This is a genomic window from Commensalibacter sp. M0355 (assembly GCF_016101365.1).
Lineage (GTDB): Bacteria > Pseudomonadota > Alphaproteobacteria > Acetobacterales > Acetobacteraceae > Commensalibacter > Commensalibacter melissae.
The window spans coordinates 230685-461370 of the sequence record NZ_JACFQQ010000001.1; the positions used below are offsets into that span (position 1 = coordinate 230685).

General features: G+C 37.9%; 228 protein-coding genes, 1 tRNA gene and 1 pseudogene (1 of these 230 running past the window's edge). 84 read left to right on the plus strand and 146 right to left on the minus strand.

Annotated elements, in window-relative coordinates; all coding sequences use genetic code 11:
• Both rpoZ and folK read right to left on the minus strand, forming a co-directional pair.
• Positions 1 to 244 carry the 5' portion of a DNA-directed RNA polymerase subunit omega gene (gene rpoZ, locus H3T44_RS01105; RefSeq protein ID WP_110438163.1) on the minus strand. It extends 164 nt beyond the left edge of the window, so 244 of the gene's 408 nt are visible here — the first part of the coding sequence; its start codon is at positions 242 to 244; its stop codon lies off the left edge, out of view.
• A gap of 57 nt (positions 245 to 301) precedes the next feature.
• Positions 302 to 799 (minus strand): 2-amino-4-hydroxy-6-hydroxymethyldihydropteridine diphosphokinase, encoded by a 498-nt coding sequence (folK, locus tag H3T44_RS01110; protein ID WP_155568222.1) that lies wholly within the window; start codon positions 797 to 799, stop codon positions 302 to 304.
• Between the two features lie 179 nt (positions 800 to 978).
• On the opposite strand from folK, the gene H3T44_RS01115 reads away from it, so the two are divergent.
• From H3T44_RS01115 to H3T44_RS01130, 4 genes are all read left to right on the plus strand, one after another.
• Positions 979 to 1524 carry an NYN domain-containing protein gene (locus tag H3T44_RS01115; protein ID WP_110438165.1) on the plus strand — a complete coding sequence of 182 codons (546 nt, stop codon included), beginning with the start codon at positions 979 to 981 and terminating at the stop codon, positions 1522 to 1524.
• A gap of 62 nt (positions 1525 to 1586) precedes the next feature.
• The gene (locus tag H3T44_RS01120; RefSeq protein ID WP_198195631.1) at positions 1587 to 2222 is read left to right on the plus strand and encodes a uracil-DNA glycosylase; all 636 of its coding nucleotides are present in this window, start codon (positions 1587 to 1589) and stop codon (positions 2220 to 2222) included.
• Positions 2223 to 2607: 385 nt separating this feature from the next.
• Complete coding sequence (locus H3T44_RS01125; RefSeq protein ID WP_110438167.1) at positions 2608 to 2856, plus strand: hypothetical protein; 249 nt, start codon at positions 2608 to 2610, stop codon at positions 2854 to 2856.
• Positions 2857 to 3029: 173 nt separating this feature from the next.
• The gene (locus H3T44_RS01130; RefSeq protein WP_198195633.1) at positions 3030 to 4499 is read left to right on the plus strand and encodes a PepSY domain-containing protein; all 1470 of its coding nucleotides are present in this window, start codon (positions 3030 to 3032) and stop codon (positions 4497 to 4499) included.
• A 331-nt stretch (positions 4500 to 4830) separates the two neighbouring features.
• On the opposite strand, the gene H3T44_RS01135 is transcribed toward H3T44_RS01130, so the two are convergent.
• From H3T44_RS01135 to H3T44_RS01145, 3 genes are all read right to left on the minus strand, one after another.
• Positions 4831 to 6324 (minus strand): Ppx/GppA family phosphatase, encoded by a 1494-nt coding sequence (locus tag H3T44_RS01135; protein ID WP_110438170.1) that lies wholly within the window; start codon positions 6322 to 6324, stop codon positions 4831 to 4833.
• 41 nt (positions 6325 to 6365) lie between these two features.
• Complete coding sequence (locus H3T44_RS01140; protein ID WP_198195634.1) at positions 6366 to 8561, minus strand: RNA degradosome polyphosphate kinase; 2196 nt, start codon at positions 8559 to 8561, stop codon at positions 6366 to 6368.
• Between the two features lie 141 nt (positions 8562 to 8702).
• Positions 8703 to 9434, minus strand: a complete 732-nt coding sequence (locus tag H3T44_RS01145) for a DnaA ATPase domain-containing protein (protein WP_198195635.1) — start codon at positions 9432 to 9434, stop codon at positions 8703 to 8705.
• 109 nt (positions 9435 to 9543) lie between these two features.
• Between H3T44_RS01145 and purM the strand changes: the two genes are divergently transcribed.
• Positions 9544 to 10659, plus strand: coding sequence for a phosphoribosylformylglycinamidine cyclo-ligase (gene purM, locus H3T44_RS01150; RefSeq protein ID WP_198195636.1), 1116 nt, complete (start codon positions 9544 to 9546; stop codon positions 10657 to 10659).
• Between the two features lie 19 nt (positions 10660 to 10678).
• Positions 10679 to 11296 carry a phosphoribosylglycinamide formyltransferase gene (purN, locus tag H3T44_RS01155; RefSeq protein WP_198195637.1) on the plus strand — a complete coding sequence of 206 codons (618 nt, stop codon included), beginning with the start codon at positions 10679 to 10681 and terminating at the stop codon, positions 11294 to 11296.
• 41 nt (positions 11297 to 11337) lie between these two features.
• On the opposite strand, the gene ndk is transcribed toward purN, so the two are convergent.
• Positions 11338 to 11760 (minus strand): nucleoside-diphosphate kinase, encoded by a 423-nt coding sequence (gene ndk, locus H3T44_RS01160; protein WP_110438175.1) that lies wholly within the window; start codon positions 11758 to 11760, stop codon positions 11338 to 11340.
• 115 nt (positions 11761 to 11875) lie between these two features.
• Here ndk and H3T44_RS01165 point away from each other — a divergent pair, with 115 nt between their 5' ends.
• The gene (locus H3T44_RS01165; RefSeq protein WP_198195638.1) at positions 11876 to 13765 is read left to right on the plus strand and encodes an ABC-F family ATP-binding cassette domain-containing protein; all 1890 of its coding nucleotides are present in this window, start codon (positions 11876 to 11878) and stop codon (positions 13763 to 13765) included.
• Positions 13766 to 13831: 66 nt separating this feature from the next.
• Here H3T44_RS01165 and proP read toward each other — a convergent pair whose 3' ends face one another.
• The 4 genes from proP to H3T44_RS01185 all read right to left on the minus strand — a co-directional run bounded on the left by proP (position 13832) and on the right by H3T44_RS01185 (position 19092).
• A complete protein-coding gene (gene proP / locus H3T44_RS01170; protein ID WP_198185222.1) occupies positions 13832 to 15334 on the minus strand; it encodes a glycine betaine/L-proline transporter ProP in 1503 nt (500 codons plus the stop codon).
• Between the two features lie 97 nt (positions 15335 to 15431).
• Positions 15432 to 15938, minus strand: a complete 507-nt coding sequence (locus H3T44_RS01175; RefSeq protein ID WP_198185221.1) for a hypothetical protein — start codon at positions 15936 to 15938, stop codon at positions 15432 to 15434.
• Between the two features lie 4 nt (positions 15939 to 15942).
• A complete protein-coding gene (locus H3T44_RS01180; RefSeq protein WP_198195640.1) occupies positions 15943 to 17076 on the minus strand; it encodes a DegT/DnrJ/EryC1/StrS aminotransferase family protein in 1134 nt (377 codons plus the stop codon).
• 57 nt (positions 17077 to 17133) lie between these two features.
• On the minus strand, positions 17134 to 19092 hold the full coding sequence (locus tag H3T44_RS01185; RefSeq protein WP_232347472.1) for a nucleoside-diphosphate sugar epimerase/dehydratase: 1959 nt from the start codon (positions 19090 to 19092) through the stop codon (positions 17134 to 17136).
• A gap of 63 nt (positions 19093 to 19155) precedes the next feature.
• Here H3T44_RS01185 and H3T44_RS01190 point away from each other — a divergent pair, with 63 nt between their 5' ends.
• Complete coding sequence (locus tag H3T44_RS01190; protein WP_198195642.1) at positions 19156 to 20190, plus strand: UDP-phosphate alpha N-acetylglucosaminyltransferase; 1035 nt, start codon at positions 19156 to 19158, stop codon at positions 20188 to 20190.
• Positions 20191 to 20231: 41 nt separating this feature from the next.
• On the opposite strand, the gene H3T44_RS01195 is transcribed toward H3T44_RS01190, so the two are convergent.
• The 3 genes from H3T44_RS01195 to H3T44_RS01205 form a co-directional block, all read right to left on the minus strand.
• Positions 20232 to 20831, minus strand: coding sequence for a hypothetical protein (locus tag H3T44_RS01195; RefSeq protein ID WP_198195643.1), 600 nt, complete (start codon positions 20829 to 20831; stop codon positions 20232 to 20234).
• Positions 20832 to 20989: 158 nt separating this feature from the next.
• Positions 20990 to 21334: a MarR family transcriptional regulator gene (locus H3T44_RS01200; RefSeq protein ID WP_110438182.1), complete on the minus strand. Its 345-nt coding sequence runs from the start codon at positions 21332 to 21334 to the stop codon at positions 20990 to 20992.
• A 224-nt stretch (positions 21335 to 21558) separates the two neighbouring features.
• A complete protein-coding gene (locus H3T44_RS01205) occupies positions 21559 to 22938 on the minus strand; it encodes an amino acid permease (protein WP_155565605.1) in 1380 nt (459 codons plus the stop codon).
• Positions 22939 to 23139: 201 nt separating this feature from the next.
• Between H3T44_RS01205 and H3T44_RS01210 the strand changes: the two genes are divergently transcribed.
• From H3T44_RS01210 to fdxA, 3 genes are all read left to right on the plus strand, one after another.
• Entirely contained in the window at positions 23140 to 25638 is a 2499-nt protein-coding gene (locus H3T44_RS01210) for a helicase-related protein (protein WP_198195645.1), read from the plus strand.
• Positions 25635 to 25916 carry an RNA-binding S4 domain-containing protein gene (locus H3T44_RS01215; protein WP_155566944.1) on the plus strand — a complete coding sequence of 94 codons (282 nt, stop codon included), beginning with the start codon at positions 25635 to 25637 and terminating at the stop codon, positions 25914 to 25916. The genes H3T44_RS01210 and H3T44_RS01215 overlap by 4 nt, the downstream gene beginning before the upstream one ends.
• Positions 25917 to 26063: 147 nt before the next feature.
• Complete coding sequence (fdxA, locus tag H3T44_RS01220) at positions 26064 to 26396, plus strand: ferredoxin FdxA (protein WP_110438186.1); 333 nt, start codon at positions 26064 to 26066, stop codon at positions 26394 to 26396.
• A gap of 112 nt (positions 26397 to 26508) precedes the next feature.
• On the opposite strand, the gene cyoD is transcribed toward fdxA, so the two are convergent.
• From cyoD to H3T44_RS01245, 5 genes are all read right to left on the minus strand, one after another.
• Entirely contained in the window at positions 26509 to 26844 is a 336-nt protein-coding gene (gene cyoD, locus H3T44_RS01225) for a cytochrome o ubiquinol oxidase subunit IV (protein ID WP_110438187.1), read from the minus strand.
• Entirely contained in the window at positions 26844 to 27464 is a 621-nt protein-coding gene (cyoC, locus tag H3T44_RS01230; RefSeq protein WP_198195647.1) for a cytochrome o ubiquinol oxidase subunit III, read from the minus strand. The genes cyoD and cyoC overlap by 1 nt, the downstream gene beginning before the upstream one ends.
• Entirely contained in the window at positions 27464 to 29452 is a 1989-nt protein-coding gene (gene cyoB / locus H3T44_RS01235) for a cytochrome o ubiquinol oxidase subunit I (protein ID WP_110438188.1), read from the minus strand. The genes cyoC and cyoB overlap by 1 nt, the downstream gene beginning before the upstream one ends.
• A gap of 4 nt (positions 29453 to 29456) precedes the next feature.
• Complete coding sequence (gene cyoA / locus H3T44_RS01240; protein ID WP_370552698.1) at positions 29457 to 30419, minus strand: ubiquinol oxidase subunit II; 963 nt, start codon at positions 30417 to 30419, stop codon at positions 29457 to 29459.
• A gap of 327 nt (positions 30420 to 30746) precedes the next feature.
• Positions 30747 to 31517, minus strand: coding sequence for a Bax inhibitor-1/YccA family protein (locus H3T44_RS01245; protein WP_110438190.1), 771 nt, complete (start codon positions 31515 to 31517; stop codon positions 30747 to 30749).
• A gap of 137 nt (positions 31518 to 31654) precedes the next feature.
• On the opposite strand from H3T44_RS01245, the gene thpR reads away from it, so the two are divergent.
• Complete coding sequence (gene thpR, locus H3T44_RS01250) at positions 31655 to 32200, plus strand: RNA 2',3'-cyclic phosphodiesterase (RefSeq protein ID WP_198195649.1); 546 nt, start codon at positions 31655 to 31657, stop codon at positions 32198 to 32200.
• Here the strand turns inward: thpR and H3T44_RS01255 are convergent.
• Positions 32197 to 34263 (minus strand): lysylphosphatidylglycerol synthase domain-containing protein, encoded by a 2067-nt coding sequence (locus H3T44_RS01255; RefSeq protein ID WP_198195651.1) that lies wholly within the window; start codon positions 34261 to 34263, stop codon positions 32197 to 32199. The two genes, thpR and H3T44_RS01255, sit on opposite strands and share 4 nt — an antisense overlap.
• A gap of 51 nt (positions 34264 to 34314) precedes the next feature.
• Positions 34315 to 35928: a lysine--tRNA ligase gene (locus H3T44_RS01260; RefSeq protein ID WP_198195653.1), complete on the minus strand. Its 1614-nt coding sequence runs from the start codon at positions 35926 to 35928 to the stop codon at positions 34315 to 34317.
• Between the two features lie 126 nt (positions 35929 to 36054).
• Here H3T44_RS01260 and H3T44_RS01265 point away from each other — a divergent pair, with 126 nt between their 5' ends.
• Complete coding sequence (locus H3T44_RS01265) at positions 36055 to 38886, plus strand: ATP-dependent DNA helicase (RefSeq protein WP_198195655.1); 2832 nt, start codon at positions 36055 to 36057, stop codon at positions 38884 to 38886.
• A gap of 85 nt (positions 38887 to 38971) precedes the next feature.
• Here the strand turns inward: H3T44_RS01265 and H3T44_RS01270 are convergent, their stop codons facing one another.
• The 3 genes from H3T44_RS01270 to groES all read right to left on the minus strand — a co-directional run bounded on the left by H3T44_RS01270 (position 38972) and on the right by groES (position 41642).
• Positions 38972 to 39175, minus strand: coding sequence for a cold-shock protein (locus H3T44_RS01270; protein ID WP_110438195.1), 204 nt, complete (start codon positions 39173 to 39175; stop codon positions 38972 to 38974).
• A 462-nt stretch (positions 39176 to 39637) separates the two neighbouring features.
• On the minus strand, positions 39638 to 41284 hold the full coding sequence (groL, locus tag H3T44_RS01275) for a chaperonin GroEL (protein WP_110438196.1): 1647 nt from the start codon (positions 41282 to 41284) through the stop codon (positions 39638 to 39640).
• Between the two features lie 67 nt (positions 41285 to 41351).
• Positions 41352 to 41642, minus strand: coding sequence for a co-chaperone GroES (gene groES / locus H3T44_RS01280; RefSeq protein WP_110438197.1), 291 nt, complete (start codon positions 41640 to 41642; stop codon positions 41352 to 41354).
• 339 nt (positions 41643 to 41981) lie between these two features.
• Between groES and H3T44_RS01285 the strand changes: the two genes are divergently transcribed.
• The 3 genes from H3T44_RS01285 to H3T44_RS01295 all read left to right on the plus strand — a co-directional run bounded on the left by H3T44_RS01285 (position 41982) and on the right by H3T44_RS01295 (position 44929).
• Positions 41982 to 42569 (plus strand): TetR/AcrR family transcriptional regulator, encoded by a 588-nt coding sequence (locus H3T44_RS01285; protein WP_122123737.1) that lies wholly within the window; start codon positions 41982 to 41984, stop codon positions 42567 to 42569.
• A gap of 71 nt (positions 42570 to 42640) precedes the next feature.
• Entirely contained in the window at positions 42641 to 43726 is a 1086-nt protein-coding gene (locus H3T44_RS01290) for an alkene reductase (protein WP_155565614.1), read from the plus strand.
• 111 nt (positions 43727 to 43837) lie between these two features.
• A complete protein-coding gene (locus H3T44_RS01295; RefSeq protein ID WP_198195657.1) occupies positions 43838 to 44929 on the plus strand; it encodes an alkene reductase in 1092 nt (363 codons plus the stop codon).
• Between the two features lie 54 nt (positions 44930 to 44983).
• Here the strand turns inward: H3T44_RS01295 and H3T44_RS01300 are convergent, their stop codons facing one another.
• From H3T44_RS01300 to H3T44_RS01310, 3 genes are read right to left on the minus strand one after another with little or no spacing between them, the layout of a single operon-like run.
• On the minus strand, positions 44984 to 45877 hold the full coding sequence (locus tag H3T44_RS01300; RefSeq protein ID WP_198195659.1) for an S-methyl-5'-thioadenosine phosphorylase: 894 nt from the start codon (positions 45875 to 45877) through the stop codon (positions 44984 to 44986).
• The gene (locus tag H3T44_RS01305) at positions 45864 to 46661 is read right to left on the minus strand and encodes a cytochrome c1 (protein ID WP_198195661.1); all 798 of its coding nucleotides are present in this window, start codon (positions 46659 to 46661) and stop codon (positions 45864 to 45866) included. The genes H3T44_RS01300 and H3T44_RS01305 overlap by 14 nt, the downstream gene beginning before the upstream one ends.
• A 16-nt stretch (positions 46662 to 46677) precedes the next feature.
• On the minus strand, positions 46678 to 47919 hold the full coding sequence (locus H3T44_RS01310; protein ID WP_198195663.1) for a cytochrome b N-terminal domain-containing protein: 1242 nt from the start codon (positions 47917 to 47919) through the stop codon (positions 46678 to 46680).
• A gap of 180 nt (positions 47920 to 48099) precedes the next feature.
• Here H3T44_RS01310 and H3T44_RS01315 point away from each other — a divergent pair, with 180 nt between their 5' ends.
• Positions 48100 to 49167, plus strand: coding sequence for a hypothetical protein (locus H3T44_RS01315; RefSeq protein WP_198195665.1), 1068 nt, complete (start codon positions 48100 to 48102; stop codon positions 49165 to 49167).
• 8 nt (positions 49168 to 49175) lie between these two features.
• Here the strand turns inward: H3T44_RS01315 and H3T44_RS01320 are convergent, their stop codons facing one another.
• The 5 genes from H3T44_RS01320 to H3T44_RS01340 all read right to left on the minus strand — a co-directional run bounded on the left by H3T44_RS01320 (position 49176) and on the right by H3T44_RS01340 (position 54193).
• Positions 49176 to 49664 carry a Smr/MutS family protein gene (locus tag H3T44_RS01320; protein ID WP_198195667.1) on the minus strand — a complete coding sequence of 163 codons (489 nt, stop codon included), beginning with the start codon at positions 49662 to 49664 and terminating at the stop codon, positions 49176 to 49178.
• A gap of 219 nt (positions 49665 to 49883) precedes the next feature.
• On the minus strand, positions 49884 to 51302 hold the full coding sequence (locus tag H3T44_RS01325; RefSeq protein WP_198195668.1) for a cytochrome-c peroxidase: 1419 nt from the start codon (positions 51300 to 51302) through the stop codon (positions 49884 to 49886).
• A 102-nt stretch (positions 51303 to 51404) separates the two neighbouring features.
• A complete protein-coding gene (locus H3T44_RS01330) occupies positions 51405 to 52226 on the minus strand; it encodes a site-specific DNA-methyltransferase (RefSeq protein WP_370552721.1) in 822 nt (273 codons plus the stop codon).
• A gap of 46 nt (positions 52227 to 52272) precedes the next feature.
• On the minus strand, positions 52273 to 53472 hold the full coding sequence (locus H3T44_RS01335; RefSeq protein ID WP_198195669.1) for a murein transglycosylase A: 1200 nt from the start codon (positions 53470 to 53472) through the stop codon (positions 52273 to 52275).
• Positions 53473 to 53488: 16 nt separating this feature from the next.
• Positions 53489 to 54193 (minus strand): Tim44/TimA family putative adaptor protein, encoded by a 705-nt coding sequence (locus H3T44_RS01340; RefSeq protein WP_155566959.1) that lies wholly within the window; start codon positions 54191 to 54193, stop codon positions 53489 to 53491.
• Positions 54194 to 54418: 225 nt separating this feature from the next.
• On the opposite strand from H3T44_RS01340, the gene secB reads away from it, so the two are divergent.
• Positions 54419 to 54943: a protein-export chaperone SecB gene (gene secB / locus H3T44_RS01345; protein WP_155565623.1), complete on the plus strand. Its 525-nt coding sequence runs from the start codon at positions 54419 to 54421 to the stop codon at positions 54941 to 54943.
• A gap of 14 nt (positions 54944 to 54957) precedes the next feature.
• Here the strand turns inward: secB and H3T44_RS01350 are convergent, their stop codons facing one another.
• Positions 54958 to 55689, minus strand: a complete 732-nt coding sequence (locus tag H3T44_RS01350) for a uroporphyrinogen-III synthase (RefSeq protein ID WP_198195671.1) — start codon at positions 55687 to 55689, stop codon at positions 54958 to 54960.
• A 2-nt stretch (positions 55690 to 55691) separates the two neighbouring features.
• Complete coding sequence (gene hemC / locus H3T44_RS01355) at positions 55692 to 56762, minus strand: hydroxymethylbilane synthase (RefSeq protein ID WP_198195673.1); 1071 nt, start codon at positions 56760 to 56762, stop codon at positions 55692 to 55694.
• Between the two features lie 58 nt (positions 56763 to 56820).
• On the opposite strand from hemC, the gene tsaD reads away from it, so the two are divergent.
• From tsaD to H3T44_RS01385, 6 genes are all read left to right on the plus strand, one after another.
• Positions 56821 to 57921 (plus strand): tRNA (adenosine(37)-N6)-threonylcarbamoyltransferase complex transferase subunit TsaD, encoded by a 1101-nt coding sequence (gene tsaD / locus H3T44_RS01360; RefSeq protein ID WP_198195674.1) that lies wholly within the window; start codon positions 56821 to 56823, stop codon positions 57919 to 57921.
• Between the two features lie 29 nt (positions 57922 to 57950).
• Positions 57951 to 58913, plus strand: a complete 963-nt coding sequence (locus H3T44_RS01365; RefSeq protein WP_198195675.1) for an NAD(P)H-dependent glycerol-3-phosphate dehydrogenase — start codon at positions 57951 to 57953, stop codon at positions 58911 to 58913.
• 87 nt (positions 58914 to 59000) lie between these two features.
• Entirely contained in the window at positions 59001 to 59489 is a 489-nt protein-coding gene (locus H3T44_RS01370; protein ID WP_110438214.1) for a glutathione peroxidase, read from the plus strand.
• A 60-nt stretch (positions 59490 to 59549) separates the two neighbouring features.
• On the plus strand, positions 59550 to 61103 hold the full coding sequence (gene murJ / locus H3T44_RS01375; RefSeq protein WP_198195676.1) for a murein biosynthesis integral membrane protein MurJ: 1554 nt from the start codon (positions 59550 to 59552) through the stop codon (positions 61101 to 61103).
• Positions 61104 to 61130: 27 nt separating this feature from the next.
• Positions 61131 to 63773 (plus strand): DNA mismatch repair protein MutS, encoded by a 2643-nt coding sequence (gene mutS, locus H3T44_RS01380; protein ID WP_198195677.1) that lies wholly within the window; start codon positions 61131 to 61133, stop codon positions 63771 to 63773.
• 63 nt (positions 63774 to 63836) lie between these two features.
• The gene (locus H3T44_RS01385) at positions 63837 to 66764 is read left to right on the plus strand and encodes a [protein-PII] uridylyltransferase (RefSeq protein ID WP_198195678.1); all 2928 of its coding nucleotides are present in this window, start codon (positions 63837 to 63839) and stop codon (positions 66762 to 66764) included.
• Here H3T44_RS01385 and H3T44_RS01390 read toward each other — a convergent pair.
• Entirely contained in the window at positions 66754 to 68637 is a 1884-nt protein-coding gene (locus tag H3T44_RS01390; protein WP_198195679.1) for a lipopolysaccharide assembly protein LapB, read from the minus strand. The two genes, H3T44_RS01385 and H3T44_RS01390, sit on opposite strands and share 11 nt — an antisense overlap.
• Positions 68638 to 68833: 196 nt before the next feature.
• Here H3T44_RS01390 and H3T44_RS01395 point away from each other — a divergent pair, with 196 nt between their 5' ends.
• The 5 genes from H3T44_RS01395 to H3T44_RS01415 are packed head-to-tail and all read left to right on the plus strand — an operon-like array spanning position 68834 to position 75112.
• The gene (locus H3T44_RS01395; RefSeq protein WP_122123758.1) at positions 68834 to 69973 is read left to right on the plus strand and encodes an L-dopachrome tautomerase-related protein; all 1140 of its coding nucleotides are present in this window, start codon (positions 68834 to 68836) and stop codon (positions 69971 to 69973) included.
• A 24-nt stretch (positions 69974 to 69997) separates the two neighbouring features.
• Entirely contained in the window at positions 69998 to 71398 is a 1401-nt protein-coding gene (thrC, locus tag H3T44_RS01400; RefSeq protein ID WP_122123759.1) for a threonine synthase, read from the plus strand.
• Between the two features lie 13 nt (positions 71399 to 71411).
• Positions 71412 to 72677, plus strand: coding sequence for a pitrilysin family protein (locus tag H3T44_RS01405; RefSeq protein ID WP_198195680.1), 1266 nt, complete (start codon positions 71412 to 71414; stop codon positions 72675 to 72677).
• The gene (locus H3T44_RS01410; RefSeq protein ID WP_198195682.1) at positions 72674 to 74011 is read left to right on the plus strand and encodes a TldD/PmbA family protein; all 1338 of its coding nucleotides are present in this window, start codon (positions 72674 to 72676) and stop codon (positions 74009 to 74011) included. Before H3T44_RS01405 ends, H3T44_RS01410 begins: the two co-directional genes overlap by 4 nt.
• 30 nt (positions 74012 to 74041) lie before the next feature.
• Positions 74042 to 75112, plus strand: a complete 1071-nt coding sequence (locus tag H3T44_RS01415; RefSeq protein ID WP_232347473.1) for a TIM44-like domain-containing protein — start codon at positions 74042 to 74044, stop codon at positions 75110 to 75112.
• Between the two features lie 150 nt (positions 75113 to 75262).
• Here the strand turns inward: H3T44_RS01415 and H3T44_RS01420 are convergent, their stop codons facing one another.
• The 3 genes from H3T44_RS01420 to H3T44_RS01430 are packed head-to-tail and all read right to left on the minus strand — an operon-like array spanning position 75263 to position 78269.
• Complete coding sequence (locus H3T44_RS01420) at positions 75263 to 76228, minus strand: heme o synthase (protein ID WP_198195683.1); 966 nt, start codon at positions 76226 to 76228, stop codon at positions 75263 to 75265.
• Complete coding sequence (locus H3T44_RS01425) at positions 76225 to 77556, minus strand: cbb3-type cytochrome c oxidase subunit I (RefSeq protein ID WP_198195685.1); 1332 nt, start codon at positions 77554 to 77556, stop codon at positions 76225 to 76227. The genes H3T44_RS01420 and H3T44_RS01425 overlap by 4 nt, the downstream gene beginning before the upstream one ends.
• Before the next feature lie 38 nt (positions 77557 to 77594).
• The gene (locus tag H3T44_RS01430) at positions 77595 to 78269 is read right to left on the minus strand and encodes a class I SAM-dependent methyltransferase (protein WP_370552722.1); all 675 of its coding nucleotides are present in this window, start codon (positions 78267 to 78269) and stop codon (positions 77595 to 77597) included.
• 204 nt (positions 78270 to 78473) lie between these two features.
• Here H3T44_RS01430 and H3T44_RS01435 point away from each other — a divergent pair, with 204 nt between their 5' ends.
• Entirely contained in the window at positions 78474 to 78656 is a 183-nt protein-coding gene (locus H3T44_RS01435; RefSeq protein ID WP_199276106.1) for a hypothetical protein, read from the plus strand.
• 17 nt (positions 78657 to 78673) lie between these two features.
• Here the strand turns inward: H3T44_RS01435 and gshB are convergent, their stop codons facing one another.
• The 4 genes from gshB to uvrB are packed head-to-tail and all read right to left on the minus strand — an operon-like array spanning position 78674 to position 83254.
• Entirely contained in the window at positions 78674 to 79633 is a 960-nt protein-coding gene (gshB, locus tag H3T44_RS01440; protein ID WP_198195689.1) for a glutathione synthase, read from the minus strand.
• Positions 79634 to 79648: 15 nt separating this feature from the next.
• Positions 79649 to 80134 carry a transcription elongation factor GreB gene (greB, locus tag H3T44_RS01445; RefSeq protein ID WP_198195690.1) on the minus strand — a complete coding sequence of 162 codons (486 nt, stop codon included), beginning with the start codon at positions 80132 to 80134 and terminating at the stop codon, positions 79649 to 79651.
• Positions 80135 to 80163: 29 nt separating this feature from the next.
• Positions 80164 to 81051 carry an aldose 1-epimerase gene (locus tag H3T44_RS01450; RefSeq protein WP_122123767.1) on the minus strand — a complete coding sequence of 296 codons (888 nt, stop codon included), beginning with the start codon at positions 81049 to 81051 and terminating at the stop codon, positions 80164 to 80166.
• 13 nt (positions 81052 to 81064) lie between these two features.
• Positions 81065 to 83254, minus strand: a complete 2190-nt coding sequence (uvrB, locus tag H3T44_RS01455; protein ID WP_304515649.1) for an excinuclease ABC subunit UvrB — start codon at positions 83252 to 83254, stop codon at positions 81065 to 81067.
• Between the two features lie 209 nt (positions 83255 to 83463).
• Here uvrB and H3T44_RS01460 point away from each other — a divergent pair, with 209 nt between their 5' ends.
• Together H3T44_RS01460 and H3T44_RS01465 are read left to right on the plus strand one after the other, a co-directional pair.
• Entirely contained in the window at positions 83464 to 85287 is a 1824-nt protein-coding gene (locus tag H3T44_RS01460) for a M3 family oligoendopeptidase (protein WP_198195691.1), read from the plus strand.
• Complete coding sequence (locus H3T44_RS01465) at positions 85288 to 86652, plus strand: AarF/ABC1/UbiB kinase family protein (RefSeq protein ID WP_198195692.1); 1365 nt, start codon at positions 85288 to 85290, stop codon at positions 86650 to 86652.
• Between the two features lie 69 nt (positions 86653 to 86721).
• On the opposite strand, the gene xylB is transcribed toward H3T44_RS01465, so the two are convergent.
• The 3 genes from xylB to H3T44_RS01480 all read right to left on the minus strand — a co-directional run bounded on the left by xylB (position 86722) and on the right by H3T44_RS01480 (position 91637).
• Positions 86722 to 88176: a xylulokinase gene (gene xylB, locus H3T44_RS01470; RefSeq protein WP_198195693.1), complete on the minus strand. Its 1455-nt coding sequence runs from the start codon at positions 88174 to 88176 to the stop codon at positions 86722 to 86724.
• 42 nt (positions 88177 to 88218) lie between these two features.
• Positions 88219 to 90186 (minus strand): tetratricopeptide repeat protein, encoded by a 1968-nt coding sequence (locus H3T44_RS01475; RefSeq protein ID WP_198195694.1) that lies wholly within the window; start codon positions 90184 to 90186, stop codon positions 88219 to 88221.
• Between the two features lie 152 nt (positions 90187 to 90338).
• A complete protein-coding gene (locus H3T44_RS01480) occupies positions 90339 to 91637 on the minus strand; it encodes an SEL1-like repeat protein (protein WP_198195695.1) in 1299 nt (432 codons plus the stop codon).
• A 191-nt stretch (positions 91638 to 91828) separates the two neighbouring features.
• On the opposite strand from H3T44_RS01480, the gene H3T44_RS01485 reads away from it, so the two are divergent.
• Positions 91829 to 92272, plus strand: coding sequence for a GNAT family N-acetyltransferase (locus tag H3T44_RS01485; RefSeq protein ID WP_155569389.1), 444 nt, complete (start codon positions 91829 to 91831; stop codon positions 92270 to 92272).
• Positions 92273 to 92499: 227 nt separating this feature from the next.
• Here the strand turns inward: H3T44_RS01485 and H3T44_RS01490 are convergent, their stop codons facing one another.
• Entirely contained in the window at positions 92500 to 93018 is a 519-nt protein-coding gene (locus H3T44_RS01490; RefSeq protein WP_198195697.1) for a hypothetical protein, read from the minus strand.
• 423 nt (positions 93019 to 93441) lie between these two features.
• Between H3T44_RS01490 and H3T44_RS01495 the strand changes: the two genes are divergently transcribed.
• Positions 93442 to 94509 carry a DNA cytosine methyltransferase gene (locus H3T44_RS01495; protein WP_198195699.1) on the plus strand — a complete coding sequence of 356 codons (1068 nt, stop codon included), beginning with the start codon at positions 93442 to 93444 and terminating at the stop codon, positions 94507 to 94509.
• On the opposite strand, the gene H3T44_RS01500 is transcribed toward H3T44_RS01495, so the two are convergent.
• From H3T44_RS01500 to H3T44_RS01550, 11 genes are all read right to left on the minus strand, one after another.
• Positions 94454 to 95284, minus strand: coding sequence for an MAE_28990/MAE_18760 family HEPN-like nuclease (locus tag H3T44_RS01500; RefSeq protein WP_198195701.1), 831 nt, complete (start codon positions 95282 to 95284; stop codon positions 94454 to 94456). The two genes, H3T44_RS01495 and H3T44_RS01500, sit on opposite strands and share 56 nt — an antisense overlap.
• A 6-nt stretch (positions 95285 to 95290) precedes the next feature.
• The gene (locus H3T44_RS01505) at positions 95291 to 96361 is read right to left on the minus strand and encodes a DUF262 domain-containing protein (protein WP_198195703.1); all 1071 of its coding nucleotides are present in this window, start codon (positions 96359 to 96361) and stop codon (positions 95291 to 95293) included.
• 69 nt (positions 96362 to 96430) lie between these two features.
• Positions 96431 to 96592 (minus strand): hypothetical protein, encoded by a 162-nt coding sequence (locus H3T44_RS01510; RefSeq protein ID WP_196424674.1) that lies wholly within the window; start codon positions 96590 to 96592, stop codon positions 96431 to 96433.
• Positions 96589 to 96942: a hypothetical protein gene (locus H3T44_RS01515; protein WP_198195705.1), complete on the minus strand. Its 354-nt coding sequence runs from the start codon at positions 96940 to 96942 to the stop codon at positions 96589 to 96591. Before H3T44_RS01515 ends, H3T44_RS01510 begins: the two co-directional genes overlap by 4 nt.
• An 18-nt stretch (positions 96943 to 96960) precedes the next feature.
• Positions 96961 to 97233: a hypothetical protein gene (locus H3T44_RS01520; protein WP_198195707.1), complete on the minus strand. Its 273-nt coding sequence runs from the start codon at positions 97231 to 97233 to the stop codon at positions 96961 to 96963.
• Positions 97234 to 97512: 279 nt separating this feature from the next.
• Complete coding sequence (locus H3T44_RS01530; protein WP_198195709.1) at positions 97513 to 97767, minus strand: hypothetical protein; 255 nt, start codon at positions 97765 to 97767, stop codon at positions 97513 to 97515.
• A gap of 180 nt (positions 97768 to 97947) precedes the next feature.
• Positions 97948 to 98415, minus strand: a complete 468-nt coding sequence (locus H3T44_RS01535; RefSeq protein WP_198195711.1) for a hypothetical protein — start codon at positions 98413 to 98415, stop codon at positions 97948 to 97950.
• 61 nt (positions 98416 to 98476) lie between these two features.
• Positions 98477 to 99592 carry an ImmA/IrrE family metallo-endopeptidase gene (locus H3T44_RS01540; protein ID WP_198195718.1) on the minus strand — a complete coding sequence of 372 codons (1116 nt, stop codon included), beginning with the start codon at positions 99590 to 99592 and terminating at the stop codon, positions 98477 to 98479.
• 165 nt (positions 99593 to 99757) lie between these two features.
• Positions 99758 to 100894, minus strand: coding sequence for a CotH kinase family protein (locus tag H3T44_RS01545; protein WP_232347500.1), 1137 nt, complete (start codon positions 100892 to 100894; stop codon positions 99758 to 99760).
• Entirely contained in the window at positions 100821 to 101006 is a 186-nt protein-coding gene (locus H3T44_RS09060; RefSeq protein ID WP_232347510.1) for a hypothetical protein, read from the minus strand. Before H3T44_RS09060 ends, H3T44_RS01545 begins: the two co-directional genes overlap by 74 nt.
• Before the next feature lie 114 nt (positions 101007 to 101120).
• On the minus strand, positions 101121 to 101390 hold the full coding sequence (locus H3T44_RS01550; protein WP_198195720.1) for a hypothetical protein: 270 nt from the start codon (positions 101388 to 101390) through the stop codon (positions 101121 to 101123).
• Positions 101391 to 101397: 7 nt separating this feature from the next.
• Between H3T44_RS01550 and H3T44_RS01555 the strand changes: the two genes are divergently transcribed.
• Positions 101398 to 101574 (plus strand): hypothetical protein, encoded by a 177-nt coding sequence (locus tag H3T44_RS01555; protein WP_198195721.1) that lies wholly within the window; start codon positions 101398 to 101400, stop codon positions 101572 to 101574.
• On the opposite strand, the gene H3T44_RS01560 is transcribed toward H3T44_RS01555, so the two are convergent.
• The 13 genes from H3T44_RS01560 to H3T44_RS01620 all read right to left on the minus strand — a co-directional run bounded on the left by H3T44_RS01560 (position 101525) and on the right by H3T44_RS01620 (position 112289).
• Complete coding sequence (locus H3T44_RS01560) at positions 101525 to 102565, minus strand: tail fiber domain-containing protein (RefSeq protein ID WP_198195722.1); 1041 nt, start codon at positions 102563 to 102565, stop codon at positions 101525 to 101527. The genes H3T44_RS01555 and H3T44_RS01560 overlap by 50 nt on opposite strands.
• 45 nt (positions 102566 to 102610) lie before the next feature.
• On the minus strand, positions 102611 to 103447 hold the full coding sequence (locus H3T44_RS01565; RefSeq protein ID WP_198195723.1) for a hypothetical protein: 837 nt from the start codon (positions 103445 to 103447) through the stop codon (positions 102611 to 102613).
• 22 nt (positions 103448 to 103469) lie between these two features.
• The gene (locus H3T44_RS09170) at positions 103470 to 104282 is read right to left on the minus strand and encodes a glycine-rich domain-containing protein (RefSeq protein WP_198195724.1); all 813 of its coding nucleotides are present in this window, start codon (positions 104280 to 104282) and stop codon (positions 103470 to 103472) included.
• 101 nt (positions 104283 to 104383) lie between these two features.
• On the minus strand, positions 104384 to 105850 hold the full coding sequence (locus H3T44_RS01575; protein WP_198195725.1) for a hypothetical protein: 1467 nt from the start codon (positions 105848 to 105850) through the stop codon (positions 104384 to 104386).
• Positions 105851 to 106429 (minus strand): DUF2612 domain-containing protein, encoded by a 579-nt coding sequence (locus tag H3T44_RS01580; RefSeq protein WP_155569788.1) that lies wholly within the window; start codon positions 106427 to 106429, stop codon positions 105851 to 105853.
• 2 nt (positions 106430 to 106431) lie between these two features.
• Entirely contained in the window at positions 106432 to 107616 is a 1185-nt protein-coding gene (locus H3T44_RS01585) for a baseplate J/gp47 family protein (RefSeq protein WP_198195727.1), read from the minus strand.
• Positions 107617 to 107619: 3 nt separating this feature from the next.
• Entirely contained in the window at positions 107620 to 107970 is a 351-nt protein-coding gene (locus H3T44_RS01590; protein WP_230880462.1) for a hypothetical protein, read from the minus strand.
• On the minus strand, positions 107967 to 108620 hold the full coding sequence (locus H3T44_RS01595) for a Gp138 family membrane-puncturing spike protein (RefSeq protein ID WP_155567734.1): 654 nt from the start codon (positions 108618 to 108620) through the stop codon (positions 107967 to 107969). The genes H3T44_RS01590 and H3T44_RS01595 overlap by 4 nt, the downstream gene beginning before the upstream one ends.
• On the minus strand, positions 108620 to 109594 hold the full coding sequence (locus H3T44_RS01600; protein WP_198195729.1) for a hypothetical protein: 975 nt from the start codon (positions 109592 to 109594) through the stop codon (positions 108620 to 108622). Before H3T44_RS01600 ends, H3T44_RS01595 begins: the two co-directional genes overlap by 1 nt.
• Before the next feature lie 139 nt (positions 109595 to 109733).
• Positions 109734 to 109988 (minus strand): hypothetical protein, encoded by a 255-nt coding sequence (locus H3T44_RS01605; RefSeq protein ID WP_198195731.1) that lies wholly within the window; start codon positions 109986 to 109988, stop codon positions 109734 to 109736.
• A gap of 393 nt (positions 109989 to 110381) precedes the next feature.
• Entirely contained in the window at positions 110382 to 111161 is a 780-nt protein-coding gene (locus tag H3T44_RS09070) for a phage antirepressor KilAC domain-containing protein (RefSeq protein ID WP_232347474.1), read from the minus strand.
• 54 nt (positions 111162 to 111215) lie between these two features.
• Positions 111216 to 112007 carry a BRO family protein gene (locus H3T44_RS01615; RefSeq protein ID WP_198195733.1) on the minus strand — a complete coding sequence of 264 codons (792 nt, stop codon included), beginning with the start codon at positions 112005 to 112007 and terminating at the stop codon, positions 111216 to 111218.
• Between the two features lie 75 nt (positions 112008 to 112082).
• A complete protein-coding gene (locus H3T44_RS01620) occupies positions 112083 to 112289 on the minus strand; it encodes a hypothetical protein (protein ID WP_155572453.1) in 207 nt (68 codons plus the stop codon).
• Positions 112290 to 112442: 153 nt separating this feature from the next.
• Between H3T44_RS01620 and H3T44_RS01625 the strand changes: the two genes are divergently transcribed.
• The gene (locus H3T44_RS01625; RefSeq protein ID WP_155572452.1) at positions 112443 to 112964 is read left to right on the plus strand and encodes a hypothetical protein; all 522 of its coding nucleotides are present in this window, start codon (positions 112443 to 112445) and stop codon (positions 112962 to 112964) included.
• A 411-nt stretch (positions 112965 to 113375) separates the two neighbouring features.
• On the opposite strand, the gene H3T44_RS01630 is transcribed toward H3T44_RS01625, so the two are convergent.
• On the minus strand, positions 113376 to 114065 hold the full coding sequence (locus tag H3T44_RS01630) for a tetratricopeptide repeat protein (RefSeq protein WP_198195735.1): 690 nt from the start codon (positions 114063 to 114065) through the stop codon (positions 113376 to 113378).
• A gap of 194 nt (positions 114066 to 114259) precedes the next feature.
• The gene (locus tag H3T44_RS01635) at positions 114260 to 114400 is read right to left on the minus strand and encodes a hypothetical protein (RefSeq protein ID WP_198195737.1); all 141 of its coding nucleotides are present in this window, start codon (positions 114398 to 114400) and stop codon (positions 114260 to 114262) included.
• A 148-nt stretch (positions 114401 to 114548) separates the two neighbouring features.
• Here H3T44_RS01635 and H3T44_RS01640 point away from each other — a divergent pair, with 148 nt between their 5' ends.
• The 3 genes from H3T44_RS01640 to H3T44_RS01650 all read left to right on the plus strand — a co-directional run bounded on the left by H3T44_RS01640 (position 114549) and on the right by H3T44_RS01650 (position 116077).
• The gene (locus tag H3T44_RS01640; protein ID WP_155569764.1) at positions 114549 to 114911 is read left to right on the plus strand and encodes a hypothetical protein; all 363 of its coding nucleotides are present in this window, start codon (positions 114549 to 114551) and stop codon (positions 114909 to 114911) included.
• Positions 114912 to 114979: 68 nt separating this feature from the next.
• Positions 114980 to 115144 carry a hypothetical protein gene (locus H3T44_RS01645; protein WP_155569765.1) on the plus strand — a complete coding sequence of 55 codons (165 nt, stop codon included), beginning with the start codon at positions 114980 to 114982 and terminating at the stop codon, positions 115142 to 115144.
• A 303-nt stretch (positions 115145 to 115447) separates the two neighbouring features.
• On the plus strand, positions 115448 to 116077 hold the full coding sequence (locus H3T44_RS01650; protein ID WP_198195739.1) for a hypothetical protein: 630 nt from the start codon (positions 115448 to 115450) through the stop codon (positions 116075 to 116077).
• Here H3T44_RS01650 and H3T44_RS01655 read toward each other — a convergent pair.
• The 35 genes from H3T44_RS01655 to H3T44_RS01825 form a co-directional block, all read right to left on the minus strand.
• A complete protein-coding gene (locus tag H3T44_RS01655) occupies positions 116074 to 116385 on the minus strand; it encodes a phage baseplate plug protein (RefSeq protein WP_155569798.1) in 312 nt (103 codons plus the stop codon). The two genes, H3T44_RS01650 and H3T44_RS01655, sit on opposite strands and share 4 nt — an antisense overlap.
• The gene (locus tag H3T44_RS01660) at positions 116382 to 116999 is read right to left on the minus strand and encodes a phage baseplate protein (RefSeq protein ID WP_155572429.1); all 618 of its coding nucleotides are present in this window, start codon (positions 116997 to 116999) and stop codon (positions 116382 to 116384) included. Before H3T44_RS01660 ends, H3T44_RS01655 begins: the two co-directional genes overlap by 4 nt.
• On the minus strand, positions 116996 to 118960 hold the full coding sequence (locus H3T44_RS01665) for a phage tail tip lysozyme (protein ID WP_198195741.1): 1965 nt from the start codon (positions 118958 to 118960) through the stop codon (positions 116996 to 116998). Before H3T44_RS01665 ends, H3T44_RS01660 begins: the two co-directional genes overlap by 4 nt.
• Before the next feature lie 6 nt (positions 118961 to 118966).
• Positions 118967 to 119137 carry a DUF6889 family protein gene (locus tag H3T44_RS01670; RefSeq protein WP_198184715.1) on the minus strand — a complete coding sequence of 57 codons (171 nt, stop codon included), beginning with the start codon at positions 119135 to 119137 and terminating at the stop codon, positions 118967 to 118969.
• Positions 119138 to 119154: 17 nt separating this feature from the next.
• Positions 119155 to 119625, minus strand: coding sequence for a phage tail assembly chaperone (locus H3T44_RS01675; protein WP_155572426.1), 471 nt, complete (start codon positions 119623 to 119625; stop codon positions 119155 to 119157).
• A gap of 2 nt (positions 119626 to 119627) precedes the next feature.
• The gene (locus H3T44_RS01680; RefSeq protein WP_155569803.1) at positions 119628 to 120077 is read right to left on the minus strand and encodes a phage protein; all 450 of its coding nucleotides are present in this window, start codon (positions 120075 to 120077) and stop codon (positions 119628 to 119630) included.
• Between the two features lie 2 nt (positions 120078 to 120079).
• Complete coding sequence (locus H3T44_RS01685) at positions 120080 to 121207, minus strand: DUF3383 family protein (protein WP_198195743.1); 1128 nt, start codon at positions 121205 to 121207, stop codon at positions 120080 to 120082.
• Positions 121204 to 121788: a hypothetical protein gene (locus tag H3T44_RS01690; protein ID WP_198195745.1), complete on the minus strand. Its 585-nt coding sequence runs from the start codon at positions 121786 to 121788 to the stop codon at positions 121204 to 121206. The genes H3T44_RS01685 and H3T44_RS01690 overlap by 4 nt, the downstream gene beginning before the upstream one ends.
• Positions 121785 to 122168, minus strand: a complete 384-nt coding sequence (locus tag H3T44_RS01695) for a hypothetical protein (protein WP_198195746.1) — start codon at positions 122166 to 122168, stop codon at positions 121785 to 121787. Before H3T44_RS01695 ends, H3T44_RS01690 begins: the two co-directional genes overlap by 4 nt.
• Positions 122169 to 122171: 3 nt before the next feature.
• Complete coding sequence (locus H3T44_RS01700; RefSeq protein WP_155569807.1) at positions 122172 to 122720, minus strand: hypothetical protein; 549 nt, start codon at positions 122718 to 122720, stop codon at positions 122172 to 122174.
• The gene (locus H3T44_RS01705; protein WP_155572423.1) at positions 122720 to 123160 is read right to left on the minus strand and encodes a DUF4054 domain-containing protein; all 441 of its coding nucleotides are present in this window, start codon (positions 123158 to 123160) and stop codon (positions 122720 to 122722) included. Before H3T44_RS01705 ends, H3T44_RS01700 begins: the two co-directional genes overlap by 1 nt.
• The gene (locus tag H3T44_RS01710; protein WP_155569809.1) at positions 123150 to 123365 is read right to left on the minus strand and encodes a hypothetical protein; all 216 of its coding nucleotides are present in this window, start codon (positions 123363 to 123365) and stop codon (positions 123150 to 123152) included. Before H3T44_RS01710 ends, H3T44_RS01705 begins: the two co-directional genes overlap by 11 nt.
• Positions 123365 to 124327 (minus strand): major capsid family protein, encoded by a 963-nt coding sequence (locus tag H3T44_RS01715; protein WP_198195748.1) that lies wholly within the window; start codon positions 124325 to 124327, stop codon positions 123365 to 123367. Before H3T44_RS01715 ends, H3T44_RS01710 begins: the two co-directional genes overlap by 1 nt.
• 2 nt (positions 124328 to 124329) lie before the next feature.
• Positions 124330 to 124839 (minus strand): hypothetical protein, encoded by a 510-nt coding sequence (locus H3T44_RS01720; RefSeq protein WP_155569811.1) that lies wholly within the window; start codon positions 124837 to 124839, stop codon positions 124330 to 124332.
• Between the two features lie 5 nt (positions 124840 to 124844).
• On the minus strand, positions 124845 to 126329 hold the full coding sequence (locus H3T44_RS01725) for a DUF2213 domain-containing protein (protein WP_198184665.1): 1485 nt from the start codon (positions 126327 to 126329) through the stop codon (positions 124845 to 124847).
• Positions 126330 to 126337: 8 nt separating this feature from the next.
• Positions 126338 to 127063, minus strand: a complete 726-nt coding sequence (locus H3T44_RS01730; RefSeq protein WP_155572421.1) for a phage minor head protein — start codon at positions 127061 to 127063, stop codon at positions 126338 to 126340.
• Entirely contained in the window at positions 127026 to 128495 is a 1470-nt protein-coding gene (locus H3T44_RS01735; protein ID WP_155572420.1) for a DUF1073 domain-containing protein, read from the minus strand. Before H3T44_RS01735 ends, H3T44_RS01730 begins: the two co-directional genes overlap by 38 nt.
• Complete coding sequence (gene terL, locus H3T44_RS01740; RefSeq protein ID WP_232347475.1) at positions 128489 to 129952, minus strand: phage terminase large subunit; 1464 nt, start codon at positions 129950 to 129952, stop codon at positions 128489 to 128491. The genes H3T44_RS01735 and terL overlap by 7 nt, the downstream gene beginning before the upstream one ends.
• Entirely contained in the window at positions 129891 to 130220 is a 330-nt protein-coding gene (locus tag H3T44_RS01745; RefSeq protein WP_155569815.1) for a hypothetical protein, read from the minus strand. Before H3T44_RS01745 ends, terL begins: the two co-directional genes overlap by 62 nt.
• A 91-nt stretch (positions 130221 to 130311) precedes the next feature.
• Positions 130312 to 131034, minus strand: a complete 723-nt coding sequence (locus H3T44_RS01750) for a DNA/RNA non-specific endonuclease (RefSeq protein ID WP_198195750.1) — start codon at positions 131032 to 131034, stop codon at positions 130312 to 130314.
• Between the two features lie 163 nt (positions 131035 to 131197).
• A complete protein-coding gene (locus tag H3T44_RS01755; RefSeq protein WP_198195752.1) occupies positions 131198 to 131992 on the minus strand; it encodes a hypothetical protein in 795 nt (264 codons plus the stop codon).
• Between the two features lie 10 nt (positions 131993 to 132002).
• Positions 132003 to 132956: a DUF488 family protein gene (locus tag H3T44_RS01760; RefSeq protein ID WP_198195753.1), complete on the minus strand. Its 954-nt coding sequence runs from the start codon at positions 132954 to 132956 to the stop codon at positions 132003 to 132005.
• Positions 132928 to 133482 carry a hypothetical protein gene (locus tag H3T44_RS01765; RefSeq protein ID WP_198195755.1) on the minus strand — a complete coding sequence of 185 codons (555 nt, stop codon included), beginning with the start codon at positions 133480 to 133482 and terminating at the stop codon, positions 132928 to 132930. The genes H3T44_RS01760 and H3T44_RS01765 overlap by 29 nt, the downstream gene beginning before the upstream one ends.
• Before the next feature lie 23 nt (positions 133483 to 133505).
• Entirely contained in the window at positions 133506 to 134069 is a 564-nt protein-coding gene (locus H3T44_RS01770; RefSeq protein WP_198195757.1) for a hypothetical protein, read from the minus strand.
• 10 nt (positions 134070 to 134079) lie between these two features.
• Complete coding sequence (locus H3T44_RS01775; RefSeq protein ID WP_198195758.1) at positions 134080 to 134493, minus strand: single-stranded DNA-binding protein; 414 nt, start codon at positions 134491 to 134493, stop codon at positions 134080 to 134082.
• Positions 134478 to 135293: a site-specific DNA-methyltransferase gene (locus tag H3T44_RS01780; protein ID WP_198195760.1), complete on the minus strand. Its 816-nt coding sequence runs from the start codon at positions 135291 to 135293 to the stop codon at positions 134478 to 134480. The genes H3T44_RS01775 and H3T44_RS01780 overlap by 16 nt, the downstream gene beginning before the upstream one ends.
• 1 nt (position 135294) lies before the next feature.
• Entirely contained in the window at positions 135295 to 135609 is a 315-nt protein-coding gene (locus H3T44_RS01785) for a hypothetical protein (RefSeq protein WP_198195762.1), read from the minus strand.
• The gene (locus H3T44_RS01790) at positions 135590 to 135940 is read right to left on the minus strand and encodes a hypothetical protein (protein WP_198195764.1); all 351 of its coding nucleotides are present in this window, start codon (positions 135938 to 135940) and stop codon (positions 135590 to 135592) included. The genes H3T44_RS01785 and H3T44_RS01790 overlap by 20 nt, the downstream gene beginning before the upstream one ends.
• A complete protein-coding gene (locus tag H3T44_RS01795; RefSeq protein WP_198195766.1) occupies positions 135937 to 136788 on the minus strand; it encodes a hypothetical protein in 852 nt (283 codons plus the stop codon). The genes H3T44_RS01790 and H3T44_RS01795 overlap by 4 nt, the downstream gene beginning before the upstream one ends.
• Positions 136788 to 137636, minus strand: a complete 849-nt coding sequence (locus H3T44_RS01800) for a hypothetical protein (protein WP_198195768.1) — start codon at positions 137634 to 137636, stop codon at positions 136788 to 136790. Before H3T44_RS01800 ends, H3T44_RS01795 begins: the two co-directional genes overlap by 1 nt.
• Positions 137637 to 137870: 234 nt before the next feature.
• The gene (locus H3T44_RS01805; RefSeq protein ID WP_198195770.1) at positions 137871 to 138131 is read right to left on the minus strand and encodes a DUF2312 domain-containing protein; all 261 of its coding nucleotides are present in this window, start codon (positions 138129 to 138131) and stop codon (positions 137871 to 137873) included.
• Positions 138128 to 138376: a GapR family DNA-binding domain-containing protein gene (locus tag H3T44_RS01810; RefSeq protein ID WP_198195772.1), complete on the minus strand. Its 249-nt coding sequence runs from the start codon at positions 138374 to 138376 to the stop codon at positions 138128 to 138130. The genes H3T44_RS01805 and H3T44_RS01810 overlap by 4 nt, the downstream gene beginning before the upstream one ends.
• A 39-nt stretch (positions 138377 to 138415) precedes the next feature.
• Positions 138416 to 138622 (minus strand): hypothetical protein, encoded by a 207-nt coding sequence (locus H3T44_RS01815; protein WP_198184654.1) that lies wholly within the window; start codon positions 138620 to 138622, stop codon positions 138416 to 138418.
• Entirely contained in the window at positions 138604 to 138855 is a 252-nt protein-coding gene (locus tag H3T44_RS01820; protein ID WP_155569409.1) for a hypothetical protein, read from the minus strand. Before H3T44_RS01820 ends, H3T44_RS01815 begins: the two co-directional genes overlap by 19 nt.
• A 112-nt stretch (positions 138856 to 138967) precedes the next feature.
• Positions 138968 to 139162 carry a Cro/CI family transcriptional regulator gene (locus H3T44_RS01825; RefSeq protein WP_155569410.1) on the minus strand — a complete coding sequence of 65 codons (195 nt, stop codon included), beginning with the start codon at positions 139160 to 139162 and terminating at the stop codon, positions 138968 to 138970.
• A gap of 91 nt (positions 139163 to 139253) precedes the next feature.
• Here H3T44_RS01825 and H3T44_RS01830 point away from each other — a divergent pair, with 91 nt between their 5' ends.
• On the plus strand, positions 139254 to 139595 hold the full coding sequence (locus H3T44_RS01830) for a helix-turn-helix domain-containing protein (protein WP_198195774.1): 342 nt from the start codon (positions 139254 to 139256) through the stop codon (positions 139593 to 139595).
• 275 nt (positions 139596 to 139870) lie between these two features.
• On the opposite strand, the gene H3T44_RS01835 is transcribed toward H3T44_RS01830, so the two are convergent.
• Entirely contained in the window at positions 139871 to 140041 is a 171-nt protein-coding gene (locus H3T44_RS01835) for a hypothetical protein (protein ID WP_198195776.1), read from the minus strand.
• A gap of 182 nt (positions 140042 to 140223) precedes the next feature.
• Between H3T44_RS01835 and H3T44_RS01840 the strand changes: the two genes are divergently transcribed.
• The 8 genes from H3T44_RS01840 to H3T44_RS01875 all read left to right on the plus strand — a co-directional run bounded on the left by H3T44_RS01840 (position 140224) and on the right by H3T44_RS01875 (position 143932).
• Complete coding sequence (locus tag H3T44_RS01840; RefSeq protein ID WP_198195778.1) at positions 140224 to 140457, plus strand: hypothetical protein; 234 nt, start codon at positions 140224 to 140226, stop codon at positions 140455 to 140457.
• Positions 140458 to 140557: 100 nt separating this feature from the next.
• Positions 140558 to 140914 (plus strand): helix-turn-helix domain-containing protein, encoded by a 357-nt coding sequence (locus H3T44_RS01845; protein ID WP_155569414.1) that lies wholly within the window; start codon positions 140558 to 140560, stop codon positions 140912 to 140914.
• A gap of 176 nt (positions 140915 to 141090) precedes the next feature.
• A complete protein-coding gene (locus tag H3T44_RS01850) occupies positions 141091 to 141438 on the plus strand; it encodes a hypothetical protein (protein ID WP_198195780.1) in 348 nt (115 codons plus the stop codon).
• A complete protein-coding gene (locus tag H3T44_RS01855; protein WP_198184647.1) occupies positions 141431 to 141919 on the plus strand; it encodes a siphovirus Gp157 family protein in 489 nt (162 codons plus the stop codon). The genes H3T44_RS01850 and H3T44_RS01855 overlap by 8 nt, the downstream gene beginning before the upstream one ends.
• The gene (locus tag H3T44_RS01860; RefSeq protein WP_198195782.1) at positions 141909 to 142862 is read left to right on the plus strand and encodes a hypothetical protein; all 954 of its coding nucleotides are present in this window, start codon (positions 141909 to 141911) and stop codon (positions 142860 to 142862) included. Before H3T44_RS01855 ends, H3T44_RS01860 begins: the two co-directional genes overlap by 11 nt.
• Before the next feature lie 20 nt (positions 142863 to 142882).
• On the plus strand, positions 142883 to 143185 hold the full coding sequence (locus H3T44_RS01865) for a hypothetical protein (RefSeq protein WP_198195784.1): 303 nt from the start codon (positions 142883 to 142885) through the stop codon (positions 143183 to 143185).
• 132 nt (positions 143186 to 143317) lie between these two features.
• Positions 143318 to 143611, plus strand: coding sequence for a MarR family winged helix-turn-helix transcriptional regulator (locus H3T44_RS01870; RefSeq protein ID WP_155569419.1), 294 nt, complete (start codon positions 143318 to 143320; stop codon positions 143609 to 143611).
• Between the two features lie 39 nt (positions 143612 to 143650).
• A complete protein-coding gene (locus H3T44_RS01875; RefSeq protein ID WP_155580639.1) occupies positions 143651 to 143932 on the plus strand; it encodes an AlpA family phage regulatory protein in 282 nt (93 codons plus the stop codon).
• Here the strand turns inward: H3T44_RS01875 and H3T44_RS01880 are convergent, their stop codons facing one another.
• The 3 genes from H3T44_RS01880 to H3T44_RS01890 form a co-directional block, all read right to left on the minus strand.
• Positions 143933 to 145144 carry a phage integrase central domain-containing protein gene (locus H3T44_RS01880; RefSeq protein WP_198195786.1) on the minus strand — a complete coding sequence of 404 codons (1212 nt, stop codon included), beginning with the start codon at positions 145142 to 145144 and terminating at the stop codon, positions 143933 to 143935.
• Positions 145145 to 145302: 158 nt separating this feature from the next.
• Positions 145303 to 145393 (minus strand) — tRNA-Ser (locus tag H3T44_RS01885).
• Between the two features lie 185 nt (positions 145394 to 145578).
• The gene (locus H3T44_RS01890) at positions 145579 to 146553 is read right to left on the minus strand and encodes a bile acid:sodium symporter family protein (protein WP_155572040.1); all 975 of its coding nucleotides are present in this window, start codon (positions 146551 to 146553) and stop codon (positions 145579 to 145581) included.
• Positions 146554 to 146697: 144 nt separating this feature from the next.
• Here H3T44_RS01890 and H3T44_RS01895 point away from each other — a divergent pair, with 144 nt between their 5' ends.
• Positions 146698 to 147651, plus strand: coding sequence for a hypothetical protein (locus H3T44_RS01895; RefSeq protein ID WP_155568266.1), 954 nt, complete (start codon positions 146698 to 146700; stop codon positions 147649 to 147651).
• Positions 147652 to 147670: 19 nt separating this feature from the next.
• On the opposite strand, the gene H3T44_RS01900 is transcribed toward H3T44_RS01895, so the two are convergent.
• The 5 genes from H3T44_RS01900 to H3T44_RS01920 form a co-directional block, all read right to left on the minus strand.
• Complete coding sequence (locus H3T44_RS01900) at positions 147671 to 148126, minus strand: DUF805 domain-containing protein (RefSeq protein WP_198195788.1); 456 nt, start codon at positions 148124 to 148126, stop codon at positions 147671 to 147673.
• 15 nt (positions 148127 to 148141) lie between these two features.
• Complete coding sequence (locus tag H3T44_RS01905; protein WP_155568268.1) at positions 148142 to 148618, minus strand: hypothetical protein; 477 nt, start codon at positions 148616 to 148618, stop codon at positions 148142 to 148144.
• 107 nt (positions 148619 to 148725) lie between these two features.
• Positions 148726 to 149613 (minus strand): LysR family transcriptional regulator, encoded by an 888-nt coding sequence (locus H3T44_RS01910; protein WP_122123776.1) that lies wholly within the window; start codon positions 149611 to 149613, stop codon positions 148726 to 148728.
• 189 nt (positions 149614 to 149802) lie between these two features.
• Positions 149803 to 153273, minus strand: coding sequence for a transcription-repair coupling factor (gene mfd / locus H3T44_RS01915; protein WP_198195790.1), 3471 nt, complete (start codon positions 153271 to 153273; stop codon positions 149803 to 149805).
• Positions 153274 to 153284: 11 nt separating this feature from the next.
• On the minus strand, positions 153285 to 153581 hold the full coding sequence (locus H3T44_RS01920; protein ID WP_155568270.1) for a succinate dehydrogenase assembly factor 2: 297 nt from the start codon (positions 153579 to 153581) through the stop codon (positions 153285 to 153287).
• A 63-nt stretch (positions 153582 to 153644) separates the two neighbouring features.
• On the opposite strand from H3T44_RS01920, the gene recG reads away from it, so the two are divergent.
• Positions 153645 to 155759, plus strand: coding sequence for an ATP-dependent DNA helicase RecG (recG, locus tag H3T44_RS01925; RefSeq protein ID WP_198195792.1), 2115 nt, complete (start codon positions 153645 to 153647; stop codon positions 155757 to 155759).
• Between the two features lie 383 nt (positions 155760 to 156142).
• On the plus strand, positions 156143 to 157144 hold the full coding sequence (locus H3T44_RS01930; RefSeq protein WP_198195794.1) for a DUF563 domain-containing protein: 1002 nt from the start codon (positions 156143 to 156145) through the stop codon (positions 157142 to 157144).
• 159 nt (positions 157145 to 157303) lie between these two features.
• Here the strand turns inward: H3T44_RS01930 and yegQ are convergent, their stop codons facing one another.
• The 5 genes from yegQ to H3T44_RS01955 all read right to left on the minus strand — a co-directional run bounded on the left by yegQ (position 157304) and on the right by H3T44_RS01955 (position 163222).
• Positions 157304 to 158662 carry a tRNA 5-hydroxyuridine modification protein YegQ gene (yegQ, locus tag H3T44_RS01935; protein WP_198184636.1) on the minus strand — a complete coding sequence of 453 codons (1359 nt, stop codon included), beginning with the start codon at positions 158660 to 158662 and terminating at the stop codon, positions 157304 to 157306.
• A gap of 116 nt (positions 158663 to 158778) precedes the next feature.
• Entirely contained in the window at positions 158779 to 160116 is a 1338-nt protein-coding gene (gltX, locus tag H3T44_RS01940) for a glutamate--tRNA ligase (RefSeq protein ID WP_198195796.1), read from the minus strand.
• 39 nt (positions 160117 to 160155) lie between these two features.
• Positions 160156 to 160548 carry a hypothetical protein gene (locus H3T44_RS01945; RefSeq protein ID WP_110438598.1) on the minus strand — a complete coding sequence of 131 codons (393 nt, stop codon included), beginning with the start codon at positions 160546 to 160548 and terminating at the stop codon, positions 160156 to 160158.
• A gap of 31 nt (positions 160549 to 160579) precedes the next feature.
• On the minus strand, positions 160580 to 161791 hold the full coding sequence (locus H3T44_RS01950; protein ID WP_370552714.1) for a nicotinate phosphoribosyltransferase: 1212 nt from the start codon (positions 161789 to 161791) through the stop codon (positions 160580 to 160582).
• Between the two features lie 39 nt (positions 161792 to 161830).
• Positions 161831 to 163222 carry a class II 3-deoxy-7-phosphoheptulonate synthase gene (locus tag H3T44_RS01955; RefSeq protein WP_122123782.1) on the minus strand — a complete coding sequence of 464 codons (1392 nt, stop codon included), beginning with the start codon at positions 163220 to 163222 and terminating at the stop codon, positions 161831 to 161833.
• Positions 163223 to 163480: 258 nt separating this feature from the next.
• Between H3T44_RS01955 and H3T44_RS01960 the strand changes: the two genes are divergently transcribed.
• The 4 genes from H3T44_RS01960 (at position 163481) to H3T44_RS01975 (ending at position 166663) form a co-directional block, all read left to right on the plus strand.
• Positions 163481 to 164293: a MetQ/NlpA family ABC transporter substrate-binding protein gene (locus H3T44_RS01960; protein ID WP_232347477.1), complete on the plus strand. Its 813-nt coding sequence runs from the start codon at positions 163481 to 163483 to the stop codon at positions 164291 to 164293.
• A gap of 40 nt (positions 164294 to 164333) precedes the next feature.
• Positions 164334 to 165371 carry a methionine ABC transporter ATP-binding protein gene (locus tag H3T44_RS01965; protein ID WP_110438248.1) on the plus strand — a complete coding sequence of 346 codons (1038 nt, stop codon included), beginning with the start codon at positions 164334 to 164336 and terminating at the stop codon, positions 165369 to 165371.
• 40 nt (positions 165372 to 165411) lie between these two features.
• Complete coding sequence (locus H3T44_RS01970; protein ID WP_197037490.1) at positions 165412 to 166065, plus strand: methionine ABC transporter permease; 654 nt, start codon at positions 165412 to 165414, stop codon at positions 166063 to 166065.
• Positions 166066 to 166261: 196 nt separating this feature from the next.
• A complete protein-coding gene (locus H3T44_RS01975; protein WP_110438249.1) occupies positions 166262 to 166663 on the plus strand; it encodes a hypothetical protein in 402 nt (133 codons plus the stop codon).
• An 8-nt stretch (positions 166664 to 166671) separates the two neighbouring features.
• Here the strand turns inward: H3T44_RS01975 and gorA are convergent, their stop codons facing one another.
• Positions 166672 to 168069 carry a glutathione-disulfide reductase gene (gorA, locus tag H3T44_RS01980; RefSeq protein WP_198195798.1) on the minus strand — a complete coding sequence of 466 codons (1398 nt, stop codon included), beginning with the start codon at positions 168067 to 168069 and terminating at the stop codon, positions 166672 to 166674.
• Between the two features lie 3 nt (positions 168070 to 168072).
• Positions 168073 to 168903, minus strand: coding sequence for a ferredoxin--NADP reductase (locus H3T44_RS01985; protein WP_198195800.1), 831 nt, complete (start codon positions 168901 to 168903; stop codon positions 168073 to 168075).
• A 306-nt stretch (positions 168904 to 169209) separates the two neighbouring features.
• On the opposite strand from H3T44_RS01985, the gene H3T44_RS01990 reads away from it, so the two are divergent.
• Complete coding sequence (locus H3T44_RS01990) at positions 169210 to 171528, plus strand: helicase-related protein (RefSeq protein ID WP_198195802.1); 2319 nt, start codon at positions 169210 to 169212, stop codon at positions 171526 to 171528.
• A gap of 88 nt (positions 171529 to 171616) precedes the next feature.
• Here the strand turns inward: H3T44_RS01990 and ubiM are convergent, their stop codons facing one another.
• Positions 171617 to 172858 (minus strand): 5-demethoxyubiquinol-8 5-hydroxylase UbiM, encoded by a 1242-nt coding sequence (ubiM, locus tag H3T44_RS01995; RefSeq protein ID WP_198195803.1) that lies wholly within the window; start codon positions 172856 to 172858, stop codon positions 171617 to 171619.
• A gap of 20 nt (positions 172859 to 172878) precedes the next feature.
• Positions 172879 to 173469 (minus strand): nitroreductase, encoded by a 591-nt coding sequence (locus tag H3T44_RS02000; protein WP_198195805.1) that lies wholly within the window; start codon positions 173467 to 173469, stop codon positions 172879 to 172881.
• A 246-nt stretch (positions 173470 to 173715) separates the two neighbouring features.
• Here H3T44_RS02000 and hisB point away from each other — a divergent pair, with 246 nt between their 5' ends.
• The 9 genes from hisB to nth are packed head-to-tail and all read left to right on the plus strand — an operon-like array spanning position 173716 to position 178891.
• On the plus strand, positions 173716 to 174312 hold the full coding sequence (hisB, locus tag H3T44_RS02005; protein ID WP_198184631.1) for an imidazoleglycerol-phosphate dehydratase HisB: 597 nt from the start codon (positions 173716 to 173718) through the stop codon (positions 174310 to 174312).
• On the plus strand, positions 174309 to 174671 hold the full coding sequence (locus tag H3T44_RS02010; protein WP_122123787.1) for a hypothetical protein: 363 nt from the start codon (positions 174309 to 174311) through the stop codon (positions 174669 to 174671). Before hisB ends, H3T44_RS02010 begins: the two co-directional genes overlap by 4 nt.
• A complete protein-coding gene (gene hisH, locus H3T44_RS02015; RefSeq protein WP_122123788.1) occupies positions 174668 to 175327 on the plus strand; it encodes an imidazole glycerol phosphate synthase subunit HisH in 660 nt (219 codons plus the stop codon). The genes H3T44_RS02010 and hisH overlap by 4 nt, the downstream gene beginning before the upstream one ends.
• Positions 175328 to 175346: 19 nt before the next feature.
• Positions 175347 to 175901 carry a GNAT family N-acetyltransferase gene (locus H3T44_RS09175; protein ID WP_347375187.1) on the plus strand — a complete coding sequence of 185 codons (555 nt, stop codon included), beginning with the start codon at positions 175347 to 175349 and terminating at the stop codon, positions 175899 to 175901.
• A gap of 28 nt (positions 175902 to 175929) precedes the next feature.
• Entirely contained in the window at positions 175930 to 176694 is a 765-nt protein-coding gene (gene hisA, locus H3T44_RS09180; RefSeq protein WP_347376851.1) for a 1-(5-phosphoribosyl)-5-[(5-phosphoribosylamino)methylideneamino]imidazole-4-carboxamide isomerase, read from the plus strand.
• Positions 176688 to 177446 (plus strand): imidazole glycerol phosphate synthase subunit HisF, encoded by a 759-nt coding sequence (gene hisF, locus H3T44_RS02025; protein ID WP_198195807.1) that lies wholly within the window; start codon positions 176688 to 176690, stop codon positions 177444 to 177446. The genes hisA and hisF overlap by 7 nt, the downstream gene beginning before the upstream one ends.
• Positions 177447 to 177472: 26 nt before the next feature.
• Positions 177473 to 177817 (plus strand): phosphoribosyl-ATP diphosphatase, encoded by a 345-nt coding sequence (locus tag H3T44_RS02030; protein WP_198195809.1) that lies wholly within the window; start codon positions 177473 to 177475, stop codon positions 177815 to 177817.
• Positions 177818 to 177828: 11 nt separating this feature from the next.
• Positions 177829 to 178194 (plus strand): histidine triad nucleotide-binding protein, encoded by a 366-nt coding sequence (locus tag H3T44_RS02035; protein WP_198195811.1) that lies wholly within the window; start codon positions 177829 to 177831, stop codon positions 178192 to 178194.
• A gap of 13 nt (positions 178195 to 178207) precedes the next feature.
• Complete coding sequence (nth, locus tag H3T44_RS02040; RefSeq protein ID WP_230873077.1) at positions 178208 to 178891, plus strand: endonuclease III; 684 nt, start codon at positions 178208 to 178210, stop codon at positions 178889 to 178891.
• Between the two features lies 1 nt (position 178892).
• Here the strand turns inward: nth and H3T44_RS02045 are convergent, their stop codons facing one another.
• Positions 178893 to 180941, minus strand: a complete 2049-nt coding sequence (locus tag H3T44_RS02045) for a ComEC/Rec2 family competence protein (protein ID WP_198195813.1) — start codon at positions 180939 to 180941, stop codon at positions 178893 to 178895.
• A gap of 180 nt (positions 180942 to 181121) precedes the next feature.
• On the opposite strand from H3T44_RS02045, the gene gltX (H3T44_RS02050) reads away from it, so the two are divergent.
• The 8 genes from gltX (H3T44_RS02050) to H3T44_RS02085 all read left to right on the plus strand — a co-directional run bounded on the left by gltX (H3T44_RS02050) (position 181122) and on the right by H3T44_RS02085 (position 192544).
• Positions 181122 to 182525, plus strand: coding sequence for a glutamate--tRNA ligase (gltX, locus tag H3T44_RS02050; RefSeq protein WP_198195815.1), 1404 nt, complete (start codon positions 181122 to 181124; stop codon positions 182523 to 182525).
• Positions 182518 to 183453: an aspartate carbamoyltransferase catalytic subunit gene (locus tag H3T44_RS02055; protein WP_155565670.1), complete on the plus strand. Its 936-nt coding sequence runs from the start codon at positions 182518 to 182520 to the stop codon at positions 183451 to 183453. The genes gltX (H3T44_RS02050) and H3T44_RS02055 overlap by 8 nt, the downstream gene beginning before the upstream one ends.
• The gene (locus tag H3T44_RS02060) at positions 183450 to 184742 is read left to right on the plus strand and encodes a dihydroorotase family protein (protein ID WP_198195816.1); all 1293 of its coding nucleotides are present in this window, start codon (positions 183450 to 183452) and stop codon (positions 184740 to 184742) included. The genes H3T44_RS02055 and H3T44_RS02060 overlap by 4 nt, the downstream gene beginning before the upstream one ends.
• Complete coding sequence (gene plsY, locus H3T44_RS02065; RefSeq protein WP_122123795.1) at positions 184739 to 185383, plus strand: glycerol-3-phosphate 1-O-acyltransferase PlsY; 645 nt, start codon at positions 184739 to 184741, stop codon at positions 185381 to 185383. Before H3T44_RS02060 ends, plsY begins: the two co-directional genes overlap by 4 nt.
• A gap of 5 nt (positions 185384 to 185388) precedes the next feature.
• On the plus strand, positions 185389 to 186558 hold the full coding sequence (dprA, locus tag H3T44_RS02070) for a DNA-processing protein DprA (RefSeq protein ID WP_198195818.1): 1170 nt from the start codon (positions 185389 to 185391) through the stop codon (positions 186556 to 186558).
• A 171-nt stretch (positions 186559 to 186729) separates the two neighbouring features.
• Complete coding sequence (gene topA, locus H3T44_RS02075) at positions 186730 to 189312, plus strand: type I DNA topoisomerase (protein ID WP_198195820.1); 2583 nt, start codon at positions 186730 to 186732, stop codon at positions 189310 to 189312.
• Between the two features lie 220 nt (positions 189313 to 189532).
• A complete protein-coding gene (locus H3T44_RS02080; RefSeq protein ID WP_232347479.1) occupies positions 189533 to 191089 on the plus strand; it encodes a S41 family peptidase in 1557 nt (518 codons plus the stop codon).
• Positions 191090 to 191386: 297 nt separating this feature from the next.
• Complete coding sequence (locus H3T44_RS02085) at positions 191387 to 192544, plus strand: OmpA family protein (protein WP_155568287.1); 1158 nt, start codon at positions 191387 to 191389, stop codon at positions 192542 to 192544.
• Positions 192545 to 192612: 68 nt separating this feature from the next.
• Here the strand turns inward: H3T44_RS02085 and cysK are convergent, their stop codons facing one another.
• On the minus strand, positions 192613 to 193590 hold the full coding sequence (cysK, locus tag H3T44_RS02090; RefSeq protein WP_155568288.1) for a cysteine synthase A: 978 nt from the start codon (positions 193588 to 193590) through the stop codon (positions 192613 to 192615).
• Positions 193591 to 193786: 196 nt separating this feature from the next.
• Here cysK and H3T44_RS02095 point away from each other — a divergent pair, with 196 nt between their 5' ends.
• Positions 193787 to 194236, plus strand: coding sequence for an Rrf2 family transcriptional regulator (locus tag H3T44_RS02095; RefSeq protein WP_110438269.1), 450 nt, complete (start codon positions 193787 to 193789; stop codon positions 194234 to 194236).
• Positions 194237 to 194257: 21 nt separating this feature from the next.
• Here H3T44_RS02095 and H3T44_RS02100 read toward each other — a convergent pair whose 3' ends face one another.
• On the minus strand, positions 194258 to 194836 hold the full coding sequence (locus H3T44_RS02100) for a hypothetical protein (protein ID WP_122123799.1): 579 nt from the start codon (positions 194834 to 194836) through the stop codon (positions 194258 to 194260).
• 376 nt (positions 194837 to 195212) lie between these two features.
• Here H3T44_RS02100 and H3T44_RS02105 point away from each other — a divergent pair, with 376 nt between their 5' ends.
• Both H3T44_RS02105 and parE read left to right on the plus strand, forming a co-directional pair.
• The gene (locus H3T44_RS02105; protein WP_198195821.1) at positions 195213 to 195770 is read left to right on the plus strand and encodes a hypothetical protein; all 558 of its coding nucleotides are present in this window, start codon (positions 195213 to 195215) and stop codon (positions 195768 to 195770) included.
• A 67-nt stretch (positions 195771 to 195837) separates the two neighbouring features.
• Positions 195838 to 197859: a DNA topoisomerase IV subunit B gene (parE, locus tag H3T44_RS02110; protein WP_198195822.1), complete on the plus strand. Its 2022-nt coding sequence runs from the start codon at positions 195838 to 195840 to the stop codon at positions 197857 to 197859.
• 112 nt (positions 197860 to 197971) lie between these two features.
• Here the strand turns inward: parE and fumC are convergent, their stop codons facing one another.
• The 10 genes and pseudogenes from fumC to H3T44_RS02160 form a co-directional block, all read right to left on the minus strand.
• Complete coding sequence (gene fumC, locus H3T44_RS02115; RefSeq protein ID WP_198195823.1) at positions 197972 to 199417, minus strand: class II fumarate hydratase; 1446 nt, start codon at positions 199415 to 199417, stop codon at positions 197972 to 197974.
• A gap of 119 nt (positions 199418 to 199536) precedes the next feature.
• On the minus strand, positions 199537 to 201078 hold the full coding sequence (locus H3T44_RS02120) for a NuoM family protein (RefSeq protein ID WP_122123802.1): 1542 nt from the start codon (positions 201076 to 201078) through the stop codon (positions 199537 to 199539).
• A 131-nt stretch (positions 201079 to 201209) separates the two neighbouring features.
• Positions 201210 to 203033, minus strand: a complete 1824-nt coding sequence (gene mutL, locus H3T44_RS02125) for a DNA mismatch repair endonuclease MutL (protein WP_198195824.1) — start codon at positions 203031 to 203033, stop codon at positions 201210 to 201212.
• A 61-nt stretch (positions 203034 to 203094) separates the two neighbouring features.
• Complete coding sequence (locus H3T44_RS02130) at positions 203095 to 203619, minus strand: DUF3035 domain-containing protein (protein WP_198195825.1); 525 nt, start codon at positions 203617 to 203619, stop codon at positions 203095 to 203097.
• Between the two features lie 74 nt (positions 203620 to 203693).
• Positions 203694 to 204200 carry a signal peptidase II gene (lspA, locus tag H3T44_RS02135; protein WP_255412349.1) on the minus strand — a complete coding sequence of 169 codons (507 nt, stop codon included), beginning with the start codon at positions 204198 to 204200 and terminating at the stop codon, positions 203694 to 203696.
• Positions 204201 to 204220: 20 nt separating this feature from the next.
• Positions 204221 to 207097, minus strand: a complete 2877-nt coding sequence (gene ileS, locus H3T44_RS02140) for an isoleucine--tRNA ligase (protein WP_198195826.1) — start codon at positions 207095 to 207097, stop codon at positions 204221 to 204223.
• A 106-nt stretch (positions 207098 to 207203) separates the two neighbouring features.
• Positions 207204 to 208154 (minus strand): bifunctional riboflavin kinase/FAD synthetase, encoded by a 951-nt coding sequence (locus tag H3T44_RS02145; protein WP_198195827.1) that lies wholly within the window; start codon positions 208152 to 208154, stop codon positions 207204 to 207206.
• Positions 208155 to 208294: 140 nt separating this feature from the next.
• Positions 208295 to 208468: pseudogene (locus H3T44_RS02150) on the minus strand (twin-arginine translocase TatA/TatE family subunit); the annotation flags it as partial.
• Between the two features lie 166 nt (positions 208469 to 208634).
• On the minus strand, positions 208635 to 209102 hold the full coding sequence (locus tag H3T44_RS02155) for a CHAP domain-containing protein (RefSeq protein WP_230873441.1): 468 nt from the start codon (positions 209100 to 209102) through the stop codon (positions 208635 to 208637).
• A gap of 6 nt (positions 209103 to 209108) precedes the next feature.
• Complete coding sequence (locus H3T44_RS02160) at positions 209109 to 209693, minus strand: regulatory protein RecX (protein ID WP_110438280.1); 585 nt, start codon at positions 209691 to 209693, stop codon at positions 209109 to 209111.
• A gap of 118 nt (positions 209694 to 209811) precedes the next feature.
• Here H3T44_RS02160 and H3T44_RS02165 point away from each other — a divergent pair, with 118 nt between their 5' ends.
• From H3T44_RS02165 to H3T44_RS02180, 4 genes are all read left to right on the plus strand, one after another.
• Positions 209812 to 211002, plus strand: coding sequence for an aspartate aminotransferase family protein (locus tag H3T44_RS02165; RefSeq protein WP_198184615.1), 1191 nt, complete (start codon positions 209812 to 209814; stop codon positions 211000 to 211002).
• Positions 211003 to 211011: 9 nt separating this feature from the next.
• Entirely contained in the window at positions 211012 to 211995 is a 984-nt protein-coding gene (gene argF, locus H3T44_RS02170) for an ornithine carbamoyltransferase (RefSeq protein ID WP_198195830.1), read from the plus strand.
• Between the two features lie 84 nt (positions 211996 to 212079).
• Entirely contained in the window at positions 212080 to 213000 is a 921-nt protein-coding gene (locus H3T44_RS02175; RefSeq protein ID WP_198195831.1) for an Hsp33 family molecular chaperone HslO, read from the plus strand.
• Positions 213001 to 213436: 436 nt separating this feature from the next.
• The gene (locus tag H3T44_RS02180) at positions 213437 to 214309 is read left to right on the plus strand and encodes a hypothetical protein (RefSeq protein ID WP_198195832.1); all 873 of its coding nucleotides are present in this window, start codon (positions 213437 to 213439) and stop codon (positions 214307 to 214309) included.
• 3 nt (positions 214310 to 214312) lie between these two features.
• Here the strand turns inward: H3T44_RS02180 and H3T44_RS02185 are convergent, their stop codons facing one another.
• The 4 genes from H3T44_RS02185 to H3T44_RS02200 all read right to left on the minus strand — a co-directional run bounded on the left by H3T44_RS02185 (position 214313) and on the right by H3T44_RS02200 (position 219279).
• Positions 214313 to 214891 carry an LUD domain-containing protein gene (locus tag H3T44_RS02185; protein ID WP_110438285.1) on the minus strand — a complete coding sequence of 193 codons (579 nt, stop codon included), beginning with the start codon at positions 214889 to 214891 and terminating at the stop codon, positions 214313 to 214315.
• Complete coding sequence (locus H3T44_RS02190) at positions 214884 to 216359, minus strand: lactate utilization protein B (RefSeq protein ID WP_198195833.1); 1476 nt, start codon at positions 216357 to 216359, stop codon at positions 214884 to 214886. The genes H3T44_RS02185 and H3T44_RS02190 overlap by 8 nt, the downstream gene beginning before the upstream one ends.
• Positions 216356 to 217099, minus strand: coding sequence for a (Fe-S)-binding protein (locus H3T44_RS02195; protein ID WP_110438287.1), 744 nt, complete (start codon positions 217097 to 217099; stop codon positions 216356 to 216358). The genes H3T44_RS02190 and H3T44_RS02195 overlap by 4 nt, the downstream gene beginning before the upstream one ends.
• A 98-nt stretch (positions 217100 to 217197) precedes the next feature.
• Positions 217198 to 219279: a protein-disulfide reductase DsbD gene (locus H3T44_RS02200; protein WP_198195834.1), complete on the minus strand. Its 2082-nt coding sequence runs from the start codon at positions 219277 to 219279 to the stop codon at positions 217198 to 217200.
• Between the two features lie 88 nt (positions 219280 to 219367).
• On the opposite strand from H3T44_RS02200, the gene hrpB reads away from it, so the two are divergent.
• From hrpB to H3T44_RS02220, 4 genes are all read left to right on the plus strand, one after another.
• The gene (gene hrpB, locus H3T44_RS02205) at positions 219368 to 221830 is read left to right on the plus strand and encodes an ATP-dependent helicase HrpB (RefSeq protein ID WP_198195835.1); all 2463 of its coding nucleotides are present in this window, start codon (positions 219368 to 219370) and stop codon (positions 221828 to 221830) included.
• A gap of 40 nt (positions 221831 to 221870) precedes the next feature.
• The gene (locus H3T44_RS02210) at positions 221871 to 223043 is read left to right on the plus strand and encodes a S1C family serine protease (protein WP_198195836.1); all 1173 of its coding nucleotides are present in this window, start codon (positions 221871 to 221873) and stop codon (positions 223041 to 223043) included.
• A gap of 263 nt (positions 223044 to 223306) precedes the next feature.
• Positions 223307 to 224374, plus strand: coding sequence for a hypothetical protein (locus H3T44_RS02215; RefSeq protein ID WP_122123819.1), 1068 nt, complete (start codon positions 223307 to 223309; stop codon positions 224372 to 224374).
• Positions 224375 to 224524: 150 nt separating this feature from the next.
• Positions 224525 to 225598 (plus strand): hypothetical protein, encoded by a 1074-nt coding sequence (locus tag H3T44_RS02220; RefSeq protein WP_198195838.1) that lies wholly within the window; start codon positions 224525 to 224527, stop codon positions 225596 to 225598.
• Positions 225599 to 225603: 5 nt separating this feature from the next.
• Here the strand turns inward: H3T44_RS02220 and H3T44_RS02225 are convergent, their stop codons facing one another.
• The 5 genes from H3T44_RS02225 to mreC are packed head-to-tail and all read right to left on the minus strand — an operon-like array spanning position 225604 to position 230600.
• The gene (locus H3T44_RS02225; protein WP_198195840.1) at positions 225604 to 225996 is read right to left on the minus strand and encodes a DUF3293 domain-containing protein; all 393 of its coding nucleotides are present in this window, start codon (positions 225994 to 225996) and stop codon (positions 225604 to 225606) included.
• A 2-nt stretch (positions 225997 to 225998) separates the two neighbouring features.
• Positions 225999 to 227156: a rod shape-determining protein RodA gene (rodA, locus tag H3T44_RS02230; RefSeq protein ID WP_155565699.1), complete on the minus strand. Its 1158-nt coding sequence runs from the start codon at positions 227154 to 227156 to the stop codon at positions 225999 to 226001.
• 12 nt (positions 227157 to 227168) lie between these two features.
• Positions 227169 to 229094: a penicillin-binding protein 2 gene (gene mrdA, locus H3T44_RS02235; RefSeq protein WP_198195842.1), complete on the minus strand. Its 1926-nt coding sequence runs from the start codon at positions 229092 to 229094 to the stop codon at positions 227169 to 227171.
• Positions 229095 to 229107: 13 nt separating this feature from the next.
• A complete protein-coding gene (locus H3T44_RS02240; RefSeq protein ID WP_230882768.1) occupies positions 229108 to 229689 on the minus strand; it encodes a hypothetical protein in 582 nt (193 codons plus the stop codon).
• A 2-nt stretch (positions 229690 to 229691) separates the two neighbouring features.
• On the minus strand, positions 229692 to 230600 hold the full coding sequence (gene mreC / locus H3T44_RS02245; protein ID WP_110438295.1) for a rod shape-determining protein MreC: 909 nt from the start codon (positions 230598 to 230600) through the stop codon (positions 229692 to 229694).
• Positions 230601 to 230686 lie beyond the last annotated feature (86 nt).

A 230686-nucleotide genomic window follows, 5' to 3' on the forward strand; every position in this document is an offset into this window, starting at 1 on the left:
CCTCCACTGGTTCAGGTTCAGGAGCACGAGTCAGCGTACGGATAATATCATTTTTAATTGTTGCAAGATCAATTTTTTCATCTGCAATTTCTCTTAGGGCAACCACTGGATTTTTATCATTGTCACGATCTATAGTTAACGCCTCACCTCTTGAAATGTTGCGTGCTCGTTGTGAAGCATAAAGCACCAATTCAAAACGATTAGGAATTTTTTCAACACAATCTTCTACAGTAACGCGTGCCATTCAAATTAATCTCCAGATTCAAAAGGATTTCACCAATATCATATTTTTATCAAGAAATCAAATATAAGGTTCAATACCCTGATCAGGTGGTAGTTCTGATATTAATTCATCAAGTGATTTCTTGCTTTCGGGATGAACCCAATTTGGCAATACATCTCTTAAGGGATATAAAACAAAAGCCCTTAAATGTGCCCGGGGATGCGGCACGATCAATCGTGATGAATCTTTGATGATTTTGTCATGATATGCGATTATATCGAGGTCAAGCGGGCGAGATTCATTTATCTTTTGACGTATTCTACCTGCTTTGTCCTCCAAATCATTTAAAATTGACAGTAAATCTTTGCATGGAATTTGACTATCAAATAATATGACACCATTTATATATAAAGGTTGAGATGACGGCGGAATTGGTGTAGTTTGGTACATTGGAGAAACGACCATGGAGGTATCATTAAGTTTTTTACCCAAATAATAAAATGCTTTTTGACACATTTCATAAGGGTTGTCTCCCCATGCTCCTGGAAGGTTGCTTCCGACTGAAATAATAATCATAGTTTTGTAATAATTACCTAAATAAATAAATTTACATCACAAGGATACAAAATATCTCGCCTTTTAATGTAAAATTGATATAACCTATAAAATGTTGATATAACTGATAAAACAAATTATGTATAACGATTTTTATTCTTATTTAACTCCTGCTTTCAAAAATTTTAAGGTGCTTATAAATGTTTCTTAAAAATAATGAAAAGGTCTGCTTATTTATCGATGGAGCAAACCTTTATTCCGCATCACGTAATCTGAATTTTGATGTCGATTACAGAAATTTACTCAATTTTTTTAAAAAACAATGTAACGTCATTCGTGCCTATTATTATTCTGCCGTCCTAGATACAGAAGAATATTCTCCATTAAAACCCCTGACTGACTGGTTGGCCTATAATGGATTTCTTCTGGTTACCAAGAATGCCCGTGAATTTACAGACCAAAATGGTCGGCGACGGGTAAAAGGAAGCATGGATATTGAATTGGCTGTCGATATGATGGAAATCGCTCCAAAAATTGATCATGCCATATTATTCAGTGGTGATGCCGATTTACGACGCCTTGTTGAATCCGTTCAACGACAGGGGGTACGTGTTTCTGTCGTATCTTCTATCAAAACCAACCCACCCATGATTGGTGATGAATTAAGAAGACAAGCCGATCAATTTATTGAATTAACAAGCATTGCACCCGAGTTCACTCGACGGCCAAATGAAGCCCAACAATAACTATACATAATCTTTATATCCAATTTTATTACAGTCTATTTTTTCAAAAAATATTTAATTTCATGATAAATTTAACACCTGACATAAATTGTAGCATTTGTCCTCGTCTTAAAAATTTTAGAGAAAAAAATAAAGAAAAATTTCCCACAGGCTGGAATGCACCTGTTCCAACCTGGGGGAATATTGATTCAGAATTACTTATTGTTGGTCTAGCTCCGGGATTAAAAGGGGCAAACTTGACCGGGCGTCCTTTCACGGGAGATTATGCAGGCATTTTACTCTACAATACTCTTATCAAATACAAATTTGCCTCTGGAACCTATCAGGCTGATCCCAATGATGGTTTGACCCTGATCAATTGTAAAATCTTAAATGCCGTTCGTTGCGTGCCACCTCAAAATAAACCCACAACGCAAGAGGAAAAAAACTGTCGCCCTTATTTGAAATCAGCAATTGAAAATATGATGAATTTAAAAATTATTTTGGCGTTGGGTGTAATTGCACATAAAAATATTTTGTCATGTTTTAACATTTCGAATTCTAAAGTGAAATTCAAGCATGGACAATATATTCAACTAAATGAAAAAATATCTCTGGTCGACAGCTATCATGTATCAAAATATAATACGAGTACCAGATTATTAACAACGGAAATGTTTGAAAATTTGATAGAATCTATTCACGTCAAACTTGATTAGGATTACTTTCTCTTTTTTAAAAAAAATTGAAAAATAATTATCAAGATCATTATTACAACTAATAATCCATAAACAAATAACGGGAATATTCCAAGAGCCATCTCTACTGTCATAACTTAAATTCTACAGTTTTTTACAAGTTATAATATTTTCTAAATAAAATAACCCATTTCAATTAAAATAAAAAATTTTGTTTCTAAAAATTGCAATAGATTTTGCTGATATTTTTATCTACTCATTTTATTTAAAATATTCAAATATACTCTTTAATTTTATTAAATAAATACCTTTATTAAAAGAAAACAAATATAACTAAATTAAAACTACAAACAACCTTTATAAAACAAAACACAAATCTTATACTTATACTATGATAGGAAATACTATGCCTTCTAAAATAAATGTAAGAGATATCCCCGTACAAAACATTAATTGTGGAAATATCATTTTTTATCTTGATCAACTATGGAAGGTCATAAAAATAAGATATTCCCTTAAAAATTCATGCATCAATTTTCATGCCATAAGACAAATCAATAATACAGACACAACATCTCTTGAAAATATAGACAAGGATATTATCCAATTGCAAAGAGTTCCCGAGGCTTCCATCACAATTGTTGAAAATACCTAACTTATTACTTATCAGCCATCTGAATTCTTTTTTATATATAAATATTTCATTATTATTATAATTATTATTTATATATAAAAAATTTAAATTCCTCTATAATAATGTCAAGACTATTGCTTTTTTATTATTTCTGATAATAATAATTATTATCATTAAGCGTTACAAATCATATTATGCATCAAAAAACTTTATTCTTGATAAAATCCATTCATCGCTGGATAGGGCTGGCAGGTGGATGGTTTCTTTTTATAATTATTATTTCAGGCAGCCTAACCTTATTTGATAGTGAAATCAATCAATGGATGCGGCCAGAACTTGCACGGGTCAAACCGGCCCCCCTTTCCTCCAAGGCACTGGATAATGCCTACAAAATTTGGACATATAGCCAAAATATGCCCAAAAATTTAATTAAACTTCCCTCTTCTCGCGATCCCTATCTATATGTTTCCTATTTAAAGGGCAATATAAAACGCAATATTGTTCTTGACCCTCATGAAGGGAATATTATTCCAGTCCGAAATACAGCAGGCGCTTCATTTATCGTTTCCATTCATAAAAAACTATATATGAATCCTAGATATGGACAATTTATTTTACTTATTGTCGCTTTTTTCTTTATTCTTTCAATCATTACTGGTGTGATTTTACATTATAAACCCTTTATCAAAATGCTTTTTAACCTTCAGGTCAAGGCTACCCCCCTTCGACAACAACTTAATTATCATACCTCCATTGGAATAATTTTCTTGCCATTTTTTTTTATAATAGCATTAAGCGGTTTTTTATTCATCATTCCTCATTATCTACCTTCTCCTCATCCTCAATCAAAACCTGAAAATATATATAAAGACAATCTGAACACATTATCTAAACAAAATTTACTCAATTTAGTTAATGAAACTGAACGTTATTTTAATAATCCCGCAGGATTCATTTTTTTTACTCCTAAAGAAATAAAAATAAGTGAAGCGAACAATAGTCATCTAACCAGTTTTAAAAATCTAGTTGGTTTTGATAAAACTACAGGAAAATTAACATCACATTCTTCCTTATCCCCCATGTTTGGTTATCCTGAAAAAGTTATTTTTGGCATTCATATGGCCAGGGCAGGTGGAGCCATATTCAGAACTATCAATTTTATATTAGGATTGGGCAGTGCGTTTTGCGTAGCTTTTGGTCTTTTATATTATTCTAATCGCCATAAAAATAAAATTTTTACAAACAAAATAACCTATATTGGATATAAAACAATTGAAGGAATTAATACTAGCGTCATTATGGGAACTCTTATAGGATTCATATCCCTTTTATGGATCAATCGATTTATTCCCTTTGATTTTCCAAACAGAATCCATAATGAAATTTTTTTATTTTTCACAATATGTCTTCTTGTCTGCATTTACGGTTTTTTATCAGCATATTTTAACTATACAAATCATGCCTTAAAAAAATTAATGACAATATTCAGCTATCTCTGTCTACTTCTTCCTATTGTGGATCTGTTATTCAATAATATCCTGATAAGAGCCTCGTTACTGAATGGAAATTTCCTTTTTATAAAAATGGATGGCACAGTTTTTATTTTAGGTATTGTTTCATTATTGTTTTGCTCATATTTAAATAAAAAATCTTATCTATCATGATCATACTTATTATAACGTTAAATATTCTTGGCATATTCGTTTTTGCTGGCAGTCTGAAGAAATTTCAAGATAAACTACCAAACCAGTATTCAAACGAACAAATAAAATATTATTGTAAAATTATCAGTGTGTTGCTTATATTTTGCAGCTTTATACTTTGTCATTTATGTTGGAGGAAGATAGGCTGGATAATTGGGGTCAACCTGACTTCCATCAATGCGCTTGCAGTCACTATCGTGATAAGTTACTTTCCTCAATTTTTTTTAAAATGGAATGACAAATTTCATTCTATATTTGCTTCATAGTCAGGCAAGTATCTATATAAATTTATTCATTTATGGTCAGGCAGTAATTTCGTATCAAGACCCATCAATTGACCTAATCGGGACAAACGACGTGAGACTGTCTCACTGATAACAGCATCCAGATGATGATAATAATATAATGTAAGTTTCTTTTTCCCAACTTTTAACCGTGTTCTCAACAAAAGGTTGGGAAGATTTCCTGATAATGTATATGCCAATCGAAATGCCAGTCCCAATATTACGGCCTGTTCATAATGTTTAGGAGAAAGAATTTTCTTGGAAGCAGACAGAAATTTATCATTCATGGTGGCATCATAACGTATCGCAATTGTCAAGGCCAAAAAGGCTCGCAACTGATGATCAAACGCCATGCCGGCCATTCGTAAAATACGATAATAAGCCTGCTCTTTACGATAGGCTGGATGGTCATGACAACCACAATCAGAAATCATACAGGCTACCCAGCGTTTTTGCTGCATATCCTGATCTTCATTATTAAAAAGTGAATCTGTCCACTTGATCAGGGCGGAAGGAAATTCCTGTACACGACCCAATCGTTTACAAATATCTAAAGCTGCAGCTTCTTGTGGGTTTTGATTACGATTATTTTCGGCAATAACATTTCGCATATACCAACCTTCCCGAACCCCCTCTGCGCAAAAAATAATTTTTGACGGTTTCAAAATCATTAATAACTGTTTCAACACCGTGGCGGCATATGGTAAATCGTTTAACCTTTTATGAATTAAGGCCTGTGTATTTAAATTTCCATCTTTTAGCTTAAGTAAAATCCAATCTACAAGAATTTTTGCTTCATTATAAGAAAGCGTGTAATAATGAACGATACAAATCGGATAAGAAGTGTATTCCATATATAATTGTGCCATTGCCCGAAAAGCGCCACCGACCAAATATAATTTTTTCTTTTTGGATTCATGCAACCATTTAACCGATTTTATATCCCTACCCGCAATAACATTCGCTTTTGGAATTTTCTTGCCTGCACGATCCATCAGGCGAATAACACCCAAAGACAAGGTTTGTGCATTATATCGCTGCTGATTTGAAATTTGCACCAGCTCCATAGAGCCACCACCAATATCCGCAACAACACCGTCCGCATTCGGAATACTGCACATTACACCTGCAGCGGCATAATCCGCTTCCTGTTCGCCAGTCAATATTTGAACAGGTACACAAGGCATCCATTTATGCAATTTTTTTAAAAATTCATGTCCATCATCTGCATCTCTAACCGCTGCAGTCGCTAGGACAACAAATGGATCCGCCTTCATTGTCGTGGCAATTGCATAAAACCTTTTAAAAACATCTTCGGCTAACAAGACGCCTTGCGGATTGAGTTTACCTGTTTTTTCCAACCCGCTTCCCAATCTAAGTGTGGCTTTTTCATTAAAGATAATTACGGGATTACGCTCCCTTCCTTCAAAAACAACTAAACGAACGGAATTCGAGCCCAAATCAACAATTGCTGATCGTATTGAGGAAGAGGAATGGATCATTATTATTTCCTTTGAGGCAAAAAATTATAATAGATTATAGTCTAATCCAAAGGCCTTGTATCCAACGAGGGATTCTCCATAAAATAGTTATGTGCGGAAAAAGGAGGTTCCGAAGATTCAAGACGTTTCCATTTTTTATCCCTCCCCAATTGCCAAGACTGCATATTATCTTTCAGATTTGCAACCATTAACTGATTTAAAATTTTATAATGAATATCTTCTGGCAAGATAGGTATCATTTCCTCGATTCGACGATCCATATTTCTTTCCATCCAATCTGCAGAAGACATATAGACTTTAGCCGATCTTGAAGGAAGCTCGTACCCGTTTCCAAATACAAAAACTCTGGCATGTTCAAGAAAACGGCCAACAATTGATTTGACAAATATATTTTCAGAAAGATTTTTGATACCCGGACGAAGACAGCAAATTCCTCGAACAATTATATTTATTTTTACACCTGCACAAGACGCCTCATATAATTTGTCAATTAATTGTGGATCCACAAGAGAATTCATTTTAAGCCACATCGCACCTGGTTTGCCTGCTTTTACGAAAGCAATTTCATCATCAATCAATTCATTTAAGGTTTTACGGATGGTTAAAGGCGAAAACGCAATTTTTTCCATTTTGTCAGGACGTGCATATCCCGTGACATAATTAAATAATTTGGCCGCATCACGCGTTAATTCGGCATTACAGGTAAAATAGGATAAATCAGTATAAATTTTTGCTGTAATCGGATGATAATTGCCAGTGCCAAAATGGGCATAAGAGCGTATGTTTCCCCCCTCTCTTCGAACAACAAGACTCAATTTTGCATGGGTCTTCCAATCGGCAAAACCGAAAACAACCTGCACACCGGCTGCCTCCAAATCCCGTGAAAGACGAATATTGGCTTCTTCATCAAAACGGGCCCTTAATTCAACAATGGCTGTTACGGAAATTCCATTTTCTGCCGCCTCAATTAAAGCTTTGACAATGGGACTGTCCCGGGATGTTCGATATAAAGTTTGTTTAATGGCTAAAACCTGAGGGTCTTGAGCCGCCTGACGCAAAAACTGAATCACAACATCAAAACTCTCGAAAGGATGGTATGCCAACAAATCTTTTGAGCGTAACAGGGCAAAACAGTCCCCGGCACTTTCCCGAATACGCGCGGGAAGATGAGGTGAATAATATGGAAAAAGGAGATCTGGCCTGTTATCAACAATGAGTTGCTTAACATCCACCAATCCCAGTATTCCCTTATGAACCGTCACCTCTTCTGGAGGCACTTCAAGAGCATGGGCAACTATTTCACCAAGTTTTGGAGGGAAATGTTCATCGATATCCAAATGAATCACAACCCCGCGTCTTCTTCTTTTCAAGGCTGTTTCATAGGATCTCACCAGATCCTCCGCTTCTTCTTCAAATTCGACATCTGTATCACGAATAACGCGTAACAAGCCATAATTCGCAATTTTGTATCCAGGAAATATCGATGAAATAAATATCCTAACCAAATCCTCTAATAAAACAAATCTTTGAATTTTATTGCTACATAACGATAAAGGCAAAGGTATAAAACGCAACAGCTGCGACGGCAATAAAATCATCACATATTTGCGGCTGCTATTTTGGCTAATCAATCTTAAAGCAATTGCGAGATTTAAATTTGGTATAAATGGAATGGGATGGGCAGGATCCAAGGCAATAGGGGTCAGGATTGGAAAAATACGCTCCATAAAAAATTGATGTAACCAGGCCAGATCTTCCTTGTTCAATTCTTCTGCCTTACAAACAATGATACCTGAATCACTCAATAATTTTATAAGTTCATGATAGATCCGTTGCTGGTCACTAAATAGTCCCTTAACCCTTTCCTGAATGGCAACTAATTGTTCTGCAGGTGTTAAACCATCAGGAGAAAGTGCTATCAACCCCTCTCTCACTTGACCGGTCAGTCCCGCAACACGTACGGAATAAAATTCATCAAGATTGCTTGCACTAATGGATAAAAAACGTACCCTTTCCAAAAGTGGATTATGTTTGTTTTCGGCTTCCTCTACGACCCTTTGGTTAAAATCAAGCCATGATAATTCCCGATTAATAAAACGCTCATAATCCATTTTGATATTATTAGATATCTGAATACTGTTTCGCTGCTTAATTTTACGACCCGACTGTTTCACAGTAATTTTATTTTGTGTCAAATGATTGATATTCGATATATTTTTAGGATTTTTTTGGATCATGTAATATTACTTTATACTGAATTATTTGCATTAAAAATTATTTTATTAATTTATCAATTTTAACACAATTTTCTCTAGTTTTTTCAAATAATTCAAAATCACGTTTAATTATAACATATTATTTCTATATCATTATAAAATTTACAATTCATCAAGAATTTTCATGACCAGATTTCTGGTCATTCCCCCCTGTTCAACAAGGGTTATTTCATCTAACCGTTCAATAAACTGACGTACAGCAAAAGCTGTTCTTGGTAATCGTAACTGAATAATATCCATAATGGACGTTGGAATAACCAATTGCCTGTCAGCTACTAACCGAAGAAATAAAAGCCGTAATAATTCCTCTTCAGGTTGTTCAATTTTAATCGCTATGATTGACCGTAATCGACTAGCCAAATCGGGCAACTCAACTTCCCATCGAGCTGGTGGGGAACGCCCTCCTAGAACAGTTATGATCCGCAACTCTTTGGTCATGTTTAAAATATGCAACAATGAATGAAAATCAGTGACTAGATCGGCATTATCTATAACAATGGCTTTTATTTTTTTATTTTGTAATTTTTCGGACCAATATACAGAAGAGTTTTTTTGTAAAGCAGAAGCTGGAATATATAATGCCTGTTCCCTTTCCGCCCATATTTGCAATAAATGCGTTTTACCTGTTCCTGAATCTCCCCATATTGCCAAACGTCGATCTGGCCAATCTGGCACATTGTAGGTTGTTTTACTGATTCTAAGCCAGGTCCGTGCAGCAAAATTTGAAGGTGAATTTATAAAATCTGAAGAAATAAAACGAGGCTTATAGGTAAAGGGTAAAGCGAGCTGCCTTGACGTATTAAAAAAACAATTTTGTTTATTTTTTTCCTGCATTACTACTTTACCAAAATTCAATCTATCCTATAAACCCTATTATGGTGTAAAACTATCCTATAACCATTTCAAGATAAACCTATAAAGCAAGAATAGAGGCTGCTTAATAATGAAGTCAGATTTTTCTGAGAATACAGAACTAAATAACCAGCAGGATGAAATCACCTATGAAAATGCTGGTGTCAGTATTGCCACAGGGGATGCATTGATCGAAGCTATAAAACCGGTTGTCTCCCAAACTCATAATAATGGTGTTATGGGTAATCTGGGCGGATTTGGTGCGTTATTTGACTTAAAAGCAACTGGCTATCTAGATCCAATTCTTGTTTCAGGAACCGATGGGGTTGGAACAAAGCTTTTGCCCGCAATCGAAACAGGGCTGTGCGACAATATCGGATTTGATCTAGTTGGAATGTGTGTGAATGATATCGTTGTGCAAGGCGCAAGACCTTTGTTTTTTCTCGATTATTTTGCTACCGGAAAATTGGAGCTTGATCAGGCACAACGTATCATACAAAGTATCAGTAAGGCCTGTGAAGCAAGTGGCTGTGCCTTGATTGGTGGCGAAACAGCGGAAATGCCGGGGATGTACAAGGAAAAGCATTATGATCTAGCCGGATTCGCCGTTGGAGCTGTTGAAAGAGATCAGATTCTACCCAAAAATATCACTAGCGGTGATAAAATTATCGCTTTGACATCAAATGGTGTTCATTCCAACGGATTTTCCTTGGTACGCTCAATTGTAAAAGCCCAAAACCTGTCATGGGAAGATGTGGCACCTTTCGATCCCAACCAGTTTCTTGGAGAGGCATTACTCGCCCCAACACAGCTTTATGTAAAACCTGTACTAAAACTTCATGAGGCTGGTCTTCTAAACGGGGCCGCCCATATTACAGGCGGTGGAATTGTCGGCAATCTTCCACGTATTTTGCCAGACAATCTTGTGGCTGTTGTTGACGGACAAAGCTGGCCCATGCCACCAGTATTTTCATGGCTGGCCCACGCTGGTAACGTTCAACCAGAGGAAATGCTGAAAGTATTTAATTGCGGTATTGGCATGATATTGATCACATCAGATTTTGAAGCCGTGAATAAACTACTTAATGATACCGATGTCCAAGCCTATATCATTGGCCAGATTGAACCAAAAACAGAACTCGATAATGATCAACAGGTATTCTTCAGCGACCTCCCCGATTTTACCTTTATTCCTGAAATTGATTAACAAGGTGGGAACCCTTTAAATGTCGAAGAAAAAACGTATAGCGATCATGATAAGCGGACGCGGTTCAAATATGCGTTCCCTTATTGATGCATGTGCCAAGCCCTCTTTCCCAGCATCAATTGAGTTGATCATTAGTAATAACCCAGATGCAAAAGGATTGGAAATCGCCCGCAAATCGGGAATTTCCACTCAAGTCATTGATGACTATGATTTTGGCAATAACAGACAAGCTCATGAACGCCAAATTAATGCGGCCCTTCAAGCCCATCATGTTACAACAGTCTGTCTTGCAGGTTATATGCGACTTTTAAGCCCGTTTTTGATCAATGAATGGAAAGGTAAAATCCTAAATATTCACCCAAGTCTCTTACCAGCTTTTCCTGGTTTAGATACCCATAAAAAAGCCCTTAAAAAAGGGGTGAAGATACATGGTTGCACCATTCATATCGTAACAGAAAAAATGGATGATGGTCCTATTCTAGGTCAGGCAGCAATTCCTGTTCTTCCCGATGATACAGAAAACACCTTGGCAAAACGTGTATTGGACCAAGAACATCTTCTTTATCCAAGAGTTTTAAAGAATTTTCTATTGGGATTTGAAGCTGATTCGACTTCTGATACCCTGATTAATGGATAAATTTAAAAAGGTTGGAGATAAAGATCTCCAACCTTTGATTTTTATACGCAGATTTCAATGTCTGAAAAAAAGAAGCGAATTTCAATAGCTGCATTTTCGGCAGAATCAGATCCATGAACTGAATTGGCCTCAATTGATTCAGCAAATTGCGCACGAATCGTGTGCGCCTGAGCTTTTTTAGGATCTGTTGCACCCATGATATCACGATTTTTTTGAACAGCGTTTTCGCCCTCCAAAACCTGAACCACGACAGGACCACTTATCATAAATTCAACCAGATCATTGAAAAAAGGACGTTCTTTATGAACTGAATAAAAAGCTTCAGCTTGCTGCTTGCTTAGCTGAATACGTTTTTGTCCAACGATTTTTAATCCCGTCCCTTCAATTAAAGCGTTAATTTTACCAGTCAAATTACGACGTGTTGCATCTGGTTTTAAAATTGACAGTGTTCTTTGTAAAGTCATATTGAAATTTCCTTTAATCTGTAAATATATTGCAGAGAAAAATACTCTATTGGTAAATAGAAGTATTTCTCTTATCTTGTCGATAGTTTTTTTATCATATTTTGCAGGCAGATTTGTGAGTACGCTGGTTATAAATCACCTTACCCTTCGAATTTTAGGTCGTCTCCTCTTGGAAGATGCTTCCCTTACCATTGAGAATGGGCAAAAAGTTGGACTGGTTGGCCGAAATGGAACAGGAAAATCAACATTGCTAGCCGCAATTTCTGGAGACATATCAATTGATGGAGGTGAGATTCTTTTATCAAACCGTATAAAAATGGCACGGGTTAAACAGGAAACACCATCTGGTAATTTATCATTAATTGAAAAAGTGCTTTCTGCGGATAAAGAACGTACGTATCTCATAAATGAGGCTGAATCAACACGGGATGGGTATCGGCTTGCTGAAATTCATGAAAGACTAATAGCCATACAAGCTGACAGCGCTCCGGCTCGCGCAGCAACCATTCTTGCAGGTTTGGGTTTTAGTGCAGAAAACCAACAACGTCCTATTTCGGATTTTTCTGGTGGATGGAGAATGCGAGTTGCTCTAGCGAGCACATTGTTTTTAAATCCCGATTTACTGCTCCTTGATGAACCCACCAATCATCTTGATTTAGAAGCGACTTTGTGGTTGCAATCCTGGATCAACAATTTTTCTGGCAGTGCAATAATTGTCAGCCATGATCGCAATCTTTTGAATGAATGTGTTGATGCCATTGCCCATCTTCATCATCAGAAATTGTCCATGACAGCTGGAGGATATGATGAATTTATCAGAATACATAACGAAAAAATACTTCAACAAAATCGGGAAACTGAAAAAATAGCCGCGAAACGTGCTCATATGCAAGCTTTTGTCGATCGCTTTCGTGCCAAGGCGACCAAGGCCAGACAAGCGCAAGCACGCTTAAAAGCACTTGAAAAACTGCCTGTTTTGGAAGAAATTGTTGAGGAAAAAGCAATACATTTCGAATTTCCCCAACCTGTACAATTACCGCCTCCATTAATTACCCTTAATCAAGTCAAGGTTGGATACGGCGATCATGTTGTACTTTCCAATTTAACATTAAGAATTGATCCAGATGACCGTATTGCCCTTTTGGGTGCAAATGGTAACGGTAAATCAACCTTTATCAAACTTATCGCAGGTTGTCTGAAACCAATGGAAGGTAGCATTCATAATCACACCAAACTTTCTGTTGGTTATTTTGCTCAACATCAGTTAGAAGAACTTATTCCTAATCAAACCCCATTCAGTCATCTTGAAAAGGTTTTACCAAAAGCCACACCCACTGAATTGAGAGCGCAACTTGCCCGATTTGGATTAAATACCGAGCAAATTGATACCCCTGTTCAATCCTTGTCTGGTGGAGAAAAAGCTCGACTTGTTCTGGCTCTTATCACACGTCATAAACCCAATATCCTATTGCTTGATGAACCTACCAATCATTTGGATCTTGATGCAAAAGAATCCCTAATTCATGCATTATCCTCCTTTGAAGGAGCTGTCATACTTATTTCCCATGATCCACGTCTGATAGAACTGATAGCTGACCGGCTTTGGTTGGTTAATAATGGTACAGTTGAATCTTTTGATGGTGATATCAATGATTACCGTCAATGGCTAACGGATAATAAACGTATTCTTGATTCATCTGTAAAAAATACAGAAACTGGCTCATCTCAAAAATTAGCACGCAAGGAAAGAGCGGAAAAACGGAAAATACTTCAACCGTTAAAAAATAAAATAAAGGCTCTAGAATTACTTATTCAGAAAAATAGTGAAGCCTATCTCAAAATTGAACAAAAAATGGCTGCACCAGAGTTTTATTCAAATATATCAGCTGAAGAAATAACAAAATTACAAATCGAATTGGCTGAATATCAAAAACGAAAAAATCAAGCCGAAGAAGATTGGCTTATTTTACAAGATAAACTGGAAAATACCGAAAAAGAATTGTAAATAATTTATAATATACTAACAGGCAATGAATATGATTTCATCATTGCCTGTTAATAAAATATTGAATCAGTCCAGTTTAGGATGTTGATCAATCAGTATCTGTCTACGTCGTTCCAAATCTGCGATTTTTTCATCAATTTCCTCAACTTTTTGCTCTATCGTATCAAAATGTTCTGATAAAATTTCTTTGGCCTCATTACGATCGGAAGCTGTTGGTGTTTCACCTCTTAAGGGTTTATTGGCCGTTTCAGGCATTCGTATTCCTGTCCACAGTCCTATTAATGAAATACCCATCAAATAAAATGCAGGCATATTTAAGTTATGCGTTGCTTCAACCATCCATGCCACAATTGTTGGTGTCATGCCTGCGATTAAAATCGAAATATTAAAAGCGATCGCCAATGCGCTATAACGAATTTGAGTTGGAAAAATAGCTGGCAGGATTGAAGCCATCACACCAATAAAACAATTCAATAATATGGCAAGAATTAATAAACCAATAAATATAAAACCGACTGAATTGGTTTGAATCATCAAAAAGGCAGGATAAGATAATAAAAAAAGTCCAGTGCTACCCCCCAATATAAAAGGGCGTCGTCCAATTTTATCACTTGTCATTCCAATTATAGGCTGAACAAATAACATACCAACCATTACGGCAATAATAATCAATACGCCGTGATTTTCTGAATAATGCAAATTATGTGAAAGATAACTCGGCATATAAGTCAAAAGAACGTAATACGTCACGTTGGTAACAATTACTATTCCAACGCATATCATTAAACTTTTCCAATATTTACCGGCCACTTCCCGATATGATAGCTTGGGTGAATTTCTGAGGTTTACCTTACTTTCAGCCTCCATATCCTCAACATGCTTTTGAAAGGCTGGTGTTTCCTCCAATTCATGACGCAAATATAAACCTATTGCTCCCAAAGGAAGGGCTAAAAAGAAAGGAATACGCCATCCCCATCTCTCAAACTGCACATCAGAAATCATGCTGGATATCAAAACAACAACACCAGCCCCAATTACAAACCCTGCGATGGATCCAAAATCAAGCCAACTTCCCATTAATCCACGTTTACGATCAGGGGAATATTCCGCGACAAATATTGCGGCACCAGAATATTCTCCACCTACTGAAAACCCCTGTACAAGCTTTGCAATCAATAATAAGACCGGGGACATAATACCAATGGATTGATAACTTGGGATTAATCCAATACTACAAGTACCCAATGACATTATGATTATAGTTATCGCCAGGATTTTTTGTCTTCCGTACCGATCCCCCAAAATACCACAAACTATTCCCCCCAATGGACGAACAAGAAAAGGAACAGAAAAAGTCCCCAATGAGGCAATCATTTGAACACTTGGTGAAGCATCAGGAAAAAAAACCTTACCCAATACAAAGGCCAAAAATCCATAAACCCCAAAATCGAACCATTCCATTGCATTTCCAAGTGCGGCTGCAGTTATGGCTTTTTTTAATTTATCATCATCGATAATGGTGATGTCATTAATATTCATTGGTTTATATATTTTTTTTACTGGCCTCATTAATATTTCCTTCAAAAGTATAATTTATCTTCATAAATCAATTTTTTTTATTTTTTAAATTTTTAATTTTTTTTGATTTTAACAAGATTTAAACATTTTAAGGAAAATCTGTCCTTTCATAATCATATTGATCAACAAGCTTTCTTAATGGATCAAAAGCACTATCATTACAATCTTTTACAAATATCTTGCTTTCACTCTCATTGATGACTTCATAAAATATCTTATTATTCCAATCCGCCTGGCTGATCCCAAGCCACAATACCAAAGTGAAAGGATGGGGTTTTTCCTGTTCAGGTTTGTTAATATAATAGTTTTTGTCCAGATCACGATTAAACTGAATTTCAACATCCCCGGTGGATGGCGGGTTCTGATGTAATGGTCCCCAACCTTTTAGATTGGATTTTATCCATTTCTTAACCGATTCAAGCTCTGAAGGTGTTAAACTACGTTTTTTGTGCAAGGGCCCAACAACAATTTCTGCATTGACTATCGGTGGAAAAGTAACAGGTTGAATTTTATCCCTGACCGAAAGCCATATAATCATCACAATGGTAAGACAAACGATTAATACAAGGGTTAAAATTATATTTTGCTTTCTCATTCTTTTATTTTTTTACTTTTAAAACTGCTTGAATAACACGGTTAACCTGAGCATTCGAAAGTTCTGGATGAATAGGTAATGCCAAAATCCGTTTGGAAATTTCCTCTGATACTGACAAATATGTTCCATCATGATAGGAGTGATAGGCAGGTTGTAAATGCAATGGTAAGGGATAATAAATGGCCGAGGGAATATTTTCAGCCTTTAACGTATCTTGTACAAATTTGCGTTCTGCTTCATCACTTAATAGAATTGAATAAATTGCCCAGGCACTTTTACTATTTAATACCCGAGCGGGTATTTTTACACAAGACAAAAGCGCGGCATCGTATAAAGTTGCAATTTCTTCTCTTCTTACAAGCTCCTCTTCAAGATAACCGAATTTGGCCAACAATATTGCTGCCTGTATCGTATCCAAACGTCCATTTATTCCCGTTCGCAAAACCTGATAACGTGTTTGTCCTTCGCCATGCGAACGCAACGAGCGATAAAGTTCAAACTTTTCTAAACTGTTTGTAAAAATTGCACCACCATCCCCATAGGCTCCAAAAGGTTTGGATGGAAAAAATGAGGTGATCGTGGCATCTGCCTGACTACCCAGTTTCTTTCCATGATATTGACCACCAAAGGACTGAGCACAATCATCCAACAAAAATAAATTTTCATCTTTAGCAATCTGGCATAATTCATTCCATGGCGCAGGCTGTCCAAAAAGATCTACCCCAATAATGGCTTTAGGTTTTAATTTATTTTCTTTTTTAACCTTATCAATTGCACTTTTGAGATTAATTGGATCAATTTGAAAAGTTTCAGGATTAATATCAACAAAAATGGGAGTTGCACCCAGCAATAATGGAACCTCAGCTGTTGCTGTATAGGTAAATGCAGGTAAAAAAACAGCATCCCCTCTTCCAACATTTTCACCCATTAACGCAATCTGGATTGCATCTGTTCCAGATGAAACCCCTATACAATATGAAACACCGACATATTCCGCCAAACGATCTTCAAGTTCCTGAACTTCAGGTCCTAAAATAAACTTTCCATGTGAAAAAACCTTGTCTATACGATCTTTTAAAATCTTTCCTATACGTGCCTGTTGTTTGTTCAAATCTAAAAATAATATCGGATCATTCATATTTACCTCTAGTATAATTTTTTAAATTATCTTATTCGATTTTTTGATTTCGTTCATTTAATTCGACAAATGTTTAAATTCAGGCACTAATTTCTGCACATATGTTATTGCCTCAACAACATCATTATTATCACATGCATATCTAATCCGATCGATATATTCCGTAACCACCTTGATATCCATACCTTTGGGCGTTGCCATCAATAAACCGTCATGATCAGTTGGAACTGGGGCTTCACGACCATAAAATAATTCCTCAAATAATTTTTCACCAGGTTTTGCTCCGGTAAATTCTATGACTATGTCCTCATCCGGTTTTAACCCGGCAAGGCGAATCATCTGACGTGCTAAATCCAGAATTTTTATGGGTTTTCCCATATCAAGTACAAAAATGCCCCCCTGATGCAACATCTCATCCGTTTTGTCTCCATTCCCAAATCTTATTGTTGCTCTTACGCTAGCCTGTAAAACCAACCCTACCGCTTCTGGAATAGTCATAAAATAGCGTTGCATATTTGGATCGGTAACCGTCAAAGGTCCTCCATGACTCAACTGACGCTTGAACAGGGGAACAACAGATCCTGTTGAGCCAAGAACATTTCCAAACCTTACCGTAATGAATCGCATTTTGCTCATACCCAACCATTCAAAACCCTGATTTTTCTTTTCAGGATCATGGTCACGAATGGTTTTATCGAGAGACTGACAATACATTTCTGCAATTCGTTTTGAAACGCCCATAAAGCTTGAGGGATTAACCGCTTTATCAGTTGATATCATAATAAATGCCTGTGTCCCGCATTTAACAGCAGCATCAGCCACAACACGCGTGCCAATAATATTTGTTAAAAATCCCTCGATTGGATTATTCTCGATTGTAAATACATGTTTCAAAGCTGCAGCATGAAAGACCAAATCTGGTTTATATTTTTGAAAGAGGGAATCCACTCTTTTCTTTTCTCGTATATTGATTAAGATCGTTTCCCTTAAACCTGCAAAATTACTTTCCGATAATTCAATATTTATCTTCCATAGTGCATATTCGCTTTGATCAAGCAACAATAATAATTTAGGGGATAAATCAGCAACTTGCCGAACCAATTCTGATCCTATACTTCCTCCCGCACCTGTAATGGCCACGACTTTGCCCTTTATCATTTCAGCCATGCCAGCACGATCCAAGACAATCTGTGGCCTGTTCAATAATTCATCAAGAGCAATCGGTTTCAATTCTAAATTGGCGGCAGGTGATAAATGGGTAATTACTGGTGTTCTCTGAACATCAATATTCCATTTATCCGCAATTGCTAAAAAATCCCGCAATTGCTCCCCTCTTAATTCTTGACCAATAATCACGAATAAAGAAGGTAATTTTTTTTGTGCATCAAGCTGTGTAAGTATGACAGAAAAATCATCCAAACTTCCTAAAATGGGAATATTATGAATACGATGCCCTTTTCTATTCTGACGAAAAGAGATCAGTCCCATAACCGATAATACGTTTGAATGATCAAGCCGTATAGCCCGCATAAACAGATCAATATCTGCATCATTTCCAACAATGATAATTTTTCTTTTTTTATTGAAATAATTCCTAAATGCTTCTGCAGATAAAATCCTGTAACCTATTCTACCACCGCCCATTAATAGCAAAAGAACCATTGCATAAATAAACGGAAATGTCACGGAAGGTAATGGATATCCGGTTACATACAATAAACAGGTAAATAATATCGCACTGCCTACAGATGCAGCGGCTATATTTAACAAATCCGCTATCCCGGAAAAACGCCAATATTGTTGTGGAATATGAAATGGTATTCCACTAACCAGCAAGGTCAATACACCACCCGTTAAAAACCATAATGGATGGATAAACCCGCCCTGTGGATCAGAAAGCCAACGTGCCAATGGAGCGGCAATGGCTGCCAACAGACCATCCATAAAAATATTGATAGCAATACGATTAAATATCTTTTTTTGTTGGCTAGAAATAGTTACACTAGGCTGTTGCAAAATCACTTTTCCATTTAAATAATGCAGAATAACTTTATTTAATTACATTACATTCAAAAAACAATGAACTCTGTAAACTATAAATATTTGTTACTTATCTGGCTTATCTCCAATACACTATTATCCGCAACAATTGTGAAATATGTTGCCTCAGTTGGTATTATGGATAATCCAAACCAACGGAGTTCTCATACATTTCCAATACCAAAAGGCGGTGGGATAGGTATCATTTCCGCCTTTTTAACTGCCAATATAAGTTTTATTTACTTATTTAACCAGCATTATTCTTTATCAATCATAGGTTTATTATCAACCATTACATTCATATCATTATTTTCGTGGCTGGACGATATCAAACAATGGTCAGCCTTATCCAAACTGGCAATTCAGTTTATTGCATCCATAAGTGTTTGTATTTTTGTCTTTCCAGCCTCTTTCTTAGAAAGCCATTTATATTTGCTTCCTTTTTTTATAATCTGGCTTGTTTATATAACTAATGCTTATAATTTTATGGATGGTTTAAACGGTTTGGCTGCTGGAGTTGCCGCAATCTGCTGCCTGTTTATTTATTTTTATAGCACAAATCTGGAAAATAAAATTTTTGCATTATCCCTGTTGACTGGATTGCTCGGTTTTCTTCCTTTTAATTTCCCAAAAGCTGAAATTTTTATGGGAGATGTCGGCAGTCAAGCTTGCGGTTTGATATTGGCCTCTTTTGCCATTATTCCCTTAGGCACAGCGATCAACCCAGACTTTGTCACCTTAATATCTCAAAATATAATAATATTTTTTCTTTTGTTTGGTTTCATTTTTGATGTGACTTTTACATTAATACGTAGAATAATTAACAAGGAACCTTATTTACAAGCACATCGCAGCCATTTATATCAAATGGCCCATCGCAGTCATATTTCTCCGATTTTAATCACGTTTATAGAATGTTTATTTTGCATTTGGGGTGGTTTTTTATTCTATCTATTCCCCCTTACTTCATTGCAAAACATTGAACTCGCGTGCTCGCTACTGATTTTGCCTCAACTTATCTGGACTTTATTCATTCTTTACAAAACACAGTCTTTAAATATAAAAAAATGGTAACTGTATGATATCCAGTTACCATTTTCCAAAAATTCAAACAACTATTTTTTCATTTTATCTAGTTGTTCACCATTTAATTCATCTGCAGTCATATGACTTTTATTTGCAGATTTTTTAATGTTTCTTTCTTTCTGCTTGTCAGCTTCAGCTGCTTTTTGCAAATGTTTATCAACAAATTTAATTTCAAAACCTGCAGGTGCACCGGCCAATCTTCCGCCAACAGTGCTTGTATCCATTTTAATGATAACATTCTTTGCATTTTTTAGATTTCCAGCCCCTACACCAACACCAGCTGTGGCTTCACCCGTCGCGGCAGCATATTTTCCAGCAAAATCATATATATTTTTTAACTGAAAAACACGTCCTGTTGCTTGAGATTTTGAAAAACCTAATGCAACAACATCACCACCCTTTATCTTGAACTTGTAAACATGTCCCCTATAATGAAGAACACCATCTCCCCAAGTATAACCAACACCTAAATCTGCTGAATGAAAGGTCATAGTCACCGTACCTACGGATTTTTCAGAAGATGCAGCAGCTTGGTGAACACGTTTGTGATGATTGGCCGCAAATATTGGATTAATCAAAAAAGACGATCCAATCAGAGTAGCGGCAAAGAGTAAGTTATTATTTTTCATTATGATTTCCCCAAATAGTTTCTGTACTATAATAACACTTACCTGGAAATAAATAAATATATTAAACTACATTCTCATTTTGGGTATTAAATAAAAAAGCAGTTATTGAATTAATAACTGCTCTTACAACATATATAGTAATTGTTATATAACCATTATTATTGCTTCACAGCTTCGCTCATAATGGATTGAATATTCTGCAAATATTCATAACCTTCTTCTGTACGCTGCACTAATACAGAACGACGATCCATAGGGTCTGTTTTTCTACCTAGCAAATTGAGTTCTTCCAATCGATCCAGAGCTCTTGTGATAGCCGGTTTTGAAACTCTTAGAGCCGCTGCCAATCCACGAACAGTCTGAACTGTTTCATTCAAATAACAAATCAAGAAAACAGCCAATTGACGTGCTGACAAGTCAGGTTTATCCTGACGTACCATTGTCGTGATTGTATTCTGGAGAATAACAATCTGTTGTTCAAAAGGGATTTTTTTAGAAGTCATTTTATAACCTTTGAATAATTACTTACATATAACGTTGTGTCAGTTAAACAAATGAGTATTATGACTTAAAATATCAACCTTCTCTACAAAAAATTATAACAAATTAATTACAATTAATTTGACACACCAAAAAAACATAGGAAAAGTAATAAAAATTTCTCATTGAAAAATTAGTTTATTAAGCTTTAAGCTTTATTTACCTCCTTTTTATTTTGATAATAAAATTATTTTACTCCTTTTTTTGATTTTGTAACTATATAATAACAAAAAGTAATAAAAATAAACCAAGCGCTTCCGATATATAATGCCATACGCGTGTCAAACTGTATCATTAGCGTCAATAACGTGAAAAAAATAAAAATTATGCAAAGAATGCAGGAGATATATCCACCAGGTAATTTGAAGAAAGAACTCATGTGTTTATGAAGATGTTTTTTTCTATACTGGATATAGGACAGTAATATTAGCAACCAGGTAAATAATGAAATAATTGTCGCAACGGAAGCCACCAAAGTAAAAATTTCAATAATACTTTTATTATTAAAAAGTAATAAGATAACTGAAGTTAATAAACATAAGCAAGAAAATCTCAGACCATTTATCGGTATAGAATGTTTGGATAATTTCCCAAAAAAAGCAGGCGCTTTATTAAGTCTTGCCAAACCATATAACATACGGCTACTGGAAAATACCCCGCTGTTTGTGGATGATGCAGCTGACGTAATCACAACAATATAGACTATTGCAGCAGCTGCAGGGAGACCAGCAAACAAAAACAACATGATAAATGGACTTTTGGATGGATTGATACTTTGCCAAGGAATAACCGCCATAATAACCATTACAGAAAATACGTAAAACATCAAAATTCTTAAAGGGATATTATTAATGGCCTTGGGTAAATTTTTTTCCGGATCTTTAGATTCAGCCGCAACAGTACCAATCAGCTCAACTCCAATAAAGGCAAAGGTGGCACTTTGAAATCCAGCCAAAAACCCCTCAAATCCATTAGGAAACAAATTACCATGATTCCATATGTTTTTTACAGAGGTCACGTCTCCTGATGGAGAACGAAAACCCGTAACGATAAAAAAGATACCAACAAGAATTAAAACAATAATGGCTAGAATTTTGATAATGGCAAAACTAAATTCCATTTCACCAAATATTCGAACAGTCAAGCGGTTTAAAATATAAAATATTGCGATACAGCATAGAGCCGGTATCCAAGAATACAGATTGGGATAAAATATTTGCGTATATCCTGAAATGGCAATTAGATCTGCAATACCAATGACAATCCAGCACAACCAGTAAGACCAACCCAAAACAAAGCCGCAACAAGGTCCAAGCAATTCTGTAACAAAATCTACAAATGATCTGTATCGTAAATCAGATAAAAGAATTTCGCCCAAGGCACGCATTACAAGAAATACAATAATACCAATAATACAGTAAATAAAAATAATAGAGGGACCAGCAAGTGAAATCGTATTAGCCGCTCCCATAAAAAGACCAGTGCCTATACACCCCCCAATTGCAATTAACTGCATATGTCGGTTACTCAAATTTCTTTTTAGTTCTGTATCTATACCCTGACCCATAAAAAACCTTTGTTACATTGATTTTTCAAACGTGTTTGAAAATGATTAATTTTTTGCAAGCAATAAATTAATTATTTAATTATTAATTAAAATAAAATCTCAAAACAATTGTAATTTATAATTATCATTGAATGATTATCTGGTTAATTTATCTATATATCCTGTACGCTTATCAAAAACAGCTGATATAAATTATCTATAATGACACAAATCAAAGCAATACTTGGACCAACAAATACTGGCAAGACCTATACAGCCCTTGAACGCTTGCTTGCTTATCCTTCCGGAATCATTGGATTTCCCCTAAGGCTTCTTGCCAAGGAAAACTATGACCGAATGGTTAAAATCAAAGGAAAAAAAAATGTCGGGCTTATAACAGGTGAGGAAAAAATTGTTCCACCCCAGGCAAAATGGTTTTCCTGCACTGTTGAGGCAATGCCCGTTCATATACCCGTTGATATTGTCATCATTGATGAAATTCAGCTTTGTTCAGATCCAGATCGTGGACACATTTTTACCCACCGGCTTCTTCATTGCCGCGGAACATATGAAACAATTTTTCTCGGGGCTGATACAATCATCCCTATTTTGAAAAAACTTGTTCCATCTATCGAAATACAAACACGGCCAAGACTTTCATCATTAGTATATAATGGATTTACCAAATTAACAAAATTGCCACCACGTTGTGCAATTGTTGCCTTTTCAGCCCATGAAGTTTATGCCATTGCAGAATTGGTCAAACGTCAAAAAGGTGGATGTGCAATTATCATGGGACGACTTTCTCCCCGTACCCGTAATGCACAAATGGAACTTTATCAAAATAAAGAGGTTGACTATTTGATTGCCACCGATGCAATTGGCATGGGTTTGAATATGGATGTCAATCATATCACTTTTGTGAATTTATCAAAATATGATGGACGACAGATGCGTAATCTCTATCCAAGTGAAATTGCTCAAATTGCAGGTAGGGCTGGGAGAGGCTCAAGGGATGGAACATTTGGCATAACCGCGAATTGTCCAATAATTTCTGATAAAATTGTCAATGCCATAGAAAATCATGCTTTCGATCCCATAAAACAAATTTATTGGCGTAATCATGATCTCGATTTTCAAAATCCCCTGACACTTTTTTCCACCTTAACCACACCCTCACAGTTTCCACAGCTTATAACTGGTCAATATTCCTCTGATCTTAAAAACCTATCTTATCTTATCCAAGACCATGAAGTACGTTCAATATGTACGTCACAATTTAAAACTGAATTGTTATGGGAATGTTGTCAAATACCCGACTTTAAAAAAATTGGCAGTGAATATCATGCACGGATATGTAAACAAATTTTCCTTTTTTTGATCAAACAAGGCCATATACCTGAAAATTGGATTGATCAGCAAATTCAACAGCTAAATCATTTGCAGGGGGACATCGATACCTTAATGCAGAGACTTGCCAGTATTCGTATCTATTCATTTTTAACAACAAAAAATAATTGGGTAGAATCATCATCTTATTGGCACGCCCAAACAAAAGAGATAGAAGAAAAACTTTCCGACGCGCTACATGACAGTTTGGTATCAAAGTTCGTTAATCAAAGGGTCACAAACCTTATCCATCATTTATCTCACTCTAAACAAATAAATGCCTTTACCTCTATAACAAATGAAGGGAATATTTCAATTGATGGCGAGTTTATTGGTAAAATTCGGGGATTTTGTTTTCAACTTCCGGATTCAATCCATAAAGACGAACGCTCTTTTATTTTAAAAAAAATTAATAAATCGATTGAAAAATTTATCCCTCAACAGGTTAATCGATTAATTCACGATAATGATAAAGAATTTATGATAGATCATGATAAAAAAATTATATCATGGCAAAAATCACCAATCGCTCAATTAAAAAAAGGCAAGGATTTTTTTCATCCAGATATCTGCCTTTTAAATAAGGATTTAATTCAACAAGTTTTTCAAAATTTAATCTTGAGAAGATTGAAAGAATTTTTAGAAAATTATAATCGAAGATTATTTCCAAATTTTTTTAATGCCTTGGATAATGATAACAACACATCAGAACTACGTGGAATTCTGCATCAACTTTATGAAAATGGAGGCATTTTATGGACTGAACAATATTTCAGTTTGTCAAAAGACACAATTAAACAATTGAAACATTACAAGATTCATTATGGAAATCACGCAATTTATATCGAAAATTTTTTTAAAGAAAAACAATATTATTTACGACATACACTCCTCACACTCAATGAACAGATTGCTAATCCTGTTTTACTTTCACCTAAACAGGTTGCTTATTTAACTTCTTCGACAATGAACAAAAATCTTGTTGCCAAGATGGGATGGCTTGTTGCCAATAAACAGATCATCAGATTGGATATTGCAGAAAAATTGACGTTCAAGCTTAAGAAAGCGTCAAAAAAACATCCTGTTTGTTTTCATAAAAAATGGATAGCACCTGTTCCATATTATAATGATAACATTATTCCACTACTTAAATCTCTAAAATTGCAACCCAAAAAACCTGAAAAATTAACATATGAAAAATTTGGCCCTCCAGCACCCTTATTAATTAAAAAAATTAAAATAAAAAAACAGCGCAAAATTAAACATATGACGCATCTTACCCAAGATAATCCATTTAACATTCTTAAAAACTTTCTTTTGAATCGTACATGAACTATCAAACTGAGCTAACCTGTCAACGTATTGATATCTGGCTTTGGCATGCTAGAATATATAAATCCCGATCGATTAGTCATTTCTCGATTAAAAACGAAATTATAAAAATAAATTCAAAATCAGTTATCAAACCTGCAACTTTAATAAAAAAAGACGATATCATTACCATTCCCTGGAACAACAGTAGCAGGGTAATACAGGTCTTGGGTTTTTCAACCCGAAGAGTTTCAGCAAAATTATGTCACTCTTTATACAAAGAAATTCTTGAAAAATAGATTTTGATGTAATAAAGAAAATGAATAATTTTCTTGTTAGTCATCAAGACGATACCTAACTTATATAAGTAAGCTATTTTATATAATTAAGAAAAACAATTATTTAGGGAAAAACCCTTATTTAACTAGTATGAATCGGAGAAAACAATGGCCTATGTGGTCACAGAAAACTGTATCCGCTGCAAATATATGGATTGTGTAGAAGTATGTCCCGTCGACTGCTTCTATGCGGGTGAAAATTTTCTAGTTATAAGCCCAGAAGAATGTATCGATTGTGGAGTATGTGAACCTGAATGCCCTGCAGAAGCTATATTCCCTGACAGTGATGATCGTTCTACCGACTGGATTGAGATCAATGCTGAACTGTCCAAATCATGGCCAAACATTACAAGAAAAGAAAATACACCTTCGGATGCTGATGAATGGAACGGAAAGCCTGATAAAAAAGATATGCTTTCCCGGGAACCGCATAAGAGCTAATGTATATCAGTCTTTAATCAATAAAAAACCCTTTATCAAATGATAAAGGGTTTTTTTACAACTTGATTTCATTTTGCCCCATAATGATTTACAGGACAAAACGTAAATATAATTATCGAGACATCATGTTATAACTTGCATTATGCATTACGAATAACGTTCCAAATACAATAACGATTGCTACGAAAAGCGAAAATGCATAACTTACCAAATCAACACGTTTTTCTGGAGACACACTGACATGCAAGAAAAATACTGACTGAACAATAATTTGTAATGCTGCCAATACCCCAAGCGTAGTTGCAGTAGCCATCGTTGAAAACATATGTTCCATAACGATATAAAAAGCAATTACCGTAAGGATGATCGATAATACATACCCGACTATATAGGATGCTACAGAGCCGTGTCCTGCCTCTTCTGAGGCTGTAGTGTGATTTTCTGTCATTATGCCATACTCAACAGGTAAACGAAACTAAATACGCAAATCCAAACAATATCCAAGAAATGCCAAAATAAACTCATACAAGCCAATCTTGGCATCATTGTTTTGTTTAGACCCTTTGTTACCAATTGAATCATCAGAACCGTCATCCAAATCAGACCCAAAGTAACATGTAAGCCATGCGTTCCAACAAGTGTAAAGAATGCCGACCAATAAGCGCTAACGGTTGGTGAGGCACCATGTTGAACAAAAGCGATAAACTCTTGAATTTCCAAAACAAGGAACCCTAAACCAAGAATGGCTGAAACCACCATCCATAAAAGTGTTCCATTGTTACTGTTACGACGCGCCTGAATCATCGCGAAACCGAAGGTAAGTGAACTTGTCAACAGCAAGGCAGTTTCAATAGCCACTCGTCCCAGTTCAAACATTTCTTTACTGGTTGGACCACCAGCAAACTGATTTCTTAAAACCGCATAACTGGTAAATAAACACCCAAAGACAATGCAGTCCGACATCAAATACATCCAAAAGCCAAAGAATGAATGATTTTCATGCTCATGTTCGTGTTCATGAACATTTTGTGAAGTATTTGACATCGTTGTACTCATATTCTCAGCCATTATTCAGCCACCTGTGTCATAAGTTTACGAGAATGTTCTTTTTCAATACGTTCAACTTCTGAAGCAGGAATGACATATTCTTTATCATCTTTAAAGCTATAACCAATAGCTAATACAAAATTAAGAATTACGGTAACAATCACAAGCCACCAGATATGCCAAACTGCCGCAAATCCCAGAACCAATGCAAACATTCCATGCCAAAAACCTGCAGACGTGTTTTTAGGCATAAGAATATCCTTATAGGTTTCAGACGTACGACGTGTATCAATTCCATGCTCTTTATTATATGCATAAGCATCACGTGATTGAACAACTGGAATATGAGCAAAGTTATAAACAGGAGCTGGAGAAGAAGTTGACCATTCAAGACTACGACCATCCCATGGATCACCCGTTACATCAATATTTTCAGGTTTTTTCGCGTTAATAATACCAAGGAAAATCTGTAATAATTGGCAAACAACACCACAAAGGATACAAAATACACCAACACAGGCAATCTGTAACCAGAAATGCCAATTGGGATTGTCATAATGATTCAAACGACGAACCATTCCATCAAATCCGGTAATGTATAATGGAACAAATGAAAGGAAAAATCCAAAGAACCAGAAAAAGAATGCGGCCTTACCAAGTTTCTGACTCATCTTGAAACCGGTTACTTTTGGAGCCCAAAAATTCATCCCCGCGACATAACCAAAATAAACACCACCAATAATAGTATTATGGAAGTGAGCAATCAAGAATTCACTATTATGCAAAACGAAGTCACTGGCTGGAATTGCCAGCATAACCCCGGTCATACCACCAATAACGAAAACAATCATAAATCCGATTGTCCAATACATTGGTGCAGTAAATTCGATACGTCCTCTAAACATGGTAAAGAGCCAGTTAAAGACCTTAACTCCTGTTGGGATGGCAATGATCATCGTCATGATACCAAAAAAGGTATTAACATTTGCTCCGGCACCCATTGTAAAGAAGTGGTGAACCCAAACCAGCAAGGACAAGGTCGTAATCGCCAAACTTGCATAAACCATTGTTGCATAACCGAATAATGGTTTTTTGCAAAATACAGGAACAACTTCCGAGAAAACACCAAAGGCAGGAATTACAAGAATGTAAACTTCAGGATGTCCCCATGCCCAGATCAGATTCAAATACAACATTACATTTCCACCACCATCATTGGTAAAGAAATGCATTCCACAATAACGATCCAGTGCCAATTCAGCCACAGCCACTGTCAAGGCAGGGAATGTCGTAAAAATCATGATACAAGATGCAATAACAGTCCATGTGAAAACAGGAATACGCATCCATGTCATTCCTGGGGCACGCATTTTGACAACTGTAGTTATAAAGTTAACAGCAGTCAAAAGCGTTCCAACACCGGAAATCTGAACAGCCCAGATATAATAGTCTACCCCTACGCCAGGACTGAACTGCAATTCAGAAACAGGTGGATAGGCCAACCAACCAGCAGTCGAGAAATCACCAATAAACAAAGAGATGTTAACTAGTATAGCACCAGCAGTCGTTAACCAAAAACTTAATGAGTTGATAAATGGAAAAGCGACGTCACGGGCACCAATCTGCAAAGGAACGATAAGGTTAAATAGACCCTGCATAAATGCCATGGCCATGAAGAAAATCATGATTGTACCATGAGCAGTGAAAATTTGGTCATAATGCGATGGAGGCAGGTAACCAGGACTATTATAAGCCATGGCCTGTTGCAGACGCATCATGATAGCATCCGCAAATCCACGGAATAACATAACAAGTGCAAGCACGATGTACATTATACCGATACGCTTGTGATCAACCGAGAAAAGCCAGTTTCTGAACAATACACCCCATTTACCATAGTATGTGATCGCTCCTAAAACAGCCAATCCAACAATAACTACCCCAATAAATGTCCCTACCAATATAGGTACATGATATGGAATAGCCGAAAGACTTAATTTACCTAACATTTATCTATTCCTCTGCGTGCTTCATTTCACCAGATTGACTTGAGCTCATATGAATCATTTGCCCAGTAGCTTTATCCATAACCATACCATTGTTATATTTTGCTATGATTGTATCGAATAAAACCGGTTCAACATGAGCATAGTATTCAACTGGATTTTTAATACTATCTTCATGCAGTTTAGCATATGTTTCATTGTTCAAGTCTTGAGAAGACGCACGAACTTTTTCAATCCAGTCCTGAAATCCCTTTTCATCTTTAACCAATGTACGGAATCTCATATCTGAATATCCAGCACCACTGTAATTATTGGTTTCCCCCAAATAATCACCTTCTGTAGAAGCCAATAAATGCAATTGAGTTTGCATACCAGCCATTACATAGACTTGTGACCCTAGCTGCGGAATCCAAAAAGAGTTCATTGTCGCATCGGACGTTAATCGGAAGGAAACTGGTGTATTAACAGGTACTACCAATTGATTAACTGTGGCTATACCATATTCAGGATAAATAAATAACCATTTCCAGTTTAACGCAACAACCTGAACATCAATTGGTTTGACTTGTGGATTATCAGCAGGTGCAGCGATTGGTTTATAAGGATCCAATTCATGAGATGAAACAAATGTTTTATATGCAAGAAAAGCAATCAAACACATTGGAATTCCCCACATACATATTTCAATCGGAAGTGAGAAATCCCATTTTGGTGAATATGTTGCACTGGTATTTGATGCACGATAACGTCTTGCAATAATTAAGGTTGCAATAATAACGGGAATAACAACGCAAAGCATTGCCCCTACCGTCATCATAATCAATTCTTTCTCACTTTGTCCTATCGGTCCTTTTGGATCAAATAAAACCAAGTTACATCCACCCAACATAAGAGTAGATGTTAAACCCACTACCGATAATGTAATTTTCGGTAATAATTTTTTCATTCTATGCCTCGTTGATTCTGACATCGCTCAACTCATCAGCGTGTTTATTTTATAAAACTTCTTTTTAATTGAGAAATCATATAAAAAAACAGTTTTATATTATTAAATTTTTACATAAAATTCATTCTTCATAAAAAGACCATAATTTTTTCTAAATTTAGACATATAATCATGATCTTAGTATAATGTTATTTTATATCTAATTGTTTACTATAAATAACATCCCATTACAACTCACTTTATAAGCAAGCACTTATTAAATATCGATTATGGATTATGGCTATAATCAAAAAAAATAGTGCTGAATAAATCAGCACTATTTTCAACATTCATAAAACTGTCATTTTAAGCCTAGTTATCGTTTTGACGAACACCCATGAATTGCAGCATAAACTGAAACAAGTTTATAAAATTCAAATACATACTTAAGGCATCATAAACGCTGGCTTTAAGCACGATATCAGACCCTTCATATTGATAGAGATTTTGATAGGAAAGCTTAATACGTTGAGTATCCGTAGCGGCAAGACCTGTAAAAATGATCACTCCAACTATATTAATGATTAATCCTAGTTGTCCGCTTTTAAAAAAGATATTCGCAACCATGGCTAAAACAAGACCAAACAGGCCCATCCCTAAAAAAGAACCTATTCCTGTCAAATCTTTGTGAGTTGAGTATCCCCACAAAGACATTCCCGCAAACATACCTGCTGTGACCACAAACGTCCTTACGATGGATTCACCTGTATATACATAAAAGATATTTGCCATACTAACGCCCATAACACCACAAAATACCCAGAAAAGTGTTTGGGCAGCTTGCGTTGAAAGGCGATTAACCCCAAAGGACATTACCAATACAAATGCCAATGGTGAAAAAATAGCGATATAACCCAATAATGTTGGTGTGATTCCAATGGTTCTGTACCCCATCACTACCGGATGATAAAATATATTACCTAAAGATGTGTTAACAACCAAATATGAAACTAATGCAGTTAGCAACAACCCTGATGCCATCCAATTATAGATACGAAGCATATAATTTCTAAGACCTGCATCATATGCGACTTTGGCATTGACATTGGTCATATTGTTATAAGAATCAGGACGAAATACCATTTACTTTACTCATTAAAATTTTCATAGACTTATATAATATATTTCATTTACAGCCCAAATATCAAGCATTGAAAAAAAATATGTTATATTCATAATTAATACGCAAAGAGTTGAATTATAAAAACAGAATTGGTCATATGCGCTTATTTATAGGTATTGATTTCCCAAATTATGTAACTCGCCTTTTAAGTCAATTAAGAGGTAGTTTGACCTATGTAAGATGGTATGACCCTAGGACCTACCACCTCACACTAAATTTTATAGGTGAAATTAATGACTATGATCTGTTGAATGATCTTGATTTAACACTTGAAAAAATATCGCCCCCTTCATTCAATTTGACAATTGATAAGGTTAATCTATTTCAAACAGCATCCAATACCCAAATATTATGGGCGGGAATCCAGCCTTCTGAGAGTCTGGTTCATTTACGTAAAAAAGTGAAACAAATCTTAAGACAATTAGAAATTAAAACTCAAAAACAAAAATTTGTTCCCCATATTACACTGGGGAAAGGTTCTTACCTTCCTCAAGAACATATCAAACAATGGTTGAATCATTATAACCTATTAAAAATTCCTGATATTGAAATAACCCACTTCTCATTGTTCAGCTCGTATCCTGGTAAGGAGCAGCCCAATTACATAATTGAGAAAAATTATCCATTATCTTTTCAAACTTAAGATTTTTTGAATTTACCAATCAGATTAATCATAAAACTAGCATACTGGACTTCACAACAAACAAAATGGTCCGTTTTATCCAGTTTCAAACTCGCCAATCCAAAATCATGATAAATGGTCAGGTATTTTTTTCCCGCACCCCAAAAACCAATAGACCGATTTTCTTGTAACGCCAAATCCCTAAGACGCCAAATAGTATTGACAATTTCACGTTCATTACCCACGGGATCTCCTATTCCGACTAAAAAATTATCCTTACGAATAAAAGGTATAGCCGTTCCCTCCTTTGAGCAGATCAAGATACCATTCGGTTTAATATCATCCAGTAATTTATTGTCTGTATCAGACATAACCCGATATAATTCTTTAGTTTCCCCTGACCAGGGCCATGAAACTATTTTTGCTGGAAGCATCAGCTTAAACAATATTAAAATTCCGCTTATTCCCACCACTGCAATAATTATTTTTGTTGCGATTGAAATATTGCCAGAGAAAAAAACCTGAACAACTCCATATTGGGCAATTGATTGCGGGATTAACCAGTTTATTATCAATACAGTGGTTAAAAATAAAATAACCTCTACAATAATTTTGCTGGAAAACGGTGCATCCGTTAAACTGGCTGATCGATAATAACATTTTCTAAACGGAGCAATAAAAAACGCAACCAAAGTCAGTATGGCCGGAATAATGAGATAGGTTCCCATAATCAACGTAATTACTGCTGATGCAATTAAAATACAAAGACTTAATCCCCATGCGAGTGTAATTCTACGGACTAATGACACCGTAAGAGTTAATAGGATAAGACCTAAAAATGATAAAATATAATCGCCTGTAAGTTCAATAAATAATGAAAAAGTTCCTGCATCGTGAAGAATCAATCCTGAATCAAACAAAGGCACAGCCAGATCAATCAAAGCGCAAATAAAAACTGCCGCTGCTGCAATGGCTACAGAAAAAGCCGCATCACTCTCCCGCAGATTTTCATCAATGAATAGAGATGGATTGAATCGTAACAGATTCTTTTTTCTGGGCTTATCAAATATGGATTTGCTTCTAATTAAAATTTCATGCACTGCAAACATACTGCCTGCAATAAACAATGGTATTAAATAATACAAAAACCGGAAAACAAATATAACACACATAATATTGGCCATTGGCATATAATTTTTTAAAGCCAATATCATGCTGCCCTCAAACACCCCTGCACCTCCAGGAACACTTGATATTAACCCGGCAATATAAGAAACGATATAAATCGCCATAAAAGACATAAAATCAAGTGCAGGATAACCGATCATGATTGAATGAGACGGCACGACACAATAAGGGATTGCAGCCGTTATTATAACTTCAGCAGTTGCGACAACAATTTGTGAAATAGCCATGGATGGCCGAGGAAACGATAAAGTATATTTCCAGACTTTTAACGTGTTGCATCGGAATGAAAGAAAAATATAACCAAAGACCCCTAACCACGCGACAATTCCGATAAAAATAAATATCCAGCCTGGCAATGCCTGCCCAATGATTGGTAATGAATTCGATTTAAATATTAATAACGCGCCTACTAGCACCGCAACACCTATAAAATAGGTAATGGAACAAAAGGCGATAACCTGAAGGATTTCTAAAGGCTTAAGCCCCCAACTCCCATATAACCGGAAACGAACCATTGCTCCAGAAACTGCCGATAAACCAATATTATGTGAAAGCACATAGGAACAAAAAGATGCAAAGGCAGTTTTCAAAAAAGACAAGCGGTATCCAATTTGTCTAACAGCCATTTTATCATAAAACGACAGAACAAAAAATGACAATAAGGTGCACGCTCCAGCCATTAACAAGGAAAAAGTGGGAATTTGTTCAAAAGATAGCTTAATCTCTTTCAGGCTGAGATGTTTGAATTCCTTTTGCACAACATAAATTGCAGCCATGAATAACAAAACACCAAGAATACGAGAACAATATTTTAAATGAATCTTCCAACCCGTGTTTTTATAATGTTTCCCATCATTCTGGGTGTTATTGAGTTTTTCGAAATCCGATGGCTGCATGAATCTTCTATGTTATAATTGATAAAGCAAAATCTTTCGATCTTCTTATATTTATCTTTTTACCGCCTTGTTAATCAACTCTATTGTTTCTTTTATTCCATATACGGCGATAAACATTCCGAAACGTGGCCCATCTTTTTGTCCGAGTAACACTTCATAAAGACAACCAAACCAATCCCTTAACGGTTCAAATTCGTATTTTTTACCGATTGCAAACACCAAATTTTGTAAAATATCTGGTTTATGCTCTTCCGCTGGTAATTTCTTCAATTCAACAGATAACTCAATCAAAGCCCTTGCCTCTCGTTCATCCGGTGTACGATAAACTTTATGGGGACGAATGAAATCAGCATAATATGCCAAGGCATTATCTACTAGCTGAGCCAACATGGGGCTATTTTCAGGCGATACAGATTCATCATATCGTTTAAGAAATCCCCATAATATCTCGGCTCTTTCCGCGTTCGCAACACTGGCAAGATTTAATAACATTGCGAAAGAAATCGGACTTCCAGCTTTTTTTGGTAAAACACCTCCATGTATGAACCAGGCAGGATTAGCATATTTCTTTTCTTTTTCAGCGGGTCCGACAGTATCATCTCCCTGCTCTGATTTCTGCCAATTTTCAACATGTTTAAGATATTCATCTGTAGTCTTGGGTATAACATCAAAAAATAATCTTTTCGCCCGTCTAGGTGCATTAAACATATATTGTGCAAGACTTTCAGAGGGACCATATCGCAACCATTCTTCAATCGACAGTCCATTTCCTTTCGATTTTGAGATTTTTTGCCCCTGATCATCAAGAAATAATTCATATGTTAGATTGGCTGGTGGAGTGCCACCAAGAATTTTACAAATCTTGCTTGAAAGTCGAACACTGTCAATCAGATCCTTTCCTGACATTTCATAATCTACCCCTAGGGCATACCAGCGCATTGCCCAATCAGCTTTCCATTGTAATTTTGCATGTCCACCTGTAACAGGGGTTTCAAAAAGCTTGCCATTCCCATCACGCCATTGAATAGTTCCAGATACCGGATCAATTTTTTCCATAGGAACTTGCATAACAATTCCCGTTTCAGGATGGACAGGTAACACAGGGGAATAGGTGGCCCGTCTTTCTTCTCTCAGTGTCGGTGCAATTACAGCAACTATCTTGTCGTGAACTTCCAATATTCTTTTCAAAGCGGAATCGAATTTTCCTGATTGATAATATTCTGTTGAGGAGGCAAATTCATATTCAAATCCAAAATGATCAAGAAAGGAACAAAGTTGGGCATTATTATGTGCACCAAAAGATTCATGTGTTCCAAATGGATCAGGTATACTTGACAAAGGTTTTCCTAAATGTTCTTTTAACATTTCCTGATTAGGTACATTTTCTGGAACTTTACGTAAACCATCCATATCATCTGAAAATGCAAGAATGACAGCTTTTTTCCCTGTCAGGGCCTGATATGCCTGGCTGACCCAAGAAGTACGAGCCACTTCGCCAAATGTTCCGATATGCGGTAAACCAGAAGGGCCATATCCTGTTTCAAGCAAGGCGGGTTTATCCGATTTATCTTTTTTATTCCGAACATGTTCAGCCAATTTTACGGCTTCCTCGAAAGGCCATATTTTGGGTATTGAAGTAAAAGAAGAAAAATCGTTTATTGTCATTATTTTACAGCCACTATAAAAATGCCTGCCCTCTGATTAAATATGGATTTAAAAAACTATTATCTGTTAGATTAACAGGATAAAAATCAATATATTATCATATACGTATGAATTGTTAGAAAATAAATGGTTTTAAAAGATTATTCCGCATTAATTATTCATGATAATCAATTTTCATTATTTAATACGGATGGAGAAATTCTTAATTTACCGTTACAGACATTGATTGCTGAACTTGAACAAACAACTGAATTGCTGATCATACACAAATCTTATACCTACCGTAAACTAAAATCCCCAAAAACCATTCATACTGACCGGTGGCTTGATTTGCTTGAACTTGCCGCATTTGTATTTCCCGTTCAATCCTTTGGCTATACAGTCACAAATTTTGCCAATGCATTAAAAATCCCCATGCCTTTAAATCCTGAAGCTGATTTTTTAATAATTATCTGCGATTATCTTATCCTAAAATTCAAGGAAGAATATAATCATGGCAACAAAGGTCTGATTGCCGCTCGCCTAGCGGCCCTCTATCATGCACAATGGTTATGGGCTCCAATATTATTATCTGCACTTGATATTTCTCTACCGTTACCAGCGCAACAACTGCAAGCTTCCGACGCGCTCAGAATATGGCAACGATTACCAAAATGGCAAGAACTTTCCCCACGTCCCCAACCCAGCCAATTTCCTGTCAAACGCCAGGAAACCTTTAATCGTTTGGCCGAAATTCTGGGACCTGGCGCTGAAGATCGAGCTGGACAAATTGATTTTACAGATGTTGCCCGTTATGCATTTGAACCTTGTGTGGAACAGGGAAAACCCAATATTGTATTAGCCGAGGCAGGAACAGGTACAGGAAAGACCTCTGCCTATATTGCTCCAGCAAGTTTATGGGCTGAACACAATAAAGGAACAGTTTGGATAAATACCTACACGCGCCATTTACAAAGGCAAATCGAACATGAATTCCATCATCTTTATCCAGATCCTGCCACCCGCAAGAAAAAAATCGTTGTCCGAAAAGGTAGAGAGAATTATTTATGTTTATTAAATTTAGATGAATATATTACGCTTCATTTCAATAAAAATGATGGTAACGATAATAGTATCGCCATTATTTTATTATGCAACTGGGCTGAACAAAGCAATGATGGTGATCTTTTTGGAGGTGACCTGCCCAACTGGTTCCATGATCTTTTTGACAACAGAATATTATCTATTCTTGCTGAAAGACGGGGTGAATGCATTCATGCAAGTTGCCCACATTATCAGACTTGTTTTGTTGAACATTCCATTCGCAGAGCCCAAAATGCAGAAATTGTTATTGCAAATCACGCCCTGGTCATTAACCACTTTGCCTGGTCTTTAGATAATGCCTCTCCTGAATGGGAAAGTAATCTACCATCCCGCTTGATTTTTGACGAGGCCCATCATATATCGGATGCAGCCGATTCAGCTTTTTCAACCGCTTTCTCGGCTACTGAAACCAGCGAATTGAGACGATGGCTATTAGGAAATGAAGGAAAAAATACACGTTCAAAAGGATTGAAAAAGCGTATTCATGACGTAATTATTGGCAATAAAGCGCTTGAAAAGGATTTGGAAGAAATTATTGATTCCGCCTTTATTTTACCCCCCTTAAATTGGTCAAGTCATCTTGCATCATTTCATGACAATAAGGATGAAAACCTAACCAATTTATCTGAGCGTTTTTTTTACCTCATATATCAGCAAATACAAGCCCGTTCTTCCCCTAACCAAATTATCAATCAGTCTTACGCAGAAACAAGACAATATGAATGCGATCTCTATCCGCTATTACCGGAATTAGTTGCACTTGTACCAAATTTAATTCAATCCTTTCAAAAATTGCTAAACTGTCTTTTAAAATTTACACGCAATATAGAAACCAAATTAAATAATGAAAAAGACTCTCTGGACAAAATTTCCCTTGAGAGACTTGAGACAACTCACGCAACATTAACCCGAAAAGCGGTTACTCCCTTAACTCTATGGTTGGATCTTTTGACTTCACTGAATAAACCAGAACATTCCAATAACCAATCTAAAACTCATGTTTCATTTCTGAAATCTGAACATAAGAATAAAAATATAACAGACGTAGGTTTATTTCATCATTGGCTTGACCCAACCATTCCATTGATGAAAATGCTGGCACCTTCAATACAAGGTATGCTTTTCACCTCTGCAACCTTACGCGATAAAAGTAACAATGACACAGAAGCAACTTGGCAAGCTGCCGAACAAAGAGTTGGGACAGAACATCTTCCCGTTCAACCTCTTAGAGCTGCATTAAGTTGTCCCTTCAATTATGACAAACAAGCCCGTGTTTTTGTAGTTAATGACGTTAATATTCAATCCATCCATGAAGTGGCCCATGCCTACCTGCATTTATTCAAGGCCTCCAAAGGTGGCGCATTGGGATTGTTTACAGCAATTCATCGGTTACGTGCAATTTATCACCAGATTAATGAACATTTGGAAAAAGATAATATTTCTCTTTTTGCGCAACATATTGATCCATTGAGTAATAATAGTCTGGTTGAATTGTTTAAAAATGATATGCGTTCCAGTCTATTGGGTACTGATGCCATGCGGGATGGAATCAATATTCCAGGTAATTCTTTACACCTTGTTGTATTTGAAAGAATACCCTGGCCTCGCCCTGATATTCTTTATCGAGAAAGAAGAAAGTATTTTTATAAGGACAAACCAAATCTATATGATGAGCAAATTGTTCGCTTGCGCTTAAGACAGGCTTTTGGCAGATTGATACGTACTCAATCAGACAAGGGAATTTTTATTATTTTGGACCGTCGTACACCAACTCGTGTATTGTCCGCTTTCCCAAAAAATGTTCCGATACAAAGACAGAGCCTACAAGAGGTAATCAATCAGACGACCCTTTTTATGAAAAATAAATCATCATAAACAACAAAACCAGCTCTTTATCAAAAGAGCTGGCTTGCTTACGGTAAATAGATAACTCTAATACCAGTAATCGTATGCTTCGATCTTACAAAGGCTTGAGATTAGCTGCAGCAGCTTTACCTCTTTCTGTTACAATATCATAGCTTACACGCTGATTTTCCTTCAAATCACGAAGTCCAGCAGCCTGAACAGCTGTAATATGCACAAAAACGTCCTTGCCACCTTCTTCAGGGACAATAAAACCAAATCCTTTTGTAGGATTAAACCATTTCACGGTTCCAGTATACATTATAACCGCGCATCCTTATCATATATAGAATATCAAGCCTTGAAACATAGACCTGATATAGAGTTAAAATCAAAACGAATAAATCGTTTACCTATTCAGAAAGAAAACTTTCATGGGACTATTTGACACATAAAATAAATAAACTGTCAATATAATTATTATTTATTAAATAAAAAAAACATATATATTGTAAATTTAATATAAAATATAAATAAATTTTTAGTATTTATTAAAATTTTAGAATATTTATTTATTATTTAGAATAAAACACTTAAAAAATATATCGCAACATTTCATTTACAATATTATTCAAGACTATTTAATATGGTTAATTTAATAATTACTACTTCATAATTGTGACCAAATATTCACATATATAAAAAGGTTACTGCCATTATTGACAGTAACCTTTCAGGATAAGATAATTATTTAGTTATTATCCTTTGTGCAATAAGGGAGAAATTAGAAATCCATTCCACCCATACCGCCCATGCCACCCATACCTGCAGGCATTTCAGGAGCTTTTTTCTCTGGACGTTCTGCAACCATCGCTTCAGTTGTAATCAACAGACCGGCTACAGAAGCCGCATCTTGTAAAGCGCTACGAACAACCTTTGTCGGATCAATAATACCGGCTTGAACGAGATCTTTATATTCTCCAACCTGAGCATCAAAACCGAAATTATATGAGTCATTTTCAAGAACTTTACCAGCGATAACCGCACCGTCTTCACCAGCATTTTCAACAATTTGGCGTAATGGGGTTTGCAATGCCTTGCGAACAATATCAACACCAACACGTTGATCATCATTTTCGTGAGTATGATTGGAAAGTCTTAAAGATGCACGTGCCAATGCGGTACCACCACCTGGAACAATACCTTCCTCAACTGCTGCACGAGTTGCATGAAGAGCATCATCCACACGATCACGACGTTCCTTAACTTCCACCTCTGTAGATCCACCAACGCGGATAACAGCAACACCACCTGCTAATTTAGCAAGACGTTCCTGTAATTTCTCACGATCATAATCTGAGGTTGTCTCTTCAATCTGAGCACGAATTTGGTTACAACGTCCCTTGATTTGATCAACGTCACCAGTACCTTCAACGATTGTTGTATTTTCCTTATCGATATGAACTTTTTTAGCGTTACCAAGCATTTTAATTGTAACGTTTTCAAGTTTAATGCCGATATCTTCACTTACAACCTGACCACCGGTTAAAATGGCAATATCTTCAAGCATTGCCTTACGACGATCACCAAAACCAGGCGCTTTCACAGCGGCAATTTTTAAGCCACCACGCAACTTGTTAACAACCAAGGTTGCCAATGCCTCACCATCAACATCTTCAGCAATAATCAACAACGGACGACCGCTTTGAACAACACTTTCCAACAAAGGCAACATTGGCTGTAAAGATGAAAGCTTCTTTTCATGGATCAAGATTAAAGGATTATCAAGATCAGCGGTCATTTTTTCTGCATTTGTAACGAAATATGGAGAAATATAACCACGATCAAATTGCATTCCCTCAACAACGTCGAGTTCTGTTTGCAACCCTTTGGCTTCCTCAACTGTGATAACGCCCTCTTTGCCAACTTTTTCCATGGCTTTGCTGATCATATCACCAATTTCTTTTTCACCATTTGCAGAAATGGTTCCAACCTGAGCAATTTCGGATTGGGTAGAAATTTTCTTTGTTTTTGCCTTCAATTCTTCAACAACGATTGAAACCGCCTTATCAATTCCGCGTTTCAGATCCATAGGATTCATACCGGCAGCAACCGATTTTAACCCCTCACGAACAATCGCTTGAGCTAAAACTGTGGCGGTTGTTGTTCCGTCACCGGCAACATCATTGGTTTTTGAAGCAACCTCGCGAACCATTTGGGCGCCCATATTCTCAAACTTGTCAGCAAGCTCGATTTCTTTTGCAACAGATACACCGTCCTTGGTAATACGGGGTGCACCAAAGCTTTTATCAAGAACAACGTTACGTCCTTTTGGACCCAAGGTTACCTTAACTGCATCTGCCAGAATATCAACACCACGTAACATACGTTGACGTGCATCAGCACCAAATCTTACATCTTTGGCTGCCATAATTTTAATCTCCTACAAGAAATTCTTTAAAAAAAGTCAAAATCAAAAGCTGGTGAAAAATTGCGGATTAACCTACAATTCCCATAATATCGCTTTCTTTCATAATCAAAAGCTCTTCGCCATTTAATTTGACTTCGGTCCCAGACCATTTACCGAATAAAACTTTATCACCTTTTTTAACATCCAGAGGAACAATTTGTCCCTGCTCATTACGAGCTCCCGGACCTACGGCAATGACTTCGCCTTCTTGAGGTTTTTCTTTTGCTGTATCTGGAATGATAATTCCACCGACAGTTTTTTCTTCACTGTTTAGTCGACGAACGACTACACGGTCATGTAATGGACGAAAATTCGTCATTTGGATCGCTCCATAATTTCTATATAATGCCCTTAATCAAAGCAGCATTATGGGTTTTAACTACGCGCGTTTTTGCCGCGTTACTCCAAATATTACAGTGGTATTATTGCCACTTATATTTGGTTTTAAGGTAACCATAATCATGTACAATGTCAACTAAATTTAATTCCTATGCACAGATATAAGTTACTTAAATTTTATCGATTGATTTATTGTGTATAATTACAATATATTTTAAAGAATAATACTTATTAAGTAAGTTGCTTACAAAAGATTTTATCACATAACATAACGTGCTTTCAGACTTAAATCTCTTTTTCCGTAACCTCATATCGTCTTATGAATGCTAAAAATAAAAAAAATCTTCTTTTGAAAATTGGTCAGGAATTTTTTGCAAGCCAAGGTTTTACAAATGTTGGTTTAGCTGAAATTCTCAAACAAGCAAATATTCCCAAAGGCTCATTCTATTATTATTTCAATTCCAAGGAAGATTACGGCGTTCAGGTCATTGATCACTATATTGACAATTATATAATGGCTCTTCAGTCCTTACTTAAGTCTTCTTCACTTTCAGGAAAAGATCGTCTACTTAAATATTGGGAAAAATGGCAATTTTCACAATGCGACAATAATTTTGAGGGACATTGTCTTATCGTTAAATTAAGTTCTGAGGTGACGGATTATTCCGAACCGATGCGTAAGGCATTCTGTAGAGGAACCGACCGGATATTATCCCTTATCGCGCAAATTATTGCCATAGGCCAAAAAGATAATTCCATTCACAATCAGGCTGACAATTTTTTTATAGCTCAACAACTATATCAACAATGGTTGGGGGCAAGTTTAATGGTGAAAATACAAAAACGGTCTACAGCATTTACTATCGCTCTCCATTTCACAAACTTTCTTCTTGACAATAATATTTAATTTTTCATAGATTAATAGACGACCGGTCTACTATTTTTTTGAAAATATAATTATTAGTGAGGTTTACCACTATGCCTATTCTATTTGATCCCATTCAATTAGGCGCAATAAAAGCTTCCAACCGTATCATCATGGCTCCTATGTCACGTTCAAGAGCGACAAAAGATCACATCCCCACCCCTATGATGATTGAATATTATCGTCAAAGGGCAACAGCTGGTTTGATCATTTCCGAGGGTACAGGAATTTCACAAGAGGGAATGGGATTTCCCTACGCTCCTGGCATATGGAATAAGGAACAGGTTGAGGCTTGGAAACCCATAACCCGGGCTGTTCATGATGAAGGCGGTAAAATTATTTGCCAATTGTGGCATATGGGACGCACAGTACATTCTTCATTTTATCCATCTCCCATTTCTGCATCAGCAACCACAGCGCCAGGTCATGCACATACTTATGATGGGAAGAAACCCTATGTTCAGGCAAGGGCTTTACCTGTTGATGAAATTCCAAGATTACTCAATGATTATGCCAAAGCGGCACAAAATGCGATGAACTCTGGTTTTGATGGTGTCCAGATTCATGCCGCAAATGGCTACCTGATTGATGAATTTTTACGTGACAGCAGTAATTTCCGTCAAGATGAATATGGCGGTTCAATTGAAAATCGCCTACGTCTACTAATCGAGATTACGCAAAGGGTTTGCCATGAGGTGGGTTCAGATCGAACATCTGTGCGTCTTTCTCCAAATGAACGTGTACAGGGTGTATTTGACAGCAATGCCAAAAGTCTTTTTATCGCTGCCAGCCAAGCGTTGAGTAGAGAAAAAATTAATTTCCTGGAAGTCAGGGAACCACAAATCGGCAATAAAGATAATTATGTGGAGAAAGATTTGACAGAAGCTGACTATCATCCACCGATTTTTCCTTCTATGCGGGAAAATTTCAAGGGTAATTTCGTTATTAATGGAACGTATAATGGTCAACTGGCCCAAAAAATTGTTAAAGCGGGACAAGCCGATGCAGTTTCTTTTGGCCGTCCTTTTATTTCCAATCCGGATTTGGTCGAAAAAATTAAAACGGGTAAACCTTTTGTCCCACATGATTCGTCCATTTGGTATACTCAGGATGAAAAAGGCTATATTGACTTCAAGTAAAATAATGAACGAATAGCCTTCCCGTATCTTTAATGATAATATCATTATGTTCATTTGCTTACGTCAATAGATAAAACTGACTTAACAAGATAATAATATTGGAAAAATTAAATGGTTACTTTATTTGACTCTATTCAATTGGGCGCAATAAAAGCATCTAACCGTATCATCATGGCACCCTTAACCCGGGGACGGGCCACAAAGGATCATATTCCAACTTCTTTAATGATAGAATATTATCGCCAAAGAGTTTCTGCAGGTCTGATCATTTCAGAAGGAACAGGAATTTCACAAGAGGGATTGGGATGGGCATATGCTCCAGGCATATGGAATAAACAGCAAGTTGAGGCATGGAAACCTATAACCCAGGCTGTTCATGATGAGGGGGGTCATATTATTTGTCAGTTATGGCATATGGGTCGAACCGTACATCCATCATTTTACCCTTCTCCTATTTCCGCATCAGCAACCACAGCTCCAAGATATGCACACACATATGAAGGAAAAAAGCCGTATGAAAAAGCGCGTGCATTACCCAAAGAAGAAATTCCCCGATTAATCAATGATTATATAAAAGCTGCAAATCATGCCATGGAAGCGGGATTTGACGGTGTACAAATACATGCCGCCAATGGATATTTGATTGATGAATTTTTAAGAGACAATTGCAATTTTAGAACGGATGAGTACGGCGGAAGTATTGAAAATAGAATCAGGCTACTAATTGAAATAACACATAATGTCTGCAAAACAGTGGGATCAGACAGAACATCAGTTAGACTTTCACCAAATGAGGAAATTCAAGGCGTTCATGACAGTAATCCCGAACCATTATTTATTGCCGCCTCAAAGGCTTTAAGTAAAGAAAATATTAATTTTTTGGAAGTGAGGGAACCACAACCAGGTGAAGACAATTTCGTCATGTCAACCCTTACAGATCAGGATTTCTATCCCCCTATCGCTCCCGCAATGAGGAAAAATTTTAAGGGAAATTTTGTTATTAATGGTTCCTATAATGGGCACTCTGCTCAAAAAATTATCAAGAACAATGAGGCGGATGCCGTTTCATTCGGCCGACCATTTATTTCCAATCCCGACCTTGTTCACAAAATTAAAAATGATATCCTCCTAAAACCATCTGATAGCAAAACCTGGTTCAGTCAGGGAAAAGAAGGTTATACGGATTATCCCGTTGCAAAATAATCCAAGCTCTACTCTGGTTTATAAAAATTGATCAGAGTAGATTCAAAAATGAAATTATAAAACCCGACCAGCAATCGTTTTTAAACGTTCAACCAAAACAGGATCACGTTTTTCCGGTGCCGTTATCAATGCATAATCCAGGGCATGTTTACATTGACATTCACTGTTTCCCTGAGGTCTTTTCCCTAAAGCTGGAATAAATTTCTCAACCAAAGAGCTAGCATGTCTGGCATTTTGCTTCAGTATTCCGACAACAGCTTCAACGCTAACCGCATCATGTTCCTCATGCCAACAATCATAATCGGTAACCATAGCAATTGTCGCATAACAGATTTCTGCCTCTCGCGCCAAAGCTGCCTCTGGCATATTGGTCATACCAATAACCGATGCACCCCATGAACGATAAAGCTGACTTTCCGCCCGTGTTGAAAACTGGGGGCCTTCCATAACAAGATAGGTTCCCCCCTTGACAACTTTGATTTCTAATTGTTTTGCCTGTTCATACAGCATCTGACTCAATTTAGGACAAAATGGATCAGCCAGAGATACATGGGCAACCAATCCCTTTTCAAAAAAACTTTTGGTTCGTAAACGTGAACGGTCAATTAATTGATCCACAACAACAAATGTACCTGGGGACAATTCCTCTTTCAGGGAACCGACAGCAGAAACAGAAACAAGATCCGTAACACCTAGTTTTTTCATCGCTGCAATATTCGCCCGATAATTCACATCTGTTGGGGAATATACATGGCCCCGACCATGTCTCGGTAAGAATACACAGGAAACACCATCAAGTGTGCCTTTTAATAACTGATCGGATGGCTTGCCCCAGGGCGTATCAACTTCCACCCACTGTTGATCACTCAAACCTGAAATATTATATAATCCCGAACCACCGATAACCCCAATGACTGGCTTATCATGAGTATGACTATTTATTGACATTTGACCACACTTTACGATTAATAAGAAATACAAGAATAACGATAAAAATCATATAAAGGAAAAACATTATTCCCATACGATGACGTTCTGTCAAATGGGGATGTGCAGCCCAATTCAGAAAAATGACAACATCTTTTGCTTGTTGTTCAACAGTTGCTGGCGTGCCATCTTCATAATGAATATCTCCATCAGTCAAAGGAGGTTTCATCCCTATCTGGTGATGCGGTGCATAAAGATTATAATATGAGGCTTTATTGTCAAAATGAAAACCTGATGGTGCAGTTTTATAACCCAATAATAGAGCCATCACATAATTGGCCCCGTTTTTTCTGATCATCATGTAACGTGAAAAATCCGGCGGTATTTTACCGTTATTGGCTGTTTTTGCAATATTATCATTAAAGTACGGTTTTTTTAAATAATCAGTTACATTGGCTGGACGGTAATAATCCTGCCCTTGATTATCCTTGCCATCCATGACCTGCTCCCTATGGGCAATTTTATCAATATGCTCAAGAGTCAATCCCATTTGCTGCAAATCAGCATAACGCATCACATTGATGGAGTGACATGAGGCACATTTTTGTCTATAAACCTGATAACCCCTTTGCACACTCGCATTGTCAAAATATCCTAATGAACCGTTAAAGCTCCACTCATAATGTGGTAAAGTAATTTCATGATTTTTAATTAATTGATTTTTATCCGTTGCCCAGATTGTCATTATTGCCGTTATAAAAATCAGGATATTTAAGAAAAAACCTAGAACAATCTTCTTAACCATGCCCATAAATCGCGTCCTATTTATTATCACATAATGAAGAATCATGTAATTTACATCCAATTTCAAAACGGGCCGATAAAGGTAAAATCACTAAAAAATGGCAATAATAATACAATAATGAAAGGCGTCCCAACCATATAAGTGAGTTAAATGTATGAAATTTTCCTACAATACCCAACATTACGAAAGCAATAACCAAAATAATCAATGATATACGGTAAATAGGTCTGTATCGTGCCGATTTAACAGGTGATGAGTCCAGCCACGGAACCAAGAATAGAAGAAAAATCGTTCCTGCTGATAAAGCCATTCCCCCAAATTTATATGGTATTATTTGTAAAATTCCGTAAAAAGGTAGGAAATACCATTCTGGAGCAATGGACGCTGGGGTTTCCAATGGATTGGCTGGAATATAATTTTCACTATTTGTCAACAACCCTGGTTCAAAAAAAATCAAAATAACCATTATTAATCCGGAAACGCCTAGAACCAGCCCATCTTTTGTCACAAAATAAGGAAAGAAAGGAAGAACATTCTTTTTTGATGTAATATCGATTCCTTCAGGATTATTGGATTTTACATGATGCATGCAAATGATATGAAGAAAAACGATAAAACAGATTACAAACGCCATAACAAAATGAATTGTATAGTAACGATGTAATGTCAGTGCGTTTGGTATTTCCCCACCCATCAACCAACCGGACAAATTTTGTCCTATGATTGGAATGGATGAAATCGCTTGAATAACTACATTAGCAGCCCAGTAAGACATTTGCCCCCATGGCAATATATATCCAGCAAAAGCCGTTATCATTACAGAAACTGTCAAAATCATCCCCGAACACCAGACCAGCTCTCTTGGTGATTTATAAGAACCGTAATATAATCCCCTAAACAAATGCAAATATAGAAAAGCCAGAAACAAATTTGATCCTGCCATATGAATGGATCTAATTAACCAGCCGCTTGGCACCCTTCTTTCAATCATCTCTATTGATAGAAAAGCATGATAAGGCATAGCTGTATAATATAAAGTTAAAAAAATCCCCGTCAGTAACATCAAGAATAAAATAACAGTTAAGACAGCACCAAATGTCCACCAAATATTCAAATTTTTAGGCATTGGAAACTGAATGTATTCTTTCTGAATCACCGAAAAAAAGGGAAAACGTTTATCCAGCCATAATTTAAAAGACTGTTTGTTCCTAACAGTTTTTTTTCTTTGCCCATTCTGGGATAAATTCAGATCACCCATGCCATTAACTTACTCAATAAAAAGCATACAAATTCTAAAAAATTATAAATAGTATAATAAATAACAATTTCGCCTTTATATTGCTACAATTCCATGTAAAATAAAACCAGTCATGTTTTTTATTAATGATTTACTTGTTTTTTCCTCTTAAAAAAATAATTTTCTATAAAGCAATCCTTCATGTCTTTATCGATATCCAGACGACATCTACTTAAATTTTTATCACTGACAGGTATGACAACAGCCCTACCCTCGTTGCCTATTAAGGCTAATGAAGTTTTATCAACGGTTGACCCTACTAAAGATGGTAAAGATGACTATTCACTTATAGTGGGTGGTACAAAAGAAAGTCGAATAGGTCAATTTTCCAGCACACTAGTAGATTTATTTAAACAGAATATCGAGAGTAACCCTTTGTTATCTCTGCAATTCACAACTGGTTATGATAGTGTAACAGCATCAAATTTATTCGATACAAGATTAACCCAAGACGGCTCGATCGCATTGATAACTTCTGGATCTGCCATTATCGCAGCCTTGGCCGCTGATCCGCGTGTTCATTTTGATTATCAACATTGGATACCTGTATTTTCAACTATCACTCCAATTATTGTCATATCGAGACAACCTTTTCATAACTCTATTCCTGATCTTTTAAAGAATAGAACAATGAAAGTTGGAGTCTCCACCCTTATTGGAAAAGAACTTCCAACATTATTGGGAATTGAACTTTTACAAATCAGTACTAAACCCGTAATCGGAATTACAACGTTATCAACTGGAATTGAAGCGTTACGTAACCGAACAATAGATATATTACAGATAGATTCCCCTGAGGGGTTTGCAGAACTGCCGAAATTGTTGGCCGAGGGATTTCATATCTTTTTTTCATTTGATCAGGAATCCTCGTATAGCCCTTCTTTTTCCAGTCTCTACACGAAATTGCCCCATTATCGCACAGGCAACACATTATTTGAAATATGGCAAACCCTTGCCCTTGCAGCCAGAATTAATTTTGCCGTTTTCTTGCCCATGCTGACCCCTTCAGCGCTTGTTACAAAATGGCGTTTGAATTTCGAAAAAATCACTGATAATCCTTATTTTCAATCAATTGTACATGCCAACAATATTGTCACTCAAAATAGTTTAAAAACAATTGATAATTTTTCAAAATTGATTCCCTCTGCTACAGCAACTTTGGCATTGAGACGCTGGTTATCATTGAAAATTTCCCAATGGGAAAATTGAAAAAAATTCTAACGCCTTTTTTTCAGTAGAATTCTAACCGCTCCATTATTCGTAGCGGACACATAGGAAGTTGCAAGTATCATTGAATGTATATAAGGACGATTTAACCAATGAGGTAATTCTCTTTTGAGTATACCACCACCTTGGGATAGATTTCCAACACCTGTTATAATTTCGATACATCTTATTTGTTGTCTATAGGCATTTAAAATAAAATTTTCCAAGGATAAAAATGCATGATGTGCTGTAAAACCGTGTAAATCTAATCTCCATTGGGATTTTAACTCGCCATTCTGAAACTTCTTCCAGGTATTTTTATCCAGTCCGGGTTGTTTCTGTCCAATTGCCATGAAAAATTCATTTTTATTATCTAATTGATTCTTATGAGCTTTAAAAAGTTTATAATGCTGTATGAACAAGGAATTTTCATTCAGCACTATTTTCTTAATATTGTTCGTCTGTTTGAAATTATTTTTATTCGTTTGTTTTTGAGACATGAAAAATGAATCAAGATCATTTTTTATATATATTAATTTATCCCGTTTTGCAGATTTTTTAATTGAATATGTAAAATTATCCCATAATATTCGTTCCTCTTTACTAAGCTGTCTTTTTTTCAAAATAATCCTCTTTCATTTACCCTTATCCTATCACAACAAAAAAACCTTTCACCCGTTTTAACAGGTGAAAGGTTAAACAAATAAACTAGCTTGAAATTATGGATTCATTTTATCAATGGCTTGACCTTGATATTTTCCTGTTAATGATTTCAGGAATTCTACAATATCATCAACATCCTGATCTGGAATTTGATGATCAGGAGTTTGATATTTAACCATTTCAATTACAGCCTCTTTTAGAGTTTTCGCACTGCCATCGTGAAAATAAGGCGCGGTCAAGGCAATATTGCGTAATAAGGGAATCTTAAAGAAGAAACGATCATTTTGATTATGTGTAAAATTAAATCGGCCAAAATCCGCATTTGTCAAAGCTTTGTTTAGACGATCCTGGAAAAAATCACGTTGCAATCCCATTTTGGCAAAAGATGCTCCACCAACACCGACTCCATTATGGCAACTTGCGCAACCGATATTCTTAAAAACTTGATATCCATGTTTAGCCCGTTTACTAATCGCACTATCTATACCCTTTAAATACATATCAAAGGGACTGTCTGGCGTAATCAAGGTTTTTTCATATTCTGCAATCGCTTCTGTTATTGTTTTCTGATCAATTACGGGGCTGTTATAGACATTCATGAAATCTTTTTCATATGAAGGGTCTTTACGTAATTTGTCAGCAACTTCCTCCCATTTTTTTGATCCCATTTCAATCGGGTTCATTACGGGCCCTGCAGCCTGTGCCATCAGATCGCTGGCTCTTCCGTCCCAAAACTGGGTGTGATTGAATACAGAATTATATACGGTGGGTACATTGATAGGACCTTTTTGACCATTAATCCCGGTTGCTGTTACAAGATTATCCACCCCGCCCTTTTTCAGATCATGGCATGAAGCACAGGTAAGGGTATTGTCACCAGACAAACGTTTTTCGAAAAACAGTTTTTCTCCCAGGGCAACCTTTTTGGCATCGACATCTAAAGATTCAGGAATAGGTTGAATGGGTTCATCAGCAAATTGTTCTGCCACACCTGATGTTGCGTAACTTTGTCTACGTTCACGCTTGATCCATTTAATCACGGTATCCCGTTGCTCAGCTGAAAGGCGTGCATGCCAGTGCATTAATAAATACAGTGATGGCGGCATAAGATTTCGTTGCATTACGAATTCTATACGAGACAGGGAAACATTATCAACTGGCTCGCCTTTATTCATCGCATCAAGAACGGGTTCAAGATGAAAATTTTCCAGTCCCTTTGTGCGATCACTTTGCATCAACTGATTTGCCACAGGTATCTTGAAATAGAAAGGCATATCCACTTTTTGCGTATGACAGTAATCACAACGGGCTTCCCTTAAAACATTAAAAGCATCCATCGCCATTTTATCGTGACGCAATGGTGAACTATCTGACAAACTAGGAGCTGTAGAATGATCATAACGGGTTAAATACGTAACAACCCCTCCATAAACGATGGCAAAAACCACCAGAAGCATTAAAATAAGTTTTTTCATCCACTGTTTTCCAAACAATACATAACCTAGAATTTTTATAAATCTTTAGAATTTCAAAAAAAATATCAAGTTTTGAATTAATAATAAATCAGAATTTATCTTTTATTTGGTCAATATCGCTTTTTCCAACCTTTCTTTGGCAATTTTTACATAATTTTTATCAATATCCATTCCTATGGCCCTTCCCCCTTCATAATGGGCTGCCAATAAAGTAGTTCCCGTACCCATAAACGGATCCACTACAACTGGATTTTTTCTTCCATGCAACCTTAGACACATTTGGGGCAACGCAATTGGAAAAGTTCCAGGATGATTGAATTTTTCCGATTTTTTTCTAATCGTGTCATAGGGAATAAACCATACATCACCTCGACAACGTAAATCATACGTATGAGATCGTCTAGCAATATTGGACTTATCCTTATATGGAACCCCTACATTGAGACGATTTAACTGCACGATTCCAGTTTTCGTCAAATGGAATATATATTCATGATTGCGATGCAGAAATCGTTTGCTGACTACAGGTTTGAAATGACCGTAACTTTCCTCACCTATTGAAATAGACTTCACCCATTCTATGTGATTTTGCAATATGAAAATTTTTCTCAATCGGACAATCAGTTCAAATGGCAACCAAGGATTTGATGATGATCCGGCAATATTCAAAAAAAACGAAGCATCATCCTTCATGACTCTTTTAATTTCAAAACAGATTTTTTCAAGCCAATCGAGATATTCTACCTCTCCCTTTTTATCCTGATAAGCGCTATAGACTATACCAAGGTTATATGGAGGAGAGGTAATAAAAACATCTACGGAACGGTCTTTCATTTTTTGCAAAACCGTTAAACAATCCCCCCTAATAATAGTATGCCTATCAACCCTGAAGCTATATGGACGTAATAAAAGTTCCTGTTTTATTTGAACTTTGGTCTTTTTACGTAAAGACACCTAAAATCTCACTTGATTATTGCTTCACTGATGCAGGAACTGACTGATTGGAATGGGAAAACTGACGGGGCAACAAAAGATATATCTTTCCTTTTTCATTCATCAACCCCGCATACCATTCAGCGGTCTTACCCCATCCGGTGAATAGGTCCAGCCGGTTCATTCCATGAATATCCCCGCCCAAGTCATGGGCAAAGACCATATGTTTCCATGACCTTTTATCCTGATGTCCAGGTTCAGGCATTTGGGTTTCAATCCATAAAGGACTACCCAACGGTATCCATTTTTTATCAACAGCAGCAGATCGGCCTGCACTTAAACTAACATTAAAAGCACCTTTTGGTCCTTCATCAAGAATTTGATTATTTAAAATTTTAAAGAAAACATAATTTTTATTTTCTTCCATCAGGGAGAGTGCTTGATCAGGATGGTTGAATAACCACGTCCTCAATGAATAAATATTAATTGCATCAGAATTCATATATCCTTTGTCAATAAGGATTTTTCCTAATGGTGTATAGGGTTGTCCATTCTTGCCGGCATAAGCCAGACGTAAAATTTTACCGTCCGGTAACAAAATCCGGCCTGATCCTTGAATTTGCATAAAAAACAGATCTGCCGAATTTTTTAACCATACAATTTCAAGATTTTTACCGTTTAATGCCCCTCTGTCAATTTCAGAACGTGTGTAGTAGGGAATGAATTGATTATTCTGCATGTGACCATACTGAATTTGACCATCAACAGTTTTACGCGCTTTCAGATCGTTGGGACGTGTATATACAGGTACTTGATAATTGCCTGTTTTTACAGTTGACCCTTCAATTTCTGGTTCATAATATCCTGTCACCTTTCCTTTTTGAATTCTATAGGAATATTGATAGGGTTGCAGCCATTGTTCAAAAAAGTTTTTCACTTGTAGAGGTTGTTTGATATCAATCTGTTCCGCAGTAATACAAACTGGAATCCAATCCTTAGTCTGACTTCCTGGCAAACCGCTGACTCCCCCTAGATAAGTGATAGATGGCAATTTTCTTATCTGCCTACAGGTCTGACGAAAAACTGTCAAAATTTGTGAGTGGTTTTCCTGATTCCATCCCTGTAATACCTGATAGGAAACGGGATAGAATTCTGACAGTTTTTCCTGACCTTCCTGTACACAAGCGGTCAGACATATCCCAAGGGATATCGATATTGCACGAACAAAGCGTTTCATAACAAGCCTATTAAATTCAAGTTCCTGTACGAGTTGATTTTAAACGCCAGGAAATATCCTGACCATTCATTCCTAATACACGTTCAAATAACCAGAAATCAATAAATTCCGTCACAGATTCCGTACCAACTACAGGTTCTTTCTTTTTATCAAATATACAATTCAGTTGATCGGAAATGATCTTAACCTCAATCAATGCTTTTTTAGGATCAACTTCAGATTTAATCTCAGCTTTTGTTATAGCGATCGAACAAATTGCTTTGATTTCAATTTTTTGAATTTCGTGTGCCTCTTGACGTTTTTTAATGGCCCTTTCAAATGAAGAATAGGCATCTGATGTCAACATTGACCCAAGACTATTTAAGTCTGCATTAGCGAATGCGGTTAGAATTTTACGAAATACTATTTCAGTGCCTGCTACAAATTTTTGTGGAACAAAAGTTGAATCAAGCGCGCTAATTTTTTGTAAAGTCTGTCCTAATTCACTATTGGCAGCCGGTATTTCATAATTAACCTTGGGTACAGGTGCTACTGCTGGCTGTACGGGTTTATTTTTTGTATTTGATAAAAAAGCTGGTGCTTTAACTGTCAAGGAAATGGCTTCATGTTTCTCAAATCCAGTTTTTTTCCCTAATACGCTTCGCAAACGGAGAATCAGAAAAATCGCTATCAAGGAAAATATTATAATATCTATGGGAATATCACCTACAGAAAAATCCATCTTTTAACCTGTTAACTTGAACCTATATTGAAGTTATTTACTATATTCTTTTATGATCATTTAAAACATTAAAAACAAATTATTTTATTTAATTATTTCAATTTTTAAACTGCCTCTTGTTTTTTTATTATAAGTTTAATTAGTATAAATCGTTTTATTTAATGATAAAATTTATGTTATATGAAAATTTAAAAATTTTTAAATTAAGAATATATAGAGAATATAATGACTGACTCAACAAATACGGTATCGAGCAATCAAACAGAAGGAACACCCCCTTCCCTTCCATTAACCCTTAATATCCAGTTTACAAAAGATCTTTCATTTGAAGTCCCTCACGGAGCTGCCATTTTCGCAAGTTTGCAAGAGGCTCCCCAAATATCGGTTTCAATTGACACAAATGCCAACCGATTAAATGAAAACGGAGTTTATGAGGTCAGTTTAAAAATTAAAATTGACGCTGTAGAGGCACAAAAACAAAATGAAGGTGCCAGTCGCACAATTTTTATTGCGGAACTTATCTACTGTGCTGTTGTAACCCTGAATAATCCGCCAGAAGAATTGATTGAACCCATTCTTCTTGTCGAAGTTCCTCGTTTGATTTTCCCTTATGCACGAAATATTATAAGTGAAGTTACACGAGATGGAGGGTTTCCACCCGTTGTTCTACAACCCATAGATTTTGTTTCTTTATGGCAAAATAAACAACAACAGGCAGCCCAAACACATACCGAGGCAGGTCATGCATAATTTTGAGCATGCTATCACTTTATAAGATAAAGCATGAATTCAGTAGAGGGATGATCCGCAACGACAATCCCTTTCCACTGAAAATTCTCCAATACCTTTTTCACTTTTTCACTTATTGCAATAGCATAAATTTGGTTAAGCAAATATCTATACTCTTCATATAGAAGATCCTTAAAAAACTGGGCTGTTTCCGAAGAGAAAAATAGAATTGTATTAATTTCCCCCTGTTTGAGTTTCTCAATAAAAGAAAAAGGTATAAAATCTTTTCGTCTGGTTTCGTACACTTCTTCCACAATCATTTTGAAACCAGAATTTTGTAAATTGGAAATCAATTGTTTTCCCTGCCCTTTTCCTACAGGAAACAATAAACCGCCTTGTTTGGGAAACAATTCCCTTTGAATTAAATCATTCAAAGCGTTCGAATCTTTGTGCGCACTTTGAACCTTTTCAAAACCAGCAATTTTAGCATCATGCGCAGTTATATCGCCAACAGCAAAAACAGGGATATCCCTATATTTTATATCTTGCCGAATAAATAATTTTACCGTAGAAATGATGGCTTGGCGACTTGTAAACAAAATAGCCTGAATTTGATCAATATTGGTAAATTCAACAGACAATTGATTAACATTCATCAAGGGTAAGGCTAATGTTTTCCATCCCAATTTCTGAACCTTTAAAATCGTTTCACTCAACCCTGGTTCTGGCCGAGTTATTACAACATAATTTTTTTGCTTGTCACCCAATTTCAAGACTCAAAAATATCATTCGGGCTATCTTTACGCAATTGTTTACCTAACTCATGACCGATCAATTCAGCTTCTTCCAGGGTTCCTATAACATCTTTTTTGATTAAAAAAGAACCGTCTTCTCTTGCAACCAATCCCGTTAAATGCAACCGTTCTTCCTGACCCGGAAAAGAAACAACCCTTGCATACCCGCCAATTGGTGTTCGACAAGATCCATCAAGCTCAGCCAGCAAGGCACGTTCAGCGCTGGATACCGCCTTTGCCTCCCTATTTTCAATTGCCGAAAGCATCTCAAGCAATTCTGTGTCCTTTTCTCTAACTGTGATTCCAACAATACCTTGACCAGCCGCTGGAACCATAATTGAGGGATCAATCAAAACATCAATTCGATGTTCCATATCCAGTCTTTGCAATCCTGCAGCAGCGAGAAGAGTTGCATCAAATTGTTTTGAGGTAATTTTGTCCAAACGTGTCTGAATATTACCCCTCAACAATCCAAATTTCAAATCAGGTCTATAATGCAGCAATTGAGCTTGGCGTCGTACGGAAGAAGACCCGATCAACGCGCCTTTTGGTAAAACATCAAATGGATTTTTAGAATCAATGGGTTGATATTCACTTCTAACAATTAAAGCATCCCTCGCATCTTGTCTTTTTAGCGTACATGCCAAAACAAGACCTTTGGGCAGATCTGTTTCTAGATCTTTAAGGCTATGGACAGCAAAATCAATATTCCCTTCCAACAGCTGTTCATGAATTTCCTTGGCAAATAATCCCTTGCCACCGATTTCAGCCAAACGTCGATCCTGTATGCGATCTCCTGAAGTATGAATCTGAAATTCCTGAAACGCCCCAATCTGACGTAATAAAGGGCAGAATTGTGTCAATAATGTGAGAAAATTGCGAGTCTGGACCAAGGCCAAAGGAGAACCCCTGGTTCCTACTCGCAGGGGCAGTCCTCTTTTTCCATGGGCTTTAATATAGTTTGCTTTCTGTAATTCCGCAGCCTTGGCGGCAACCCGTTGTAAATTGGGATTTGAAGCAATATGTACTATGTTTTTGATATCCATAAAAATATACTTTATCTATATTTATGCTCATATTCTCTTTAAAAGAAAAATATTCATTATGATATCCATACACCAAACACGTATAAAAACAAATAACTGCTTTAAAATTCTGGCTATTGAATCTTCTTGTGATGATACAGCATGCGCAATCATTCGTTCGGACGGAATGGTTTTGGGAGAAAAGGTTCATTCACAAAAGGAACATGTTCATTTTGGTGGTGTGGTACCAGAAATAGCTGCCCGTGCTCATATGCACCATCTTCCTTCTTTGGTAAATTCATTGTTGGATGAGGCAAAAGTTTCTTGGTGTCAAATTGATGCCATTGCCGCAACCTGCGGACCCGGTTTAATTGGTGGGGTGATTGTTGGCAGCAGTTTTGCAAAAGGTCTGGCACTTTCAAAAAAAATTCCCTTTATTGGTATCAATCACATCGAGGCTCATGCCCTTACCGTCCGTTTACCGGATATTTCAAGCAAGAAAATAGAATTTCCCTATCTATTATTTTTAACATCAGGTGGCCATTGTCAATGTATCTATGTTGACGATGTCGGTAAATATCAGCATTTGGGAGGTACTATTGATGATGCGGCTGGCGAGGCTTTTGATAAAGTTGCAAAAATGCTTGGACTTCCCTGGCCTGGTGGTCCAGCCCTTGAAGCCTTGGCAAAAGAGGGAAATGAAAATGCATTCATCATGCCTCATCCTTTATATGGCCGTGACGGATGTGACTTCTCATTTTCCGGACTTAAAACGGCAGTGGCTAATTTACTAGAACCCTATAAGGACTTATCTTGCTTGCCACGCTCTTTGGCAGCTGACATTGCGGCGAGTTTCCAGAAAACTATAACGGATACCATTATCAACAGATTAGAGAATGCCATTCAAATGGCCCCTAAAACCAAAATTCTTGCGACAGCTGGTGGGGTTGCGGCCAACCAATATTTAAAGTTTCATCTAATGAGACTTGCCAGTCAATATAATATGGAATTTATAGCACCTCCAATTCGTTATTGTACGGATAACGCAGTTATGATTGGATGGGCAGCAATTGAAATTTTAAAAAAGACCATTACAAATAATTTTATTCCAAACGACATTGATTTGATACCTCGTCCACGTTGGCCTTTGTCTGAAATGAAGTCTCGTTTTGAATTCTAAGTCTTTTATTATTTGAAGGATTATAAAACATGAAGAAATCAATTGCTGTCATTGGTGCCGGCGCTTGGGGAATAGCCCTTGCCATTCATGTTGCTCGTACAAATGCCAACGTATATTTATGGAGTAGAAAAGAGCTTCCCGATCCGAATACAAAAACACTTTCAAGATTAAAAAATTTCCCTTTACCAGATAATATTCAGGTTCATAATTCATTTCCAAAGAGGGCCGATCTTATTTTTTTGGCAGTACCTCTTCAATTTATCCGCTCCATTCTACCGAATATCAGTAGTTTACAATGTCCGATTATTGTCTGCTGCAAAGGTGTAGAACAGCAAACCCTTAAATTTCCATCAGAAATAATTGAAGAATTTGTGCCAAAACAGAATATTGCCATTTTGTCAGGCCCAAATTTTGCTCACGAAGTGGCAGCAAATTTACCAACAGCCAGTGTTATCGCGTCTGAAAACATACAAATGGCCCAGGAAATCTCAGATGAAATTTCAACTTTTAATTTTCGTTTTTATAAAAATGATGATCCCATTGGTGTTCAAATTGGTGGTGCTGCAAAAAACATATTTGCAATTGCCGCAGGAGCGGCAATTGGGGCCGGTTTGGGGGAAAATGCCCGTGCTTCGCTAATAACCCGTGGTATTAGCGAACTCTCGAGACTTAGTCTCGGATTGGGAGGATCTCCCATAACATTATCAGGATTGGCTGGATTGGGAGACATGATTTTGACATGCACGGGAACGTCATCTAGAAACTATTCATTAGGAATCGAGCTAGGTAATGGAAAAAAACTTGACGCCATCCTAAAGGAGAGAACTGTCGTGACAGAAGGAGTTACAACCACTCCCGCCTTGCTTAAAAGAGCGCAAAACCATCATATTGACGTTCCAATTATTGAAACAGTCGCCGCCATATTAAGTGATAAAATCACCATTCATCAAGCAAAGGAAAGATTGATGTCCCGTCCCATTCCTTTCGAATAAATAAACATTTATATTTGAAATAATATTTAATATAATAAAAAAAATTTTAAAAATCTTGTCAACGAAACTGAATCCATAACATATATAATGACCACATCACTCTATGATTTAACTATATCCTCTTCTACAGGAGAAAGTATTAACCTTGGTAAATTTCAGGGTAAGCCTTTATTAATTATCAATACCGCGTCTCATTGTAAATTTACGCCTCAATATGAAGATTTACAGGATTTATGGCTTTATTTTAGAAATTGGGATTTGAATATTATCGCCATTCCTTCCGGTGATTTCGGCAATCAAGAGTTTGAAACAAATGAAGAAATCAGGAATTTTTGTCTTAAGCGTTATCATATTGATTTTATTCTGGCCCAAAAAAGCCATGTAAAGGGAAAACAGGCCATTCCACTTTTTCAATGGCTGAATAAGGCAGGGGGATATATATCAAAACCAAGATGGAATTTCTATAAATATATTATAAGCCGTCAGGGTAAGTTGTCATCTTGGTACTCATGTTTAACACGTCCTTCATCTAAGAGGTTTATTAATGCGGTTGAACGTGTAGCCTATGATTTATAAATCTGATAATAACTAAATAATATTGTTTTATAAAACACCTCCACCTTGGTAAAGGTTTCAATGTTTAAAAATCTTTTAACAGTCAGTGGATGGACCATGTTAAGCCGTCTTCTGGGACTGGTTCGGGATCAACTGCTTGCCGCCTTTCTTGGGGCCGGTTCTTTACAGGATGCCTATCAGGTTGCCTTTAGGTTACCAAACATGTTTCGCCGTTTATTTGGTGAAGGCGCTTTTAACGCCGCTTTTGTCCCCTTATTCACCCTAACTCTTGATAAGAAAAATATTAACGAGGCTAAGAAATTTGCAAATGAATCGTTCAATATTCTTATATTCATCTTGTTGATTTTCACCTTACTGGGTGAAATTTTTATGCCCCAACTGCTTCACATCATAGCTCCAGGTTTTACCACCGATAAAAATCGTTATCATGAAGCCATTATTTTAAGCCGTATCACCTTTCCCTATATGATCTTAATCTGTGGAGCAGCTTTATTGGCTGGTGTTTTGAACAGTTTACATCATTTCAGCATTGCCGCTGCTGCTTATGTCAGTTTTAATATATTTGGAATTGCCGCGCTGCTCTGGCTAACCCCTTTTATGCCAAACGCAGCATGGGCTGCAGCATGGGGTGTTACAATTTCAGGAGTGGCCCAGTTTGGCATTTTATGGTTAGCGGCAAGAAAAGCTGGGATCACTATCCTTTTCCATCGACCAAAATTAAGTCCAAGTATCAAAAAACTCTTTAGGAAGATGACCCCCGGCATTATTGGAAGTGGCATCACACAGATCAATTTAACCATTGATACAATCATCGCCACCTTGTTACCGACCGGTAGCGTTTCAGTCATGTATTTTGCTGACCGAATTAATCAGCTACCCCTTGGTGTTCTAGGAGCTGCTGCAGGAACAACCCTATTACCCCTATTAACAAAAGAGCTTAATACCGGAAATAAAGAAGCTGCCTTATCCATTCAAAATAAAACTCTTGATTATTGTTTGCTTTTGACACTTCCTGCAGCTTTTGGTTTATTTACCTTGGCCCCTCTTATAATTTCAACTTTATTTGGTCATGGTGCTTTTAATCTTGACGCTGTCTATAAATCAGCTCAATCCTTACGGACCTATACAGTTGGCCTTCCAGCCTTTATCCTTATCAAGGTTTTATCTCCTGGTTTTTTTGCCCGTGGTGATACATCTACTCCTGTAAAAATCGGTATATTCACCCTTTTGTTGAATTTCATCCTGAATCTTATATTCATGTATCCTCTTGCCCATATGGGCCCCCCTCTGGCAAGCAGTATTGCGGCCATTGCTAATGTCGGGGCCCTTGCTTTCATTTTATGGAAGAAAGATGCGTTTTACCTACCAGTTTCTATAATAAAACGTATCATTTATATGATTGTTGCCGCATTCATCATGAGTTTGAGCATATTTTTGACAGAAATGATTTTCTTTCAAAATATAATTAAAAACCCAATTTTATTTCGTATAATAGATCTTTCTATTTTAATATTAACAGGCGGACTTGTTTATGGAGGAATTCTTCACATTCTTGATATCATTGATTTGAATTCGACTTGCCTAAAAGTCAGACAAAGAATTTTAAAACGATAAATAAAAAAGCAGTTTAAACAGGTATATATGACACTTCCTTCTGCAAAAGGTGCCACACCCGTAATGGCACAATGGTTTTCTCTTAAAAAAGAACATCCTGATGCCCTTCTTTTCTTTAGAATGGGTGATTTTTTTGAACTGTTCTTTCATGATGCAGAAGCGGCGGCAAATGCACTCGATATTGCCCTGACTGCTCGTGGTACCCATGCCGGACAGCCAATTCCCATGTGTGGTGTTCCCGTTGGTACTGCTGCAACCTATCTTGCTCGTCTCATCAAAAAAGGATTCAAGGTTGCCGTTGCAGAACAAACAGAAAGTCCAAAAAACAGAGGAAAAAATCAAAAAGGCCCGCTTTCAAGAGCTGTTATACGTTTAATCACTCCAGGAACCCTGACCGAAGATGAATTATTAAACGCTTCTCAACCAAATTATATCCTTTGTATCATCCCTGACCTTAAAAAAAATTCCTCCAATCTGGGAGCGGCATGGATTGATATCTCAACAGGAATTTTTGAAACTAGCTATTTCAAATCCTTTCAATTAGATGATTTTTTAGCCCGTATCAATCCCTCTGAAATCTTGGCACCCAATCAATTATATCTAAATTCTTATGAAAATCGTCAAACAATATTGAATAAAATCAGTAATATCAAGATTGCTCAAAAACAACTTGCGACTTTATTCAATATCAACTCCTTATCCGCACTAGGTGATTTTAAAAATGAAGAAATTATTGCTGGATATGAACTGATCACCTATATTGGCCAAACACAAAATGGTAGAATTCCACAATTATCACGTCCTCAATCACAAAAATACGAATCAATCCTAGCTATTGATCCAGCAACGAGAAACAGTCTTGAAATTCTTGAAAATAATGCCGGCAACAACCAATTTACCCTATTTTCCAGCATTAACCGTGCCATTACGGCACCAGGTTCAAGAATGTTGGCAAATTGGCTGTCGTCACCCCTGACTGAAATCGATAAAATTGAAGCCCGACAAAAAGGATGGATTTATCTATATCAAAATACACAGCTTTTAACCCTTCTACGCCAGACCCTGAAAGGTTCGCCAGACATTGCCCGCTCTTTGGGTCGAATTTCGGTCGGCAGAGGTTCTCCCCGTGATCTGGCATCCATACGAAACGGTTTGCATGTTGCCAGAAAAATAGCACAAATCTTGTCGAAATACGAAAAAAAAATTGACCGGACTCCACCCTATATCCATAAAATCAAGCATTATCTTTTATCAGGAAACATCCTTCTTGAAAATTTAACCAAAGCCTTGATGGAAAATCCTCCCCTTAAACTGGAAGAGGGTTCAATTATCAAAGAGGGTTATGATGAAAAGCTTGACACTTACCGTCATCTTCATCAGCAAAGCCGGCAAATAATTATTGATTTGCAACAAAAATACTGCAAAAAATATGATATCTCCACATTAAAGATTCGATTTAGCAACCAATTGGGATATATCATTGAGCTCAGCCGTACTGCAGCCGCAAAATTAAAAGATTGTCCAGAACTGATTTTAAGACAGGGAACAGTTAATCTTGCACGTTATACAACCGACGAATTAAATATCTTAAATACAAAGATCCTTGAAGCTTCCTCCATTTCTGCAGAATATGAAAAGATGCTTTTTGATAAGCTGATTGAGGAAACGTTACGGGAAAGGGATTTGCCGCTTCTGGCAAACGCCATTGCTGTCATTGATGTTTTACAGGCATGTGCGACGCTTTATTCCTCGCAAGAATGGTGTGTACCAACTTTAACCAATGATACACGCTTCACACTTAAAAACGCACGCCATCCAGTTGTTGAGGCCGCGTTACAAAAACCTGATAAGTTTACACCCAACTCCTGCAATTTATCTAACAATAAAAGGGTTATGCTGCTTACAGGTCCTAACATGGCCGGAAAATCAACATTCCTAAGACAAGTCGCGCTAAACGTCATTCTTGCACAAAGTGGTTTGCCCTTACCTGCAACAAATGCCGAAATTGGAATTGTCGATCGCCTGTTCTCAAGAGTGGGTGCCTCTGATGATCTTGCCAATGGCCGATCAACCTTTATGGTTGAAATGACCGAGGCAGCTTCCATTCTAAATCAGGCTGGTCCCCGTTCTCTTGTTGTAATTGATGAAATAGGAAGAGGAACTTCAACCCTGGATGGATTGGCCATCGCCTGGGCTATATTAGAAACCTTGCATAATACGATACAATGTCGTACAATTTTTGCCACACATTTTCATGAATTATCACAATTGACCCATCATTTGCCATTTATACAAAATTTTACCATGAAAATTAAAGAATGGAAAGGTTCCATAATTTTCCAATATGAGGTAGTGCCTGGCGCAGCCGAACATAGTTGGGGTATTCATGTCGCACAGTTAGCAGGAGTTCCAACAACAACGTTAAACAGGGCAAAATCGGTTTTACAAACTCTTGAAACGCAACAGTATGGTTCCCAAATCTCACTTCCTCTATCAGACACTGATGCAACGGTTGGAAATCAGGATCATTCCCAAGTAAATTTTGATACTAAAAAACGAAAAATGCTTAATGAAATAGAAACTGCCCTTATGGAAATCAATCCTGATCAAATCACTCCAATGGATGCCATAAATATTCTTTACAAACTAAAAAAAGTTATTGATAGATGATGATTTTTTTTTAATTATTATCTGTAAATGCCCTTTATTCTATTATGAAATTGGTTAAATAAATTGAAGCAATCTTTACTTAATTTCTCCTCTAACCCTGAAAAAGCGACAGAATCTCTTCGCAATTACGTTCAAAAGATTTTAAATAATAATCCAGATTTATCCAGAGAGGAATTGCTTCAGATTTTCAGACGTCATCTCGGGCGCATACAGACACAAATTCAATCCGAATTTGAGATATCCAAAATTCCAGGACTGAAAGCCGCCACGGAACTGGCCGAATATATTGACGGTTTAATTACCGTTATATTTGATTTTATCTATAAAACCTTACCTGCCACAGATATCGCCACACATTCCATAGCATTGGTCGCGACAGGTGGATATGGAAGAAAGGCCCTTGCCCCGTTCAGTGATATTGACCTTCTTTTTTTAACGTCTGAGCATCCCTCAAGCAATCTGCTCAATACGATTGAACAATTTTTATATTTTCTTTGGGATTTAGGGTTAAAAGTTGGTCATGCCACACGTTCCATCTCGGAATGTCTTTCAACAGCACAAAAAGACATAACCATTTTGACCACTTTACTTGATTCACGTTTTGTAAGCGGAGATCAAAAACTTTTCAACCAATTTAGTATTGAATTCAAAAGGACCCATGAAAACGTGGGTGATGTTCGTTATATTCAGGAAAAGCGTAAAGAGAAAAAAAACAGGTACAAAAAATTTGGAGAAACTCCGTATCTAGTTGAACCTAATATCAAAGAAGGTTTGGGAGGACTAAGAGACTTACAGACAATTCATTGGGAATGCCGCTATATCCTCGGGTTAAATCAGCAGGACAATATCTTCATCAATCCATATATCGGATCCTTGAATGTACTGAATGAACAAGAGGTTCGACGTTTAAGGAGAGCGCATAATTTTTTATGGACGGTTCGTTTTCAGTTGCACTATATCGCAGGACGAGCTGAAGACCGATTGACTTTTGATATGCAGCCCATCATTGGGGGGAGGATGGGATACACACGACATGGACAACAAGTCGGTGTTGAACGATTTATGCGACATTATTTTCTTACGGCCCGCGAAATAACGCGTTTAACCTATGTTATCGAGGCGGCTTTATATCTTCATGCCCAACGGCTCAAAATAACCGATTACCAAAACAATAAATTTCTTGAACATACCGGTTTTGCCCTTTTAGAAAACCAGCTTTTTCCAACGCCAAAAATTTCATTTGACAATCAACCCATTTACATGATGCGGATGCTTAAGATTGCCCAGACCCAAAAACGTGCCATTCATCCTCTGGCAATTCATCAAATGATCAGAGCGGAACGACAGACCAACCTATTACGTGGGGACAAAGAGGCTTCCCATATTTTCCTTGATCTGTTATGCGATATACCGAAAGTACTTACTTCAAAGGCACGCTATAAACGTCTAAGCCAGAATAAAAATGAACGTCAGATAGCTGTTCCGTTTGACCCAGTCTCGGACGAACAATATAATTTTCATTGGCTGCAAATCCTTAATACAACAGGTGTATTGGGTCAGTTCATTCCTGAATGGCGTCATATGGTGGGACAGATGCAATTTGATACCTATCATGTATTTACCGTTGATCAACATAGTATTGAAGCTGTCAAACTTTTGGCGCTACTCGAAGCAGGATATTATCCCGAGGATTTACATTTTGCCTACAAGCTCATTCAGGGATTACAGTCACGACGGGCATTATATCTTGCCACCCTTCTTCATGATTCAGGCAAAGGCAAAGGTTCAGATCATTCTGAACTTGGTTCTCAAATGGCGGTTAATATTTGTGCAAGATTGCATATGTCAGCCGATGAATCAGATACCGTTTCCTGGCTTATCCTTCATCACCTGCTTTTAAGCAGTACTGCATTTCAACGCGATATCGATGACCCAAAAACAATTTTGGATCTGGTTGATACCATTCAATCCCCAGAACGTCTTCGTTTATTATTTTTACTAACCGTTTCTGATATTCGTGCCGTTAACGATAAAGTTTGGAATGCATGGAAAGCCACCCTTTTAGTCGAACTTTACAACCGAATATCCGAGGTTTTAGAAGGAAGTCTTGCAACTGCTGAACAAGATACCCGAGTCCACCAGAGTAAAGATAGTATCACCAACCTGTTGAATAGCAAAGAATTCAATTCATGGGAAATTGATGATTTTATCAAGCTGGGATATGCCAGTTATTGGCTATCTTTTGATCAAGACACATATTTGCGCCACGCGGAAATAATTACGAAAGCTAATCAATCAAGCTCTCCCCTAACGGTCCATACCCATCCCATTCATGACCGTGGTGTCACAGAAGTCACCATCTATACACAGGATCACTCCGGTTTATTTTCAAAAATCGCAGGTGCCCTATCGATTGCTGGGGCATCCATTGTGGATGCACGAATTCACACCCTCACAAATGGCATGATTCTGGATACATTCTGGATACAAAATGCCTCCAAAGATGTTTTTGATGAACCCCACCGCCTGAAAAGAGTTGAGGAATTAATTCATTCAACTCTCGAACAGAAAACAGACATAGAACAATGCATATATAATTATTCCCATCACCTGTTATATGGAAGACGTATGCGGGCAATTCATGTCCCTCCCCGTGTTGTTATAGACAATCAGGCTTCTAACAGTTTTACCGTCATTGAAATTAATGGACGTGACCGGATTGGTTTACTTTATGATGTGACAAAGACTATTAAGGAACAAAATCTACAGATAAGTTCCGCCCATATTACAACTTATGGTATTAGAGCTGTGGATGTTTTCTATGTTAAAGACGCGTTTGGTCTAAAAATTCAAGATAAAACCAAATTGTCTCTCATAAGAGACGCTATTCTTCAAAAACTATACCAAGCTGAAGAAAAAATTACTGGTCAACAATCTGAAAAATCTAAGGTAACACAACATCAACCTCAGTCAGAAAATATCAATTTATAAATTTACTTACTTTTTTTTCCAATGCAAGTTTTACCTTATCAATAACAGCTTGCCAGCTCTCTTCCCCATTCCCCGCTTTTTCTTGTTTAAATAATGTCAAAGTTGGATACCACAAATTCTTTTTTGGTATATCGGGACTTTGATTGTACCATCGCCAGTCCCCACCATAACGGTTTAAAAGCCAGGTCTCTTTACCTAAAATACCGGCAAGATGCGCTATTACAGTATCAACTGTTATGATCAAGTCCATTTTCTGCATAATTATGGCTGTATCAAGTAAATCACCCTGTGGTAAAGTCAATATTTTATATTTATCAAGTAATTTCTGAGAAAAATTAATTTGTAAAGATTGAAAAATCACATGTTGAATTGAAAATAACGTTGATAATAATTTAAAAGATATAGACCTTATTCGGTCAAATCGATAATCCGGACTACCTGCCCAACAAATTCCAACATGAAATTTGTTTTCATGCAAAACTATTTCATTTGTTTTATCAAGAATAACTGTAGGCATAATTGGAATGAAATTGATATCTAACAAATAGGGCAAACTCATTAATCTTGCCTGGAAATCAATTGGCTGATTAATTTCCTCCCCTTTTACAATAACTTTACAAATATTATTTAATTCTTGTTGAACAATAACCAATCCAACCAATCGATATACAGGTAAAGGAACTTCCAAAATTATAGAAAGGTTTTTATCTAAATATGGTAGATACCGGATAAACTGAAGAATATCCCCCAATCCCTGTTCTGATCTTATTAGCAATGTGCCTTTTAGCACTTTCCCGTCCCAAAAAGGTATATCAGAATATTCTGGAGCAATTTCAATTAAAGGATGACGAGATTCCATAAGTCTCCAGCCTTCTTTAAATTGACACTTAGCCAATAATATCGATGACAAATTATATTTTATTCTGTTCTGATCTTCCTCTGACAAAAAATGTAAATCATCATCATGAAACAATCTAATATACAGTTTTTCAGCCTCGTCAATCATTCCTAATTCAAAAAATAACGTACCCAAATTCAAGCCTATTTTCAGATCTGCCGGAAATTTGTCATAAACCTTCTTCAGTAACTTTAGAGATTTCAGCAATGATCCCTCTGCCATATAAACAAGGGACAAATTAACCTGACATTCTGAATTGTCATTCTGCTTATCAAATGCTTTTTCCAAATAATGTTTGGCTTCATCAATTTGATTTAATTGAAATAATATCCCCCCTAAATTAGCATAGGCACCGTAATCATCATGTTTTAAATGAATAATTTTCTTATAAACAATAACAGCTTCATCCAACAAATTTAACGCCTGCAAAACCAATGCAAGTTTAAATAGAAAATCTATTTCTCCTGGATTATTCCTGACAGATTCCTGTGCAACCGACAAAGCCGTTTCATAAAAATGCCGATCCCAATAAAAATCGATCAAATCATTCCAATAATTGAATGTCTTCTGTTGTAATTCAACCGCCTGCTTAAATGTCTGTTCGGCACGTGTATAATCATCTAAATCATTATAAACTCTTGCTATGGCGTTTAATGCCCGATCATCGGATGGTTGTAAAATAATTGCACTTTTTAGCGCTGATTTAGCCTCATTTAAATGACCCTGACAATGCAACGCTTTCCCAAGAATTACATAATATTCAGGTTTGGAAGAAAGTTGGACGGCCCTACCTGCGAAACCTATGGATAGATCAAACCTTTTGGCCATATAAAAAACAAGTGAGCGCCCATATAATGCATCTGGTTCATCAGGATTGCTTTCTAAAATTTCAAAGAAAGCTTGATCCGCTTCTTGAAATTTTCCCTCGGATATGTAATCCATACCCAATTTTATCAACAGCTTATAATTTGTCATAAACAAATGTCACTTTATAAACAGAAGAATGGTCAAAAATTAATCAATACAAATTTTTTGGTTTAAAATTTCGTGCGTTATACATTTTTTTTATTCTATTATGAGAATAACAGTATTAAATAAGGTTAGTCTCTATCATAATCTTTGATTTTAACTTATAAATAAACAAAAATTAACTGGTAATAGAATATTCATCATGAGCATTTTAAAATATTGTTTCATTGCCCTGTCCATGATCCTGATGGTTGTGTTCGTCTCTTTTGACAAGGGTATGGCAAAGCAAAAATTAGATCAACCCTCTCTATTACCATCCAATGCGTTACAAAGCGTTGCAACTGTTAATCAATATATTCCAAATTATATTGCGGTTGACACAGAAAAAAGAATTTTTGTTCAATTTTTCAATTACAATAGAGATTCAGGCCCTTCCCTAGCAACTATAAACGCTGATAACTCAGTTACTCCATATCCGGGAGGTCAATGGAATGACTGGAACAAGACATCCAACCTTGATCCCTCAAACGCATTTGTTGGATTGTCTGGAATGACCTTAACACCTGATGGTTATCTATGGATCATTGATAATGGTATCGATAAATTCGGGAACAAGCCAAATAAAAAAGGCATTAAAATAATTAAGATAGATATTAAAACCAATAAGGTTGTTGATACCTATCCCATTCCTTCCTCTGTCATTTTGCCTAAATCGGTTTTTAATGCGTTGGCTGTCCACGACCATCATGCTTATTTTGCAGATAAAGGTGCTCCCGCCTTGATTATTATGGATTTAAACAATAATCAAGCCAGACGTGTCTTAAGCAATTCTTCCAGCCTATATTCTCGACAACCCATTATCGTCAATCATAATCTTATACGTCCAAGTAGCGATCAGAATTCTTTTTTCAACGTTAACCAAATCGCAATCACCCCCGACGGAAAAAGACTTTATTATCAGGCTGTTAGTGGACCACTTTATCGTATCGACACCATGTATCTCAATGATCCTACATATTCGGAATCCGAATTAAATGAAGCGATGATTTTATGGCTTGAAACTCCCTCTTCAGGTGGGATCACATGTGATAATGAAGGCAATCTTTATTTTACTGACATATCCACAAACAGTATCTATCGTTTTACCCAGGGACGCATTTTAAATAAAATTGTTACGGATCCCCGCCTACAATGGCCCGCTCATCCTTTTGTTCTACAGGATAAAACCCTATATACTCCTGTAAATCAGTTTATCCATCATTCGGCACTGGATCATAATAATCATTCAACGATTAAATGGCCTTTGACGATTTACAAAATTGACCTTCCACCCTTAAAATAAACTCTATCTAAAAAACAGGTTACCATGCGTTACATATCCACACGGGGACAAGCCCCAATTTTAAATTTTTCTCATACGCTCCTTACGGGTCTTGCAGAAGATGGAGGCTTATATATTCCTGAAACCTGGCCACACCTTTCCCATAATGATCTTAGGGAATTGAGAAAGCTTGATTATTCAGAACTTGCCGCAAAAATTATTGGTTTATTTACAGGGGATGATATACCTGCTCCCATCCTTTTGGATTTATGCAAACAATCCTACGCAAGCTTTAACCATAAAGCAATTGTCCCCTTGGTTCAGCTCGAACACAACCTTTTTGTTCAGGAACTTTTTCATGGTCCCACCCTGGCTTTTAAAGATATGGCGATGCAGCTTTTGGGACGCCTGTTTGATTATGTTCTCAGTCAACGAGAGGAGCATATCACAATTGTAGGTGCGACCTCAGGCGATACAGGCTCTGCAGCAATAGAGGCTTTTAAGGACAGTAAATATCTTACGGTCACTATTTTACATCCCTATGGACGCACTTCAGAAGTTCAGCGTCGTCAAATGACAACCGTCCTTTCACCCAATATCAATAATATTGCCATTAAAGGTTCCTTTGATGATTGCCAGGATTTAGTCAAGTCCATGTTTGCGGACATGCCATTCCGTAAAGAAATGCATTTATCTGCCATAAATTCCATTAATTGGGGACGTATCGCCGCACAAATTCCCTATTATATTTATGCGGCACTATGTTTAGGCGCTCCTGACCGTGAGGTTTCCTTTACTGTCCCAACAGGAAATTTCGGCAATATACTTGCTGCATGGACGGCAAAGAAAATGGGGCTCCCCATTAGATTTTTAGGAGTCGCCTCCAATCATAATGATATCCTAACACGCTTTTTATTAAATAATGACATGAGTATACAAGAGGTAAAACCGAGTTTATCTCCCTCAATGGATATCCAGATTTCTTCGAATTTTGAACGGTTGCTTTTTGAGTTGCTTGATCGTGATGCAGCGCAATGCTGTCAAATCATGCAAAATTTCCGCAAGGATGGAAAAATGAATATTCCTGAACAATCCTGGACAAAAGCGACGCAGAATTTTAAGGGAATGTCACTGAATAATGAAGAAACGAAAAAAGCCATTACAAAAATTTTCAAAGATTCACTGTATCTTGCAGACCCACATACTGCAATCGGAATAATAACCGCACAAAAATATCTTGAAAAAAATGTCCCTATGGTAGCTGTTGCAACAGCTCACCCGGCCAAATTCCCTGATGCGATAAAACAGGCAACAGGAATTCTTCCTCCACTGCCACTTGCAATGGCGGATTTATATGAAAGAAAAGAAAACTATCAAATTCTTCCTGCAGATTTACAAGCGATTGAAAATTCAGTCCGCACTGTAGCCTATCAAAATAATTTTTAATTTTAGGATAATTATGAATCAAGCCATAAATATCACACGTCTTCCTTCCGGCATGTTGGTCGTGACTGAACAGATGAAACATGTAGAAACCGTTTCCATGGGAGCTTATGTTTCAGTCGGGACAAGATATGAAAAGGCTGAAGAAAATGGAATATCCCATTTTCTGGAACATATGGCTTTCAAGGGTACACACTCGCGCTCTGCATCCGTTATTGCGGAAACGGTTGAAAATGTTGGTGGACACATCAATGCCTTTACCGCCCGCGAACTTACAGCCTATTATCTTAAACTTTTAAAGGATGATGTGGAACTGGGGACAGATATTCTGGGCGATATCTTGACCCATAGTATTTTTGATGCGGAAGAATTTGAAAAAGAGAGAAATGTTATTCTTCAGGAAATCGGTCAAGTTAATGATACACCTGATGAAATCATTTTCGATTATTTCCAGGAAACCGCTTATCCCGATCAACCAATGGGACGTCCCACTCTTGGGACAAGCAGTATTATCAGATCTTTGCAAAAAGAACATCTGCAACACTATATGAATTCACATTATAATGCGGAAAATATTATTTTCTCTGCAGCTGGTAATATTGAACACAATAAAATTGTTGCGTATGTAAACAAATATTTCAAAGACTTACCAAAAAAAAAATCAGTCCCTCCTGTTGCCGCCCTATATAAAGGTGGGGAATTCAGAAAATTAAAACACTTGGATCAGGCACATATTATTCTGGGCTTTCCATCATTTACATTCAAACATCCATGTTATTATGCCTCCATTCTTTTATCTATTATTCTCGGTGGCGGAATGTCCTCTCGTCTTTTTCAGGAAATACGAGAAAAAAGAGGGCTTGTTTACACAATCTACGCTTATAACCTCACCCATCAGGATGATGGAATATTCAGTATTTATACAGGTACTGGTAAAGAACAGGTCAAGGAATTAATGCCTGTTCTTGTACAAGAATTGAAAAATATTCAAAAATACATCAAGCCCGAGGAATTACAACGCACCAAGGCTCAATTAAAGTCTTCCCTGTTAATGTCAATGGAAAGCACTAACAGCCGTTGTGAACAACTTGCACGTCATTTACAGATTTATGGCCGGATCATTTCCCCCCAGGAAATTTCCAAACGTATTGATGCTGTCACCCTTGATGACATATGCCAAGCTGCAAAACACATTTTTACCCGTGTTCCCACGCTAACAGCACTGGGTCCTATTGAAAACGTTCCTTTTCTATCAAGTATTACCGAAAGTCTTGCACAATGACAAATCATAAAGATTTTATCAAAAACCTAATTTTAAAGGCTGAAAAGGCAGGGGCGACCGATGCGGATGCAATCTATCTTCAATCTACATCCGTTGGTGTGCAGGTCAGAAATGGTCAGGTGGAAGAGCTTGAACGTTCCGAATCAAAAACAGTTGGATTAAGAGTTTTAGTTAACAAACGCGTTTCAACAGTCTCAACAACTGATTTGCAACAACAGAATATGGAAAAGCTGGTAGAGCATGCTATTTCAATGGCAAAAATATTGCCAGAGGATCCCTATGCCGAATTACCCGCACCCTCAGAAAAAAATTATATTGAACCGCAAAAGCTAGATCTGTATGACCCTACAGAACAATCAACTAAACAGATGATTGAGCAAGCCAAAGCCGTGGAAACTGCCGCAATTACCATAAAAGGAATAACAAATAGTATGGGAGGCAGCTGCAGTTATGGCAAGACAGCTATGACCTTGGCAAACAGTAAGGGTTTTTTTGGATCTTATCAACGTACCTCTCATTCGCTGGCTGTCTGTGTTCTAGCAGGAACCGGTACAGAAATGCAAAGAGATTATGACTTTCATTCCTCTGTTCATCTTCAGGATTTACAGTCCCCCAAAATCATCGGTGAAAATGCCGCCCGTAAAACGTTGGCCAAATTAAATCCCTCCAAACCCAAAACAGGTATATTATCTGTCGTTTTTCATCCTCGGGTTGCCAACAGCATTGTTTCTCATCTGGCAAGTGCATTAAATGGTCATGCAATTGCAAAAGGAACTTCTTTTTTGAAAGAGAAAATGGGACAGTTTGTTTTTCCCGAAAATATAACCATTATTGATAATCCATACAAAATAAGAGGGTTGGCATCTCGTCCTTTTGATGCTGAAGGATTGTTTCCTGAAGAATTGAAACTGGTTGATTCTGGTAAAATAGCCAATTGGTTGTTAGACAATCGTACAGCAAAACAACTCGGTCTGCAAAGCAACGGTCATGCAACCAGAGGTCCATCATCTCCACCCACACCAACGACAACCAATCTGTATATTCAGCCTGGCGAACAAACCCCCGAAGAATTGATGAAAGATATTGCAGAAGGTATTTACATAACAGAACTATTAGGTTCATCGGTCAATATTGTCACAGGCGACTATAGTCGTGGCGCCAGTGGGTTTATGATCAGAAATGGAAAAATTGCTGAACCAATTATGGAATTCACACTTGCTGGCAATCTAATGGACATGTTTTCAAAACTTCACGTCGCAAACGATCTTGATTTCAGATATACTACCAATAGTCCAACTCTACGGATTGATGAAATCAGTATTGCTGGACAATAATTTCATAACCTTAAGAGATGGATCAATAAAATGAAACGTGCGACCTTACACAGCCGTACACTGTTATTTTTATTAAGTGCTGCTATGATTAGCCCCCCGCTCCTCATTTCTTCCTCTCATCAAGCTGAAGCAAGAGCAGGACGAGGGTTTTCCATGGGTAGCAGAGGAAGCAGAACCTTCAGCTCACCTTCCTATACTAGAATAACACCTAATGGAGGACAATCTTTTCAACGTACCATGACGAGACCTCCAGCAACTAATAATTCAGGTTTTAATGCGCGCCCTGTAGCACCGTCAGCTCCAACTACGCGACAGATATCCCCCAATAACGCAACAGCTCCGCAAAGAGGAAATTTTCTTAAAGGAGTTGCCGGAGGAGTTGCCGGAGCAGCTGCCTATGATATGTTGATGGGTCATCATCAAACCAACGCCCAAACTCCCGCTGCTAATGCCAATCAAAATACTGATCAGAACATGAATCCGTCAGATCCCAATACAATGCAATCACATCCGACACCAATGTCTCAACAGACACCCAAAAAGCATAATTCATCAGGATCTCTTGTATGGATTATAGTTCTTGGGCTTCTGGTATGGTTTGGTATCCGTTATTTTCGCAAAAATTCTGCCATTAATAAAGGACAAGGAAACAATAATTCAATAAATCCGATTAAGGAATATATCAAGGAATCAAATATTCAACTTAATCAAAACGATTATACTGTTTTCCAACAACGACTCATCGAAATACAGGAAGCCTGGAATCATCAGGATTTGGGAAGTATGCAAAAAATTGCCACTCCCGAGATGGTGTCTTATTTCAATGAGCAACTTACCGATTTGGCTAGTAAAGGTCTGCATAACAGCACTTCAAATGTACAATTTGAACAAGGGGATCTTTCCGAAGTTTGGACTGAAGGTACACGTGAATATGCTACCGTGGCTATGCGTTATTCGCTAATCGATATAACGACCGACAATAACGGAAACGTTGTAGAAGGTAATCCAAATCAGCCTGTAACGGTAACAGAACTTTGGACTTTCGTACGATCGGTTGATCATAATTGGTGGTTATTGTCTGCCATCCAACAACAGAAATAATTTAAACTTTGATTAAGGTGATAATATATAAAATTCCACTTAATCCCAAAAATGCATAAAATAAAATTTTATTCCTTTGAATGTTACGGCGTTTTTTTTCCTGCCTTTCTTCAAGGGATATTTTTTTTTCAAAATATATCATGATTGATATTAGACACCCCATAAATCATAAATATAATGATCTATAATCAAGGCTAAAAATAAAAAGAAGAGATAAATCAAAGAAAAACGAAAAGACCATCTTGCCGCTTTATCACTTCTTAAACTTTTTCCTGAATGATCCTGTTTTTCAAGTAAAACACAAATGGCCATAAACATAAATCCGACATTCAATATCAACGCTGCCACCATATAGACGCTATGCGTGAAATGAAAATACACAGGCAATAAACTGACAATGGCCAACAAAATAGTATATATGAAAATCTGCCACCGTGTATGTCTGGCCCCTTTTACAACTGGAAGCATGGGAATACCAGCCCGTCCATAATCCTTGCAAGCATATAGGGATAAAGACCAAAAATGGGGAGGTGTCCAGAAAAAAACAATCAAAAACAGTATTATTGGGAATAATTGGATCTGTCCAGTTACACTTATCCAACCTATCAAGGGAGGAAAAGCACCCGCTGCCCCACCAATAACAATATTTTGCGGGGTTGATCTTTTTAACCAAACTGTATAAATCACACTATAATAAAATATTGAAAACGCCAGTATAAAACTTGCAAAAAAATTTGTAGCCAGAAACATAAGGATGACAGAGATAATGGATACAGTTACCCCATAAATCAAAGCATCTGAAGATTGAACCCTCCCCGAGGGCAAAGGACGGGTTATAGTCCTGTTCATAACACGATCAATATCCTGATCGTACCACATGTTAATGGCACCAGCACCTCCTGACGCAAGACAAATACAAATAATACTTATCAAAGAAATAAAAGGGTTTGCATATCCAGGTGCCAAAATAATGCCGACAATTCCTGTAAAAACAACCAAAGAAATAACCCTCGGTTTTAACAGAAGGAACCAATCCCTGACATTGCTTCCAACAATTAGTGGGTTGAAGCGTATACGCTGGTTGACAGCATTATTCTCAATCTGAATTTTACTCATCTGTTTTGCTTGTTTGCAGTAAACATGGGAGAAGGCAATTTCCATTCATTCGTGATTGCACCTTTACCCCAATAATTGGCTACAGGTTTAACCACGTTATAAAATATGGCATTGATAATCACACCCTGAAAAACAAATATGGATAGTCCCATAAATATGTCACCCCAAAAAACTGTGTTTCTACCTAATGGGATTATTTTCAATGTCAGAACAATTCCAATCATTGTAATTACAAAATGTGAAATTCCCAATGATTCTGAATATTGTTTTCCAAAAATTTTACCCATCCAAAAATAAAACCCTGCAAAAATTGATAATATAATTGCATAAGTTAGAGTTGAATGAATCTGATTTATTCCTTGAATTAATCCTTTATATGGCCAGGCAAAAAGTAAAAGGAACAAGCAGCCCAACGACCATAGCATAGGCGTTGATACGTTTTTTAAGCCTGTTTTAAACAATTTCAATGCAAAAATACTTAAAACACATATCAATCCATATAAACCAACAGCAAATATAGTTTCGATGTTCGCAAATGAATCTGTCTGAAAGTAGATTTCTGTAAATATGGATTTATTCCAAAATAAAAATAATAGAAGAGAGAATGCTGTTGTAATGCCAATTAATAAAATTTTATCCGATTTGATTTTCTTTTCTGATATTGTCTGAAAAATATGAAATAAGATACCAAAAGATGGCAAGATTAAAACTACAACCATGGGAAAAACGAAATTTTTAACAGTTTGTGAAATCGCCCAATCCAACTGCATATTATAATTGAAATAATCTCGTGTTAATATCCCCAATAATATTGATCCCACTCCCAATAAAAAACTCGCACTTATAACATGCATCCAGGCAAATAGGGGAATTGAGTAATATTTAATATCCTGCCCACGATTATTAATAAAAGTAACAAGGACATTAATTGAAAATAAAACCGAACCAATTGACCAAAATACCAAGCTTATCAAGCTCATCAATCCAGTTTCTGAATTAAAAAAGGAAAAAAAATTAAAGAAAAATCCTGTCCATAATAAAATGATTGAAAGGATATTGATTAATGGAAACGCAAAATTTCTACTTCCAATTAAAACAGGAAAGAACCATGAACCGAAGGCTACCATTAATGCTGGCTGTAAGACAAAAAAAACCATCATTCTGGCATGAGTCTGGAAAATGTTGATGGCAGCAGTTTGGTCATGAATTTGAAATAATAAAGGTAGAAATTCATTCAGTTGGTAATATAAAGCGGTGATCCCTCCACTTAATCCTGCCAAGATAGCCAAAATAATGGCACTCATTCCTACTTTATAATTGATTTTCATTAATAATTTTCCACAAATATACTTTTTTTAGAGTATATCTATCTTTCAAAACTAACCAAAGTAAATAATCCTAAAGGCGGAACCGAATTTACTTCAGCCCTTTTTAACACTTCTGGTGGTAACAAGGACTGAATGGCAAAATCGGGATGCCAACCCAATGCCTTGGATGCAGGAGCCATAATTCGTTCAACATATGACCGGAGTCCTTTTTGAGCTATAAAATGATTCACAAAAAGAATATGCCCACCAGGCTTCACTACACGTTGTAATTCCTTAAACAATCGGTCTGGATGAGGCACAACCGAGGCAACAAACATGCCGACCGCAATGTCAAAAGAATCCGTTTCAAAAGTCGTTGCTTCAGCATCCATTTCCAACAATGCATCAACATTATCGATTTTTTCTTTTTTCACACGCTGTTTGGCCTTTTCCAGCATATCGGTTGAAAGGTCAATACCCGTCACTCTTTTATCATTATGATAAGAAGGTAAAGCCAGGCCAGTTCCGACACCCACCTCTAATATTTTTTTCCCCGGTAAAGAATTAACCTTTTCAACGGCACATCGTCGGCCAAATGAAGAAACTGTACCAAAAACAGTATCATAAACCTTGGCCCAGCGACGATAGGCAAGCTTAACTGCATCTGCATTTAAGGCAGTATGAGGTAAAGGAGACACGCTATTGCTCCAAATTTGGTGAAATAACAAAATAATACAAAAATAACACCTTATAATCCAATTTCATAAAAATAGAAATTTTTTTTATTTACCTTAAAATTAAAGTATTATTTTTTATAATTTTTCTTTGGATAATCAAAATTCATCGAACACTCTTTATTGTTTCCCGAATTATGTCTATACTCCATTTTGTTAACAAATTAAATAAAATATAATTAGGACTTAAGCGTTAAAATGTTAATGACAATTGTGGTATGGATCCTCGCGATTGGATCAATCATACTATGGAGCTATAATTTTACTTACCTAAAACATCGTGAAATATACGAGTGGTTTGATAACAAATTTGGCAAGGATGACCCGATACCGCCAATGCCTTCAAAATCAAATTCTGATCAATCCAGTGATGACAAAAAAAAATAATCTTTAATTCTTTTTCATTATAGATAGGATTCAATAACATTCCAGATACAAGCGGCAGAATTCATTTGATTAAAACGGTCCAGCTCTTGTAACCCTGTTGGTGAGGTGACATTAATTTCAGTAAGGTAATCCCCCAATACATCTATCCCAACAAAAATCAACCCCTGCTCTTTCAGGGTTTTACCTATTTTAGAGCAAATATAAAGATCCCGTTCAGTTAATTGAGTTTTCTCCGCCACTCCCCCAACATGCATATTGGATCGCATATCTCCTTTTTGCGGAACTCGATTGATTGCACCAATAGGTTCCCCATCAACTAAAATGATCCTTTTGTCTCCCCTTTTAACGGAAGGCTCGTAACGTTGCACCATCAGGGGTTCATTGGATATTGAAAACTGCATTTCTAACAATGCATTAAAATTCTCATCCTCATCCTGAATACGAAAAACACCTGCACCCCCATTCCCGAACAACGGTTTAACAACAATATCTTTGTATTCCTCCCTAAACATCCGAATTGTTTCGACATCACGGGAAACAAGTGTGGGAGGCATTAATTCAGGCCAGAATGTAGCCATTAATTTTTCCGGTGAATTTCGAACGGATTTTGGATTATTTACAACAAATACCTTGTCCTTGCCCACACCATGAATACGTTCCAGAATATGTGTGGCAGTAATATATCCCATATCAAAAGGTGGATCCTGGCGCATCAACAGCACGTCAAAATCTGCCAGATTCACGGTTTCCACTTCTCCAAATTTTACATGATCACCTGTAACCTTTTGAATATTAACTTTTCGACCTCGTGCTGTTACATACTTACTTTTTTCATTATTGAACAAACTTAAGCTATTTACAGAATAAACAAAAAGTGAATAACCACGAGCCTGTGCCTCGAGCATCAATGCAAATGTTGAATCTCCATGAATATTTATCTTTTCCAAAGGATCCATTTGTACCGCGATTTTTAACATTTTTAAATATCCATTCTATTCTGACTCTGCATCATAAGTGATTTCTAATATTTCAAGGTATTTTTCACCAACAGGGGTTTGCAACCTTATTTCATCCCCTACTCTAGCACGCATTAATGCCCTAGCTACAGGGGATACTAGACTTATTTGCCCTTTTTCCGTGATTGCTTCGTCTGTTCCAACAATAGTAACCCTATGCTCACAATCATCCTCGGTTAAATAGCGCACTGTAGCACCAAAAAAAACCCGATCTTTTCCCTGTTGATCATTGGGGTTTACAATTTGTGCGTTCTCTAACCGTTTGGATAAAAATCGAACCCGACGATCAATCTCACGCAATCTTTTTTTTCCATAAAGATAATCTCCATTTTCAGATCGATCTCCATTACCGGCTGCCCATGAAACAATCTCCACTATTTTTGGACGCTCTTCATGCAATAGTTGCAATAATTCCTTTTTTAAACGTGTATAACCCCAAGGGGTGATATAAGGTAAAGACATATAAACAAACCTAAATTCTAAAATAATTTCTATATTCCCATAAAGGAATAGAATATCCTGCCTTTTAAAATTTGCCCCGGTTTTAAGATAAACAAGCCGCGATCCGAAATTTCTGGCATATTGATTGCATTATTCATGTTAGTTGCTGGTTCCATAGTAAAAAAAGATTGGTCTGGTGGGGTATATACAACAAAATGCCGAAAAATAACGCTGGCAGAAACCGTTAAGAAACTATTACTATATTTCCAGCGGATAAACGCTTCGCGATTCCAGTTCACATAACAATTATCCAGAAAATCGTCTTGTTTCAAAATACGCATTTGATCAAAGTTCCATTGATCTTCGTTCAACATGCGACCCTCTGGCAATCCATCCGGACCATTGTTCCATACAGACGGTGCCGAAAAACCGATTTCAACAAGATTTCTTCTTGGCAAATAGGGATGAAAGCCCATCCCGATGGGTTGTTTGCAAATATCAGTATTTTTACATGACATTTGTATAAACAATCCACTTTCATAAACACAATATCTCAACCTAGCAAAATATGCATAGGGCCATTCCTTTTGAGATCCCTTATCCGGATTATAATTCAAAGTTAAAACAACACTATTTTCCGTAAAGGATTCAAGATCCCAAGACCTTTGCCATGCATTACCATGAATGGAATCCTTTCCGTTCGACGCATTGGGGGTTAATTGATAAACACTGTTATTGAATTTAAATTTACCGTTTGCAATACGATTAGAATAAGGCAACATTGGATAGGCTGCAATAATCTGGTCAGAATGTCTCGTCAAGGGCGAACGCTCGACTGGATAAAAAATCAATAAATCTTTTCTCAACCAATATGCTATGGCTCCACCCAAAGAAGGATATATGCCAATTCTATTATTTCCCGCCTTAATTTCCAGCATCCTGCATACCTATTTAATGTTTCTTTGATCTTTGACGCCTCGATGGACTATAGCCTCCCCCACCAGGTCCAAGAGGTCTCGGTTTAAAATTGCTTTTTAGGATTCTCCCCTCTTCTCTGGTACGGATTGTCGGTTCAATATCAGAAATTAATCCCATATCTAAATCTTCCAATCTATTTATTTCATCTCGTATACGAGCAGCCTCTTCAAACTCAAGATTGGTGGCAGCGTTACGCATTTCTTTTTCCAATTCTGCTATGGTTCCTTTCAGATCCTTCCCTACCAGAGAATGAATATCAGAAAATTCTGTTGGGGAAACCGTTACATAATCCTGTTCATAAACAGAAGCAATGATCTCTCCAATTTTCTTTTTTACTGTTGCTGGCGTAATATTATGATCTTCATTCCATTGTGTCTGTTTTTCACGACGTCTTGCAGTTTCTTCGATCGCATATTTTAAACTGTCCGTCATTTTATCCGCATATAATAAAACACGCCCATCAACATTTCTTGCTGCCCGTCCAATCGTCTGTATCAAAGAGGTTCTTGACCTTAAAAATCCTTCTTTGTCAGCATCAAGAATGGCCACCAATTGACATTCTGGTATATCCAGACCCTCCCTTAGAAGATTGATCCCTACCAGGACATCTATCACACCCAAACGCAAATCCCTTATAATCTCTATACGCTCCAAAGTATCGATATCTGAATGAAGATAACGTACCTTTATACCAGCTTCACTCATATAATCAGTTAATTTTTCAGCCCATTTTTTGGTTAGAGTTGTAACAAGAACACGCCCACCCTTCTTGATGACCTTATTTGCCTCGGATAATAAATCATCCACTTGCAATTCAATTGGTCTTATATCAGTAACAGGATCAGTCAAACCGGTTGGACGTATGACCTGTTCAATAAACACTCCTCCTGTTTTCTCTAACTCCCAGGGACCTGGTGTCGCACTGACAAAAATGCTCTGGGGACGATAACAATCCCATTCCGCAAAATTAAGTGGCCTATTGTCCATACAAGAAGGGAGTCGAAAACCAAAATCCGAAAGCGTTTTTTTACGTGCATAATCCCCCCGTTCCATTCCTCCTATCTGAGGTACACTTACATGACTTTCATCCACGATAAGCAAGGCATCTTCTGGCAGATATTCAAAAAGAGTAGGTGGAGGTTCACCGGGATTGCGTCCTGAAAGATAACGGGAATAATTTTCAATACCCTTACACAATCCTGTTGTTTCGATCATTTCAAGATCAAAAGTTGTACGCTGTTGAATACGTTCGGCCTCCAACAATTTGCCTTCAGCTACAAATTGATCAATTCTTTCTTTCAACTCAACCTTGATATTTTTAATTGCCTGATTCAAGGTTGGTCTTGGCGTAACAAAATGACTATTGGCATAAATAGTTATCGACTTTAAGTTTGCTGTATTAACCCCTGTCAAAGGATCAAATTCGTTAATTGATTCAACCTCATCCCCAAAGAGCTGAATTCTCCAGGCACGATCAGCGTTTTGAACGGGAAAAATATCTATTGTTTCGCCTCTTACACGAAACGTTCCCCGCTGAAAGGCCATATCATTTCTACGATATTGCTGTTCTACCAAAGCTTTTAGCAAATCCTCACGATTTAACACTCCACCTTCCTCAACCCGCACAACCATATGAGAATAGGTTTCTGGAGATCCAATACCGTAAATACAGGAAACAGAACCAACTATAATAACATCATTACGTTCTAGTAAAGCCTGTGTGGCCGCATGTCGCATACGGTCAATCTGTTCATTGATCTGACTATCTTTTTCTATATAAGTGTCAGATCGAGGCACATAGGCTTCCGGTTGATAATAATCATAATAACTGACAAAATATTCAACCGCATTATTTGGAAAAAATTCTTTCATTTCTCCATAAAGCTGCGCTGCAAGCGTTTTATTGGGTGCTAAAATCAAGGTTGGTTTTTGCACGGCCTCAATAACCTTGGCCATGGTAAAAGTTTTGCCTGAACCTGTTACACCCAATAAGACCTGGTCACGATCTCCAGCCTCAATTCCATCAGTAAGTTGTTTGATGGCGTTTGGCTGATCTCCTGAGGGCTGAAATTGCGATACAATTTCCAACCTGTTCATTTTCGGCTTTGCCGGAATCTTTTCTGGATGAAAAATGACAGTTCCGCTTCTTTTTGGTTTTTTCATGGAAATTATCTGATTTTGTTATGATTTCTATATTTGATTCAAGATTAAGACTTTGTATTTGCTATATTATATAGCATAATAAATGGGCTACTAAAATGAACAATCCCAGTTCATAGATCAAAAAAACAAATGTCTGTTTTCATCGCCTGAAATATTCGATAAAATCCATTTATATAAAAGATCATTCATTTAAATCAAACAGAGATACAATGTCTAATTCATCTTGTCACACCAATCAACCGAATCATAATACACTAAAATCCGAAAAGAAAAAATCGAATCAACTTCCTTCTTGGGACCTGACAGATTTGTACCCATCACCCGATTGTCAAGAATTAAAGAATGATCTGCAAAAAGCTCAAACCCTCATCACACAATTTTCTGAAAAATGGAAGGGAAATTTATCCCAGACATCAAGTCAGGAATTAAACCAAGCTCTTAAAAGTTATGAAATAATCAATGAAATATTGGGAAGAATTGGATCTTATGCTCAACTGATTTTCGCAACTGATTCGACCAATCCTCAAAATACCAAATTTTATCAGGATATCCATGAAAAAATAACTGGATTAAGCACGCAGTTTCTTTTCTTTACCTTGGAATTGAACCAGCTTAGCGAGGAAAATGTCAAGAATAAAATGCAGGACAACGAATTACTGCAGTGGAAACCGTTTCTTGATAAAATCCGTATATTGCGCCCTTATCAGTTAAGTAATGAAATCGAAAAGCTTTTCCATGAAAAAGCAGTTACGGGAGCCAATGCATGGTCAAGATTATATGACGAAACATTGGCGACCCTGGAAATCCCCTTAAAAGATAAAACCGTCCCTTTAGGTGAGGCTTTGAATAAATTATCATCTTCACAGGCAAAAGAAAGAAAAGATGCAGCCCAGGGATTGAGTTCGGTATTTTCGAAAAATCTGAGACTTTTCTCGATTATTACAAATACGCTGGCAAAGGATAAGCAAATCTCTGACCAATGGCGTGGTTTTTCCCGTCCAGACTCACAACGAAATTGTGATAACCAGATTGAAGACAGTGTCGTTGATGCGCTGGTTACCGCTGTTACCAATAATTATCAAAATCTGTCACACCGCTACTATCTTTTAAAAGCAAAATGGCTGGGTGTAGACAAATTACATCATTGGGATCGTAATGCTCCCTTACCGGAAGATCATGATCAACCTATACGCTGGAGAGACGCGAAGACAATCGTTTATCAAGCGTATCATGAATTTGATCCTCGGCTGGGCAAAATGATTGATCAGTTTTTACATAATCCATGGATTGATGCCACACTACGTACCGGGAAATCCTCTGGTGCCTTTGCCCATCCCACTGTTCCATCGGTTCATCCCTATATTCTTCTTAATTACCATGGTCGCAGCCGAGATGTCATGACATTGGCCCATGAGCTTGGGCACGGAATTCACCAGATTCTTGCTGCAAAACAGGGATATATTCTATCTGATACACCGCTGACCCTTGCTGAAACAGCCAGTGTATTCGGAGAAATGCTGACTTTCCAGAGCCTTTTAAAAAACCAAACAGATCCCAGACATCGTCATATTCTCTTAAGCCGTAAGGTTGAGGATATGTTAAACACAGTAGTAAGACAAATTGCATTTTATCAATTTGAACGCAAGGTTCACGAAGCCAGACGTAAGAACGAGCTTTTACCTGAACAAATTGGTCAGCTCTGGCTTGAAACGCAACAAAAAAGCCTTGGCCCAGCTTTTGAATTTACACCAGACTATAATACATATTGGACATATATACCGCATTTCATCCATACACCTTTTTATGTTTATGCCTATGCGTTTGGTGATTGTTTGGTAAATGCACTCTATAATGTCTATCAGGAAGGGTTTCCCGACTTCCAGGACCTTTATATTGAAATGCTGAAGGCGGGTGGAACAAAAAGTCATAAAGAACTTTTGGCGCCTTTTGGATTGGATGCCTCTGATCCAGCCTTTTGGCAAAAAGGATTAAATGTAATCAATGATTTCATAGATGAACTGGAACAAATTTAGATGGGACATAATAACGATAATCTTGATAAAACCAGTTTATTCAGTGGAATGAAACGTATGGTCAATTCTACCCGGGCGGTGGGGGGAATTGCCGCACGGTTGGCTGGTGAAAAAATGGGAATACCGATTAACAAAGCTTCCCATGCAGAAGAGTTGAAAAACATTCTTGGGAATCTCAAAGGCCCCATGATGAAAGTGGCGCAATTAATCAGTACCATTCCCAATGTCCTGCCTGATGAATATGCCGATGAATTGGCGCAGTTACAATCAAATGCCCCTCCGATGGGATGGTCTTTCGTCCGTCGTCGCATGAGGGGAGAATTGGGTCCGAACTGGGAAACCGCTTTTGACGAATTTTCACATGAAGCTGTCGCCGCAGCCAGTCTTGGTCAAGTCCACAAGGCAAAATTGCACGATGGAAGGGAAGTTGCCTGTAAATTACAATACCCTGACATGATTAGCACTGTTGAATCAGACCTTAAGCAACTTCGTCTATTAATTGCTTTATACCATCGATTGGACAATGCAATTAAACAGGACGAGGTTTACAAAGAGCTTGTTACACGTTTACAGGAAGAACTGGATTATAAAAGAGAAGCGGCCAATTTAAGACTCTTCTCCTATATGCTCAAAAATAATGACACAACAGTTATACCAAATATAATTGAAAATCTTTCCACTGAACGTCTTATAACCATGGATTGGATAGAGGGCAAGAATCTAAGATCCCTGATCACACCTGAATTAGATCAGGCTCATCGGAACAATATTGCCCGCGCACTCTTTAAAGCCTGGTATATTCCTTTTTATCAATATGGTGTCATTCATGGTGACCCGCATATGGGAAATTTTCTTATCAATCATCAAAATCAACTGTGTCTTCTTGATTTCGGTTCGATACGAATTTTTCAGGGTAAATTTGTCAAGGGTGTTATTGATCTTTGCCGTGCCGTAGAAACTAACAATGAGGAATTAGCCTATCAGGCCTATACCTCATGGGGATTTAAAAATATTTCGAAAGAGACAATGACTGTTCTAAATGAATGGGCAAGTTTTCTCTATGCCCCCCTTACCCAGGATAAAGACCGTTATATACAAGATGATACAGATCCGGATTTGGGACGTAAATTGGCCAATAAAGTACATAAAGGGCTTCAACAGGCTGGGGGAGTGACACCACCACGGGAATTTGTTCTGGTTGATCGTTCTGCGATAGGACTTGGAAGTTTATTTACAAGATTAAATGCAAAACTAAACTGGCATCAATTATTTCAGGAAATCATTGCAGATTTTGATGTTGACAAACTGGATCAGGAACAGGAAAAGGCAATAGAATTGGCCCGTGTTCCTCCCCCTTTGGAATAGAATAACGGCTACAGTGATTTAGTATGGAGAATTTGCTAGATCACTGTAGATATCAGGCAGTTAAAAGATTTAATACAAACCTTTAACTGCCTGATATAATTTTTTGAATTTTTGATATTTTTCTTGATATTGCGCACTTACAGATTGATTGGGAACATAGGTTGCCTGTATGGAAGATTCTGGCAATAAATCTCCAAATGCTACATTTGGATGACAACTCAACATTGCCAATCTTGCGGCACCCAATGCTGGCCCCACATCTCCACCTTCACGATATTGCAACGTTTCTCCTGTAATATCAGCCAGCAATTGACGCCAAAAAGAGCTTCTTGCCCCTCCGCCAATCAAACTGATATGGTCTGGCCTTAAACCCGTGGCATGTAAAACTTCCATACCCTCCGCCAATCCAAAACTTACCCCCTCTATTACTGCCTTGGCTATATCCTTCCGATCATGTTGATGGGTTAAGCCAAACAACATTCCATTTGCCTGGGGATTATTATGAGGCGTTCGCTCACCCGAAAGATAGGGAAGAAAAATAACGGATGATGGAATTGAAGAGGCCTGTCCTGCCATTTCCAACAATTTAGGCACTGTCTGAATTCCCATAATCCGAACAGCCCAATCCAAACAGGAAGAAGCACTCAGCATAACAGACATTAGATGCCAGGTGTTCGGCAATGCATGACAGAAACTGTGAACAGCCTGTTTACAATTATTCAAAAACCCATCACTTGCTACAAAATATACCCCGGATGTTCCCAAAGAAAGCATAGCCTGACCTTTTCGCCAGATACCAACCCCAATTGCTCCAACGGCATTATCACCACCACCGGCAATAACCGAAGCTTTTGAAGTCATTCCCCATCGTTGCGCTAATTCAGGTTTAACCGTTCCGGTTGCCTGATTGCCTTCAAACAATTGAGGCATATTTTTTCGCGTCAACCCACATGCCTTTAATAAATCATCATTCCATTGACGATTTTTGACATCAAGCCACATAGTTCCAGATGCATCAGACATATCAGATGCATAAATTCCCGTTATCAACCAGCGAAGATAATCCTTGGGTAATAGGACTTTATCAATTTGTTGATATACTTCCGGCTCATGTTTGCGAACCCAAGCTATCTTGGGTGCGGTAAAACCAGGCATCAGTATATTGCCTGTTATCTCTCTTGAATTTTGTACATTCTCCTCAATTTCATTACACTCCCGATAGCTACGCCCATCATTCCATAAAATAGCAGGTCGCAATATTTTACCATTTTTATCCAGCAAAACTGCCCCATGCATTTGACCCGTCAACCCTATGGCTTTTACATCTTTCAAGGAATATTGACTCGATAGTGACAAAAAAACCTTGTCTGTCGCCTCCCACCAATCAATTGGATTTTGTTCTGACCAAAGGGGATGGGGACGATAAACTTTCAGTTTTTCAGTATGGCTGGCGACAATCTGATGGTTATCATTCAATAAAATACCTTTAATACCTGATGTTCCAAGGTCAATCCCGATATACATAACCATCCTTTATAATGAAATATAATACAAAAATAATATCACTTATTTGACTGTTCCAAGCGTGACGCAGGAATTTGAAAATCCCTTATTGCAACTTTCATTCAAAAGTTTTTTAGCCTTCCCCTTATTCTTTGGAAAATCCTTACCAGACAGAAAAGCCATTCCAAGATTATACATGGCCTGGGCATTTCCTTCCTTAACAGAATTTTGCAAATAATATTCTGCCTTGCCAATATCCTTCTTAACATCCTGTCCAGTCAGATATATCTGTCCCAAAAGACGGGCCGCTTCGGAATTTCCATTACTAGCCAAGATATCAAATAGTTTAATTGCCTCAGATACGTCTTTTTTTGTACCAACCCCCTTATAATACATCTTGGCAAGAATGAATTGGGAATCCAGATCTCCTGCCGCAGTGCCTTGCATATAATATTGGAAAGCCTGACTGTCATCTTTTTGAACCCCCAATCCATTCTCATAAAGTTGACCCAGATTATAATAAGCCTTTATTTTTCCCTGTTCAGCCGCCTCCTTAAACCAATAAATGGCCTTGGAGTAGTTCTTGTCAATCTGATCATTATTTTTATATAATTCTGCCAAAACAAACTGGGTTTGTGCATCTCCCTGATTTGCACCCTTTTGATAGTATAGAATGGCCTTATTGATATCCCTTTTCACCCCTTGACCTGTTTCATACATCAAACCTAGAGTATAGATCGCATGGATATTATTTTGCGCTTCAGCCTTTTCAAACCAGAATTTGGCCTGATCATAATTTTTTTCTATGAAAAATCCCTGTTCATATAATTTACCCAGATAGAATTGCGCCTGAGCGTTCCCCTGTATTGCAGATTTTTTATACCAATCAACAGCTGCTGACGGGTCTTTCGGAATTCCGCTGCCTTTTTCATACATAGTGGCCAATTGAAATTGTGCCTTACTATCTCCTGCCTGTGCCGCTTTTTTAAAAAGGTCAAAGGCTTTCTGAAAATCCTTGTTAACCCCTCTTCCTTCCAGATATAATTCCCCCAGGGCATAAATTGCGTCATTATTTCCGGAATTGACCGCCATGTTGAACCAGTTCAGTGCCTTGGAATAATCCTGGGAAACAATTTTTCCCTCTTCATACAAAATCGCCAATTTATATTGTGCTTCCGAATATCCTTTTTCAGCAGCCTGCTGCAATAAAGATAATGCCAATTGCGAATTTGGATTAACCCCTTTACCCACCATATACATCATTGCGAGATTGTATTGAGCTGTCACATTCTTTTTCGAGGCTTTTTCATACCAATAAAGAGCCTTGGAATATTCTTTATCAACCCCAGTCCCGTTTTCATACATATTGCCAAGTTTATATTGGGCGTCAGCATAACCTTTATAGGCGGCCTGTTCAAAACATCGTTGAGCCAATTTCGGACTTTTTGTAATATATTTCCCTTCCAGATAAAGATTTCCAAGAAAATACAAGGCATGAATATTTCCCTGATCGGCAGATTTTTTGATCAGTTCTATACCTTTAGTTACATTTCTATCATTTCCCTCAAGATAAATGATACCCAATTGATACTGCGCATTTGTCTCCCCCTTGTCTGCAGCGGTTTGATACCAGCGAATTGCACGTGAAAGATCTTTTTTTACCCCCTTGCCATTCTTATACATATTGCCAAGTACATATTGGGCCTTTACATATCCGTGACGGGCTGCCTTGCGATATAACTGAATAGCTTTTTGATAATTCTGCTCGGTGTTTTCGCCATATTCATACATCACACCCAGCATATATTGAGCCTCGACATTTCCCGCCTCAGCTGATTGCTCAAAATATTCACGTGCTTTTTTATAGTTCTGAGACGTACCCTCACCCTGCATATAAAGATTTGCACGATTAAATTGTGCCTCAATAAATCCCTGACGAATCGTTTTATAGAAACAAATGCACAAAAACACAAAAATTATGCAAATTACTGCTGCACTTTTACCGATAAAGGCAATCTTAGATCTGGACATAAACCCAACAATAACAAAAAAGAAAATGAATTAAGGCTGAATTATAAAGAATTTAATCGATAAAATAAACTTAACAAATCAATTTATTAAAGGCTCGGATTCCGCTTTATCTCATCTTGAAACCTGATAATGAAATATACCAGTTACAGATATCATGTTTCGCTTAATCGAATTAGCTCCATCCCTTTTTGATGATCGTGAGGTATTCCTCTTCCCTCTAGATACATTTTTCCAAGGATTAACTGTGATTTTTTATGATTTTGATCGGCAGCTTTTTGAAACCATGCCGCAGCCTTATGATTATCCTGGATAACACCATCTCCCTTATAATACATGACCCCCAAATTAAATTGAGCCAAAACATAACCTTGTTCCGCAGCTTTTTTAAAATAATCATAGGCCTTTTGAAGATTTATTCTTGATGTCTTTTCAGTTAAATAAAGATATCCCAAATTATATTGAGCATTCATATCATTTTGATCGGCTGCCTGTTCATACCAATACACGGCTTTGTCAATATTCTGGAGGACACCCTTACCCTCCTCATACATTTGTCCAAGCATGAATTGCGCCTTGACGTAACCCTGCATCGCGGCCTTGTTATAAAAGCTGAAAGCCCTCTTATAATCTAATTCGACCGTATTTCCAGTAAAGTACATATTGGCTACAAAATATTGTGCCTCAACGTCATCCTGATAGGCGGCTTTCTCAAAATATCCTCTGGCTTTATTAGTATTTTTTTCTCCACCTTCACCATTCCAATACATCAAAGCTAGATTATATTCCGCTTTACGATCTCCCTGATTAGCAGACAGTTCAAAATATTCACGTGCTTTTTCAAGATCCCTCGAAACACCTTGACCATTCATATAGATGAACGCCAGATTAGTTTTTGCCTCCATATTACCTTTTTGGGCGGCCTGTTCGAAATAAACTCTTGCTTTACTATAATCCTTATCAACACCCTTACCATCAAGATAGATTAAACCTAGATTGAATAAAGCCTCACCCTCACCCTGACGGGCGGCCATTAAAAAATATTCATTGGCCTTTTGATAATTTTGCTCGACAATTTGGGCATCCATATAAATCTGCCCCAGTATCATCATTGCCTTTGTATTACCTTTTTGGGCCGCGTTTTCAAACAATTCAAAAGCTTTTTCAACGTCAGCTTTAACACCCAAACCTTCGTAATAAATTATAGCCTTATACAAAATACCTTGCGCATATCCCGATGCAGCAGCTTTTTCAAAATATTCCAAGGCTTGTTTGTAATTTTGTGAAACACCATCCCCGTTAAAATACATTAAACCTATATCAACAGGATTGTTTCGTATTGCAGGTGAAGTTTCAGTTTGTATCCGATGATTTTTTTTATTATTGGATTTATTGATTATATAAAATAATGCAATGAAACCTGTACATAAAAGAATAATTATAAAAAAAATCATATGAACCCTATCGATTCAAATTGAATGTTTAGATCCAAAATAATTCTGAAAACGAAGATAATCAATAGTAAAATTAGTTATTTATAATTCGAAAATACTTGTTCACACTAAATTAATACTTGCCTCTTGTTCAGTAACAACTTTATATTTCCTATGAATCATCCAATTTGAATTTTTAAGAAAATTTGATCATGAAAAATATTAAACCAATTTCTCTTGAAGATTGTCTTCCTCTCAGACAGAAAGTCTTATGGCCTTCATTAACAGTGGAGGAATGTATTGACCCAGAAGATCAATATTCAAAACATGTTGGATATATTCTTGATAACCAGGTTGTCAGCTGTTTTTCCATTTATCCAAAATTGCAAAACAATTATCAAATACGTAAATTTGCAACTTCCCCCTCTTTTCAAAGAAAAGGTATTGGAACAAAACTTTTCACAACTGTTCTTAATGATCTGAAACAAAAGAAAATTGAATTTGTGACGCTGAATGCAAGAATAACCGCGGTTGAATTTTATAAAAAATTTGATTTTTATTTGTCTGGAGAAAAATTCATTAAAAAAAATATACCATTTATTCCAATGCAAATCGCATTGAAAGATTTTAATTTTAAATATAATTCAATTGAATAATTATTCTAAAGATATGCAACTATACAGGATAACAATTTATTGAATGGCGGAGAAGGTGTCCGACGAATTAAACAAATAACAATTTGATAAATAAAATAAATTTAATATTTTTATCTTATTTATACCCCACATTATACCCCGAAATGAAAAAGCTTGTTTTTTTTATTTTAAAGATATTTTAGAAGCCTATAAATGCTTCTTTATTTGAAGAATAAAACATATAATTCCTAACAATCAATGGCCTGCTGGAAACGGTCGGTATTCTTTTGCCAATCCGCCTTTCCCAATGCCGTATTGTAGTACTTCTTGTGATACTGGGCCATCGCTGTTGCATTCCTGGAATCTGGCAGTATCTCCCTGATCCGGATATAGAAAACGCGGCACATGGCCGCGGCAAAGAAAAGGTTTCCTGTCAATGTCTCGGGTTTCGGTATCCCCCTGTTGTCCAGGTTAAAATCACCAGCTATATGCATCAAAAGACTTCTTAGTGGCTTCCTTCTGGCATTGTTGAGATAATTGTCCCAGATATCATGATAGGTCACGGGCTCCATCTGACATGGCCCCAATGCGGGACCCTTGCCAAGCTGCCTGAGGTATGTATAGTTGCATGCATATCCCTCAACCAGAAAAGTTCCAGTTATCTGATTGATCGCCCTCTGTCCACCAAGATTTATATAGTTCAGGGCTGGTGTTATCACCTCATGTTTCAAATGGTTCAGATAAATTCCACCTGTGGTTTTTGTCATGATGATTTTTCCTTTTTAGAATGGGAAATGGATAATAAAAAACCCACCTCAATGGGTGGGTAAGAAAGAAAAATAAACAATTAACTTAATTATTTACAATCAGTTTCAATTTAATTCTTGGTTTTTCAGTTAATCCATACATTATTCTTAATTCGTCTTCATTTATATTTGTTATTTGGAACAAATTTTCCATTGAGTATCCAAGCTGTTCCAAATGCACCTTGATTAACTTACTTGTGGATGAAAAAGTTTCTTTAAAATTATTCTATTTTACGGGTTCATTTTTTCTATAAATTTAATCTGATAAACTTAGCAATTTTCATATAAAATAAAAAACATTAATCATTAAATACTGTACAAACCCAAATAGAATATGTTAAATTTATTAATTATAATTTTAAAAACTTATAAGATTCTAACAATATGAACATTATAGCAATTGATTTATTTTGTGGCATAGGAGGTATAACCCATGGTTTTGTTCGTCAAGGAATTAAAGTCATAGCAGGTTATGACAATGATCCTTCATGTAAATATGCTTATGAAACCAATAATAACGCTCGATTTATTTGCACTGATATCGCATCAATTGTTCCTAAAGATATTGCAAATCTTTTTCCAAAAGATAGTATTCGAATTATAATCGGTTGTGCACCTTGTCAACCTTATTCTACCTATTCCTATAAATCTAAAAAAGACAATGATCCTAGATATAAAACACTTACATATTTTTCTCAGATTATTGAAGAAGTTCAACCAGAAATTGTTTCTATGGAAAACGTGCCAGATTTATATAAAAAAAACTACCCTCAATATGTAGAATTTATTCATATTTTAAAAAAATGTAATTATTCCATATTTGAAAAAATCATTAATTGTGCAGATTATGGTGTACCACAGTCTCGTAAACGTCTTGTTATTGTTGCCTCAAAATTAGGTAAATTTGATTTAATACCTCCAACACACAAAAATAACTACATAACAGTCAGAGACACAATCGCACATTTGCCAACTATAAAACATGGAACGAGTGATAAAAAAGACTTTATTCACAAATGCAGTAAACTTTCTCCAATCAATTTAAAAAGAATTAAAGCAACACCTGAAGGAGGTGGATGGAAAGATTGGCCAAAACATTTACTTTTAGCATGTCATAAAAAAGAAACAGGTAAAACATACTCTTCTGTATATGGTAGAATGAGTTGGGATAACGTTGCCCCTACTATTACGACACAAAGTTATCGTCTCGGGACAGGCAGGTTTGGACATCCCGAACAAAATAGAGCTATTTCTTTAAGAGAGGCTGCTTTATTACAAACATTTCCAAATAGTTATCAATTTATCTCCCCTCAAGAACATATTAATTTCTTTAACACAGGAAAACACATAGGAAACGCTGTTCCTGTTAAACTAGCAGAGGTAATCGCAATATCAATCAAGAAACATCTTCAAAAATATTCTTATCCACTACAAAATCCTTTTGTTCTATAAAATTTTCAAAAGCACCTATAACTTCGTCCAGATAACGTTTTAAAGTTTCATATATATCATTCATATAACTAATAGGGATATTTCCACATTCACTAAAAGATATTTCTCCATGAGCAAGTCTGTTTCTTTGTACTCTTATATATCCAATTATTCCAACTTGTTTAGTTTTATTTCCAACTTGTTTAGTTTTATATTGTCCAATTTTTTGTTTATAACCGAAACAAACTTCTTTAACTTTTCGTTTCAATTCATCAGAAATATTCAATTTGACACCAATTACTTTAGCGAATTTTTCTATAGTTTCATCATCCCAATTTCCACTTCTACTTTTCTTTATTTTGGTAAAAATAAATTTTTTTGCATTAATAGCTTGATACAATTTATCATATTCTTCAATTCGCCTTTTACTATTATGAGTAATGTTATTATCAAAACAGGATAAAATCCATTGATGTCGTATTGGATCATTTAAATATTCATGAAATTTTTTACCATTTGTTTTTACTTTTTCTGAAAATTTACAAATTTCTTCGACTATAAAAGAAGATGCTTCAGACATAACAGCTTCAATCATATTATACATTAAAATAAAAAGGCTAGCCAAAAGTATACAACGTTTCTCTGTGTCAATTTCAAGGCTAGCCAAAAGCTCGCGATGTCGCTTCGTTTCAATTGCATTAAGATCCTTTTCACGAGGATCAATATTTTTTAAGAGTCTTATATATCCATCTATTTCATTTTTTCTATCTTGAAAAATATCTCGAAGAATACTCATAAAAAACTATCCTTGTAAAAGAATATCTTTTACAGCGTTAATTCTACCATTAATTCTATTTATAGAATTAGCTCCATCAGAACGTATTTCTTTTTTGAAGTTCGCTGAGTCAAATATTGATTCTATTAATTCTTTATCTGGTTTTAATTTAGGTTTTTCTTGTAAAGCCTTAAAAACTCCCAAAGCAATGCTTTCAAACCTTACTCGTGGTATTGAGCTATCTTTTTCTCTTTTCTTAAATCCACAAGGAAAATATTGCTTAACAAATGAAAAAATTTTAATTAACCGATCTTTATATTCTTTTTTAAGGCTATTATTTTCTTGAAATTTTAAATTCATTTTATTTACATAATTAAATAAAAAATCACTCGGTCTATCCTTATAACTTTCTAAACCGTCTCCATACGCAAAAAAACGTGTAATTAATTCTTCTCTTATTCGTTCTTTTATACTTTTTTCCTTTGCAGGTATCATTATTTTAACAATATTATCTTCTGATAATTCAATAATCATATCCATAAATGGACCAGACAAAACGGCCCGTCTGATTTCAGCAGGATTTGCGATTTTACTACCCGTATTAATGCGACTAAATAAATCAAATCGAGCTATAAGATCTGTCTTTTCAGTTAAAATAATACCACGAATTGATTTATTTTTAAATTTTCGTTGTCTGGATTCTTTTAAATTATTATAAACAAAATTATTTAATAAATCTAATTTTTCCAAGTTATTAAGAATTAATTTATTATCCATAAAACTTTGTAAAGTTCTCAATCTTTGTGACCCATCTACAATTTCAAGTATACCTGATTCAGGATCTTCCCAAAAAAATAAAAAGGGAATTGGTAATCCCATTAAAATCGACTCAATAAATCTACTTTGACGTGCATTATCCCACGTAAATTCTCTTTGATATGCTGGAATAAAAAAGTCACCTCTATCAAGTTTATTTTTCAAAATTTCAACTGTAAATTCTGAAATAGAATGCTCAATTGATTTTGTAAAATCTATAATTTGATTCTCAGCTTGTTCTTTACCACTTTCACTTATTTTATGTTCTTTCTTTTGTTTCATTAAGAGTATCCTTGAGGAAAAATCATTTCACATATTTTTAAATAACTTTTCAAATTTATCAATATTAAATCACTTCCCCCGCCAAATCCTGATAATGGCACAGATGGCGTGAATGACCATGCTTAACGGTATGCAGATCGCTATGATCGGAATGACCCATGGATCATGAATCCTGATCCACTCACAATTGTTCAGCCACCACCATTTGCAAAACTCATAGACTGTATTCATGATCCCTTATGACCCCCGCCAGTATTCTTGCCAGGGTGTAAAGGTTCACGAGAGCGAATGTTCCCCAGGCGACAATGCCAAAATGCCAGTGCCTCTCGTAGACAAGCATGTTCAGCACCCCCCATATGAAAAGGGATGCCGCCAGAAAAGAGGCCACACCCCTTCCCCTGAAACTTCCGCACATCAATGAAACAAGCTGCAGCGTCCCTGTAAGTATGAATGACCCTTCCCAAATACAGGCCGGAAGGATAGCCCTGAACCCATTGACGAACGAACAGTGAAAGATGCTGCCGGCCATGAAATATGCAAGGGCATATATTCCCGTCATGACCAGCAGTATCGAGCTCCACCACTCGCCAAGGCAATGGTTACGATGTTTTTGGTGTCGCCTGTTTTCCATTGGTGCCATCCCCGTTCTTTCCATCTTTTCCAGCCTGCCTGTCTGGCAGCCTGAAAGAGGCCAGAAGATGAATGATAGACCACAGCCTATGCAATCCGCTTTTTGGATCAGGCTCTTTCCAGAACCGTATGACAAGGGTGCACAGGGTCACGATGAAAGTGACAACCGCGATAACGTCACCCGCCGTATTGCTGGGCAGGACATTGATGATATATTGTAGAAGCTCGGTAAAAAAATCCATCTGTTCTCTCCTTTTCTTTGAACATAAAAAAACCACCCTAGCGGTGGCTGGTATCTCTGGTGTTCTGGCATGCCATGATCATGTCACGCTGTCTTTTGTAATCCAGCAGGTAACGTATGATCTCGCTGTCAGGTTTTAACGCCTTGATCTCGCTGGACAGCTTTTCCTGTGACTGGGGCGTGTAATCCCTCAACGGCGGGCATTCAATCCGGTAGACAACGCGTGGCGATGACGAGCATGCCGCAAGAAAAACCGCCGCGAGTAAAATAATGGGTTTCATCAGAATTTCCCTTTCTCCAGCACATCTTCCAGCTCTTCCTTATTCCCAGGTGAATGATTGGCTGCCTGCTGCATTGCCTGAACAGTCCGAAGGGTCTGCCGGTCATTCCTGATGACTTCATCCCGTGTCCTGATCAGGTTGTTCCTATTCGCCGCCCTTCGTCCTGTCAGGTAAATCAGTCCAGCCATGATCAACCCTTTCCCTTTCCATAAAAAAGAGCATACGGACTTGATAATAAGTATTATATTTGCCATCTGTCTTTCCTTTTCCGGACATGAAAAAACCACCCGTTAAGGTGGTTCGCATTTGCTTTTAGTATTAATTTTTTAAATTATGTATTTTATCACTATGTTGATAGGTGATTTCCTTATCATCACTTTTTGCTACAAAATCCTTGATTTTATTTGCCTTAAAGGTGATTTCCTTTAAACATATTATTTGTTTTCATTTTCAGATAATTCCCTGTTAACCCTGTCAAAAATATCTTCATTGAGTTTTTGTATTTCCAGGAAATTGACTATAAAATAGGCAACAGACAATATTATCATCATGCAAAAGAAAGTTGATAAATCAAACATTATATCAAAACCGGAAATGGAAATGATCTTGATATCATTGATATTCATGTAATTACCAAATAGGTAAATAATTACAACCATGGAAAAATAAGATATGAATTTGTTTCTCATATTGTGAATAGCATCTCTTATTTTCTCGATATAATACCTGTTTTTTATTCCTGTTAGATTGAATGTTACAATCACGCTTAAACCTACAGAGAATACAATTGAAGAAACCGTGAAACACGTGTTCAAAAAGAAATTGTCAGGTTTTACATCTGTAAATGATGATAAAACAAATGTTGATAATATCATGAACAGAATTGCCATTAACTTTCTCATGATTGACTATATCCTTGCAATAGGTTTTCTAATAAAAAAACGTTTTAATAACTATCTAGAATCAACATTGAGAAATTATGTTGGATCCATTTTCTTTAATCATGTATTTCTTGATATTTAACAGGCCAAACACAAGATCATTGAAATCATGATAGGGAATATTGAGTTTCTTGGACAATTCTTCCCTTGTTATTTTATCTCTCCAAAGCATGGTAAATATTTTTTCCCACAATAAGGAATATTCACGCTTTACAGGATTGGGTTCACTCTTTCCATAATTCCTTGCCTGCATTTCATTGACCATATTACGGTAATGCCATTCTGATAACAATCCAAGCTTTCGAATGCGATAAGCCAAAGCCGCAACTGAAACTTTCCATCTTTGTTTGGCTTTAATTAGGTAATTAATGACCACGCCATTAGGAATACAGGAACGTATATCTGCTTCAGGCATTAGAAAATTACCTGCAAATAAATGGGCTTCCTTCTCGATATCAACAGTAATCCTATCCTGTCCATCTACATGTATGTGGCGATGCAAAACAAGATGCCCCAATTCATGACATAAATTGAATCGAATTCGTTCCGCATTTTTATCTGTATTTACGAATATATAGGGTATTCCATTATTCCAGCATGAAAAAGCGTCGATTGCATCTGTATCCCTAGAAAAAGCGAATATTCTTATTCCCATGGATTCCAGCAATTCCATTAAATTTGGCAAGGGAAGATTTCCCAATCCCCAGTCATAACGTAAACGCTCGGATGCTGTCACAGGATCATGATCACAAGACAGGTCTGGAACCCTGACATCCGGCAAATTGAAATTGTTTTGCAACCATTCATCCACAATGTAAGCCAACCCTCTTGCTGAATAGGCTGCATTCCTGTCTTTCCGGGGAATTGTCGCGTTGCTTCTAAAGCTTAAATCCTTTGTATTCAGGTATTCTTTATCCTGATCCTCTTCAATCCCGTCAAAGAAAAACGCTTCTGGAAAATTCAATGCCTTTACCAAAAGCTGAACTGTTTCCTTTTTCGGCTCATCATAACCTTTTTCGAGACGTGCCAGCGTTGAGGATGATACATTGATAAGCTTGGAAATATCCTTTTTCGTGATATTCCTGCAACTTCTTGCAAGATGCAAACGATAGGGATTAAACTGTTTATGGCCATGCATGATCATTCAAATAATCTTACTTTTAAATAAGTAAATTCAAACCAAATCAATACAGGTTTGATTTAAAAGACAACATTCATTATATTTCCGAATGACAACCTGTACAACCGGTATTATTGCCTGGAAACAAAATGTTACCAGATGATATCTCCAGGCAATTCCCTCCTATCCGTAATACCTGAATTGCTGATCAAGCCACTGGATACGGCGTTTGGCGAAATTAAGGATGAAATTCACCGACCATTTCTTTCCATCATCTGAAATGACCTTGCCATTTCCCAGTCCGACCTCCGCGTTCATGATCCACAAATCAAGGTCTTTTTTTATCATGTCCGGATTGATAAGGTCTGATTTGTCCTTGATGATTTTTGAAAATGTTTCGTGGGATATCTTTCCCGTGTCCCTAAGGTAACGCCATCTCGCCCGTATTTCCGGCGTGAAACAGTTATGGATTGTTTCAAAGAATACCGGATCCTGCCCGTCAATCATCCTGTCACGTTTGGTTATCCATCCAATCCTGAAAGGATCACTGTCATCCGCACTCAGATATTGATCGACAATACCGAATGTCTGGTCCTCATCGTATGGATATATATACGTTACACCCGATGCCGGCGTGGCATTCCAGCTGCACAGCATGAAATTGTTCACCAGACTGTCAGGGGAAAAACAGACCTCGCAGAGCAGGATATAGTCAATGAAACATTCAAGATCGATATATTCCCTATATGTCTCCCTCATGCTCACCCTGCCCGCGATACAGTCCGAAGACCATCGCAGGAATCTTTTCAGGAAACTGACACTGTCATCCGTGTTCGGATCGGGCGAGTTTATTTCCCATTCTTGAGGATTGTAGTTCCCGTCTGTCCAGAACGTGCTGGCATGATCTGGCTGGGCGAGAAAATGCCCCGGGTTCGATGAATCAATCAGGTACTGGTCATTGTCATTGTCCGACCTTATTATATACATCCCAAGGAATTCCCCGTCATGATACAGCTCGCATGGAAAACCGTCGGTTGAAAACAGCGCTGATGTTCTCATGCCGAGATTGTCCCTGTCATAATAGGAATAGGCTGAGGCCGGTGCAAGCAGACCCGCCTCATCCCGATGGAAATTACGCCATATCTCGGTTGTGACGATATCCCTGAGCAGGGTTCTGTCTGTTCCGTAGCCTTTCAGGACAAGACCGTTCATCGGGGCCCAGTCCCCGATTTTCACCTTTAGTTTTTTACCTGTCTCCGCATTCCTGAACTTTATCTTGAAGTTTTTCTTGGTGGCGTTCAGGCTTGTCTGTCCCTGCAGTTTCCATGTTCCTGTCGAGGAAAACAGGGGTATTGTTCCCTCGAAAACGGAAACACTCATGTCCACACCGTCCTTGCTTGCCGGAATGTCCCCCCTGATAGAGACCCTCCATGGCCTGTCCGGTTTCGATATCACGATATAGTCCCAGTCACCCGCCGTGTTGTCATTTCCATACTGGACAAGGCTGCCGTTATTGACAAATCCTGTCGTTGGTTGTTTATCCAGATCAGCCATAGATCAACCTTCCATAATAATTTCCAATACCGTCAGACATGAATTCGACAATAGTCACCGAACCCGCCCTTGTATCGATAAAAGGCTGTTTATCATGCCATCTGACAGATGCATCGAACTCAACCTCGCAATCCCCCTCACAGGGTTGCTGGAGAATGACTGTCATGCGTTGCAGCTGGCTCTCCTGCCCTTTACCGAGTGAAATACTGCACGCTTTCCGGAACAGTAGACGATAGCTGATCTCTCCCGCTTTCGGGAACATCAGGGTAATGGCCGGATCATTCACGATCCTGTTTTCAACCGGTATGCCGGCAGACAGACGGTCGACAATCTGCCCGCCTGTCATTTCCTGTCCCAGCGATCCTTTCGCGAGACCCTGTGTCATGTCAAACCGGCTCATTTTGATTTGCCCTCAAGTTTCACCAGACGTGCCTCGAGATCGTTGATCTTCTGTTTCTGTGCGGCGAAAAGCATGCAAAGAACCTCTGTATATCTCAGGTTCTGGCGTGAAATGACATTCCCTTTCTCATCCTTTGGCATTTCCTGGACAGACTTGAGGATCGGGTTCCCGTTTTTATCCCTCTCGCCTGTATCCACCACCCTGAATTCAGGTGATGCATCCTGCGTCCACATGGCATAATCGGATGGATCAAGTCCGGCATCCATGATAGCCTTTTCGATATCCTGCGCGATAAAACCTGTATGGACACGCGCCTTGTCCTCACCCTTCTCTTTTATCGCGTCATTCAGCCTGTAATTGACAGCATTGACATTATACAGGGCATCCATCAGTTTTTTGTCTGAATTTCCGGCTTTCTCATCAAGGATGGATGTGACGGTCTTGACATTTTTGTCCGAGGTCACGTTTGGTGCGGTCTTTGTGAAAACATTGTTCCATGAATTCCCCGCACGTCCCAGATCACCGCCGCCATCATTGAGGGGATGGAAGGAAATGGCCCCGAAAGCGAAATTCGCATTGGTTCCGTCCGACCATATCGTGTTGACAAAAGTCTTGTTGTTTCCCTCATTCCCATCGGAGTTCACGGAATACTGCATGTGAATTTCCCTGGAATTTGGATTGGGTTCATAATCCTGTGTATAATCATCATTTATTGCTCTCAGACCCGCATTGATCCAGGTGAAACCGTCATCGGTTTTTGGAGGCGGATAGGTGAACTGACCGGTTTTATCAAGAATTGTGGTTCCAAGAGGTTTGTTCGCTCCGTCCTTCGTGAAATAGGTATTTGGATTTATCCTCTGGTTGATATCGTCAACACCCTTCTTCGCCTCATTAGCCGCCGCATTGATATTGGCGATATTGCCGTTTATATCATTTACCGTTTTGGCGACTTCAGAGATTGTCTTTGGTGTGACTCCACCATCAATTGAAACGGTACATGCGGAAAGATCAAGGTCTTTTGGAGAATTGTTAGCCATTTTAATATCCTGTTTGATTTTATTGAAAGATTTTAGGTCTGCATGTCAGTCTGGCGAGCAGAGAACGCCGCCATTGTTCATGCTGTGTCTGTAATGGACACTGCCGTCCGTAAGAACGATATTGCCGTCCAGGGACAATCCTTTCGGCATGGGCTTGCCACCGTTAACATAGCTGTCCGGTGCGAGGAAAACGCTTCCGTTGACTGAAAAGTCATCAGGCAATGACGCGACCTGATCAATCGCCACGATCTGTCCGTTATCGTCCTTGAACAGTCCCGTATCCACACTGATGACTGTCCCGTCATCCATTGAGAATTCAAGATTGGCATCATTGCCCATCGCGATGGAGCGAATACCGTTGCCACGGACACCTGTAGCCCCCATAACGACAACAATACCGTCCTGATTTTCGTAAAGTATTCCCTCCTCGCGAATGGGAAGAATACAGACAAAATCAAGCGTTTCCTCATGTTCTGTCGTTATCTCGCAACGAACGGGAACATTCGAGTTCAACTCACCGCCACTCAGTCGAACCGTGAAAGTCTGGTCCTGAAATGTGTATTTGTCAGCCGTTACCTTGCTGTCACTGGCAGGCCCAACCTTCACCGATGCAATCCTGTCATCCGCAAGCATGCGGTTCTTTACAGAAAAACTGTAGAATTTCTTTTCTGTTGGCCCCTTGCATGACAGTCTCAGTCTGGTACTCCCAAGACATCCGCCAGGCAATTCAAATATTTCACGATCTGTCTGTGAAACATCTGTTTCCTTGTTATTCTGTATATTGTTTGGTTTGTCTTTATCCGTTGCGGTATCTTTGGATTCATCTTGATAAGGTATAGTCATCTTTGTATTTTTTTGGCTTTTTGAAAAATCATACACCATTATTTATATCCTGATTTTCTAGTTAACGTGTGAACTGGAATTTTATGTAACCTGTTGTTCCATCACCTCCCTGCCATGTATGGGGTTTCTGTCTGTCCCTGGTGCATCCACCCGCACCACCGGCTCCGTAACCGGAACCCGATTGTGCCTTGTCCGCCCAGTCCGGTGTTCCACCTTTTCCAAGCGGTGTGCTGCCACCCGCACCCCCAAGGTGATCATCCTCTGTGGCGTTATCGACACCATGTCCCCCGTCTGCACCATTGGGACTTCCCCCCTTGCCACCAGCCGTGTCCAATATGCCGCCTCCGGCATAGGGTGTGTTTCCACCGCCACCACCTGTCACCCTGAGTATCTCTGTTTCATCAATCCTTACAAAACTGTCACCACCATTGCCCCCCGCCTCATAATTGCCAATTCCACCGCCCCCGATTTGTAAAAAAACCTTTTGGTTGGGCATCACGTCATGAACGATATCCTGCCGGTAACCGCCTGAACCGCCGCCACCGCCAGATTTGCCACCGCCGCCCTCTTCACCGCCACCGCCACCGCCGCCACCGGCAATCAGCCATCCGATTTTCATCTTGCGGCATCCCTTGGGAATGACGTAGTCATACTGGCCGGCTGTCAGTTCAATTACAGGCTGATCATTCCATATCGCCTCTCCCCATTCCATCTTCGGTATCAGGTCAACGCCGGCCACCAGCACACGCGGTGTCTTCCCGATACTGTATCCGTTCTGGGACGCGTAGTTTCTCACCCCGTTGCTCAGGTCATTCAGGATATCCGCCGTTATCAGGTCGCCCTTCCTGATCATGTAATGGTCGAAGCCGTCCATCTCCCTACGGTATTTGCGAACGACCTCGTTGTAATCATCCGCATAAAAAATACCGTTGATAAAAAGTGTGTTTCCCTCATAGTTGTGCATTGTTTCCCACCCTAGTTCTGTTTGATAACGCACTCGACATGACGGATTGACGTTTCATGACTGTTTTCCATGGAAAATCCGATATGTTTCTCACCGTCTCCCGCTTTTCTGGCCACACCGGATATTTCCGAAATGGTTATGGGATCACCCTTGTCGATCATGCCTGTCATGAGAACGGGAACACGGCCTGCCAGTGCGACCGGCAACGCGTTCCTCTCGTCCCTGATTGCCGTATTCATCACATAGGCTGGGGCTGTTGAGATTACCCCATAAAAAAAGCCCCCTATGGAGGCTCTCGTTATCTCTTTCTCACCGCCTATTCTCACAAGCGTTCCGGGATCATATCTCTCGTCGGCAATATAGTATTCCGCAAGGTCGGCGCAAAATGAGGACATCGAAACCCCGTTGAACTCCTTGGCATCAATGGTTCCATTGTCACGAAAATGATACTCATACTTGTCATTGACGCTCAGTTTCACCATGCTTCCAACATTCAGCTGATCATAGAACCATAATTTATAAAACAGGCCGTCATCTTTTTTGCAGAACAGTGCGTTTCCATTGAAATGTCCGCCATCATCCCATGTCCTGTTTCCGGAATTGATGGTGATGTCACCAGGCGTCTCAATGGTGTTGGCATTCATTTTACCGGATATGTCGGCACTGCCTGCATGAATATTTCCAGATGCGTTTATCATGCCCGCTGTTATCGAATCGCATGAGAAATCTCCAAGATTGCTGAGACGAAAATAGCCGGTTGTCCCACCACCTTTCACACCTAGAACAATATTGGTTCTGTCACCGATTATCTCCTCGACATTCATCCATCCTGACACGTCATCTCTGATCCATAGATGGATCATCTTGCTGATGTTCGTCTTGCCATCGGATTTCTCGATACCGCGTATGTCGATATTGCCGTTTACCGTCTGATTGTCGGTTTCCAATAATTTGGAAAATTTAACATCACTTTTAACCTCTTGTTTGGTTTCTGATTTTAATCTTAAAAATTCTGAATTAGCCCATTTTATAGCACTATCAAATAAATTTACCCAATCAGAATTTACATTTCCAGGAGTGGTTAGATTATTATCTTTTGTGGAAACCCAAAAATTATTGTTATCACCACTAACAATTGCATATTTTCTATATCCACCGATAGCATTTGCAAAAGATTGGTTAAAGGGGTTTATCTGTGCCAATTTCAAGATGGAATTCGTTATTCTATCTGAAAATATATTAATAGAGTCATTATCATTCACATCAATATCTAAAGTATCTACAATAAATTGTGACAGACCGGATGCTGGAACTGTAGCCTGTCTCAATGTTTTGTTTATTTGTGAAGATGATGCAATTCCTGATTTCACACCATTTTCATATATTCCATTTGTTGATAGTGAATCAACATATTCTTCATCTGTCAGAACATTGGCATTTATTCCTTGTGCCCAAGGATAAATATTATTTTTTACCATTTATTGGTTTTCCTCAAATTTGTATATGACATTTACCCCAGCAGGTTTTAAAGGCAAATAATTGTTTTCAATCATTGACCTGCATATTTTTGAAACTGAACCTTTTATCAAAAAGGTCACACTCATATTATTTTCTTCAATATCAGCAACATACCCATTCGGCTTAATCGCGTAATTAATGATATTTATTGCACCTGGAAGCGTTCCATCCCAATGATTGCAAGCTATTTTTAATTTTATAAAAGTCCTGTAGATATTATCGGATAATTTTGCGATTTCATTTTTTGCATTACCAATTTCCCACCATATGCCCTCATCCCATCCCAATTTTTCCGTATCCCATGAAAAAAAAGCCTCAATATCAAGTGCGACATATCGAGATAATCCAACCCACATTCCAACAGCATCAAGTTGTGTTCCAGTCGCCGTGTCCAAATCATAATATTTATAGGCTCTTTCACAGAGATTGACTAAATCTGCAAAACCCTGGCATGAAAAGGCAACTGTTTGAACAAACTTTGGTTTGTCCTGATGTTCCGAGGTGATTAGATCAGTAAAACTATTGTCATAAGCTGTCATATTTACTCTGTTGCATTAATCGTTATGTTGGCGACTGGACACATGGGTTTCTGATTAAATGCCAGTTTCAAGTTTGATGAAGATAGGTTATTCCTGTCCAAACCTATCTGAATATCAATGATGTCATAAGTTAAACCGCCATTATCATTAGGCAAGGTAGATTGCGCAAACAATCTCGTTGTATAAATTACACATCCAATTTTTTGAGATAGAATATAACTTGAAACATTTTGTGCGATTGATTGACCAATTTCATTGGTATAATCTGTAAGGGCCTGCAATCTAATTGAAACAAAGATATCAATTTCAATTGGACGTAAAAAATTTATTGTCTGTTGTCCACCAATCGGGTTTATCACTGTAACACTTGTCTCACCATAAGTGCCAACACCCATAGATTTTTTGTTTGCGATGATGGTTGCTATTTCATTAGCGTCACCTCCATCAACAACAAGTGCTATACTGTTTGCAGGAATACCTTTTTCATCTTTATTGCCAAGGTTGTTTTCGTAACCCTTGACATCAATCACACCCTTTAGATTTAATATCGCACCTATCAATGCATCCATTATACTGTATGCAGATATCATTGTGCTTGCAGCCTGTTGAATACGCAAATCAGCATCAGACTGGGGCTCTTTCCCGACAGATGCCGTAGTTGCGTTCGTAACTGTCTGCCAGCCATTCGTTGGGGTTTTTATAACTGTCAATGTCGATATATTGACAGTTACCGCACCTGGAACCTGACATATGGAAGTTACCGTTATTTCTCCTGAAGACGGAATAACGACCGTAACAGGCAATTTCCATGTATAATTGTTAATTGTATCCTGTATCAATCCGTTTTGTATAATTGTTCCAGGAACACCAGTGATGATAACATCACAAGAGGAATTGCTACCATCCTTACGTTTAATTCCATTTATTTTTACATTACTTGATAATGCGGCACCTTGAGCCTTTGCTGGAGAAAATGAGTTGAAGACAGCTATCATGGCCTGATTGCTCGCATTTACAGCCTGAGCCTGAATGGCGATCCATTGTCCGTCCTGGGTTGAATTATCCAAGACAATATCCTGTCCATAAATTGAACGGTATTGTTCTTGAAACCAATTTAGAATAACATCATAAGTTGGAGCGGTAATACCTTTATCTGTCACATTACATATAATTTGAGAAATACTCATTTATTACGTTTCTCCATAATCTATTGATGTCTTGCCATAAGTTGTTTGTACAATTGCATTTACATTCAACTTACGGTTGTTAAGCCGACTTTGATAATGTTCAATATGACTGACACCTTGTGTGTCCAATATTCTTTCTCTAATAACAGCATCATAAATATTGGCTGTATGTTCACCCAAAACATTGGTTGCCCATGGTATCCCGTCACTGGTGTCGAAAAACCATTCCCCTGTCCATAATTTCAATCTTGAATCAAGCAGTTGAGAAACAACCCTGGGATGATCAGAAAGAAAATTGTTCAGGGATTGTCCAAACTGCATGTCTCCATTTTTATCAACAATTCTTATTTTCATTTTGGAGTTCCCGTTTCCTCACCACCTGGTTGAACACCACCATGTTTATGATTTTTCAGACTTATTCCTCCACCAATAACATCACCAGATGCTTTCATCTCACCTTTTATATTTACATCACCTTCAATATTGATGGATTTTGCCTTGATATTTATCTGATTGTTATCTAACTCGATTAACAGATCATCATTATCACTTTTTATCTGTAAGGAAGATGTGTTTATGTTTTTGAATGGTTTCGATTTGCTTGTCAGACCGACAAGACATATTCCATCTGAAAGATCATGCTGGCGAAAATCATATGGTGGTTGACCTGTACCGGATTGCCACCATTCATCTATGGAGCGGCTTGCGAAAAGAACCATGCACTCATCACCGGATTTTATTGGGAAAGTTATGGAATATCCACCACCTCTCGGGAACATTACCGGACAATGGGGCAATATTGGTAAATCATGAAAAGTCTTGCTACCATCATCAATAATGTCATATCCCTTGATTGCCAGTTTCACTGATGCAACAGGTGTATTGTCTTGTATAAAATATTTAACGACTATACCTGGCAACATCGTCCACATACGTCCTTGCAAGGCATCACCGATCAATAAAAGTTCCTCTTGTCTGTCAGGATATCTTTCCCTGGTATCCATTAAAAAGCTCCTATGGTTCTTTGTGTCTGAACCGCCGATACATCAACGGCAATGCAACAAATAGTCGAGTACCAAACATTATCCCTTGTATCTCCCTCATGATCTACATAGGCGATACGATAGGTTCCTGTTGGAGATGTTCCTATAACACTTCTACGTTCAACACCATTTTCATCTGTCATGACCTGATTTCCACCATTGATTGCGCTATATGAGACATCGGCTTGCGCATCAAGAGTTCTGGCATCCTTTATTTGAACAAGTACATTTCTTTTTAAACGGGCGTTCATTAGGCAGGTTGCCTGAACGCCATCAGGAGTCTGAACGGGAACTCCGATAAGACCTGTTTTTGGTGACAGGATTATTGCCTCTTCATTTTGCGATTGGGGCTTCACCATATCTGGTATATGATAAAAGGAAACACCATTATCATCAATATTCCAGGCTGCAGATGTTGAATGCGCAAGAACACGACAATGATCACGTGTCATGCCATACATTATTTTCGGACGTGGAGCCGATCCTGTCAATGATGGGAAATCGCCTTTGCCAACATTTTCTTTTTTGGCCATATCCTCAACAATCTGGGAATGCGCATGATTATATGACCAACCTGCGGGCAGTACTGCTGAACTGACTGATTCTGCATATGCCATTCCACCAGTCACAGCTATAATTTCCAAAAATGTGTCTACAGGATTTTCCTGTCCATCTCTAATTTGCTGTATTTTTCCCTCAAACAATACTGAAGATTCTTTTTGATAACCAATTGATAAACTAATGGATGTATAGAATGATTTGGCATTATTTATAGTAATTGGAGAAGGGTTCCATATTTTTAATACAAGTTTTCTTGGAGTTTGAATAGTTCCATGCGTTACCCTGAATGTAATCCTCAACAGGGATAAATCTTCTGTATTACCTGCATTATCTGAAACCACTAATATACAGCTTCTCAAAAATTGTAATGACATAATTCACCCAATAAAAAAGCCACCCGTATGGATGGCTTGTATCGTTTTGATGGTTATTTATAAAAACTGTTTATCTATACGGTAAGCCCAGATATGGGCTCACCATATGGATTAAAAATCTAGACGTTAATCGTTAAAATCAGATATTCCGCAATGAATCTATATCATCATCAATATTACCAAGCAATGAAGTGATGCATTTTAACGTATTTATCAACTCAAGTTTGTAAGTCGGGTCTTTTGGAGATAAACAATCAATGCTCTTGATAACCTTCTTCATGATTTCATTATGGACATACAGGTTCCCAACGCAATTTTTCACCGCTTCCTCAATAGAATGCATCTTTTTCTCGTGTGAGCAACTATCGTTAATATTCAGAGTTATATTGGTCATAACACTAGCCATTCAATCTTTCATTCAATTGTTATCCAACAATCGATATATTTTTTCTTGTAAGTCTTGATATCCTCGAACACAACCCTACATAAAAGAGGCCTATTATTCTTAAACCATACTAGGTACGTAGATAGTGAGCAGATTGTTCAGAACAGATCACTATCTACAACATGGTTTTATCGATTATTATCGATACAAATAATAAAGCTTATTTATATAAACGATTAATATTCATTAACTTAAATTAATCAGTAAATTCAGGATATCAAGACAATATTTCGACATGGAATTAACTTTTATTTCTTTTAATTATTAATCTTTACTTAATAAACAAGTATATATATTATAATCCACTTCACTAATTCCGGTTATTACTGTTCCAGATCACGTCTATACATGATTCGAGAACATTTCGGACAATCTGGTCAGTCCCTTTGGCGTTATCCTAACCTGTTCACTGATCCTGCCTGTTCCATCACTCAATGAAACCTCCGTCACCTTATGCTCAAGCAATCCCTGCTTGATCTTGTCCTGATAGGCGAGCCAGTTCTTGTTGCCAGTCCGTCGGTAAATCCATTCATGGGAATTGAGATAGAAAAACAGTTCCTTTGGCCCCATCTGAAGAGTCTTCGCAGCATCCGTGATGCATAACGAACCGTCCGCCGTTGCAATCCGGTCAAATCCATCCGCCTTCGGTTTCAATGCATTATTCTCACTTTCAAGCATCATGCATTTTTCCGTATAGGTTAATAGCGTGTTTCTCAGAAAGACGGGATCATCAAGATTGACGACAGGATGATATTTTCCCTGGACAAGATCATCATACGCACGAATGACCTTCAGATGAAAAGCCGGACTGATCCACATTGCATAGGCGTAAACAAGTTCTTTGACGACGTAAGTGCCTTGTTCAATTCCACCTTTTATTACATTTGTTGGCGATACCGAAATTCCTGTATCGGTGATTTCTTTAACTAATTCAACAGTTTGTTTATTTTCTAACCAATAAGAAGGCCCATTTTTCCTTTCACCACCAGATGCCTTATGACAGTCATTTAAACAATAACGACCTTCTTTATCTTGTCTGATTTTAGTGTTAACAATTATTAATTCTTGATGAGAAAAAGAATGAAAGGCTTCATGTGAATTTGTATTTAGATTTTGATCCATAACGGCTCTCCTTTACCCTCATTAATAATGAGGATATTTTTTCATCGTCTCTTGTTAATGCTTGAAAGAATTGTTGGTTGAGGGTACCAGATGAAGCCGACCCTGCCCCATCACCTTATCGATATGGTTCCGGATGATGTTCTCACCTTCATAACCAAGCCATTCCCTGATCCCGTCGATATGATAGATATACCGACCCGTTTCACGACTGATCTGGATCATCGATGCCTTGTCCATCCTGATAAGATACCGGTGTATCCTTCCCGAACATCTGCATGACAATGTCCGTCTCCCTTTCTGGGGAACGTTCTTTTCCTTCAGGACGGCGATGATAGGTTTGTAGTATGTCACGAAAGCCGCGGATGGATCGAAACCTGTTTTCAGGAATTCGACATCCCGATACACTTTCTCGAAATCCTTCCGCAAAATTGCAACGGCCTTGTTGACAACCGATTTGGTTATCCCGCCGTATTGACCTGGTGACAATAAGTATCCACCCGTTTTACGTATAGATGGCAATACTTCATTAAACACCCAATCTTGAAAAGATTTTGCCTTAGGTTTATTACTTCTAAAAATTACGCGATATAAATTAGGTTCGTTAATAAAAGCTAGCTCTTGCCTACCACCAGAGGTAAGGGTGTAGATTTTTTCTACTCCCTTTTGATCTAACTTCTTATACATTAAATCTCGAGAGTTAGAAACATGCAAAATTTTGCAAACATCTTTTAAACAAAAAAAAGCTTCATTTTCTTTTGTAATAACTCTTACATCTATGCTATTAAAATTGAATAGAGTAATAGGATTTGATTTTTCATCAAAAGTTGTTATATTCTGATTATTCATGTTAGAATTTCTTTCATGATGACTGAGTTTAAAGCAGCGGGGTAGTTTGGTGACATATCCGCTGCTTTTTTATTATCAAAATTGCGTTTCATCATTTTTAAATCCCTCATCTTTTAAAGTTTTCAAGCCAATTTCCAAAATCTTGCATATTGTTCTTGTCCTGCTTGAATACTCATTTTCAATTCCCCATTTATCAATATTTTCCAATAATTTCGTTGGAATACGAAATGAAACATTACTTCGATCAATTAACGGAAATTTATTACCATATCCAATAGTCATTATTATTATTCCTTTTTATATTTTTTTAATGATATGCACATATTGTGCATTACAAATTAGTATACTAAATTTATCTATAATTCAAGCTCTATTTGCAATTTTTTTGTATTACATATATTTATTATGAATAACGTAAATTTATAAGTTTAAAAAATGGCACAAACAACTAGAAAACGTAACATTAATAGAACTGAGAGCTTAACGATACGTCTTGATCCTAAAACAAGATTCGCATTAGAATTTGTATCAAGAATTACCAAACAGACGATCACAACAGTTGTAGAAAGTGCAATCAGGGATATAGCAGAAAAAACATATTCTGATATTTCTAAAACCTATACAGATAATTATAAAGAAGTGAATGACACCAATTGGAAATATTATTGGGATGTTAATGAGGGAGTTAGATTTATTAACCTGGCTAAAGATCCAAATACAAATCCCACTTATGATGAGGAAGAAATATTAGAATTTATAAAAATACATTGGAAATATTTTTCAGAAGATGAAGTTTTATATAGGTTACGAAGAGATTGTATCGATGTAATATGGCCTCATATAAATAAGTTAATTAAGATATGGAGAGAAACAAAATCAAACAATAGACAAGAAGCTTCTGACTATATGCAGCAATTACTTGATAAAGCTAATATATCCATAGATAAAAAAAGTTAATTAAAAGATTACAATTCTTTTATTTGTTCAATTTTTGCTCCCCCGTTTGGGGGAGCAAACAATTATGATTGCCACTTTAATTTTTGCCCGCCAATTTTGGCGAGCAAACAGTATGGTAATATTATTTTAAACGAAAAGGGGGTACGTAAAACGTACACCCTATATATTAATGATAGTACTGAAGGGTGACTATAACCAATAGTTACAGTCAGTCTATTTCATATTTAGATAATGATAAAAAAGATTATGTCCATATTATGGACGCCATGGGTATATGGATGATGTCGGTATTACCGACGCCATCAGAATGATGAAAAGTATGTCATTAATAGTGACACCCTTGAACCATAGAAAACTATATAAACAAGGTTTGCTCCACCGTGGCGCGAACCAAATTTTAAAACATTAATATTAACTTTTGTTTAATCTATCATAATCTTCACAACCAGCCTGTATTTGTTTCGAACATGCCTGTTTATAGTAATATTTGGCCTTTTCTTTATCTGGAAGAGTTCCTATTCCATTTTCATAACTTAAACCAAGTGTATCTAAGGCTTGTGAGGCTCCTTCCTGAACGGCTATTTTTAACCAATGATTTGCTTCAACATAATCTTGTAAACCGTATTTTTCAGAGGTATATATTTCCACTAGACGGAAAGCTCCATCCGGTAATCCTCTATTGGCTGCTTCCTTGCACAATTCAATCACTTTCTGAATATCTTTAGGCACACCCCAACCATAATAATAGATGTTAGAAATTGCGAACAAGGCATTTACGTTTCCATCTTTTGAACTTTTATTAAACCACTCAATGGCATTTTGTGGCTGGTATAGTTTGAGTAAATAAGTACTTCCCACTAGAAATGATGCCTCGCTATCTCCTTGATTGGCCATTTTCATTAATTCAGAAACTGTTTTATTTTTGTATTTCTCATTCAATTTTTTCTTGTATATTTTATCTGCTTCCTTGTCGTCATGATTTGCCCTGTCCCGCAACGCATCGATAGACATACTGTTCAGATCCTTATTCTGGGCGTGGACACATGGTGTAAGGAAGGTCATGCCGGCGATCATGAAAAGCGCGTGTTTAATGGAAGTCATTGAATGTAATCCTTGAAACAAGATTGTTAAATGAGAGTTACATTATTAACATATTATTACAATCACACAATTAAAAGTGACTATACACGCTTCGTACGAAACAAAATATCACCCCGATATATGCCACCCTTCACCACCATATTTTGATCCGCCAAATCTGGCGAATCAAATCCGCACGTGTTTTCCAATGTTTTTTACCACTCATCAGATATGATGATTAACCCTATGATAGCTTCGTCATAAATTTTGACTAAGCGCAAAAAATGAAATTTCCAGCTCCAATAGGGAGATATCTGTGTTTCAGCTTCGGTAACTTCCCATGTATTTTCACGCATGTCCTAGTATTTTACAGGTCAAACGTCATGATTGACTGAAACTCTGCAACCTATTGTTAATAAAAATTATGTGAAAATTAATTTTTTGATTTTATCCAACATTAATTTTATTGTCGTTTAGAAACAATTTAGAATATTAGGATTGATTATGAATGATAAATTAAATGAAAAGCTAAATAATGAATATGACAAAATTGTTGAAATAGTAACCAGAATATTAAAGCTTATAAATAATCAGTTTAAAAAATTAGGAATAAAAGAATTTAAAAAAATAGAAAAACCATCTTTGCAAGATTTACAAGATAGAGTGAAAGAATTACAAATTGACGTTGTAAAATTGGAAGATAAACTTTTATCATCAAAAAGTAATGAAGTAGCTATAAATACAATAAGACTACAAAATATAAAATTAGGTTTACTATATGCAGACAGCCTTTTATCTGGGGTTAAAAATGAAAATACAAAAGAATGTAAAGAATATATAGATAAATTAGATAAAAATAATATATAATGATATGACTGCTTAAATTTTTTAAAATATAATAATAAATTTTTATATAATTTTATAAGGTCAAGAAAATGTCAAATGGTAACAAATATGATAAGTATTATCATGAGTTTTGTGAAGGTTTCCACCAATTATATTTAAAATTTCTTGAATTGGAAAAGCTCATTGATAAAATAGAAAAAGAAGATGAAAAACTATATAACGAAAAAATCATCAAACTTGGAAAAGTAGCTTAAATAATAAAAGTTTCAATGCTCCATATATGGGGCATTTTTTTTGTCCCATAATATTATCACATATTAAACATCCCCATTAAACTCATGAGATATCTCTGCCTGAAATGCTCGGCACTTGTATAGGGGTTTTTGTTCCGTTCTATTTTCTGTATGATATCAGCGATAATGTCAAACCGCTCACCCGTCAGTATATTGAAGACTATAGTGAAGAGATTTTCATTTTCCCGTCTGAAGAATAAGCAAGAAATTTGTATTTTGCAATATATGACTGATTTGATAGAATGTTAATTTTTGAGAACAATCATGTTTAGAAAATCCCTGTTAATTGGTATATTATCATCATCCCTATTATTCCCCCTGTTTGTGAATGCACAGGAAAACAATAGCGAATCTCCCAATCTGATAACTGTTGAAGGTGAAGGGATATTGCAAACAAAACCCTATAAACTAAATTGCCCATGCCAAATCAACTGGGAAATAACATTGACAAAAATTAATGTGTTTGAAGCAAAACTTGAACCAACATCTGAAGGTAACTCAACCATTTTTTTTGCTTCGCCGGCATTATACGGGCCATCACATGGCAGCTATTATGTTCCCGCAAGTGAATCAGGAGAATACATGATAAGCACTATAGGAGGAAATAAATTCAAGATAACCATACAGCAAAATCAAAACGCAAAGGATGATACATCATCCAATGAATCGAAAGAAACACCAAAACTGGATAGTGATGATAATATCAACTATCTTTTGAAATGGGCACAGCAGATAGATGATATTTGCAAGTCATCTCCAATTGATGAAAATTTAAATAATAAAACATGCGCTTTGCGGGATGAATATATAACTTATTTGAAAACCAAAGGATGGTGCTGGGGCAAGCCTGGAGATTTTGTATATCAAGAAAAGTGGGAGCACTGTCAAAACTAGATAATGACATATAAATATGATTCATTTCCCAGATTATTGAAAGTCGGAACTTTATCAGAATTTCCATCCGTGACCACGACAAGACCAAACGAGAACTTTATATAGCTGAACTGTTCAAGCAAATTCGCCCCCGTGACAAGAGGAACACCCAACAGGATCGGAGTGCCGTCCGCATTCATAATATCAAGAACCCATCCCCCATTAGGCGCATTGCAATAGAACAGGCGCAATTGATAGTTTTTTTGCAAAATCGAGATGTTGAAACTCTGGTTTGCCGGGATCAATGGTATTTCATACAGCTTGTTCATTGGAACAGCTCACTTATCCTATCTGACAGGCTGTCATTATCGACATTTTTCAATTGCTTCGTACCCATCTTCAATTGGGATGATGTTTTGGAGGCAAATTTTTGCACATTTGTCGGGGTTGATATTTTCCCCATTGATGTCTCGACTATTTGCACAGACCTGCAATTCAATATGACCATCATGGAATATGTGGTGTTTTCAGTTGTTTCTGTATCAATGGATTCAATCAGGACATTTTTATATTTTCTCTTGCTTGTGACAACTGTACACAAAACACGTTTTTGTTGCAATTTTCTTAACGACTCATAAACCTCATTGATATAATTCTCTCCCAATTTACCGGTTACGAAATTGCTCAGCTTAAAATCGGAAAAATTTTCAGTCAAGGCTTTCAGACTTGAATTTGACCAACCCCATTCAAGCGTGAATTGAGGTGGAATAACATAGGCATGATCCGTAATTGCGGCACCGGTTTGAATGGGATGCGAGGTTATCCCCAATGTATCTTTATGTCGTTCACGCATGACAAGGTCAGGAATGACCTTAACATCTCCATTGCCAAGAGAATGACCACTGTTAAACAATAGACTGGTTGCAATATCGGTAAAACTCATGCCCTGCGTCCTTTCATATTTCTCACCAGTGAATTATTCTGGGCCTGCCGTGTTATATTTTTAATCTCGTTTGCGGTCGCATGCGGGTCTTTTGCTCCATTAACGGTAATATTCTGATTGATTGTTTGACTGTTATTGACACTTTTCTGTGCCATGGGCATCAATTTTGTCATCAGATCAATATTATGAGCATAACCTATGCGTTTAAGCATATTTTTATCATCCATTTTTTCCTTAGAACGTTCAATATTCTGATTAAAATATGCCACTGCTGCATCAGGATTTGCAACTTTTAGAAATTCTTTGAAATTACGAGTTTCTTGTCCATTCTTCAATTCCCATACAGCCGCTCTCATGGCATCCGCAAAATTGGCTTTCCATACATCAATACCTGTACCTTTCAAGATTTTGTCACGACGATCTTCACTCCATTGCTCCAACCCACCATGACCTCCCGGCCCTTTTTTCGCGGGATCAAGACTGCTTTCCTGTTGCCAGTTCCCGATCATGGCAATAGCGTGAACCCTGTCAATCCCTTGAGAGGTGAGATATTGCATGGCTTGCTGAACCCTGTCAAAATTCAGGCCCGTCAATTTTTGCTGGGCACCAACAACAGCACCCGCCGCACGCTCCCTATAATCCCGCATCATTTGATCAGTGGCCTCAGCATCTTTTTTACTGAAATCCTTTAGGTCATCGAATGCCAGCTTGATATTATCCCATGATGAATTAAATCGACCATTTAGCAGGTCATCCAGCGCGCCACTGATATGCTGTATCAATTTTCCAAGTTCCGTAAAGGTCGCGAGAAACTCTGTTTTGAAATAGCTTAATAAAGGGGCTGTCCATTCTCTAATATTGGGCCACATAGTCCTGAAAATATCCATGATATTCTCTATGGATTTTGTGAACGCATCGATACCAGGTTTCCATTTTTCCCAATCTATTAGGGATTTGCTACCATCTTTCCATTTTTTATAATCATTGTATAAAGAAAGGATAAACGCCCCAAGTAAGAATACAATACCCAGGGGAGTTGCCTTCAATGCCGTTGATAGGACTACCCATCCCAAATATAGCTCACCTAATGTTTTGATCCATCCCAATGATCCATCATCCAGTTTCATAAACTGATTATAAAGACCGGAAATGGCATCAACACCTTCGCTGAACATTCTAAACAGTTTTTCAGAAAGATCGATCACGAAACGCGATATTTTTTCAATGGCATCAGTTATTTCCCTTGAATGGGATATCAACAAATTGCGGAATTTTACAATATCTCCGCCAATACCATCCATTAGGGAGACAGCCACACGGTCTCGTAAAGCCTTTATCGCGACAGCGGTCAGATTGAACTGCCGCATGAATTTCACTGATTTTCTGGCGGCCTGATCCTGATTGACACCAACAGCCTTATAAATATCAGAATATTGTTTTCCAAAATTTCCCAGGCCTCGCATCATGGCCTGAAGAGTGTTTTCATCAATTCCCAACACGCCCGCTGATGCTTTGGCCTGCCAGTATGGCATTGTCTTGAATTGTGAGGAAAGGTCCTGCATGATCATGGATGTGTCACGCAATCTGCCTTCAGCATCCCTGGTATTGACTCCCAAACGTTGAATGAACGATTCCGCTCCGGGAGAAGACCTTAAAAAGTTGCCAATTGACTGCAAGCTTGCTCTTGCCGCCTCCGCATTTCCCCCAACCTGAGACACGGCAAAAGCCAATTGCTGCATACCAGCTACAGTAGACTGAGCCCGATCACTTGAAAATTCAAGCTGATTATAGGATTCGGCAACTTTTGAAACGGCAATAACCACACCCATGAATGATGCGGTAACAGCCAATGCTGTTTTTTTAACTGTTTCGAGAGCCTCAATGAATCTCTGTTGTCCCTGCTCGTCGATTTTCCAACCCAATCCGACAAGGAATTCCTGAATTACACTAGATGATGCCATTGTTTTTTATTGATTCTGATTTGCTTTTTGCGCTCTTATCTCGTTTTCCGCCTTTGCATTCAACGCGTCATTCATAAGAGCGAAATCATTTAGATCAAGTGTCCCGTTATATAGTGATTCCATTTTACATATACCTGCCAAAACAGGACGCATCATGAAATCCATACAATCCGGCAATGTAACTGCCTTGAAATTTACGCCGCACCCAGTCGCTTCGTATTGGAGGGGACGGCGGGAATAAAACCCCCAAGATTGTATAAAATCACTGACCATGTCAATGTAAGCATGTCAGGCAATTCAATCCATTCATAAGCCAAACCACCAGTTCTATGCCATATCGGGAAATCACGTTCATGTTCTTCATCACGATATTCCACAGTCTGCAAACACGTGCTAATGATATAGTCAGCATCATTATCTGATAATTTGGCTATTTCCTCACCAATTTTAGTTAAATTAAAAGATTTTTTTGCCTCCATGATGTTGCTGCCAGAAGGAACACCATCAGCAAATGAGGCGATAATTGGCGCAAGTCGACGTGTCAGATGAAACTGTTGCATCGCCGATAATTTTTTAAAAGTAAATTTTTTACCCTTGATTACCACATGATCGCTGATTTTAAAAAAATCTTCTCTAAATGAATTTTCCAATGTTGATTTTTCCATTTTTAATATGTTCCCAACATACCTATAATTTGACCGCAGTGAAAAGACCATGTAAGTATGGCACCATTATTTGCATATGATATATCCGGCTGTTTTTGAAAGGCGCAGGTATTGCAGACAATAGTATCTTTTGAATTTTTCTGTTCAATTGAAATGGTATTTTTCCCCCATAGGGAAGATGACATTCTTGTCGCATTGTAAGCCGCTTGCAAAAGTGCGTTTTTGGGACTCACCTGGAATAATTTTACCGAGACAGTACCAGCATTTGTTGCATGTAACGAATGCATTACCGTATGATCCGCCCCAGTCAACATGGTATTTTTGTCACCCACCATTTGAATGGTGATACCTTCTTCCGCATTTCCTGAACCCTCACCCAAAGAAATGGAAAATCCTGGTCCACCTATAGTACAGGTAACGTCTAAAAAAGAGTAAGTTGATCCTACTTGCATATCTAATTTCTCACATTAACAATAAGATTGGAAAAATGAACGGCTCCAGCCAGTTTACAGGCTATCTGCATAGTCACCGCCTTACGGGCTGCCCGATCAGCGGAAGATTGTGTGGCAATAGGTGGAGCATAGATATAATAGCCATTATTAAGCATATGATTTGTTTTCAGAATACCTATATCTGGGCCATCCCATAATCCTGGTGCAAAAAATCCATTAATGACATATTGTTGACAAACCTGATCATAGGCATTTTTTAGAGTTGTCATCCCCTCATCTGTCAATGGTATTTTATTGTCACTATATAAAAGATTGAAACCGGCCACCTGTAAGTTATTTTGCAATGAATCAACGCCTATTCTTGTATCAGCCCATGTTCCATCAGACATATACCCTTCCTGAATAATTGATTCACCATTCTGAAGAAGAACAAAAACATTGCATTTTCTTGATGCGAGAACTTTATATTGTGAAGATGTTAATGTTTCACTTTCAATTGTAGGTTCATTTTTAAACTTTAGAGTTAAAGTTGTATTTTCACCCGTATAATCAACAGTTGCAATTCTTGCAAAAGCACTGATTGCCGCATAAGGATTTGAAGAACTGTACTGGCACCATGTTCGAGACAATTTTGCCTTGTTTAATAAATAAGCCAGATTGTTGTCACTGTTTTCCTGAATGGCTCCCACTTCCCGAGTTGTCACCCATAATGTCCTGGAAGGGGAAAAACCTTCTATATCTTTTGCGACTTCCACAATTTGCTGATTATCAATTTCCTTGGAAAAGGCAAGTCCCAATCCATACCAATCACAGGAAGATTGTGAAAGCCCCAATACCGCTTGTCGCAAATCATTTTCTGTTCCTTCAAAATCCATTCTTGCTATATATAGAGTTGAAGGTTGCGGTGACTGGGCAAAAAAAACTTTCGCCGCATTGTATTCTGGGCTATCTACCGTAAATCCATCAGTGGCGAGTGCATCTAAACTTTCATATAAATGCAAAGTGTTATTATCCAAAACCTTACTGTCACCCAATATCAAGAAAGAACCAAAATTACGGGTGGATGTAGCTTGTGGTTCAAGGGTAACTGACACATTGACAATATCAGATAATGGCAGACCTTGCGTCATTTTATATTCTCCGTTGTGAATGATTGTTTAACATATTCCGCTGTAATGACGCCATCTGATGAAACAGCACTTTTAATAGGATAAATTCTTTTTTCATGACGTCTTATTTTTAATGTTATGTCTGTTCTTGGTAAAAATAGCCTATTGATCAATTCAGGAAATCTTATGGTATTTGTTGCATTCATGAATGCCATTCCATGTTCTGACAAAATAATCCTGTTTTGGGATAAGGTTAGACCAATCCGTAAATTCATTGCATTCAATGTTGCGTTTGGCCCATAAAATGAGACAAGCAATGATAAGGTTTCATGGAAACCAACAGTCAATCCAATTCCATCCTGGAAATATTTGTATTCATTAATATCTGGTTCGATATCGACAATACCCAAAGCACACCAATCCACATTTCTATCTGGTTGCGGTGGAGGGTTTTCTTGCCAACGTCTGCGACATAAATTTCTTGATAATCCTGTTATTTGTGAAATAAAGTCGCCAAAGATTATATCTAAATCTTTGTCATTTTCCGCACCGCTACCTTCTATTGGCATAATTCCATCAGGCGTTGGAGAATTGGCTTTCATGATGTATCACCATTATCTCTCATATTTAAAAGAGCACATTTTGCCATTGTGTAGCCAAGTCCAAAATTTCCCCAATTATCAACTGATACAACCACATATGAACTGTTATTGACATCAATAATATCTGCCGATATATCATCATGACCAGCAATCAGTTGAAATTTTGTATACACAGTACATCCGCCCTGCAATCGTTCAGCATTAGGCAATCTTATCAATTCCTGTGCGGATATCGGTTGAACCACACCATGTGTTTTATATTTGAAAGTATCAAGTTTACTTTCACCATTTTCATCAATCCTGTTAATCGAGCGTTTCACCTCGATAAATTGTGAAAAATCAGGATCATCCAATACATCTGTAACATCTAAAAAAGGCATGGTTTAATTTTTCTTCTCACGAATTACATAAACAATACTATTTTGTAAGTTTCCAGTATCGATTAAAGGTTGAGCTAAAGAAGTCCCAGGAGAGCCTCCATTCAAACGATTTTTCAATTCCTCTTCAGCACCGATTTTTGATCCACCACCTCTTCTTATTCTTGCTTTTAATGTTGCATCAGAAAGTGGTGCAAATGGCCCGGTATCCATTTTATCCTTGACTGCACCAACGGCCATTAAACCAACTTTATGCAAACCCTTTATGAATTCATTTTCCCTTCCATTCAAAGCCTGGGCACCAGCCTTTTTTAAAATATTAACAGCTGTATTTTTGACGGAATTTACTCCAGGAACCAAAAAAGGTCTTGCAGGTATGTTATGTTCAGGAGAACCTGTTTCCAGGACATATCCAATCAATGCGTTGCTAACACCAGTTCCATCATTACGATCAGCTGTGTCTTTGGGAATACCAATTAAGACACGTTTATTGGACATTGATCGAATTGTTTTCAATATTTTTTCAGATTTGTCGTTATCTATTGAAATTCTCATCAGAATTGCAATCCTCCCAACAACCGTCCATAACGTTTCGACCAAATCCAATAACGTTGCCCATATGAGGTCAGGTTATAATAGCCTGCATCGCTATAACATGCGTTTCCTGTATCATAACTTTTGCTTACAGAACCAACGGACTTACTGGCAATAACTCCGTTGGTTAACCCTGGTGTGGCATTCCCATTCTCATTTTGGTTAATAGATATAACCAATTCATGAGCCGCGAATAGACATACACCCCATTTCCAATTATCTCCCCAAAGATCGATATTGACGAATTCAATACCAATTTTGATGAAACTTAATATTGTTTGATCTGGATATCGTTTTTGTTCAGTATCATCGCCTTGAATAAATTCTGGGAAATAATAAAAAAAATCATCAAGACCTATTTTATGGGTTGAGTCTATGATGATTTCGTTATTATTTTCCATTTTTATTATTCTTATTCAAACCAGTTTTTTGATCATTCTGATTGGGTGGTTCGGGTGGATCAAAATCTCTCTTGTTTTCTTCCAATACAATTGCCCGTTCTTTTACAAAAGGATGAGAAACAAGTTTGTCATCTATTTCATGTCTACCCACCTGATAGTATATTTTATCAATAAAAAATGGGTATTTAACCAATATAACAGACATTATACACCATCCATATATGAAACTGTATCAGGATAGACAATTTCCACCTGTCCTAATGTGCAATAATAACAAAGTGAATATATTAAATTGGAAACAGATAAAGTTGACGCTTGAAGAGGTGTCATTGGATAACGAACATAATTCTGATCTTTTGTATAGAATACTATCCTGTTTTCCTTGTTTTTACGGACTTCAGCATCCAGCCATTTAACAGGGTAAATATTTAAGGGGGCACCATTCATTGACTGTGTATAAACATTGTTCTTTTTAATATATTCCAATATGGACATTGTACCAGCTGCTGATACGGTAATATTTAATTTATTAAACAATTTGGGTGGCACCAGAATATGAGATGGAGGGACACGAAATGCACTTGCTTTCCAGGTCTGTGACATTCCATCTAAAATACTGTCCTGAATGGCTTTTGCATCAGCTGTATCCCATTTTATGGTTGAATTGCCAACTGATATATCGGCATGATTGGTTAATCCATATGCTTTATCCCATTCCGGTGCACCCATATAAACCATATGATCTATATTCATTTGATGGGCGGATTGTATTGCGGCCAATTTTTGTTGATCAATTGGCTGCCCAGTTTCTTTTGATCTTTGCAATTCAAGTTCTGAATATTTTAAATTGTAAACAACATCCCTGATAGGCAATGTTACTTTTTCAGTATCAACACTTGCAGATGGAATAGCGGTGGATTCATCACCAAACCATGGAATACCAGAACCAGAAGCTTCGGTACCTCCTGTCAATCCAAATTTAGACCTTGAAAAACTTGATAACTGATGGGCAACCGTGATATCTTCACGTAAATCAATATCCCTTGACCAGGAACAATACTGCAAAGGTTGGTGAAGAATATAGTCATATTTTTCCAATTGACTTATAAGATAAACACCATTGCTATCATTAACCTGTACTCTTGAAGTATCATATGTTATAGGCATAATTATTTAATCCCAAAAGAAATTTCTGTTATTCCATCAACACCAGCATTACCTTCAAACTGTGCATTCGGAAGCTTAATAGTATTCCCATCGCCTGAATCAGCGGCCTCAACACCTCCCAAAGGGGATGTATCAGATGGGGAACCAGTACGGATAAAAACAGCGGCACCCTTTTTCGCCATTGCCGCTCCATATAATCTGACAGTCATATAACCACGCCTTGCGACTGGAACCGCACCACCGTTAACTTGTGGATATCCGCCAAAACCATCATCTGCGATTGCACGACTTGGAAAATTACGCACTAAAAAACCCTGGATAACATCTGCTGTATCCTTTTCTGCCAAAGGAACAATTCTTCCTTTATCATCATATTTTACAGGGCGTCCGAAACCGTATTTACTCCAATCGGCATCAGGTGATAAAATTTCACTGAATACATCACCATTAGCGGATTGCCTTGATAAATTTCCTTCAAAACCTGTGTCTATTCGATATAAATAAGCAACCATTTATTTTATCCCTGTTTTTTATTCCAAAATTCATGATTAATATTATTAATATGAGCTAAAGTTATTTCACTATTTCCCACTACTGATCTGGCCGACATACTTCCGCCAGTATTATTATTGTTGTTATTATTGTATTTGACTGCTGTTCCAGCGGCTTGGAATGCGGTGAAAAGGGCATCACTTGTCATGTTGCGAGGTGGTTTATTGCCAATAAATTGACGAATAATGTCTCCATTTTCCCCTTTTAATCCCCGTTCCAATGCGGCGATACGAGTTGCATTGATCATTTTATATTGATCAGCTTTCTTGGCTTTCATATCTATTGCACCAGTTTTAATGCCAGGTGATAGCAATTCAGCATTTGCCAATGTGTTTTGTCTCAGATAAACAAAAGCCGCATCACCAATTGGTGCCTGTTTACCTTCCTCAACCAAAGCTGACACTTCATCCTCTACAGTTTTCTCAACTTTCTTTTCTTCGATATTATCGTCGCCAACAGTTGATGGTTCTGATACAGATTGGTTTGAATTTTCACTTGATGGATTACCATTATTCTGTTGGCCATTATCATCAGATGTTTTAGCTGTATTTGTTAACGCATTAACCAAAGCGTCAATTTTACCGCCCAACCCTGTAATGGCATCCAGAATTTGCTTTTGCATGGTTTGGCCATTTTCTGTATTACCTTCACCTTCCTCTTTATCTTTAGGCATGATTTTTGGAGGTATTGGCTCCTGTCTTGTATTAGTATCTTGGTCAGGCACTTCACTTGCTCCTTCACGAATAGCATTGCCAAGGCTTTCAGCATCGTTTGCCGCAATAGCGTTCAATGCTTTCTCCGCCCATTTAAGTGGTTTAAAACCCATTCTTTTTTTCCTTTGAAAATTATGATTGTCTCCAATACGGACACCTCTGCCACCTCGTCCACGATCCACAATTGCAAGGTGATTACCAATCATGGATGTTTGTTTATAATGTCCTGGCTTACCTTCAATAGGTTCATATTCAGCTTCATAACCAGGACTTACCTCTTGCAATCTCTTACTTTCAACTGCATTCAAGGCATCTCTTCCTCTAATCACCAGATCAGCCAAGAGGTAATTATTTAAAGCATCCTCACCCTGTCTAATATTTCGAATGGTACCTTGTGTATATTCATTCATATTGTCAGGATTAACAAAAACAGGTGGATGTTGTAATGTTATTGGAGATGCTTCAAAACTTTCAATGACGGGCTGACTAAATAATAAATCACCATCACGATGAACAGTAATAATCCCATTTGGTGAATCAATAGGATCATCATTGGTATCCATTTGTCCGCCCAATTCAGAAATACCATATTCCATTGTTCCTGTTCTGGCGAAAGGAACATTTCTGCATAAGATACCTCCATCTGGCAAACGCTCACGCGTTATACCTTCCTTTCCTATCGTAAACACATCGTTTAACAAATAAGGTAAGGTATCTTTCATCTTAACTTTATTCATTTTTAATCTCAAAATTGAACCAGGGTAAAACACCTGCAATTAGGTAATGCACCAGCATGACCGGTTAGGTTATCCAATGTTGGAGGATCATCCCATTTAACAAATTTACCATTCATTGATTTATGAGAGGGTCTGGTACGTTTGTCTTTATGCGCACGCCATATATATCCAGGTGAACCAATTTGTTCTGCCCTTGCCTTGGTAAGTGCAAAAGAAGCTTTATTCATTTCAGTTCTTGCAATAAGTCTGGCTCTTGTTTCAGTAACAAGACCTGATTTCATGATATCATCTTTAATCTGATCATATCTTTCACCGCGAATAAGGCTTTCTTTTGCCAACCTTTGAATACGTTCAGCCGCATCTATTGGTAAAGAGGTTATGTAATGCACCTGTTCCTTTAAAATCTGGTCAAAAGCATTACTGATATCAGTGTTTTTTAACTCTTCCCTTAAACCAATCCCTATTTCATCTGCATATGTAAACCATTGTTTTTTATTTATTTGTTCAGCATTTTTAATAACGTTTTCTGCAATATTAACAGCCCACGGAGTTAGTTCATTGGCATAATTATGAAGAATACGTTCTATATTTGAAGGGTCTTTAAGTATTTTTTCAGGATCACCAATCCGTTCTATTAGCTTACCTATATTTACAGCGATTTTCCTTAAAGAACGTTCATATTGTAGAGAAGCTGACCTAGATGGACTGAACCTTGGTTTGTCCTGTCTTTTCATTATTATTTTCCATTATATGATTAGGAATACTTGTAAGATTAGTCCTGTTCTCATCAATGGGCGGTGGATCATTTTTAGATTCTTCTATCAAATCTGGTGAAATTGTATCCCATGCACCATCTTCATCAGATTTTGCCTTTAATTCAGAAAGAGCTGTCTCTCTGGTTATCAATCCGCATTCAAACGCACTTATAACCATATTTGTTCTAGTAGATGCCAATTCAGCTTTTTCTTTTTCATTTAATCCCCATAATGAATTAAATCTGAAATCAAGAGTTTCTGGTGCTGCCTTTCCAAAAGTAGATTGATATAATAATTTTAAAATATTATGAACCGCACCTCTATACCCCTCCTGTCTCTGGGCAATTCCTTCCTGATATTGACGAATCTCGCTTTCACCAGTTGCAAAACCAGAAGGACTTTGTCCCATTAAACGAGTTAGGGGTATTTGGAATGCACCACTCAATTGAGCTGAAAACTGCATTAATATTGAATCCAGACCAGTAAATGCATATGTTGAAACTTCAAATTCATCTTTTGCATCCAGACAGGTCAATCCTTCATTGGATTGCAGTGATCTTATATACTCAAGTCTTTTATATAAACCCTCCACGGCTTTTTTATTACCGCTACCAATAACCTCAGATAAATTATTGAGCTTTAAAGTTCTTAATCTTGCCTGATAGACAAGTTGTGCGGCTCCCAATGTCGCACTATCAAATGCGGTAAGGATATCGAAAGCTCTCTCTACAACAGACATCCCCCATCCGTTTTCTGTTTGCCTGGAATATGGTGGCAATTTAATGCCATCCATCCGTATTACACGTGTATAATGAACTTTCCTTCCAGCATAAACCCAACCACCTGATATCTGTTCAAAACTTGGTAAAATATCATACCATTCAGGATAGCCGTAATTTCCACCAAATTTATGAACTGTTTGAATAAGATTTGGATTAACAACCCAACGGTCTAATGGGAAAATACCCTTGAACTGATCCTTCCCAACCGTTTCCATATTTAATGGAGTTTCCGGATTTTGACCATCGATCATTAAAATACCGATTGAACCGCCATATAACCTTGCCCATTTTATTGTTTCGCCAATTGAAGCCCATATATTTAAATTTGAAATTTGAGACTGTATAGCCGCCAATTCATTTGGATCATCCAAACCAAGGATATCAATTCCTGCACGTGTCATATCATCAGCAACACAGTCAACCGCATTGCCAATAACCCATGAACCACGATAAATACTATCTAAAAGAGCCCTGTCACGAGTTACAATGTTGTAATTGTATCCACTTCCTGATGAAAGATTTCTTTGATGACGACCTGTTCTTGTTAATGGATTAATATAGCCATCATTAACATTGGATTTGGATTTTGATTTGGATCCTCCTCTATAATTTCTTTTTATTTTCACCATATTAAACCATCTGCCATACGTTCATAAAAAGCGGTTATATTTTCTTTAAGACATATTTGTTCAAATGCCCCAGAAGAAGCATCAATCTGGTCATCATGCGATCCACTTGGAAAAGCTGCCAATTCATCAATATAAGTCCTGTTCCAGTTCGCTCTTAGCAGGGACACGTTTCCTATATTAACCTGTGATGCAAAAGGATCTGCTCTTGTGGCTTTATCTCCGGTTTCCCTGACAGCCTCAATTTTATAACCTGAAAGGATTTTTGCATAATATTGCGCTTGTGCCACACCGGCCTGTCCTGGGTCTTGTGGGATAACAATCTTAACATCATAACCATCCTGACTGGCGACAGCCTTGACTGTTTTTTCAACTTCATCAGGCAAGCCACGCAATCTCACGATATCAAGAATGGTATATCCTCCATCCGTATTACGTTGCATTTTAACGCCGACAGTCCAGTCAGGATCGTATTTTCCAACATCTTTTGAGGCGGCAAAATCCCACCGCCTGACAACTTGAGAATTGGTAGGAGCCGCATCAACAATATTTAGCATATTTACTTTGAAAATTGATCCAGTTGATAGCGTTGGTTCACCTTGATACAAGGCTGACCAATCACGTTCACCGACTGCCTTTTTGATTTGATCCAACTCTTCTCGATTATAGGCTTCCGGCCATAAAGGATCGCCGATATTTCTGCTTAATAAATCATTACTATCATTTGCAATAGCTGGTAAATTAATAACCTCCCATTTTTCACCAGTACCATTATTCATTTCATTCAATAATCTTCCTGATAAATCATCAACATGCCAACGTGTCTGGACAATAATGATTGCCCCACCAGGCATAATTCGTGTTCTTAGAACTGACTTGTACCAATCCCAGACATTTTCACGCATCACTTCGCTTTCCGCATCTTGCCTATCCTTAACAGGATCATCAATTATTGCCAGATGCCCACCGTAACCAGTCATACTTCCACCGACACCTGCTGTCAGGAAAACACCACCTTTGTTTGTTTCCCATAAATCCTTTGCCTTACTGTCGGTTGCAAGTGTCACATCAGGAAATAAACATTGAAATTTATTTGAAGCCACCAAATTACGAACATCACGACCGAATTTATCCGCAAGTTTAGCTGAATAGCTTGCCGTAATAATTTGTTTTGAAGGATTGCGTCCCAAAAACCATGCAGGAAACCTTTTTGAAGCAAGTTCACTTTTTCCATGACGCGGTGGCATGAAAACCATCAGGCGATCAATTTCACCACGTTCAACTGCCTCAAGCTTTTCACATAATAAATGATGATGTTGACCTATGTGATAATCATGTTTTGTATATGTAGTAAAATCAATCAAGTTCTGCCGTGCAAGCTTTCGACATGACAGTTCTCTAAGTATCCTCTTCTTCGCTAACTGTCTCTTCTCCATCCTCGATAAGTCTATTAAGCTCATCGTCACTCATTTTATCCAGTTTAACTTGATTTAATTCAACTTTTGATTCTGACAGCTTTGCATGTATATAAGGAGCGGCACCCCTTGCCGCTTCCAATGCAAGACGATAATCATCTTCTGCATAAGCCCTATTCATAATATCAACCATAATTGTCAATGGATCCTTGCAATCTTCAGAATCAATTTTTGCAAGAACCTTCTTGGCTGATATCTTGTTTCGCAAACCTTTCTTTCTACCAGCTCCGTTTCTGTAACCACCACGCGCCATTTTTAGTCTTCATTTTTGATTTATTTGATTTATTTGATATTTTTTCAAACAATATTGGTTTTCTGCTGTTTTGATCGTAAACTAAATATCTTCAGTCATGCAATTTTGGCAGCTCAAACTTCTTGCGTTTTACACTGGAACCCAAAGCTGGAAATGGGTCTATACCTGTTTTATGAGTAAAAAAGGAAATGCTTGTTATATAACAGGTTGAATTGTTTTTATTATAGCATACATATACAGCCCCTCTATTCAATACCGGAATATAAATGGCCTTGAACACAGCATACGGAACCCATATATGAAAATATCCAATTGTCTTGACAGGTAAATTAAATATAGGGCCTGTAACTACATATAACTTTTGATATTTTAAAGCCAACAATCTTGTTTGGTGTTCTATCCAATTCCATTTTCCACTATTCAAATGATGATCTTGTGGAATAATATTTTTCCATATGAAAGTCTGAACTTGTGAATTATAGTCAGGCATATCCCCACTAGGAGTCATGTGACCACGATCATAACCTGTTTTAATATAATTTCTTATAACAGAATTTTTATAATCAAAATGTCCATATCGTTTCATACGAAATGTGGATTGGATTTGATCCTTGGTTAATATTTCTGCTGAATATATATTTCCAAATGTAATATCTGAATATCCGATTGCATACTTGTTATAACAAGTGTTATGAGTAACGATATTTACTTTTGGAGGTTTATTGTTTAAATAAAATTGCGAACAGGTTGTTTGTGATTTAACGTTTTCAATAAAATATATAGAAAAGCAAAATAGAAAAAATAATCGTAACATATATACTAATAAATTGGATAAATTAATTAACAAGATATGGAAAATCTTAATATCAATTTATCCATTATTTATCATAAACTCTAGTCTTTGCTAGAGACAATTATCCATTTTGATAAAAATGTATCATACGAGTTGAACTCGTGCAAGTGTTATTTTTATTTTTTTATCGGGGAGGATAAAAAACCCCTATTATTACAAAAGGGTTTTTAGGTTTTCTATAATGCCACTTATAAGTAGTTCCTAAATATAAATATAAATCTTTTTTTTGGAAAAAATTATCTAAATATTGTTTTTTAACTTTTTCAACAGCTTCTTCTTCACTATTTGAATTTTTCAAACAATTAAGATATAATTGCCCAACCTCCCAATCTATAATACTTAACGTGCTTTTCTTATCCTGATCATCAATAAATTCATAAAAAAATTTTTTTGATAATAATGGCATTAAATCGCGCTTGTTAGTATCGGATAAATCAAAAAAATCAGGTTGTTCCACCATACCCCTATAAAATATTTCCTGTTTCTTTTTATCAACGTCTTTAACATGGAAATTAATAAATTTTTTTGGTTTAAATATCGCTAAGGAAATTTTATTTTCATAAGCTAAATTTATAATTTCATTTTTATTTTTATAAATTTTACTTTTTTTAAATATTATATCTTTCCGCTTTTCCCATCCATCTTTTTGAGTATCAATCAATTCACCTGGTTTAATTTTTTCTACATCTACGATTCTATAACTTTCTGGACGTGTATCTTTTGTATTTTTTTCTATTTTAGCTTCAATCCATTGATACTTTTTATAACGATTTTTATAATCGCAAAACCGGAAAGGTATAGGATATAATCTAATCCATGATCCATCCTCTCTAAATCCAGCGGTACAAACGGTTTCAATATATTTAGAAGAACGACTTGGATATGTTTTTACTACAATAAAAATTTTAGCATTTTCCATTTTTACCTTCTTAAATATGTTTTATTTTGTAATTCCAATCCGGTCTGGATGCTAGTAACTTTGCCACTCTACTTCTATGACATTTTATATATACAGATTCGAAACAAGTTATTGCAATTCTTTTGTTATTGTCCATTATAACTTTTAATTTATCCAAATATTCCGACTTTTCCGTAGAAATATATTTTTCATATGAATCAAATAAATTATCATAATCATTTTGAGTATTTAATTCTTTTCTAGATTCCGAAACAATTCCCAATTCTGGTAAGTGACAATATTCAATATTTAACTGTTTTAATATTTGTTTTAATGAATCTTTAGAAAATCCATACTTACGACTTATTGCATTTTTTCTTACATCACAAAGAACACTTATATTATTCTTAATTAAACTGTTTAAATAATTCTCAAGTGTGATTCCTTCATATCCAATAGTAAAAAATGTAGAGTCTTGTTGCCTTGGTCGTATTTTATTAATTAGATATAACTCATCTTTATTCAATATTTCAGAAATGATCTGGCTTTTTATTCCATAATAAGGATAGTTTTTAAAAATATAACGGCTTAATTCTTTATTTTTAAGATATTTAAAACGATTTATAAATAATGTAAGTCTTTTTTGCTCTATATTATCCAACTCATTGATATAATCATTACTTGTTATCAATCTCCATTTATCACTGGAATCGATCAATCCAAAATCAATCAATTTCCGACGATCTGCATAAGATTGATATGAAAAACAACCATATTTAGAAGGGATAAATTCATAACTTTTATTTTCCTGATATAAAATTGTATATAAAAAAAGATATTCCTGTAATTCCAAGCTAGACAAACACCCATCAAACACCTGCAATAGTGCAAGCAATAATTTTTGACGTTTATAAAGTTTAATATTTTTTCTATAAGACATAATATTTATAATTTTATTAGATGGGTGAAGAATATATTTTACCAATATCACTTTCCATTATCTCTTCCAAGCGTATGCAGGCCGAATTAATATTCCCGTACAGTTTATTTTTCTCGATATTCAAACGTTTCCCTATTTCCTGACAATCCATATTCCCTATTGAAAGCATGACAATGATATCGCTGTTGAATACGCCAAGCATATTCCTGATCTTGAAAAGCTTTTCAAATGCACGACTTTGCCTGAATGTTGGTCCAAAATCACGTCCGTATATCTGCTTGTTATGGAAAAGATCACCTATTGTCGCATATATGTTCTTTGTCCTTCCAACAGACTGTTCACACAATATCGCGAACCTGTCCAGGCAATCCCTTTGTTTCTGTGTTATTACGCAACGACTTAGAAGCCTGTCATACGAACATTGACGACGTATCCTTGTCTCTTTCTGCTTTGGATTTGCAGGATTTACACCGATTTCCAGGACAATTTCACGTGCTGCAAAACGTTTCTCGAGATTATGCAACTTTATAATCGGGGGAATTGACCTTGTATTCCTGTTTTTTCTTGCCATGCTCTAAATATTCCATTGCCTGATCAGTTTTTAATGGATATGCGATCCAGTTCTGCGGTCGGTCTTTTCCATCCATGGTCGAACACGAACCATGCATAGGTCTGGGTGCCGCTGTTTCTTGAAACATTCTGGTAATCGCCTGGATACATCGTTATCCTCTCGACGAATGTATGAACCCGCGCAAGCTTGCCAAGCCTGAACAGATCCTCGCGTGCCATTGATGCATAGAATGTTATGTTGAGGAACAGATAGACACGGTGTCTTGACTGTCTCAACGCTTTCCATGCAATCTTTTCAGCATGTTTGTAAGGATGATTGGATATGATGCAATCCCACCGCCTTTCATTTTCATACTCAAGAAAATCACGTTGCTGGAAACGGGTTGTTCTGTACCCCCTGTCCTCGATATCGCCACCCTCCACATTATGGTAACCATGTTCATAAAGGGTATTGAGTATGTTTCCCTGTCCACAGCATGGGTCAAGAATTGTGTTCCCCAACCCACCGTATATTTCCTCCGCCCTGATCAAGGCTCTGGTACATTCCACAGGCTCGACGTACCAGTCATTTTTCTCACGTTCTGTCATGTAAAAATTCCTAGAAAGGTATTCCGTCATCATGGAAACCGTCATTGTTTCCCGATGAATTCTGGTCACGTCTCTGATTGCCGATATTTATGAGACTACCCCTGTAATCACTGACAACGATCTCGGTAACATGCCGTCTGTTTCCCATATTGTCGTCCCATGTGCGGGTCTTGATCCTGCCCTCTATGTAGACCTGATCACCCTTTTTAAGGTATTTTTCCGCATATCCAGCCATGTTATCGCTAAATACAACAATCCTGTGCCAATCGGTCAGCGTTTTCGTTTCACCCGTATTTTTGTCCCTGTATCTTTCACCAGTCGCAACAGACAACAAAGCAACTTTACTTCCCTGCTGCGTTGACTTCATTTCAGGATCACGACCAAGACGACCGACAATGATTACCTTGTTTATGCTACCGGACATAAATCGTTTCCCTTTTTTATTCTTAGATAAGCTTGATCCAGGTATTTTTTCTCTTTTTCGATCATCCATCCTGACCTGTTGTTTAGTAATGCGGATAAAACCACAGATCCAACGCCACCAAATGGATCAAGTATATTGTCTTTCTCTCTTGTCAAACAAAGAACAAAATTATTGATCAGTTTCAAAGGTGACTGACAAGGGTGATCCATCTTTTCAGGATTGTTTCCCGTGATATTTGGTGTATCAACCAATTCATATTTGAAACTGTCCGCTATCCAGAAATCAGTTGGATTTTTACCAAGTTTATTACAGCTGTAACTACCTTTGTTTATTCCCTTGTATGATTTCTTTTTAGGATATTTTTGTGGAATACGTACTGGATCAACATTAAAGTAATATTCCCTATTTTTCGTGAACCATAGACACGTTTCATATCTACCAGAAAACCGTTTGCTGCAATGATATCCCCAATTGTAGTGCCAAATTATCCTGTTCTGGAAATAGAAACCTTCATTTTCAAACAATGGAAAGAATTTGATATCAAGAGGAACTCTCCTGCCATTTAATACCCAATTCCCCAATTGGAAAACTATGCTTCCATTTGAAGTTAACAATTCACGGCATTCTTTAACAACACCACTCATGTATGATGAATAATCTTGCCAATCTAATATGATTTTTTCATATTCCTTACCAATATTGTATGGAGGTGATGTAAAAATGAGTTGGAAATGGTTTTTCGGTAACTTCTTCAGTTCCGATAAAGCATCCCCATGAATTAATTTCGCTTTACCGGACATCTTATTTCCCCACCAGTTTGCTTATCTGTTCTTCGCTCATTCCTGAAACGACAAGCTGGCTTTTGTAATAAGATGGGATGATTAATGAAGGAATAATCAATATTGATAAAATTATTATCGCTGTAGATAATAGATTAATACATTTAAAACAATTTTTTTTAAAATACTCAGGTGAATCTATACTAGTGATAGATATCATAATTATAATAGCTGATAATACTATTACAAAAATACCACCAACTACAGAAATAACATCACATAATCCATGTAAAGTAACATACATGGTTTTTGCATGGTTAATTGCGTTTATGTCCATTTCCATAATCCTTTAAATAAGCATCCAAATCCTCCATGACCGGAATTCCATATTCCTTCATTAATGGAACAAGAAAGTTATTGAGTGCAAAAAGCCTGTTTTCCAATGTTTCTTTTGATACTTTTGTATTATTGCAATACTTGCCAGGATTTGTTGATCTTTCCTGTATTTGTAAAAGAACCAGTGTCAGATGGGCTGAAATAGCCCTGGACAACTTTTCATTGCTCTTTAACATCGCGGATATATCAAAAACAACCTCATCGATTTTATTTTCGTTTTCAGGGGATATTTTGATATTATAGTTTTTTGTAACCTGTTTGTTTTCCATCATGCAACTCCCACAATCAATCCTGCATTGCTGATTATCTCAAACTGACGTTTTGCACTTTCAACCAGCCTGATTTTTTCAAGAAAAATATTCCTTATTCTCTCGTCATCAATTTCATTCATTTTCTCTGTAAGAAACTGGATGATCCGGTCATGATCCCTTCTCGAGATATCATCCGGGAAATACCTTTCAACCAGTTCATCCATCTCGGCAACAAGATTGTCAACAGGTTTCAAACGCTCCCTGATTGCCCTTATCCTGAACCTGTATTCCTCCTCCTCTTTTTCCCTTATCCTTTCCTCTTTCACGCGTTTTCTTTCCATCTCTTCCAGAACGTTATCTTTCCCTGATGAAAATACGCCATTCACAATAGATTTCAGATTTTCGATTTCGTCATCCAGTTTCTTTTTTTCCTCATCAAAAACCTGCTTTATCTCGTTCGCTGACGGGAAGAATTTGCTGATGGTTGACAACCTGTAGGCAATTGTCTCGTTGAATATACAATCCGGATAATTCCGGAATGTTCCATAGGTCGCCTTCACCCTGAAACTGAAATCATTTTTTCCGTAGGGATTTGCGACTTGCACATTCACAATCGACAGCACCTTGCAGACAGTTTCCATTGTCAGCGGAATTGAGGACATGTTTATCAATCGATCAAGATGCTCTTTCGCCTCCCGACGTGATTTATCATCGATACAGACAGGTTTTGAAGAGATAACCAGGTCAGTCATGCCTTCTCGTGAATATCTGGAATGACATGTCTGATTTTTAAACTGTCTGATCCATTGCGGAATGGAAGCGATAACCATCTGCAGGGATTGATTGCCTGACGTTCTTACCTGGTTCATCAAAAACCTCCGTATCGTTCATTGTGTTCCTCAATCATCCAGTCAAACTTTCCCGGTTTTTCCTGACTGCAATTTTGCCAGTTTTTCCTTGGGAAAGGATGAATATTCCGGTATTGGGACGATCTTCTGCACCAGTTGCGCCACGTCGCGTTCCAGTCCCGTTTTTTGGCATTCGCTCCAGCCTTTGAACGCCAATAATCACAGAACTCCCCGTGAGTTTTCTCTGGATCAATCCCCTCATCCAACGCGCACTGACGGTTTTTATCTGTCAGCTCCCAATCGTCTGGCAAAATTGTTCCAGCCAATGGATTTCTGGATTTTGGCTTGACCTGCTTTTTTTCATCAGGGGGAATTAAAGGGGGTATATTATCTACGTTAGTAGATATATCTTGTTCTTTATTCTTGTTCTTGTTCTTATATATAGACGAATCTTGATTTATTGGCTGTTTACCGCCAATCTGTGTAACACTTTTGGTAACACTACCGGTAACAGGGGTGGTAACACCGTCGGTAACAGTCTTGGTAACAGAAGGCGTGACAGACCTGGTCATGCGTCGACAAAAGATAACACCGTTTTCGTCTTTTGATAAAACACCTTTCCTCTCCAGTTCCGCCAGATAACGGATGACATATTGTTTGTGACCGTTTGTGAAATTGGCTATTTGAGTAACCGTCATCGGCTGTCCGTTCAATTCCAGATATCCGTAACGATCAGACCGTGTCATGAGACCGATCAACTCAAACCACAAACCTCTTGCGCCATAAGAACAGCTTTGAAGATTTATATCGAGTTGCCAGTCTTTGAAATAAAACTTTACCCAGCTATGATTTTTCGGCATATTTGTCATGATAATTCCCCTTCCGTATGGTTCCTGGGAAAAATCGATGTTTCATATATATCGTGGACTGGATATACTTTTTCTGTAAAGTAAGACCCTTTTATATTTACCGGGTTTACAATTCTTGAATCATTCTCTAATTTTGTCATCGCTCTTACTTTCAAAAGAGTGGGCATTGTGGGGTGTCTCGTCTTCCAAACTCTGACCCCCACAATTGATTGTTTCCTGTCTATATTTTTTCATCTACATACCCAACGCATGACGATAGACATCAAATAGATTTTCCTGTTCATCCACCTCAGATGGTGTCTTTTCCCGTGCCTTGATTATCCTTCTGATCACGGGAACATCAAATCCGGCAGATTTTGCCTCTGCATAGATATCCCTGATATCACTTGCCAACCCTTTTCGTTCCTCTTCCAGACGCTCGATACGTTCAACAATTGTACGAAGACGATCAACGGCTATACCTCCGGCTTCCTGTTTATTTTCAGTTTCGTTCATAAATTGTATCCTTTCTTGATTGTCATGTACTTTTCAAGAACATTCTCGTTTTTCTTTTCCGCATATGTCTTGTTTTTCCTGCACATGACAAGTCTTTTCAGGGCATAGACATTGACACCATGTCTTTCGGCATTTGAATATATTCTCCTGATATCCTCGTTGATACATTTTTTATCAACCTCGAAATCCTCTATTTTATCGACCGCCTCGCATAAATATTTCCTGAATTCCTGTTCACTGACCATTGTCTATATACTCCTTTATATCGCTGGTTCAGTCCCTTCCTATTTTCCATCCTGTTTTACCTTTTCCTGCAAATCACGATTAACCTCCAGCAATTTTCTGGCCTGATTATTCATGATAATGACTTGAGACCATATTTCCCCTTTACATAATGCAAAAGACAGAAAACCCAATCGCAATTCGATAAAGCCATCACCATGATCAAATCCAAAACCACGCCAAGCAGCTGTTATAATTCCTGTAAACACTCTCTGGTTTCCTTTACTGTTTTGATGATCTCTTTTTCCAATTCAGGACAATCAGCCATTAGGGTAATCAAGTCCTGCATTCTCGGTGCGTTTTTACCATATAGCCAGTTTTTGAAAGTGACCATTGACCAACCACGCTTGACAGCGACAAGCTTAGGAGCGTTACGCACTTTTCCATATCTTTTCTGTATGTGTCGTTGTGTCATCTCAACACAAAATTCATTGGTAACCATGGTAAAAATTTTACACTTTTTTTGACTAAAAATTTTCAACAATTTCCTCCATAACTATAACTGTTCGTCAAAATAGTTATGGAGGAAGAAGGTATGGGCTTGAGAATTTTTTCTAACTCCCCTGTATTTTTTTAAAAATATCAGGACGCAATTCTTCACGGGGGATACCTGTCATATGTTCAACCTCGACTACCCGCTTGGGTGGTACCTGTTTCCATTGACAAACAGCAGAATGTGAAATCCCTAATTTTTTCCCCCAATAAGAAGGGCCGCCTGTTTTATTAATAAGTTTTTTTAAATTCATCATGATATCACTGTAAGAGATTCTTACCTAAAAATCAATATAAAAAGTAAGTAAAACAGTCACAATAATTATTAATTTATAGTTTTATGGAAAAATGGAAACTTTAGGTCAAAAAATTAAGAGACTAAGACTGCTTAGAAACCTTTCTCAAGTCACGGTCGCGGACGCCATAGGAATTACGCGCCCATTCTTGACCGGCATTGAAAGAGGAAGAGAGGCTCCAGGAAGGGAAACTCTGGTCTCGTTGGCAAATTTTTTTGAAGTTTCCGTAGATTGGCTTGTCAATAGCCAGAATAAAGATGAAGCCACTTACACGCTCAATAAAAAAGAGGCTCGGTTACTATTCGCCTTTAGAAACATGAACCCGGAAAAAGCGGATATGTTTCTAAAGCTGATGACTGATGCCGCCCAACATAATGAGAAAAACTGTAATTAGTGAGGTCAGTAACGGTGGGGGTTTTGTGTATTGCAACCCTTTATTCGACACCATGGAATTATACTCATATGACTCCTGAAGAAATGGTTTAGTTCAAAAGCTATTAACGACAGAACTGGAGATAATTGAACAACTTGCTGATATGTATAAATTAGATAGTGAAAAAAATATGATTGAGTATAAAAATATTCGATCGACTATGCAATATGCATGGGTAATCTTTATTAGTGCTCCATTAATTGCCTTTTTAATTGCATTATGGATTTGTCCTCCTATTATTTAGGTTTAATTTTATCACGGTGAGATTCGTTATTTATATTATTTATGGGTATTTTTTTTATTATTAATATCTGATTGGGTTGTGTCTTTTCTAAATTATTGGAGTCGTTCTCAGTAAAAATGTTATGATCACGTAGTGGTTTAGGTGGTGCTGGTTTTTTAGCCATTGATATTTCCTTATAATAATTTTTTATGACCGATAAAACCAGTCATTTCCAATTTTATAATCAAAAAAAAAATAAAAGTAAATTTTTCTTACATTTCCTATTGACAGTAATGTAAGAATGCCTTACTGTAGATTACAGGAATGATTAAACACCCTTCAACCAACACTATAAAGAGGCAAACCATGAAACATGACATAGATTCCAAATGGTTAAACAAGGGACAGGTATGCCAGCGATTAGGTGGCATTAATTATACAACCCTGGACTATCTGATCAGTGAAAATAATTTTCCTCAAGGGTTCAAGGCAAAAGTTGTTCGTTTTGTTAAATGGTATATTCCCGCCATTGAGGCATGGGAACGAAAACAGTTTAACATTCTTCCTCAAAAAGGAATCCCACAGATGGAAAGGATATGACAAAAGCCACATCCTAGTTTTATTTACAAGGTCAATGAACAAACGTTATAAAATATAATTAGCGTTAAGCTAATTATAAGTCAATAGGATAATTTAGCTAATGGCTATGAATTTTAATATGATTTCAGATAACTTCTTAAGTATGACACTTAACGAACGGCTGAGAATATTAAGATTAAATAAAGGCGAAGGGCAAGCGGAGATTGCCGCGGTTGCTGACGTGTCTATTCCTACCGTTAGTGAATGGGAGTCTGGGAAAAAGAACCCAAGCCGTAAGAAGCTCATTTTATTAGCTGACCATTATAACGTAACTCTTGACTATCTTATCCAAGGCATTGAAAGGAAAGAGTTATCTATAAATGAAAAAGAACTTATCGATTTATATCGCAAAGCCCCCGACAATATTAAAGGTGCAGTTTTTACTCTTTTACAAAGTGCGATAATCAATAAAAATTAGCAAATTAATTTATTAATTTAGCATAAAGTTAAATATTTCTCTTTACAATATTTTAGCTTAAAGCTAATATAGATTCATAAAGGAAACAAAAACCTTTTGATTGGCTACAGTACAAACAAAAAAAAGACCGAGCAGTAACTCGATCTTTTCCCTAACCCCTAGTGGAGTAAAAAACAATGTATCTTATCAATACATTAAAAAAAATGTTTTGTCCAGAAAATTCTTCCAGTGAAATCGACAACCGGTATGACAGTCATGATTCGTATATCATTCATTTTTATGAATCAGAAATACTGGAAATGAAAAACAGGATTTGTTTATTGAAAGACAATATCAAAAAAATGGAGCGTTGTGAAATAAGGATAGCCGGTCTCAATCAGGAAAGGGCGAAACATTACCGTGACCAGCGTGAGGAATATGAACGCCAGGTTAAAGAACTGCAAAAGAATATCTCCCTAAGAGAGGCGATGATTGATGCAAATCATTCAATTTGTGGAATGAAAGGCATAAATGGCCATGCATGATACTGATATAGACAGTTTCCTGAAAGAGAAACATAACGACCTGATCAAACCGATTTTCAATGAGTATGTTCAGATCATGAAAAGAGAGAATATGCCGGACGATCATAGATTGGCTGAATCCGTGTATACATTGAACAGGTTCGTTGGTGCGATAAAATCGTTTACGGAACTGGCAAAATTAAAGCTGACTGAAAACATGCAAAAAGATGGTGTCTTAAGCTACAAGACAAAAGACCTGACAGTTTCCCTTGTCAGTCCGGTTCCGTCCTGCATCATATCTGATCCCGACATTATTTCCAGGCAGCATCCTGAGTTAATGTCCCCTCCCAAACCTGACAAGACCGAGATAGCGAAAAGACTTCGCAAGGGTGAGGAAATAAATGGAGCGTATCTGAATAATGGTGGGCCACCAACATTGAGAATTACGCCGGTAAGTAAAAATGCAAATCCATATGCGGGAGAAAATAGCCATGAACAATAAAGTAGTCACACTTCCAAGGGAAAACCTGCCTGTTCAATCTGTTCAATCAATTCAACATAAGCAACCTGTCGGATTAAGAAAAAAGTTTGAACCAAACAGTTTTCAGGAATTGCTTTTATTTTCCGATAGATTGGCAAGAACAAACTTTGTTCCCAAAAATTACAGGGGTAAACCGAATGACATATTCTGCGCAATCCAGATGGGTGCCGAGCTTGGACTTTCCCCAATGCTTTCCTTGCAGAACATAGCCGTTATAAATGACAGGCCTTCCATCTATGGCGATGCGATGCTTGCGATATGCAAGGCATCCCCTCTTTGTGAAAGTATAGAGGAGTATCTTGACGGGGATCAGTCACAAATCGAGACATTGACCGCGATATGCAAGGTCAGGAGAAGAGGTTTCAAAAATGGGATAACAGGCTCTTTCAGCTGGGAAGATGCCAAAACCGCGGGACTTGCGACAAAAGCGGGGGCATGGACATCATACCCAAAAAGAATGCTGCAAATGAGGGCCCGTGGTTTCGCTCTCAGGGACGCTTTTCCTGATTTGCTGAATGGCCTGATAACCCGTGAAGAGGCAAATGATTACCAGCATGAGGAAAACGGTTTCAGACAGAAAGATGACAGTCATTCGTGCGATGACAATAACAGGTTTAGCAACCAAATTGAGCATGACGGTGATGGCAACCTGTCAAGCAATGACATTGAGGATAAATATGAACGCTGTTTACAATATATCAACACAATAGAAACAACCAGGAAACTTGAGGATTTTACACTACATTCAAAATTCATAAATCTATGTAGTGAGATAAGTCCTGAACAGAAAGAAAGGCTGTATGAACTTGTAAATCAAAAGGCTGATAGTCTCAATCAGGAAAGTAAGGATATTCCTAAACAGGAAAGTCCTGATGATTTCATTGAAGAAATGCCTGACTGCTGATTGACAGGGGATATATTGAAATGCTGGAAATTCATGAAAAAAACAGTATAAAACCTGACCAATGGTACGATTGCAATGGAAGGGATTTTTACAATTTTGCGGTTGACAGATTAATGCCAAGCCAGTTGGAAGTATGGGGATACCGCTATTATGAGGATGATCCGAATTACAGGGACGAAACGGATGAACTGTTTTATCTGACCCGTCTTGGCGGCATAATTTCATACGGTCTTGATGATAATTATGACGAGGTGGCGATACTTACATCATCAATCAGCTGCTGGAGAATGAGACCGCAAAAATTAAAAGAAATAAACCGCTGACACAAGGATTTGCCAAATGGATATGATTGTGTTGCTGACAATATTGATATCCAGTTCCGCATGGTTTGGATACGCATTGTCAAACGTTATGAATAATAGAAATAAACACCAGTGATTAAATGAGGCGAGATCATGAATAACAAATTATCATCTATCGTGAAAAAATCAGCAAGAAAACGATTTTGTCTAACTGTCAGGCAATTCGCGATAATGACAATGGTCTATATGGATGGAATTGAGGACAGTACGGGTTACTATGCAAACGATCTCAATCTATCAAGAGCGGATGTTTGCAAGGCACTCAATCGCCTGGAAGAAATACATCTTGTAAAACGTGAAAAACATTTATGCGATGACAGAAAAATCAAGGTTACAAAAACCGATACCGGTATCCAGTACATGAAAAATATTGGTGCCATTCATTAATATAAAAGATCAAACAAGACAAAATAGACTGCCGATACAATGAATAAAGATCATATTAAAATAGAAAGTGATGATATCAATCTTATAGTTGAAAAAATTATTCAACAAATAGATAAATATATCAATAATGAGAATAAATTTTTCAGCCTTCAGGGTTTGCAAAAAAGATATGACCTGCCAAAGCTGGATAGAAGAACCCTGATTGATATGTCCAATAAAAAGGGATTCCCGAAACCATTACAGTTTTCAGAAAAGAGGGATATATGGTTGAGAAGTGAAGTAAAGGAATGGGAAGAGAAAATCAAAAAGGAACGCAACTGATCACCTCCTGGTCATCATGGTCAATTCCCTTACTGGTCTCAGTCCGTCAAACAGTAAATCCGCCCATATCTGGTATAACTGTTTTCTTCTTTCAGAATGTTCCGCACGATTATATGCTGCCTCAACCATATTTTTTGGTGAATGTGCCAGCATCATATCAATGATAGAGCGATCTTCTGGATATTTTTCATTCATGATACTTGAAAAAGACGCTCTGAACCCATGCGGTGTATGAATATCTTTATAACCAGCTCTGTTGATTAAATATCCCATCGCATTTTCACTCATTGGTTTCAGTATCGAGCGATCACCTGGAAATACATACGGACTGTTTCCAGAAAAATTTTTTACCTCATTCAATATTTCCCTTGCCTGACTGGATAGAAAAACCCTGTGCCCTTTTTTCATTTTCATACGTTGCGATGGTATTGACCATACATCTCCATCAATCTCATCCCATCGCATTCCCCGCAATTCTCCAGGCCTTACAAATACAATCGATAATAAGCGTATGGCAAGCTTGGTTATCGGTTTTCCAGGTTCCAGTTCAATTTTATTCAGCATTTCCTTTAGTGATTCGAGATTGGTAATAGCGGGCTGCTTTCTTTTCCTTACAACTTTTTTCAATGAACCTTTAACGAGATAGGCCGGATTATTCTCTTTATAAATTCCAATTGAAATGGCGTAGTTGAAAACAGATTCGATTCTTTGCCTTATTCTATGGGCGGTTTCAATCGATCCTTTATTTTCTATTTTTTGCAATAACCCGTAAATCAGCGGGGTATTGATATCATGAATAACCAGATGCCCTATATGAGGAATGATATTTTTCCGCAGTGAGGTCATTACATCATTGGCGTGCCGTTTTGTCCATCTATCCCTGTTTAGATTCCACCATCTGTTTACAATATTCTCAAACGTGTTTTCCTGCTGTATGGATTGAAAATATTTTTGTTGCAATTTGGCGATTCCAGGATCAATGCCTTTTGCTATATCCTGCTTTGCCTCATCTCTAGCTTTTCTTGCATCCGCCAGTGAAACCTGTGGATATGAACCGAAAGTCAACAGTTTCTCTTTTTTTGCGAAAGTGTATTTGAAACGCCATATCTTGGAGTTTGCTTTTGTGATAACCAGGTATAGACCGCGTTCATAAAGCTTGTTTCTACCCTTTTCCTGATATTTGGCTGTTTTTATGGCTTTATCCGTTAACATCGATATACCCCAAGATGAAAAATCATATACCCCAGAATATACCCCAATATTAAATGCGTTCAAATGTTTTATAATGTAGGATAATGTTTGTTAATTTACTTAAAAATACCAGTTTTCTGCGGGAAATGTTGGGTAATGTGGGATAATGTTTTATTGAATGGCGGAGAAGGTGGGATTCGAACCCACGGTACGCTATTCACGCACGGCGGTTTTCAAGACCGCTGCCTTAAACCACTCGGCCACCTCTCCGACTTATGAAAACTTCATATATGATTTAACGTGGATTTGGCAAGCATTTTTTTTACTTTTATTAATAAAACTGATTTTGAAAATGAAATATCATTATAAGATTAATTTGTTTAGATTAATAATAAAATAAAACATTAAATCGCCAAATCTTTGATAGAGTGACAAACATATCAGATATTTCTTGATTATGTCTTATAAACCTTCTTTTTATCGGATATTTTATTACAATATTGTGCAATGATCGCAATTACAAATAGCTGAATTTGATGAAAAATCATTAAAGGCAATATTATCATTCCCACCATTGAGGGAGGCAATAACACGTTTGCAATTGGAACCCCGGAAGCTAGAGATTTTTTTGATCCACAAAAAACAATGCTGATTTGGTCCTGCCAACAAAATTTAAAAAGTTTCGATAGCAAAAAAGAAATTATTAAAATTGAATCTAGTAAAACCACGTCGATTAAAATCAGTTTCATAAGCTGATACAAGGATAATTTGTACCATAAACCCATATTCACTGCCTGACTAAAAGCTGTATAAACAACAATCAGGATTGACCCGCGATCAGAACAGGATAAAAGACGGGAATTTTTTAATGCCCATTCCCTTATCCACGGCTGCAGGATCTGTCCCATGATAAAGGGTAATAACAATTGGTAAACTATGTTAAGATTATCTCTTGAAAAAATAGCCTGATGATGATTTGAAAATATTGATCCAACCAAAAAAGGAGTTATGAAAATTCCCAGAATATTTGAGGCAGTAGCTGAACATATTGCAGCCGGCACATTTCCTTTTGCGATTGATGTAAATGCAATTGACGATTGTACTGTAGATGGTAAACAGCATAAAAAAAGAATGCCCATCCATAAGTCAGGCAATAACATTTTTGGGAATAAATAATGCAAGCCTAATCCCAGTATAGGAAAAATGACAAACGTACATGCAAAAATTAGTAAATGTAATCTCCAGTGAAAAATACCCTCAATCACTGCTTGACGAGATAACCTTGCACCTTGCAAAAAAAACATAAGAGCAATGGCTATTACAGCCAGATTGTTAAAAAAAAGAACACCCGAACCGTGACATGGAAAAAAACTTGCCATTGCAACGGTCATTAATAGTAAAATTAAAAACGGGTCCAGATATTTCGGCATTGAAAATCCTTAATCTTTTAGTTTTGATCCAAATCATTATCCAACTATTATAATTTTCAATCTTTTGTAAATAACCCTTTAATATCTTTCTTAATATCGATATAGTTTAATTCTTTTTTGAAAATGAAAAATGTTTCTATGGTTATGAGTATATTATTAAAGTCTTTGCCTTTTTTCGTGCTGATGCTTATTTATTCACTATTTAATAATGCAGTAGCTTTCGCTTCTGTAACTTGGCATTCATACTGTTCAAATATATCATCAGACACTGTTGATCATCATATCAATTCTTTAGAAGTTACTAATTATACTGTCAAAATTCCGGATAATTCCAATGTTTTCCTGAATAGCAAACAGTTAATGGTAAACCAGAGCGGTAAAACCTTGTCCAAAGATCAGTTGCAAAGAGTTACCAATATCACATCGACCGGATTGTTGACCGTATTTCTGAAATATCAAATCAATTCCTGTAACAAAAATTACTATACTGATTCTATTACACCTATATTAAAACAACTTAAACAAAACGAACAACTTACCATTATATGGCGAAACATTTTAATAAAAAATTTAAACAATGCCTACAAAGCTGATGAAATACGGTTGCAAGTTCAAAATATCGCTGACAATGTAAATTTGAAACTGTTTTTTTCAGGTCTGAATGAAATAAACCCCTCTCAAAAATCAAACCTTTTCCTTCCACGAGAAGGCATTTTGAATCTGAATACCCCTACAAAATATTATCCCCTAATTTTAGCCGCCGCGAGTGGCAATAATGAGGATAAATTTTATGACCTGTCATTACCATTAAAAATCAATAACTTAATGATGCAGAACAATTTAACCCATATTACTGCGTATGGAAACGCCTTACTTGACCGAGAGCTCAACTTCCAATCGGCAAAAGGTAAAATCACTGTAAGCAATATGGAAAAATTGATTGCAAACAGTGGTTCTACCCGTATAAATAATCTAAAGACAGCATTGATTTTGGCTAAATTTGCCGGACGTTCTGTCGGAAACAATAATCTTGAATGGGATATAAACTGGCAGGGAAATCTGTTCAAGGTTAATAATGTTCCCATTCCCGTATGGTAATTTAAACAAAGAATATGAATTAAACAGTAACCTGATTAATGGGTTTGATACCATACTGATTATTTTCTGAACCGGGAAAACTTGCCATAACAAGAAAAATAATCTGAATTAAAAAATTGAGGTATAGATAGGGTAAGGGAATAATCATCAACAAAACCCACCAACCTGACAAATTAAGATCATGCAGGCGACGTATGAACAGTACAAATGATGGAAAGATCGTTAATAAAAAAAATGTTAAAAAAAATAGATGGATATCACAATAATAATAATGAAAAGTCACTCTGTAAATCAAATGAAAATATTCATCTATACAAAATAAAAAATATAGAATTAGACTATTTAAAACTGCAAAACACCAAAAACCTGATCTGCTTGTCCTGCCACTGAAATAAAAATAATGAAGTATAGCATCCCACCAATTCGATATAAAAATTGAAATCACCCGACCCAATCGAATATTATGCATCTTCATTATTTTATTTATTTCTCAAAAAAAAGCGAAACCATGGCTTCCCATGACTGCACCAATGATTGTAATGAAACTGATGGTTAATAAAAACCAGTGTAATCTCTGAACCTTAACATATACCTTATCGGGTTGTTGCTGGCCACTATCCCCTAATTTTTTATTGAGTATAAAGGGTTCAATTACAAATAACATGGTTGTAAAGATTAACCACACCAAAAACATGGCATGCATCCACCAAAATTCTATATGCTCAAATCGATTCCATATTTGCATTCGCCATACCATGTAAAACCCGGATAATCCGGCTATCAAAGTTGTAAAACGAGCTTGTGTAGCAAAACGGCTTTCAATACGATGAAATATAGACAATCGTTCGCTGGATGAAAAATTTTTACGAATGGTTGGTAGAAGAACCGTTGTCACCATACATACCCCACCTATCCAAATTACAATTGCCAATACATGTAAAGCCCGCGCCAAAATTAAATCTGACATCTTGTTTCTCTTGAATTAATTAATATGTATATTTTTTACATCAATTTAATTTGAAAAAAATAAAAGTGCAATTATAATTTGCAAGGTAATAATATAAATAGCGAAATTTAATGTTCAAAACTTTGCAATAGCAAAGAAAATGCCTGTGTAAAATTGTTTCGATTGGGGTATCTCAGATAATATCCTGAAAAAGAGGGACAGTATTCAGATAAAACATGTACAAGATGTTTTTGCTGAATGGCGTGATAAACCTCTTTCAAGGGTATATAGGCAAAACCAAAACCATCCAGTGTGGCCTGTATGACCTGGGTTAGGGTATTACAAGAAAATTGACCTTCCATATGGATTATTTGTGTATTACCCTTTACAACAAATTCCCAATCATACTGATTTTGCATAAAAGAAAGAAAGTAGTTTATAGATTGATGTTTGAGCAAATCATGCGGCGTTTTTGGAATTTTTTTATCTTGTAAATATAATGGTGACGCGACAACCGCTATTTGGACAGGTGCGCTAATTTTTATTGATAAGAAATCTTTGTCTACAACTTCGCCAAGGCTTATTTTTGCATCATATTTTCCATGAATTTCTTTTTGAAGATTGGAAGAAACCTCTACATTAAATTTTATATCAGGATAATGTCGCAAAAAATTTCGCAAATGAGGCCATACAACAAAGTTTGCAGCATGTTCATCTGTTAAAAGATTGATATTTCCAAAAGGCCTTTTTTTCAAATCAATAATCTTGCCAAGCTCTTCAACAATTTCCTCTAATCTCGGCGCAATATTTTTCAATAAAATCTCACCAAGCTTGGTTGGCTCTACACTTCGTGTAGTACGGGATAATAATTGCACATCCAGATTTTTTTCAAGATTTCGCATGGTATGACTTAATGCGGATTGGGATACACCTAATTTTGATGCTGCCTTTGTAAAACTTCTTTCTTTAGCAATTGTTAAAAAAACCAAAAGATCATTGACATTTTTTTGCAACATAATCTAATTTCTCTACTTAACTTTATTTATTTCTTAAAAAAACATTTAAATTACGTAACATTATCATTGGATTAAAAAATATTCAATGATTTTAATAAATTATGTCTTATTAATAAATAAATTCATGAATGCTTCAAAATGTCATTTCTAGCTAAATTCAGTCTGCTTAATTTAGGAAATGACGTTTTATTATCGGTAAATTTCAACAAGCTTGTTTAATAAGAATTGACAACGCTGAATCCGTTTTGCAAACGGGGTTTCTCGCAAATATATCAATTTACCATCAGGACGCAATCTCACAGACTGATCTTTAATACCGGCTATCCATTGTACTAATCCTTCAGGATTTTTGAATTGATTGTTAAAAAACTGAACAACAACCCCTTTCGGTCCAGCCTCAATGCGATTAACACCAACTTTTTTACAAAGTTTTTTCAGTTTCATTACATGAAGCAGATTGCTTACTTCTTCAGGCAAGGTCCCAAAACGATCTATCAATTCCACTTGCATGGCTTCAATATCATCATGATTTTCCAGATTGCCTATTCGTCGATATAAACCCAATCTTACTGATAGATCCGTCACATAGGTTTCCGGGATCAGAACAGGTAATCCCAAAGTGATATTGGGTGTCCAATCCTGATTTTCCAATAACTGATTATTTTTTTCTGCACGGAGGCTTGCTACTGTTTCTTCAAGCATCTTCTGGTATAGCTCAACGCCAACTTCCCGAATATGACCAGACTGTTCTTCTCCCAGCAGATTACCCGCCCCTCTCAAATCCAAATCGTGAGATGCCAAAGTGAATCCTGCCCCAAGATTATCCAGTGACTGCATTATTTCCAGTCGCTTTTCAGAATTCTTTGAAAGAAAATGATGCTGTGGCCATGTCAAATACGCATATCCACGCTGTTTTCCCCGTCCCACACGACCTCTCAATTGATATAACTGACCTAATCCAAAATGATCAGCCTTATAGATTATCAGTGTATTGACAGTTGGCATGTCCAGTCCACTTTCAACAATATTGGTCGAAAGCAATACATCATATTTACCTTCATTGAATTCAGTCATCACCCGTTCAAGTTCTGTAGGGGATAACCTCCCATGAGCTTGTACCAACCGTAAATCTGGAACTATATCCAAAAGTTGATCTTGCAGGTTTTGCAAATCCTGAACACGTGGTGCAACACAGAATATTTGCCCCCCTCTGAATCGCTCCCTTTGAATAGCCTCTCGAATAACGATACGATCAAAGGGCATGATAAAAGTTCTAACAGCCAAACGATCAATTGGAGGCGTTGCGATTAGACTTATCTCTCGCATTCCAGTCAATGATAATTGCAACGTCCTTGGTAATGGGGTGGCAGATAATGTCAATACATGAATATCTTCACGCAAGGTTTTCAATTTCTCTTTGTGCGCAACACCAAAATGCTGTTCTTCATCTATAATAAGCATACCCAAATTTGCAAACTTGATCGTCTTGGCTAGTAAAGCATGTGTACCAATCACTATATTGACATTGCCATCTGCCAATTCCTTTTTGATCTGTGCCGCATTTTTTGATGTCACCATTCTGGAAAGTTGGGCAATTTTTACCGGAAATCCCTCAAAACGTTTCACAAAGGTTTGATAATGTTGACGTGCCAATAGGGTTGTCGGTACCACAACCGCCACCTGGCCTCCATTCATGGCCACAATAAAAGTGGCACGTAATGCCACTTCTGTCTTACCAAAACCAACATCCCCACAAATCAAACGATCCATGGGACGTCCGGAAGCAAGATCCTGAATAATATCAGCAACAGCCCTTGCCTGATCATCCGTTTCAATAAAGGGAAACCGTGCACAGAACTCCTCCCACAATCCTTCAGGAGGGGTCTCGATCGTCGCTTCCTGCATCAAGCGGGCCGCGGCTGTTTTCAATAACTCACCAGCCATGTCCCGAATACGAGCCTTCATTGTGGCTTTACGTTTTTGCCATGCAGGACTTCCCAGTTTATCCAGAGCAACACCCGTTTGATCAGATCCATAACGGCTCAATAACTCAATATTTTCGATAGGTAAGAATAATTTTTCATCACCATGATAAACAAGTGCCAGACAATCGTGTGGCGCAGCACCTATTTCCAGATTAACCAGTCCTTGATAACGACCAATCCCATATTCCTGATGTACAATAAGATCTCCCTCGCTAATTTCAGAAGCTTCTGAAATGAACTGCTCGGCTTTTTTCCGTTTTCTATGTGGACGTGAAATTCTTTCCCCTAACAAGTCGGCTTCAGAAACAAGAATGAAATCATCGGCAACAAATCCGCGATCCAAACCAAAAGTCAATAATCCAACAGAAGCTTCCCTGAAATTTTTAACTTCTTGCCACCCTTCCAGTTTCTGAACGGCGATTTTGTGTTCTTTCAATAATGTAGCGATGCGCTCTCTTGATCCGTTTGTCCAGCCGGCAACCAATGTTTTCCGTCCAGATGAATACCATTCCCTGAATCTTGACTTGAACATATCAAAAACATTATCGGCTTCGACTGTCAGATTACTTTTAGCAAAAACTATACCTGGCCTTCCCCCTGCATCCATTCCACTGGATCCGTCAGGCATTGCAAAAGGATAAAAATACACCCCTTTATATCGCGTGATTATATGATGCCATTCAGATTGAGTAAGATATAGCAAATCAGGTGGTAAGGGACGATATACAACTTCGTCATTTCTTACTGGCTGTTTGCGGGCTTCATAATGATCAGCAATCATTTCCAGTCTTGGTTGCAATGCCTCCTCGGCCTGATATGAAAAAGACAGTTTAACATCAGAAACATAATCAAAAAACGTTTCCATCTTATCATGAAAAAGAGGTAACCAATGTTCAAGTCCTTGAACCATTCGGCCTTCCGAAACGGCTTCATAAATTGGATCACTCATTGATCCCTGACCAAACAGTTCTCGCCATTTCGTACGAAACCTTGATATGCTTTCCTCATCCAGAGAATAAACTGCGGTAGGTCTTAAAACAAGTTCTGTAACTTTCCGAGTTGAGCGTTGCGTAATCGGATCAAAACAGCGAATTGAATCTATCTCATCTCCGAATAAATCCAAGCGGACAGGCTCTTCTTCCCCAGCCAGGAAAATATCAAATAAACTACCCCTCAAGGCAAATTCACCCGGTTCCATAACTGTATCCGTACGATTGTATCCCTGCGCAACAAGAAGTTCGACTAAAAATTCCTGATCCAGACTTTCACCTTGTTTAAGGGTCAAAGCACGTCCTGCAAAGACTGATCTAGGTGCTATTTTTTGTAACAGTGCGGGTATTGTCGTCAATATGATCCTTGGCCCGGTCAAGGGTTCAAGTAATTGCGTCAATGTTGCTACCTGTTCCGAGGTTATTGCCTTGTTCGGGGATACACGGTCATAAGGCAAACAATCCCAGGCAGGAAAATTCAAAACATTTAATTGAGGTGCGATATAATAGAGTAAATCAGCCAACCGGTTCATATCTATATCATTCCGTGCAACATGAACCAGAACATGGTTATCTTTTTGATAACATTCCTGAGCAATTTTACTTAATAAAAAGGCATCATATCCCTCGGGAGCTCCCCATATCGGCAAAAAATTTTTAAATTGCTTTTTTGAGGCTCCCCCCATGCGATTTCTCCTTAATGTTTATTCGGTTTATTTTGTTGAGCAAAATGATATAGCGAAAGAAAAACAGGACTCTCAATTTTTTTTGGGTAAGGCTCGAAACCTGTCAACCATAACATCAGATCTGTATCAGCCAATTCCATTATTTTTTCAAAATCCTCAATTTCAATAATTGTCATTGATGGTACATTCATCATCGCAAACTGACCGATGATTAAGTCAGCCTCGAAGGTCCCTCTATGAGTTGCACGATAAATCAGTCTGCGTTTTCGTGCCTCAAGTGAACTTATATTTTCTTTTTGCTCTACCATTTAACATATCCTATACTGATATCTAAATTTAAACAATTCTACACTCTCATAACCAAAATAATCATGAGTCCCCCCTCTATTCCACCTTCCCTTTATCTTTCCATAAAACCTATATTGTCCCCCTTATCCAGTCTTAAAGGTATAGGTCCGAAATTGAGCAAGTTAATGACCCATGCAATTGGTGGTGAGCGAATTATTGATTTACTCTTTCATTTGCCCACTTCAATAATTGACCGACGATATCGCCCCAAATTGCAAAATGCAATCCCTGGAAAAATAGTTACACTTCAAATAGAAATTACCCATATTGAAAAACCCCGTCATCATAAACAACCCTGGCGTATATTTGTTAACGATGGCAGTGCTAAAGCTGAAATGATATTTTTTTCATCGTGGCAAGCAAAAAAACTGACCCTTAATACAATATTTGTTGTTTCAGGTCTTTTAGAAAATAAAAATAACAAACTGATTATAACCAATCCACATTATATTGAACCTATATATAACCAACAGGCCATTCCATTAATCGAACCTGTATGGCCCTTAACAGCAGGCCTTTTCCCAAAAAATCTTTCAAAAGCTTTACGCCTGGCATTAAACCTATGTCCCGAATTGCCCGAATGGATCAATCCTTCCCTTTTACATCAACACCATTGGCCAAGTTTTAAAGAAGCGCTTCATTTGCTACATTTTCCAGGAGATTTCCCCACTTTTTTTGAAAATCAAACCTATGAAGCTGTTGAAAGTCGGGCACGTTCCCGTTTGGCATTTGATGAGTTATTCGCGGAACAATTAGCCATTATAAAAATAAAACATACAAATCAGTTAACCACAGGAAAATCCCTGATTGGTGATAATCATCTTATTTGCCACGCTTTACAAAAATTCGGATATTCACTGACATTTTCCCAAAGACAGGCATTCAGGGAAATTCAGACAGATATGGAACGCCCTTATCGCATGCTAAGATTATTACAGGGAGATGTCGGTTCCGGTAAAACCATTATTGCTATAATGGCCGCCTTACAGGCTGTTGAAGCGGGATTCCAAAGTGTTATTATGGCACCCACTGAAATTCTTGCCAGACAACATTATGAAACCTTTATGAAACTTGCTCCTGTTGAAATTTCATTTTTAAGCAGTTCCATAAAAGGAATAGCTCGCAAGGAAACCCTCGATAAAATTAAAACCGGAAAAACAAAAATTGCTATCGGTACACATGCCTTGTTTCAGGAACAAGTTGTTTTTCATAACCTGGCGCTTGTCATTATTGACGAACAACATCGTTTCGGTGTTGAACAACGCATTAGACTGGGGGAAAAGGGGGAAAATACAGATACACTTGTAATGACAGCAACCCCTATTCCAAGAACCCTTTTACTGACAAGATGGGGAGAATTGCAGGTTAGTCATCTTACAGAAAAACCTGCAAATCGTAAACCTATACATACCACGCTACATGCATTAAGCAAAATTGATAAAATCTTGGAGGGTATCAAAAGAGCCATTCAAAAAGGTTGTCAAATATTCTGGGTCTGTCCTCTAGTTGAAGAAAGCGAGGTTATGGATCTGGCTGCAGTCAAAGATCGTTACATGAGCCTACAGCATTATTTTGGTATCGAGAATGTAGGCCTAGCGCATGGCCAACAAGATACCGGCGAAAGACAAGCTGAACTTGATAAATTTGCACACAATAAAACCAAAATACTAGTTGCCACCACAGTCATCGAGGTTGGCGTCAATATTCCCAATGCTAACATCATGGTTATTGAACATGCAGAACGTTTTGGTCTTGCACAATTGCATCAATTACGTGGGCGTGTTGGAAGAGGAGAAAAACAGTCATACTGTCTTCTTTTACATGATGATAAAATTAGTTATATAGCGAAAAAAAGATTATCCCTCATACGAGACACAGAGAATGGCTTCCTGATAGCTGATGAGGATTTCAGGATACGGGGCGGCGGAGAGGTAACAGGTCGTAGACAATCCGGTTTACCCAATTTTAAAATGGTCAATGAAATCATGTTGGATCATTGGATTAATACAGCCTGGAAAGCTGCTGAATACTGGTATAACAAAGAGGCTCAGACCTCCATTGATGAAAAAACGTCAATACAAGTTTTACTCATGTTATTTGAAAAAAATAATATTCAAAACCTTATCAAAGCAGGATGATATCCAGAATAGCATCACAATAATAAAAAAAAACAATTTTCAATAAATTATAATTTGTAATTCAAAAAATCTGAAGAAACATCATTTTAAGATAATTAAATTAACATAAATTTATTCTTCAATTATTGAAATAATTTCATATTTAATTTGCCACAAATCAATAATATTATAACATATTGACAAATATTTCCTTTCTCTTTTTTATATTTTCATTTATTTCAAAAAAATTAAAGTTTTATAAAATGATTTCAAATAATTTAATTTTAAAACAAGATTTCCGTTCATTTGAAAAAATATCAAAGCAAAAAAAAATTTGTATTTCATCCCCTGCCATTTTATCTCTTCCCCAAAATTTTAATACTATAACAGGTAAAAGGGATTTCATGCGTGGGTTGTCTTATTATAACGTAAGATCAAATCCTAAAAAAAATGATCAAATAACTTTACCTCTTACGTATTTGACTCTATTTACCCTTAAAAACGCATATTTTATCGTTTTCCCGGGACTGGACGGAGTAATCGTAACATCCGAAGGATATATCGTTGATGAACCTTCTTGTTTTTTAATAAAACAACAATTGCCACCCAGTGAAAATCATTCTGGCTTTTTATTTCCAGACATTGAACAAAAGTCCAGTTTAGATAATGTTTTTGTGGGTTTTGACGCTGCTTGCTTTAATTATTATCATTGGTTATTGTATGGAATCTCCAAAACACAATTAGCCAATTCCATATTGCCACCTGATACAATTCTTGCCTTACCATCTGAACATAGCCTATTCAACAATCGGCAATGTGCTTTCTCACCAACAACTTATGTTCAAAGCCTTGAATATAGTGGATTGATTAATCGTGCCACTTTTATGAATTATGGTATTTATCCTGTAAAAAATCTGCATTTTTTCTGGCATAATCCCCTGATGCCGGAATTATATCTAACATTTGATGAAATTTATACCTTATTCGATACAATCCAGCCCCCTGTCAATGCTTCATTACCCAAACGTTTTTACATTTCAAGGGAACATCATCCAAATCCTCGAATTAGTTTTGATGAACAGCGTATTATTGATAAAGTTTTGAATGAGAAATCAATTGAAAAAGTGTTTCTTGAAAACATGGATTTTGCTGCACAAGTCAATCTTTTTCGTCAGGCTGATCTGATTATCGCCCCTCATGGTGCAGCTTTAGCAAATATGGTCTTTGCAAAAAAAGATACAGCTCTATTGGAGTTAAATAGAAAACTGGATAACCAAAATCATCTGCGTAATTGTTTCTATCTTCTTACCGCAGTTAAAAAGCAACGTTATGGTTGCATAAATTTAAGTGATCAACCTTTAACAGAAAATGATTTATCCAGTGCGATAAATCAATTGATAAATTAGAATTCCTTCATCTGATCATTAAATGCAATATTAACAAACAAAAATCAAGGTAAGGTAAATTAAGAAATATTATAATATTTTAACAGTTCACCCTTTAGGAAAAATTTTTTCCGCAGTTTAATAAATCCCCCCAATGATTAATAAACCCAATATTCTCAATTATGATTCAGTTTTCAGATATCGCATAAGTAACGCATATTCGAGAGAAAGATTTTTCTGGACAGGAATATAGACAATATGACTATTTCCTGGTGCGATTTTAATGGCTTCCCCTTTCGTGTTTTCCATTTTTTCTAAAGTAAAGCTAACATTTCCGCCAGGAGTCATTATTTCTAGTTGATCACCAATTTCAAAACGGTTTTTAACCGCGATTTCGGCAAGGCCATCCCTGAAATTACCAGTGAATTCACCAGCAAATTGCTGTTTAACCGAAATTGATGAACCTGTTTCATAATTTTGATATTCATTATGTTTATGTCGACTTAAAAAACCTTCAGTATATCCACGATGAGCCAGAGATTCCAAACTTGTCATCAAATTCATATCAAATGGCCGACCTGCCAAGGCATCGTCAATTGCCTTGCGATATATTTGAGCAGTACGGGCACAATAATAATGAGATTTTGTTCTCCCTTCAATTTTAAGGGAATAAACACCAATATTAACCAACTTTTCAACATGCTGAATTGCTCTCAGATCCTTCGAATTCATGATATAAGTGCCATGTTCATCCTCAAAGGCTGTCATCTCCTCATCAGGGCGTTTTTCTTCGCGCAGAATGAAAACTTTATCTGTTGTCTCCCCTTCACCCAAGGTAGGTGGAACATCACCAGATTTACAACATGTTTCAGATTGGTTTTTATTGACAATTTCTCCCAATTCATTTTCACTTGCCTCTTCAACATCATATTTCCAGCGACAAGAGTTTGTACATGTTCCCTGATTGGCATCACGGTGATTAATATATCCCGACAATAGACACCGACCTGAATAAGCCATGCAAAGGGCCCCATGCACAAATACCTCCAATTCGATATCTGGAACATGTTGATGAATTTCTTCAATTTCCTTGAGGGAAAGCTCACGTGACAAGATAACCCGTGTTAATCCCATCTCTTTCCAAAATTTAACCGTGGCCCAATTAACAGCATTGGCCTGGACGGATAAATGTATGGCCATTTGAGGAAAATGTTGCCTCACCATCATAATTAGTCCAGGGTCAGACATGATCAAAGCATCAGGTCCCATGGTAACAACAGGCTCCAAATCTTTGATAAATGTCTTTAACTTTGCATTATGAGGTGCAATATTAACCACCACATAGAAAGATTTTCCTTGAGCATGTGCCTCATCAATACCGATTTTAAGATTTTGGTGATTGAATTCATTATTGCGAACTCGCAGACTGTAACGTGGCTGTCCTGCATAGACCGCATCTGCACCGTATGCGAATGCATATCGCATGGCTTTTAACGTACCGGCTGGACTTAAAAGTTCTGTTTTCAAAGATTGACGCATAACAAGGTAAAACTTTAATGAAATAAAAAAGCCTTTTTAACAAAGCCAAGAAATTTTTCAACCTTTTAAAAAAGCTATATGAAGATAAAATTATTTATCTTCATAATTTAATTTATCTAGGCAAGAGAACATGCCTCCGTTAACCGTCTGACCACTCTTTCTCGCCCAATCAGCGGTAAAAGCCCTCTCATCTCCGGCCCTTTATCCTCTCGTGTTAATGCCAGACGCAATGGATGAAAAAGAGATTTTCCCTTTCGACCACTAACCTCTTTCAAAATATTGGTCCATTGGCTCCAGGTCTCTTGCCCCCAAGGTTCAGTTGGCAAACATTCCAAGGCCAGATGAAGATATGATTTATCTTCATCCGCAACTTCAGGAATAATATCCTCATGAACCAAATCCCACCAATATCGCGTTTCAGACAATATATCGATATTGGGTCGGACAATATTCCAGAATTCTTCTGTAACAGCTTCAGGCAATCGATCTCTGACTTCTGAAAATTCCATTGTATGCAAACACTTTTTATTCAATGCCAACATTTGTTGAATATCGAACCTTGCTGGTGAACGCGAATATGAGGATAAATCATAATCCTTTGCCAATTCGTCAACAGACAACAATTGTGGATCTCTTGATGTCCCCAATCTTGCCAGATAGGAAACCACAGCTTTTGCCTCCAATCCATCCTCGCGTAATCGGCGCAAAGAGATACTTCCCAATCGTTTTGAAAGCTTACCCCCATCCTCGTCAAGCAGTAACGGTAGATGTGCAAACTGGATGGTATTTGGATGATCAGTCAATGCCTCAATCAAATCCAGTTGAACACCTGTATTTGTCACATGATCCTCACCCCGGATAATATGCGTAATGCCACTTTCAAGATCATCGACAACTGATGCCAAAGTATATAAAACGGTACCATCCGCCTTGATCATGACTGGATCGGAAATGGAGGATAATTTGACGTGACAGTCACCCATAACCAAGTCTTTCCATTTCATTTCACGCCCAGAAAGCATGAAGCGCCAATGAGGTTTTTTTCCGTTTGCCTCTGCCTCTTTTCGTTGTTCAGACGTAAGCTTAAGCATTGCCCGATCATAAATAGGAGGCTTATTTTGCCGACGACGCAACTCTCTCTTAAAATCAAGCTCCTGTTTAGTTTCAAAGCATGGATACAGACGCCCAGACTGTTTTAATTTTTCTATTGCCAATTGATAACGATCCATACGTTCAGATTGACGCATGAATTCATCCCAGCCAATCCCAAACCATTTTAATGCCTGATATATTTCCCGAACATATTCCTCCTTGGAGCGTTCAACATCCGTATCATCAATACGCAACATAAAGGTTCCACCATGATGACGGGCATAAAGTGCATTAGCAACTGCTAGACGGGCATTTCCTACATGCATTAAACCAGTAGGACTTGGGGCAAAACGTAATTTCATAATCTGTACTTGTATTTTAATTAACAAAGAAAACTTATATTATTTGTCGTCTTCAGGAAAATCATCCTCTTCCACCAAACGACGTGGATCAAGCGCACGCCAGTCCCTTTCCATTGGCGTAGCAACATTTTCAATAAACATCATAATGGAATCCGAAGAATCCCAATTCTCTTTTTCTCGTGAATCAACAACTTTCGCATCTTCTCCAAAAGCTGACCAAGCATCAAAGATTTCCTGTCGTGAAGCTCCCGGAATACGGCATCTTTCAACACTGTCCCGAACATAAGTTTTGGCGAATGCATTGGCATGTTCCAAACTGTAAAAACCGGCAACCACTTCAGTGACCTCATTTTTTTGCTCACTCGAAAGATCAAAGATCTGTACATTATATTCTCTCTTGTCTTCTTTGTTCTGATCTTCTTGATTTTGCAAATTATTTACCCCATTCATATATTATAAATTATCATATTCCCAAGTTAGGCATATACTGTCGGGCAAGATTAATCAAAAATTCCCGACCTTTTTTAACCAAAGGTTTGCCATTATAGGCAATAATATCGGCAGTTGCATATGTTTCATTCCATAAAACAGGAATGAATGAACCGGTCCCGACAATATCAACCGGGGCTCTTGCTTCAGAAATGATACGACATTTCTCGATATCAAACCCCGATGAGGCAATGATCTTAACCCTATCAAATCCGGCCTCATCAAGTTTTTTACGCATATACCATATTGCAGCCGCAGAGACACCTGTTCCTGCCAGATATGTCAATTCTTTTTCGGAACAATAGCGTTGAATTGTTTCAGGAGCATATCGCATTAACAGTTCATATGATGACTGTCTATTCAGTCCTTCAATGTATCGTCCACCATGAGTATCCAAGCGCAGCAAAACTTTACCCTGGGCCGCCAATTCTGGAAAAGCCTTGCAAACCGCCAATCCATCGGTAATTTCTTGACCAAAGTAATCAACCAATACACCAAGTTCCTGATCTGGAAACTGCTCATGAAACATTTCAGCAGCTTTAAGGGTTGAACCGGCATAACCGATCAAGGCGTGCGGCATTGTTCCAAGTCCATGATGTAATCCATAAAATTTTGAGGTTATCGTACTCGCAGTCCCGATAAATCCTTTCGCTCCGTTCTTTTTTTGTGCTGCCTTGCTACCAACCCATGCAGCATACTCCACCAACTCCTGCATTTCATAACCGGCACAATGTCGCGCATCCATCGCGATGAAGCTTGTATCTGGCAAAAGTTGGGTCATCTGAAACGCATTGCAGGCGGCAACACAACAGGCGCCGAGTTTTTGCAATAATATGGTTTCCAGTGTGACAAGCTGTTTAAAGGATCCCTTTAAGTATAGTATCGGCAACCCTGCTCCAACCCATTCCCCTTCTGGAAATGCCAGTTTATAACTGGCATTAATTTTTTCCCTGGCGATAATATGCTCTAGCCATTCAAGAGCAATACGAGGTGCAGAAATTACAGGACGTCGTAAAAAAACGGCATAAACAACTTCTGTATCCCCATATTGCTCGATTATTTTCTGTGTACGAACAAAATACATATCCGTACGATTTAATATTTCCTCATTATTACCAGGTACTGTCACAGCCAAGGTAGATGACAGAATTTTATCCACGTTCTTTTTCTCTAATCCATCAGTCATCCATTTGACTTTCAATAATATTACAAAACAATATTCCTGTTAATGAGCCGCAAAATTTCTTTTGGTCAACTCATCAGCAAGCAGAAAAGCGATTTCCAAAGACTGTTCAGCATTTAAACGAGGATCACAAAATGTCTGGTATCGTTTTGCAAGATCAGACTCCTTTAGATGATGGGCTCCACCGATACATTCCGTAACATTTGTTCCGGTCATTTCAACATGAATACCACCCGGAATAGCGTTTGAAGAAGTCATTACATCAAAAAAACCTATAACTTCAGCAAGTATTGAATCAAATGAACGTGTCTTGACCCCGTTACTTGTTGAAATCGTGTTCCCATGCATTGGATCGCAAAGCCATGTAACAATATGACCAGAATCTTTAATCCCCTGAACTATCTTGGGCAAATAATCCCTAACTTTTGCAGCCCCCATGCGACTGATCAGAGAAATACGTCCCGGTTCATTGTTTGGATTCAAAATATCCAACAATTTTAATAAATCCTCCAAATCGGCAGATGGACCAACCTTGATACCAACCGGATTTTTAACGCCTCGCAAAAATTCAACGTGCGCACCATCAGGTTGACGTGTTCTATCACCTATCCATAAAAAATGCGCCGAACAATTATACCAATCATCGGATGTTGAATCAATTCGTGTCAAAGCCTGTTCATAGGGCAATAATAAGGCTTCATGAGATGTGTAAAATTCTGTTTCATGAATTTGCGGCGTATTTTGTGATGTCAAGCCACAAGCTTTCATAAACGCTAGAGTTTCATCTATTCGATTGGCCAATTTGTTGTATTGTTTTGCCAGAGGCAGGCGCTTGACAAAATCCAGATTCCAGCGATGGACTTCATTTAGATTAGCATAGCCACCATTTGCAAATGCACGGATCAAATTCAAGGTCCCAGCTGACTGGAAATAGGCAATTTCCATTCTTCTCGGATCTGGAGTACGGGCCTCTTTCGTAAATTCAGCTCCATTGATAATTTCGCCACGGTATGATAAAAGACTCATACCGTTCTTATTTTCATGTGATGAAGAGCGTGGTTTGGCAAATTGACCTGCAATGCGACCAATTTTTACAACAGGAACTTTTGCTCCAAACGTCAGAACGACAGCCATTTGAAGAATAACCCTGAACATATCCCGAATGATATCAGCCGTAAATTCCTCAAAATTTTCAGCGCAAGGCCCACCCTGTAATACAAATGCCTTACCTTCCGCTGCTGCTGCCAATTGCTGTTTCAGTTTACGCGTCTCACCTGCAAAAACCAAAGGTGGATATTGGAATAATTTATCTTCGATTAATTTCAATACGGATTGATCTGGATATTCTGGCACCTGTTTAATTGGAAATGAACGCCAAGAATCTGGTGTCCAGTTCTTATTTACATTAGCATCAGACAATATCTTACTATCCATTGTAAATCCTGTTTCAATAAAAGCTTAAATTACAAATATTTTATCTAATATTTTACATTCAAACATACAATAACATTTTCCTAAAAAAACATATTATTTATCTTATAATATAAAAAATTAACCATATTTATAAAATAATTAACCAGCAGCTTTAATATTGTATGGTGTTTCATATAATATACTCTATACAGATACACGATTTTTATATAAAACTTTCCTTAAATATCTTTGACCTTGAACGAATGGGAACAACAGTTAATGATGATTTTCTCTCGCCGGGCTTTTCTTGCCAGCTTAACCGCATTTATCCTTTATTCGGGTATTCCGCAAGAAACTAAAGCCGCCTCCACCGTTCAAACTATTCGTGTCGGTATCATTAGTGGTCCTGAAGAGGAACTGGCCCTTACCGCCAAGGAAGTTGCAAAAACAAAAAACATTGATATTCAACTGGTCAATTTTGACGATTACAATATTCCAAATGAAGCGCTTGTTGGTAAAGATATTGATGCCAACGCTTTCCAAACAGTTCCCTTCATGGATGCGCAAATTCAAGCAAGAAATTATAAATTGACCGTTCTTGGAAAAACATGGGCAGAACCACTGGGTTTTTACTCACATAAAATCAAATCCATCCGTGATCTTCCTGACCAAGCAAAAATCGCCATTCCCAATGATCCTTCCAATCAAGGCAGAGCTCTTAATCTTCTAGTGAAAGCCAATCTCATCCAACTACGGCAGAATGCTCCGGCATTACCTAGACTTGGGGATGTCATCAGTAATCCACATCATTTTCAACTTATTGATCTTGACGCCGCCCAATTATCCCGTGCCCTAGATGATGTCACAATGGCCGCGGTCAATACGAATTTCGTCATACCGGCCGGGATCAATCCAAAATCTGCTTTACTTAGAGAGGATATTAAAGACAGTCCTTATGACAATATCTTGGTTGTACGTAAAGGGGATGAAAACCGCCCTGAAATGAAATTGTTGCTGGAGAGTTTTCAATCCGATGCCGTGAAAAAGACAATGGAAGATAAATTTCACGGCGCTATATTGCCTGCATGGTGACACATTCTTTTCCTCAATGCAGTTTAATTGATAAAAATTTATGACTTCAGATTTACCCGTTATTGAATTTGACAATGTATGCAGAAATTTTGGCAATCATGCCGCATTATCCAACCTTACTTTCTCGATTCAAAAAGGAGAAATAGTTGGAATTATCGGACACTCTGGAGCAGGAAAAACAACTCTGCTACGATGTTTGGCGGGGCTGGAAAAACCAACAAGTGGCAAGGTCAAGATTGAAGGAAAAGATATAGCCCATTTGCCTGAAAAGGCTCTTATTCCATTGAGACAGCGAATTGGGCTGGTTTTTCAGCATTTTAATCTACTTAATTCTAAAAATGTTTTAAATAATATTGCCCTTCCCTTGAAAATTGCAGGGATTCCTAAAGCCAAGCGAATTGAGAAAGCAAAAGAATTGCTCGAACTGGTTGGCATTCCTGACAAGGCCCTCAATTATCCAGCCCAGTTATCGGGGGGGCAAAAACAACGTGTTGGAATAGCAAGAGCCCTGGCAGCCAATCCCGCCCTTTTGTTATGTGATGAGGCAACCTCTGCCCTTGACCCAGAAACGACACGTTCAATAATTGAACTTTTATTACGAATTAATCAGAAACTAAAACTTACAATTGTTTTGATCACTCATGAAATGAGTGTTATCCGCCTTTTAGCAGATCGAGTTTTTGTTCTGCAAAAAGGTAAAATCATCGAGGAGGGAGCAGTCGGTAAAGTTTTTGCTCATCCGCAATCGGAAACAACCCAACAATTATTGCAAGAGGAACAGCCTTCCCTTCCCCAAAGTATATCGCAAAATATTCATCCCAACCCTGACAGGAATGACCATGCCATTCTACATGTCGTCATGATGGGCAAGGTTGTAAGAGATCCCTTAATAGCTAATCTTCAAAAAGATTATCAAATTTCCGCAGTACTGTTGGAAGGAAACATAACCCATATACGTGAAACACCAATTGGCACGACATTTCTTGCCGTTCCTGCGGATCAATGGCAACAAACAATAACAGCTCTTACAAGCATGGGTGTTGAGACAGTTGAAAAGGTTGGTTATGTCCGTCTTTAATCTTGATCAAATGAATAATCTCATAAGTCAGTACTCTCATATTTCAACATATCAACTTGAGCAGTTATATATTGCTATTGGCCAGACATTGGAAATGACTCTAGCTTGTGGTTTGCTAACCTTGACAGGTGGATTACCTCTCGCCCTTTTCCTGGTTATCACCGCACCTGACGGTTTAAGGCCCGCACCGATATGTAATCGATCGATTGGATTCATTATTAATATATTCCGATCCATTCCTTTTATAATATTGCTAGTGGCCCTAATTCCCGTAACACGATTTCTTGTTGGAACCGCTATTGGCACGACTGCAGCAATTGTTCCGCTAACTATTGCAACTATTCCCTATTTTACCAGAATAGCGGAAGTTTCCCTTAAGGAAGTCGACCGTAATCTTATTGAGGCAGTTAAAGCGATGGGAGGAAGCAATTTTACAATTATTAAAGAGGTTCTATTGCCTGAAGCTTTACCGGGACTCATTTCCGGTTTTACCGTGACTCTAATCCTGATTATTGGAATATCCGCCATGGCTGGGACCATTGGGGCAGGTGGATTGGGTCATTATGCTATACAATATGGATATCAACAATTCAGATCGGATATTATGGGAATTGTAATCGTTATATTGGTGCTCATGATTTCAGGAATTCAATGGTTGGGAGATTATCTTGCAAGAAAATATAATCACCGTTAATCCTTAGATAAAATTAAAATTACTGATATTTCTGAAATCATCAAATATGTTTTTATTTCATTTTATGTTATAGATTGAAGAATAAACCCATCCATTTCATCACGGGCTTAACTTTTCAAATTTGGTATATTATATCAAGAACGTAAATTATAAATCTATATCAGCTATTTTTTAAAGCCATAAAGGATAAATTATAATGAATTGGTTTAAAACTGGATTGTATACAGTTTTACTTTCTACGACTTTACTATCTGTCAAAACTTATGCACAAGTTACGCCAATCAATCAAGAAGAAAGCGGAACTTTACCAGGCTTATCCAAACAATCCGTTCAAATGAAATCCCAGGAAGCTGAAAAAGGGGGTGAACATATTACCGTTCGAGGACACCGTGAACCACCTCCCGGTTATACCTATGCGCCTTCCATGAACATGCAAAATGGACCAGATCCCGAGCATCAACAAGCTTTGGCTGAATCGAAAGACAAGGTAAGTGGTGCCAATCTTTCAAAATATGGTACAGCGTATCAGGAAAGTGGCCCAATGGGACAGGGGAAATTAGGGGATTCAACAGGAAATGGATGGTTAACCCCCCGATAATCAAACTTTTAATTTTGTTTATCTGTAACCCTTGCAACCTGACGAAGGGTTACAATTTCCTCCGCAGAGGTTGGATGAATACCGATTGTTTCATCAAAAACTGCCTTGGTTAAACCTGCCGCAACTGCAACTGAAAATCCTTGCAGCATTTCTGGTGCGTCATCTCCGACAATATGAAGTCCAACAACCTTTTGCGACGATTGATCAACGATCATTTTAATAAAGGTTTTAACCTTACGTTCCGTTAAACTATAGCGCATTGACGTAAAATTGGAGATATAGATATCAACTGCTCCTCTTAGTGCAGCCTCTTCTTCAGTTAAACCAATGCTTCCAATTGGTGGATTAAAAAATACAGCCTTTGGAATGTAGTCATAGTTACTTTTACGAATTTTATTTCCGAATAAACGATCAGCCAGAGCATGTCCTTGAGCAATGGCTACAGGAGTAAGATTAACAAAATCTATCACATCACCGATGGCATAAATATGGGGAATTCGAGTTTCAAAATCTTCATTAACAATGATTTCCCCTTTTTTCCCCTTTTCAATCCCAATTTTTTCAAGATTTAATCCTGACAAATTGGGATGCCGACCAGTGGCAAAAAATACACAATCTGTTTGCACCACTTCTCCGTTATCAAGATAAAGATGATATTGCTCACCTTGTTTAATAATCTTTTTTGGATGGGCTTTGACATGTTGGATAATATCCTTACGCTGTTCAATCGCATCATAGACAGCCTGACGTATATCCTGATCAAATCCTCTGAGGGGGACAGGTTGACGATAAATTAAATCCACATTTGAACCCAGTCCGGCAAATATGCCGGCAAACTCAAGTGCAATATATCCAGATCCAATGATGGCAATATTTTCCGGACGTTTTGACAAATAAAAAGCTTCATCTGAAGTAATGGCGTATTCATTTCCTTCAATATCAAGTTTCGTGGGCGATGAGCCTGTTGCAATAACAATATGCTTGCCTGTAATAAATTTATCTTCTGCTTTTTCATCAGATAATACAGAAGATGAGATTTTAAGAGTATGATCATCTTTGAAAGAGGCATGACCTGTAAATAGAATCACTCCCGCCCTTTCCAACATGGAAATATAAATATTATTTAACCGTTTTATTTCCTTGTTTTTTTCCTCAATAAATTCAGGCCAATGATGGTGTCCGGGAACCGTATCCCATCCATATCCATGACTATCTTTGACCTGGTTGTTGAAATTGCTTGCATAAACCATAAGCTTTTTTGGTACACAGCCAATATTTACGCAGGTACCACCCCAATATTGTTTCTCAACAACCGCAACACGGGCACCATGGGAAGCTGCAATACGGGCACAGCGAACACCGCCTGAACCTGCTCCTATAACAATAAGGTCAAAGTCGTATTTCATGAATTATTGCTCCGCAAATGCTTTTTCAATTACAAAGGAACCAGGTGATGAACCGTTGCCTTCTACAAAACCTCTTTTTTCAAGAATTGACTTGGTTTCCGCCAACATTTCTGGAGAACCGCAAATCATAGCACGATCATGTTCGGGATCCATAACAGGTAAATTAATATCAGAAAACAGTTTCTCATTTTCAATCAGGGTCGTGATACGATCTCTTACAGGAAATTCCTCACGAGTAACTGTAGGATAATAAACCAGTTTTTCTTTTACATATTCTCCCAGAAATTCATTATTTGGCAAATCATTTAAAATATAATTATGATAAGCCAGTTCCCCTTTGATGCGTACAGTATGGGTCAGGACCACTTTTTCAAAATTCTCGTATACCTCTGGATCACGAATAAGGCTCATGAAAGGTGCCAATCCGGTTCCCGTTGAAAAGAAATATAAGTTTCGACCGGGTTTCAAATTAGGAAGCACCAGGGTTCCCGTTGGTTTACGTCCAATAAGAACCGTATCACCGACCTTCATATGACATAAACGTGAAGTCAAGGGACCATCAGGAACCTTGATTGACAGAAATTCAAGATGTTCTTCATAATTAGCGCTTGCAACACTATAAGCTCGCAATAAAGGTTTGCCATTTACCTCGATTCCGATCATGCAAAATTGACCATTATCAAATCTTAAACTTGAGGTGCGCGTACAAGTGAAAGAAAAAAGACGGTCCGTCCAATGATGAACAGATAAAACCTTTTCAGCATTTAAGTGACTATATTCTTTAGAGGGCGGGGAAAGACGAAAAGAATCATCAATCATCACTGATTCTGTCATTATTTACTAATCTCCTGCAATATTGGTCAATTTATATGAAATTTATCTTATATATTGAAACCCAATTCGTCATTTTAAAAAAAATACCGTGTTTTAAAATTATCTCTAAATAAGAAAATACTGATAAAATTTTTTGATTCAATCTTATTTAATCAATTTTTTCAAATTATACATAAATATAAGGCATTAAAATAAAAAAACTTATATTATAAGTACAATATGTTGCGAAAAACCTATATCATCTTTTATCTTGTATTCTAGATATGTACTAAATAATAAAATTCAATTTTTAATCTGTTAAATCATATGAACTCATCCCCTTCTGAACTTGCTCTTTACAAAATCTTACAAGAAACCCGGCTAGATATTACGCCTCAAGAGGAAAATCGTCTAAAAAAACTCATTAAACGCCAATTTGAAACTGACTCTGACACGATTGCACCAGCAAATTTTATAAAACTTCTCTGTAATATTCGTAGAAAGGGATGGGCAAAAAAATTAACCCAGCTTGTCCAACAAAAAAAATATGTTTGGGTTCAACCCGAAGATATTGCATGGGCGGTTTCGTTTATTCACACACCTGAACCCAATGAAACTAATTTTGAAAATGCATTGCAGCTTGCCCTAGGAAACCGTTTGAAACAATCAAGCAGCAATGCCCATGAGGCAATTCAGAATTTACAGCTTGAAACCAATAATGTCTCAGCTAGAACATTTGATAATGAACAATTGACAATTATGGCAGATACCGTTGCCATGGCTTTTGATATACAGGATAAAGATAGTTTTATTGATCAGATTTTGACAGATTATAAGATCAATAAAGAAAAAAATGAACAGTTACTACAAACAGCCAAGGCCCGTAAGAAACAAGAGATAAAACGACAAAGGGAATGGGAAAATAGCCTTGTAAACTTCAAGGATATACCCACAATATTGCATTGCTCGTCCAGGGATGCCCTAAAATGGATTGGACAGAACAGAATTCCAATTGCCCAGAAAATAAAGAAACGCGGAAAAGATATTTGGAAATTTGATCCTGTTGAATTGAGAAAATTACGCAATCAAATTACAAGTTGGATCGAAGAAATCCCTAAGGAAAAAAAGGGTAAATATATAAACCTTGGTGATCTCAATATCAAAAACAAGGTATTGGCCAATGTAGCGGCAATGGATCGATATGCAGGGCATTTTATAACAGCCCGCTCCCTGAAAAGACATATCACCATTGTGACTGGACCAACCAACAGTGGAAAATCTTATACTGCCTTGGAAGCAATGGCTAAAAGTGAGAGTGGAATTGCCCTTGCACCACTACGTTTATTGGCGCATGAATTCAAGGAAGCCTTGGCGGAACGTGATATTGAGGCATCCTTGAAAACGGGTGAAGAGCGCAATATTATCCCCGGAAGCCGTTTTCTGGCAGCTACTGTAGAAATGTGCCCGATGGACAATCCTGTTGATGTGGCATTGATTGATGAGGCGCAAATGCTGACAGATCCTGATCGTGGCGCAGCATGGACGGCTGCAATTATGGGCGTTCCGGCACGCCATGTTTTTGTTCTGGGTTCACCAGAATGTATCCCTATTGTCAAACGCATTGCCAATTTATGTGATGACCCTTGTGACGAGATTATCCTACAAAGAAAAAGTCCCCTTATCACTGCCAGTTCGCCAATCAGGTTATCAAAATTGAGAACGGGTGATGCACTTATCGCCTTTTCAAGAAGAGAGGTTTTGGATCTACGTTCCCTTCTAATGCAGAAAGGCCATCGCGTTGCTGTAATATATGGGGCCTTGAGTCCGGAAGTCAGGCGGGCGGAAGCAAAACGCTTCAATAATGGCGAGGCAGATATTTTAATCGCAACAGACGCTATCGGTATGGGATTAAATTTAGCCATCAAACGTGTTATATTCAGCACGATCTTTAAATTCGATGGTCAAAACAGGCGCCCCCTCACATCCCAGGAAATCAAGCAAATAGGCGGACGTGCAGGTCGATATGGCAAGCATGAAAACGGAATTGTAGGTATTATGGCTGGTGCGGGCGATCCTACCTTCATCCATCGTAATCTAGAGGCCCCTTCAATCCAGGAAGATGATTTGCGGCCCCTGGTGCAACCTGACAGTGATATTGTTCAAGCAATTGCCAATGAAATCAATTCAACGAGTTTATTCGGTGTATTGACACGCTTGAAACGGGCTGTTTTACGTCCTGATGATCCCAATTATCGATTGGCAAAAATGGAGGAAACATTCGCGATTGCATCCTCACTGGAGGGAGTGGATGGTCTTTCCCTTAAAGATCGCTGGACATATTCAACATGTCCGGTCGATGACCGTGACAATGGCATTCAACGGCTTACTCATTGGGCAGCGGATCATGCTGCCGGCAAAACCATACCCGCCCCTGGATCTGGAAAATTACCCAATCCAGCCCAGGCATCCCGACGCGAACTTGAACGCGCTGAAAAAATGCATAAACGCCTGGTAAGTTGGCGCTGGCTATCCTTGCGTTTTCCCGATTTTTACCCAGATCTGGAAAATGCCGAGAAAAATACGAAGAAATTAAATGAATGGATTGAATCAGTCCTTCGCCAAAAACGCAGGAAAATTGAATTGTAAATTGTTGATTTTTACAAATTCTTTAATGAAACAAGATGATACAATAAATTATTACTATTTCATCCTGTTTATATTAAAAGTGAATTAATCAAAATCTTTTCGATAAAATCGATTTTGGAGAAGGCAATGTTGTGGTTTTATCAATTAGGGTATCCACGACTTTATTCTTAACAGGCTTTAGTAAATTGGCCGTTTTAATACCTAACCTCCTTAATTTCCACAATCCCTTCTCTTCACGTGTATAAAGCGTTGCAATAGTGTTTGTCAGGGTAAACATCGGCATGGTTTTGATTCTTAACCGTTTTTCGAAATGGCGTAATTGTTTCGATGTGCCGATTTCCTCTCCCCTTTTTAAACCTGCCAAAACTTCATCTGCCAGGATTTCCTGGGCAATCAGGGCAAAATTGTAACCATGGGCTGTGATAGGATGCATTCCAATAGCCGTATCGCCGACCAAGGCAGCATGTCTTGTTTCAAACCGGTTGGCAAATACAGTTTTCAAAGGATAAACATGCCGGGTGGAAACAAGCTCCATTTTTCCAAGCCGTCCATGTATGCGTTTCATTATTTCCAGATTGAATTGTTCGGCTCCCAACGATCTGACCCGATTCATTTCATCAGGAGGAAGAGACAATACAACAGAAGTGACATTATTATTCAATGGCAGTAAGGCAACAGTCTGTCCTTTGTCAAACCATTGCAAGGCAACTTGATGATGAGGCAACTCATGCTTCATACGACATACCATCATATGTCGATGAAAATCATGCAGCAAATATCCAATTTCAAGACTGTCCCTTATTTTGGAGAAACGTCCGTCACTTACAACAGCCAGTTTTGTAGAAAAAACTGCATCGTCCTGATCTGCATTGGAATATTCAACCCGGGCATAATCAACAAAGCAATTTAATTTATTACAGCGTGTATTGAATAAAACAGTAATCCCTTCACGAGATTGAACCTCTTCAAATGTTGCCTTTCGGATCAGATGATTTGGGACAAGATAACCAAGAGCCTCTTCGCCCTTTCCCTGCGTGTCAAAAATCAAAGGATTGTTTTCTTCCCCATTCTCAACCCTGGCCTCCCTGAGCGAAGAAATTTCATCTTGAGGAATACGGTCCCATATCCCCATTGATTTCATCAATGAAACGGAATGATGGGTCAAAGCTATTTCACGACCATCAAAAGAAGGTTCTTGCAAAGCTGTCATTGGGGCTGGATCAATAACAGTGACTTTCAGACCAATCCCTTCCAGGGACAATGCCGCACTTAATCCTGCAGGACCCCCGCCAATCACAACAACATCCATCATATCTTTAATCTTTAACATCGTTTCATCTCTTTAACTATTTATGAATCAATTTTGAAATTTACTGCATTTCCCTGCCAGTTAGCGACATAATCATCCACTGAAACCCGTGGAGGTGCCTCAGATCCTTCCACAGGTGTTCCGATAAACATAAACCCGATCATTCTATACGGTTTTTTCAGTCCCAATAATTCCGTAATTTCAGGGACATCAATGGGGCCTGTAATCCATTTTGCACCAAATCCCAGAACATGGACAGCATTCAATATATTCATGGTTGCTGCTGATGCTGCCATCAACTGTTCATCAAGGGAGATAGACGTCTTGTCATCATGAAATTGACGAAATCCAAGTGCCAAGATCAAAGGGGCATTCGAAAAATTTTGCACTATTTTGGTTATATAAGCAGGGGGATAACAAGAATCCGGTTTTGTAAGGATCTTTTCCAATGATCTTACCCATTTTTCTCGATACTCTTTACCAATAATCACAAAACGCCAGGGACGTAAGCGCCCATGATCAGGAGCCCGCATCGCTGTTGATAAAATTTGATGCAATTCATCGTCATTTGGCGCAGGTTGCGTTAATGAACCACATGAAAAACGAGAAAGCAGAAAATCAATATTTGACATAAAATTATCCATTACAATAAAGTTATTTATAATTTTACCATTTATAATGTAAGTTTCATATCAAATCTAAACTTACTGTAATTTCCTCGAGACAAAAATACGTAAAAAGTATTATGAATTTAAGTTCTATTCATAAGAGATTCATGATTTCATAATTTCATTTCTTACTCTTTAATCTTGGCATTCCGGCAAAAGCAAGTTATTAATTGAATGTCAAATAAAATTTATATTTTAAAGTTATCTTTTATGAATACTCAAAGACAGGTATCCGTACATCGCAAAACCTCGGAAACAGATATCCAGCTCACCCTGAATCTTGATGGAGCAGGTCAGTCCAATATCGAAACGGGAATCGGTTTTTTTGACCACATGCTGACAGCTCTTACCAAACATGGCTTGTTTAACTTGGACATAATGGTCAAAGGCGATCTACATATTGATTTTCATCATACAGTGGAAGATGTCGGCATAACTTTGGGTCAGGCATTCCAGAAAGCGATTGGAGAGAAAAAAGGAATCTGTCGGTTTGGACAAGCCTCTGTTCCTCTGGATGAGGCCTTGAGCGAAGTCGTTATCGATATTTCTGGTCGCCCATACCTGGCATGGAACGTGTCTTTTCCAACAGAAAAGATAGGAAAGATGGATACCGAATTATTTGAAGAATTTTTTCGTGGGTTTGTGATGAGCGCCCATTTGAACTTGCATGCAATATTGCATGCGGGTCGTAATTCCCATCATATTGCCGAGGCAACATTTAAAGCAACTGCACGTGCTTTGCGAATGGCTTGTGAATTCGATTCACGTGCTTTGCATTCCATTCCATCAACCAAAGGTGTGTTGTGAAATATTTTACTGTCTATGCAAACCAAAACCAACCTTCCGAATTAAAACTAGTGCCTGAGGGTTTTTCCTGGCTCGTATTTATACTTGGACCTGTTGGTCTTTTTGTCCAAAAAAGCTGGATTCATGGATTAATTCTTTTAAGTGTCTGTTTTTCACTGATTATCTGGATACATCCATCTTTCTTCTTGATGGCTTTGGTACATTTTATAGTAGGTTGCTTTGCCTTCCACTTTCAAAGAACCGAATTGCAATGGGCAGGATGGAATCTTCAAACCGTAATTGCCGCACCCAATAAGAAATTTGCCCTTCTTCGTTTACTTGATAAAAAACCCCGTTTAACAAACTATATCAATTCATGAAACATAAACCCGAAAGCATTATTGTTATTGATTATAACGGCGGAAACCTTGCCTCCGCTCAACGTGCCCTGATTGCGGCGGCCCACATGATCAATCTGCCTGTTGATGTTGAAATCAGCAACAAACCAGAACATGTTCAAAATGCGGACCGTCTTATATTACCTGGTCAGGGAGCGTTTGCAGATTGCATGAGTGGATTGCAATCCATTCCCGGTTTGCTTGAATCGTTAAATGCCAAAGTTCGGCAAGGGACCCCTTTCCTAGGAATTTGTGTTGGCATGCAAATAATGGCTGAACAGGGATTGGAACATAAAACAACTAAAGGTTTGGGATGGATCCAGGGTAAAATAAAACCTATCGATACAACAGATTTACCTTTACCCCATATGGGATGGAATGAACTAAATTTTAAAGTAAATGCACATCCTGTTATGAATGGAATAAATCCAGGTGATCATGCATATTTTGTCCATTCATATGCTTTGTTCGCTGAAGATAACAAGGATATTATCGCTACAACCGATTATGGCATATCCATTCCGGCCATCATCGCCAAAAAGAATGCGATTGGCACGCAGTTTCATGTCGAAAAGAGTCAACAGGTTGGATTACATATTTTGGCAAATTTCCTAAGATGGAATCCTACCCCCGCTTAGCAAGTATTTATTAATTACAATGGATAACATCAACTCAAACCTACTTCCAAAAATCGAATTAGAACAAATTACCACCCTTGATAATGATGATGATTTGCATGCAATCTGTGAATCTCTGGAAGCCGCGATATTGGCTGGTTATCATTGTCGCTGGGTTAAGGCACCACCAAGACAATTGTTGGAAAGCTATATAAAGGGATCGTTACTTGTTCCCGAAAAAACTCTTTTCACAGGTCGAATGGATGGACATATTGTCGCATTTTGCGAGGTTGAAACACCACTAAAAGAAGAGGAATCTCCCTATATTGCTGCAAAAATCACCATTTTTGCAGTTGCACCCTATGCCATAAATGTCGGCGTCAGTAAACGTTTACTTCTAAAAATCGAACAGACCATTGCCCAACTAGGTTTCCCGATCATTAATGTGCAAATTGATGAAAGTCAGAAAAAATTATTTCAGTTTTATTTGAAAAATGGATATCATCATTGGGCAACCCACCCTTATTATCGAAAAATCAACGGGCAAATTTTCAGGGGATATTTTTTATATAAATCCTTTTTGAACCTACCATAATTTTAACTTCATGAAGTGTAACTTATTTATGTCCAGCTTTTCTTCAGCAGTCCATCCCCTAACATTATATCCCGCGATTGATTTGAAAAATGGTCAATGTGTTCGATTACGTCAGGGTGAAATGGATCAGGCAACAATATATTCTGACAATCCCGGTGAACAAGCGCGAAACTGGAATAATCAGGGTTGTAAATGGTTACATGTTGTTGACCTTGATGGTGCCTTTGCAAAAAAATCTGTTAATACAGAAGCTATTTTAAGCATTCTTGCCAATTCTCAGGTGCCTGTTCAACTTGGAGGTGGAATACGGGACCTAAATGCTATCGAATATTGGCTTTATAAGGGCATAAAAAGAGTTATCCTCGGTAGTGTCGCCGTTAAAAATTCCAGACTAGTTTATCAGGCCTGCAAATCCTTTCCTGGTCAAATCGTGATTGGTATTGATGCCAAAAAAGGATATGTATCCACCGAAGGTTGGGCGGAAACCTCTGAAATGAAAGCCCTGGACCTCGCCTTACGTTTACAGGACAGCGGTGCTTCTGCCATTATCTTTACTGAAATTGAACGAGATGGCATGTTATCCGGACTTGATCTTGAACAAACTGCCAATCTTGCCCATCATCTCCAGATACCGATTATCGCCAGTGGAGGCATTGGTAACCTTGCACATATTGAGGCATTACGAAACATTGCCAATCAGGAGCCAGGAATAGAGGGTGTAATTGTTGGTCGAGCCCTCTATGATGGACGCATTCGGATCAATGACGCTTTAAAGGTGTTGGAAACATGTTGAAAACCCGTGTCATTCCTTGTCTTGATGTTAAGAACGGACGTGTGGTCAAGGGAGTCAATTTTGTCTCCCTACGTGATGCCGGTGATCCCGTTGAACAGGCATTGGTTTATGATAAGGCAGGTGCCGATGAATTGACATTTCTGGATATAACCGCAAGCAATGAAAACAGAAACACCATCATTGATGTGGTGAATCGTACAGCGGAAAAAATTTTTCTTCCTTTGACTGTTGGCGGGGGTATTCGTACACCGGACAATATACGTGCGCTTCTTTTAGCAGGAGCGGATAAATGCGCCATTAATTCCGCAGCCATTAAAAATCCGGATCTTGTTAATGATGGAGCCAATAAATTTGGCAGTCAATGTATCGTTGTTGCTATTGACGCACGATCTGATGATAAAGGTTCATGGGAGGTCTACAGTCATGGTGGTCGTAATCCAACGGGTATTAATGTCATTCAATGGGCAAAGGAAATGACCAGGCGTGGTGCTGGTGAGCTTTTAATTACCAGCATGGATCGTGATGGTACGGGAAAAGGTTTTGATCTTGACCTTCTGAAAGCAATTAACAGTAATGTTCGTGTCCCTGTGATTGCTTCGGGGGGTGTGGGTCAATTACAACATTTTACCGAAGGCGCACAAACAGGAGCAACAGGATTACTTGCAGCCAGCGTTTTTCATTTTGGCCAATTTACGATTGAGCAGGTAAAAAAGTCTCTGGCAGGAAACAACATTCCCGTCCGCCTTTCCTGATCCGAATTTAATAAAGGAAACAAGGTATGAAATCCAATCTAAATGGTGAAATTCTTGATCGTCTATATAAAAAGATTGAAGAAAGAAAAAATAATGATCCTCAAAAAAGCTATTCTGCCAAATTACTGAAAAAAGGGTCACACAAGGTTGCACAGAAATTCGGTGAAGAAGCTGTTGAATGCCTGATTGAATGTGCAACAAAAAATTCACAAAACCTGATCAGTGAAAGTGCCGATGTTTTGTATCATTTGTTGGCCATGTGGGTTATAACAGATATATCGCCTGAAGATGTTTGGGCGGAACTTCATAAAAGAGAGAAAATAAGCGGGATCGAGGAAAAGGCTTCTCGTAATTTAAAATCTTCAAAATAACAGGTGAAACAATGGCTTCAACTTCAGTTCGTTATGATTCTCAAAATATATTTGCTAAAATTTTGAAAAAAGAAATTCCAGCAAAAACAATTTATGAAAATGAATATGTGTTGGCGTTTCACGATGTAGCCCCCAAGGCACCAATTCATGCCTTGGTCATTCCCAAAAACCCTTATACCTCCTATGCTGATTTTTCTCAACGTGCAGCCCCCGAGGAAATTGTAGCTTTTACCAAGGCTGTTGCACATGTAGCCAATTTATTGGGTCTTGACAAAGATGGTTATCGCATTATCAGTAATATTGGCAAGAATTCCGGTCAAGAAATTTTCCATTTTCACTTTCATATTCTTGGTGGGAAAAAGTTACCATTTGCTTAATTAAAATTTTTCCATGATTATTAAAGCAGATAAAGAAACACCTTTAGCAAAGGCAATGAATAAGAAAGAAATCAAGGAATTCATTCGTCTTCTTGCCAAGGCACGTCCGGACGCTAAAACTGAACTGAATTATTCTTCACCCTACACGCTTTTAGTATCCGTTGTTTTGTCGGCTCAGGCAACTGACATATCTGTTAATAAAGCCACAAATAAATTGTTCAAGATTGCATCTACACCTGAAGCAATGGTTGCTCTTGGTGAGGAAAAATTAGTTCCCTTTATCAATTCCATCGGTTTATGGCGTGCCAAATCCCGAAATGTTATAGCGCTTTCCAAACAATTGATCGAAAATTATAATGGGCAAGTCCCGCAAACGAGAGAGGCTTTGGAAGCTTTACCCGGTGTTGGAAGAAAAACAGCAAATGTAGTATTAAGTGTTGCTTTTGATCAACCTGCCATGGCAGTTGATACGCATATATTTCGAATAGGCAATCGCACGGGTCTAGCTCCTGGCAAGACACCCCTCGATGTTGAAAAAAATCTAGTAACAAATATTCCCCGAGAATTGATTGCGAAATCACATCATTGGTTGATTTTACATGGACGCTATTGCTGTAAGGCTAAAAAACCTGAATGCTGGCACTGTCCTGTTGTGCAAATATGCCATTACCAAGATAAAAACATAAGTCCGTTTTGATTTATTCACTCAAAGCTTCGGGTAAATTCGGAATACCACGTTGAATTGGTTCCATAACCCATGGACGATTGCCTCTTAATGACAAATCATTTTTGATCTTGTTTGAATTCAACCATATGCTATGTGATCCATATACCCAGTTTTTTTCTTTATCAACAAATGATATATCAGGACATAAACGCTGTTCCCATAATAAAGAAATTTCCAACCGCATAGCATGACATATTTCAGCTTGGAAAAAGAAATTCTCAGGTTTTTTTAATATGATCAAAACATGTTCATCCAGCAATTTGCAATAAAAATCCTTGCAAAGAATATTTCTGTCATGATTGTGAGAAAATTGAATTCTCACTTTTGATACACCCAAGTATTGTTTCCATCCCTCAATCGTATATTTGTTGCATCCATGCTGACAAATTACCCATATAAACCCAGTTCGTCGAATGGCAATCATTTGTCCATCCGCAGATGTTACCAGATCAGGATTTTTACCCCATAAACAGGATATAATCCCTATCGTAATCAGAAGAATGCCGGTAATTTTTAACCGAGTCACGCATAAACAGATAATGCATAATCCAATAAAATAGCATGTCAACCCCCATCCAGGCATATCCTTAACCCATATAACCGCATAAGGGAAATCATTAACAATTCGGGCTGTATTAATTACCAAATTAATTCCATACGCCATCAAATGTAAAAAATAATAATCAATTCCTGTCCCGATAGTTACCAGGGATAGTAATCCAGTTGGCATGATCAAAAACATTGTTACAGGAACCGCAATCAAATTTGCCAAAATAAAATATAAATTCAGTTCATGAAAATGAGCCATAACAATTGGACATACTGCCAAGCCAGCCAGGAAACTGATCCATGCAGCCTCCGAAATATAGAAAAAAATTTTTTTTAAACCACAAGTGTTCTTGGATTTTTTCAAAAAACGGTCATATCCCCAACCATATCCTGCAATTATAGCCATCACAGCTGCCATAGACATCTGAAAGGATACGTTCATGATCGATGAGGGTGAAAAAATCAAAATCATCAATGCTGCCAGCATCAAATTATGCATTGATAAACTTCGACGATCCATAGACAGGGCGAAAACGATCAAACTTGCCATTATCAGACTACGAATTGCCGGCAAATGAAATCCTGTAAGAAGAAGATAGATACAATTTGCAATCCATCCAATTGATAACGCAATCATTTTCACTGGCCAATGCAAGGCAATATATTCACTTCGCAATAAAATCCAGCGTACTGTACCGCCAACAATCAACATCACCGTTCCCAGATGCAGACCAGCAATGGCCAATAAATGGGCCAGTCCGGCCACAGCAAAAACATGTCTGTTTTCTTGAGATAAATTCGCATCAATTCCGGTTAATAGAATTTGCGCAATTGCACCAGTCTCACCAGGCAATAAAATCCTGATACGACAGGCTATTTTTTCACGTATCAATTGTATTGAGGTTTTATCGCTTTTTCTAATTACGTTAATAGGAGCGATAGCATATCCATAAGCACCAATATTTTTAAACCAATCATGAAATTGCAAATCATAACTCGCCATTCTAACTGGAGGAAATGGATGCTTCAGCATCGCTTTAACCTCTATCCAATCTCCGACATTAATTTGGGAATGATCGGTATGGAATAATGTAATTTGAATATATCGATGCCATTCTTTCTGTTCAGATTCTGGATATGATAAAAAATGAACACGATGCACTAAAACACGGGTTTTTCCACTTGATAAAATCTCTATTCGACGAATTTTTCCTTTCATTGTGGCCGCATGCGTTGGCAAACGGTAAAAAGGTTCCTGTCGATGTGTTTGTAACCATGCAAGACAAAACCCTGATCCCAATAAAAAAACAACACAGTGAAAAATATAGAGATTTAGTTGAAGGGGATAACGCCATCGAATGACTGCCATTCCTATCAAACCGAATATTGAAAATATAAAACCATAAGATAAATCTGGTTCACTCGTAAGAGTGAAATAAATCAGACTTCCAAGACCCAATATCACAGGCATCCATAATTTCGAATGGTCGGTTTCCCTTACCAACAGAGCAATGACATTTTTTATGCTGTCTAAAATAGTTCAAAAACTCCATAAAAATATTTTTTTTCTAGACTTCATATCTTTATTTTTAATAATTAATATAAACATTATTTCAATTCACTTTTCATTCTACGTGCAAGAAAGATACCCATGACCGTTCGTACACGTTTTGCTCCAAGTCCAACGGGATTGCTTCATATTGGCAATGCTCGCGCTGCACTATTCAACTATCTTTATGCCAAACATCATCATGGCGAATTCTTATTACGGATTGAGGATACTGACAGAGAGCGCTCTACTCAAGAAGCTGTTGATGTTATTCTTGATGGACTGGCATGGATGGGGTTAACACCTGACGAACCGCCTGTTTTTCAATCGACAAGAATTAAAAGACACCAGGAAATCGCTCTTCATCTTCTCGAGACAGGAAAAGCCTATAAATGTTTCTGCACATCAGAGGATTTGGCTCAAATGCGTGCCAAGGCACTGGCTGAGGGAAAACCTCCCCGTTATAACGGATACTGGCGTGACCGTGATCCATCCGAGGCACCCTCCAATGCACCTTATACCATTCGCATCAAGGCCCCCAAAGAAGGTGAAACCGTTATTCAAGACCTTGTTCAAGGAGAGGTCACCGTCGCCAATATCGAAATGGATGACATGATTATCCTACGCGCTGATGGAACCCCAACATATCAACACGCTGTTGTCTGTGATGATCATGACATGAATATCACCCATGTCATTCGTGGCGATGACCATTTAACCAATAGTTTTAGACAATTAATGATCTATCGCGCGATGGAGTGGAATATTCCCAAATTTGCCCATCTTCCCCTTATTCATGGTCCCGATGGTGCGAAATTGTCCAAACGACATGGTGCAAGTTCGGTTGTTGAATTTCGTGATGAAGGATATTTGCCTGAGGCTTTATGTAACTACCTGCTTAGATTAGGCTGGGGTCATGGAGATGAGGAAATACTCAGTCGGAAAGATCAAATTAGGTTATTTGATCTGGATGGTGTTGGCCGTTCTCCATCTCGAATGGATTATGCCAAATTAACACATGTTAATGGATACTGGTTAAGACAGGCAGATGATGAAAGACTAACCAAAGATGTATTGTCTCGTTTGAAGGGACGGGAAGACCTTGATTTAAGCCAGAATAATGAACAGAAAATCAAGTTATTGATGCCTGGATTGAAAGAACGCGCAAAAAATCTGAATGAATTGGCTGAAAATGCTTCTTTCCTTTGTATGTCAATTCCATTAAATTTTACGGACAAGGCACAAAAATTATTGAATGAAAATAATCGTGCCTTGTTGAGTAAACTTGTCATGGAACTGAATAAACTACCTGAATTCACAAAAGAATCTGTCAATAACTGTCTACATGCATTTGCTGAAAAGGAAAACCTGAAATTGGGTAAAGTTGCCCAGCCTTTACGGGCGGCTGTAACAGGAAGCACCATGTCGCCAGGAATTGATGATACACTTCTCGCATTAGGCAAAAATGAGGTTTTGGCTAGATTAGGAGCCGTAATTAATGGTTAATTCCTTTGGACAGCATTTTCTTGGTATAGAAGGACTTCCCGAAGACCAAATTGAAATATTACTGGACCGGGCAGAAAACTATGCCTTACTAAACCGTTCTCGCAAGACCCCTCGCAATCTGTTGAGAGAACGTACGTTAATCACCCTGTTTTTTGAAAATAGTACCCGCACTCGTACATCTTTCGAACTGGCGGGAAAACGTCTGGGTGCTGATGTCATTAACATGTCCGTTTCCACTTCTTCGGTCAGCAAGGGGGAAACATTACTGGATACGGCCTATACCTTAAACGCTATGCGAGCTGATTTGCTTGTCATTCGACATGCACAATCTGGTGCCCCTGCGCTTCTTGCCCAAAAGGTCGATGCAAGTGTCATCAATGCCGGCGATGGAACTCATGAACATCCCACTCAGGCTTTGCTTGATGCATTAACAATTCGTCGCCACTTTGGAAAATTGACAGGTTTGACTGTTGCAATATGTGGAGATATAGCTCATAGCCGAGTTGCCCGTTCAAACATAATCCTTCTTAACACAATGGGTTGCAATGTAAGGGTTATTGGTCCAAGAACCTTATTGCCTTCAACAATCGCTAAAATGGGTGCCACCCCTTATTACTCAATGGATGAAGGAGTTAAAAATGTTGATGTTATCATGATGTTACGTCTTCAAAGAGAAAGAATGAGTGCTGGATTAATCCCAAGTACCCGTGAATATTTTCGTTTCTTTGGATTGGATCGAAGACGGTTAAACCTTGCAAAGTCAAATGCATTGGTCATGCATCCTGGACCATTAAACCGGGGAATAGAGATTGACAGTCATGTTGCCGATGATCCGCATCAAAGCGTCATACAGGAACAAGTCGAAATGGGTGTTGCCGTAAGAATGGCAGTTCTTGAAAAATTCTCTCACATAAAGGCGCAGCCATGAAATCAATTCTTTTCACCAATGTCCATTTAATTGATCCTCAATCAGGATTGGATCAACCGGGAAAACTTCTTGTCAAAAATGATAAAATTGCCGGGATAGATCTTCCGGAAACAGAAGGGCAACCATCAGATTGCGATGTCATTGATGGAAAAGGAGCCATTCTTTGTCCTGGTCTTGTTGATATGCGTGTAACCGTGGGAGAGCCTGGATTTGAATATAGGGAAACCATTGCCACCGCAGCAGAAGCGGCTTCTGCAGGTGGGATAACCACCATGGCGATTCTACCCAATAGTAACCCCGCCATCGATAATCCCGCGTTGGTAACCCTGCTAAAGGCCAAGGGTGAAATAACAAAATCGGTGTCCATTCTTCCTTATGGTGCATTAACTGTTGGTTGTGAGGGAAAGGAACTTGCAGAAATAGGCTTGCTTCAAGAGGCTGGCGCCATTGGTTTCACGGACGGAGACAAGGCGCTTGCAGATACCCGTTTGATGATGCAGACCATGGCCTATGCAAGTGGATTTGACGGATTGATCATTCAGCATCCCGAAGACCCCAGTCTGGCCAAAAATAGCAGTGCCACCCAGGGAGAGCTGGCAACAAGACTTGGTTTGCCTTCTGTCCCAACTGCGGCTGAAGCAATTATGATTGCCCGTGATTTACGATTGGCGGAACAAACAAATTGTCGATTACATTTTGGACATATTTCCACCGCGGAGGGACTTAATCTAATTCGACAGGCAAAATCAAAGGGATTTAATATCAGCTGTGATACCGCCCCGGTCTATTTTGACTTGAATGAAGAGGCCATTGGTGATTTTAGAACCTATGCCAAACTTTCCCCACCACTCCGTTCCGAAGCGGATCGTCTTGCAATCTGTCAGGGATTGGCAGATGGAACCATTGATGCAATCGCCTCGGATCATCTTCCAAGAGATGTGGATGACAAACGTTTACCCTTTGCAGAGGCGGCTCCGGGCGGAACAGGGCTAGTTACCCTTTTAAGTGTTACCCTTATTCAAGTCAAAAATGGCAATCTGCCCCTCGCAAAGGCTATTTCACTTTTAAGTAACAATCCTGCGAAAATCCTGCGTCAACCTATCGGAACGCTTGCCAAAGGAAATGTTGCAGATTTATGCTTATTTGATCCGGATCAAACCTGGCAGGTTGAAGCGGGAAAATTACCAGGACGGGCTCAAAACACTCCATTTGACAATCGTGTCCTTCCAGGTGTCGTCCTTGGAACCTGGAAAATGGGACGCTGTATTTACAAAAGAGAGACCCTATGATTTGGCATATACCCCAATATGCATGGACATTAATGGCAGGCATTATCTTTTTGTCCTATCTGATTGGCAGCATTCCTTTTGGAATGTTGGTTAGCTATATTGGTGGAATAGGAGATATTCGCCAAATCGGTTCAGGCAATATTGGCGCCACAAATGTTTTACGTACAGGCAAAAAAAAACTAGCGGTTTTAACTCTTTTACTCGATATGGGGAAAGGTTCTTTTGCAATATGGTGTGCCTATATTTTTGCCATTAACTATACAGTTCAGGCCGAATCACTTGCCGCAATTTTTGTAGTAGTCGGCCATTGTTTTCCCGTTTGGATAAATTTCAAAGGTGGAAAAGGTGTTGCTACAGGGTTAGGTGTCAGCCTTGCCTTAACCCCTATTGCTGGTCTATTATCATGTATTGTATGGTTACTTGCCGCCAGACTGTCCCGAATTTCCTCTATAGGAGGGTTGTCCGCATTTGTTGCATGGCCTTTATTCATTATGATTTTCAATCATCTTGATCTTAAAACCCCTCTTTTATTTCCCGCCCTTCTTATAAGTTTACTCATATTTTTTCGTCATAGAACCAACATATACCGTCTCAGCAACGGTACAGAACCTCGGATTGGTGAAAAAAACCAAAAAAATTAAGCTAAATGTCCAAGAAACCATTATCTTCCACCCTATCTGTAAAACAATTACTTCCATATTTAAAAATTGCCAGAACGGAAGGGATCGGTGGAATCCGTTATCGACAATTACTTGACCATTATCAAACCCCTGAAGCTGTTTTGGAAATTTTACCAAAATTAAAACGTTCAAAAGATTCAACAAAAAAATTTCAAGTTCCTGATAATAAAATACTTCATAGAGAAATTGATCAAACACTTGAATTGGGGGGACAATTCGTTCTTCATGGAACTCTGGAATATCCGCCCTTGCTTGATATGCTTGAAGATGCCCCTCCTATTCTGATTGCCATGGGCAATATCGAGTTATTAAAAAAGAGAAATGTTGCTATTGTCGGGGCGCGTAATGCTTCTATACATGGCATTAAAATGGCAGAAAATCTTGCGGCTGATCTATCCGCACATCAAATTGGCATAACCTCTGGTCTAGCCAGAGGTATTGACAAAGCAGCTCATAAAGGGGCCTTATACACAGGTTTCACCATTGCCGTAATTGGTTGTGGAATCGATATTTTTTATCCAACAGAACATAAAGACCTTCAAAAATCAATAACAGAAAAAGGAGTTGTTTTAACTGAATTTTCTATTGGAACCCAACCACAAGCCATGCATTTTCCACGCAGAAACCGTATTATTGCTGGATTGAGCTGGGGATGTATTGTCATTGAGGCTGCCCAGCATTCCGGCAGTCTTATCACGGCTAAACAAGCGCTTGATTATAACCGTCCCGTTTTTGCAGTACCAGGATCTCCCATTGACCCACGTTGTAAAGGAAGTAATAACTTGATTAGAATGGGGGCTATATTAACAGAAAATGCCATGGATATAATATCCGAACTCCCCCATCCCCTTATCCAAGAAAACACCTATTCCAATACTGATCTTTTCACCTATTCTCCCGCAGCTGAAAATATATCCCTCCAGAACAAGAATCTTCCACAGGTCAATATACCTGATAAAAACAATTCAAGAACAATTGAAGATGATATTCTCTTCCTGCTTTCTGCCACCCCTACACCTATCGATCTAATCTTGAGAAATGTTCATTACCCTACCAATGAAATTCAGAGTACTCTTACCTTACTTGAAATCCAGCAAAAAATTTTTCTTTGCCATAATGGCTATATTTTAAAATGAGGAAATCAAACGAATTCTTGAATTTTTCTTCTATTTTCGTTTTAATATGTAAATCACATCCATTTAAAAAATGAATTAAAAACCAAAATAGCAGTTGCTTCTTACTAAAGAAAAGATAGTATTCTGTTTCTAATTGAAGAACTCATTTTTACTAATCCGTCTGGAGAGAAAATGACAGACGTCATCGTTGTTGAATCGCCTGCCAAGGCCAAAACCATAAATAAATATCTTGGAAACAAATACACTGTTCTCGCCTCTTTCGGGCATGTCCGAGATCTTTCTCCGAAGGATGGAAGTGTTAGGCCGACTGAAAATTTTGCCATGGATTGGGAAACGGATGAACGTGGAAACAAGCAGATCAAGGCGATTGCCCAGGCCTTAAAAAATGCCAAAACACTTTATCTTGCCACTGACCCCGATCGTGAGGGGGAAGCAATTTCCTGGCATGTCCAATCCATTCTGAATGAAAAGAAATTACTTAAAAATATTAATGTCGAGCGTATTACCTTCAATGAAATTACCAAACAGGCAGTTCAATACGCTATTCAACATCCCCGGAAACTGGACCAACCTTTGATTGAAGCATATCTTGCACGACGTGCACTTGATTATCTGGTAGGCTTTACATTATCACCAATTTTATGGCGGAAATTACCTGGATCCCGAAGTGCAGGACGAGTCCAATCTGTTGCCTTGCGTCTTGTATGCGAACGTGAAGCTGAAATCGAGATTTTTCAATCCAAAGAATATTGGACCATTCATGGCACTTTTATCTCTTCATCCAATAAGGATTTCACGGCAAAACTTACCCATTTAAAAAACAAAAAACTTGAACAATTTGATCTAAGTACGAAAAATCTGGCAAAAGAGGCTTGTACATATTTAAATAATCAACAGTTTAGCGTTCGTACCATAGAGCGAAAAAAAACAAGAAGGAATCCATCCCCCCCCTTTACCACCTCGACATTACAGCAGGAAGCATCAAGAAAATTAAGAATGAGCGCACAAAACACGATGCGTACCGCACAACAACTTTATGAAGGAATTGAAGTCAAGGGGGAAACCGTCGGTTTGATTACCTATATGAGAACCGATGGAGTACAAATGGCCAATGAAGCAATTCAGGCCATTCGTAATCATATCAATACCAAATATGGCGAAAAATTTGTACCAAAATCACCACGCAAATACACAAGTAAGGCAAAAAACGCCCAAGAGGCACATGAAGCCATACGACCCACACATATCAATTTCACTCCTGAACAAATCAGTTCTTATTTAACAGCTGATCAGAAACAGCTTTATGATCTTATCTGGAAAAGAGCTCTTGCCAGTCAGATGGAATCCGCAGAACTTGATCAAATTTCCATAACAATAACAGATGAAAAGCAGGAAAATTGCTTTAAAACAACGGGATCAACAATAACATTTGAGGGTTTCTTAAAAGTTTATACAGAAAGTTTTGATGATACAGATAAAGATGAGGCGGAAAATAAAAACAACAAAGGGTCACTCCTACCCCCCTTAAGAGAAAAAGAGACTCTTCAAACCAAAGAAATTTTGCCTAGTCAGCATTTTACTCAACCTCCTCCACGCTATAGTGAAGCTTCACTTGTTAAAAAGATGGAGGAACTGGGTATTGGTCGTCCATCCACTTATGCATCCATTCTCGGGGTTTTACGTGACAGAGGTTATGTTACTCTTGAAAATCGTTATTTTATTCCTCAGGATCGTGGACGTTTGGTTACCGCTTTTCTAACATCTTTCTTTAAACGTTACGTTGATGTCGATTTTACCGCCACGTTAGAGGGACAACTTGATGAAATTTCCGATAGTAAAATAGATTGGAAAAAAGTTTTACAGGATTTTTGGAACGATTTTTCCAATGCCATCGAGCAAACAAAAGAACTGAAAATCTCTGATGTTATTGATGCGCTTGATCATGATCTTGGCTCTCATTTCTTTTCCGAAACAACGGACGGGTCCAACCCCAGAAAATGTCCTGCCTGTGAAAATGGCAAACTTCATCTGAAACTGGGTCGCTATGGGGCGTTTATAGGATGTACCAACTATCCTGAATGTCAATATACTAGAAAGTTAAGTCTGGATAATGCTGATCAAGAAAATAATGAGATTTTAAAAGAAGGCAGCAAAATCCTTGGAAATAATCCAGAAAATAATGAAGTAATCTCACTTCGTAAAGGACCTTACGGATTATATATACAATCTGGTGAGGCTGATCCTGAAAATAAAAAGATCAAACCCAAACGTGCCGCTATTCCAAATAATATTGATGGAAATACACTTACCCTAGATCAGGCCATTGCCCTGTTATCTTTTCCAAAATTACTTGGAGAATATCCTGAGACAGGTGAAAAAATCGAAATCGGATTGGGACGTTTTGGCCCTTATATCAAAATGGGAAATATTTTTGCCGCCTTGGATAAAAATGAAGATATTTTATCAGTAGGATTGAATCGAGCCTTGGAGGTTCTTGCAAAAAAAATGGCTTCTATCCGTAATCTGGGGCTTCATCCAAAAGATAAGGAACCTGTTTTATTAAGAAAAGGACGTTTCGGATTTTATATACAGCATAAAAAATCTGTTGCATCCCTACCAAAAGGAGATAACGGAGATAATACAACCCTAGAGGACGCATTGAAACTTCTCGAAGAAAAAGGAAAAGAGGTAAAGAAAACGCCAACAAAAAAGAAAAAAACAGTAAAAAAAACAGTAAAAAAAACAAAAAAATAATATGATTTTTAACTAGATTATTGTGTTTTTTACGTGACAGATTTTGTTATTTTTATATTTAGGTTTTAATAATCTTAAAGTTGCTATAGCTTTTTTAATATTGGCTAACCTTATATTTAAAATATTTTATTGTCTTTGGAGAACAATCATTTTCCTCCTAATACGACATTTCTGTTTCTTTAGACTGACGCAAAATGCGATATGTTTTCTATATTTCATTTTGCAAAAATACAAACCTTTATTTTATTGTCTGTATATAATTCTTGCATTTAATACCTATACCCCTATATACGCACAATCCACTACATCCACAAAACCAAAAGATATCGCCCCGTTTAATCAACATAGCTACGAAAATGTCATCGCCACCGCATTGACTTTTCTACAACCCAGAATACTGGAAGAACATACGATAAAAGAATTGTCTTTATGGGGACTGAATGGCTTAAATGCCGTTGACCCCTCTTTATCAATTCATGAAATCGAAGATAAGCTTGTTCTTCAACAGTCTCAAAAAATTCTAGCTAACTATCCCTTGCCGGCAGATAACGATATACCCCAATGGGCAAAGACCATAACAGATATTTCTACCAAGGGATGGGAAAATTCCAATTTAATTCAATTGGCAAACAATCAAGGTCTTACCCAAGCTTTTTTTGATGAATTATTTGATCATATGGATCCCTATTCAAGATATGTCGCTCCCAATTTTGCATCCACGGATCGTAATCAACGAGGAGATGGTGAGGCAAATATCGGAATTACCATCTCCAAAGATAAAAACTATATCGTTATCAGCTCTATCAATACCAATGGTCCCGCTTGGTCAGCAGGACTTAACGTAGGTGAACGTATCTATAAAATAGATAGCAAACGTACCTATAAACAATCTGTTGATACAATTAATAACTGGCTAAAGGGCAGCAACAATTCATCTTTGACTCTTGTCTTGGGCTCACACGGTAGAAAAAAAACAAGAATCGTACATTTGAAAAGAGAAATTGTTCCACCAGCGACCGTATTTGCATTTACAAATGATAACATAATTATTTTGAAAATAACCTCCTTTTCAACTTTCACTGCGGAAGAAATCAATCAGTATCTTGATCAAGCTGTTCAAGATATGAAATTAAAGGGCCTGATTCTTGATCTCAGAGGAAATAGAGGAGGTGTTTTGCAACAGGCCATAACAAGCTCTGCATTATTGCTGGATCATGGTATTGCAGCAACGACACAAGGACGAGATCAAGAGTCCAATCACGTATGGGCAGTACAGGGAGGAGATATAACCAATAATGTTCCCATTGTTATTTTGGTTGATGGCAGAACTGCAAGTGCTGCCGAAATTTTAACCGCTGCGTTATCCGATCATAAGAGAGCCGTCGTAATCGGCAGCACAACTCTGGGTAAAGGTCTTGTACAAACCATTGCACAATTACCTGATGGAGGAGAGCTCTTCGTTACATGGAGCAGGGTTATTGCCCCCTTGGGATGGCCAATCCAGGGCTTGGGCATCATTCCGCAAATATGCACAAGTCGTGGAGTTAAATTCACTCAAAAACAAATGAATGAATTAATTAATGATCAATCTTCCTATGCACGTGATGTTATCTTTTCTAGACAATCACGTTTTCCGGTTGAAGCAAAGGACATTCTTCAAATTAGAAATGCCTGTCCCCCTGCCATCGGTTCAGATATTGATCTTGAGATTGCCGATGATTTGCTTCTTAACCCAAAGCTTTACCAAAAAGCACTTGATATGATCCCGAATGATTAAGTTGTATAGACAACCAAATTGGATTTTTCACGGTATTAATATTTTTTTGATTATTACATTGCTAAATGATAACAATTAAAAATTGCTCTCTTGTATTTATTTAAGTTTGAAAATAGTATATTGCTTCTATTCAAGTAAATTTAAATTATGTGATGTTTCAATGACATTTGATATATTTTTCGAACAAAAAATTTTTTTTACTTCTTTCTTCACTAAAAAAAGGGTATTTCAGTTCGAAGAATATTTTACTAAAACAATTTGCAGCTGATAGCTAGATTTAAGGAGTGAAAAATTAAGATGAGTTTGAAATTCCCTCTATTTGCTGCATCTATATTTAATATTTCTACCCTTTTATGTTTAACCACTTTTCTCATGCCCTCAACCACGATAAAAGCACAACCGGTTAAAGGTTTGTATGTAACAGGTGCTGGCGGGCTTAGTATCAATCAAGATCAAGTTGTGCGTCAAAATCCCATTATGCCTGATGGTCGCGATAAATATACACCAGGGGCCACTGCAGTAACGAGTCTAGGATATGGTCTTGGAAACGGTTTTCGAGTTGAAGTGGAGGGAAATTATCGCAACAATCCCTTGAAATATCAAAATCTCGGTTCCTATAAAGCCCGTGGTGAGGGCCGCCAACAAACTTATGGATTTATGGTTAACGCCCTTTTTGATATGGATGTGGGAAGCCCTTATATATTTCCATATTTCGGTGCGGGGATTGGTTATGGATGGTCTACAATGAATGGAGTAAAACTTCGCACCTCGGATCATCGTCTTACTGAACACATGGGAGGTACATTCGGACAATTCGCTTACCAGGGAATTGGAGGGCTATCATTTCCAACCCCTTGGATTGTTGGATTGTCCTTCATTACAGAATATCGATTCTGGACAATGCTGGCACCCCAAAGTCATACCGCCGATGTATGGGGTACCCAAGGAGGAAGAAACATTACCCATCCTTATGGTCATACTAAAGGCAATCGGGATACAACCACCTATTTTAACCATTCCATTTTACTCGGGTTACGTTATGAATTTAACCCTGCCCCTCCTCCTGCAGCACCTGTTGATGAAACCCCTGTAGTTCCTAAGGCTAGAAAATCAAGATTATATCTTGTGTTTTTTAACTGGAATAGTTACAGCCTGAGTAATCGAGCGCGACTTATTGTCCGAGAGGCTGCCCAAGCATACAATAACGTGGAAAACACCCGTATTGAAGCGGATGGTTATACAGATACATCTGCTAGTCCTGACATTAAGGGAAAAAAATACAATATCGAACTTTCCCTAAAAAGAGCCAAGGAAATCAGATCCGAATTGATACGAAATGGTGTTCCGGCCGGCAATATTGATATACATGGATATGGATCACAAAATTTGCGAGTACAAACAGGACCCAATGTAAGGGAGGCACGTAACAGACGTGTGGAAATAATTTTACGCTAAATAGTTTCATCGTGGAGGGAATATCACATATTCCGGATTTCCCTTACGATACGGTTTTAAATAAGGATTTAAACCAATCCATTGAACAAAGGTGTTGATAGATAACGTTCCGCAAATGAAGGAACAATCGTTACAATGACTTTACCTTTGTTTTCTTTACGGGCTGCCAACTGAATACTCGCAAACAGAGCTGCACCTGAAGAAATACCCACAGGAATACCATCCAATCGAGCAACGCGTCTTGACGTGGCAAGAGCGTCACTTTCTGAAACCATCAGAATCTGTTTAAGTAAATCGGTATCCAAAATACCTGGTTTAAATCCTGCCCCTATTCCCTGAATACCATGAGGACCAGGCTCTTCTCCGTTAAGAACAGCACTTTCTGCAGGTTCAACACCAAATATCTCCACCTTTGGATTATGTTTCTTCAATCCTCTGGCAATTCCTGTAATGGTTCCACCTGTTCCGATACCGGCAACAACAATATCGACTTTTCCTTGCGTATCCTGCCAGATTTCTTCCGCAGTGGTATACTCATGGACAAGTGGATTCACGGGATTTTCAAATTGTTTTGGCATCCAGGCATGAGGTGTATTTTCTACAATTTCTTTTGCTCGAGCAATTGCCCCAGCCATTCCCAGATGACCTGGGGTCAGTTCAACCTGCGCATCAAGAAAACGCATCATTTTTCGACGCTCAATCGATGCCTTTTCAGGCATTGTAACGATCAGCCGATAACCTTTCGCTGCCGCTATAAATGCCAAGCCAATACCTGTATTGCCTGATGTTGGTTCAACCAGTACACTTTTATGAGGACTAATAATCCCTTCTTCTTCCGCCTGATATACCATCGCGGCGGCAATTCGATCCTTGACTGAAGATAAAGGGTTAAAAAATTCTAGCTTTAATAAAATATCAGCTTCGATATTATCTTGCTTTATTAGATTTCCTGGCCTTACAAGCGGTGTCCCACCAATTGTATCAATCAAAGAATTATAAATTTTACCTCTAGGTTGTGCCAACCCAAAACGATTATTTTTTGTCATAACAATTCCCATTACTCGTTGATTAAGGATAATAATCGCTATAAATAACCTATTTATGCAAAATATTTCCACATCACAGATTTTATTTATAAAAAATACTATTTTTCATCTTAAATAATTATTATATACTATTAATATTAGGATATAAATTTTAAATTAACTAAATATTTCTTTAAAACCTTAGGAAAAATATTTAATGCTCTTAAGACAAGATCGTGCCATTATCGCTATTCTTATTGTAACAGATATCGCCTTTTACTCAAGTCACAATAATACCGTAAGTGCTTCTGACATTTCTTCAAGGACAAAACTACCCAAAAGAAGTATTGAACCGATTTTACAACTTTTATCCAGAGCTTCAATCTTGGAAAGTACTCGTGGACCACGAGGTGGGTATCATCTGGCTAAACCAAAAAGACTACTTTCAATCGCTGATATCATTAAGGCCATTTCGGTTGATGAAAAAGAAAAATATGAAGAATTTACGTTTCCACTTTTTCAACAAGTTATCAAACCATTATGGCAATCTATTGATCAAAAAATCATGAAGGAAATAGCTTCAATAACGATGCAAGATCTCATCAGAAAAGCCGAGGAAAAAGGAATGAAGCGTCCTCGTCCCACAGCTATTAATTTTACTATTTAACGTAATGGCAAATTCAAATCATCATTTAGCTTTTCCTACGGTTTTTCGATGATGGGAGACAGCTCTATGACGTGTTACCTTTTTTCGAGAGGTCGTATTTTTGTTCGCGGGTTCTATAGCGGGTTTAGGAATCTGAACACCTGTATTGTCTACTGTTACATCTACTGACAAAACCGTTTTATTGCCCCCATCCTGATGTAAAAGATTGACAATGAATCTATCTGTTCCTGCATATGCCAAAGATGGCGTGTATCTTATATAGGTTCTTTTATCATAATTATAAACAAATGTCTTGCCATGTTCAGGAACAGTTGCAATACCAAAAGAGATGAAGTTGTTTTTGGAGTCAGGTTGCACAACATTGAATTCACATTGACCATCATCGCTGCGGACTGTCATCGTCGTTTTCCAACTTCCATCCGCTTCTTTGACTATAGGTGTTATTTGACAAACAGATGATTTTTTTGAATATTTAAAAGGATTGGCAGCCTCCCTATCGGGTTGGGCCACTGGTTGCTGATTATGTTGACAAGCTGCCAAAGCAATTCCCAATGAAGCCAAAATAAAAGATGAACGCAAACGCACGAAACTAGCCTCCATTTATTAAATCCTACCTATAACTTGGCAGTTTACAATTACAAACTTGATGAGAATATTAGTTTAAACCCGGATTGGTAAAAAAGATGTAAGAATTTATTCCTACCTTTTGTATCAATCACACATCCACTTACAAAGATCACTACCAGATAAAAACAAAATCACCAATAACTTTATGATATTTTAGATGAATTTTAGTTTTTTTATTTTCGTTTATTATTGCAAAATGTGAATATAAACTATTGCATTATGTACAATTCCTGTTATATCCGATTTAATAATGTCATATACAACTGCAATAAACTTTTATAGAATAAATCCAATATTCTTTTAACTACCCAACCAATCTTTTTAGTTCATATCCGATTTGGAGCACTCAATGTCTCTATTAGTTAAACGTTTTCTCTTCTCTGGATTAATCGCTGCGGGAATGTTTTCGAATCCATCATGGGCTTCAACGGCCACTTGCAATAATTCCCCTTCTCACGAAGCTTTTAATATAGAAGGCTTGAAAAGCGAATTAATGGTGACAGCCCTTTCATGTCAGGCTCAAAATCAATATAACGCCTTTATCAATCAATTCCGCCCGATTGTTAGCAGTGAGGAAGTTAAATTGAAGGGGTATTTCCGGTCAAGTTACGGAAAACGCTCAGGAAAGGCATATCAAAAAGCATATGATGATTACATAACACAGCTAGCCAACGTACAATCCTCTCAGGGACTTAAAGCGGGAACAATTTTCTGCATTCAAAGAATGTCCATGTTTGATGAAATCAAACCATTGAAAACGGCAAGTGAATTGTCTCAATATGCAGAGGCAAAAGATATTCTCCAACCAGCATCTTATGAAATCTGTCAGGCACCTGCAACACATAAAAAAGGCAAAGTCGTTAGAAAAAGACGAATCACACGCAAAGCGGCTATTCACAAAAAATAATCTCAAAATTTAAGAGTCATGAAGAAAACATTTTGTAAAAACGTGTTTTTATGCGAAAAACACTTATATGAGCGATTTATTTTCTTCAAACAATTCTTCTAAAACCCATTTTGCAGACAAGAAAAATGTAAAAGGGATAAAATCTGTTACCAGCGATTATAACGCCAAAGACATAGAGGTTCTTGAAGGTTTGGAGCCTGTCAGAAAGCGACCTGGTATGTATATTGGTGGTACGGATGAAAACGCCCTGCACCACATGGCAGCTGAAATATTGGATAATGCCATGGATGAGGTCGTTGGCGGTTTTGCAAACACCATTCACATAAAACTTGAACAGGATAACAAATTAACCATTCGCGATAATGGACGCGGAATTCCTGTTGACCCTCATCCAAAATTTAAAAATAAATCAGCCCTGGAAGTAATTCTAACCACGCTTCATGCAGGAGGGAAATTTTCCAATAAAGTCTATAATACTGCTGGGGGTCTTCATGGAGTTGGATCTTCTGTTGTCAATGCCCTATCTTCTTGGATGGAAATCGAAATTGCCCGTGATAAGATGCTGTGGAAACAAACCTATGAACGCGGATTACCGATTACTCCATTAATTGAATGTGGTTATATACAAAATCGCAGAGGAACCCAAATCAGTTTTATTCCTGACATCGAGATATTTGGCAAACTGCAATTTTCACCGAAACAGTTGTATAAACTGTGTCGCTCCAAGGCGTTTCTTTATAAAGGTGTCACCCTAAACTGGTCGTGTGATCCTGAATTAGTGAATAACACTGATATTCCAAGGGAGACAATCCTGCATTTTGCTAATGGACTTGAAGACAGTTTGAAAGAAGAAACCGACTCGGACCAGTTGATCTGTCCTATATGGTCCGGTGACGTCAATTTACCCAATGATTCAAAAGGTGAAAATACAGGCAAAATTGAATGGTCTTTGGCATGGCTGGAAAAAGGTGAAAGCGGTTTGGCATCGTTTTGTAATACCATACCGACGCCATTGGGTGGAACCCATGAACAGGGCTTCAAAAATGCCCTGTTAAAAGGAATTCGGACATGGGGGGAAAACCGGTCCAATAGAAGATCCTCAATCATCACTTCTGATGATATGCTGGGATCTCTTGCGGCAAAATTGTCCATCTTTATTCGGGATCCAGAATTCCAGGGACAAACAAAAGAGAAACTAAGCTCAAAAAATACAACCAAACTTGTTGAAACCGCACTACGGGATCGTTTTGATCACTGGTTGGCAGCCGATCCAAATCAGGCAGATCAACTTTTCTCTTTCCTTCTTGATAAAGCTGAAGAACGTTTACAACGTAAAGAAAACCGGGAAACAGTAAGAAAAAGCGCAACAAAACGTTTAAGATTACCAGGTAAGCTGACCGATTGCACAAGTTCTAATACCAATCAAACAGAAATCTTTATCGTAGAGGGAGATTCTGCTGGAGGATCGGCCAAGCAAGCCCGTAATCGCGAAACTCAGGCAATTTTACCTTTGAGAGGTAAAATTCTCAATGTTGCAAGTGCTTCCAATCAAAAATTAAATAATAATCAGGAATTAAAAGATTTAATAGAAGCCTTGGGTTGTGGCATAGGTTCCGCATTTGATATCGATAAACTACGCTATGGTCGCATCATTATCATGACAGATGCGGATGTTGATGGTGCGCATATTGCTTCTTTATTGATGACTTTTTTCTATCAAGAACTTCCAGAGCTTATTCTTCAAGAAAAAATTTATCTGGCTCAACCACCCTTATACCGTCTTAGCCAAGGAGATAAAATTATTTATGCCATGGATGATAAAGATAAAGACCGTAATTTATCAAGGTTGAGCCAAAAAAAAGGTAAAATTGAAGTTTCTCGTTTTAAAGGTTTGGGTGAAATGCCACCCAAGGATTTAAAGGAAACGACAATGGATCCCAAACACCGTATCCTATTGAAAGTCATCATTCCTCATGATGAAAAAGAAATCACGGAAACACGTGTTTCTGATTTAATGGGAAGAAAATCAGAAATGCGCTTCCAATTTATACAGGAGCATGCCGGTTCTGTTGATTTACTGGATATTTAATTCAATTATATTATAAATATTCGTTTTATCTGCCATGGAAAGGAATTATTAAATTCCTTTCTATTCGTTGTTAAAACATTTTATCGATGCCTAGAAAATTAAATCTTTTTATTTAGGCACCTTCAACACCATGTCCAGCCATCAACCGAGGTTTTACATGCTCGTCAAACTGCTTTTCATCAATCAATCCCGATTTTAAAGCCGCCTCTTTAAGACTTAATCCTTCAACATCCCCCATATGTGCAATTCTAGCCGCCCCATCATATCCAACGACAGGTGCCAGAGCTGTAACAAGCATTAATGAATTATCAATATATTTTTGAATACGCGCATTATTTAATGTTGTCCCTTCGACTGAAAATTCACGAAAGGCTTTGGCTGCATCCCTTAACAATCGGCTGGCGTGTAGCGTATTCATGATAACCAGCGGACGCGTTACATTTAACTGCAAATTACCCTGTGAGCCAGCAAAGGCAACGGCAGCATCAAGACCCATGACCTGCATGCAAACCATGATCATTGCCTCACATTGAGTCGGATTGACCTTTCCAGGCATAATTGACGACCCCGGTTCATTTTCAGGCAAATGAAGTTCTCCAAGTCCACATCGTGGTCCTGAAGCGAGCCAACGAGTATCATTTGCTATTTTTAATAGAACAACTGCAACGCCACGTAACGCAGACATCGTGGCCACCATAGCGTCAAGTCCACCCAAGGAGGCAAACTTGTTGGGCGCTGTTACAAAAGGATAGCTGGTGATTTGAGCGATTTTTTTAGCAATTGCCCTGGAGAAACCTTTTGGCGCATTCAATCCTGTTCCAACAGCTGTTCCACCTGCAGCCAGTTCAAACAATTCTTTCTCTACTGATTTTAAACGATGTAAACTTTCCTTTAATTGAGCAGCCCAACCAGACCATTCTTGACCAACGGTTAAAGGAACTGCATCCTGTAAATGGGTACGACCGATCTTTACAACATCCATCCATTCCTTAGCTTTATGCTCAATGGCATTATGTAATTTTTGTAATTCTGGAAAAAGATGCCTTTCCAATTCCATTACCATAGCGACATGCATAGCTGTCGGGAAACTATCATTGGAAGACTGTCCCATATTCACATGATCATTGGGATGAACAGGTTTTTTGGAACCGATCTCCCCCCCTAAAAGCTGAATGGCCCGATTGGCAAGCACCTCATTTACATTCATATTGGTTTGTGTACCTGAACCTGTTTGCCAGACACAAAGCGGGAAATGATCATCAAGCGCACCCTTGGCTGCCTCTTCAGCAGCCTGAATGATTGCTTTTGCCTTCGTTTCATCCAAACGGCCCGCTTCACAATTCACCTCTGCGGCGGCATGTTTAACAATACCGTAGGCATGATAGACCTCACGCGGCATGACATCCCCACCAATATTGAAATGATGCAAGGAACGTTCAGTCTGTGCTCCCCAATAACGATCCGCAGGGACCTCTATTTTTCCCATTGAATCACTTTCTTGACGCAATCCTTTTTTATCAATTCCAATTGCCACTTCGCCAGAAACAGATTTGATCATAATTTACCTTTTAAAAAAATTATTAAAATAATCACTATAAATCATAAAAAAAACCCACGCATAAGCCAAGAGAGGCAACGTGGGTATTAATCAAATATATTCGCTTAGACTATCAAATCTTAGCGAACAAAAATACTGTGCATATTATTAATATTATCGGCCACAATATGACCATGATTCATCAATTCTGCTATACGGTCTGAATTTGTAAAGGCAGTCACTACCGGATTAAAAACCGATAAGAAACTGTTTGGATAAATCCCCATCCACAGGATAATTACGGCTAATGGTACCAAGATTGTCATTTCTCTTGCGTTTAGATCCCGAATTGAATTGATAACCGGATTAACAATTTTTCCAAATATGACATTGCGATACATGACCAGCATATAAACAGCACCTAATATCATGCTTGATCCTCCCAGGAAAGCAACCCAGAATGATATATGTAAAACTCCAATCATGACCAGCAATTCACCCACAAACGAACCCGTACCAGGCAGTCCAACATTGGCCATGATAAAGATCATTCCAAGCAAGGCCAGTTTGGGCATTTTACTAGCGATACCTCCAAACGCCTCGATATCTCTTGTACCAATACGATAGGTGACAGCGGCAACACATAAAAAAAGTGCCGCAATTGTTACCCCATGAGTAAGAACCTGTAATAGGGCGCCATCAATTCCCTCTGGTGTCAGAGAGAAAAATCCTATGGCAATAAGACCCATATGAGAAAATGATGAATAGGCTATAATCCGTTTAATATCTGTTTGTTTATAAGCGATTATTGCACCATAAATAATCGCACATATACCCAATCCCATAATCAGCATTGCATAACGGTGAGATGCCTCAGGCAACATTAAAACACAAAATCTTAATAATCCATAGGCGCCTGCCTTAGACATGACGCCAGAAACCAGCAAGGTGGTCGACGCCGGACCCTCAACATATGCGGCTGGTAACCAGGCATGCAGAGGAAAGAGAGGCAATTTGACTCCAAACGCGAGGATAAAACCCAGCAATAACCACCCCTGGACAGCAGGTGAGAAAGATGCGTGCATTAAAACGGGAATATCCGTGGTACCTGTATTCACCCATATCCACAAAATCCCAATCATCATAAATAAAGAACCAGCAAACGTGAATAAAAAGAATTGCAAAGAGGCAAAAATCCGTTTCGGACCTCCCCAGATTCCAATTAACATGCTGCTTGGCAGCAGGGTCGCTTCATAAAAACAGTAAAATACAACCATATCTAGGGCGGAAAACAGGCCAACCAATGTCGTTTCCAACACCAGAATAGCAACCATATAATCACGGATACGATCCGTGATCATCTGCCATGCGGCCATTATTCCAATCAGGGTCAATAAAGTTGATAGGATAATAAAAAATAAACTGATCCCATCCACGCCAACATGATAGGAAACACCAAATCCCGAAATCCATGAATTTTGAATTTCAAATTGATATCCATCGTGTCGAGGATGAAATTCACTCCACATAACAATTGACAGACCAAATGTTATGATACTTGTCCATAAAGCAATCCAACGGGAAGTGCGTGCAACCTCTTCAAAGGATCCACGCATAAGAAAGATGACCAAAGCCCCAAGCAAAGGCAAATACGTTACTAATGTAAGCAGTACTGAATGCACGGTATTCTCTTTTTTAATCTATTTAAACGTAACAATTGTTCGATTATATACAACTTTCTGACCATATTGCCCAGAAAGTTTTTATTTTTGTCAATATTACTTAAAATTAATTTTTCCTTAATATCAATTTATTAAGAGCGATGAAATAATTTTTCCATATCTTTTTTGCTCCATTTCAGCCATGTCGGTCTTCCATGTGAACAGGTTCCTGCCCTTGGAGTGGCCTCCATCTGACGTAAAAGGGCATTCATCTCTTCCTCATTCAAAGAGCGGCCTGCCCTTACACTGTTATGACATGCCATTCTGGCAAGAATAACATCAAGTTGGGTATGGACAGATTCAATATCATTAACCGACATCTGTTCTTTATCCTGCAATTCTTCGGCAAGATCAATCAAAAGCGACTGTGCGGAAATGCTTCCCAAAAGTTGTGGCAAAGCCCTGACCAGAATCGTTTTTTCACCAAAAGATTCTATTTCTATTCCCAAATCGGCCAAACTGTCCTTAAAACCCATAAGACAACGATAATGAACAGCAGATAATTCAATTGCTTCCGGTATAAGTAAAGACTGTGTTTGTATTCCAGTCTCTAAATACTGTTGACGTAATGCCTCATGAGTTAAACGTTCATGAGCTGCATGCTGATCAACAATGACAAATTCTTCATGTTCCGTTACAGCAACAATATACGTTTTGAAAATTTGTGCCACGGCATATCCCAAAGGCAAGGTTGCAGTAGTTTTTTGATATTTTTTATCAGGTAATCTTGATAACGTATCGCCAACATCCTTGAAAGATAATCCTGCTCCCAATTCAAAACTGTCCCCGGCACATGCATCTTCTTCTTGAAAAAATTCTTTATTGTTCTTACCCATTCTTTGCTGATACGCGGGATATTGAATAGAAGCTTTTTTGGAATGATATTGTGTGGTGGGAAAAACATGCAAAGATTCAGGATTAACATTTGCAACTCCCGCACCAATAGCCAGACTCTTTTGAATGCTACCAATTATCAAGGCTCGAACTGCAGCTTCGTCAGCAAAACGCAATTCAGTTTTGGCAGGGTGTACATTCACATCTACCTGATCCAAAGGTAGCTGCAGAAAAAGTACGGCAACAGGATAACGTCCTTTTTCAAGAACTTGACGATAACCAACACGAATAGCCATTTGCATTACTGGATCAGCAACAGGCCGATCATTAACAACCATAATTTGACCATTTGTTGTTGCCCGATTTACAGATGGAGCACTGATGAAACCGGATAATTTCAAATCCCCCCGATCGAAATTCAACATAATCAGTTCTTCATCATGAATATCAGAAAACACTGCCAAAATACGGTCTTTTTGCGATTGAATCGGTAGATTCAAAACGGTCTTACCATCTTTTATAACAGTGAATGAAACATCGGGGTGAGAGATGGCCAAACGCTGTATAATCATTTCACACCGATTATATTCAACTCGAGCGGTTTTCAAGAATTTACGTCGTGCAGGAAGCGCATAAAATAAATCTTCTACAACAACTTGTGTTCCCATTTGACCAGCGGACGGACTGGGGTTTACAATCTTACCACTTTCAACCGAGATCTGCCACGCACTTTCCGCCGATTTGACACGCGAAATAATTTTCAATCGGGCGGCGGCCCCAATGGAAGGCAGAGCTTCCCCCCTAAATCCCAATGTTTTAATATTTACAAGATCATCTTCAAACAATTTTGAAGTACAATGTCTTGAAACTGCAAGAGGCAGGTCATCAGCCTCTATTCCACAACCATTGTCAATGACCTGAATATGATCAATACCACCGTTGTCAAGATTGATCTCAATTCTGCCTGCCCCTGCATCAAGCGCGTTTTCCACAAGTTCTTTAACAACGGCGGCAGGACGCTCAATAACTTCTCCTGCAGCAATTAAATTAACTGTATGTTCGGATAAAGGGCGAATAATCATTATTCTAATAATGACTTGGAGAATTGCAAATCTTTTTTATAACCCTCTTTTGTCAAAAAACCTATTTTTGTGTCGTCGTTGGTGTTGCCCCGTCATCAGGACGCAAACCCAAACTCAAGTTATTATGCAATCGTTTATTTTCAGCCACACTGTCAACAGCCAAATCTGAAGGCTTGCCATTTTTCCAGAACATGACCTGGTCAACAAAACCATTCTGCGTGACCAACTCATTATGACGTTCCTGATCAGCTGATTGATTGGCATCCTGAATCAACCGGGTTTGGCCCTGGCTTGGAACATCTTTCATGCCTTCCAAGGCAACATCGGGAGAAAGAATTTCCAGTGCCTGCTGACGTATGGACTGTTCTTGAGGTCTGACTCCATTTTCATCAGGCTTCATCAAACTATCATTAGGTGGCATTGATAAAGGCGCGCGAGTCGTAACGGTATATTCATCAGGCATTGATCTTTTGATACCAAATGCACGGGAAACATCCTGACCGGAACAGGCAGAAAGCAAGACAACAATACCGATTAGGGATCCCATGGGCAATAAAAATTTCAAACCTGATTTACGCATTATCATCCGTCTTATTCCTTAACAAAATCCGTAAAAGCAATAATAGTTAATAATATGAATCTATTTCGTATCATATTAAACTATTCTTCCCAACCAAAAAAAGCATCCATTAACAAGATAATCACACCACAAACAATTGCGCTATCTGCAACATTGAAAACATACCATGACCACCCTGCAACATGAAAATGAATAAAATCAACCACTGCGCCAAAGCGCAAACGGTCTAAGATATTTCCCAACGCTCCGCCAACAATGGCACCCAGACTCATGATAACCCAGATTTTACGGGCACGAATCATCCATATGAATAAACTTGCCGCAATCACAAAGGCGGAAACAGAAAAAATAACGGATCCCCATGAACCAAACTGACCCAACATGCCAAAAGTAATTGCCCTGTTCCATACCATAGTGAAGTTGAAAAATGGAATCACGGGAATAGAACCTTTTTGGGGCAAATTTACTATATTGAGAATACAGTATTTGCTGATCTGGTCCAGCAAGAATATCAGAAACAGCATTCCCAATCCCCAATACCATTTTTTCAAATGATTAACTTGCATGACAACGGAACTTTTATTCATGAAAATCCCTAAACCAAATATTACGAAATAACATCAATGCAACGCAAGCACAATTCTGGATAACTTGAATTGCCTCCCACTTCATCGAGAACTTTCCAGCAACGTGCACATTTATATCCTGTTGCTACCCGAATACGAGGTGCGGCATGACCCTCTCCACCCTGTTTGGTTTCCACTGAATATAAAGATGCCGAACCCGGTATAATATTGATATCAACCCGGGACACAATAACCAGTTCAGCCCAGTCATAATGACCGAACAAAACGGCTTCTTCCTCTGAAAAATTCAATTCTACAGCAGCTTGGAGCGAAGACTTGATAATCCCTTCCCGACGCATATTTTCAATTTCCGTCGTAATGATACGACGAATAGAACGTAATTGAATCCAACGTTTTGCCAGATCATCATTCAACCATTTCACAGGTATGAGAGGAAATTCTTCCAAATGAACAGTCGCATTCTCACCAAAGCGAGCAGTCCATGCATCCTCTGCAGTAAAGCATAACACCGGTGCCAACCAAGTGCATAAACATCTATGCAAAACATCCAATATGGTTCGAACCGCCCTACGACGTATATTCTCTTTTTTATCACAATAAAGTGAATCCTTGCGGATATCGAAATAGAAAGCCGACAAATCACTTGTACAAAAATAGTGTAAAGCAGGATAAACCCCAACCCATTCATGAGTATGAATAGCTTTTTGAATAACCTGATTCATTTCATAAATACGATGCAGAACCCATTGCTCAAGTTCAGGAAGATCTTCATAATCAAGTTTTTCCTTATCTGAAAACCCTTCCAAACCTCCAAGAACCCAACGTAACGTATTTCTTAAACGTCGGTATAATTCACCTTGCTGTTTTAAAATCTCTTTTCCAATTCGAAGATCTTCATTCGTATCAGAGTTCATTACCCATAAACGCAAAATGTCTGCACCAAGTTCATCATTGACATTCTGGGGTGCAATAACATTACCGAGGGATTTTGACATTTTACGTCCCTGTTCATCCATTACAAATCCATTAGTGACAATGGCCTTGTAAGGTGAAACTCCACGTGTTCCCACACATTCGAGCAACGATGACTGGAACCAACCACGATGCTGGTCGGAACCTTCCAAATACAAATCCGCAGGAAAATCAAGTTTGTCCCTACCCAGGACAAAAGCATGCGTTGAACCACTTTCAAACCAAACATCCACAATATCAAACACCTGTTCATATTCTTCACTATTGTAATTTTCACCAAGAAAACGCGAGGGAGAAGAATTATACCATGCATCTGCACCTTCTTTTTTGAAAGCTTCTACAATCCGTTGCATAACTTCAGCATCCCTTAAAACCTCACGGGTTGCCTTATTGACAAAAACGGCGATTGGCACACCCCAGGCACGTTGCCGGCTAATACACCAGTCGGGACGCGAGGCAATCATGCTGGTCAAACGGTTACGGATTTGTGCGGGAACAAATGTAACATCCTCTAGAACTGACAATGCATTCTCACGAATTTTTCTATTATCATCCATTGCTATGAACCATTGCGGGGTAGCCCGGTAAATAATCGGGGCCCGTGATCGCCAGGAATGAGGATAAGAATGCACGATGGAGGATTGGGCAACAAGACCAGTAAATGATTTGTTTGCATTCCTTGCCTCATCTCTGGATAAGTTTAACTCTTCACAGACAGGTTCAGCCGCCTTGAAAACATGGATACCGGCAAATAGAGGAACATCCGAAGCGTAACGCCCATCATCTTCAACATATTCCGTTACACCAATTTGATGTTGCTGACATAAATAAAAATCATCTTCACCATGTGCGGGAGCACAATGAACCAATCCTGTTCCCGCTTCAGTCGTGACGAACTCGCCTGCTAATAAAGGAACATCAAAATCATAGCCTTTTCCCCGCAAGGGATGCGCTGCAACTGCACCTGCCAACGCGTTTCCTTCAAGCGATGCCTCTTCCTTGAATTCCGTAATACCTGCCTGTTCACAAAATGAGGTCAGCAAATCCTGTGCAATAAGAAAATTAGCTCCAATGGACACGTGGGAATCAGCCTTAACAGCTTTAACACTGATAATTTGATAGGTTATATCGTTATTGTAAGCTATGGCTCGGTTCGCAGGAATTGTCCATGGAGTCGTTGTCCAGATAACAGCCGAGACATTTTCCAATAAATGCTGGGGTGTTGGATCTTTGACAAAAGGAAAAGCTACAAATATAGTTGTCGATGTATGATCGTGATATTCAATCTCGGCCTCAGCCAGAGCTGTTTTTTCAACCGGGCTCCACATAACCGGACGCAGGCCACGATATAAACTGCCATTTAATAGAAAACGACCAATTTCTTCAACAATGGCTGCCTCTGAACTGAAATCCATTGTTGCATATCGGTGATCCCATTCTGCCTGAACCCCAAGTCTCTGAAATTCGGATGATTGAATTGACAACCAGTTTTGGGCATAGCTGCGACATTCTGCCCGAAATTGCAATACCGGGATATCATCCTTGTTTTTACCTGCCTTGCGATATTTCTCTTCTACCTTCCACTCAATGGGCAAACCATGACAATCCCAACCGGGAATATATCGAACAACCTCTCCATTCATACGATGGGAACGATTAATCACATCCTTGATAATCTTGTTAAGCGCATGTCCGATATGCAAATGTCCATTGGCATAGGGAGGGCCATCGTGCAGGGTAAAGACCTTTTTCCCTTCCAAAATCCGTTGATCCGATTGCCGGATAATGGCCTCATCCAATCCTATTTTTTTCCAACGTTCCAAAATTTCAGGTTCCCGTTGAGGTAACCGCCCACGCATTGGGAATGAGGTTGAAGGTAAAAATACTGTATCTCTATACAGATCGGTAGATTTGGATTCAGCCATGATTTCGTTCTAACTGTAAAATTAAAGTAGATTAAGATAATATTTGATTTTATAAAATAAAACCAATTTCTAAAAAATAAAATTTATCATTATTAATAATTCTTTTTTACAAGGAATTAACAGAGTCATTTTTTATTTTAAAAAATTCTTTCGCATTATTTGCATCCCGGGCTATTTGTTTTTTCAATTCATTCAAATCACAAAAACGTTTTTCATGACGAATAAAATGATACAAATAAACAGTAATCTTTTGACCATAAATATCCTGGTTAAAATCAAACAAATGGGCTTCCAGACAGGCTCTGGTCTGTTTTCCAATTGTTGGACGGTATCCGAGATTGGCCACTCCTTCATGCATTCTCCCATTGGCCAACCGAATTTTAATCGCATAAACCCCGCATTTGGGCTCTACCTGTTCACCCAACTGTAAATTCGCAGTTGGAAAACCAATTGTCCTGCCCCTTTTATCCCCATGCTCCACTATATTCTGAATGCACCAGATCCTACCCAAATAATGGGCAGCCTTTTCAGGATTTCCATTTTTCAGACAGGAACGGATAAGGCTGGAAGAAATTACCGTCCCCTCTTCCTGCAAAGGTTTTACAATCGTAACGCCAATACCCAGTTTATCCGCTTCAGAAATCAAAAAATCGGTATTTCCTTGACGATTGTGCCCGAATACAAAACCCTCACCGCAAGCTAAATGAAAAATCCCGAATGATTTATAAAGAATTTGATGAATAAAATTCTTTGCATCTAGCGCAGCAAATTCTTGATCAAATGTTATCTGAAAAATATTTTCAACACCCAGAGCGGACAAGGCTGCATTTCGTTCATCTGCATTCGTCAATCGAAATGAAATTTCCCTGCCTTCGAAAAGCTGTCTTGGATGAGGTTCAAAAGTTACTACAGATAAAGAACGGTCTGGAAACTGTTTTTTTAAAGTCTCCAATAAATAAACGTGCCCACGATGCACACCGTCAAAATTGCCCAAAGCTGTTACAGAACCCCGGGCTGATAGCGGAATTGCCTGTCCGTTTGTATAGATAGTCGTCATAAACGGCAAATTTTCTTTCGTTATTAATCTAAAACCTCTTCTGAAACAACAAAACCTTATTTCTGTGTTTCGGATGATACAGGTTTTTTTTCCTTATTATCGTTAAAGGAAACAGAGGTATCCCCTTTGTTGTCGACATCTGGCAAAATTGTCTTGCTTTGTGAGGACGGGGTTTCATCGTCGGCAATATTTTTCTTGAAAATCTTGATACCCTTGGCCAGATCCCCCATTAATGTTGAAATCTTTCCTGATCCAAAAACCAGCAAAACCACAATCAATACAATCAGCCAATGCCAAATACTCATACTGCCCATAATATATTTATTCCTTACACAACTTACACATGCAGACAATTTTCGGAAAATTCAATCGACTTTTTCTAACTTAAACACAGGAAATATCATAATTTAATTAAAATTATCATACTATATTTTACTTTTAACACCAAATTGCAAATCACGCGGTTTTTTGTTGCCTTGATCACGACTTGTTGGGAATAATAAAACCATAAGTCGCATATCGCTTGATACCGATCTTTCCCGTAGGAGCCCACCAAACCCTTACCAAAGACCAGTCATTACGTGATGAAACATCTATAATTGGCGCCTTGTGATCAATTCTCTGCGCTTCCCAATTGGCATGATCAACAATAATCGTGCGTGAATCCTGAAGTTTTTTTACGACAGAAACATGCCCATAAGGCAATCTGGAAGTTTTACGAAAAACCAATATTGCCCCCGGTTCTGGCCTTTTGGTTCTATAATATTTCCCTCTTGACTGATACCACCAACTATAGGCTGCCCCCTGAAGTTCAACACCAGTGATCTTGCGGGCATAGGGTGCGCATTGCAAGGAGCCATGATAGCTTCTTCCCCCTCCACAGGCAGCCAGCAAGGGTAGAATTCCAAAAAACATGATTAAGACGCGAACAAAAAATCCTGATTTCATTTTCCCCTATAAAGAACGTATTTTATTGATACATTCTTCTGCCTCTGCATGGGTCATCGACAAAACTTCTTTTGAGATTGTAAACGAAAATCCACGCCTTGCAAGGATCATTTGTTCACGATCCTTCAGTTCAGCTGTTTTTTTTAACAAACGCTTACGAAATGGTCCAATCTTCCTTTTCCGTGCATAGGCCAAAGCGGATAGCAGCTCAAGATGATCATCATGATATTCTTGCAAGGAGGACTGAATTAAGGAGGGATTGATTCCCTTTTGTATAAAACGTCCCTGAATTTGTTTTTTGGAACAACCCGCACGGATCAAGGATGGCATTTTGGAAAAAATAAATCTGTCATCATTAATACCGCCATTTTGCTTCAATTCATTGACAATCTGATCAATCTTATCGTATGCCTTCTTGAGAATTTCATCGTAATCTTGATCGTCCTCCTTTTGAATTTGTTTAATCCAACGATTGACTTTCTGCCTTAAAAGTTTAACCAATCCTGCCTCGGTATTATTATAACGGGCAAGATAATTCAGTGCATACTCTTTTAAGTCAGGAAGCTGTATCCTGTTTGACATGATTTGCATCACTTCCCTTTAAACATTATCCAATCAATTACCCTTGATTATATTAGGAATAAATTGACTTTTTTTTCTCAATCATTAATTATGTCTGTTTCCTTCAATAAAATCGACAAGAGAGATTATGATTTCCGCTTTGATGCCCACTTATAATCGTGCAGACCTTGCCTTTGACCATGGAAACGGCGTGTGGCTTTTTACGGTTGATGGGCGACGATTTCTGGACTTCGGGGCTGGAATTGCAACATCATCTCTAGGTCATAATCATCCCCTTTTGTGTAAAGCTATTTCGGAACAGGCAAAAAAAGTCATTCATGTTTCCAATTTATACCAAATTCCTCAGGCAATAAAATTAGCCGAAAGATTAATAGCAATAAGTTTTGCCGACAGTGTGTTTTTTTGCAACTCTGGGGCAGAGGCAAACGAAGGAGTCATAAAGGCTATTCGTCGCGCCCAATATAAAAACAACCATCCAGAAAGAACAGATATCATCTGTTTTAATCACGCTTTTCATGGAAGAACTATTGCAACTTTGAATGCGACAGGCAATCAAAAATATCTGGAAGGTTTCGGGCCTAAAATACCTGGAATCAAACATATTCCAATACATGATATTGACCTGGTGAAAGAAGCCATTGACCAGAATACGGCAGGATTTCTGATCGAACCCATACAAGGCGAAAGTGGAATCACTGTTATTTCTCCTGATTTTCTAAAGGCATTGCGACAAATCTGTGATGAGAATGATCTTTTCCTAGGATTTGACGAAGTTCAGTGCGGAGTTGGCAGAACAGGTAAATTTTTTGCCTATCAATGGACAGATATTGAACCTGATATTCTTTCATTGGCAAAGGGTATCGCCGGGGGCGTACCTATGGGCGCTTTTCTTGCCAAGGAAAAAATCGCCAAACACATGACCTTTGGAACGCATGGATCAACCTTTGGAGGAAACCCTCTTGCATGTGCGGCTGGAAATGCAGTTATGGATATCATATTGAAACCTGGATTCCTGAAAAATATACGGGAAACAGGACTGTATCTAAAGGAACAACTGCAACAATTAACCGAGATTTATCCAGATGTTTACGCTGAAGTTCGCGGAAAGGGTCTTTTATTGGGATTAAAGGGAGCCATTCCAGCAAACGAAATTCAAAATGCAGCCCTAGAGCAAAATCTACTGACCGTATTGGCAGGAAATAATGTCATTCGCATAATTCCTCCCCTAATTATAACCAAGGAGGAATGCCTGGATGGTATTCACCGGTTAAGAAATGCTGCCGAGCAATTACGTAAAAACCTGAAATCTGTTCAATGAGTAATTTCTATGAATAACCCAATTATTTCTCAATCAAAAAAAATAAAACACTTTTTAGAACTCAAAGATATTAGTAAACAAAATTTAAGAGATATTATCACCCTCGCCTCTCAAATCAAAGAAATGCAGGAAGATAGAAAATATCCCTCACATCCTGCCCAACCTCTGAAAGGACGTTCAATCGCACTTATCTTTTCCAAACCTTCAACCCGTACGCGCGTATCTTTTGAGGTGGGAATTCATCAACTGGGCGGTAATCCGATTGTTTTATCAACCAGTACAATGCAGATTGACCGGGGCGAAACCATTGCCGACACTGCCCGTGTTCTTTCAAGATTCGTGGATGGCATAGTTCTTCGAACAGGCTGTTCCGAACATTTGACCGAATTGGCACAATTAAGTTCAGTCCCCGTTATTAACGGACTGACTCCCGCCTCGCATCCTGGACAAGTCATGGCTGATGTCATGACCTTTGAAGAACATAAAGGTCCTATCAAGGGACGTGTAATTGCCTGGGTTGGCGATGGTAACAATGTTGCAAATTCTTTCATTGAAGCTGCCGCGCAATTTGATTTTACTCTTAAATTAGCCACCCCACCCGATTTATTGCCCTCAAAAACCATACTGTCATGGGCCAAAGAAATGGGGGCAGACATTCAGCTGACCACAGATCCAAAAAAGGCAGTTAAAGATGCGGATTGTATTGTTACCGATACCTGGGTTAGCATGTCTGATAATGATTCTGAAAAACAACAACGCTTGAAATTATTGCATCCTTATCAAGTTAATCTCGATTTAATGAAACTAGCCGCCCATGATGCCATTTTCATGCATTGCTTGCCTGCCCATATCGGTGAAGAGGTAACCGCTGAGGTTTTTGAAAGTAAACAATCAGTTGTTTTCGATGAAGCTGAAAATCGTCTTCACGCACATAAAGCCATTCTGATTTGGGCTTTGATGGGTGATAATTGGCGTGATTACGGCTCCCGTTAATTCCATTCTTGAAATAGACAATATTTAGCCTATCTTTTCAAAAAAGATTTCTCGGCTATTCGTTTTTTTCTTGAGAAGATAACCATGAAAAACCTTCATCATTCCAATAATGATCGACCCAATGTTCCAGATATTACCTACGGCAAGGGAATTACGCCTTTTTTCTTCCCTTCGGCAAGAGGAAGGCTCATTCGTTTGGGACCTGTAGCTCATTCCATTCTTGAACGCCACAACTACCCAGACTGTATCACCAAACTGGGAGGTGAAGCTTTGTCATTAGTTGCTGGCCTGGCTTCATCATTAAAATTTGAAGGATCCTTTTCTTTGCAAATCAAAGGAGAGGGAGTCGTGTCAATGTTGGTTGCTGATTGTACCCATAAAGGCGAGCTACGCTTCTATATTCGTTATGACAAAGACAAAATAAATAATTTTACTGAAAATGCATCAGCAAAAACACTTTTGAAAAAAGGATTATTCGTTCTGACCGTAGACCAACAAGACAAAAAAGACAATTATCAGGGGATGGTTGAACTGACAGGAGAAACACTTGCAGAAATGGCCAGTCACTATTTTGAAAATAGTGAGCAGTTTCCCTATTCAATTCAATTATATTGCGAATGCTATCAAAATAAATGGCAAGCTGGCGGCCTAATTCTTGAAAAAATTGCCCATGAAAATTCAATCGTTTTGAAACCAGCCGCTGAAAATGATGAAAAAGAATGGGAAACAATATGTATTTTAGCCAACACTTTAAAAGCTTCAGAGTTATTTGATAAAAATCTGGCTTCAGAAAAATTACTTTATCGTCTTTTCAACAGTTTGGAATTTTCTGTTGGCAAGCCGAAAAGTGTCGCTTATGGTTGTCGTTGTTCCCGATCAAGGTTACAAGAGGTCTTGAACAATTTTTCCAAAGATGAACTTGATAGCATGGCAGAAAATGGAAAAATTATCATGACATGCGAATTTTGCTGTTACGATTTTATTTTTTCTCGTAAAGAAATCTAATAAAAATAATATCGATTAATAAGCAAATTCAAAATACTGTTAAAATTTTCTATTTGTTGAATATAAACAAATGTGAATTCTATAGAATTTTTACTAATTATAATATTCACTTTTTAATTTTTAAATGACCAAAAAACAGATAAAAAACTGTTTTAATAAATAACACCTAATAAAATTATGATTTCTTCGTATTGTTTCAAACAAATAAGCTTTTAACTCTCTATTATCATAATCATTGTCATATTTTATTCTAAACAAATTATATCATTCATAAAATTGGAATAGTAATATGATATAATTTTTTCAAAAGATTTGTTATCATGACTAAATTTTGGAATAGGATTATATCATGATAAACAGGTTAAATATATACGTATAATTAACCTGTTTTAACGTAACCAGCAATTAATGAATTTATAAATATCAAGGGGTTGTCATGTCATTCGAATTACGCAAATCGTTATCATATCGATTTAAATTTTATTTATCTGCATTTTTATGGATTAGTCCGGTCGTGATATTATCAGCTTGTGCACATAAAGATACCACTCAATATGCACCACTAACATATGATTATCTAACCCCTATATTCCTGAATGTTGGACAAATAAGCATACAGGATCATTCTAACGCAAATCAATATCCAAGGGATATTTCCAATTTAAGCCCGACCCCTCCCGCCATGGCCTTGAATAACATGGTTAATAATCGTCTTAAAGCAAGAGGCACATCCGGAAAGGCTATATTTACAATCAGCCGAGCTTCTTTGCAAGAAAACAATGATGATGCCGTTTACGGGCAAATTGATATTCGTCTTGATATTTATAACAACAATAATAGAAAAGTTGGCTCAATTCAGGTCAGTACAAATCATACATACCAGACTGATCATAATAAGGGAGACTTAGATAGCCGAGCAAATTTATATGATATTACCCAAAAAATGATGCAAGATGTCAATGTGGAACTAGAATATCAAATTCGCAATCATTTGGAGCCCTGGATTGTTGATGCCACAGGCACACCAATTTCAGACTCAATTAAAACACAGGATTTGAATGATAAGGCATCTTCAACCGCTGTAAAACATGATATGTCCCCTCCAGATCACAGGATTATAGCACCTGCTACCAACAAACCTCCAGCTTCAAACGCAGATTTAAATGCTGTTTTCCCTGATGGCATTCCCAACAATGAATCTGCCGCACCCCCAGTCCATGATACACAACCTGTTTCTTCAACTAAAGGTAAATATCCTGTTGGGGTATTGGGAACACTGCCTCAATCAGCCATTTCCAAAAAATACTAGATTCTAAAGCAATAACAAGGAAAATGAACGTACACCCTGGGCGCCATGGATCAATACCCCTTCAATATCTGCGGTGGCCGAGGGACCTGTATGTAGTGCTGCATAATGATTTCGCCTCCATTCCGGACGTGCATACGCATCATGCAGGTTTTCCACGATTTCAGAGCTGTTCAATAAAACGACCAGATGTTGCGGTAAATAACCCAAAGTATTTACAACCAGATCTTTTTCGGTAAGACAAACAGATCCTGTTTCAGCCACACCAAAACTTGCCCTGACAACTGCATAGTCAATATCATGCAAACTATTCGGAGGCGTTTGATCCGTTATATTATAATCACCCTTTATTTCCTTAACAACAGAACAGATATTCTTTGCGTTTGAAAGTTTTTCATAAATCGACTCAAAAGGATTATCGGCATGATTTTCCAGTAATTCACCCCCCATCTGCTCAAAAACTTTCTTAAATTTTTTTATCAAATCAAGATCATTCTGGTGAAACAGGGGAACAGAAGGAGGCTTAACATATTCATCAACACAGGCCTTGCGAATTTTGCCCAAAATGATATCACGACTATTCATTAACGCTTTCCTTTTTCAGATAATTCTTTTCATACCAGCCATGAAAGGTCTCCTTGGGTGCAGGTGGCAAGTCCCTCTGTTTTCCCCATTTATTGAGATTATTGTAAACAATAAAATGTGGGAGATATTTCAATGCCCGATCGGCATTTTTTATCGCGGCCCTGTACAGGACCGGATTGCCCAAAATTTTCCCGGCGGCCTGCATCAATATTCTTTTTGCAAGGGACAATTCACCTTTTTCTGCCAATGTCTCTCGCCACTCAAAAATTTGTTCATGAATATTGATTTTAACAGGACAGACATTAGAACAACTGCCATTCAAGGTTGAGGCAAAGGGAAGGTTGCGAAATTTATGGGCATTGTATCCCGGACTAAGTATCAAACCAATTGGCCCTGCATAGGTACTTCCATAACTTAATCCACCACTACGACGAAACACGGGACATGTGTTCATACAGGCACCACAGCGTATACATTTCAAGCCTGCCTTGAATTTCTTGTCAGCTAAACGGGTGGAACGCGTATTATCGACCAGTATGACATGCATTTCCCCGCCATGATGTCTGGGCCCTCGGAAATAAGATGTATATTGTGTTATTGGGGAACCTAGCGCACTACGTGACAATAAACGAATGAATACTGCCAGATGTTCAAGTCCTGGAACTATTTTTTCAATTCCGACCGTTACAATATGCAACCCGGGTGTATTGGCAGAAAGATCGGCATTCCCTTCATTCGTGCAAACAACCACCGCACCCGTTTCAGCAACCAAAAAATTTCCTCCTGTCATGCCAGCTTCGGCTTTCAGGATCAAGGGACGATTTGTTTCGCGCTGGGTTTCGGCAAGATAATGTATATCATTATTGCCCGCCTGTGCCCCGAGAGTTTTGGTAAAAACCTTGGAAACATCCGTACGGGATTTGTGAACAGCCGGAACAACAACATGACTTGGATCCTCATTGTCCAATTGCTGGATCCGTTCACCCAGATCCGTTTCAATTACGTTGATCCCCTCCTTTTCCACAGCCTTTCGCAAACCACATTCTTCCCCAAGCATGGATTTGCTTTTCACTAAAATTTTGGTCTGGCGTTTTTTCATCAACTCGATGGCAATCGAATTACACTCTTCAGCATTTTGCGCCCAATGAACATGAATACCATTATCTTTGGCATTTTTTTCAAACATTTCGAGATAATGAGCAAGATGATCAAGCGTGTGCTCCTTGATATCCGAAGCCAACTGTCTAAGTTCCTCCCATTCTGGGATAAGATGCATTTGCGCATCACGCTTTTTACGTAAATCCCATAAACGGTTATCATGCATTTTCTCGTGGGCCTGCGCAGCGATAAAGCGATTGGCGGCTTCAAGCTGATCTATGGGTTTATTACCTTTGACAACCGCGCCCCTTGCGCCAACTTCATGTTGAAGCGCCACATCATTCACGTCTGAATTAATATTAACATTCATTGTAGATCTCCATTCAGAACGCGTGCAATATGGGCATATTTCACGGGAATTTTCATCCGTTGCGCGCATCCCTGCTGATGCATGAGACAAGAGCTGTCTGCGGAAATTACGTATTCTGCACCGCTATTATATTGGTCCATAACCTTATCCTGACCCATTTTTGCTGAAACACCCTCCTCAAAAACTGAAAAAGTCCCCCCAAAACCACAACACTCATCAGGACGTGTCAATTCAACAAATTCAATTCCTCTTACCTTTTCAAGCAAATCCCTGGGTTTTGAGAAATATGGTTCCCTCAATTCTGACATGCTCGCATGTCTTAATCCTCTCAATGCATTGCAATTATTATGAATGGCAACCTTGTAGGGAAAAAACGCCCAGGGAAAAGAATCAATCTTGAGAATATCATGCAGAAACTCAACCAGATCATAAGTATGCGTTCTGACATGTTTTACCTCATCAGTCTGTTCGATGGCATCAAAATTGGAACGAACCTGATGCGTACAGCTTCCCGATGGCATGACAATATAATCAAATTGCGAGAAATTCCTCACAAACAGGGTTTCAGTCGCGGCAGCCTCTTTATGACACCCCGTATTAGTCATGGGTTGACCACAACAGGTTTGATCAAAAGGATATGTAATATCCAGATCAAAACGTTCCAATAACTTTAAAGTTGAAATACCAACTTCAGGTTCCAATGCATCCATATAACATGGAATGAACAACCCTACCTTCATTTGTGCAAACCTTGATATCCATTTGTAATTATTATATTTTCAATGGCAATTTATCACTTTATGAGTTGTTTCACTACTTGTAATTATTATTTCGATTTTTAATTTTTAACATTTTCAATATTTTTTATCACCAAATCCGGGGTCAGGATTTGGGGCAACACCCTGGGGTTTCCATAGGCAGGATAATAAATATAAAGTGGAACCCCTTCCCGTCCAAACTGTTTTAGAAAACGACTGATTTCATTATTGTGATGTGTCCAATCACCAATCACATATTGAATATGATGACGATGGAAATAGTCTCTTACTTTTCGGTTGGATAAGGCAACCTTATCATTAACGAGACATGTTAGACACCAACTTGCCGTCATGTTAACAAATACAGCTTTATGATCAATCTGCAATTGCTGAACATTCTTTAATGAAAATACCATATATTCCCTATTTTCCACTGTTTTATTAGATGATTGCAAAAGATTCATTTCCGTGATCATACCCCCTAACAAAATGAAAATCAGAATAAGCGTGATACTGGAAACCCTTTGAAATACACGTGTAGCAGTTTTATATCGCAATAGCTGATTTTTACCCAATAACCATGCTCCAAATCCAATTAAAACACACCCTAACAAAACAGTTAATAAAGATATGGACTGATTATGCTGATAAATTACCCATACCAGCCACACACAACTAAGTATTAGGGGAAATGCCAAAAATTGCTTCAATATTTCCATCCATATTCCTGGTCTCGGTAAAAAACGGGTCAATTTTGGAATAAAAACCAATAGCAAATAGGGAAAGGATAGACCCAATCCCATTCCTATAAATATAAAAAAAGTTTTTTCGGCTGAACTATTTAAGGCGGCTGCGACAGCTATACCCATAAACGGTGCGGTGCAAGGTGTTGCAACCAAGACAGCAAGAATACCTGTAAGAAAATCAGAAAGGTAAGAGGATGAATTTGTTCTTGAATAAAATGAAAAATTTATCGTGAAGACATCGAGAAGATTTAAGGCAATAATAAATAATAACCAGCATAGAATTATCAAAAATGAAACCGATTGAAACTGAAAACCCCATGTTATCTGTTTTCCCATCCAGCGCAGACTTATAAATATGAGCGATATGCCCGTAAAACTGCTCAAGATCCCTGCCGTGTATGACAGACATGACCGGTATTGATAGGCACGATTTTTATTTCCCAAACGACTTAAGGATAACAATTTCATAGCAATGACAGGAAAAACGCAAGGCATGAAATTTAACAGGCACCCACCAAGAAAGGCACTGCTGATCAATAAAAATAGATTCAGAATATGTGAGACAGGTTTCTTTTTAATTATGGGATGAATTGACCAGTAATGAAGCTTGCCATTGTAATCCTTCAATGCCAAGATACCAGCCAAGGACTGATCAAGCGGTTTTTTAGATAATAGGGGCAATTTCAATTCAAAATATTCTGGATTGATTTTAAAATGCTGTTTTTGATCTTGATCAATCAATCCCGATCTTTCTGGCATAAACCAAGCATCCTGCACTTGATCAAACAGAGGAGCTGTTTTATTGCCCCACAATTTTCCATTTGGTGTAATGAATAAATTATATTGCAAAGGCCTAGGTTTATTATTCAGTGATTTTTGAATTAAGATCGCTTCATTTGCCTGATTGATTTTTCCTTTTGGTAGATCAATTGTAAATTCAGCCTGCACGGGAACACAGATATTGGCACAAATCAACCACGTCGCCTTGATATGAAGATGCAGATCTTTGGCACGATAGGATTCTGGAATATGAAGATAAAAAGGTAAAATAACTTCCCCATCATATATGTAAGACAATAAACCATTTTCAAACAACCTCTTTGGAACAGGCCATTCTATTTTTGGAAATATAATTTTTCTATCATGGTTGATTGAAACTTGTAACGAAGCAGGATCTCCCGCATCTCCCGGATTCAGCCAATAAGTGTGCCACCCTTGCTCCAGTTTGATTTTAAGGGCTAGTAAAGACCGATCAACATCATCATTGAAATCGCTTGCACTGATGATACTTGCCTCAACATGCGCTTTAAAGATTTTATCGCTTTCTTTACCCCAAATAACATGCGTGTTAAACCCTATTACAATCAATAATATAGCAATCCAGAATCGCACTTGATTTAATCCTGTCCCTGTCAATAATATTCCATTTTTATCTTAAAGATGAGATAAACAAAATTAATAATCATTCATGTCACCAAGGCATTTTATCGACTAGTCTCAACTTATGTTTAAACCTGATCCCATTTCCCTACCAATACAGAATACCTTACCAGAACTCCATGATCATCTACTTACCCATCAGAACTGTATTCTTGTAGCTTCACCAGGGTCAGGAAAAACAAGCCTTGTACCTTTGTCATTATTACAGGCTTCATGGCAAAACGGACATAGGATCATCATGCTGGAACCACGACGCATTGCCGCCCGAGCCGCAGCAAAACAGATGGCCTGTCTATATCATGAAACCATTGGCCAGACGATAGGTTACAGAACCCGCATGGAAAAAGTGGCCAGTTCAAAAACCCGTATAGAGGTTGTTACACATGGACTGTTCTTGAGACATCTTTTGAACAATCCATTTCTTGACCAAGTTGCCGCCATTATTTTTGACGAAATTCATGAACGTTCCCTTGAGTCTGACCTCTGTCTTGCCTTGTGTCGTGATCTTCAAAAAAACCTGAGACCGGATTTAAGGCTCATCGCAATGTCGGCTACACCATCCTTGTCTCAACTACAAAAAATATTAAACTGTCAGATTATTGAAAATAAATCAAGAATACATCCTGTAACAATACATCATCGACAAAGAGATATTCATGCAATAAAAGATCTGCCCAAAATAACCGCTGCGGAAATAGAGAATGTTTATTACAAAAATCAGGGTAATATACTGGTATTTTTACCAGGCGTTACCGAAATTCATCGCACAATGAATATACTTGCATTGCCAGATGCTGAAGTTCTTCCTCTGTATGGCGAATTACATTCCACAGAACAGGACAAGGCCTTGCGATCTGTCAGTGCCAAAGATAAAAGGCGGATAGTTTTGACCACTTCCATTGCTGAAACTTCCCTAACCGTTCCTGGCGTAAGGATTGTCATTGATGGAGGTTTTCGTCGTGCTCCTCAATTGGACGGAGACACTGGACTAACACGACTTTTAACACGAAGAATATCCAGGGCAGCAGCTGATCAAAGAGCCGGAAGGGCTGGACGTGAAGCTGAAGGAGTTGTCTATCGTTTATGGACCCAAGCGATGGAACGAAGTTTTATCCCGCATGATTCTCCTGAAATATTATCCAGTGAATTAAGTGAATTCTTATTGATTTGCAAAACATGGACAGACCTTATGGGAACCTCAATAAAGGAATTGGTCTTTCCTGATTTTCCTTCCAATGGCCTTCTTGAGGCGGCCAGCAATTTACTGACTTTATTAGGTGCGTTAAATGAAAAAGGGCTCATCACTGATTTTGGTAAAAAAATTATTCAATTCGGTGCGCATCCACGTTTGGCGTCAATGATGTTAAGAGCAACCTCAAATGAAGAAAAGGCATTAGCGGCCGATCTGGCTGCATTACTGGAAGAGCGTGATCCTTTTCGTAAAAATCATGACCAATCCTGCGATATCCAAACTCGTCTGAACTGGCTACAAACCCTACCGCATAATCAACATGATAAGGAATTATGGCACCGTATCCACCATATAGGCCAGGAATATCGCAAAAGATTAAAAATACCATTCACCCAAAAATCTCTTGGAAATCCTGCCAAATTATTATGCGCCTCTTTTCCCGACCGATTGGCACAAAAACGTGATGAAATTGGATCATTCCGATTGGCAGGCGGTGGCAGTGCATATCTTTCTCAACAAGATATATTGGCAAAGGAAAAACTATTAATTGTTGCAAATATCCATACTCAGAAAAAAGCCAGAATCTGTCTGGCAGCACGCATGAATTCCGATATTCTTCCCGATTTTATCCTTAATCGGTCCCGTCAGGTAGAAAATATTTCTATTGACCCAACCAATGGAAAAGTCATTGCCCGAAAACAAGTAAAATTTGGGCGGCTTATTTTACAAGACAGAAACGATATAGCCCCAGCCGAAAAGGCTTATCCGGTCTTGCTTGGCTATGTTAAAAACAATTTTTATAAGGCTTTGAACTGGAACGAGACTACGAAACAATTACAGTCACGTGCTTCATGGGCAAGACAATATTTAACAGAAGAAAAAATTCCAGATTTAACTGATGACAAGCTAGAATTACATATTGAAAAATGGCTATCCCCCTGGATCACACAAATCAATAATTTGAAAGATCTAAAAAAAATAGATTTAAAAAATATTCTCGAAGCCTATCTTGGTTATGATATTTGCCAAAAACTAAACCGGTTATTTCCTGAATTTATTATATTGAATCATAATAAATTTTATATTGATTATACACAACCCGCACCCATTATTTCAGCACATGCACAAAAATTTTATGGTATAAAAGATACTCCTTCTATTGCAAAAGGACAAATTCGATTACAATGCTGCCTTCTGTCCCCAGCCAATAGACCTCAAGCAGTAACCAGTGATTTGAAAAATTTTTGGAAAGAGGGTTGGAAAGATATGAGAAAAGATATGAAGGGGCGTTATCCCAAACATCACTGGCCAGAAAATCCCATGAATGACGAATAATAGTTTATTTAACAACTTAAATTTTTTGAATAGATTAATAATGTTTGTACCAATTGAATATTCAAACCAGATAAAAAAAAAGCTAGGTCTCAATCTCAAGACTTATCTCATTATTGTTTTATTCAATTTTCCCGTCTATGCCCAGGATATAAATAAAAAAGATATCGAACCATCAAAAACAGTCATTCCATCCGACACATTTACGGCCTCCGCAACACCACTTGTAGAAAATGGGCCTCTGACCTTTTCCCCGCTAGTGAAAAAAGTTGTACCAGCCGTTGTTAACATTTCGGTTTCCCAAAATATATATACAAAACAATCCAGAAACATTCATATACCACCCTCCTTAAAGGGAACACCATTTGAAAAAGAATTCAGGCAACGTCAACATACCCGCAACCGTAGGGTTACAGAAGCTGGGTCTGGTTTTATCATTGATCCCCATGGGATCATAGTAACCAATACGCATGTAATCGGGACTTCCAACAACATAACAGTATATCTTGCGAATGGAAAACGTTTCACAGCAAAAGTTATCGGTAATGATTCTCTCACAGACATAGCAGTCATCAAAATTGATAGCGATCATCCCCTTCCCTATGTACAATGGGGTGACAGTCGCAAAGTAGAGGTTGGTGACTGGATTCTTGCTGCAGGAAACCCTTTTGGCCTTGGTTCTTCCGTCACTGCCGGAATTGTATCAGCTCGTGGTCGCGATATTGGTTCCAGCCCTTTTGACGATTTTTTTCAATTGGATGCTCCAATGAATCCGGGAAATTCTGGAGGACCATCCTTTAACCTTGCCGGACAAGTTATCGCCTTGAATACCGCAATTGTTTCCCCTACCGGAAGTTCTGTTGGAATTGGTTTTGGTATCCCCTCTGAAATCGCCGCCCCCATTGTTACTCAACTATGTAAAACAGGATTTATTGACCGCGGATGGCTTGGTGTTACCCTTGAAGAGGATTCTGGACACAATGGAGTGAAAATCATTGATCTTGATCTGGATGGCCCGGCCTACAAGGCAAAAATCAAAATTAATGACCGCGTTGAATTAATTGACGATCAGCATGTAGACACAATTCGTACTTTTATTAAAACAGTGGCCATTGCACATCCTGGATCAAATTTACAACTGACAATAAGGCGCAACAAGAAAACCATCAAACTTGATGTTACGGTTGGTCATCGACCAAAAGATGATGTAGAATAACAAATTTTTTTTATCTCTTGCTAAAATAAAATTTTTTTATAGATTGATATCATGAATACGAATAATTTTATTACATTGGTGATCAATTTTATCTTAAGATAACAATTAAATGAATATTTTAATCCGTTTAACAAATATAATATTTAATCTTTACTAATTACAAATGGTTATAAATACTATTAATTAATCACTTGAAATTATTTAATCATAAAAAATCGTTATAATTTATGTTTTCCCCATAACTTTGATTGAGGAATTTTTTGATGCATCGTCGTTTCATACAAACCCCTGTATCTCAATTTTTATTGTTTTGCAATAATACTAAAATAAATTTTTCGTTAATTTGCATCTCTGTGATATTTACTTCACATTACACATATGCAAGCAATGCATCTAAATCCGATATAAACAATTCATCAATCAATAATATATCCGACAGTGTCAATGTATTGGATGAACAACGATATACGGGTTCCCTTCTTTCCCCTTCAGGTGCCATTACCAAGGCAGGTATCCTTGCTTTGGAACCGTATCTCCAATCTACAATCAGCCGTGGGGCCTATCAATCCGATGGCAGTGTCAAAAATAGCAAACACAGAACAGATTCAGCGGACAGTTTCCTTTTGATCAAATACGCCATTACCGATAATCTGACCATTCAGGCAACCCCACAGGTTAATTATGCCTGGAACGGTAAAACCACATCCAGCAGTGTACATATTTCTGACTTGCCTGTAGAATTTCAATATCGCTGGATTGACCAGGATAACGCACATTATCGACCCAGCTTCACGACTTTCCTGGGCATGAATTTTCCTACCGGCAATTTTGATCAGTTGAACCGTTCCCTTGATGCTTTTGGAAGTGGACAATATACCCTACGTTTTGGTCTTCATTCCCAAGCAGCCTATAAAATATTTCATCGCGCCATACGCTTCCGCTGGTGGGGTGTAGGTCGAAAACCTATTGGTCACCGAAATATCAAGGGGATAAGCAACTATGGTACAGATCAGGGTTTTGCAGGCACAGTCAGAGGTGGCTTATTTGGCAACGCCGGATTTTCATTTGAATTTGGAATAACCAAAGCATGGGTATTGGCCTTTGACTTTCAGTATGATTGGGCTCAGGGGACACATATTAAGGGAAATTATAATCACCAGCGTTATTTACGCCATATCACAGGTGCCTCTCATGATTTTCAAATCGCTCCTGGTATAGAATATAACTTTACACCGGCCGTTGGACTTATCGCTGGTGCGGCATTGACCGTTGACGGCCATAATACCAATGATTTCATTCAACCTCAATGTGCCGTGAACATCGTTTTTTAATCTGATAAAATTTAACTTTTCATCAATATTGCAACCGTAAGCGATTGAACTATATAGAATAAGCAACTATCTGATAACCTTATAATTTATAACAATTATAAGGTCATTCTATAGAAGCATTATGAATTATCCCTGACTAGGAGCCATTTTATGACTCAAATTTTCAGCAATTCCTGTATTCTATTTCGTATGCTTAAAAACAGAATTAAAATTAGTTATTTTTGTTTTGTTTTTTTCGGTTTACTCAACCCTTCTGTTAACATATACGCTGTCCCGAACGACATTGCGCTTGAAGCTACACAAGAGGAAAACAAGGAAGATACAGGTTCCAAAATTTTACAGGAACAAAGATATACGGGTTCCTTGTTGGCACCATCCGGGGCATTGGTCAATGCCGGGACTTTTGTTATCGAACCGTATTTGCAAAACACAATAAGCCGTGGTGCCTATCAGGCAAATGGAAAAACCAAGAATTCCAAACATAGAACTGATAATACCCTGAATTATACATTAGTTAAATATGCAGCAACCGATCGCCTGTCAGTTCAGATTGTGCCCCAGATCCGCTATACCTGGAACGGTCACACAACAGCTAGTACAGTTCATTTCTCAGATTTACCTTTTGAGATTCAATATCGTTGGATTGATCAAGAAGATGCCCATTACCAACCTAGCCTAACTACTGTCCTTGGCATGATCTTTCCAACAGGCAATTATAACAATCTTGGTCGTCATTTGGACGGTGCAGGAACAGGCAATTATACGCTGAGATTTGGATTGCAGTCCCAAGCCGCATATCAGGTATTTGATAAAGCCATTCGAGTTCGTGTTTGGGGTATGGGCAGGGAACCTCTGAATTCCGTTAATCTCCGCAATATTAGCAGTTACGGCACTGATACTGGATTTCGTGGAAAAGCAAAATCAAAACTTTTTGGCAATACTGGTTTTTCCCTGGAGTACGGTCTGGATAAAAAATGGTTAATGGCTTTTGATCTTGTTTATGATTGGGCAAAGGGCACTCGAATAAAAGGAGGATATCTTGATAAACCCCATTCCTATCAACGTAAAGTAAATGGTGCCTCCCATGACATTCAGGTTGCACCAGCAATCGAATATAATCCCTCCACCCACATAGGTATTATTGTTGGAACGGCTTTAACCGTGGACGGGCATAATGCAAATAATTTTGTTCAGCCTCAAATGGCGGTGAACTTTGTTTTCTAATTCAATCAATTCAGAAATACCAAACGCGATAATCGTTGATCTTGTATAACAACAATCGCGTTTTGACGAAACTTTCTTGCCAATACGATCGCCTTGCTGGGATCCATGACAACCATAAATAATGGCTCTGAAAAATTTCTTAAAGTTCCTGTCCCTTTTCTGTAATCATAGCCTGACAAATACAAGGAAAGTTTTTGCATCATGCGCTTGTTCCATCCCTTGGCTTTTATTCTTCCTCCCGGATTACAGGCACTCATCATAACCAGTTTCTCACTTTTATAGCGTTTTGGTAAATTTAAAGGATAGTGCCCTATTCTGATTTTAACAGTTCCAGCCTGATATATACTTTTAATATAGTTAGATCTAATTTTATTTGTCGCAGGTAATATTCCAGTCATTATTATATCTTTTTATAAGATTGATCTTCACCAAATGTTGAATTTTTATGAACTTGTACAGATAATAAAAGACCAAATCCAAACATTACCGTCAGCAGGGCTGACCCTCCATAGGATACCATTGGTAACGGCACACCCCCCACGGGTATGGCACCCATAACCATTGAAAGATTAACTGCACAATAAAAAAAGAAATTCATCGTGATCCCCAATGCAAGCAAGCGACCAAACTGATTACGTGACCGCATGGCGATAACCATGCCCCCCACAATAATTAACAGTAATAACCCTATAACACAGATTCCCCCCACAAAACCCCATTCCTCTGCAATCATCGTAAAGATGAAATCAGTTTGTTTTTCTGGTAAGAAATTCAATTGCCCCTGTGTACCATGCAAATATCCCTGTCCCCACATTCCACCAGATCCCAATGCTATTTTTGACTGGATGATATTATATCCCGCTCCTAATGGATCATTTTCAGGATGCATGAAAGTGGTAATCCTCGCTTTCTGATAATCATGCAAATGATTATAAACCAACTTTATGACAAACGGAATCGGTGTTAGTAACAAAAGAATCAAATACCAGCGCATACCTGCCGCAAAAAAAATAACAGCTCCTATACAACCTATAATAACCGCTGTGCCCAAGTTCGGTTCTTTTAATACAAGAACAACGGGTAATAATACAAGGATTGCAGGAATAATCAGACGTAATGGATTTGCCATCTGCTTCCAGCTAATTTTGTAAAACCAGCTGGACAATAAAAGAACCAAGGCAATTTTCATTAATTCAGAAGGTTGCAAGGCAATACCGCCAATTATAATCCAGCGCTCTGCTCCTTTACCCACATGCCCCATATGCAATACTGCAACCAATAACATTACAGCCAGTCCATAAAGAGGCCAAGCCAGTTTTACCAATATTTGCGGAGGAGTTAACGCCAACCCTATCATGATTATAAAACCCACGCAAAATTTAACAAATTGTGAATGAGCATAAGGATGGGAAGATCCTCCCCCAGCGGAATATTGGGCAAAATAACCAACCATTGCAAGAAGGCAGATCATTCCAACAAACAGCCAGTTAACTCGCCAAAGCTTGCCCAGAATTCTAAAATTTGGTTCTGCTCTTAATAAACGTTTCTCAAAAACCATTATGTCTATACTTCATTCAACTTCAGATGGTTTTGAATCACCTGTTTCCGTTCTTGTATTTTTAGACTGATCTTTTTCCCAATTTTTTGCAGGATCACACTTTAATGTTGCAACCATCATCTCACGTGCCAAAGGCGCCGCAACAGAAGCCGCAGCATTACCATGTTCAACAATTAAAGAAATCGCATATTGTGGATCATCATAAGGGGCAAAACAAATAAACAACGCATGAGGACGATATTTCCATGGCAAATTAGCAGAGTTGAAATGGCCACTTTCTCTCAATGCACGGGAAACACTCTTTACCTGTGCCGTACCCGTTTTTCCAGCCAGTAACATACCATGATAATCCATTTTTGCTTTTGCACCCGAACCTTTGTTTTCATTGACTACAGCATACATTCCAAATCTGATCATTTTTAGAAAATCAGGCTTGATATCCAGTTTTTGCCAATAGTTTGGATCTGCTTGCGGAACCAAAATATTATTGCGCTTCCTAATAAGATGCGGATCAATTTTTTTACCCGTGGCAATTCTCGCCACATAAGTGGCAAGCTGCAATGGGGTTACATGAACAAATCCCTGTCCAATACCGCTGACGATTGTATCACCTACATTCCAGTGATGTCCTCGGGACTCACGCCATTTAGGAGTGGGAATTAACCCGGAACGCACATGAGTCAACTCAATCGGCAACTCCACTCCCAAACCGAGCTTATCACATGTGGCATGAATTGCTTCCATTCCCGTCCTGCGGGCAACCTCGTAAAAATATACATCACAAGAATATTTTAGGGCACCATGCAAATCGAGTGACCCATGTCCATATTTATTCCAGCAATGAAATCGGCTTCCCCCATAATCATAATAACCCGGGCAATGAATACGCGTATTTTCCGTAATCGTTGAAGCTTCAAGCGCAGCCAGGGCAACAGCAGGTTTAAAGGTTGAACCGGGAGGATAGGAACCTGCCACTGCCTTGTTTGTTAAGGGACTCCTTTCATCTTGAATCCAGGTCTTCCATTGTACATGACTGACACCACTGTCAAATAAGGAAGGATCAAAAGATGGATTACTGACCATTGCCATCACTTCCCCATTCCGACAATCTAAAACAACTGCGCTGGCGGATTGGTCCGCGACGATTGAGGAAATTTCCTTTTGCAATTCAACATCAATGGTCAAGGCCACATCCTGGCCCTGGATACTATCAACATGACCTAATTCTGTAATGATATGTCCCACGGAATCTACTTCAACCTGAACCTCACCGGCCTTTCCACATAGATCATTTTCCTGAGTCTGCTCGATCCCGGACCGACCCACTCGCATACCTGGCAAAGCCAAAATGGTATTCTGTGCAATGTCTTTATCATTTGGGGGCGCTACATAACCGACAATATGAGCCAACAAACCTTCCAATGGATAAAGTCTTTTAGTACCCACATCAATGACAATACCTGGTAGGGAAGGCGAATTCACCTCGATAATCGTCATTTCGTCACGAGACAGAAAATCTTTCAACATAATGGGTATAAAACGACGTTGATGATCCAAATTCCATTGTATACGGGCGTAATCATGCTCATCCAAGGAAATTAAATCAGCAAACCGTTCTATCACATCAGAAACATTGTCTGTTTCTTCAGGTATAAGCATGGCCCTCCAATTTATCTTGTTATTGGCAAGAATAGCCCCGAAACGATCAAGGATACGTCCACGAGGTGGAGACAATAACCTTTTGCTTATAAGGTTTTTCTTGGCCATTTTTATATATCGATCGCCATTTACAACCTGCAATTTATAAAGACGATTAGCCAACAAAGACAAGATCCCTGTTTGAGCCGCTAGAATCAAAATTGCCCGCCGCGTAAATACACGTCGCGAATTCGTATCTGACAATACATTTCTGATACGATAGGGTAATCTTTTCTTCATTTTACAAGTTGTTCTACACCTGTTCGGGATCAGCTATGGTACGATGGGCCCAGGTAAACATGATTGATAAGAGCGGATAAAATCCTATAGCAAAAACCATCTCAAATATAAAGTATGAAACTGAAACCAGCTTTAAACTTAACAAAGAAATCAACAGCCATTGTATAAAAAAAACACTCAATGCAATTATTGAAAAAATTAACCAGACTATTAAAAAATTATATCTTGCCAGACGAAAACGCTGCGTGATTGCCATTCCATAAACAATAAGTAAAATGAAAATCACAACACCAGGTGAGGAAAAGTTTAGGAGATCAATAAGAAACCCCAGAAAAAAAACACCAATTGCCGGCATGGAAGTTGGACGATAAATTGACCAAAAATAAACCGATGATATCACAATAGCCAATAAAAGTTCATTACGGCCAGGAATATTCAAGGGAACTGAAAAGATTAAAATTACAAACAGATTAAATCCCAAAGGAACCATCCAACGAATGACAGCATCAATTTTTTGACACCTCGTTAAAGAAGGACGTATCCCTGGATGCCTTTTATGTGTTTTACTTTCAGATGATTTTTCTTTTTTAATCATTCCTAATCATGGCCTAGTAATTCAGGATTGGCGACGGGCCTGGTTTTCATCTTCTTTTTAGCCAGATTTACACGTCCCGGTGCATCAGGTGGAATGATATCATAATTTTTAAAATCAAAAATTCGAACAATTCTCAGACTTTCCAATGAAGTGTAAGGCACAACAACGGGATGTCCAGGTTCAAGATAATGTACGAAACCAACAGGGATTCCAGTCGGAAAAGCGTTTCCTTTATTGTCAGTCAAAACTTTCTCCCCTTCAGTTGGAGGTTTATCTTCCGGGTAAAAAATCAATTTGGGATAAAGACTGTTATCACCAGCCATAATCGCCTGTACATGTGAACTCATTAAATTAACAGGAATTCGACTGGCAAGATCATTGATTAAGAGTATCCTGGCAGAACGATCACCAATTTCTGTCACTCTACCTATCAAACCGAAACCACTCAAGGCAATTTCACCGGCGTGCACGCCATGCCCCGGTTGTAGCATCACCAAAACTGCCTTATGATAAATCCCGCTTCCATCTGCGGCAACATGTGCGGTAATATAGGATATTGTCGGATCAGGTATCCAATGCAATTGATTTTTCAATTCAACATTTTCCTCTGCCAATCCTATTGCAACATGATACCACCCCTTAAGTTGCGCATTTTCCTCTTCAAGTTTCTTTTTTTCCTGAGAAATATTTTTAACTGTATTAACATTCAGAAAAAAACCATGAACAATATCAAACGGTCTCTCCACCAAAACATAGGCAGGCAAAAGAAAATCAATAACTTTTAACCGTATATCTTCTATTAATTTGGGTTTTGCCTGGCCAAGCAACATGATTAAACTCGCCATTACAAATAAGAATGGTAAGATTAATTTTGCCAACGCTTGCTTGATTTGAATGGATATAGGAATCATTATCGTAATATTTTTACGTTATTTTTCATTTTAAACCAGCTACTTAATATATAAGATGAGCAATATACCAAATTGTATATTGCTTA

Excerpts from the sequence above, each read along its gene's own strand:
- folK (WP_155568222.1), bottom strand. The coding sequence starts at position 799 with ATGATTATTATTTCAGTCGGAAGCAACCTTCCAGGAGCATGGGGAGAC.
- H3T44_RS01115 (WP_110438165.1), top strand. The coding sequence starts at position 979 with ATGTTTCTTAAAAATAATGAAAAGGTCTGCTTATTTATCGATGGAGCA.
- H3T44_RS01120 (WP_198195631.1), top strand. The coding sequence starts at position 1,587 with ATGATAAATTTAACACCTGACATAAATTGTAGCATTTGTCCTCGTCTT.
- H3T44_RS01125 (WP_110438167.1), top strand. The coding sequence starts at position 2,608 with ATGCCTTCTAAAATAAATGTAAGAGATATCCCCGTACAAAACATTAAT.
- H3T44_RS01130 (WP_198195633.1), top strand. The coding sequence starts at position 3,030 with ATGCATCAAAAAACTTTATTCTTGATAAAATCCATTCATCGCTGGATA.
- H3T44_RS01135 (WP_110438170.1), bottom strand. The coding sequence starts at position 6,324 with ATGATCCATTCCTCTTCCTCAATACGATCAGCAATTGTTGATTTGGGC.
- H3T44_RS01140 (WP_198195634.1), bottom strand. The coding sequence starts at position 8,561 with ATGATCCAAAAAAATCCTAAAAATATATCGAATATCAATCATTTGACA.
- H3T44_RS01145 (WP_198195635.1), bottom strand. The coding sequence starts at position 9,434 with ATGCAGGAAAAAAATAAACAAAATTGTTTTTTTAATACGTCAAGGCAG.
- purM (WP_198195636.1), top strand. The coding sequence starts at position 9,544 with ATGAAGTCAGATTTTTCTGAGAATACAGAACTAAATAACCAGCAGGAT.
- purN (WP_198195637.1), top strand. The coding sequence starts at position 10,679 with ATGTCGAAGAAAAAACGTATAGCGATCATGATAAGCGGACGCGGTTCA.
- ndk (WP_110438175.1), bottom strand. The coding sequence starts at position 11,760 with ATGACTTTACAAAGAACACTGTCAATTTTAAAACCAGATGCAACACGT.
- proP (WP_198185222.1), bottom strand. The coding sequence starts at position 15,334 with ATGAGGCCAGTAAAAAAAATATATAAACCAATGAATATTAATGACATC.
- H3T44_RS01175 (WP_198185221.1), bottom strand. The coding sequence starts at position 15,938 with ATGAGAAAGCAAAATATAATTTTAACCCTTGTATTAATCGTTTGTCTT.
- H3T44_RS01180 (WP_198195640.1), bottom strand. The coding sequence starts at position 17,076 with ATGAATGATCCGATATTATTTTTAGATTTGAACAAACAACAGGCACGT.
- H3T44_RS01190 (WP_198195642.1), top strand. The coding sequence starts at position 19,156 with ATGAACTCTGTAAACTATAAATATTTGTTACTTATCTGGCTTATCTCC.
- H3T44_RS01195 (WP_198195643.1), bottom strand. The coding sequence starts at position 20,831 with ATGAAAAATAATAACTTACTCTTTGCCGCTACTCTGATTGGATCGTCT.
- H3T44_RS01200 (WP_110438182.1), bottom strand. The coding sequence starts at position 21,334 with ATGACTTCTAAAAAAATCCCTTTTGAACAACAGATTGTTATTCTCCAG.
- H3T44_RS01205 (WP_155565605.1), bottom strand. The coding sequence starts at position 22,938 with ATGGGTCAGGGTATAGATACAGAACTAAAAAGAAATTTGAGTAACCGA.
- H3T44_RS01210 (WP_198195645.1), top strand. The coding sequence starts at position 23,140 with ATGACACAAATCAAAGCAATACTTGGACCAACAAATACTGGCAAGACC.
- H3T44_RS01215 (WP_155566944.1), top strand. The coding sequence starts at position 25,635 with ATGAACTATCAAACTGAGCTAACCTGTCAACGTATTGATATCTGGCTT.
- fdxA (WP_110438186.1), top strand. The coding sequence starts at position 26,064 with ATGGCCTATGTGGTCACAGAAAACTGTATCCGCTGCAAATATATGGAT.
- cyoD (WP_110438187.1), bottom strand. The coding sequence starts at position 26,844 with ATGACAGAAAATCACACTACAGCCTCAGAAGAGGCAGGACACGGCTCT.
- cyoC (WP_198195647.1), bottom strand. The coding sequence starts at position 27,464 with ATGGCTGAGAATATGAGTACAACGATGTCAAATACTTCACAAAATGTT.
- cyoB (WP_110438188.1), bottom strand. The coding sequence starts at position 29,452 with ATGTTAGGTAAATTAAGTCTTTCGGCTATTCCATATCATGTACCTATA.
- cyoA (WP_370552698.1), bottom strand. The coding sequence starts at position 30,419 with ATGTCAGAATCAACGAGGCATAGAATGAAAAAATTATTACCGAAAATT.
- H3T44_RS01245 (WP_110438190.1), bottom strand. The coding sequence starts at position 31,517 with ATGGTATTTCGTCCTGATTCTTATAACAATATGACCAATGTCAATGCC.
- thpR (WP_198195649.1), top strand. The coding sequence starts at position 31,655 with ATGCGCTTATTTATAGGTATTGATTTCCCAAATTATGTAACTCGCCTT.
- H3T44_RS01255 (WP_198195651.1), bottom strand. The coding sequence starts at position 34,263 with ATGCAGCCATCGGATTTCGAAAAACTCAATAACACCCAGAATGATGGG.
- H3T44_RS01260 (WP_198195653.1), bottom strand. The coding sequence starts at position 35,928 with ATGACAATAAACGATTTTTCTTCTTTTACTTCAATACCCAAAATATGG.
- H3T44_RS01265 (WP_198195655.1), top strand. The coding sequence starts at position 36,055 with ATGGTTTTAAAAGATTATTCCGCATTAATTATTCATGATAATCAATTT.
- H3T44_RS01270 (WP_110438195.1), bottom strand. The coding sequence starts at position 39,175 with ATGTATACTGGAACCGTGAAATGGTTTAATCCTACAAAAGGATTTGGT.
- groL (WP_110438196.1), bottom strand. The coding sequence starts at position 41,284 with ATGGCAGCCAAAGATGTAAGATTTGGTGCTGATGCACGTCAACGTATG.
- groES (WP_110438197.1), bottom strand. The coding sequence starts at position 41,642 with ATGACGAATTTTCGTCCATTACATGACCGTGTAGTCGTTCGTCGACTA.
- H3T44_RS01285 (WP_122123737.1), top strand. The coding sequence starts at position 41,982 with ATGAATGCTAAAAATAAAAAAAATCTTCTTTTGAAAATTGGTCAGGAA.
- H3T44_RS01290 (WP_155565614.1), top strand. The coding sequence starts at position 42,641 with ATGCCTATTCTATTTGATCCCATTCAATTAGGCGCAATAAAAGCTTCC.
- H3T44_RS01295 (WP_198195657.1), top strand. The coding sequence starts at position 43,838 with ATGGTTACTTTATTTGACTCTATTCAATTGGGCGCAATAAAAGCATCT.
- H3T44_RS01300 (WP_198195659.1), bottom strand. The coding sequence starts at position 45,877 with ATGTCAATAAATAGTCATACTCATGATAAGCCAGTCATTGGGGTTATC.
- H3T44_RS01305 (WP_198195661.1), bottom strand. The coding sequence starts at position 46,661 with ATGGTTAAGAAGATTGTTCTAGGTTTTTTCTTAAATATCCTGATTTTT.
- H3T44_RS01310 (WP_198195663.1), bottom strand. The coding sequence starts at position 47,919 with ATGGGTGATCTGAATTTATCCCAGAATGGGCAAAGAAAAAAAACTGTT.
- H3T44_RS01315 (WP_198195665.1), top strand. The coding sequence starts at position 48,100 with ATGTCTTTATCGATATCCAGACGACATCTACTTAAATTTTTATCACTG.
- H3T44_RS01320 (WP_198195667.1), bottom strand. The coding sequence starts at position 49,664 with ATGTCTCAAAAACAAACGAATAAAAATAATTTCAAACAGACGAACAAT.
- H3T44_RS01325 (WP_198195668.1), bottom strand. The coding sequence starts at position 51,302 with ATGAAAAAACTTATTTTAATGCTTCTGGTGGTTTTTGCCATCGTTTAT.
- H3T44_RS01335 (WP_198195669.1), bottom strand. The coding sequence starts at position 53,472 with ATGAAACGCTTTGTTCGTGCAATATCGATATCCCTTGGGATATGTCTG.
- H3T44_RS01340 (WP_155566959.1), bottom strand. The coding sequence starts at position 54,193 with ATGGATTTTTCTGTAGGTGATATTCCCATAGATATTATAATATTTTCC.
- secB (WP_155565623.1), top strand. The coding sequence starts at position 54,419 with ATGACTGACTCAACAAATACGGTATCGAGCAATCAAACAGAAGGAACA.
- hemC (WP_198195673.1), bottom strand. The coding sequence starts at position 56,762 with ATGGATATCAAAAACATAGTACATATTGCTTCAAATCCCAATTTACAA.
- tsaD (WP_198195674.1), top strand. The coding sequence starts at position 56,821 with ATGATATCCATACACCAAACACGTATAAAAACAAATAACTGCTTTAAA.
- H3T44_RS01365 (WP_198195675.1), top strand. The coding sequence starts at position 57,951 with ATGAAGAAATCAATTGCTGTCATTGGTGCCGGCGCTTGGGGAATAGCC.
- H3T44_RS01370 (WP_110438214.1), top strand. The coding sequence starts at position 59,001 with ATGACCACATCACTCTATGATTTAACTATATCCTCTTCTACAGGAGAA.
- murJ (WP_198195676.1), top strand. The coding sequence starts at position 59,550 with ATGTTTAAAAATCTTTTAACAGTCAGTGGATGGACCATGTTAAGCCGT.
- mutS (WP_198195677.1), top strand. The coding sequence starts at position 61,131 with ATGACACTTCCTTCTGCAAAAGGTGCCACACCCGTAATGGCACAATGG.
- H3T44_RS01390 (WP_198195679.1), bottom strand. The coding sequence starts at position 68,637 with ATGACAAATTATAAGCTGTTGATAAAATTGGGTATGGATTACATATCC.
- H3T44_RS01395 (WP_122123758.1), top strand. The coding sequence starts at position 68,834 with ATGAGCATTTTAAAATATTGTTTCATTGCCCTGTCCATGATCCTGATG.
- thrC (WP_122123759.1), top strand. The coding sequence starts at position 69,998 with ATGCGTTACATATCCACACGGGGACAAGCCCCAATTTTAAATTTTTCT.
- H3T44_RS01405 (WP_198195680.1), top strand. The coding sequence starts at position 71,412 with ATGAATCAAGCCATAAATATCACACGTCTTCCTTCCGGCATGTTGGTC.
- H3T44_RS01410 (WP_198195682.1), top strand. The coding sequence starts at position 72,674 with ATGACAAATCATAAAGATTTTATCAAAAACCTAATTTTAAAGGCTGAA.
- H3T44_RS01415 (WP_232347473.1), top strand. The coding sequence starts at position 74,042 with ATGAAACGTGCGACCTTACACAGCCGTACACTGTTATTTTTATTAAGT.
- H3T44_RS01420 (WP_198195683.1), bottom strand. The coding sequence starts at position 76,228 with ATGAGTAAAATTCAGATTGAGAATAATGCTGTCAACCAGCGTATACGC.
- H3T44_RS01425 (WP_198195685.1), bottom strand. The coding sequence starts at position 77,556 with ATGAAAATCAATTATAAAGTAGGAATGAGTGCCATTATTTTGGCTATC.
- H3T44_RS01435 (WP_199276106.1), top strand. The coding sequence starts at position 78,474 with ATGACAATTGTGGTATGGATCCTCGCGATTGGATCAATCATACTATGG.
- gshB (WP_198195689.1), bottom strand. The coding sequence starts at position 79,633 with ATGTTAAAAATCGCGGTACAAATGGATCCTTTGGAAAAGATAAATATT.
- greB (WP_198195690.1), bottom strand. The coding sequence starts at position 80,134 with ATGTCTTTACCTTATATCACCCCTTGGGGTTATACACGTTTAAAAAAG.
- H3T44_RS01450 (WP_122123767.1), bottom strand. The coding sequence starts at position 81,051 with ATGCTGGAAATTAAGGCGGGAAATAATAGAATTGGCATATATCCTTCT.
- uvrB (WP_304515649.1), bottom strand. The coding sequence starts at position 83,254 with ATGAAAAAACCAAAAAGAAGCGGAACTGTCATTTTTCATCCAGAAAAG.
- H3T44_RS01460 (WP_198195691.1), top strand. The coding sequence starts at position 83,464 with ATGTCTAATTCATCTTGTCACACCAATCAACCGAATCATAATACACTA.
- H3T44_RS01465 (WP_198195692.1), top strand. The coding sequence starts at position 85,288 with ATGGGACATAATAACGATAATCTTGATAAAACCAGTTTATTCAGTGGA.
- xylB (WP_198195693.1), bottom strand. The coding sequence starts at position 88,176 with ATGTATATCGGGATTGACCTTGGAACATCAGGTATTAAAGGTATTTTA.
- H3T44_RS01475 (WP_198195694.1), bottom strand. The coding sequence starts at position 90,186 with ATGTCCAGATCTAAGATTGCCTTTATCGGTAAAAGTGCAGCAGTAATT.
- H3T44_RS01480 (WP_198195695.1), bottom strand. The coding sequence starts at position 91,637 with ATGATTTTTTTTATAATTATTCTTTTATGTACAGGTTTCATTGCATTA.
- H3T44_RS01485 (WP_155569389.1), top strand. The coding sequence starts at position 91,829 with ATGAAAAATATTAAACCAATTTCTCTTGAAGATTGTCTTCCTCTCAGA.
- H3T44_RS01490 (WP_198195697.1), bottom strand. The coding sequence starts at position 93,018 with ATGACAAAAACCACAGGTGGAATTTATCTGAACCATTTGAAACATGAG.
- H3T44_RS01495 (WP_198195699.1), top strand. The coding sequence starts at position 93,442 with ATGAACATTATAGCAATTGATTTATTTTGTGGCATAGGAGGTATAACC.
- H3T44_RS01500 (WP_198195701.1), bottom strand. The coding sequence starts at position 95,284 with ATGAGTATTCTTCGAGATATTTTTCAAGATAGAAAAAATGAAATAGAT.
- H3T44_RS01505 (WP_198195703.1), bottom strand. The coding sequence starts at position 96,361 with ATGAAACAAAAGAAAGAACATAAAATAAGTGAAAGTGGTAAAGAACAA.
- H3T44_RS01510 (WP_196424674.1), bottom strand. The coding sequence starts at position 96,592 with ATGAATACAGTCTATGAGTTTTGCAAATGGTGGTGGCTGAACAATTGT.
- H3T44_RS01520 (WP_198195707.1), bottom strand. The coding sequence starts at position 97,233 with ATGGATTTTTTTACCGAGCTTCTACAATATATCATCAATGTCCTGCCC.
- H3T44_RS01530 (WP_198195709.1), bottom strand. The coding sequence starts at position 97,767 with ATGGCAAATATAATACTTATTATCAAGTCCGTATGCTCTTTTTTATGG.
- H3T44_RS01535 (WP_198195711.1), bottom strand. The coding sequence starts at position 98,415 with ATGAGAAAGTTAATGGCAATTCTGTTCATGATATTATCAACATTTGTT.
- H3T44_RS01540 (WP_198195718.1), bottom strand. The coding sequence starts at position 99,592 with ATGCATGGCCATAAACAGTTTAATCCCTATCGTTTGCATCTTGCAAGA.
- H3T44_RS09060 (WP_232347510.1), bottom strand. The coding sequence starts at position 101,006 with ATGGAGGGTCTCTATCAGGGGGGACATTCCGGCAAGCAAGGACGGTGT.
- H3T44_RS01550 (WP_198195720.1), bottom strand. The coding sequence starts at position 101,390 with ATGTTCCCGAAAGCGGGAGAGATCAGCTATCGTCTACTGTTCCGGAAA.
- H3T44_RS01555 (WP_198195721.1), top strand. The coding sequence starts at position 101,398 with ATGGCCGGATCATTCACGATCCTGTTTTCAACCGGTATGCCGGCAGAC.
- H3T44_RS01560 (WP_198195722.1), bottom strand. The coding sequence starts at position 102,565 with ATGGCTAACAATTCTCCAAAAGACCTTGATCTTTCCGCATGTACCGTT.
- H3T44_RS01565 (WP_198195723.1), bottom strand. The coding sequence starts at position 103,447 with ATGGTGTATGATTTTTCAAAAAGCCAAAAAAATACAAAGATGACTATA.
- H3T44_RS09170 (WP_198195724.1), bottom strand. The coding sequence starts at position 104,282 with ATGGACGGCTTCGACCATTACATGATCAGGAAGGGCGACCTGATAACG.
- H3T44_RS01575 (WP_198195725.1), bottom strand. The coding sequence starts at position 105,850 with ATGGTAAAAAATAATATTTATCCTTGGGCACAAGGAATAAATGCCAAT.
- H3T44_RS01580 (WP_155569788.1), bottom strand. The coding sequence starts at position 106,429 with ATGACAGCTTATGACAATAGTTTTACTGATCTAATCACCTCGGAACAT.
- H3T44_RS01585 (WP_198195727.1), bottom strand. The coding sequence starts at position 107,616 with ATGAGTATTTCTCAAATTATATGTAATGTGACAGATAAAGGTATTACC.
- H3T44_RS01590 (WP_230880462.1), bottom strand. The coding sequence starts at position 107,970 with ATGAAAATAAGAATTGTTGATAAAAATGGAGACATGCAGTTTGGACAA.
- H3T44_RS01595 (WP_155567734.1), bottom strand. The coding sequence starts at position 108,620 with ATGGATACCAGGGAAAGATATCCTGACAGACAAGAGGAACTTTTATTG.
- H3T44_RS01600 (WP_198195729.1), bottom strand. The coding sequence starts at position 109,594 with ATGTCATTACAATTTTTGAGAAGCTGTATATTAGTGGTTTCAGATAAT.
- H3T44_RS01605 (WP_198195731.1), bottom strand. The coding sequence starts at position 109,988 with ATGACCAATATAACTCTGAATATTAACGATAGTTGCTCACACGAGAAA.
- H3T44_RS09070 (WP_232347474.1), bottom strand. The coding sequence starts at position 111,161 with ATGGATCAAAATCTAAATACAAATTCACATGAAGCCTTTCATTCTTTT.
- H3T44_RS01615 (WP_198195733.1), bottom strand. The coding sequence starts at position 112,007 with ATGAATAATCAGAATATAACAACTTTTGATGAAAAATCAAATCCTATT.
- H3T44_RS01620 (WP_155572453.1), bottom strand. The coding sequence starts at position 112,289 with ATGACTATTGGATATGGTAATAAATTTCCGTTAATTGATCGAAGTAAT.
- H3T44_RS01625 (WP_155572452.1), top strand. The coding sequence starts at position 112,443 with ATGGCACAAACAACTAGAAAACGTAACATTAATAGAACTGAGAGCTTA.
- H3T44_RS01630 (WP_198195735.1), bottom strand. The coding sequence starts at position 114,065 with ATGACTTCCATTAAACACGCGCTTTTCATGATCGCCGGCATGACCTTC.
- H3T44_RS01635 (WP_198195737.1), bottom strand. The coding sequence starts at position 114,400 with ATGCGTGAAAATACATGGGAAGTTACCGAAGCTGAAACACAGATATCT.
- H3T44_RS01640 (WP_155569764.1), top strand. The coding sequence starts at position 114,549 with ATGAATGATAAATTAAATGAAAAGCTAAATAATGAATATGACAAAATT.
- H3T44_RS01645 (WP_155569765.1), top strand. The coding sequence starts at position 114,980 with ATGTCAAATGGTAACAAATATGATAAGTATTATCATGAGTTTTGTGAA.
- H3T44_RS01650 (WP_198195739.1), top strand. The coding sequence starts at position 115,448 with ATGTTTAGAAAATCCCTGTTAATTGGTATATTATCATCATCCCTATTA.
- H3T44_RS01655 (WP_155569798.1), bottom strand. The coding sequence starts at position 116,385 with ATGAACAAGCTGTATGAAATACCATTGATCCCGGCAAACCAGAGTTTC.
- H3T44_RS01660 (WP_155572429.1), bottom strand. The coding sequence starts at position 116,999 with ATGAGTTTTACCGATATTGCAACCAGTCTATTGTTTAACAGTGGTCAT.
- H3T44_RS01665 (WP_198195741.1), bottom strand. The coding sequence starts at position 118,960 with ATGGCATCATCTAGTGTAATTCAGGAATTCCTTGTCGGATTGGGTTGG.
- H3T44_RS01675 (WP_155572426.1), bottom strand. The coding sequence starts at position 119,625 with ATGGAAAAATCAACATTGGAAAATTCATTTAGAGAAGATTTTTTTAAA.
- H3T44_RS01680 (WP_155569803.1), bottom strand. The coding sequence starts at position 120,077 with ATGCAAGTAGGATCAACTTACTCTTTTTTAGACGTTACCTGTACTATA.
- H3T44_RS01685 (WP_198195743.1), bottom strand. The coding sequence starts at position 121,207 with ATGACGCAAGGTCTGCCATTATCTGATATTGTCAATGTGTCAGTTACC.
- H3T44_RS01690 (WP_198195745.1), bottom strand. The coding sequence starts at position 121,788 with ATGAAAGCCAATTCTCCAACGCCTGATGGAATTATGCCAATAGAAGGT.
- H3T44_RS01695 (WP_198195746.1), bottom strand. The coding sequence starts at position 122,168 with ATGCCTTTTTTAGATGTTACAGATGTATTGGATGATCCTGATTTTTCA.
- H3T44_RS01700 (WP_155569807.1), bottom strand. The coding sequence starts at position 122,720 with ATGAGAATTTCAATAGATAACGACAAATCTGAAAAAATATTGAAAACA.
- H3T44_RS01705 (WP_155572423.1), bottom strand. The coding sequence starts at position 123,160 with ATGGAAAATAATAACGAAATCATCATAGACTCAACCCATAAAATAGGT.
- H3T44_RS01710 (WP_155569809.1), bottom strand. The coding sequence starts at position 123,365 with ATGTCTGTTATATTGGTTAAATACCCATTTTTTATTGATAAAATATAC.
- H3T44_RS01715 (WP_198195748.1), bottom strand. The coding sequence starts at position 124,327 with ATGCCTATAACATATGATACTTCAAGAGTACAGGTTAATGATAGCAAT.
- H3T44_RS01720 (WP_155569811.1), bottom strand. The coding sequence starts at position 124,839 with ATGGTTGCTTATTTATATCGAATAGACACAGGTTTTGAAGGAAATTTA.
- H3T44_RS01725 (WP_198184665.1), bottom strand. The coding sequence starts at position 126,329 with ATGAATAAAGTTAAGATGAAAGATACCTTACCTTATTTGTTAAACGAT.
- H3T44_RS01730 (WP_155572421.1), bottom strand. The coding sequence starts at position 127,063 with ATGAAAAGACAGGACAAACCAAGGTTCAGTCCATCTAGGTCAGCTTCT.
- H3T44_RS01735 (WP_155572420.1), bottom strand. The coding sequence starts at position 128,495 with ATGGTGAAAATAAAAAGAAATTATAGAGGAGGATCCAAATCAAAATCC.
- terL (WP_232347475.1), bottom strand. The coding sequence starts at position 129,952 with ATGAGCTTAATAGACTTATCGAGGATGGAGAAGAGACAGTTAGCGAAG.
- H3T44_RS01745 (WP_155569815.1), bottom strand. The coding sequence starts at position 130,220 with ATGGCGCGTGGTGGTTACAGAAACGGAGCTGGTAGAAAGAAAGGTTTG.
- H3T44_RS01750 (WP_198195750.1), bottom strand. The coding sequence starts at position 131,034 with ATGTTACGATTATTTTTTCTATTTTGCTTTTCTATATATTTTATTGAA.
- H3T44_RS01755 (WP_198195752.1), bottom strand. The coding sequence starts at position 131,992 with ATGGAAAATGCTAAAATTTTTATTGTAGTAAAAACATATCCAAGTCGT.
- H3T44_RS01765 (WP_198195755.1), bottom strand. The coding sequence starts at position 133,482 with ATGGCAAGAAAAAACAGGAATACAAGGTCAATTCCCCCGATTATAAAG.
- H3T44_RS01770 (WP_198195757.1), bottom strand. The coding sequence starts at position 134,069 with ATGACAGAACGTGAGAAAAATGACTGGTACGTCGAGCCTGTGGAATGT.
- H3T44_RS01775 (WP_198195758.1), bottom strand. The coding sequence starts at position 134,493 with ATGTCCGGTAGCATAAACAAGGTAATCATTGTCGGTCGTCTTGGTCGT.
- H3T44_RS01780 (WP_198195760.1), bottom strand. The coding sequence starts at position 135,293 with ATGTCCGGTAAAGCGAAATTAATTCATGGGGATGCTTTATCGGAACTG.
- H3T44_RS01785 (WP_198195762.1), bottom strand. The coding sequence starts at position 135,609 with ATGGACATAAACGCAATTAACCATGCAAAAACCATGTATGTTACTTTA.
- H3T44_RS01790 (WP_198195764.1), bottom strand. The coding sequence starts at position 135,940 with ATGATGGAAAACAAACAGGTTACAAAAAACTATAATATCAAAATATCC.
- H3T44_RS01795 (WP_198195766.1), bottom strand. The coding sequence starts at position 136,788 with ATGAACCAGGTAAGAACGTCAGGCAATCAATCCCTGCAGATGGTTATC.
- H3T44_RS01800 (WP_198195768.1), bottom strand. The coding sequence starts at position 137,636 with ATGACAAATATGCCGAAAAATCATAGCTGGGTAAAGTTTTATTTCAAA.
- H3T44_RS01805 (WP_198195770.1), bottom strand. The coding sequence starts at position 138,131 with ATGAACGAAACTGAAAATAAACAGGAAGCCGGAGGTATAGCCGTTGAT.
- H3T44_RS01810 (WP_198195772.1), bottom strand. The coding sequence starts at position 138,376 with ATGGTCAGTGAACAGGAATTCAGGAAATATTTATGCGAGGCGGTCGAT.
- H3T44_RS01820 (WP_155569409.1), bottom strand. The coding sequence starts at position 138,855 with ATGGTTACCAATGAATTTTGTGTTGAGATGACACAACGACACATACAG.
- H3T44_RS01825 (WP_155569410.1), bottom strand. The coding sequence starts at position 139,162 with ATGATGAATTTAAAAAAACTTATTAATAAAACAGGCGGCCCTTCTTAT.
- H3T44_RS01830 (WP_198195774.1), top strand. The coding sequence starts at position 139,254 with ATGGAAACTTTAGGTCAAAAAATTAAGAGACTAAGACTGCTTAGAAAC.
- H3T44_RS01835 (WP_198195776.1), bottom strand. The coding sequence starts at position 140,041 with ATGGCTAAAAAACCAGCACCACCTAAACCACTACGTGATCATAACATT.
- H3T44_RS01840 (WP_198195778.1), top strand. The coding sequence starts at position 140,224 with ATGAAACATGACATAGATTCCAAATGGTTAAACAAGGGACAGGTATGC.
- H3T44_RS01845 (WP_155569414.1), top strand. The coding sequence starts at position 140,558 with ATGGCTATGAATTTTAATATGATTTCAGATAACTTCTTAAGTATGACA.
- H3T44_RS01850 (WP_198195780.1), top strand. The coding sequence starts at position 141,091 with ATGTATCTTATCAATACATTAAAAAAAATGTTTTGTCCAGAAAATTCT.
- H3T44_RS01855 (WP_198184647.1), top strand. The coding sequence starts at position 141,431 with ATGCATGATACTGATATAGACAGTTTCCTGAAAGAGAAACATAACGAC.
- H3T44_RS01860 (WP_198195782.1), top strand. The coding sequence starts at position 141,909 with ATGAACAATAAAGTAGTCACACTTCCAAGGGAAAACCTGCCTGTTCAA.
- H3T44_RS01865 (WP_198195784.1), top strand. The coding sequence starts at position 142,883 with ATGCTGGAAATTCATGAAAAAAACAGTATAAAACCTGACCAATGGTAC.
- H3T44_RS01870 (WP_155569419.1), top strand. The coding sequence starts at position 143,318 with ATGAATAACAAATTATCATCTATCGTGAAAAAATCAGCAAGAAAACGA.
- H3T44_RS01875 (WP_155580639.1), top strand. The coding sequence starts at position 143,651 with ATGAATAAAGATCATATTAAAATAGAAAGTGATGATATCAATCTTATA.
- H3T44_RS01880 (WP_198195786.1), bottom strand. The coding sequence starts at position 145,144 with ATGTTAACGGATAAAGCCATAAAAACAGCCAAATATCAGGAAAAGGGT.
- H3T44_RS01890 (WP_155572040.1), bottom strand. The coding sequence starts at position 146,553 with ATGCCGAAATATCTGGACCCGTTTTTAATTTTACTATTAATGACCGTT.
- H3T44_RS01895 (WP_155568266.1), top strand. The coding sequence starts at position 146,698 with ATGAGTATATTATTAAAGTCTTTGCCTTTTTTCGTGCTGATGCTTATT.
- H3T44_RS01900 (WP_198195788.1), bottom strand. The coding sequence starts at position 148,126 with ATGAAGATGCATAATATTCGATTGGGTCGGGTGATTTCAATTTTTATA.
- H3T44_RS01905 (WP_155568268.1), bottom strand. The coding sequence starts at position 148,618 with ATGTCAGATTTAATTTTGGCGCGGGCTTTACATGTATTGGCAATTGTA.
- H3T44_RS01910 (WP_122123776.1), bottom strand. The coding sequence starts at position 149,613 with ATGTTGCAAAAAAATGTCAATGATCTTTTGGTTTTTTTAACAATTGCT.
- mfd (WP_198195790.1), bottom strand. The coding sequence starts at position 153,273 with ATGGGGGGAGCCTCAAAAAAGCAATTTAAAAATTTTTTGCCGATATGG.
- H3T44_RS01920 (WP_155568270.1), bottom strand. The coding sequence starts at position 153,581 with ATGGTAGAGCAAAAAGAAAATATAAGTTCACTTGAGGCACGAAAACGC.
- recG (WP_198195792.1), top strand. The coding sequence starts at position 153,645 with ATGAGTCCCCCCTCTATTCCACCTTCCCTTTATCTTTCCATAAAACCT.
- H3T44_RS01930 (WP_198195794.1), top strand. The coding sequence starts at position 156,143 with ATGCGTGGGTTGTCTTATTATAACGTAAGATCAAATCCTAAAAAAAAT.
- yegQ (WP_198184636.1), bottom strand. The coding sequence starts at position 158,662 with ATGCGTCAATCTTTGAAAACAGAACTTTTAAGTCCAGCCGGTACGTTA.
- gltX (WP_198195796.1), bottom strand. The coding sequence starts at position 160,116 with ATGAAATTACGTTTTGCCCCAAGTCCTACTGGTTTAATGCATGTAGGA.
- H3T44_RS01950 (WP_370552714.1), bottom strand. The coding sequence starts at position 161,791 with ATGACTGATGGATTAGAGAAAAAGAACGTGGATAAAATTCTGTCATCT.
- H3T44_RS01955 (WP_122123782.1), bottom strand. The coding sequence starts at position 163,222 with ATGGATAGTAAGATATTGTCTGATGCTAATGTAAATAAGAACTGGACA.
- H3T44_RS01960 (WP_232347477.1), top strand. The coding sequence starts at position 163,481 with ATGATGATTTTCTCTCGCCGGGCTTTTCTTGCCAGCTTAACCGCATTT.
- H3T44_RS01965 (WP_110438248.1), top strand. The coding sequence starts at position 164,334 with ATGACTTCAGATTTACCCGTTATTGAATTTGACAATGTATGCAGAAAT.
- H3T44_RS01975 (WP_110438249.1), top strand. The coding sequence starts at position 166,262 with ATGAATTGGTTTAAAACTGGATTGTATACAGTTTTACTTTCTACGACT.
- gorA (WP_198195798.1), bottom strand. The coding sequence starts at position 168,069 with ATGAAATACGACTTTGACCTTATTGTTATAGGAGCAGGTTCAGGCGGT.
- H3T44_RS01985 (WP_198195800.1), bottom strand. The coding sequence starts at position 168,903 with ATGACAGAATCAGTGATGATTGATGATTCTTTTCGTCTTTCCCCGCCC.
- H3T44_RS01990 (WP_198195802.1), top strand. The coding sequence starts at position 169,210 with ATGAACTCATCCCCTTCTGAACTTGCTCTTTACAAAATCTTACAAGAA.
- ubiM (WP_198195803.1), bottom strand. The coding sequence starts at position 172,858 with ATGTTAAAGATTAAAGATATGATGGATGTTGTTGTGATTGGCGGGGGT.
- H3T44_RS02000 (WP_198195805.1), bottom strand. The coding sequence starts at position 173,469 with ATGTCAAATATTGATTTTCTGCTTTCTCGTTTTTCATGTGGTTCATTA.
- hisB (WP_198184631.1), top strand. The coding sequence starts at position 173,716 with ATGAATACTCAAAGACAGGTATCCGTACATCGCAAAACCTCGGAAACA.
- hisH (WP_122123788.1), top strand. The coding sequence starts at position 174,668 with ATGAAACATAAACCCGAAAGCATTATTGTTATTGATTATAACGGCGGA.
- H3T44_RS09175 (WP_347375187.1), top strand. The coding sequence starts at position 175,347 with ATGGATAACATCAACTCAAACCTACTTCCAAAAATCGAATTAGAACAA.
- hisA (WP_347376851.1), top strand. The coding sequence starts at position 175,930 with ATGTCCAGCTTTTCTTCAGCAGTCCATCCCCTAACATTATATCCCGCG.
- hisF (WP_198195807.1), top strand. The coding sequence starts at position 176,688 with ATGTTGAAAACCCGTGTCATTCCTTGTCTTGATGTTAAGAACGGACGT.
- H3T44_RS02030 (WP_198195809.1), top strand. The coding sequence starts at position 177,473 with ATGAAATCCAATCTAAATGGTGAAATTCTTGATCGTCTATATAAAAAG.
- H3T44_RS02035 (WP_198195811.1), top strand. The coding sequence starts at position 177,829 with ATGGCTTCAACTTCAGTTCGTTATGATTCTCAAAATATATTTGCTAAA.
- nth (WP_230873077.1), top strand. The coding sequence starts at position 178,208 with ATGATTATTAAAGCAGATAAAGAAACACCTTTAGCAAAGGCAATGAAT.
- H3T44_RS02045 (WP_198195813.1), bottom strand. The coding sequence starts at position 180,941 with ATGCCTGTGATATTGGGTCTTGGAAGTCTGATTTATTTCACTCTTACG.
- gltX (WP_198195815.1), top strand. The coding sequence starts at position 181,122 with ATGACCGTTCGTACACGTTTTGCTCCAAGTCCAACGGGATTGCTTCAT.
- H3T44_RS02055 (WP_155565670.1), top strand. The coding sequence starts at position 182,518 with ATGGTTAATTCCTTTGGACAGCATTTTCTTGGTATAGAAGGACTTCCC.
- H3T44_RS02060 (WP_198195816.1), top strand. The coding sequence starts at position 183,450 with ATGAAATCAATTCTTTTCACCAATGTCCATTTAATTGATCCTCAATCA.
- plsY (WP_122123795.1), top strand. The coding sequence starts at position 184,739 with ATGATTTGGCATATACCCCAATATGCATGGACATTAATGGCAGGCATT.
- dprA (WP_198195818.1), top strand. The coding sequence starts at position 185,389 with ATGTCCAAGAAACCATTATCTTCCACCCTATCTGTAAAACAATTACTT.
- topA (WP_198195820.1), top strand. The coding sequence starts at position 186,730 with ATGACAGACGTCATCGTTGTTGAATCGCCTGCCAAGGCCAAAACCATA.
- H3T44_RS02085 (WP_155568287.1), top strand. The coding sequence starts at position 191,387 with ATGAGTTTGAAATTCCCTCTATTTGCTGCATCTATATTTAATATTTCT.
- cysK (WP_155568288.1), bottom strand. The coding sequence starts at position 193,590 with ATGACAAAAAATAATCGTTTTGGGTTGGCACAACCTAGAGGTAAAATT.
- H3T44_RS02095 (WP_110438269.1), top strand. The coding sequence starts at position 193,787 with ATGCTCTTAAGACAAGATCGTGCCATTATCGCTATTCTTATTGTAACA.
- H3T44_RS02100 (WP_122123799.1), bottom strand. The coding sequence starts at position 194,836 with ATGGAGGCTAGTTTCGTGCGTTTGCGTTCATCTTTTATTTTGGCTTCA.
- H3T44_RS02105 (WP_198195821.1), top strand. The coding sequence starts at position 195,213 with ATGTCTCTATTAGTTAAACGTTTTCTCTTCTCTGGATTAATCGCTGCG.
- parE (WP_198195822.1), top strand. The coding sequence starts at position 195,838 with ATGAGCGATTTATTTTCTTCAAACAATTCTTCTAAAACCCATTTTGCA.
- fumC (WP_198195823.1), bottom strand. The coding sequence starts at position 199,417 with ATGATCAAATCTGTTTCTGGCGAAGTGGCAATTGGAATTGATAAAAAA.
- mutL (WP_198195824.1), bottom strand. The coding sequence starts at position 203,033 with ATGATTATTCGCCCTTTATCCGAACATACAGTTAATTTAATTGCTGCA.
- H3T44_RS02130 (WP_198195825.1), bottom strand. The coding sequence starts at position 203,619 with ATGATAATGCGTAAATCAGGTTTGAAATTTTTATTGCCCATGGGATCC.
- lspA (WP_255412349.1), bottom strand. The coding sequence starts at position 204,200 with ATGAATAAAAGTTCCGTTGTCATGCAAGTTAATCATTTGAAAAAATGG.
- ileS (WP_198195826.1), bottom strand. The coding sequence starts at position 207,097 with ATGGCTGAATCCAAATCTACCGATCTGTATAGAGATACAGTATTTTTA.
- H3T44_RS02145 (WP_198195827.1), bottom strand. The coding sequence starts at position 208,154 with ATGACGACTATCTATACAAACGGACAGGCAATTCCGCTATCAGCCCGG.
- H3T44_RS02155 (WP_230873441.1), bottom strand. The coding sequence starts at position 209,102 with ATGAAATCAGGATTTTTTGTTCGCGTCTTAATCATGTTTTTTGGAATT.
- H3T44_RS02160 (WP_110438280.1), bottom strand. The coding sequence starts at position 209,693 with ATGCAAATCATGTCAAACAGGATACAGCTTCCTGACTTAAAAGAGTAT.
- H3T44_RS02165 (WP_198184615.1), top strand. The coding sequence starts at position 209,812 with ATGATTTCCGCTTTGATGCCCACTTATAATCGTGCAGACCTTGCCTTT.
- argF (WP_198195830.1), top strand. The coding sequence starts at position 211,012 with ATGAATAACCCAATTATTTCTCAATCAAAAAAAATAAAACACTTTTTA.
- H3T44_RS02175 (WP_198195831.1), top strand. The coding sequence starts at position 212,080 with ATGAAAAACCTTCATCATTCCAATAATGATCGACCCAATGTTCCAGAT.
- H3T44_RS02180 (WP_198195832.1), top strand. The coding sequence starts at position 213,437 with ATGTCATTCGAATTACGCAAATCGTTATCATATCGATTTAAATTTTAT.
- H3T44_RS02185 (WP_110438285.1), bottom strand. The coding sequence starts at position 214,891 with ATGAATAGTCGTGATATCATTTTGGGCAAAATTCGCAAGGCCTGTGTT.
- H3T44_RS02190 (WP_198195833.1), bottom strand. The coding sequence starts at position 216,359 with ATGAATGTTAATATTAATTCAGACGTGAATGATGTGGCGCTTCAACAT.
- H3T44_RS02195 (WP_110438287.1), bottom strand. The coding sequence starts at position 217,099 with ATGAAGGTAGGGTTGTTCATTCCATGTTATATGGATGCATTGGAACCT.
- hrpB (WP_198195835.1), top strand. The coding sequence starts at position 219,368 with ATGTTTAAACCTGATCCCATTTCCCTACCAATACAGAATACCTTACCA.
- H3T44_RS02210 (WP_198195836.1), top strand. The coding sequence starts at position 221,871 with ATGTTTGTACCAATTGAATATTCAAACCAGATAAAAAAAAAGCTAGGT.
- H3T44_RS02215 (WP_122123819.1), top strand. The coding sequence starts at position 223,307 with ATGCATCGTCGTTTCATACAAACCCCTGTATCTCAATTTTTATTGTTT.
- H3T44_RS02220 (WP_198195838.1), top strand. The coding sequence starts at position 224,525 with ATGACTCAAATTTTCAGCAATTCCTGTATTCTATTTCGTATGCTTAAA.
- H3T44_RS02225 (WP_198195840.1), bottom strand. The coding sequence starts at position 225,996 with ATGACTGGAATATTACCTGCGACAAATAAAATTAGATCTAACTATATT.
- rodA (WP_155565699.1), bottom strand. The coding sequence starts at position 227,156 with ATGGTTTTTGAGAAACGTTTATTAAGAGCAGAACCAAATTTTAGAATT.
- mrdA (WP_198195842.1), bottom strand. The coding sequence starts at position 229,094 with ATGAAGAAAAGATTACCCTATCGTATCAGAAATGTATTGTCAGATACG.
- H3T44_RS02240 (WP_230882768.1), bottom strand. The coding sequence starts at position 229,689 with ATGATTAAAAAAGAAAAATCATCTGAAAGTAAAACACATAAAAGGCAT.
- mreC (WP_110438295.1), bottom strand. The coding sequence starts at position 230,600 with ATGATTCCTATATCCATTCAAATCAAGCAAGCGTTGGCAAAATTAATC.